The sequence below is a fragment of the Stieleria marina genome, from assembly GCA_007741555.1.
Taxonomy (GTDB): domain Bacteria; phylum Planctomycetota; class Planctomycetia; order Pirellulales; family Pirellulaceae; genus K23-9.
The window spans coordinates 3,517,960-3,748,645 of sequence record CP036526.1; the positions used below are offsets into that span (position 1 = coordinate 3,517,960).

201 protein-coding genes, 28 tRNA genes, 1 other RNA gene and 2 pseudogenes (2 of these 232 running past the window's edge) are annotated in these 230,686 nt (G+C 54.7%); 151 read left to right on the forward strand and 81 right to left on the reverse strand.

Annotated elements, in window-relative coordinates; translation table 11 throughout:
• Together K239x_RS12250 and K239x_RS12255 are read left to right on the forward strand one after the other, a co-directional pair.
• Nucleotides 1-3,799: the 3' portion of an outer membrane protein assembly factor BamB family protein gene (locus tag K239x_RS12250; RefSeq protein ID WP_419189974.1), read on the forward strand. The gene continues 518 nt to the left of window position 1, outside the view; only the last 3,799 of its 4,317 coding nucleotides appear in the window; its start codon lies off the left edge, out of view; the stop codon is at nucleotides 3,797-3,799.
• Between the two features lie 5 nt (nucleotides 3,800-3,804).
• Complete coding sequence (locus tag K239x_RS12255; protein WP_145418318.1) at nucleotides 3,805-4,824, forward strand: hypothetical protein; 1,020 nt, start codon at nucleotides 3,805-3,807, stop codon at nucleotides 4,822-4,824.
• A gap of 37 nt (nucleotides 4,825-4,861) precedes the next feature.
• Here the strand turns inward: K239x_RS12255 and K239x_RS12260 are convergent, their stop codons facing one another.
• Together K239x_RS12260 and K239x_RS12265 are read right to left on the reverse strand one after the other, a co-directional pair.
• Nucleotides 4,862-6,268 carry a DUF1501 domain-containing protein gene (locus tag K239x_RS12260; RefSeq protein ID WP_145418320.1) on the reverse strand — a complete coding sequence of 469 codons (1,407 nt, stop codon included), beginning with the start codon at nucleotides 6,266-6,268 and terminating at the stop codon, nucleotides 4,862-4,864.
• 53 nt (nucleotides 6,269-6,321) lie between these two features.
• A complete protein-coding gene (locus tag K239x_RS12265; RefSeq protein WP_419189975.1) occupies nucleotides 6,322-9,102 on the reverse strand; it encodes a PSD1 and planctomycete cytochrome C domain-containing protein in 2,781 nt (926 codons plus the stop codon).
• Between the two features lie 416 nt (nucleotides 9,103-9,518).
• Between K239x_RS12265 and K239x_RS12270 the strand changes: the two genes are divergently transcribed.
• From K239x_RS12270 to K239x_RS12320, 11 genes are all read left to right on the forward strand, one after another.
• On the forward strand, nucleotides 9,519-10,568 hold the full coding sequence (locus K239x_RS12270) for a CPBP family intramembrane glutamic endopeptidase (RefSeq protein WP_145418322.1): 1,050 nt from the start codon (nucleotides 9,519-9,521) through the stop codon (nucleotides 10,566-10,568).
• Nucleotides 10,568-13,591, forward strand: coding sequence for a VWA domain-containing protein (locus K239x_RS12275; RefSeq protein ID WP_419189976.1), 3,024 nt, complete (start codon nucleotides 10,568-10,570; stop codon nucleotides 13,589-13,591). The genes K239x_RS12270 and K239x_RS12275 overlap by 1 nt, the downstream gene beginning before the upstream one ends.
• Nucleotides 13,592-13,906: 315 nt before the next feature.
• The gene (locus K239x_RS12280; RefSeq protein WP_419189977.1) at nucleotides 13,907-16,321 is read left to right on the forward strand and encodes a DUF4347 domain-containing protein; all 2,415 of its coding nucleotides are present in this window, start codon (nucleotides 13,907-13,909) and stop codon (nucleotides 16,319-16,321) included.
• A 32-nt stretch (nucleotides 16,322-16,353) separates the two neighbouring features.
• Entirely contained in the window at nucleotides 16,354-17,118 is a 765-nt protein-coding gene (locus K239x_RS12285) for a GNAT family N-acetyltransferase (protein ID WP_145418328.1), read from the forward strand.
• A 118-nt stretch (nucleotides 17,119-17,236) separates the two neighbouring features.
• The gene (locus K239x_RS12290; protein ID WP_145418330.1) at nucleotides 17,237-19,537 is read left to right on the forward strand and encodes a serine/threonine-protein kinase; all 2,301 of its coding nucleotides are present in this window, start codon (nucleotides 17,237-17,239) and stop codon (nucleotides 19,535-19,537) included.
• A gap of 53 nt (nucleotides 19,538-19,590) precedes the next feature.
• Nucleotides 19,591-21,702: a hypothetical protein gene (locus K239x_RS12295; RefSeq protein WP_145418332.1), complete on the forward strand. Its 2,112-nt coding sequence runs from the start codon at nucleotides 19,591-19,593 to the stop codon at nucleotides 21,700-21,702.
• Nucleotides 21,699-23,549, forward strand: coding sequence for a hypothetical protein (locus K239x_RS12300; RefSeq protein WP_419189978.1), 1,851 nt, complete (start codon nucleotides 21,699-21,701; stop codon nucleotides 23,547-23,549). Before K239x_RS12295 ends, K239x_RS12300 begins: the two co-directional genes overlap by 4 nt.
• Nucleotides 23,546-24,412 carry a MotA/TolQ/ExbB proton channel family protein gene (locus K239x_RS12305; RefSeq protein ID WP_145418334.1) on the forward strand — a complete coding sequence of 289 codons (867 nt, stop codon included), beginning with the start codon at nucleotides 23,546-23,548 and terminating at the stop codon, nucleotides 24,410-24,412. Before K239x_RS12300 ends, K239x_RS12305 begins: the two co-directional genes overlap by 4 nt.
• A gap of 63 nt (nucleotides 24,413-24,475) precedes the next feature.
• Nucleotides 24,476-24,967, forward strand: coding sequence for a hypothetical protein (locus K239x_RS12310; RefSeq protein ID WP_145418336.1), 492 nt, complete (start codon nucleotides 24,476-24,478; stop codon nucleotides 24,965-24,967).
• 165 nt (nucleotides 24,968-25,132) lie between these two features.
• Entirely contained in the window at nucleotides 25,133-27,352 is a 2,220-nt protein-coding gene (locus K239x_RS12315) for a tetratricopeptide repeat protein (RefSeq protein WP_145422336.1), read from the forward strand.
• A 96-nt stretch (nucleotides 27,353-27,448) separates the two neighbouring features.
• The gene (locus K239x_RS12320; protein WP_145418338.1) at nucleotides 27,449-28,525 is read left to right on the forward strand and encodes a mannose-1-phosphate guanylyltransferase; all 1,077 of its coding nucleotides are present in this window, start codon (nucleotides 27,449-27,451) and stop codon (nucleotides 28,523-28,525) included.
• Nucleotides 28,526-28,691: 166 nt separating this feature from the next.
• Here K239x_RS12320 and K239x_RS12325 read toward each other — a convergent pair whose 3' ends face one another.
• From K239x_RS12325 to K239x_RS12340, 4 genes are all read right to left on the reverse strand, one after another.
• Nucleotides 28,692-29,129 carry a PEGA domain-containing protein gene (locus tag K239x_RS12325; protein WP_419189979.1) on the reverse strand — a complete coding sequence of 146 codons (438 nt, stop codon included), beginning with the start codon at nucleotides 29,127-29,129 and terminating at the stop codon, nucleotides 28,692-28,694.
• A 237-nt stretch (nucleotides 29,130-29,366) separates the two neighbouring features.
• Entirely contained in the window at nucleotides 29,367-29,720 is a 354-nt protein-coding gene (locus tag K239x_RS12330) for a hypothetical protein (RefSeq protein WP_145418342.1), read from the reverse strand.
• A 553-nt stretch (nucleotides 29,721-30,273) separates the two neighbouring features.
• The gene (locus tag K239x_RS12335) at nucleotides 30,274-31,458 is read right to left on the reverse strand and encodes a GIY-YIG nuclease family protein (RefSeq protein WP_145418344.1); all 1,185 of its coding nucleotides are present in this window, start codon (nucleotides 31,456-31,458) and stop codon (nucleotides 30,274-30,276) included.
• A 138-nt stretch (nucleotides 31,459-31,596) separates the two neighbouring features.
• Nucleotides 31,597-32,571 carry a Gfo/Idh/MocA family protein gene (locus K239x_RS12340; RefSeq protein ID WP_419189980.1) on the reverse strand — a complete coding sequence of 325 codons (975 nt, stop codon included), beginning with the start codon at nucleotides 32,569-32,571 and terminating at the stop codon, nucleotides 31,597-31,599.
• A 351-nt stretch (nucleotides 32,572-32,922) separates the two neighbouring features.
• On the opposite strand from K239x_RS12340, the gene K239x_RS12345 reads away from it, so the two are divergent.
• From K239x_RS12345 to rnc, 6 genes are all read left to right on the forward strand, one after another.
• Nucleotides 32,923-34,206 (forward strand): outer membrane protein assembly factor BamB family protein, encoded by a 1,284-nt coding sequence (locus K239x_RS12345; RefSeq protein ID WP_419189981.1) that lies wholly within the window; start codon nucleotides 32,923-32,925, stop codon nucleotides 34,204-34,206.
• An 11-nt stretch (nucleotides 34,207-34,217) separates the two neighbouring features.
• The gene (locus K239x_RS12350; RefSeq protein ID WP_145418350.1) at nucleotides 34,218-34,727 is read left to right on the forward strand and encodes a hypothetical protein; all 510 of its coding nucleotides are present in this window, start codon (nucleotides 34,218-34,220) and stop codon (nucleotides 34,725-34,727) included.
• Between the two features lie 8 nt (nucleotides 34,728-34,735).
• Complete coding sequence (locus K239x_RS12355) at nucleotides 34,736-36,250, forward strand: radical SAM protein (RefSeq protein WP_419189982.1); 1,515 nt, start codon at nucleotides 34,736-34,738, stop codon at nucleotides 36,248-36,250.
• Complete coding sequence (locus K239x_RS12360) at nucleotides 36,250-37,023, forward strand: prolipoprotein diacylglyceryl transferase (RefSeq protein WP_145418352.1); 774 nt, start codon at nucleotides 36,250-36,252, stop codon at nucleotides 37,021-37,023. Before K239x_RS12355 ends, K239x_RS12360 begins: the two co-directional genes overlap by 1 nt.
• Nucleotides 36,995-38,830 carry an alkaline phosphatase gene (locus K239x_RS12365; RefSeq protein ID WP_419189983.1) on the forward strand — a complete coding sequence of 612 codons (1,836 nt, stop codon included), beginning with the start codon at nucleotides 36,995-36,997 and terminating at the stop codon, nucleotides 38,828-38,830. Before K239x_RS12360 ends, K239x_RS12365 begins: the two co-directional genes overlap by 29 nt.
• A gap of 314 nt (nucleotides 38,831-39,144) precedes the next feature.
• Nucleotides 39,145-39,996, forward strand: a complete 852-nt coding sequence (gene rnc, locus K239x_RS12370; protein WP_145418353.1) for a ribonuclease III — start codon at nucleotides 39,145-39,147, stop codon at nucleotides 39,994-39,996.
• 58 nt (nucleotides 39,997-40,054) lie between these two features.
• Here rnc and K239x_RS12375 read toward each other — a convergent pair whose 3' ends face one another.
• The gene (locus tag K239x_RS12375) at nucleotides 40,055-40,915 is read right to left on the reverse strand and encodes a sugar phosphate isomerase/epimerase family protein (RefSeq protein WP_419189984.1); all 861 of its coding nucleotides are present in this window, start codon (nucleotides 40,913-40,915) and stop codon (nucleotides 40,055-40,057) included.
• Between the two features lie 144 nt (nucleotides 40,916-41,059).
• On the opposite strand from K239x_RS12375, the gene K239x_RS12380 reads away from it, so the two are divergent.
• Nucleotides 41,060-41,872, forward strand: coding sequence for a 3-keto-disaccharide hydrolase (locus K239x_RS12380; RefSeq protein ID WP_145418355.1), 813 nt, complete (start codon nucleotides 41,060-41,062; stop codon nucleotides 41,870-41,872).
• Nucleotides 41,873-41,959: 87 nt separating this feature from the next.
• On the opposite strand, the gene K239x_RS12385 is transcribed toward K239x_RS12380, so the two are convergent.
• The 7 genes from K239x_RS12385 to K239x_RS12415 all read right to left on the reverse strand — a co-directional run bounded on the left by K239x_RS12385 (nucleotide 41,960) and on the right by K239x_RS12415 (nucleotide 53,149).
• Nucleotides 41,960-43,462: a DUF1501 domain-containing protein gene (locus tag K239x_RS12385; RefSeq protein ID WP_145418357.1), complete on the reverse strand. Its 1,503-nt coding sequence runs from the start codon at nucleotides 43,460-43,462 to the stop codon at nucleotides 41,960-41,962.
• A 48-nt stretch (nucleotides 43,463-43,510) separates the two neighbouring features.
• Nucleotides 43,511-46,276: a PSD1 and planctomycete cytochrome C domain-containing protein gene (locus K239x_RS12390; protein WP_145418359.1), complete on the reverse strand. Its 2,766-nt coding sequence runs from the start codon at nucleotides 46,274-46,276 to the stop codon at nucleotides 43,511-43,513.
• A 160-nt stretch (nucleotides 46,277-46,436) separates the two neighbouring features.
• Nucleotides 46,437-48,041, reverse strand: a complete 1,605-nt coding sequence (locus tag K239x_RS12395; protein WP_145418361.1) for a sulfatase — start codon at nucleotides 48,039-48,041, stop codon at nucleotides 46,437-46,439.
• A gap of 89 nt (nucleotides 48,042-48,130) precedes the next feature.
• Complete coding sequence (locus K239x_RS12400) at nucleotides 48,131-49,207, reverse strand: kappa-carrageenase (RefSeq protein WP_145418363.1); 1,077 nt, start codon at nucleotides 49,205-49,207, stop codon at nucleotides 48,131-48,133.
• A gap of 79 nt (nucleotides 49,208-49,286) precedes the next feature.
• Nucleotides 49,287-50,993, reverse strand: coding sequence for a LamG-like jellyroll fold domain-containing protein (locus K239x_RS12405; RefSeq protein WP_145418365.1), 1,707 nt, complete (start codon nucleotides 50,991-50,993; stop codon nucleotides 49,287-49,289).
• The gene (locus tag K239x_RS12410) at nucleotides 50,983-51,516 is read right to left on the reverse strand and encodes a sigma-70 family RNA polymerase sigma factor (protein ID WP_419189985.1); all 534 of its coding nucleotides are present in this window, start codon (nucleotides 51,514-51,516) and stop codon (nucleotides 50,983-50,985) included. Before K239x_RS12410 ends, K239x_RS12405 begins: the two co-directional genes overlap by 11 nt.
• A 346-nt stretch (nucleotides 51,517-51,862) precedes the next feature.
• Nucleotides 51,863-53,149 (reverse strand): hypothetical protein, encoded by a 1,287-nt coding sequence (locus K239x_RS12415; protein WP_145418368.1) that lies wholly within the window; start codon nucleotides 53,147-53,149, stop codon nucleotides 51,863-51,865.
• Nucleotides 53,150-53,474: 325 nt separating this feature from the next.
• Here K239x_RS12415 and K239x_RS12420 point away from each other — a divergent pair, with 325 nt between their 5' ends.
• Complete coding sequence (locus tag K239x_RS12420) at nucleotides 53,475-55,556, forward strand: FAD-dependent oxidoreductase (protein WP_145418370.1); 2,082 nt, start codon at nucleotides 53,475-53,477, stop codon at nucleotides 55,554-55,556.
• On the opposite strand, the gene K239x_RS12425 is transcribed toward K239x_RS12420, so the two are convergent.
• Nucleotides 55,553-56,587, reverse strand: a complete 1,035-nt coding sequence (locus K239x_RS12425) for a hypothetical protein (RefSeq protein WP_419189986.1) — start codon at nucleotides 56,585-56,587, stop codon at nucleotides 55,553-55,555. The two genes, K239x_RS12420 and K239x_RS12425, sit on opposite strands and share 4 nt — an antisense overlap.
• On the opposite strand from K239x_RS12425, the gene K239x_RS28515 reads away from it, so the two are divergent.
• Nucleotides 56,574-56,738 carry a hypothetical protein gene (locus K239x_RS28515; protein ID WP_419189987.1) on the forward strand — a complete coding sequence of 55 codons (165 nt, stop codon included), beginning with the start codon at nucleotides 56,574-56,576 and terminating at the stop codon, nucleotides 56,736-56,738. The genes K239x_RS12425 and K239x_RS28515 overlap by 14 nt on opposite strands.
• Nucleotides 56,739-57,175: 437 nt before the next feature.
• On the opposite strand, the gene csrA is transcribed toward K239x_RS28515, so the two are convergent.
• The 3 genes from csrA to K239x_RS28520 form a co-directional block, all read right to left on the reverse strand.
• Entirely contained in the window at nucleotides 57,176-57,403 is a 228-nt protein-coding gene (csrA, locus tag K239x_RS12430; protein WP_145422340.1) for a carbon storage regulator CsrA, read from the reverse strand.
• A 441-nt stretch (nucleotides 57,404-57,844) separates the two neighbouring features.
• Complete coding sequence (gene fliW / locus K239x_RS12435) at nucleotides 57,845-58,306, reverse strand: flagellar assembly protein FliW (RefSeq protein WP_145418372.1); 462 nt, start codon at nucleotides 58,304-58,306, stop codon at nucleotides 57,845-57,847.
• Between the two features lie 72 nt (nucleotides 58,307-58,378).
• Nucleotides 58,379-58,528 carry a hypothetical protein gene (locus tag K239x_RS28520; RefSeq protein WP_419189988.1) on the reverse strand — a complete coding sequence of 50 codons (150 nt, stop codon included), beginning with the start codon at nucleotides 58,526-58,528 and terminating at the stop codon, nucleotides 58,379-58,381.
• Nucleotides 58,529-58,650: 122 nt separating this feature from the next.
• Between K239x_RS28520 and K239x_RS12440 the strand changes: the two genes are divergently transcribed.
• The 5 genes from K239x_RS12440 (at nucleotide 58,651) to K239x_RS12460 (ending at nucleotide 64,675) form a co-directional block, all read left to right on the forward strand.
• Complete coding sequence (locus K239x_RS12440; RefSeq protein ID WP_145418373.1) at nucleotides 58,651-59,280, forward strand: TerB family tellurite resistance protein; 630 nt, start codon at nucleotides 58,651-58,653, stop codon at nucleotides 59,278-59,280.
• Nucleotides 59,281-59,649: 369 nt separating this feature from the next.
• Nucleotides 59,650-60,933: a 6-phosphofructokinase gene (locus K239x_RS12445; protein ID WP_419190087.1), complete on the forward strand. Its 1,284-nt coding sequence runs from the start codon at nucleotides 59,650-59,652 to the stop codon at nucleotides 60,931-60,933.
• A 543-nt stretch (nucleotides 60,934-61,476) separates the two neighbouring features.
• Nucleotides 61,477-62,424: a hypothetical protein gene (locus K239x_RS12450; RefSeq protein WP_145418377.1), complete on the forward strand. Its 948-nt coding sequence runs from the start codon at nucleotides 61,477-61,479 to the stop codon at nucleotides 62,422-62,424.
• Nucleotides 62,425-62,590: 166 nt separating this feature from the next.
• Nucleotides 62,591-64,033, forward strand: a complete 1,443-nt coding sequence (locus K239x_RS12455; protein ID WP_145418379.1) for an outer membrane protein assembly factor BamB family protein — start codon at nucleotides 62,591-62,593, stop codon at nucleotides 64,031-64,033.
• Nucleotides 64,034-64,138: 105 nt separating this feature from the next.
• Nucleotides 64,139-64,675, forward strand: coding sequence for a dual specificity protein phosphatase family protein (locus tag K239x_RS12460; RefSeq protein ID WP_419190088.1), 537 nt, complete (start codon nucleotides 64,139-64,141; stop codon nucleotides 64,673-64,675).
• 50 nt (nucleotides 64,676-64,725) lie between these two features.
• On the opposite strand, the gene K239x_RS12465 is transcribed toward K239x_RS12460, so the two are convergent.
• The 6 genes from K239x_RS12465 to K239x_RS12490 all read right to left on the reverse strand — a co-directional run bounded on the left by K239x_RS12465 (nucleotide 64,726) and on the right by K239x_RS12490 (nucleotide 73,475).
• On the reverse strand, nucleotides 64,726-65,349 hold the full coding sequence (locus K239x_RS12465; RefSeq protein WP_145418381.1) for a hypothetical protein: 624 nt from the start codon (nucleotides 65,347-65,349) through the stop codon (nucleotides 64,726-64,728).
• A gap of 162 nt (nucleotides 65,350-65,511) precedes the next feature.
• The gene (locus K239x_RS12470; RefSeq protein WP_145418383.1) at nucleotides 65,512-65,751 is read right to left on the reverse strand and encodes a thioredoxin domain-containing protein; all 240 of its coding nucleotides are present in this window, start codon (nucleotides 65,749-65,751) and stop codon (nucleotides 65,512-65,514) included.
• 157 nt (nucleotides 65,752-65,908) lie between these two features.
• On the reverse strand, nucleotides 65,909-66,667 hold the full coding sequence (locus K239x_RS12475) for an SDR family NAD(P)-dependent oxidoreductase (RefSeq protein WP_145418385.1): 759 nt from the start codon (nucleotides 66,665-66,667) through the stop codon (nucleotides 65,909-65,911).
• A 20-nt stretch (nucleotides 66,668-66,687) separates the two neighbouring features.
• On the reverse strand, nucleotides 66,688-68,874 hold the full coding sequence (locus K239x_RS12480) for an arylsulfatase (RefSeq protein WP_145418387.1): 2,187 nt from the start codon (nucleotides 68,872-68,874) through the stop codon (nucleotides 66,688-66,690).
• A 186-nt stretch (nucleotides 68,875-69,060) separates the two neighbouring features.
• Nucleotides 69,061-71,790, reverse strand: a complete 2,730-nt coding sequence (locus tag K239x_RS12485; protein ID WP_145418389.1) for an alkaline phosphatase D family protein — start codon at nucleotides 71,788-71,790, stop codon at nucleotides 69,061-69,063.
• Between the two features lie 302 nt (nucleotides 71,791-72,092).
• Complete coding sequence (locus K239x_RS12490; RefSeq protein WP_145418391.1) at nucleotides 72,093-73,475, reverse strand: Gfo/Idh/MocA family protein; 1,383 nt, start codon at nucleotides 73,473-73,475, stop codon at nucleotides 72,093-72,095.
• Between the two features lie 202 nt (nucleotides 73,476-73,677).
• Here K239x_RS12490 and K239x_RS12495 point away from each other — a divergent pair, with 202 nt between their 5' ends.
• The 6 genes from K239x_RS12495 to K239x_RS12520 all read left to right on the forward strand — a co-directional run bounded on the left by K239x_RS12495 (nucleotide 73,678) and on the right by K239x_RS12520 (nucleotide 81,874).
• A complete protein-coding gene (locus tag K239x_RS12495; protein ID WP_419189989.1) occupies nucleotides 73,678-75,750 on the forward strand; it encodes a thioredoxin domain-containing protein in 2,073 nt (690 codons plus the stop codon).
• A gap of 565 nt (nucleotides 75,751-76,315) precedes the next feature.
• Nucleotides 76,316-77,140, forward strand: coding sequence for a 30S ribosomal protein S2 (rpsB, locus tag K239x_RS12500; protein WP_145418395.1), 825 nt, complete (start codon nucleotides 76,316-76,318; stop codon nucleotides 77,138-77,140).
• Nucleotides 77,141-77,406: 266 nt separating this feature from the next.
• Complete coding sequence (tsf, locus tag K239x_RS12505; RefSeq protein WP_145418397.1) at nucleotides 77,407-78,384, forward strand: translation elongation factor Ts; 978 nt, start codon at nucleotides 77,407-77,409, stop codon at nucleotides 78,382-78,384.
• 277 nt (nucleotides 78,385-78,661) lie between these two features.
• The gene (gene pyrH, locus K239x_RS12510; protein WP_145418399.1) at nucleotides 78,662-79,402 is read left to right on the forward strand and encodes a UMP kinase; all 741 of its coding nucleotides are present in this window, start codon (nucleotides 78,662-78,664) and stop codon (nucleotides 79,400-79,402) included.
• A gap of 50 nt (nucleotides 79,403-79,452) precedes the next feature.
• Entirely contained in the window at nucleotides 79,453-80,013 is a 561-nt protein-coding gene (gene frr, locus K239x_RS12515; RefSeq protein ID WP_145418401.1) for a ribosome recycling factor, read from the forward strand.
• A 139-nt stretch (nucleotides 80,014-80,152) separates the two neighbouring features.
• The gene (locus K239x_RS12520) at nucleotides 80,153-81,874 is read left to right on the forward strand and encodes an AzlC family ABC transporter permease (protein WP_145418403.1); all 1,722 of its coding nucleotides are present in this window, start codon (nucleotides 80,153-80,155) and stop codon (nucleotides 81,872-81,874) included.
• 19 nt (nucleotides 81,875-81,893) lie between these two features.
• On the opposite strand, the gene K239x_RS28525 is transcribed toward K239x_RS12520, so the two are convergent.
• Complete coding sequence (locus tag K239x_RS28525) at nucleotides 81,894-82,052, reverse strand: hypothetical protein (RefSeq protein ID WP_419189990.1); 159 nt, start codon at nucleotides 82,050-82,052, stop codon at nucleotides 81,894-81,896.
• A gap of 65 nt (nucleotides 82,053-82,117) precedes the next feature.
• On the opposite strand from K239x_RS28525, the gene K239x_RS12525 reads away from it, so the two are divergent.
• Nucleotides 82,118-83,290, forward strand: a complete 1,173-nt coding sequence (locus K239x_RS12525; protein ID WP_145418405.1) for a hypothetical protein — start codon at nucleotides 82,118-82,120, stop codon at nucleotides 83,288-83,290.
• Nucleotides 83,291-83,376: 86 nt separating this feature from the next.
• Here K239x_RS12525 and K239x_RS12530 read toward each other — a convergent pair whose 3' ends face one another.
• Nucleotides 83,377-85,116 (reverse strand): prenyltransferase/squalene oxidase repeat-containing protein, encoded by a 1,740-nt coding sequence (locus tag K239x_RS12530; protein ID WP_419189991.1) that lies wholly within the window; start codon nucleotides 85,114-85,116, stop codon nucleotides 83,377-83,379.
• A 268-nt stretch (nucleotides 85,117-85,384) separates the two neighbouring features.
• Between K239x_RS12530 and K239x_RS28530 the strand changes: the two genes are divergently transcribed.
• From K239x_RS28530 to K239x_RS12540, 3 genes are all read left to right on the forward strand, one after another.
• On the forward strand, nucleotides 85,385-85,507 hold the full coding sequence (locus tag K239x_RS28530) for a hypothetical protein (RefSeq protein WP_419189992.1): 123 nt from the start codon (nucleotides 85,385-85,387) through the stop codon (nucleotides 85,505-85,507).
• Between the two features lie 538 nt (nucleotides 85,508-86,045).
• Nucleotides 86,046-86,119, forward strand: a tRNA-Met gene (locus tag K239x_RS12535).
• A gap of 375 nt (nucleotides 86,120-86,494) precedes the next feature.
• A complete protein-coding gene (locus tag K239x_RS12540; RefSeq protein ID WP_145418407.1) occupies nucleotides 86,495-87,100 on the forward strand; it encodes a nitroreductase family protein in 606 nt (201 codons plus the stop codon).
• Nucleotides 87,101-87,115: 15 nt separating this feature from the next.
• Here the strand turns inward: K239x_RS12540 and K239x_RS12545 are convergent, their stop codons facing one another.
• Complete coding sequence (locus K239x_RS12545) at nucleotides 87,116-88,249, reverse strand: competence protein CoiA (protein WP_145418409.1); 1,134 nt, start codon at nucleotides 88,247-88,249, stop codon at nucleotides 87,116-87,118.
• A 192-nt stretch (nucleotides 88,250-88,441) separates the two neighbouring features.
• Between K239x_RS12545 and K239x_RS12550 the strand changes: the two genes are divergently transcribed.
• From K239x_RS12550 to K239x_RS12625, 16 genes are all read left to right on the forward strand, one after another.
• Nucleotides 88,442-88,807: a hypothetical protein gene (locus K239x_RS12550; RefSeq protein WP_145418411.1), complete on the forward strand. Its 366-nt coding sequence runs from the start codon at nucleotides 88,442-88,444 to the stop codon at nucleotides 88,805-88,807.
• Nucleotides 88,807-89,283 carry a DUF2924 domain-containing protein gene (locus K239x_RS12555; RefSeq protein WP_145418413.1) on the forward strand — a complete coding sequence of 159 codons (477 nt, stop codon included), beginning with the start codon at nucleotides 88,807-88,809 and terminating at the stop codon, nucleotides 89,281-89,283. Before K239x_RS12550 ends, K239x_RS12555 begins: the two co-directional genes overlap by 1 nt.
• Nucleotides 89,280-90,845, forward strand: a complete 1,566-nt coding sequence (locus tag K239x_RS12560) for a recombinase family protein (RefSeq protein WP_145418415.1) — start codon at nucleotides 89,280-89,282, stop codon at nucleotides 90,843-90,845. Before K239x_RS12555 ends, K239x_RS12560 begins: the two co-directional genes overlap by 4 nt.
• Nucleotides 90,842-91,243, forward strand: a complete 402-nt coding sequence (locus tag K239x_RS12565; RefSeq protein ID WP_145418416.1) for a hypothetical protein — start codon at nucleotides 90,842-90,844, stop codon at nucleotides 91,241-91,243. Before K239x_RS12560 ends, K239x_RS12565 begins: the two co-directional genes overlap by 4 nt.
• 151 nt (nucleotides 91,244-91,394) lie before the next feature.
• Nucleotides 91,395-92,633, forward strand: coding sequence for a hypothetical protein (locus tag K239x_RS12570; RefSeq protein ID WP_145418419.1), 1,239 nt, complete (start codon nucleotides 91,395-91,397; stop codon nucleotides 92,631-92,633).
• On the forward strand, nucleotides 92,542-93,729 hold the full coding sequence (locus K239x_RS12575) for a hypothetical protein (protein WP_145418421.1): 1,188 nt from the start codon (nucleotides 92,542-92,544) through the stop codon (nucleotides 93,727-93,729). Before K239x_RS12570 ends, K239x_RS12575 begins: the two co-directional genes overlap by 92 nt.
• A gap of 184 nt (nucleotides 93,730-93,913) precedes the next feature.
• Nucleotides 93,914-94,531 (forward strand): hypothetical protein, encoded by a 618-nt coding sequence (locus K239x_RS12580; RefSeq protein ID WP_145418423.1) that lies wholly within the window; start codon nucleotides 93,914-93,916, stop codon nucleotides 94,529-94,531.
• Between the two features lie 112 nt (nucleotides 94,532-94,643).
• Nucleotides 94,644-94,877 carry a hypothetical protein gene (locus K239x_RS12585; RefSeq protein ID WP_145418424.1) on the forward strand — a complete coding sequence of 78 codons (234 nt, stop codon included), beginning with the start codon at nucleotides 94,644-94,646 and terminating at the stop codon, nucleotides 94,875-94,877.
• A gap of 42 nt (nucleotides 94,878-94,919) precedes the next feature.
• Nucleotides 94,920-95,705 (forward strand): ATP-binding protein, encoded by a 786-nt coding sequence (locus K239x_RS12590; protein ID WP_145418426.1) that lies wholly within the window; start codon nucleotides 94,920-94,922, stop codon nucleotides 95,703-95,705.
• Between the two features lie 2 nt (nucleotides 95,706-95,707).
• Nucleotides 95,708-96,166 carry a DUF669 domain-containing protein gene (locus tag K239x_RS12595; protein ID WP_145418428.1) on the forward strand — a complete coding sequence of 153 codons (459 nt, stop codon included), beginning with the start codon at nucleotides 95,708-95,710 and terminating at the stop codon, nucleotides 96,164-96,166.
• A 93-nt stretch (nucleotides 96,167-96,259) separates the two neighbouring features.
• Nucleotides 96,260-96,781 (forward strand): RusA family crossover junction endodeoxyribonuclease, encoded by a 522-nt coding sequence (locus K239x_RS12600; RefSeq protein WP_145418430.1) that lies wholly within the window; start codon nucleotides 96,260-96,262, stop codon nucleotides 96,779-96,781.
• Nucleotides 96,778-98,439 (forward strand): DEAD/DEAH box helicase, encoded by a 1,662-nt coding sequence (locus K239x_RS12605; protein WP_145418432.1) that lies wholly within the window; start codon nucleotides 96,778-96,780, stop codon nucleotides 98,437-98,439. The genes K239x_RS12600 and K239x_RS12605 overlap by 4 nt, the downstream gene beginning before the upstream one ends.
• Complete coding sequence (locus K239x_RS12610; protein ID WP_145418434.1) at nucleotides 98,439-100,616, forward strand: bifunctional DNA primase/polymerase; 2,178 nt, start codon at nucleotides 98,439-98,441, stop codon at nucleotides 100,614-100,616. The genes K239x_RS12605 and K239x_RS12610 overlap by 1 nt, the downstream gene beginning before the upstream one ends.
• 434 nt (nucleotides 100,617-101,050) lie before the next feature.
• Nucleotides 101,051-101,647, forward strand: a complete 597-nt coding sequence (locus K239x_RS12615; protein WP_145418436.1) for an ATPase — start codon at nucleotides 101,051-101,053, stop codon at nucleotides 101,645-101,647.
• Nucleotides 101,644-101,844, forward strand: a complete 201-nt coding sequence (locus K239x_RS12620) for a hypothetical protein (RefSeq protein ID WP_145418438.1) — start codon at nucleotides 101,644-101,646, stop codon at nucleotides 101,842-101,844. Before K239x_RS12615 ends, K239x_RS12620 begins: the two co-directional genes overlap by 4 nt.
• Before the next feature lie 108 nt (nucleotides 101,845-101,952).
• Nucleotides 101,953-103,263 (forward strand): DNA modification methylase, encoded by a 1,311-nt coding sequence (locus tag K239x_RS12625; protein WP_145418440.1) that lies wholly within the window; start codon nucleotides 101,953-101,955, stop codon nucleotides 103,261-103,263.
• 3 nt (nucleotides 103,264-103,266) lie between these two features.
• Here the strand turns inward: K239x_RS12625 and K239x_RS12630 are convergent, their stop codons facing one another.
• From K239x_RS12630 to K239x_RS12675, 10 genes are all read right to left on the reverse strand, one after another.
• Nucleotides 103,267-103,587 carry a hypothetical protein gene (locus K239x_RS12630; RefSeq protein WP_145418442.1) on the reverse strand — a complete coding sequence of 107 codons (321 nt, stop codon included), beginning with the start codon at nucleotides 103,585-103,587 and terminating at the stop codon, nucleotides 103,267-103,269.
• A gap of 12 nt (nucleotides 103,588-103,599) precedes the next feature.
• Nucleotides 103,600-103,821, reverse strand: a complete 222-nt coding sequence (locus K239x_RS12635; RefSeq protein WP_145418445.1) for a DUF4314 domain-containing protein — start codon at nucleotides 103,819-103,821, stop codon at nucleotides 103,600-103,602.
• Nucleotides 103,822-103,832: 11 nt separating this feature from the next.
• Nucleotides 103,833-104,066, reverse strand: a complete 234-nt coding sequence (locus K239x_RS12640; protein WP_145418446.1) for a hypothetical protein — start codon at nucleotides 104,064-104,066, stop codon at nucleotides 103,833-103,835.
• Nucleotides 104,067-104,324: 258 nt separating this feature from the next.
• Nucleotides 104,325-104,558 (reverse strand): hypothetical protein, encoded by a 234-nt coding sequence (locus K239x_RS12645; RefSeq protein WP_145418447.1) that lies wholly within the window; start codon nucleotides 104,556-104,558, stop codon nucleotides 104,325-104,327.
• A 12-nt stretch (nucleotides 104,559-104,570) separates the two neighbouring features.
• Complete coding sequence (locus K239x_RS12650; protein ID WP_419189993.1) at nucleotides 104,571-105,077, reverse strand: winged helix-turn-helix domain-containing protein; 507 nt, start codon at nucleotides 105,075-105,077, stop codon at nucleotides 104,571-104,573.
• 29 nt (nucleotides 105,078-105,106) lie between these two features.
• Nucleotides 105,107-105,177: hammerhead ribozyme type II (locus K239x_RS12655), an RNA gene on the reverse strand.
• A 5-nt stretch (nucleotides 105,178-105,182) separates the two neighbouring features.
• A complete protein-coding gene (locus K239x_RS12660; protein WP_145418449.1) occupies nucleotides 105,183-105,437 on the reverse strand; it encodes a hypothetical protein in 255 nt (84 codons plus the stop codon).
• A gap of 159 nt (nucleotides 105,438-105,596) precedes the next feature.
• Nucleotides 105,597-105,806, reverse strand: coding sequence for a hypothetical protein (locus K239x_RS12665; RefSeq protein ID WP_145418450.1), 210 nt, complete (start codon nucleotides 105,804-105,806; stop codon nucleotides 105,597-105,599).
• An 87-nt stretch (nucleotides 105,807-105,893) separates the two neighbouring features.
• Complete coding sequence (locus K239x_RS12670) at nucleotides 105,894-106,172, reverse strand: hypothetical protein (protein WP_145418451.1); 279 nt, start codon at nucleotides 106,170-106,172, stop codon at nucleotides 105,894-105,896.
• Between the two features lie 303 nt (nucleotides 106,173-106,475).
• Entirely contained in the window at nucleotides 106,476-107,333 is an 858-nt protein-coding gene (locus K239x_RS12675; RefSeq protein ID WP_145418452.1) for an amidoligase family protein, read from the reverse strand.
• 274 nt (nucleotides 107,334-107,607) lie between these two features.
• Between K239x_RS12675 and K239x_RS12680 the strand changes: the two genes are divergently transcribed.
• Both K239x_RS12680 and K239x_RS12685 read left to right on the forward strand, forming a co-directional pair.
• Nucleotides 107,608-107,814, forward strand: a complete 207-nt coding sequence (locus K239x_RS12680; RefSeq protein ID WP_145418453.1) for a hypothetical protein — start codon at nucleotides 107,608-107,610, stop codon at nucleotides 107,812-107,814.
• Complete coding sequence (locus K239x_RS12685; RefSeq protein ID WP_145418454.1) at nucleotides 107,804-110,062, forward strand: terminase gpA endonuclease subunit; 2,259 nt, start codon at nucleotides 107,804-107,806, stop codon at nucleotides 110,060-110,062. The genes K239x_RS12680 and K239x_RS12685 overlap by 11 nt, the downstream gene beginning before the upstream one ends.
• On the opposite strand, the gene K239x_RS28535 is transcribed toward K239x_RS12685, so the two are convergent.
• Nucleotides 110,059-110,232, reverse strand: coding sequence for a hypothetical protein (locus tag K239x_RS28535; RefSeq protein ID WP_419190136.1), 174 nt, complete (start codon nucleotides 110,230-110,232; stop codon nucleotides 110,059-110,061). The genes K239x_RS12685 and K239x_RS28535 overlap by 4 nt on opposite strands.
• Nucleotides 110,168-111,580, reverse strand: a complete 1,413-nt coding sequence (locus K239x_RS12690; RefSeq protein WP_145418455.1) for an IS4 family transposase — start codon at nucleotides 111,578-111,580, stop codon at nucleotides 110,168-110,170. The genes K239x_RS28535 and K239x_RS12690 overlap by 65 nt, the downstream gene beginning before the upstream one ends.
• Before the next feature lie 725 nt (nucleotides 111,581-112,305).
• Between K239x_RS12690 and K239x_RS12695 the strand changes: the two genes are divergently transcribed.
• The 4 genes from K239x_RS12695 to K239x_RS12710 all read left to right on the forward strand — a co-directional run bounded on the left by K239x_RS12695 (nucleotide 112,306) and on the right by K239x_RS12710 (nucleotide 117,383).
• Complete coding sequence (locus tag K239x_RS12695) at nucleotides 112,306-112,821, forward strand: hypothetical protein (RefSeq protein WP_145418456.1); 516 nt, start codon at nucleotides 112,306-112,308, stop codon at nucleotides 112,819-112,821.
• A gap of 284 nt (nucleotides 112,822-113,105) precedes the next feature.
• Nucleotides 113,106-113,717, forward strand: a complete 612-nt coding sequence (locus K239x_RS12700; protein ID WP_145418457.1) for a hypothetical protein — start codon at nucleotides 113,106-113,108, stop codon at nucleotides 113,715-113,717.
• Nucleotides 113,718-114,102: 385 nt separating this feature from the next.
• Entirely contained in the window at nucleotides 114,103-116,412 is a 2,310-nt protein-coding gene (locus K239x_RS12705) for an SMEK domain-containing protein (protein ID WP_145418458.1), read from the forward strand.
• A gap of 611 nt (nucleotides 116,413-117,023) precedes the next feature.
• The gene (locus K239x_RS12710; protein WP_145418459.1) at nucleotides 117,024-117,383 is read left to right on the forward strand and encodes a hypothetical protein; all 360 of its coding nucleotides are present in this window, start codon (nucleotides 117,024-117,026) and stop codon (nucleotides 117,381-117,383) included.
• 36 nt (nucleotides 117,384-117,419) lie between these two features.
• On the opposite strand, the gene K239x_RS12715 is transcribed toward K239x_RS12710, so the two are convergent.
• Together K239x_RS12715 and K239x_RS12720 are read right to left on the reverse strand one after the other, a co-directional pair.
• Entirely contained in the window at nucleotides 117,420-117,968 is a 549-nt protein-coding gene (locus tag K239x_RS12715) for a hypothetical protein (protein ID WP_145418460.1), read from the reverse strand.
• A gap of 341 nt (nucleotides 117,969-118,309) precedes the next feature.
• On the reverse strand, nucleotides 118,310-118,609 hold the full coding sequence (locus K239x_RS12720) for an MTH1187 family thiamine-binding protein (RefSeq protein WP_145418461.1): 300 nt from the start codon (nucleotides 118,607-118,609) through the stop codon (nucleotides 118,310-118,312).
• Between the two features lie 207 nt (nucleotides 118,610-118,816).
• Between K239x_RS12720 and K239x_RS12725 the strand changes: the two genes are divergently transcribed.
• The 15 genes from K239x_RS12725 (at nucleotide 118,817) to K239x_RS12795 (ending at nucleotide 131,788) form a co-directional block, all read left to right on the forward strand.
• Nucleotides 118,817-119,014: a hypothetical protein gene (locus K239x_RS12725; protein ID WP_145418462.1), complete on the forward strand. Its 198-nt coding sequence runs from the start codon at nucleotides 118,817-118,819 to the stop codon at nucleotides 119,012-119,014.
• Nucleotides 119,015-119,224: 210 nt separating this feature from the next.
• Nucleotides 119,225-120,571 (forward strand): phage portal protein, encoded by a 1,347-nt coding sequence (locus K239x_RS12730; RefSeq protein ID WP_419189994.1) that lies wholly within the window; start codon nucleotides 119,225-119,227, stop codon nucleotides 120,569-120,571.
• Nucleotides 120,543-122,555 (forward strand): phage major capsid protein, encoded by a 2,013-nt coding sequence (locus tag K239x_RS12735; RefSeq protein WP_419189995.1) that lies wholly within the window; start codon nucleotides 120,543-120,545, stop codon nucleotides 122,553-122,555. Before K239x_RS12730 ends, K239x_RS12735 begins: the two co-directional genes overlap by 29 nt.
• Nucleotides 122,556-122,603: 48 nt before the next feature.
• On the forward strand, nucleotides 122,604-122,933 hold the full coding sequence (locus tag K239x_RS12740) for a DUF2190 family protein (RefSeq protein WP_145418465.1): 330 nt from the start codon (nucleotides 122,604-122,606) through the stop codon (nucleotides 122,931-122,933).
• A gap of 9 nt (nucleotides 122,934-122,942) precedes the next feature.
• Entirely contained in the window at nucleotides 122,943-123,293 is a 351-nt protein-coding gene (locus tag K239x_RS12745) for a DUF2190 family protein (RefSeq protein WP_145418466.1), read from the forward strand.
• Between the two features lie 23 nt (nucleotides 123,294-123,316).
• Nucleotides 123,317-123,922, forward strand: coding sequence for a hypothetical protein (locus K239x_RS12750; protein ID WP_145418467.1), 606 nt, complete (start codon nucleotides 123,317-123,319; stop codon nucleotides 123,920-123,922).
• On the forward strand, nucleotides 123,919-124,872 hold the full coding sequence (locus tag K239x_RS12755; RefSeq protein ID WP_145418468.1) for a hypothetical protein: 954 nt from the start codon (nucleotides 123,919-123,921) through the stop codon (nucleotides 124,870-124,872). Before K239x_RS12750 ends, K239x_RS12755 begins: the two co-directional genes overlap by 4 nt.
• A gap of 4 nt (nucleotides 124,873-124,876) precedes the next feature.
• Nucleotides 124,877-125,161, forward strand: a complete 285-nt coding sequence (locus tag K239x_RS12760) for a hypothetical protein (RefSeq protein WP_145418469.1) — start codon at nucleotides 124,877-124,879, stop codon at nucleotides 125,159-125,161.
• A complete protein-coding gene (locus K239x_RS12765) occupies nucleotides 125,158-125,538 on the forward strand; it encodes a hypothetical protein (protein ID WP_145418470.1) in 381 nt (126 codons plus the stop codon). Before K239x_RS12760 ends, K239x_RS12765 begins: the two co-directional genes overlap by 4 nt.
• Nucleotides 125,535-125,978: a hypothetical protein gene (locus K239x_RS12770; protein WP_145418471.1), complete on the forward strand. Its 444-nt coding sequence runs from the start codon at nucleotides 125,535-125,537 to the stop codon at nucleotides 125,976-125,978. Before K239x_RS12765 ends, K239x_RS12770 begins: the two co-directional genes overlap by 4 nt.
• Nucleotides 125,975-126,532 carry a hypothetical protein gene (locus K239x_RS12775; RefSeq protein WP_145418472.1) on the forward strand — a complete coding sequence of 186 codons (558 nt, stop codon included), beginning with the start codon at nucleotides 125,975-125,977 and terminating at the stop codon, nucleotides 126,530-126,532. The genes K239x_RS12770 and K239x_RS12775 overlap by 4 nt, the downstream gene beginning before the upstream one ends.
• Nucleotides 126,533-126,565: 33 nt before the next feature.
• Nucleotides 126,566-126,979 carry a hypothetical protein gene (locus K239x_RS12780; protein WP_145418473.1) on the forward strand — a complete coding sequence of 138 codons (414 nt, stop codon included), beginning with the start codon at nucleotides 126,566-126,568 and terminating at the stop codon, nucleotides 126,977-126,979.
• A gap of 27 nt (nucleotides 126,980-127,006) precedes the next feature.
• Nucleotides 127,007-127,507, forward strand: a complete 501-nt coding sequence (locus K239x_RS12785; protein ID WP_145418474.1) for a hypothetical protein — start codon at nucleotides 127,007-127,009, stop codon at nucleotides 127,505-127,507.
• A 238-nt stretch (nucleotides 127,508-127,745) separates the two neighbouring features.
• On the forward strand, nucleotides 127,746-130,997 hold the full coding sequence (locus K239x_RS12790) for a phage tail tape measure protein (RefSeq protein WP_145418475.1): 3,252 nt from the start codon (nucleotides 127,746-127,748) through the stop codon (nucleotides 130,995-130,997).
• Nucleotides 130,997-131,788 carry a hypothetical protein gene (locus K239x_RS12795; protein ID WP_145418476.1) on the forward strand — a complete coding sequence of 264 codons (792 nt, stop codon included), beginning with the start codon at nucleotides 130,997-130,999 and terminating at the stop codon, nucleotides 131,786-131,788. The genes K239x_RS12790 and K239x_RS12795 overlap by 1 nt, the downstream gene beginning before the upstream one ends.
• On the opposite strand, the gene K239x_RS12800 is transcribed toward K239x_RS12795, so the two are convergent.
• The 3 genes from K239x_RS12800 to K239x_RS12810 form a co-directional block, all read right to left on the reverse strand.
• Nucleotides 131,752-132,195, reverse strand: a complete 444-nt coding sequence (locus K239x_RS12800) for a hypothetical protein (protein ID WP_145418477.1) — start codon at nucleotides 132,193-132,195, stop codon at nucleotides 131,752-131,754. The genes K239x_RS12795 and K239x_RS12800 overlap by 37 nt on opposite strands.
• Before the next feature lie 545 nt (nucleotides 132,196-132,740).
• Complete coding sequence (locus K239x_RS12805; RefSeq protein ID WP_145418478.1) at nucleotides 132,741-133,271, reverse strand: hypothetical protein; 531 nt, start codon at nucleotides 133,269-133,271, stop codon at nucleotides 132,741-132,743.
• A gap of 144 nt (nucleotides 133,272-133,415) precedes the next feature.
• Nucleotides 133,416-134,120, reverse strand: a complete 705-nt coding sequence (locus K239x_RS12810; RefSeq protein ID WP_145418479.1) for a hypothetical protein — start codon at nucleotides 134,118-134,120, stop codon at nucleotides 133,416-133,418.
• Between K239x_RS12810 and K239x_RS12815 the strand changes: the two genes are divergently transcribed.
• The 6 genes from K239x_RS12815 to K239x_RS12840 are packed head-to-tail and all read left to right on the forward strand — an operon-like array spanning nucleotide 134,112 to nucleotide 138,691.
• Nucleotides 134,112-134,684, forward strand: coding sequence for a hypothetical protein (locus K239x_RS12815; RefSeq protein ID WP_145418480.1), 573 nt, complete (start codon nucleotides 134,112-134,114; stop codon nucleotides 134,682-134,684). The genes K239x_RS12810 and K239x_RS12815 overlap by 9 nt on opposite strands.
• Before the next feature lie 13 nt (nucleotides 134,685-134,697).
• A complete protein-coding gene (locus K239x_RS12820; RefSeq protein WP_145418481.1) occupies nucleotides 134,698-136,032 on the forward strand; it encodes a glycosyltransferase family 25 protein in 1,335 nt (444 codons plus the stop codon).
• 5 nt (nucleotides 136,033-136,037) lie between these two features.
• Nucleotides 136,038-136,793 (forward strand): glycosyltransferase family 2 protein, encoded by a 756-nt coding sequence (locus tag K239x_RS12825; RefSeq protein ID WP_419189996.1) that lies wholly within the window; start codon nucleotides 136,038-136,040, stop codon nucleotides 136,791-136,793.
• Nucleotides 136,786-137,499: a glycosyltransferase gene (locus tag K239x_RS12830; protein ID WP_145418483.1), complete on the forward strand. Its 714-nt coding sequence runs from the start codon at nucleotides 136,786-136,788 to the stop codon at nucleotides 137,497-137,499. The genes K239x_RS12825 and K239x_RS12830 overlap by 8 nt, the downstream gene beginning before the upstream one ends.
• On the forward strand, nucleotides 137,496-138,302 hold the full coding sequence (locus tag K239x_RS12835) for a radical SAM protein (protein WP_419189997.1): 807 nt from the start codon (nucleotides 137,496-137,498) through the stop codon (nucleotides 138,300-138,302). Before K239x_RS12830 ends, K239x_RS12835 begins: the two co-directional genes overlap by 4 nt.
• Nucleotides 138,299-138,691 (forward strand): hypothetical protein, encoded by a 393-nt coding sequence (locus K239x_RS12840; RefSeq protein WP_145418485.1) that lies wholly within the window; start codon nucleotides 138,299-138,301, stop codon nucleotides 138,689-138,691. The genes K239x_RS12835 and K239x_RS12840 overlap by 4 nt, the downstream gene beginning before the upstream one ends.
• 373 nt (nucleotides 138,692-139,064) lie before the next feature.
• Here the strand turns inward: K239x_RS12840 and K239x_RS12845 are convergent, their stop codons facing one another.
• A complete protein-coding gene (locus K239x_RS12845) occupies nucleotides 139,065-140,843 on the reverse strand; it encodes a serine/threonine protein kinase (RefSeq protein WP_145418486.1) in 1,779 nt (592 codons plus the stop codon).
• A gap of 86 nt (nucleotides 140,844-140,929) precedes the next feature.
• Nucleotides 140,930-141,925: a serine/threonine-protein kinase gene (locus tag K239x_RS12850; RefSeq protein ID WP_419189998.1), complete on the reverse strand. Its 996-nt coding sequence runs from the start codon at nucleotides 141,923-141,925 to the stop codon at nucleotides 140,930-140,932.
• Nucleotides 141,926-142,588: 663 nt separating this feature from the next.
• Here K239x_RS12850 and K239x_RS12855 point away from each other — a divergent pair.
• From K239x_RS12855 to K239x_RS12865, 3 genes are all read left to right on the forward strand, one after another.
• Entirely contained in the window at nucleotides 142,589-143,680 is a 1,092-nt protein-coding gene (locus tag K239x_RS12855; RefSeq protein WP_419189999.1) for a nitrilase-related carbon-nitrogen hydrolase, read from the forward strand.
• 69 nt (nucleotides 143,681-143,749) lie between these two features.
• Entirely contained in the window at nucleotides 143,750-144,682 is a 933-nt protein-coding gene (locus tag K239x_RS12860) for a hypothetical protein (protein ID WP_145418489.1), read from the forward strand.
• Between the two features lie 14 nt (nucleotides 144,683-144,696).
• Nucleotides 144,697-145,146, forward strand: coding sequence for a hypothetical protein (locus K239x_RS12865; RefSeq protein ID WP_145418490.1), 450 nt, complete (start codon nucleotides 144,697-144,699; stop codon nucleotides 145,144-145,146).
• 91 nt (nucleotides 145,147-145,237) lie between these two features.
• Here K239x_RS12865 and K239x_RS12870 read toward each other — a convergent pair whose 3' ends face one another.
• Entirely contained in the window at nucleotides 145,238-145,972 is a 735-nt protein-coding gene (locus tag K239x_RS12870) for a hypothetical protein (RefSeq protein ID WP_145418491.1), read from the reverse strand.
• 225 nt (nucleotides 145,973-146,197) lie between these two features.
• Nucleotides 146,198-146,319 (reverse strand): annotated as a pseudogene (locus K239x_RS12875) (CoA-binding protein); the annotation flags it as partial.
• Nucleotides 146,320-146,722: 403 nt separating this feature from the next.
• On the opposite strand from K239x_RS12875, the gene K239x_RS12880 reads away from it, so the two are divergent.
• The 44 genes from K239x_RS12880 to K239x_RS28580 all read left to right on the forward strand — a co-directional run bounded on the left by K239x_RS12880 (nucleotide 146,723) and on the right by K239x_RS28580 (nucleotide 173,103).
• Nucleotides 146,723-146,794, forward strand: a tRNA-Phe gene (locus K239x_RS12880).
• A gap of 58 nt (nucleotides 146,795-146,852) precedes the next feature.
• Nucleotides 146,853-146,925: transfer RNA gene (locus K239x_RS12885), tRNA-Pro, on the forward strand.
• A gap of 277 nt (nucleotides 146,926-147,202) precedes the next feature.
• A tRNA-Ile gene (locus K239x_RS12895) sits at nucleotides 147,203-147,275 on the forward strand.
• Nucleotides 147,276-147,315: 40 nt separating this feature from the next.
• Nucleotides 147,316-147,388: transfer RNA gene (locus K239x_RS12900), tRNA-Lys, on the forward strand.
• 20 nt (nucleotides 147,389-147,408) lie between these two features.
• Nucleotides 147,409-147,479, forward strand: a tRNA-Thr gene (locus tag K239x_RS12905).
• A gap of 54 nt (nucleotides 147,480-147,533) precedes the next feature.
• Nucleotides 147,534-147,604 (forward strand) — tRNA-Gly (locus tag K239x_RS12910).
• 8 nt (nucleotides 147,605-147,612) lie between these two features.
• Nucleotides 147,613-147,684: transfer RNA gene (locus K239x_RS12915), tRNA-Asn, on the forward strand.
• Nucleotides 147,685-147,769: 85 nt separating this feature from the next.
• Nucleotides 147,770-147,841, forward strand: a tRNA-Gly gene (locus K239x_RS12920).
• Between the two features lie 109 nt (nucleotides 147,842-147,950).
• Nucleotides 147,951-148,025, forward strand: a tRNA-Gln gene (locus K239x_RS12925).
• 95 nt (nucleotides 148,026-148,120) lie between these two features.
• Nucleotides 148,121-148,193 (forward strand) — tRNA-Asp (locus K239x_RS28540).
• Between the two features lie 113 nt (nucleotides 148,194-148,306).
• Nucleotides 148,307-148,381, forward strand: a tRNA-Glu gene (locus K239x_RS12930).
• 21 nt (nucleotides 148,382-148,402) lie between these two features.
• Nucleotides 148,403-148,486 (forward strand) — tRNA-Ser (locus K239x_RS28545).
• A 118-nt stretch (nucleotides 148,487-148,604) separates the two neighbouring features.
• Nucleotides 148,605-148,675, forward strand: a tRNA-Trp gene (locus K239x_RS12935).
• A 6-nt stretch (nucleotides 148,676-148,681) separates the two neighbouring features.
• Nucleotides 148,682-148,753, forward strand: a tRNA-Val gene (locus tag K239x_RS12940).
• A 50-nt stretch (nucleotides 148,754-148,803) separates the two neighbouring features.
• Nucleotides 148,804-149,073, forward strand: coding sequence for a hypothetical protein (locus tag K239x_RS12945; protein WP_419190000.1), 270 nt, complete (start codon nucleotides 148,804-148,806; stop codon nucleotides 149,071-149,073).
• Nucleotides 149,074-149,137: 64 nt separating this feature from the next.
• A tRNA-Leu gene (locus K239x_RS12950) sits at nucleotides 149,138-149,211 on the forward strand.
• Nucleotides 149,212-149,304: 93 nt separating this feature from the next.
• Nucleotides 149,305-149,375: transfer RNA gene (locus K239x_RS12955), tRNA-Ala, on the forward strand.
• Nucleotides 149,376-149,391: 16 nt separating this feature from the next.
• Nucleotides 149,392-149,463: transfer RNA gene (locus K239x_RS12960), tRNA-Leu, on the forward strand.
• Nucleotides 149,464-149,475: 12 nt separating this feature from the next.
• A tRNA-Leu gene (locus K239x_RS12965) sits at nucleotides 149,476-149,549 on the forward strand.
• Between the two features lie 13 nt (nucleotides 149,550-149,562).
• A tRNA-Leu gene (locus tag K239x_RS12970) sits at nucleotides 149,563-149,646 on the forward strand.
• A 173-nt stretch (nucleotides 149,647-149,819) separates the two neighbouring features.
• Nucleotides 149,820-149,895, forward strand: a tRNA-Leu gene (locus K239x_RS12975).
• 10 nt (nucleotides 149,896-149,905) lie between these two features.
• Nucleotides 149,906-149,978 (forward strand) — tRNA-Val (locus K239x_RS12980).
• Nucleotides 149,979-150,169: 191 nt separating this feature from the next.
• Nucleotides 150,170-150,255 (forward strand) — tRNA-Ser (locus K239x_RS28550).
• 14 nt (nucleotides 150,256-150,269) lie between these two features.
• Nucleotides 150,270-150,341: transfer RNA gene (locus tag K239x_RS12985), tRNA-Arg, on the forward strand.
• Nucleotides 150,342-150,359: 18 nt separating this feature from the next.
• Nucleotides 150,360-150,433, forward strand: a tRNA-Thr gene (locus K239x_RS28555).
• A 25-nt stretch (nucleotides 150,434-150,458) separates the two neighbouring features.
• Nucleotides 150,459-150,530, forward strand: a tRNA-Arg gene (locus K239x_RS28560).
• Between the two features lie 164 nt (nucleotides 150,531-150,694).
• Nucleotides 150,695-151,552, forward strand: coding sequence for a slipin family protein (locus K239x_RS12990; protein ID WP_419190001.1), 858 nt, complete (start codon nucleotides 150,695-150,697; stop codon nucleotides 151,550-151,552).
• A 99-nt stretch (nucleotides 151,553-151,651) separates the two neighbouring features.
• Nucleotides 151,652-151,724 (forward strand) — tRNA-Arg (locus tag K239x_RS28565).
• A gap of 95 nt (nucleotides 151,725-151,819) precedes the next feature.
• Complete coding sequence (locus tag K239x_RS12995) at nucleotides 151,820-151,984, forward strand: SEC-C metal-binding domain-containing protein (protein ID WP_011123265.1); 165 nt, start codon at nucleotides 151,820-151,822, stop codon at nucleotides 151,982-151,984.
• A 75-nt stretch (nucleotides 151,985-152,059) separates the two neighbouring features.
• Nucleotides 152,060-152,130 (forward strand) — tRNA-Cys (locus tag K239x_RS28570).
• 1,279 nt (nucleotides 152,131-153,409) lie between these two features.
• Nucleotides 153,410-153,781: a hypothetical protein gene (locus tag K239x_RS13000; RefSeq protein WP_145418493.1), complete on the forward strand. Its 372-nt coding sequence runs from the start codon at nucleotides 153,410-153,412 to the stop codon at nucleotides 153,779-153,781.
• Between the two features lie 622 nt (nucleotides 153,782-154,403).
• On the forward strand, nucleotides 154,404-156,062 hold the full coding sequence (locus tag K239x_RS13005; RefSeq protein ID WP_145418494.1) for a TROVE domain-containing protein: 1,659 nt from the start codon (nucleotides 154,404-154,406) through the stop codon (nucleotides 156,060-156,062).
• A 369-nt stretch (nucleotides 156,063-156,431) separates the two neighbouring features.
• A complete protein-coding gene (hsdR, locus tag K239x_RS13010; RefSeq protein ID WP_145418495.1) occupies nucleotides 156,432-159,839 on the forward strand; it encodes a type I restriction-modification system endonuclease in 3,408 nt (1,135 codons plus the stop codon).
• Between the two features lie 100 nt (nucleotides 159,840-159,939).
• Nucleotides 159,940-161,436 (forward strand): class I SAM-dependent DNA methyltransferase, encoded by a 1,497-nt coding sequence (locus K239x_RS13015; RefSeq protein ID WP_145418496.1) that lies wholly within the window; start codon nucleotides 159,940-159,942, stop codon nucleotides 161,434-161,436.
• Nucleotides 161,433-163,199, forward strand: a complete 1,767-nt coding sequence (locus tag K239x_RS13020; protein WP_145418497.1) for a restriction endonuclease subunit S — start codon at nucleotides 161,433-161,435, stop codon at nucleotides 163,197-163,199. The genes K239x_RS13015 and K239x_RS13020 overlap by 4 nt, the downstream gene beginning before the upstream one ends.
• Nucleotides 163,196-164,752 (forward strand): AAA family ATPase, encoded by a 1,557-nt coding sequence (locus tag K239x_RS13025; RefSeq protein WP_145418498.1) that lies wholly within the window; start codon nucleotides 163,196-163,198, stop codon nucleotides 164,750-164,752. Before K239x_RS13020 ends, K239x_RS13025 begins: the two co-directional genes overlap by 4 nt.
• Before the next feature lie 104 nt (nucleotides 164,753-164,856).
• The gene (locus tag K239x_RS13030; protein WP_145418499.1) at nucleotides 164,857-165,555 is read left to right on the forward strand and encodes a hypothetical protein; all 699 of its coding nucleotides are present in this window, start codon (nucleotides 164,857-164,859) and stop codon (nucleotides 165,553-165,555) included.
• 21 nt (nucleotides 165,556-165,576) lie between these two features.
• The gene (locus K239x_RS13035) at nucleotides 165,577-166,704 is read left to right on the forward strand and encodes a hypothetical protein (RefSeq protein ID WP_145418500.1); all 1,128 of its coding nucleotides are present in this window, start codon (nucleotides 165,577-165,579) and stop codon (nucleotides 166,702-166,704) included.
• Nucleotides 166,701-166,988 (forward strand): hypothetical protein, encoded by a 288-nt coding sequence (locus K239x_RS28575; protein ID WP_419190002.1) that lies wholly within the window; start codon nucleotides 166,701-166,703, stop codon nucleotides 166,986-166,988. The genes K239x_RS13035 and K239x_RS28575 overlap by 4 nt, the downstream gene beginning before the upstream one ends.
• A 40-nt stretch (nucleotides 166,989-167,028) precedes the next feature.
• On the forward strand, nucleotides 167,029-167,940 hold the full coding sequence (locus tag K239x_RS13045; protein ID WP_145418501.1) for a DUF2971 domain-containing protein: 912 nt from the start codon (nucleotides 167,029-167,031) through the stop codon (nucleotides 167,938-167,940).
• Nucleotides 167,941-168,008: 68 nt separating this feature from the next.
• The gene (locus K239x_RS13050; RefSeq protein ID WP_145418502.1) at nucleotides 168,009-169,013 is read left to right on the forward strand and encodes a hypothetical protein; all 1,005 of its coding nucleotides are present in this window, start codon (nucleotides 168,009-168,011) and stop codon (nucleotides 169,011-169,013) included.
• Between the two features lie 12 nt (nucleotides 169,014-169,025).
• On the forward strand, nucleotides 169,026-171,644 hold the full coding sequence (locus K239x_RS13055; protein WP_145418503.1) for a DUF4268 domain-containing protein: 2,619 nt from the start codon (nucleotides 169,026-169,028) through the stop codon (nucleotides 171,642-171,644).
• A 2-nt stretch (nucleotides 171,645-171,646) separates the two neighbouring features.
• Nucleotides 171,647-172,024, forward strand: a complete 378-nt coding sequence (locus K239x_RS13060; RefSeq protein WP_145418504.1) for an HIT family protein — start codon at nucleotides 171,647-171,649, stop codon at nucleotides 172,022-172,024.
• A gap of 17 nt (nucleotides 172,025-172,041) precedes the next feature.
• Nucleotides 172,042-173,103: an HNH endonuclease gene (locus K239x_RS28580; protein ID WP_419190003.1), complete on the forward strand. Its 1,062-nt coding sequence runs from the start codon at nucleotides 172,042-172,044 to the stop codon at nucleotides 173,101-173,103.
• A gap of 249 nt (nucleotides 173,104-173,352) precedes the next feature.
• Here K239x_RS28580 and K239x_RS13070 read toward each other — a convergent pair whose 3' ends face one another.
• Complete coding sequence (locus K239x_RS13070) at nucleotides 173,353-175,761, reverse strand: S8 family serine peptidase (RefSeq protein WP_145418506.1); 2,409 nt, start codon at nucleotides 175,759-175,761, stop codon at nucleotides 173,353-173,355.
• Nucleotides 175,762-176,233: 472 nt separating this feature from the next.
• On the opposite strand from K239x_RS13070, the gene K239x_RS13075 reads away from it, so the two are divergent.
• The 12 genes from K239x_RS13075 (at nucleotide 176,234) to K239x_RS13130 (ending at nucleotide 190,874) form a co-directional block, all read left to right on the forward strand.
• Nucleotides 176,234-176,452, forward strand: coding sequence for a hypothetical protein (locus tag K239x_RS13075; RefSeq protein ID WP_145418507.1), 219 nt, complete (start codon nucleotides 176,234-176,236; stop codon nucleotides 176,450-176,452).
• A gap of 375 nt (nucleotides 176,453-176,827) precedes the next feature.
• On the forward strand, nucleotides 176,828-177,244 hold the full coding sequence (locus K239x_RS13080; RefSeq protein ID WP_145418508.1) for a hypothetical protein: 417 nt from the start codon (nucleotides 176,828-176,830) through the stop codon (nucleotides 177,242-177,244).
• The gene (locus K239x_RS13085) at nucleotides 177,241-178,830 is read left to right on the forward strand and encodes a GMC oxidoreductase (protein ID WP_145418509.1); all 1,590 of its coding nucleotides are present in this window, start codon (nucleotides 177,241-177,243) and stop codon (nucleotides 178,828-178,830) included. Before K239x_RS13080 ends, K239x_RS13085 begins: the two co-directional genes overlap by 4 nt.
• Nucleotides 178,827-179,873 carry a ferritin-like domain-containing protein gene (locus K239x_RS13090; protein WP_145418510.1) on the forward strand — a complete coding sequence of 349 codons (1,047 nt, stop codon included), beginning with the start codon at nucleotides 178,827-178,829 and terminating at the stop codon, nucleotides 179,871-179,873. Before K239x_RS13085 ends, K239x_RS13090 begins: the two co-directional genes overlap by 4 nt.
• Nucleotides 179,873-180,490, forward strand: coding sequence for a DUF952 domain-containing protein (locus K239x_RS13095; RefSeq protein WP_145418511.1), 618 nt, complete (start codon nucleotides 179,873-179,875; stop codon nucleotides 180,488-180,490). Before K239x_RS13090 ends, K239x_RS13095 begins: the two co-directional genes overlap by 1 nt.
• An 85-nt stretch (nucleotides 180,491-180,575) precedes the next feature.
• Complete coding sequence (locus K239x_RS13100) at nucleotides 180,576-182,576, forward strand: trypsin-like peptidase domain-containing protein (RefSeq protein WP_145418512.1); 2,001 nt, start codon at nucleotides 180,576-180,578, stop codon at nucleotides 182,574-182,576.
• Nucleotides 182,577-182,670: 94 nt separating this feature from the next.
• Complete coding sequence (locus K239x_RS13105) at nucleotides 182,671-184,035, forward strand: M6 family metalloprotease domain-containing protein (RefSeq protein ID WP_419190004.1); 1,365 nt, start codon at nucleotides 182,671-182,673, stop codon at nucleotides 184,033-184,035.
• A gap of 52 nt (nucleotides 184,036-184,087) precedes the next feature.
• On the forward strand, nucleotides 184,088-185,614 hold the full coding sequence (locus K239x_RS13110; protein WP_145418514.1) for a hypothetical protein: 1,527 nt from the start codon (nucleotides 184,088-184,090) through the stop codon (nucleotides 185,612-185,614).
• 46 nt (nucleotides 185,615-185,660) lie between these two features.
• Nucleotides 185,661-186,686, forward strand: a complete 1,026-nt coding sequence (locus K239x_RS13115) for a hypothetical protein (RefSeq protein ID WP_145418515.1) — start codon at nucleotides 185,661-185,663, stop codon at nucleotides 186,684-186,686.
• Nucleotides 186,655-187,863, forward strand: a complete 1,209-nt coding sequence (locus K239x_RS13120; protein ID WP_145418516.1) for a trypsin-like serine peptidase — start codon at nucleotides 186,655-186,657, stop codon at nucleotides 187,861-187,863. Before K239x_RS13115 ends, K239x_RS13120 begins: the two co-directional genes overlap by 32 nt.
• A 768-nt stretch (nucleotides 187,864-188,631) precedes the next feature.
• Nucleotides 188,632-190,380 carry a hypothetical protein gene (locus K239x_RS13125; RefSeq protein ID WP_145418517.1) on the forward strand — a complete coding sequence of 583 codons (1,749 nt, stop codon included), beginning with the start codon at nucleotides 188,632-188,634 and terminating at the stop codon, nucleotides 190,378-190,380.
• A complete protein-coding gene (locus K239x_RS13130; protein WP_145418518.1) occupies nucleotides 190,377-190,874 on the forward strand; it encodes a hypothetical protein in 498 nt (165 codons plus the stop codon). The genes K239x_RS13125 and K239x_RS13130 overlap by 4 nt, the downstream gene beginning before the upstream one ends.
• A gap of 30 nt (nucleotides 190,875-190,904) precedes the next feature.
• Here the strand turns inward: K239x_RS13130 and K239x_RS29030 are convergent, their stop codons facing one another.
• From K239x_RS29030 to K239x_RS13145, 3 genes are all read right to left on the reverse strand, one after another.
• Nucleotides 190,905-191,129: a hypothetical protein gene (locus tag K239x_RS29030; RefSeq protein WP_473163583.1), complete on the reverse strand. Its 225-nt coding sequence runs from the start codon at nucleotides 191,127-191,129 to the stop codon at nucleotides 190,905-190,907.
• A gap of 100 nt (nucleotides 191,130-191,229) precedes the next feature.
• On the reverse strand, nucleotides 191,230-191,961 hold the full coding sequence (locus K239x_RS13140) for a hypothetical protein (protein ID WP_419190005.1): 732 nt from the start codon (nucleotides 191,959-191,961) through the stop codon (nucleotides 191,230-191,232).
• A gap of 332 nt (nucleotides 191,962-192,293) precedes the next feature.
• Entirely contained in the window at nucleotides 192,294-193,034 is a 741-nt protein-coding gene (locus K239x_RS13145; protein WP_419190006.1) for a hypothetical protein, read from the reverse strand.
• A 650-nt stretch (nucleotides 193,035-193,684) separates the two neighbouring features.
• Here K239x_RS13145 and K239x_RS13150 point away from each other — a divergent pair.
• Both K239x_RS13150 and K239x_RS13155 read left to right on the forward strand, forming a co-directional pair.
• Entirely contained in the window at nucleotides 193,685-194,638 is a 954-nt protein-coding gene (locus K239x_RS13150) for a calcium-binding protein (RefSeq protein WP_145418519.1), read from the forward strand.
• A gap of 230 nt (nucleotides 194,639-194,868) precedes the next feature.
• Entirely contained in the window at nucleotides 194,869-195,462 is a 594-nt protein-coding gene (locus K239x_RS13155; RefSeq protein WP_145418520.1) for a hypothetical protein, read from the forward strand.
• Between the two features lie 34 nt (nucleotides 195,463-195,496).
• Here the strand turns inward: K239x_RS13155 and K239x_RS13160 are convergent, their stop codons facing one another.
• From K239x_RS13160 to K239x_RS13180, 5 genes are all read right to left on the reverse strand, one after another.
• On the reverse strand, nucleotides 195,497-196,330 hold the full coding sequence (locus tag K239x_RS13160; protein ID WP_419190007.1) for a hypothetical protein: 834 nt from the start codon (nucleotides 196,328-196,330) through the stop codon (nucleotides 195,497-195,499).
• An 87-nt stretch (nucleotides 196,331-196,417) separates the two neighbouring features.
• Nucleotides 196,418-196,849, reverse strand: coding sequence for an SDR family oxidoreductase (locus K239x_RS13165; RefSeq protein ID WP_145418521.1), 432 nt, complete (start codon nucleotides 196,847-196,849; stop codon nucleotides 196,418-196,420).
• 34 nt (nucleotides 196,850-196,883) lie between these two features.
• The gene (locus K239x_RS13170; protein WP_145418522.1) at nucleotides 196,884-197,531 is read right to left on the reverse strand and encodes a peroxiredoxin-like family protein; all 648 of its coding nucleotides are present in this window, start codon (nucleotides 197,529-197,531) and stop codon (nucleotides 196,884-196,886) included.
• 264 nt (nucleotides 197,532-197,795) lie between these two features.
• A complete protein-coding gene (locus K239x_RS13175; protein ID WP_145418523.1) occupies nucleotides 197,796-198,260 on the reverse strand; it encodes a hypothetical protein in 465 nt (154 codons plus the stop codon).
• 124 nt (nucleotides 198,261-198,384) lie between these two features.
• Nucleotides 198,385-198,966, reverse strand: a complete 582-nt coding sequence (locus K239x_RS13180; RefSeq protein WP_145418524.1) for a TetR/AcrR family transcriptional regulator — start codon at nucleotides 198,964-198,966, stop codon at nucleotides 198,385-198,387.
• 565 nt (nucleotides 198,967-199,531) lie between these two features.
• Here K239x_RS13180 and K239x_RS13185 point away from each other — a divergent pair.
• Nucleotides 199,532-200,158 (forward strand): annotated as a pseudogene (locus tag K239x_RS13185) (plasmid pRiA4b ORF-3 family protein).
• 6 nt (nucleotides 200,159-200,164) lie between these two features.
• Here K239x_RS13185 and K239x_RS13190 read toward each other — a convergent pair.
• The 4 genes from K239x_RS13190 to K239x_RS13205 all read right to left on the reverse strand — a co-directional run bounded on the left by K239x_RS13190 (nucleotide 200,165) and on the right by K239x_RS13205 (nucleotide 201,717).
• Nucleotides 200,165-200,374 (reverse strand): hypothetical protein, encoded by a 210-nt coding sequence (locus tag K239x_RS13190; RefSeq protein WP_145418525.1) that lies wholly within the window; start codon nucleotides 200,372-200,374, stop codon nucleotides 200,165-200,167.
• Nucleotides 200,375-200,435: 61 nt separating this feature from the next.
• Nucleotides 200,436-200,648 (reverse strand): hypothetical protein, encoded by a 213-nt coding sequence (locus K239x_RS13195; RefSeq protein ID WP_145418526.1) that lies wholly within the window; start codon nucleotides 200,646-200,648, stop codon nucleotides 200,436-200,438.
• A gap of 233 nt (nucleotides 200,649-200,881) precedes the next feature.
• Entirely contained in the window at nucleotides 200,882-201,277 is a 396-nt protein-coding gene (locus K239x_RS13200) for a DDE-type integrase/transposase/recombinase (RefSeq protein ID WP_145418527.1), read from the reverse strand.
• A 47-nt stretch (nucleotides 201,278-201,324) separates the two neighbouring features.
• Complete coding sequence (locus K239x_RS13205; protein WP_145418528.1) at nucleotides 201,325-201,717, reverse strand: VOC family protein; 393 nt, start codon at nucleotides 201,715-201,717, stop codon at nucleotides 201,325-201,327.
• A gap of 87 nt (nucleotides 201,718-201,804) precedes the next feature.
• Here K239x_RS13205 and K239x_RS13210 point away from each other — a divergent pair, with 87 nt between their 5' ends.
• Complete coding sequence (locus K239x_RS13210; RefSeq protein WP_145418529.1) at nucleotides 201,805-202,278, forward strand: YdeI/OmpD-associated family protein; 474 nt, start codon at nucleotides 201,805-201,807, stop codon at nucleotides 202,276-202,278.
• Nucleotides 202,275-202,622, forward strand: coding sequence for a tRNA-binding protein (locus K239x_RS13215; protein WP_419190008.1), 348 nt, complete (start codon nucleotides 202,275-202,277; stop codon nucleotides 202,620-202,622). Before K239x_RS13210 ends, K239x_RS13215 begins: the two co-directional genes overlap by 4 nt.
• A gap of 313 nt (nucleotides 202,623-202,935) precedes the next feature.
• Here K239x_RS13215 and K239x_RS29035 read toward each other — a convergent pair whose 3' ends face one another.
• Both K239x_RS29035 and K239x_RS13230 read right to left on the reverse strand, forming a co-directional pair.
• Complete coding sequence (locus K239x_RS29035; RefSeq protein ID WP_473163584.1) at nucleotides 202,936-203,370, reverse strand: hypothetical protein; 435 nt, start codon at nucleotides 203,368-203,370, stop codon at nucleotides 202,936-202,938.
• Between the two features lie 213 nt (nucleotides 203,371-203,583).
• The gene (locus K239x_RS13230; RefSeq protein ID WP_145418530.1) at nucleotides 203,584-204,573 is read right to left on the reverse strand and encodes a zinc-dependent alcohol dehydrogenase family protein; all 990 of its coding nucleotides are present in this window, start codon (nucleotides 204,571-204,573) and stop codon (nucleotides 203,584-203,586) included.
• 110 nt (nucleotides 204,574-204,683) lie between these two features.
• Here K239x_RS13230 and K239x_RS13235 point away from each other — a divergent pair, with 110 nt between their 5' ends.
• Nucleotides 204,684-205,073, forward strand: coding sequence for a winged helix-turn-helix transcriptional regulator (locus tag K239x_RS13235; protein WP_145418531.1), 390 nt, complete (start codon nucleotides 204,684-204,686; stop codon nucleotides 205,071-205,073).
• Between the two features lie 132 nt (nucleotides 205,074-205,205).
• Here the strand turns inward: K239x_RS13235 and K239x_RS13240 are convergent, their stop codons facing one another.
• From K239x_RS13240 to K239x_RS13250, 3 genes are read right to left on the reverse strand one after another with little or no spacing between them, the layout of a single operon-like run.
• A complete protein-coding gene (locus tag K239x_RS13240) occupies nucleotides 205,206-206,153 on the reverse strand; it encodes an SDR family oxidoreductase (RefSeq protein WP_145418532.1) in 948 nt (315 codons plus the stop codon).
• On the reverse strand, nucleotides 206,153-209,497 hold the full coding sequence (locus tag K239x_RS13245) for an efflux RND transporter permease subunit (protein ID WP_145418533.1): 3,345 nt from the start codon (nucleotides 209,495-209,497) through the stop codon (nucleotides 206,153-206,155). Before K239x_RS13245 ends, K239x_RS13240 begins: the two co-directional genes overlap by 1 nt.
• The gene (locus K239x_RS13250; RefSeq protein ID WP_419190009.1) at nucleotides 209,494-211,269 is read right to left on the reverse strand and encodes an HlyD family secretion protein; all 1,776 of its coding nucleotides are present in this window, start codon (nucleotides 211,267-211,269) and stop codon (nucleotides 209,494-209,496) included. The genes K239x_RS13245 and K239x_RS13250 overlap by 4 nt, the downstream gene beginning before the upstream one ends.
• Before the next feature lie 138 nt (nucleotides 211,270-211,407).
• Between K239x_RS13250 and K239x_RS13255 the strand changes: the two genes are divergently transcribed.
• Both K239x_RS13255 and K239x_RS29040 read left to right on the forward strand, forming a co-directional pair.
• Nucleotides 211,408-212,052, forward strand: coding sequence for a TetR/AcrR family transcriptional regulator (locus K239x_RS13255; RefSeq protein ID WP_145418535.1), 645 nt, complete (start codon nucleotides 211,408-211,410; stop codon nucleotides 212,050-212,052).
• A 446-nt stretch (nucleotides 212,053-212,498) separates the two neighbouring features.
• Nucleotides 212,499-212,780 (forward strand): GNAT family N-acetyltransferase, encoded by a 282-nt coding sequence (locus tag K239x_RS29040; RefSeq protein WP_473163591.1) that lies wholly within the window; start codon nucleotides 212,499-212,501, stop codon nucleotides 212,778-212,780.
• A gap of 15 nt (nucleotides 212,781-212,795) precedes the next feature.
• Here the strand turns inward: K239x_RS29040 and K239x_RS13265 are convergent, their stop codons facing one another.
• From K239x_RS13265 to K239x_RS13320, 13 genes are all read right to left on the reverse strand, one after another.
• A complete protein-coding gene (locus K239x_RS13265) occupies nucleotides 212,796-213,221 on the reverse strand; it encodes an ACT domain-containing protein (protein ID WP_145418536.1) in 426 nt (141 codons plus the stop codon).
• 136 nt (nucleotides 213,222-213,357) lie between these two features.
• Nucleotides 213,358-214,722, reverse strand: coding sequence for an alkyl/aryl-sulfatase (locus K239x_RS13270; RefSeq protein ID WP_145418537.1), 1,365 nt, complete (start codon nucleotides 214,720-214,722; stop codon nucleotides 213,358-213,360).
• A gap of 4 nt (nucleotides 214,723-214,726) precedes the next feature.
• Nucleotides 214,727-215,179: a MarR family winged helix-turn-helix transcriptional regulator gene (locus K239x_RS13275; RefSeq protein WP_145418538.1), complete on the reverse strand. Its 453-nt coding sequence runs from the start codon at nucleotides 215,177-215,179 to the stop codon at nucleotides 214,727-214,729.
• Entirely contained in the window at nucleotides 215,169-215,648 is a 480-nt protein-coding gene (locus tag K239x_RS13280; RefSeq protein ID WP_145418539.1) for a hypothetical protein, read from the reverse strand. The genes K239x_RS13275 and K239x_RS13280 overlap by 11 nt, the downstream gene beginning before the upstream one ends.
• Nucleotides 215,649-216,294: 646 nt before the next feature.
• Nucleotides 216,295-217,242: a glycerophosphodiester phosphodiesterase family protein gene (locus tag K239x_RS13285; protein ID WP_145418540.1), complete on the reverse strand. Its 948-nt coding sequence runs from the start codon at nucleotides 217,240-217,242 to the stop codon at nucleotides 216,295-216,297.
• Between the two features lie 154 nt (nucleotides 217,243-217,396).
• A complete protein-coding gene (locus K239x_RS13290; RefSeq protein ID WP_145418541.1) occupies nucleotides 217,397-217,738 on the reverse strand; it encodes a DUF3140 domain-containing protein in 342 nt (113 codons plus the stop codon).
• A 77-nt stretch (nucleotides 217,739-217,815) separates the two neighbouring features.
• Nucleotides 217,816-217,941, reverse strand: a complete 126-nt coding sequence (locus K239x_RS28590) for a hypothetical protein (protein ID WP_419190010.1) — start codon at nucleotides 217,939-217,941, stop codon at nucleotides 217,816-217,818.
• 195 nt (nucleotides 217,942-218,136) lie between these two features.
• Entirely contained in the window at nucleotides 218,137-219,162 is a 1,026-nt protein-coding gene (locus tag K239x_RS13295) for an alkene reductase (RefSeq protein ID WP_419190011.1), read from the reverse strand.
• 171 nt (nucleotides 219,163-219,333) lie between these two features.
• Nucleotides 219,334-220,704 carry an NAD-dependent succinate-semialdehyde dehydrogenase gene (locus K239x_RS13300; RefSeq protein WP_145418542.1) on the reverse strand — a complete coding sequence of 457 codons (1,371 nt, stop codon included), beginning with the start codon at nucleotides 220,702-220,704 and terminating at the stop codon, nucleotides 219,334-219,336.
• A gap of 121 nt (nucleotides 220,705-220,825) precedes the next feature.
• A complete protein-coding gene (locus K239x_RS13305) occupies nucleotides 220,826-221,596 on the reverse strand; it encodes an SDR family NAD(P)-dependent oxidoreductase (RefSeq protein WP_145418543.1) in 771 nt (256 codons plus the stop codon).
• Between the two features lie 427 nt (nucleotides 221,597-222,023).
• The gene (locus K239x_RS13310) at nucleotides 222,024-222,422 is read right to left on the reverse strand and encodes a thiol-disulfide oxidoreductase DCC family protein (RefSeq protein ID WP_145418544.1); all 399 of its coding nucleotides are present in this window, start codon (nucleotides 222,420-222,422) and stop codon (nucleotides 222,024-222,026) included.
• 3 nt (nucleotides 222,423-222,425) lie between these two features.
• Complete coding sequence (locus K239x_RS13315; RefSeq protein WP_419190089.1) at nucleotides 222,426-223,049, reverse strand: SOUL family heme-binding protein; 624 nt, start codon at nucleotides 223,047-223,049, stop codon at nucleotides 222,426-222,428.
• An 84-nt stretch (nucleotides 223,050-223,133) separates the two neighbouring features.
• The gene (locus tag K239x_RS13320; RefSeq protein WP_145418546.1) at nucleotides 223,134-223,529 is read right to left on the reverse strand and encodes a TspO/MBR family protein; all 396 of its coding nucleotides are present in this window, start codon (nucleotides 223,527-223,529) and stop codon (nucleotides 223,134-223,136) included.
• A 444-nt stretch (nucleotides 223,530-223,973) separates the two neighbouring features.
• On the opposite strand from K239x_RS13320, the gene K239x_RS13325 reads away from it, so the two are divergent.
• Nucleotides 223,974-225,398, forward strand: coding sequence for a sulfatase (locus K239x_RS13325; protein ID WP_145418547.1), 1,425 nt, complete (start codon nucleotides 223,974-223,976; stop codon nucleotides 225,396-225,398).
• 172 nt (nucleotides 225,399-225,570) lie between these two features.
• Here K239x_RS13325 and K239x_RS13330 read toward each other — a convergent pair whose 3' ends face one another.
• Together K239x_RS13330 and K239x_RS29045 are read right to left on the reverse strand one after the other, a co-directional pair.
• Complete coding sequence (locus tag K239x_RS13330) at nucleotides 225,571-225,774, reverse strand: helix-turn-helix transcriptional regulator (RefSeq protein WP_145418548.1); 204 nt, start codon at nucleotides 225,772-225,774, stop codon at nucleotides 225,571-225,573.
• Nucleotides 225,775-226,041: 267 nt separating this feature from the next.
• Nucleotides 226,042-226,290, reverse strand: a complete 249-nt coding sequence (locus tag K239x_RS29045; protein ID WP_145418549.1) for a hypothetical protein — start codon at nucleotides 226,288-226,290, stop codon at nucleotides 226,042-226,044.
• Nucleotide 226,291: 1 nt separating this feature from the next.
• On the opposite strand from K239x_RS29045, the gene K239x_RS28600 reads away from it, so the two are divergent.
• The 3 genes in view from K239x_RS28600 to K239x_RS28615 are tightly spaced (at most 19 nt apart) and all read left to right on the forward strand, a layout consistent with a single transcriptional unit that may run on beyond the window.
• Nucleotides 226,292-226,453, forward strand: coding sequence for a hypothetical protein (locus K239x_RS28600; RefSeq protein ID WP_419190012.1), 162 nt, complete (start codon nucleotides 226,292-226,294; stop codon nucleotides 226,451-226,453).
• Nucleotides 226,453-226,917 (forward strand): enolase-like domain-containing protein, encoded by a 465-nt coding sequence (locus K239x_RS28605; protein ID WP_419190013.1) that lies wholly within the window; start codon nucleotides 226,453-226,455, stop codon nucleotides 226,915-226,917. Before K239x_RS28600 ends, K239x_RS28605 begins: the two co-directional genes overlap by 1 nt.
• Nucleotides 226,918-226,936: 19 nt before the next feature.
• Nucleotides 226,937-230,686: the 5' portion of a serine hydrolase gene (locus K239x_RS28615; RefSeq protein ID WP_473163592.1), read on the forward strand. It continues 30 nt past the right edge of the window; 3,750 of the gene's 3,780 nt are visible here — the first part of the coding sequence; the start codon lies at nucleotides 226,937-226,939; its stop codon lies beyond the right edge, outside the window.

Genomic DNA, 230,686 nt, shown 5'->3' on the forward strand with positions numbered 1-230,686 from the left:
TTTAACGTCCGCTTGGCCAGCCCGCGGCGGACCTGTTGTTCGAGACGAAACGGTTTATTTCGCTGCCAGCATTTGGCCGTTCATGGGAACGTTTATTTACGCCTTGGATGCTGATTCGGGTGAGATTCGTTGGGTCAATGATCGCACCGGTTCGCAGTACATTAAGCAGCCGCACAGTGCTCCCGCTTTTGCTGGCGTGGCTCCGCAAGGCGCGTTGGTGGCGACGGATCAGGACTTGATCGTGCCCGGCGGCCGGTCTGTGCCAGCGGTGCTTGATCGTGCCAGTGGCGAACTACGTTATTTCGAGCTTAACGCGGGCGGCAAGGGAACCGGCGGTTCATTTGTCGCCGCGACCGACGACCATTTTTACGTGCACACACGGGAGCGAGGAACGCGCTGCTTTGAAATGGGCAAAGGTGTGAAGACGGCTTTTCAGGTCAATGAACCTGTCTTGCAAGACGACGTGGTGTACGCAGCCGCTGTGGCGGACGGCAAGCAAGTCGTCCGCGCGTACAAAGACGAAAAGCAAATTTGGCAAGTGGAAGCCGACGGAAGCGGCGACGTGATCGTTGCCGGTGACAAATTGTACGCCGCGGGAGCCGATGCCATCGCGGTAGTCCAGATGCCTGGAAAGGGTAGATCACCGAAGGTCGTTCAGGCGTTTCCGGTTTCAGGATCGATTCAACGACTGATCGCGGCCGACGACAAATTGTTCGCCGTCACTTTAGAAGGGCAAATCGTTGCATTTGGAAACGGCGAACTTTCACTTGATCCTGCTGATGCGAAATCAATCGCGAATGCTCCGTTGCCTAAAGCGTCCGGTAATCGCGTCGATCAACTGCTCTCCCGGGTCGACAGCACCGGATTTGCATTATGGTACGGCAAGGCTGACAGCATCGGGGCATGGGCGAGTGCTAGTCGTTCGAAGTTTCAGCAGTTAGCCATCATCGATTCGGATGATTCAAGCTTTGATCGCGTTCGACAGCAATTGGACGCCCAAGGTCTGTACGGCCGAGTCACACTGCATCACAGCAAACCTGAGAACTTTCGGGCTCCGCAGTACATCGCTCACTTTGTACACGTCGATCAAGCAGTTGCTGAATCGGCCAGCGATGAAACGATTGCCCAGCTGTATCAATCGGTCCGTCCTTATGGTGGGCTCATGTACGTCGAAGGGAATGACGCCTTAGCAGACCGGATCGAATCATTGGAATTGGAACAGGCCGAAATCGAACGTTTAGATTCTGGCGTTTTCGTTACCCGCGTTGGATCGTTGCCTGGATCGGCTGATTGGACTCATCAATACGGCGACATCTCCAATTCGGTCAAATCAAACGATAGTCGTGTCAAACTGCCGTTGGGAGTGTTGTGGTTTGGCGGCAGTAGCAACATGGACGTGTTGCCACGACACGGTCACGGGCCGCCCGAGCAAGTCGTTGGCGGACGATTGTTTATCCAAGGCATGAACCTCCTAAGTGCTCGGGACGTCTACACCGGCCGAGTGCTCTGGAAACGCGAGTTTAGCGACCTGGGGACGTTCGACGTTTACTACGACGACACCTACGAAGACGTTCCTCTGGATCCGAAGTACAACCAAGTTCACATTCCTGGTGCTAACGCGCGAGGAACGAACTACGTCGTCACCGAGGAACGTGTTTACATCGTCGAAGGCAACGTGTGTCATGCTCTGGATCCTGCCACCGGCAAGACGATCGCGAAGATTCAATTGCCCAAGGGCGACGACGGTGGCATTCCGGATTGGGGATACATCGGAGTCTACGAAGACGTGTTGATTGGCGGAGTCGGGTTTGCCAATTTTCGCCAGCGACATGGGCTTGAGTTTCCTTCGGACGTAGGACTCAAAACGAACAAGAAGGGGTTCGGATCCAAAAGCATGGACCGTGCTGCCAGTGTGGCGTTGATTGGATTTGACCGTCTAAGTGGAAAACAGCTTTGGCGGGCCGACGCTAAGCACTCGTTTTGGCACAACGGAATCGTCGCGGGCGGCGGCAAGATATTTTGTTTGGACAAGAACCCGCAGCAAATCGAAGACGCGATGCGTCGCCGTGGAAAAACGAATCCCGATACCTATCGAATCGTCGCGTTGGACGCTGTTACGGGAAAACCGGAATGGGAGATCAATGAGAACATCTTTGGTACTTGGCTAGGCTATTCCGAAAAGCACAATGTTCTGTTGCAGGCAGGTTCCAAAGCAAGCGATCGCTTGTCGACCGAAGCCGCGCGAGGAATGGCGGTGTACCGTGGCAAGAATGGCGACGTTGTTTGGCAGAATAATGATCTGAACTACGCCGGTCCCTGCATTTTGCACAACGAACTGATCATCACCAACGCAAATTCGTACAGCGAATCGGCAGGTGCATTCGGCTTGTTGACCGGAAAGCAGCGTTTGGTTCGCAATCCGTTGACGGGCGAAATGCAGCCTTGGAAAATCACGCGAGCCTACGGATGCAACAATATCATTGCGGCGGAAAACTTCTTGACGTTTCGCTCCGGTGCCGCGGGTTTTTACGACATGTTGAGCGAATCAGGGACGGGGAACCTAGGGGGATTCAAATCCGGGTGCACATCAAACCTTGTCGTGGCCAATGGAGTCCTCAATGCACCTGACTACACTCGCACGTGCAGTTGCTCTTACCAAAACCAAACGTCCTTGGCGTTGGTGCACATGCCCGACATGGAAATGTGGAGCGTCAGCAATGAGGTCGCGGTGCTGCCAGACGACAGGGACATTTCGTCGCTTGCCCTTAACCTTGGCGCCCCCGGCGATCGACGCGACGCCAACGGACTGCTTTGGATCGAACATCCAGTCGTTGCAGGTGATTCGGCTCCGGTCGATATTCGTATCAATAGCGATGCCACTTATTTTCAGAGTCACTCGTCTCGAGTCCTGGGCAGTCAGACTCCTTGGATTTCGGCGTCGGGCGTGGACGGGATCAAGTCGTTGCAGATTCGCTTGGAACTTAAATCGCCATCGACGATGAAAGGCGGGATCGTTATCGAAGACTCGTCCGACGATGCCGAAGAGTCCGAAAGCGGCGACGTCAATCTTGGTAGTACCGATCTGGAACTCTGTGAAGACGGAAATGCACAGCTGGTTGGAATGCGATTCAACGATGTCCACTTGGGGCGCGAATCAAAAATCCGAAAGGCCTACATTCAGTTCACTTGTGACGAAACATCCAGCGAAGCCACGACGCTGATTCTGACGGCCGAACAGACCGGGAACGCGTCGGCATTCGAGTCGACCAAACATGACGTGAGTTCTCGCGTCAAGACCAAGTCGGAGATCGGCTGGAAACCCAAGCCGTGGACCAAAAAAGGTCAGTCCACACAAGCGCATCGGACCCCGGATCTGTCTCGGCTGATTCGCGAAGTGATCGCTCGGCCGGATTGGAAACCTGGCAATTCGATGGCTTTCTTGTTAACTGGCAGTGGCAAACGGGTGGCGTCTTCTTCCAAGGCCGGTATCAAAAAGGCGCCCCGCTTGGTCATTGATGCCGACGAAGTTCTGCCAAGCGATGCCAACCGCGTCGTACGCACGTCGACTTATGACGTGACGTTTCACTTTGCCTGTTCACCCGACAAATTGACCACCCGCGTGTTTGATGTTTTGCTGGGCGACAAAACCGTGTTAAGCGATGTCACACTAGATGCCCAACACCCAAGTGTGACACGCACGTTGCGTGGCGTGTCCGCGGCCGACGAGATGCAATTCAAATTTCAGTCCAAGACCGGCCAAGCATGTTTGGCTGGGATCGAAATCAGGCGAAACAAATGATCGGAATGACAGTAGAGTGGTTGTCGAACGGGGTTCGAGACCGCCGAATCGCAGGAGTTTCTTTCGCACTGATACTGGCGGGAGTATTGGCGGCATGCCAAGTGCCGGTGTTTCGCTATGCACTGGAAAGATGGCAGCCGGACCATTACCAACTGCTGGTGCTCTGCGATCGAGAGCTGACTGAGACTGAGGCCGAGCAAGTTGACCAACTGCGTCAACGGGCCGGCCGATCGTCATCGTCGTCGTCCGTGTCCAGCAATTTTGATGTGCGAATTGTTCGCACCGATCAATCCGAAAACCGTTTTGCCAAAGTAACATGGGAGCAGCATGGATCGAGGAACCAACCGCTGCTGGCCGTGATGTATCCCGAGAATGCCCAGGAAATTCCGGATCCACTTGCGGGGACGTTTCGTTTGTCATCCGACGCGATCGACAACGTTACACGATCTCCCGTCCGAACCGAAATCGCCAAGCGTTTGTTGAGCGGACAATCGGCCGTCTGGATCTTTGTTCCCATTGGGGACCCGGACCAAGATGATGAGTGTCTGGCCACACTGCAAAGAGAGGTTCAGCGAAACCAGGATTCGTTGGAATTGCCGGAACAAGAGGAGGTCGAAGGCGAAGAAGCGTTGTTGGCAGAAGTGGACATCGAATTGCGATTGGAGTTTTCGATCATTACGCTGAACCGTGATGATCCCAAAGAAAAATTTCTACTCGATCTTTTGTTGTCCAGTGAACCGGATTTAGCTGACTTGAAACAACCGATGGCATTTCCAGTGCTCGGTCGAGGGCGAGTCTTGTACGCCTTGGTTGGCAAGGGAATTGCAGAGGACACTATCGGCATTGCGTCGCGATTCATCATCGGACCTTGTTCGTGTCAGGTGAAAAACCAGAACCCAGGATTCGACCTGTTGATGAATTGCAACTGGGACGAAGAAATTGGGACCGCTAAGCTGAGCGAAGAGATTCCGTCGGATAAGTCGCCTCCGGTGAAGCTGAGTATCCCGCCGGGAAAGAAAAAGTAGCCGCTGGCATCGCCGTGAAAAGTCGTCGGCAAATTGCCTAGGCGATCAATTCGTTGATCACGTCCCCACCGAATTGGCTGAGCTGTTTGAACCGACCAGCGTGGTAGTAGGTCAGCTTGTTGTCGTCCAAGCCGAGCAACCGAAGGAGCGTGACATGAACGTCGCGCAGTGGATGCACGCATTCGACCGCTTCACCGCCGACCTCGTCAGTGGCTCCAATCGTCTCACCGGCTTTGACACCGCCGCCTGCGAACCACATCGTCATCGCTTTGGCGTTGTGGTCACGCCCATATGATTTTCCGCCGCCTCGCAATCCGTTGTCTGGCGTGCGGCCAAATTCGCCGCAAAAGAACACGAGCGTGTCCTTCAGCATTCCTCGCTGTTTTAGATCTTTAAGCAACGCTGCGATGGGTTGATCGACGCTGCGAATCAGTGATCCGTGGGCTCGTTCGATATAGTCGTGGCTGTCCCAGTTGCCTGCGTACGCTTGTACAAAACGCACGCCCTTTTCGACCAAACGCCGGGCCAGCAAGCATTTTCGACCAAAGCGATCGGTCTTGGCGTCACCAATACCGTACATGTCGAGTGTCGAGCGGCTTTCGCCATCGATATCAAGAATCCCCGGCACCTCGCTTTGCATTCGATAGGCCAGTTCGTACGATCCCATGCGGGCGGCCAGTTCGCTGCGGCCGGGACGGCCGGTTAAGTGTTGTTGGTTTAGCTTGGCCAGTAGATCCAAATTCTCTCGTTGTTGATCTGAGGTCATTCCGGCTGGAAGATTCAGATTCAGAATCGGGCTTCCCTGAGGACGAAGCGGCGTGCCCTGGTACTCAGCCGGCAGAAAACCGTTGGACCAATTTGCCGCGCCGCCTTGAGGATAACTGGAACGAGGCAGCACGACGAATCCGGGCAGATTTTTGTTGGACGTCCCCAGTCCATAAGTCACCCAAGCTCCGACGCCAGGATCACCGCCGAACCGATTGCCAGTGTTGATGTGGTAGCAAGCCGTCGGATGGTTGACCGATTCGGCTTGCGCACCACGATAGAAGCAGATGTCATCGACACGCTCTTGGAGGTGAACCCACTGATCACAGATGTCAGCACCGCATTGGCCGGCCTTCTTGAATTTGAAAGGTGATTTAACAAAGTAGCGTTTGCCCGATGACATGGCACTCTGCTCTTCGCCGCTCCGCGAGAACTCTTGCAGATGTCGCTTTGTCAATTCAGCTTTTGGGTCAAATGTATCGATCTGCGAAGGACCGCCTTCCATCATCAGAAAAATGCAACGCTTAGCCTTCGCCGGAAAATGCGGGACTTGAGAAACAGTCGCGGACGGTTCATCTGCCTGCAGCATCGATGTAAGCGCGACCGACCCGAGACTTGCGCCTAAGCCGTACAAGAAGTCGCGACGTGGCCGATAGATGTTTTGCTGAAATGGATTCATGGTCAAGTTGCTGCCGAGTTCCGAGAAGGGGCGATCGAGGGGAGCATTCGGAACTAGTCCAAGTAAGAAAATTCGTTCAGGTTCATCAGCACCAAGCACACTTGGCCGAGCGCTCGCGTACGTGCATCCAACTGCGACGGTTGCACATCGGGAACATAGTTTGCGTAGGCCGGCATGATTTCGATGAAGTCATACGGCTCGCCGGTTTTTTCTGCCATCACGGTGCGAACAATCTTGGTGTCCAATCGAACCGGTTCATACAACTTGCCCTGCTCTGACTTGATTGCTCGATCCCAATGCGACTTTACAGCCTGCAGTTCAGATTCTATGGGGATTCGAGCCAAAGCAATCTGAAACGCGTCTTGTACCACGTCGTCTGCGTCGTCGTTTCGACTGAGAAGTGATTTGGCAAACGCGAGCGAACGATCTTGCATTTCTTGGGCGTTCAATAACGTAAACGCTTGCGGCGCGACCGTCGATGTTTCTCGAAGTTCGCAGGATCGGTCAGGGCCGGGTTGGTTGAATGTCTCGAAGAATGGATCACGCAGTCCGCGGATTTTCTCCGCATAGATACTGCGCCGATTGCGTTGTTGCGGCAGTGCGTCAGGTTCGTAAACCGATGCGGTGCCACCCATGATTTGACGCGGCTGCATGGCCACTTCCTGATTCAGGTCCGGTCGGCAAGGCAGTCCGCCGATTTGTCGATTCAGTTCGCCGCTGCACGACAGCAACGCGTCTCGCATTTCTTCTGCCGTCAATCGACGTGGCAAAAAAGTCGCGTACAAGTCTCGTTTTGGATCCTTCGCTTCCACTTGCTCGGGATTCAAGTGGCGTGAACTGCGCCGGTACGTTTGCGATTGGACAATCAAACGATTTAGTTTTTTGATCGACCATCCGTTGTCAACGAACCAGTTGGCCAGATAGTCCAGTAATTCGGGGTGCGTTGGCAGTCGACCTGTGGCGCCAAAATTGTTGGGGTTGCCGGCGATTCCCTTGCCAAAATGCCAGCTCCATACACGATTAACGATCACGCGGCTGGTCAGCGGATTGTCGTCGTGGATGATCCAGTCAGCCAACGCCATTCGACGCTTGCCCTTGCCGCTGGGGAAGGGACGCGATGGCATGTCCCCGATGCGTTCTGCGGCGCTCAGTGCCCCTGGCGTTACGGGGGCGCCCGGCGAAAACGCATCGCCGCCAGTCAGGATCGTGTCCTTCTCGAAGTAACCCTTTTTCCAAGGATTCAAAGGAACGGTGAGTCGGCCGCTGACATTGTTTCTGGCGACCGTTTTTCCGGTGTACACCGACAATGCGATTGGACGGGTTTTGTCCAACTCCCATTCATGTCGTTTGATGTTCTTGTTCATGCGAGCTTGAGACGCTTCGTCGCCCGGGTCCAATCCGTTGTCGCCGATCTTGGCGTTTGCGCTTTCTGTTTTGCGTTTTGCTGCGATTTTTTGCGAAAGCTCCTGCTGCTGTTTTTTGTAGGCTTCGATTTTGGCCGTGGTCCATTGGTCGCCCGCCTCGAATCCGGTTTGGCATTCATCATCAGTGAATGGGACGTCGGGTTCTGCGAACTGAGTCGTCGAAAAGACAGCCATCACGCTGTAGTAGTCGCGAGTCGGGAGCGGATCAAACTTGTGGTCGTGGCACTTGCAACATTGAAGCGGATGAGCCAGGAAAGTTTGCCCTACCGAATCGGTTACGTCGTCGAGCCATTGTTGCCGAGTGACTCGGAAAACGCTCATCGACGTTTGCTCCCACGGGCCCATTCGCAAGAACCCGGTCGCGATCAAATTGTCCGAATCGGTGTTCGATAGCTCATCGCCGGCAATTTGTTGCCGGACGAAATCGCTGTAGGGCAGGTCATTGTTGAACGCGCGAATGACATAATCCCGATATCGCCAAGCGTTTGGCCGAGCATAGTCGTTTGCAAATCCAGCGGAATCTGCGTAGCGACCAACGTCCAACCAGTGGCGACCAAAGTGCTCTCCGTAGTGCGGCGACGACATCAGCGTGTCGGCGTAGTCCGCTACGGCTTTCTGAGTATCAGCCGAGTATGATTTTGCAAAGTTGGCAGTCTGCTGAACCGAAGGTGGTAGGCCAGTCAGTCCAAAACTCAATCTTCGACAAACTTCGTAGGGGAGGGCGTCGGCTGCGGGCTCCAAATCTTTTTGACGCAAAGCCTTGTTGACGAAGTAGTCGATCGGGTGCTGGTCATCGGGCACCACTGAATTCTGCGTCGGACGGTAGGCCCAAAGATGTTCGCTTTGGTAACGCCGGTTTGACCAATCGTCACTGAGGCCGCCAGACGTCGGGACTTGGACGCCTTGCGCGTACTTGTTGCGAATCGATTCGATCGTTGACTGATTCGGCCACGACGCACCCAGGTCAATCCATTTGCGGATCCAATTGACTTGTTCTTCGGTCAGCTTTTCGGATTCCTTGGGCGGCATTTCATAGCCGGATTCACGTCGTGTTGTGACAACGTGCAACATGCTCTTTTGACCGATGCCGGGCAGCACTACGGTATCTTCAAAAGCGTCGCCGCCAACCAGGATCGACTCTCGCGACCGCATGTCGAACCCGCCTTCGATATTGTCGGGATCATCACCGTGGCAGGCGTTGCATTTGTCAGCGAATAGTTGACTGACTTTCAAGGCAAACAGCATTTCGCCGTCGCCCCACTCGCTTGTCGCCGCCATGTCCGTGTCAGGATCGGCCGCCTGCAATGGCATCGCTACCGAAATGCACAGGCTGCACAGAATGATCCCAACTGCCATTTCGATCACGGTCTGTCCTTGTCTTGCGATACGTTGGGTCGCGGTAAGTTGCATAGTGGTGAAGCGATCTCGTTCTTGCCGAAGCATGGTTGGTTTCGACCCGTTGGATGGAAGGCCGATATTCTACACCAACTCGATCACCCTTCGCCTGCGCAGACGTGCAATCGGTTCTGCCAACGACGCGGCATTTGCCAATGGCAGCGGGCAGACCAAAGCGTGTTGCCTGGAACGTCCCGATTTCGACTGTGATTCGCTAGGATAGGCAACGCGGGCATGTTCGACTGGAGCTACTTTTCGCATACAATGTTGGTCGCCGCGATTTGGTTGAGAACGCGTTTTCGGTCAACAGCGGAATTGAAGCGTTTGCCAATCAATGCTGTCGCAGGACGAATGTTGTTTCGGTGCAAATCGTGCATACGATTGTTTTGCTTGTCGTTTATCAAAATCTAATGTTGACTTGAAAGCCGTTTATGTCGCCGAGTGATCCGACCGAGTCGCCTGTGGAACCCGATGGGAATCCTTACGCGACACCCGCGGCAGAAACAGTTTTCGATTCTGTCGATCAACCCGCGGCTTTGGAAGCCATTCCTGTTGCTCAAGCGGTTGGTGGGATCCGACCCCGGGTTTGGACAGCGCTGGCGGTTCCGGCAATGGCGCTGGTGCTGTGTGTGTTTGTCAGCACGGTCATGATCTTCGTTGCGATGGTTTTGGTGCTCGGGGAAAGCGACCCGAGAGCGTTGGCGAAGCCGGCTACGTTGGTTTCCATTATGGAATCAAGACTGGGGTTTTGTTTGGTCGTGATTCCTCCGCAGTTGATGCTACTCATTTCGTCCGTCTTGGCGGCCCAGTTTTCGCCCGTCGAGATTCGCCAGCGGTTATCGCTGGTACGCGGAAATTGGCCCGTATGGACTTGGCTGGCAGTCGCCGCCGCAGCGCCTCTGGTGGGGCTTGTTTCTTCCTTGATCTTAGGTCAGTTCATGATCGAAAGTGATAGTTTGAAAATGATGTCCGATGTGTTTCGCGATCACTGCGATTCGGGGTTTTTGCTGCCGTTGGCTTTGATCATCGGAGTCACGCCGGCCGTCTGCGAAGAGCTGTTGTTTCGCGGGTACGTGCAAACCCGGTTGATCCGTTCATTCAATCCAGTAATTGGCGTGACAATCGCGTCGGTGATGTTTGCTGCATTTCACATGGACTTTGTGCATTCGGTGGCTGTATTGCCACTAGGTTTTTTCCTTGGTTTTGTGGTCGCCCGAAGCGGATCATTGTTCCCCGCCATGCTGGCACACTTTGTCAACAACGCGATCAGTGTCGTGGGCGTCGCGTTTGCGCCGACGGGCGAAACCGATGTTTTAGCGCTTCCCGCGGTGATGATTTCGCTTTCGATCTTGGGTGCCGGTATGATTGGCGGTGCGTTGGTCGTTTTTGCAGCTATTTATTACCGCCCGCAGACATCCGTCGCGATTGGCGGAACAAACGCCGATGCCGCTCATTTTTCTCTTCCTGCTGAGAATGCTTGATGCTTCCCTTTCGACTTGGATTTGATCACCCCGGCTACCTTTGGTTGCTGATCGGATTGCCACTTTTGTGGTGGGTCGGTTTTTCGTCGCTCTCGGCGCTCGGTCGGTATCGTCGTTGGTTTGCGATGTTTTTTCGAGCGATCGTTTGGACCGCGATTGTCTTTGCGATCGCGGGCGTCCAGATGGTGTGGGTCAGCGACAAGGTCACGGTGATGTATCTGTTGGATCAATCCGAGAGCATTCCGCTGGCCAAACGACAAGTAATGCTGGACTACGTGGTGCGAAACGTCAGTCGGCACCGCGATCGAACACGCGAAGACCGGGCGGGTATCGTCGTATTTGGTCGCGATGCCTCGATCGAGATCCCTCCGTTTGACGACGACATTCGATTGCGTCGGCTAGAAAGTTTGCTCGAACGAAGCGATGCGACCAATTTGGAGTCAGCGCTGAATCTGGCGCAGGCGTCGATGCCGGACGATACTTCGCGACGTATCGTGATCGTTACCGACGGCAATGAAAACTTGGGGCAAGCACAAAAGCTGGTTGCACGGTTGGCGGCGGCAGGCATTGGGATCGATGTCGTGCCGGTGATCTTAAATGCAAAGTCAGAACTGTTGGTCGAAAAGATTGACTTGCCAACGAACATCCGCAAAGGCCAGCCGTTTCCCGCGCAAGTCGTCATTCAGAACTACACCGACGGCGATGGTCAGAATTTTTCCAATGCAAAGCTGCGTGTGAAACAGATCGTCGGCGGCAACGAAACGCTGCTACTGGAGGAATCCGTCAAACTGGGCAAAGGCAAGACGGTGATTCCGATGCAACACACGATCGATCAACCGGCGCCATATATCTACAAGGCGGAGATTGTTCCGGATTCGGAGGACGACGATGGGCTTTATCAAAACAACAGCGCGACGGCGTACACCTACGTGCGTGGAAAGGGGCGTGTGCTGTTGATTGAGGATCCGAATCAGGAAGGTGATTTTGATCTGATGATCGACGCTTTGCGAGACGCGGACATCGAAGTTCAGCAGCAGTACACCAATCAATTGTTTGGGACGTTGGCCGAACTCCAAGCCTACGATGCTGTGATTTTGGCAGGAGTGCCTCGAGTGTCGGGCGACACTACCGACCAGATCACTTCGTTTTCGGACGAACAGATCGAAATGTTGGTCCGCAATACTCAGCAGCTTGGTGCCGGGCTGCTGATGATCGGTGGTCCCGAGGCGCTGGGAGCTGGCGGATGGACGGGAACAGAAATCGAAAAGGCGATGCCGGTCGATTTTAAGATCAAGAATACCAAGGTCGAAGCTGTCGGGGCTCTCGCACTGATCATGCATGCGAGCGAAATGGCGGACGGTAATCACTGGCAAAAAGTGATCGCAAGAGCGGCGATCGAACAGCTGGGACCAGCGGATCTAGGGGGAGTGCTGCATTGGTCGATGAGCGGCGATGAGTGGCTCTGGGGCGGCAAAAACGGCTTGTTGTCCGTCGGTCCCAATCGCAAAGCGATGTTGGCTGCGATTGGACGCATGACGCCCGGCGACATGCCTCAGTTTGACCCTGCGATGCGGATGGCGGCCGCCAGTTTGACGCGTGCTCCCGCTTCGGTCAAACACTGCATCATCATCAGCGACGGCGACCCCAGTGATCCGTCGCCTTCGACAATTGCGTCGTTTAAGAAAAACAATATCACGATCAGCACCGTCGCGGTCGCTTCGCACGGTTTGACGGAAAGCCGGCGTCTGCGCAATATCGCCCAAGCAACGGGCGGCAAGTACTACGCCGTTGCATCGGGGAAAGCCCTGCCGCGCATTTTTCAACGCGAAGCGCGTCGAGTTGCCAGGCCACTGGTCTTCGAACCGCCTGGTGGCGTCGTGCCATCGATTGTGTTTCCACACGCACTGCTGGAAGGCGTCGATCCAGTGCTTCCGCCGATCCGTGGGTTTGTGTTTACGCAAACCAAGGACAGTCCGTTGGCGCAAGTGCTGATTCAATCGCCTAAACCCGAGCAAGCCGAAAACGCCACGGTGCTGGCAGTCTGGCCTTACGGTTTGGGGCGGACGGCGGTTTTGACCACGGACGCTGGCGCTAGGTGGGCTGGACAATGGAACGATTGGGGCGGCTACGACAAGTTTTATAGCCAACTGGTGCGTTGGTTGATGCGTCCGACGGGTGACAATGGAAAGTTTTCGATTGCGACGCAGGTGCGTGATGGGGAAGTCCAAGTGGTGGTCAATGCGTTGGGCAAGGATGACAATTTTTTGAACTTCCTGGACATGAATGCTTCGGCACTGAATCCCGACCTGAAACCCGTCGCCCTGCGAATGCGTCAAGCCGCGCCAGGCCGATACGTGGGATCGTTTCCGGTGGATGGAACGGGCAGTTATTTTATCAATGTGTTGCCTGGTCCCGGTGCCGCTCCGTTGTCGACGGGCGTGACGGTTCCGTACAGCTCTGAATATCGAGTTCGGGAAACCAATCAGGCGCTGATCGACTCGCTGGCATCGGTGATACCCAAAGGCGGCGAAGCGGGGAGGGTGACGGTGCCTCTGGATGACAAAGCAACCGAAGAGTTGGTCGACACCAATTCGTTTCGTGGCGGGCTGGCTTTGGCACGAAGTATCCGAGACGCGTGGCCTTGGTTCGTACTGACAGGATGCTGTCTTTTCTTGGCCGACGTGATGGTGCGGCGCGTTGCGATCAATTTCAATTGGGTGGGAGTCGCGATGAAACGGCTTCGCGGTGACACCAGTGAGAATGACGCGGTCGTGACGGCCCGCTTGGATGCGTTGAAAAAGAACAAGGAGGCAGTCGACGAATCGCTTCAGCGGCGACGTGCGAGCGTACGTTTTGAGCCAACGGAAGTGGACCCGGATGCGGCCGAAATCGATTTGTCCAATCCGGCTTCGGCTCCGCGTTCCCAGCCGACTGCAGCATCCAAACCTGACTCTCAGCCTGACGGACCAAGCTATACCGAACGGCTGCTGGAAGCCAAGCGCCGGGCGAAGAAAAAGGATTAGAGTTTCTGGTCATCGGGCAGCAATCTGGACTCGCTGGACTAATTGCGGCACGGATAGGCATCGCGTACGATGTGTAAAGTGGGGCGTTTGGGAAGCATTCGAGATGTGCCTGAGCTGCGTTGCGATTGCTTTTATCATTCTGAAGATCGCCGTGGAGAACACGCTTTGAATCGTTGGCATCGACTGCTGAGCTGGCCCGGCAAAACGCGCAAAACGCCTCGCCAGTCGCCGTGCAAACCATTGTCTGCAATCGGGGCCCGGTTGTTGAAACCGATGCCCGCACCAAGACATGGTCGGCAACAATCAGCTTGGTCAGTGACGCCACTTGAGCCACGGATTCTACTCGCCGGCGACACCGCCACAGCGGTGGGCTCATTGCCCGTGATGCCTACGGATTCGCTAGTTGGCACCGAGGTGGATACGGAGCTGACAAGGCAAGGATCACAGGACAACTTGGCAAGTGCTTCCGGTCGGTCGATCGTGTTTATCGACTCAAGAATCGAAGATGCCGATGTGTTGTTGGCTGGCATGGACCAGGGGGCCGAATGGATCTTGGTCGATCGCCAGTCGGATGCCATCGAACAGATCACTCAGCATTTGCAACACCGGCGCAACGTGTCGGCCGTTCACTTGGTGTCGCATGGGCAGCGTGGTCAGCTGGTCATGGGGAACGGGGGCATCGATCAATCCAGTCTGCGTGCCGCATCCGATTCGATCCGGCAATGGAAGGCAAGTTTGACGCGAGACGCTGATATTTTGATCTATGGCTGCGACGCGGGTGCGGGCGAAACGGGACTTCGATTTGCAAAATCATTTGCCGCTCTGAGTGGCGCTGACGTGGCGATTTCGACCGACGTCACCGGCAACGATGAAGGGGCGGACTGGAACCTCGAGCTGCACATCGGACTGATCGATGCAAGCTTGGCGTTCAACGAAGCCGCTCGGCAAAGCTATGCAAAGACGATGGCGTCGGTGAAGACGATCGCATCAAAGTCGCTTCAAATTGATGATCCGGTCACAGATAATTTGGTGGGTGATCGTTTAGACGATTTTCTTGAAGCGGAGAGAACGACGAACGAAAACGTATTGCCCGCGGAGACTGCATTGGTCGATCAGGAGCCAGCAGTTGCCGTGGCGGAGACACTGACGACGGGCGTCAACTTTACGGAAGTGCTCGAGCCGATTGCTGCCGAGCCGATTGCTGCCGAGCAGGTTCCTGCCGAGCTTCCGCCACTGCCATTGCAACCTGCGGTGGACCCAACGACCGACACAACGCCGCAAACGGTCGAGCCAGTCCAAGACACCAAGCTTGACGTGCCGAAGGTAGCGATCTTGGAAGCTCTTGATCAATCAGTTGTTGAATTGATTCAGGTTGCTGATGAAACGCCTAACACACCGGCGATAACACGACCTGCGACCTCAGTTGGCGAAAGCTTGCCGGCAGAGGCCTCCATTTCAATGGACTCTGTCTCACTGCTTGGTAGTCCGGTGCAAATTGGCGGCGAAAGCGTCATTGTGGATTCGCCGCCAGCAATCCAGGCGGATCCTGTTGCGGAAACGATAGGCCAGGTTCAACCGCTGCGGCCATCGGGAGCAAGCGGGCCACCTGCGAACGTGCCAACTGCGAAATCGGCAAATGTGGTTTCGGTGACATTGCCTTCGGCGATTTCGTCGCTCAAGAACAGTACGTTTCAATCGATTCGATCTGCGTCCGTCAATGCTCCCAGCAATGCGTTTGATCTGCGAACGAGTTCGGCGACTCGATCATCCTTGTCAGCGTCCGCGACATCGGTCACGGACGCCAATGTTTCGGCGAGCGTCGTTCGCGGCGAGCGGGTGAGTGCCAGTCGAGTCGTTACCGAGGGTATTTCTGCCGAAGCCGGCACTGGCCAGAAGAGGACGGTTTCGGATCGTCGATCGTCGGTAGCGGAAATTCGCGAGATGCCGACGACGGTTGAAGTGATCTACGGCCGGGGAAACAAGCGTTCGTTGAAGGCGTTGCGATCCGAAAGCAAACTCGAACCCAGCCAAAAAGAAAGTGTGTCAGATGACGCCCTTAGTACAGGATCGAGAACTGTAAAGCTTAGCGACATCAATCAGCTTGCTGCAAAATCACCAAAAGCGGAACCGTTTGACGCGGCAGAGAGTGTCGGAGACAACGTCGTTGAGATCAGCGCGAATGATCAGCAGACGCATTCGGCACCCGATGGTGCCTGGGATGCCTGGGCGATTCGCAACTCGAACACACCGGGTCCAAACGCCGAAACCTATCGTCACATTGCGGTAAACTATTCCAACCCCATTCTCGTCGCCTCGCTCCAGGGCACGCGAGTGAACCAGGGGGGAATGGATCGATCGGTGCCTGATGGCACGGCATCGGATTCTGGTTCAAAGCTGCACCGTGAGGCTTTTTCGATCGAAAAAGAGGCTTCTGAAATGCAGTTCATTTTGAGTGAATCAGTGGCGCATGTTCGCAATGTCAACACCGCGGATCAGCTTGGTGCGGTAGAGTCGATCGGCGTGATCCGACCGGTCACTCAATTGGCCAATGATGCGGTGTCGGAACTGTTGACGGTGGAGAACACGGCTCAGTCCAGTTCGCGATGGCTAGAAGTTTTTGCAGAGCCGCAGACTTGGATAGCGACAGGTCGCTTTGACCGATCGGCTCTGCCGGTTTCGTCGGTGAGCTACCTGGATCCTGTCAGTGTTTACGCTGGTGACAGCAAGTGATTGCTGGCGCGAAGACAACGCAACGTTTGACGATGGGTTCTCAAGGAAATCGCGACGCACCTGTGAATTCCGTCGTCAAACATCTTGCTGGATTGCGGTCGCGTGGGTTTCTCTACAGCGTTGGCGTCGTTGTCAATCGAATCGTGCCTGCGAGTCTGTTTCGATTTCGCTTGTTTAGTGTTTACGAATTGGCGACCGATTGCCAATGGCAAGTGAAGTCCAGTGGCGATGTGAGGTCTAACGGCGATGCGAAAAATTGGAAATTGATTTGCTGCCGGAGCGACGAACAGATTCGCGAGGCCGAACAGTTGACATTCACCACGGTCAATCAAGACGATCCGTCGGCCCAGCACCAGACTCCGTGGGTTGTGCAAAGCGAACGCGATGAGATCTTTGTCGCTGGTATTTGGGTGACGCAAGGATCATTCGATGAAATTGATTTGGGGGTACGTCTGCTGTTGCCCGACGATTCGCGGTGGCTTTACTCGGCTTATGTCGACAAGGACTTTCGTCGCCGGGGCATCTATCGGTATCTGATTTCCAATGTGATTGATCGGGTGAGCGATGAAGATGCAGAACGCGCGCTGGTGTCGATTAATCCCACGAACCGAGCATCGATGGCGGCTCATCGAACGTTGCTGAAACGGAAGATTGGAACTTGTGTCGCGGTCAAGATGCTTTGTTTCTCGATGTGCATTTCGTCCCGTCCGCTGTCTCCTCGCATAGGGGTGACGCTCCAAAACAAACGGCGTCCGATCGGATTATGTTGCGCAGGTGTCAATAATGTGCAAAGGTAGTCTTTGATTTTTGTCGCGATGAATGTTTGTCGTTACGCCGGATGCTGATTCAGTTAAACTGCATCATCGCGTTTCTAGTCGGTCTTTGTGATGTTTTGTGTTCCTTTTTGTTGGTGTGATGGCATCGTCTGACTTTCCCAAATTGCAAAGTAGCGATGATTCGTCAGGACGAGAAAATCGTTGGGGCGATGCGAAATCATTGTGGCCTTCGTCGGCATCGCACAACAGCGTCGCACGCAACACGCAGGCTAGTCGTTCGCGCGCGAGGCGATTGGCACCTTGGATTGCCGGCACCGTGTCGCTTCTTTTGCTGTTGACGACGCTGCTGATTGGATGGCGTGTCAGAGAGTCGATGCGGCGTGTTAATCGCACGTCGATTGAGACGATCCGCAGTGCCAATGTGGCGATCATGGATCTTTGGCTGACCGCCAGAACCGATGATGTCTCCGTAGCTTTGTCGGATGCCAAAGTTCGATCGGCGTCGCTTGCTCTGTTGAACGCACACGGAAACCGTGGTGTTATCAATCCGTCCGATTTGCAGTCCAAGGATGCCCGTGACGCTACATCCCAGTTGGCGAGAATTGCGTTCGATCGACGAGATTATTTGGGCTGGTGTGTGATTGATTCCCGTGGAACGGTGCTCGCTTCGGACCATCCTGAATGGGTGGCCGTGCAGTTGCCCATTCCGCTCGATACGCAGGATCAAATCGATCGATCGATCACGACGGTCACCCGCCCGTTTGTGCCGCCGGTTTCGCTAGCGAAAAAGAAAACGAAGACAACGCCAGACGCTAATGCGAAGCAATCTAAGACCGGCAAATCATCTTCAAAAAAATCGCTAAGCGGCAACGCTCCCGTGATGTTGGCAATTGCTCCGATTAGCGAAGGCGTCCGATCGCTTGGAGCACTGGTGCTAATCATTGATCCACTGCAAAAATTCTGTGATCTGCTGCAGTCGGCTCGAATCGGCAAAAGTTGCGAAACGATTGCTTTTGATCGATCCGGTGTCCTGATCACACGCAGTCGTTTTGAATCACAGCTTCGTCAATCCGGTTTGCTTAGCAGTGACCGACGTGTCACGAGTGCATTGAATGTCCATTCGCGTGTCCCAAGTGATAGTCCGATCCCTTCAGGAACTCAGTCGCCGAAACTCTTGGCGCGGCAAATGGCGGAGTTGACACTGACCGAAGCTGCGGATCAGGCGACGCGAGGTGCTGCAGGATCGAACTTGACGGGTTACCTGGATTATCGAGGCGTCAATGTCATTGGAACTTGGTGCTGGGTTCCGAAATACAACTTCGGCGTCGTTACCAAAATGGACTACGAAGAGGCCTATGGGCCGATGCAGATTCTGCGAAATGCGTTCATCATGCTGCTAGGTGTCGTGGGCCTAGCCAGCATGGGGCTGTTTGCGTTGGTCGCGATCATCCGACGGTTCGCTGCCGATCAAACGCCAGTGCGACGTTTGGGGCAGTACGATTTGACCGAATCGCTCGGTCACGGAGGAATGGGACGAGTCTATCGGGGGCGGCACGAATCGCTCCGGCGCGACGTGGCGGTAAAGGTCCTGGAACCAACCGCGGTCAACCATCATTCGTTTGCCAGATTCGAGCGAGAGGTAAGGCTGACGGCCAAGTTGGGACATCCCAATACGATCGATATTTATGATTTTGGCCGTACTGACGATGGCACGTTTTTTTATGTGATGGAGTTCGTCGAAGGAATCTCGCTGGACGATTTGATTCGCGAAGACGGCTGGCAGAGTCCCGGTCGCGTGATCCATATCCTGACGCAAATATGCGGTTCGCTGAACGAAGCACACGAGCAGGGCATGGTTCATCGCGATATTAAGCCGGCCAATATCCTGCTTTCTTCGGGAGTCGGAGTTTGCGATCTCGTCAAAGTGCTGGACTTTGGGCTGGTGCGTGAAATTGACCACGACACATTGCAGTTGACCCAGAGTGCTTCGATCACCGGCACTCCACTTTACATGTCTCCCGAAGCGATTCGTGATGCGTCTACGGCCGACGCCCGAAGTGATATCTACAGTTTGGGTGCGGTCGGTTACCACTTGCTATGTGGACAGACGGTTTTTTCGGGAGAATTGGCGGCCGACGTGTGTGCCAAGCAACTGCACGAAATTCCTTTGCGTCCGTGCCAGCGCGCAGTCGGCACCAACCAACACGGCGTGAATTCCGACTTTCCCGACGACTTGCAAGACATCTTGATGAACTGTTTGCAAAAAGATCCTTTAGCGCGCCCCCAGTCGATGGCTGAATTGGCCGATGCTCTTGGGCAATGCCAAGATGCGTGCAACTGGAAAGCCTCGGACGCTCGATCTTGGTGGGAAACGCGTTTAAACCGGGCGATCGAAAGTCCCCGTGACTTGGCGAGTGATTTCGCAGACAATGCACCGTAGAGCAAGTGAAGACTTGGGGGCAAACTAGGTTCCTATACGACAACGTGGTAGCGATGTTCGGCCTGCGTCGAAATCAGGATGAAGAATCGATCGACTGGCCCAGTTTGCAATCGCTGCTGGAAGATGATGATCAACGCGCGATAGTCAAACGAGAATTTCCCGTCGAAGGGCGTGAGAGTTTTCTTTCGGCGATCCGCCGCATTGACGAAGAAACCGCCGCGAATGTCTTGGCGGCGGGACGTCAGTATCAGTCGGCCGCAAAATTGGTCGGATTTCCGACGCTGGCCATCGCCGGGATGCTGAATAGTGGCAAGACGAGTTTGGTGGCCACTTTCCTAAGTGAACAGGGGCGGAATCGAACTCTTCGTGGAGCCAGCAACGAAGAGGGCACACACCGATTCGTTCTGTGGCTTCCTCAAGCGTGGCGATCCGATACGGAACTTTGGGGGCTGTTGATGGCCGATCTCGGTGATGCGATCGGTATGCCGCCCGAGATGCTTTCGGAGATTCCGTCCGAAGCCCACGATCAATACAACAACCGCGTTGCTGATTCGGATTCGCTTTCGATCCCTTTGGTCGCGACTGATCCTGGTTTGGACGCCGCCGGCATAGGCTTGCTGGATTGCCCGGACATCGTTTCGGACGAAGCGTTTGGTTTGGGATCGCCGCAAGACCGACGGGAATTGCTGGGACGAGCCGCGACGTTTTGTTCCGCTTTTATTGTGGTGTCATCCGCTGAATCGTCACGTGATTCGACTTTGGGCGATTTGCTACGGATATCGGCCGATTTGATGCCGGGCATACCGCGATTGTTGGCCGTCAATAAAATTCGCCCGCGTCAAACACCCGATCAAGTCCTCGACACATTTGGTCCGTTGGCTCGCGGTCACGGAATCGAATCGGTTTTTGCGGCGTACGATTTTGATGTTCCGGCAAGCAAACCCTTTATCCCAACGGACGATGAAACGGTCGCGGCGCTGGAGCAAGATGACGATCCGCAGCCCGTTTTCTTTTCGATCGATTCGGACCCTGACAACAACCCGCCCGCAGCGATTAGCGAAGAACGTCTGTTGCGTGCTTTGCCCAAGCGTTTGGATCGTTCGGAGTCGTCTGACAAGTTTATTTTGGCGCGCGAACATTCGCTGCGGACGTATTTGTGGGAGTCGGCTTTTATGGCGATCGACCGCGACGCGGATCAGTCCATCCAAGCGACGGAAAAGGCTCGCAAGTGTTTGATGGATGCTTGCCTGGAGTTCTTTGCTCGGCGAGAGCCCGGTGGCAAAGTCATCGAACTCAGACTGCATCAATCGCAGCGAATCATCCGCCAGCTAACGGAGTCGTTTGCGTTGACGGCCCCGTGGTACGCTCGCTGGGGTGTTCGCATGAACGGTTGGTTGCAACGCGCGATGGGTGGGGCCAGCGATTTTATCAAGCAGCTGACACCGACCGCGATTGCTAAGCGGACCGCGGGCGAGATCAAGGACAAGTTTCGCCGCGGTGAATACGGCGGCTTGATGACGCCGGAGAGATTGCAGTCCGCCATCGATCGCTTTGGTGGTTCGACATCGTTGCCGCATTGGTTTGACCAGAATGGCCAAGTCAACAATCGTCTGCAGTGGGACGAAGCGGCCGAGGCAGCCGTGACACGGTATGAACGCGATGATTTTACAACGCTGGACCCGCGACGGCTGGACGATGCCGTTCGTCAGATGTGGGCGGAAGTGCCCATGCGAAAAAAGTTGGCTGCTGGGTTGACGCCGCTCGCCGCAATGCTGGCTGCGTTTGGCGGCGTGTTGATGATACCGTTTGACTTTGGATCGACAGCTGCGATCGCATCGGCATCGATCCCGGAGTTGTTTGCAGCGCTTGGTTTGACCACGCTCGCGACGATGTGGGCCGGTGGGCAGAATACACGCAACGTCGGCCAGCAAGCTGCTCGGCAACAGCTTGCTGATTTTCACGCCGTGCTGTGTGATACGTATGGAGTCGCCAGGCCGAAAGAAGCACAGACAATTGCTCTTTCGGATCTCAAGGAAAATTTGCCCAAGTCACAAATTCAGCGACGTGACGGAGTCGGGCCGGCACTCAGCGTGTATCGTGTGCGAGATGAGTTTCGTCAAGAATTGCAGCATCTTTTACCTCGTAGCGGACCCGTTGGCTCGTGAATTCAGATTCCACTTCCGAACGATCGTCCAGCGAACACGGTGCGACGCTTGGCGCACCGGGTGAGCGTTTTTTGCTGCGTGTAAGAAGCAGCGCGGTCAATGTTTTGGGCGAAAGCCAGACGGGGCGCCAAGTCCTGGATCTCTGCGACGAGCATGCCGAAGCGCGTGACATGATTTTGCAAGACCGCAGTCCCGGAGCAACGGTGGTCGCGGTGGTCGGAGCAACCGGGCAGGGCAAGTCTTGGCTGATTCGTCAAATGGTGCGTGATTCCACGGTCGCCAGCAGTATCCAAAGCGGGAACAATGCGGCCGAAGCCACAGAGAAATTGCACTGGGTCGGGCCAGTGCCACCAGTCGATTTGGACTCGCGTTACGAACAATATCTGCACTGCGAAGCTTCCAAAATGCAGTCGATCGGCGTGCGTTATTTGCTGGTCGATAGCCCCGGTGCAACTGATGATCGCCGGGCTATTTCAGCGGTCGCATCCCGTGCCCTGTCGCTTGCATCGGTGCTGTTGTTGGTCGTACGCCGCGATCAGTTGCGCAGCCAAGCGGTGGGCATGTTGGCAAAGGCTAGCGAAGGCACGGTCGTGATTCCGGTTGTCAATGCCGTACGCGAACGTGACGCGTCGCTGGATTCGGACATCGATGGTTTCATCGCACACATGCGACAAGTCGCTCCGACAAGCGCGATCGTCGCGCCGGTGATTTTAGACGATTTTGATGTCGGCGAACGAAGCGAGGAATCCATCGGGTCCATGGCCGCACGTACCGTTGCAGAACGACTGCAAGATGAGCTGGGCAATTCGTGGGAAGGTGATCGCCGCCGAAGCACTCGACTAGCCGCGCTGGATGGACGGTTTCGAGCCGCGCTGCATAACGTTCTCAGTGATCGCTTGCCGGGGCTAACCATTGCAGTGCGACGGCTACACGACGAAGCGACCAAGTTACCGGCCGAGGTCGCCGAAACGCTTGTCGGCAGCGGAGGTCCGTTGCGTGCTGCGGTCCGCTCGCGATTGCGACTCTCACTTCTGACAGACACGCCCGCAATTTGCTTTCCCTATCGTTCTCAACTTGGGTTGCTAAATCTGACGCATGGAGCGTGGGACCGAGTACTACTTTCTCTTTCGGGATCGCTGCCTTCGCTGGTGAGTGCGGTTTGGAGCAGCACCAAGAACTTGGCCAACACCGCGGGCGCTGAAGACGATGTCCGCGATGGACTTCGTCGCCGAAGTGCGGCGGCGGTTGCGGATCGCCTGGGACCGTTGGCCACTCGGTTTCGCGACGAATTGGCTCAATTGCGACATCAAGGCGTCAAGAATAATCTTCCGACAAGCGATGATTCGCGAAGCCAAGTCGCGTATTTGGCGGGCATCGATGCGTTGCAAGAAGAGTCGCAACGGATCTTCGATAGCGAGGTCGACCGTGAAGCCATGGCTCCGTCGGTGGTGTTGATTTGCGCGTTGCTGGGCACGGGGATCTTTTGGTTTCTGATGTCCGGTCCCGTAATCGCTTTGTATAGCCAGTACTTTGGAGCCAGCTTCAAAGCATTTCGAGAGCTGGGGGGAGAGTTGGAATCGTTTCCGCGCCCGGAGTTTTCCATGATCTTTACCAGTTTGTTGGTTTCGATTCTTCCGACTGCATTGTTCGCCATGCTGGTTCTGTCATTCTCGCAGCGTCGCGGGTGCGTGCTGAATGCTGAAAAACGAATTCGCGACCAACATCACGAGTCGATCATTCGGCTACAGCAAAACGGAGTGCTTCGGTTGCGATGGGATGACCCCCTGCTGACTGACGCAGAGTTTTTGGTTTCGGCTGGCACCGCTGATGCGGGAGACGGAGCATGAATTGTCTTGCCATGCTGATGGTCATTGCTGGGAGCTTTATTGCTCAGGCTGATAGTGTCGATTCCGAAGGCGGGTTTTTCGATATCCTGCTTAGCGGTGGTTTGGTGGGCATCCTGATTTTGCTGACGCTTTTTGCACTTAGCGTGGCTGCCGCGTATCTGGTTTTTGATCAAGTGATGTCGCTGCGTCGGAGCGAAGTTCTGCCCGATGGAGTAGCCGAAACAGTTCGCCAAGCTCTGCTGACGGCGAGAGTTCCGGAAGCCGACGCGGCTTGTCGACGCGAACCCAGCGTGCTGAGCGTGGTGCTTTTGGCAGGTTTGAGTGAATTGGATTTTGGCTGGCGTGAAGTCGAAAAGGCGGTCGAAGATTCGCTGGCCGAACAGTCCGCGCGATTGATGCGACGCATTGAGTACTTGTCCGTGATCGGCAATATCGCACCAATGGTTGGGTTGCTGGGAACGGTAACGGGAATGATCTTTGCTTTTCAACAAGTCGCCACGACGCGTGGTTCGGCCGGCGCTGGCGATTTAGCCGAAGGAATCTATCAGGCCCTCGTCACTACGGTGGGCGGTTTGGTTGTCGCGATTCCTTCGCTGGCGGCCTATGCGATTTGCCGTAATCGTGTCGACGCATTGGTTGCCGATGTGGCTTATCAAACACAACATGCACTGTTGCCAATCAAACGCCGCCCCGCTAATCGGACTCGCACACCCGGCGCCGCGCAGCCACCGGAGCTTAAGAAGCCGGGAAGTCAGAAGCTGGGAGCTCTGAATCCAGGACCGCAAAATGCTGGTCCCAAAAAGTCAGCTTCCAAAGAACAGAAGCCTCCTCGTCCGAATCCGCCTAAGCCACCCAGCGCTTAGCCGAAGTGATGAATTGGTTTTCCAAACATTTAGTGGCCCGTGGACGCCGCAAAGGATTGTTAAATGAAGCGAACGACCCAATGGATGATGATGTTTTTGGTGGCGGGATGGGCAGTGTTGCAAGCCGATGAACCCGCTGCCGATGACTCCCGCATCGCGATTCCCGAAACGATTCAGCCGATTCCCATGCAGCCCGATGCGGCTGGTAAGATTCAAGCTGCACTGGATGGTCAGCGGATCCAAACAGGCGATGGTGTGCTCGATGACGTGTTACAAATCGCTCGGCAACGCGGTAGCATCTTGGATGGCTCCTCTTTGGACGTCGATTTAGATAGTTCGCAAGAATCAGATCCGTCGGCAAAACACAGCAACCGCCCGTCTGGCAAACAATCGGCGGTGACAGAAGCCTGCCGCACTGCTGAATCGTTGCTTAAATCGGCACGGTTGTTGGAAAAGATGGCCACTTTGGACGATGATCAAGTCAACCTGATTCGGCAACTGCGGCGCCAGTCGCTTCGCCTTTTAAGTGAGCAAATCGCTACGGATGCGAAGTAGTCCGATACCCAACCAGTCGCGCTGCTGACTGAAACGATTTCATCCAGTTATGCCGCACCGAGACTATTGGTGTGCGATCCCAACCTCCTCTAAACCGTCTTTTACCGTCCGTTGACTAAGTTCGATTACAAACAACTCTTCCGTTCTCGCCGTGCACTTTCAGTCATGGCGCTGGTGATCGGATTGGTTGGCATCGTGGCAGCGGATTATTGGTCTGCCATTCCGGTGGATGCGGCGTCAAGTTTTGTCGGCCGGTCGGCGTGCATTGATTGCCATCAGCAGCAAGCGGCGGCGTTCGAAGGGTCTCACCACGATTTGGCGATGGACTTGGCGACCGACGCGACGGTTCTGGGTGATTTCGATGATGCTACGTTCGAACATGATGGATTAATCAACCGACTGTTTCGCGATGGCGACAAGTTCATGGTCCACACCGAAGGACCAAACGGCGAAATGGAAGACTTTCAAGTCAAGTATGTTTTCGGCGTCGATCCGCTTCAGCAGTACATGGTCGAATTTGATCGCACCGATGACATGCCGGACAACGAAATTGGACGCCTGCAAGTGCTTCGCATCAGCTGGGACACCACCAACAAACGCTGGTTCTATCTCCGTCCGCCCGATGTTCCTGAGAAACTGGAGCCGGATGATCCATTGCATTGGACAGGTACCATGCAGCGGTGGCAGACGATGTGTGCTGACTGCCATTCGACGGACCTAAAGCGAAACTTTGATGTCGCGACAGCAACGTATCACACCACGTTTTCGGAGATCGATGTCAGTTGCGAAGCTTGCCACGGACCGGGAAGCATGCACGTGGAACTGGCGAACAAGAAGTCGCTTTTTTGGGATCGCAACCACGGCTATGGACTCGCTCGGCTAAAGGGAGAGGATCCCGAACCACAGTTACAAGCATGCGCTCCGTGTCATAGTCGTCGTGGTGTGTTAGACAGCACTTTTCACGCTGGTGAGAAATTCCATGACTTCTTCTCGCTAGAGCTTCTGCAACCGCAGACTTACCACGACGATGGGCAAATCAAAGACGAGGTCTACGTCTACGGTTCGTTCATCCAGAGCAAGATGTATCACAAAGGGATTCGCTGCACGGATTGTCACGACCCGCACTCTTTGGAGCTGAAACATCCCGGCAACGAAACTTGCACGTCTTGCCACCAGCATGCCGCTGGCAAGTACGATGTGCCGTCGCACCATCACCATGCACCGGGGACCGCTGGTGCTATGTGCGTGAATTGTCACATGCCGCACACGACGTACATGGAAGTTGACCCGCGTCGGGATCATAGTTTGCGAGTTCCTCGCCCTGATCTGTCGGTCGCAATCGGTACGCCCAATGCTTGTTCGGGGTGTCATGTCACCGACCAATTAAAATCGTTTAGCGAAGAGACACGCAGCGAGTTTTCTGACAAAGATTATGCTTTCTGGCAGTTGGCTGCTGAGAGCGGTAATACGGAGATTGCCGATGCGATTCGCGCGACGGACCAGTGGTGTGAAGACGCTTGCCAAAAATGGTATGGCGAGAATCGAAAGACGCCGGATCACTTTGCCACGCCGCTGGCGAAATTCCGCAGCGGCGACCGTGGCGCCGTCGAGGAACTTTTGAAGACGGCGATCGCATCGACGGAGCTGGTTCCGGATATTGCAAAGGCGACTGCGATCAATGAGCTGGCAATGGCCGGTATCGGCGAAGCGTTGCCGGCGGCAAAGCAGTTGGTCAAGAACGCTGACGAACATCCCATGGTCCGCGCGGCCGCAATCAATGCGTTCTTGAACACCGGGCCGGCCACCGCGAAGAAGTTTTTGATGCCGATGTTGCAGGACAAGTCGCCGCTGGTCAGAGGAGCCGCTGCTCGAGTGTTGCTTTCGACGGCTTACCCCACGATGAATGCGTCGCAGCGTAGCCAAGTCGACATTGCACTGGAGGGAGTTAGGAAATCGATCATGGTGGCTTCGGATCGAGGCGGCGCCCACATGAACTGGGGCATGGTATGCGAACAGCAGGGGCGTTTAAACGATGCCGCAGAAGCGTACGAGACGGCGATGCGTTTGGAACCCAGTATGACTGGTCCAAGAACCAATCTGGCGTCGGTCATGGAACGTTCGATCCAGCAGGCGCCGCGAGAACTAATACCAAGTCTGAACGAACGCATCAAAGAGCTTCGATCCGAAGAGTTGGTGTTGCTCCAACGAGATGCGCGTTTGGCTCCCAGCAATCCGGACATCCAGTATCGCTACGGATTATCGCTTTACCTAAACGGAAAGAATCAGGAAGCACTTGAGTATTTGAAAAAGGCCGTATCGCTGGCACCCGAAAATCAACAGTTCCAGATGGCTCTGCGTTTGCTCAGCGAAAAGCTGGCCGAGTAGCCGATTTACGAACTATCGCGAGACATCGGTACGCGTTTGAACAGCGATGTCTTGTCTCAATCCAATTTCGACCTTCGTAAAAGATATACCTTTAATATGCTTCACGCAGTCATTATGGCAGGCGGTAGTGGCACCCGGTTTTGGCCCGCCAGTCGCAAGCTTCTTCCCAAGCAACTCCTTGCCCTTAGCGGTGATCGCACGATGATCCAATCCACGGCCGATCGGCTGGGAGATCTGGTGCCGGCATCTCGCCAGATGATCATCACCAATCAGATTTTGACCGACGCGATCAGCGATCAGTTACCTGAGATACCGGCAATCAACATCGTGGGCGAACCGTGCAAGCGTGACACGGCTCCGTGCGTTGGGCTTGCCGCAGCCATGATTGCCAAGAACGACCCAGACGGAATCATGGTGGTGATGCCATCGGATCACGTGATCAACGATCACCAGTCGTTTCGCGACGCGATTTCGGCTGGCGAAAAATTGGTCCAGGAAGACCCCACACGCATCGTGACGTTTGGGATCAAGCCGACTTATCCAGCCGAATCGTTTGGCTACGTACAGAGCAGCGATCCGATCGATGCCGCTGGAGTCAGTGCTTTTAAGGTCACGCAGTTTCGCGAAAAACCAGATCGCCAGACCGCAGAGAACTACGTCGCGGCTGGCAATTACTACTGGAACAGCGGGATCTTCTTGTGGAGAGCTTCGACAATCTTGGATGCATTAGCCAAACATGAACCGGACATGCATGCTCATTTGATCGCCATTGCCGACGCAATGAACACGGATGCCTTTGACGAGACGCTCGAACGTGAATTTTCGGCTATCAACGGAAAATCAATCGACTACGCCGTGATGGAGCACTACGACAACGTCGTCGTCATTGAAGCTCCCTTTCCTTGGGATGACGTTGGCAGTTGGCAAGCGTTGTCGCGTCTGCACGATGCTGATGAACACGGCAACACGGTCGTGGGGTCGCACATCGGGATCGATACCAAAGGAACGATTGTTCACACCAGCAATGATCACACCATTGTGACAATCGATTTAGAAGATCTGATTGTGGTGCACACGCCTGACGCGACGTTGGTCGCACCCAAGCATGCCGAGGAACGCGTCCGCGAAGCGGTTGCTGCGTTGCAGGCAAAGGGAATGGACGAAAAACTTTAGGCCGCTGGCATTTGCTCAGCCAAAAGCGGTGCAAAGCTGGATCGCCGAAATGTAGAAACAGGTTTAGCCGCCCAGTCGGCTGGCCTGGCTAGCCCCGTTTCGTAAGCAGGAGCGGCGCACTCGGGCTGGCAGTTATTTACGAGGCCCTGTTATTTACGGGGCTCAGTTATTTACGGGGTCCAGTGACGACACCGGTCTGGGCCTGGTTACGTAATGCGTCGGCGCGACGCACTACGTTTTCGCTGGGCTCAAATTCTTTCGGCACCAGTTGCACGTCGATGATTCGCTCATCGCGTATCTCGCCCGGCCAAAGCGTTTCGGAGACGAAATCCAGTCCTGGCCATTGATACCACGGTGGATTGAACTTTCGCCGGATCGTTTCGGTCCGGAAGCCTTCTTTGTCGATCCGCATTTCACGCGTGCCGTAGTACGTAAAACTGGACGCCGCCGGTGAAGTTCCGATGACTTGATTGTCGACCGAGACAGTTGCTCCGGGCGGATTGGTGCGCACCATCATCCGCCGCCGCACGCATCCCACGTTACAGAGAATCAGCAGGGCCAAAGTGCAGGAGCTGGCGCGAACAAGAATGGTAGAAGTACTCAATCCGATTCCGATGGTTGGCTGTGGGCGAAGGGCAAACGAATTGCTCGTTTCTGTTCGTAGCAATCCCATCGTGGTCAACGCCAGAGCGTTTTTGTTTTGCAGCCCAGAGAGTTGTGAAACCTGTCGGTTTCACGCGGTCGAACAGCCGAGGTGATCGCGGGGCGCAAAGAAAAAACGCAAAGCCTGATCAAGCAAGCTTCGCGTCTTTTGGTCAAAGTCGATTCATCGTCGTGCGAATCAGTTCACAGCAGCTAGTTCAGCTTCTGCGGCAGCAGCTTCGGCAGCGCGATCTTCTTCGATTTGCTTTTTGCTCCGGCGAGTCCGTTTGCGAGGCTTGGCAGCGCCCCACTCTTTGGTCATTGCCTCGAATACATCGGGCGATTCGTATCGGACAACGTTTTTGCCTTCGGGCATCGGGCCGATCAAGCCACGGAACACCGGCATACCCCGCAAGGCAAGGTCGGTGCTGCAATCGTCCGTGCCGACTTGGCAATGCGATTTCAGGAGCGGATCGGATGTGGGGTAGTCGCGGATCAATAGGGAGCCGTCGCTACTGCGAGTGACGATTCGGAACGTGTCTTTTCTAGTCATGGTGCCTCCGTAAGAGCAGGGCGCATGGGAGATTGGGAGGGGGAGGTGGTCCGGCATCGTCACGTGGCTGGATAGGTGCGGTAATTCCTATCAGCGTAGCGTCGTCTGTGTTGAACAAAACGACGACCGAATCCAGCTAACCGTCACGGAAGGTCAAGGAAGTAGAGTGCCGACGCAGGTCGCAGTGTGCCAGAAAGTGGAAGTGTCTTTCCGGCGACTGTGATGAAGGGAGATCTGCGTCGACACTCGAAACTTCGCTGCACCAATCCAGTCGGGGAGGGGAAGGTGGATTTGGTTGAAACAAACAGCGTTGGGATGTCGAACAGTAATAGTCATCGTCTGCCCTGTCGACAAAGTCGAGTAAAGAAGTTGGAGTCTGCGTAGAACGCAGATTGATCGCAACTGTTACAGAAGCTCACAAACGGCACATTCGGCACCAGTCAGATCGACGGAAACAGCCGACCACGCAGGACCAAATGCGTGCATAAATTTGCGAAGCATGACCGCGTTGGATCAAAACGTCATTGCAGAATCGACGCTGCAAGATCGCTGTTCAGGCGGTGAGAGACTTTCGATAGTACTTGCGGCCCGCTTGTTCAGGAGCAAACGTGCGTTGCATCTGGTCTTTGTGCTTGCGAAACCACTGCGAAACAATTTGCAAGGTATGAGGGTATGCCCCATGGCCTCGATCAAGTCGGTTGGACGCGAGGGCTTGCCAATGGGAAAGCGTGCTTTTTGCCGCAGCGTACTCTTGCGGATTCTTTGGCGCGGCCATTACCGCCGCGACTTCACCGCAATGAATTAAGTACCAAGTGTTGCAGCCGTCGTACCCGTTGACCGCATAGATAAACGTAAATTCGCGCCGCACTTTGGCCAAACGCTTTAGTTTGCGATGTACATATTCCAGCGATTTTTGAGTCAGTAGGGCGCGTGAAGCCAGTTCGTACTGTCGGTTGGCGGCCGCGTTTTCCATTTGCTCTCGAATCACCGTGAGCGGTTCGTCATTGAACCCGTCGACGTAGCTTTCAGCCGCGTTGACGATTTGGTCGTAATCGTTGCGGGTGCAGGCGGCGGCACACGGACCCAAACACGTGCCAACTTCTAAGCGAAGGCAGCCCGGTCGATGATCGATCTCGAAGAGCGACAGTTGCTCGGCGAAGTAAAACGTTTGCTTCTGGCTACAGTCCCGCAGCTTGAAAACCTTGTTCAAAGCATCAACCGCGTTTCGCATACGACTGGCGCCATAGAATGGACCTTCGATCGCGACGCAATTTTCAGGTGGGATCGCTGCCAAAAAGAAATAGGCAGCTGGCTGTCGCCCCAGACAGAGGTAAACAGGCCGCTGTCGTTTGGGGACGCCCTGAACATTCCAGCGTGGCGAGTACAGCCGGATCAACTGTTGTTCGCGAAGCAACGATGCAAATTCGCTGGGCTGTGTCTCCCACTGGATCGCGCGAGCGTTTTGAATGATCCGGCCGCCTTTTTCGTCCGAATTCGAATCGGCAAAGTAACTGAGCAATCGCGAACGCAGTGACTTACTTTTGCCGACGTAGATCAGTTGTCCTTTGCGGTCCAGCATGCCATAGACACCGGGCACTCTTGGACACGACTGCATCACATGGTCGCGAAGATCATTTGTTTTCAGAGCGCCTACGACTTCGACATTGCGCGCAGCAAACGGATTGAACGGATCGGCTCCGAACCCAAATTCTTTTTGGCCATGCCATTTTGCGTCCATGCGGACCCTCCCTGTGGCAAACGAATCCTTGGCGGCCCCTGGCCGCTGATAGTTGAACTGCCGGAATCAATTTCGACGGCGCATCCATTATGCCGCAAATCGGTCGCGGCACCAAATCGAATCAGACGCTAGCAATCACTAGGCTTGTTGCATTTCGCAGATTTTCAGTGCGTCCGCTGCGATCGCCGCGTCCAAGATTGCTGAGGGCTGACCGCTATCGACGCTGTGCGCGGCGGCGTCAATTTCCGCCACAAAAGCACTGACCGGGTCACCATCGCCTAGCTCTGGCCGCTCGACACTGCCGTCGGCGTTCATGATCGTGACGGGGATCGAATTGGTGGAACCGTCGGCGTAGGCAGCGAACTCGAACTGCACGGTCGCTTGTTCAAAGCTGACTTCGTATCCGTGTGTGAAACCGCGTGCGGGCGAATTTATGACGCCGCCGCCCGCTGACACAGCCACATCCGGCTGATCAAACTCAAACACGCTTTCGTAAAACATTGCGGTACCGTCTTTCTTGCGACTGACCGTATGGGCGGTCTTTGGCATTCCAAACAATAGGCGAATCAAGTGGGCGTCATGAACATGCAAATCCACCAACGGGCCCCCAACACGATTGGGATCATAAAAATCGGGAATCCAATCGGGTGGACTGATCGTGCGTTTGAAACGTCCAGCGACGGGTTTTCCCCATCGACCATCATTGGCGGCGTCGACCAAAAGTTTGAACTCGGGAATGAACGGCAAGATGTGGGCGACCATCAATCGGCCATCACTTCCCGCGTCCGCCAATTGACGCGAAGTCGCAGCGTCGAGTGCGAGTGGTTTTTCGCACAGAACTTTCTTTCCCGCAGCCAGGCACTTTTCGATCGCGTCGGGATGCAGACTGGGAGGCAGGCAGATGTCGATCAAATCGATACTGTCGTCTTGCAATAATTCATCGAGTGATTGACAAACGTTCAATTCGGAAACATCGATCTGTTCACCGGGAGGTCCAAAGTTACCCTTGATATCGGTCCAGTCGCCGCTGCGTTTGCTTTCGCTGCGACTGCAAAATCCAGCCAGTTCCGCCTGGCTACTGCGTTGGTACGCCAAATAGTGGATCCAGGACATGAATCCAACGCCGACAATTCCCGCCCGCATACAACTAATACCTTCAATGAGTGTGAAGCCGCTAAGTGCCCACAAGATAGCCGACACGCTGGCGTGTGGCACGGGGTTAGCGATTCAAACAGTGCGCGATGCGAGACCTTGGGTGGTTCGGGAACTGTTCTCCGCAAATAGTCGCTGCCAGATCGTTACCGTCCGTCGAACTGTCAGCGCGAACTCCTTGCGTCAAATGGTTATCGCTGAACACTTAGGTCAAATCCGTGCGTCAAATTAGCGCGCGATGCGTTAAGATTCAGGCTCTTGTGGAATGATACGCAAGGCCAAGGAAACTTTTTAAATAGGAACGACGATTTCGTGACTCATCCATATTCCCGTTTGCGGTTTGGGCCATCCGCCGGCTGTTTGATTGTCCTTTTTGCTCTTTCGAGCAATGTATGCTGTGGCGATCAGTGGCCTCAATGGCGCGGCGAAAGCGGTGACAACCACGCCGCGGCGGACGCCAAAGTTCCCCTGCGATGGGACTTTCAATCCGGGAGCAACATTCATTGGAAATTGAAAATACCCGGTCGCGGTCATTCGACACCCATCGTGACCGACGATGGTATTTTTATGACGACTGCCGATTCACAGAAAGAAACACAGTCGCTGATCAAAGTGGATCGGGAGACAGGGCTGGTCGTCGATCAATGGGTCGTTCATCGCAATACGCTGCCCGCCGCCATCCACGGCAATAATTCATACGCATCACCATCGCCCGCGTTCGATGGCGAACGAGTCATCGTTTCGTTTCACACTGACGATGCGATCTGGTTGACTGCCATGACGACCGAGGGCCGCGAGGCATGGAAGGTCAAGGTTTGTGATTTCAAACCGTCGCTGTTCCAGTTTGGCTATGGTGCCAGTCCGATCATCGAAGACGGATTGGTGATCGTCGCGGCTGAGTATGACGGAGCACAAAGTGGTTTGTACGCTCACGATAGTCGTACCGGAAAACAAGTTTGGAAAACCGCGCGACCCAAGAATCTAAATTTTGCGTCTCCGATCGTTTATTCTATCGCGGGTCAGCGTCAGATCTTGCTGGCGGGCGCTGGCATGATGACGGGATACGATGTTGCCACGGGGCGACGCCTTTGGAAAGTCGACACGACGACCGAAGCAATTTGCGGGACGGTCGTTCGCGATGGACGACGAGTCATCGTTAGCGGTGGAAATCCAAAGTCCGGTACATGGTGCGTGCTGGCAGACGGTTCGCAAAAACAGCTTTGGGAAAACAACGTCAAATGCTACGAACAATCGTTGTTGACGATTGATAACTACGTGTTTGCCTTTTCCGATTCGGGCGTGGCGTATTGTTTTCGGACCGCCGACGGAAAACAGATGTGGAAAGAACGTTTGTTCGGTGGCGGAATCAGTTCATCGCCGTATTTGGTCGGTGACCGCATCTACGTCGGCAGCGAGAAAGGTACGGTGTACGTGATCAAAGCGTCGCCCGACCGCTTTGAATTGCTCGCCGAGAATCCTACGGGCGAGTCGCTGTTTGCCACGCCTGTCGTGGTCGACGATCGAATGTACCTGCGAACCGCGACGGGATCGGGAAGCAAGCGACAAGAGTATCTAATCGCTATCGAAGCCAAGTAGATCGGCGCGAAATGAGCAATCCGTACGAACCTCCCAAAACCGAAAGCTTGCCGCTAGCCGGCAATGTGCCGACCGGATCGGTGCATTTCAAAGGTGGCTGGGCGGCTGTGCTGGCCATCGGTTTTGTCGCAGGCGCGTCGGCTATGTCGGTCTATTACGCATTCGATATTCCGGCGGAGTATCAGCCCAATCCCTTTTATGTGATTGCAGTTCTTTGGGCGTTGTCGTTGATCGCCTGCACGTTCCTGTTGCGCGGGATCGTGATTTCGCCGATGGGTAGGCTCCTGACTGCCTTGATCGCATTTCCAGTCGCTTATGCTCTGTATGTTCCGGTTTGTAGTTTCGGCACCATTCTGGTCAACGGTGGAAGCTACGACGCCGCTGCCTACCACGCGATCCCTGTATCAATCGTCAGCTTTACGTTGATCCTGTTTTTGATTTGCCGGATGATTCGATCCAGGATGATTCGACGAAACGCAATGCAGCAACTGAAATCATCCCGTCTTAACGATGCCGAATAAGTAATTCCATGAAGCCAACGCGACTACCACTCAGTACCGCCGCGATTGCCGCCATCGATCCGCGTCCGCGTGCGGATCACATCATGATCGGCACGACCGATTCGCTTTGTCCGGAATGCATGGAGGTCGTGCCAGCAAAGATCATCACGCGAGGTCGACGCGTGTACTTTCGAAAACGATGTCCGCAACACGGAACACGTGAAGATTTTGTTTGCAGTGATGCAACGTGGTGGGACCGCAACGAAGGTCACACGGCGTCGGTGCTACCGCTGGTACGTTCGACCACGACGTCGGCGAAAGGCTGTCCGCACGATTGTGGCCTTTGCGAAGAACACGAACAACATACTTGCATCGGTTTGGTTGAACTAACGGATCGCTGTAATCTGAATTGCCCGATGTGTTTTGCATCCAGTGGACCGGGCGGCAAAGACCATCCGCTCGACGACGTGATTGCTTCGCTGGATCGGCTGATCGAATGCGAAGGCCGTGCGGAAGTCTGTCAGCTTTCCGGTGGGGAACCAACCATTCATCCGGATTTTGAACGGATTGTTGACGAGGCGCTAGCGCGTCCAATCGACTACGTCATGATCAACACCAATGGCATTCGGTTGGCTAAAGATCCTGAGCTTGTCCAGCGATTGGCAAAGAATCTTGATCGAGTCGAAATCTATTTCCAGTGGGATGGAGCTAGCCGAAGCGACGTGATGCGAATCCGCGGCGAAGATTTGATCGATATCAAACGCCGCGCACTAGACCGTTTGGGCGAAGCAGGCCTGAATGTCACGTTGGTATCCACTTTGGCTGCTCCGTTAGACGACAGTTTTTATCGTGATCTATGGGCCGAAACTCTCTCTCGGCCCAACATCACCGGACTCAGTCTGCAACCAGCGACGTACAGCGGGCGCCACATGCTGCCCAGCGATTTGGAGGATCGGATTACGTTTCCAGACGTGATTCATGGACTGGCTAACGCAAGCAACGGTGATGTCAGCAGCGAAGATTTTTCGCCGTTGCCGTGTGCTCATCCCAACTGTCATCAAATCATGCTGGCTGCGCGTGACGGAAACAAGATCGCACCGCTGAATCGTGCCGCGCCAGTTGCAGAAAACCTGGATCTCATTGCAGGTGGAATCAGTTTTACTCCCGAGCGATCCAAACAACTTGTGCAGTTGTTTTTGGAACGCATGTCGCACTGCGGGAGTGATTGTGGTTGCCATGATGTCGTGGGCATCGGCGCCGCCGCCAAAAAAGCTGATGTTTCGTCAGGTCCCGACGCAGCTTTGGATAAGTTTTTTGCACGTGTATTGACTGGAGAAGCGACGGCGCGTGATTTGATTCGCGTGACGATCACTAGTTTTTTGGACGCGTATAACTTTGATGTTCGCCAACTAATGAAGTGCTGCACTCATCATGTGCTGCCTAGCGGGCACATGGTCCCGTTCTGTGCGTACAACACGCTGTACCGGCCGGGCCATTTGAAGTTGCCTGACATCGTCCCAAATTTACGTTCCGCCAAACGCTGATGTTGGGCTCCCGAATCGCATATACGCTCTGCATGATCGCGGCGACGGTGGTTGCTGGATTGCTGCTGCGTCGTCGGCAGACAGGACTGTTCCTACCGCCCTTGCAGCGGTGGGGAATCGCGATTGGTGGTTTGATTGGGGCGACGTTCGCTGCCAAAATTCCGTTCATTCTGTCAGTCGATCCCGACACCAGCTTGTTGGCAGCTTGGCTGAGCGACGGCAAAACCATTCTTTGGGGGCTGACCGGCGGTTACATCGGCGTTGAGCTGGCTAAGTGGTCTTTGCTGGTCAAGAAATCGACCGGCGACACCTTCGTCGTGCCGGTTGCGATTGCGATTGCGATTGGGCGTGTCGGCTGTCTGTTGTTTGGTTGTTGCTACGGAGTGCCGACCGACCAAAGCTGGGGCATCGCGTTTGTGACCGCGCCCGATGGTGGCGACCTGTTAAGGCATCCCACTCAAATCTACGAAATCGTTTTTCATCTCTCATTTGCATTGATCGCGTGGGCTTCGATCAATCGGGGCTCAATCGATCCCACTTCGACAAATCAGGGTGGCGGTCAGTCACTGACGAAAGGCAACTGGATGCCGATTTATCTGATCAGCTATGCCGCATTTCGATTTGCGACCGAATACATTCGTCCAGAGATCCGGTTGGCTGCGGGGCTGACGTTGTACCAATGGAGCGCAATGGTGATTGCTGCGGGATTTTCCGCCCTTCTTGTGGCACGGTATCGATCCCGGCATGCGACTGATTATCATCTCGGCAGTTAAACGTCGTTTGATTCCGTATCCTGTTTCCTTTGCTGATCGATCCATGAGTCGCAAGATCCCAGTCGAATCCATTTTTGCATTTCTGTCTTCCTTGGCACTGGGGCTGATCGTTAACGTTCTGCCGGTTAACACCGCATTGAGCCAAGAGATCGATATTAAGTCGTTGTTAACAGGTGGTGCCAAAATTGACATCGAAAACGATCCGGACGAAATGCGGCGGTTGCAGTCCGCTGCCATGGTTAATCAGAACGCGGAATTTGGTCGCTGGGGGCATCTCAAAGACAAGTACAGCACGTGGGTCAATCACAGCAACCGGCTGATCCCGATGTACACGTTCGGATTGCAGTTGGATGCACTTCGACAGGAAGGCAGCGCGTACACCAGTGGTGATTCACTTGCGAAATTGTACGGAGTGGTTCCCGAAGCGACGGTCAACTCCGAAGCCGAGCATTTTGACCAGACTGACATCTATCGCCTGCAAGTTGCGGTCGCCCAAGCGGGCTACAAACACATCATTGTGATGGTGTTTGATGGAATGGACTGGCAAACCACTCAAGCGGCGGCGGCCTACAAAAATGGCAAGGTGCTGTACCAAGAAGGTCGCGGCAAAGGACTGGCATTCCAAGACTACCGCGGCGTGAAAACAGACTTCGGGCTCGTTTGCACCAGTGCAAAACTGTCCGCGGCGAAGACCGACGTCAATTCACAAACCGTCTTGAGTGCCAACGACCAATCGACGGGCGGTTACGACATCAATCTCGGAGGGGCCAATCCATGGTCCGAACGTGGTGATCATAATTATCTAATGGGCCTAGATCGGAAGGTGCCGCACACCGTCACCGACTCTGCAGCCTCGGCATCCAGTTTGTTTTCAGGCATCAAGACGTACAACGGATCGATTAACTATTCTGCGGACGGGAAAAAGAAGCTCTCGATTGCACGCCAACTTCAACGCGATCATGGCTTTCGAGTTGGCGCGGTGACAAGTGTTCCGATTAGTCACGCGACCATTGCAGGAGCGTATGCCAACAACGTGACTCGAAAAGACTACCAAGACATCACGCGAGACTTGTTGGGTTTGCCGTCATCGTCGCATCGGCGTGATCCCTTGCCGGGGATGGACGTTTTAATTGGGGGCGGCTGGGGCGAAGAAGCAGAACAAGACAAGTATCAAGGCGACAATTACTTGGCCGGCAATAAGTACCTCCACGATGAAGATCTAAAGCGACTTGATGTGGCTGGCGGCGGCGACTACGTCGTCGCGCAACGTCAGTCGGGCGTCGCTGGACGCAAAGGTTTGTTGGCAGCGGCAAATAAAGCGGCCGAACAAGACAAACGCCTGCTGGGATTTTACGGAGTTGGTGCGGGACATTTGCCTTTCCAGACAGCCGACGGGCAATTCGATCCAACGATTGATGCCAAGGGCACGGAAGAATATTCGGCCGATGATGTCGCAGAAAACCCAACGCTGGCGGACATGACCGATGCGGCGTTGACGGTTTTAGAAGATTCGCCCAACGGGTTTTGGCTGTTGGTCGAAGCAGGTGACGTTGACTGGGCCAATCACGCCAACAATATCGATAGTAGTATCGGCGCTGTGCTGAGCGGCGAAGCGGCGTTTAATCGGATTGTGAAATGGGTCGAATCAAAAGACGCTTGGGGAGAAACCGCTCTGATCGTCACGGCTGATCACGGACACTACTTTGTCATGCAAGACCCAGAAGTCATTGCCAACGCGGGACGGATCAACCAATTCAAGGCGGATCAACCCACTGGCGAAACGCGTAAAGAAGTGCCCCCTAAGTAGTGAGGCCGCTGCGAGCCGAACGCTAGGTCCTATGCTTGCGTAATTCTTAAGCAAACAAGCTGGCGTGGGCGCCGGCAAAATGATACGATTCACATGTCGTCGCACACCGGCGGGTGGGTCAGATACCCGATCGCCGGCGTGTGACATGGTAGTTATTTTTAGTATCGTGTCACGCTGCTTGCTGATTTGTTCTCCGCCCAGATTCTGTCTCACTGCATCGACTAAATCGAGCGTTTTGATACGCTGATTTGCTTGAGTCCTTGTTGTGTCTATTCAAAGCGACAAATTTGCATTGGTTGTGATGTGCCGCCCTCATGAAAGTGGTCGCACGCGTGGAATCACCAGAACCTCAAGGTCATCCGCCGCCTCCCGGCCATGATCGTCAAACTGAAATTCGACTGATCGATGATGTCGATGGCGTTGACGGAAGCGATCAAGCTTCCAAGATCGTCCGTTGCCAACAGCTGATCGATTATGAATTTGAAGACAAGTCACTGCTCTTGTCTGCGCTCACGCATGCTTCGGGTGCGTCCAATCGTCTAGCCAGCAACGAGCGGCTGGAATTTCTTGGCGACGCCGTCCTGGGGCTGACCGTTTGCCATTGGCTTTTTGAGGCTTATCCCGAATACAGCGAAGGCGATCTTACAAAGATCAAATCGGCTGTGGTTAGTCGCAGAGCATGCGGCAAAATCGCTTGCCAATTGGGACTCGATACTTGTCTGATCGTGGGCCGCGGTGTCACTCGCAATCGCAGTTTTCCTCGATCACTAGTTTCCGATGTATTCGAATCGGTCGTTGCTGCGATGTATTTGGACGGCGGTGCCGAGATCGTCCGCGAGCGACTGAAAAGCTGGTTGGCCGAAGAAGTGCAGATCGCGGTTGCGAGCCAGGGATCGAACAATTTTAAATCGTCACTGCAACAACATGCCCAGCGCGAACTAGGCAGCACTCCGATCTATCGACTCAAGCAAGAATCGGGCCCCGACCACCGCAAGTCGTTCATGATCTGCGCTGTCATTGGCGAACGAGAATTTGCAGCCGCCTGGGGCGACAATAAAAAAGATGCGGAACAAAGAGCCGCTGCCAACGCCTTGGCCGAACTGACGGAGGAGGAGCTTCCCTATCCTCCGCCAAGCTACGCCGACGAAAACAACGCGGGTTTGTAGACCTGGCGACATCGACTCGTGTGATGCAATGAATCGGACGCCAGATAAATCGCTTCGCTTAAGACAGTGCTGCCTTCGCGATCGCTTCTTCAGCGGCCGTCAAGCACTGCTGAATATCGTCGATCGGATTGTCGGGATTGGCTTCGTATTCTAGCGAGACGGCTCCATCGGCTGGGAAGTTGACTTTGCGGAGCGTTTTGAACAGCGCGACCAAATCCAAAAAGCCCTGTCCGATCACGACATTACGCGACTTCTTTTCCTGCTTCTCTTCGTCTTTGATATGCAGTCCAAAAACGCGTTTGCCTAGCCGACTGACAGCTTCGATCGGGTCTTCTTTACTGCGAATGAAATGTCCCGTGTCGACACAGGCTCCGATACGCGGGTCGTGCCCTTTGACCGCCTGAACGACCTCGTCGATTTTGTCGTAAGACGAACCCGGGCCATGATTGTGAATCGCGACGCGAACGTCGTACTCTGCTACCAGTTTATCCAAGCTGTCAAAGGCATCGGGCGTTGGGTTGCAGGTGATGTTCTTAAGCCCCGCTCGTTTGGCGAATTCAAACACCTTGCGGTTTGCTTCGTGGTCAGCCGAAAACTTGTTCACGCCATGCGAGCTCATCGTCACGCCGGCTCGGGAAAGCGATGTCTGCAACTCTGCCAGCTGTTCCTTGGTCGAATCGATGGACACATGCTTGCTGTAAAATTCCACAAAGTGAATGCCCAGACCCTGCATGTGGCGAATCGCTTCGTCGACGTCGTACTTTCGCAGCGAAAAACTTTGGATACCAATGGGCCATCCGCCAAATCGATCGACTGTTTGCGCTGCAGCCAGGCGAGTTACTGGGGACGGCAAAACAGTCAGAGAAGTGACCGCAGCAGCACGTGCAAGAAACGTTCGACGTGAATGCGAGATAGACATAGCGCAGGCCATAGGGAGGACGGAATGTTTTTGCGACATCGATGAATTGTACTTCATCCAACGACTCGAAAGCCTCCCCGACGTCGATCCGGCAGTGTAGAATTTTGGAGTCGCTTCCGAAACATACGCTCAGTCAGGTATCCAATGCTACGTTCCGTTTCCGCTTTACTTCTTACGGTCACTTTGGCTGTTTGTTCTGATTCGATCGCAACCGCCGACGGTGAAGAGGCATCCGTCGCAGCGAAGTCGACGGGAAAATGGGTCTCGCTTTTCAACGGCAAGGATCTGGAAGGATGGACGCCGAAAATTCGTTACCACAAAGTGGGCGACAATTTTGCCAATACGTTTCGCGTTGAAGACGGGATCATGAAGGTTCGCTACGACGGGTACGACGAGTTTAAGGAGACGTTCGGACACCTTTTCTACCAAGACAAGTTTTCTCACTACCGATTCCGTGTCGAGTATCGGTTCGTTGGCGAACAATGCAAAGGCGGTCCAGGATGGGCACTGCGAAATAGCGGCGTCATGGTTCACGGAGAAGATCCAGAGACGATGGCAAAAGACCAGGATTTTCCAATGTCAATCGAAGTGCAGTTGCTTGGTGGCGACGGAACAAACGATCGAACGACGTCCAATCTGTGCACGCCCGGGACAAATGTTGTCAAAGACGGAAAGCTTTTTTTGCCGCATTGCACCAGTTCGACGTCCAAGACCTATCACGGCGATCAATGGGTGACTGCCGAAATTGAGGTGCGCGGCAACGAGATCGTTAAGCACATCCTGGATGGCAAAACGGTTTTGCAATACACCAAGCCGCAGTTGGATGATCGTGAAGCCCACTCAAAGGAACTGATCAAGAAGAATGGTTCCGTTATGTTGAGTGAAGGCACGATTTCGCTGCAGTCCGAAGGTCACCCCGTTGATTTTCGTAAAGTCGAAATCATGGTTCTGAAGTAAGCGGCTTCGACAACTGTTCGCCGACAACTGTGTCGTCGGCCGCTGTGTCACTGGGGCTTGCTGCGATTTGGCGTTCGGCTTTTCCTTTTACGCCAAGACGTCTTTGACCACCTCTCCATGGACATTGGTTAACCGGCGTTCCAGTCCGTTGTGGTAGTAGGTGAGTCGTTCGTGATCGAGGCCCATCAGGTGCAGCAAAGTGGCGTTAAAGTCGTAGACGCTTGTTTCGTTCGCGACTGATTTAAAACCGAACTCGTCGCTCTCTCCGTAGCTAAATCCTTTTTTGACTCCCGCTCCGGTCATGAAGCAAGTGAACGCGTCAGGATTGTGATCCCGTCCGGTTCCGTTGGCTTGCAAAAACGGCATTCGCCCAAACTCGGTCGCCCACACCACCAACGTGTGTTCCAGCATCCCGCGTTGTTTTAAATCGGCGATCAATGCCGCAGTTGGCTGGTCCATGATTTCTGCTTGCATCGCGTGTGTTGTGGCGATGTTCGAATGCGAATCCCAGTTGGTAATGCCATTGCCGCCCGCTGGATCGCTGCCATTGAACAGCTGCACAATGCGAACCCCTTTTTCCAGCAAGCGTCGGGCAAGGATACAGTTGCGTGCGTAGTGACCGCGTAGTTCGCTGCCGCCTTCGACACCATAGGATTTCAATGTCGCAGCAGATTCACCGGCCAGATCCATGACATCGGGAACCGACGTCTGCATTTTTCCGGCCAATTCATAGCTAGCGATCCGCCCGGCCAAATTGGCGTCACCGGGGAACTGTGCCAGGTGCTTGGCATTGAGCCGCTTTAGCAGTTCGACTGTGCCGCGATCATCGCTGGGGCTTAGTCGTTCGGGGCGGTGCAAGTTATTGGGGGGATTCTTGGCGGTAAAATCCGTTCCCTGGAAAGCGGCTGGCAAGAATCCATTTCCAAAATTGTTTTTGCCGCTACGAGCCAACCCGCGTGGGTCATTGATCGCGACGAACGCAGGGAGTTCCTGGTTCTCAGTGCCCAGTGCATAGGTGACCCATGAACCGAACGATGGGAATCCTTCCATCGTAAAGCCAGTGTTCATAAAGTTCTCGCCCTGCGGGTGAGCACTGGTGGACGTGTTCATCGAATGGATGAAACAAAAGTCATCGACTTGATCGGCCAAGTGGGGTAACAGGTCGGAAACCATCTTGCCGGTCTGGCCTCGTGGTTTGAAATCCCAAAACGGCTTGGCGATATTGCCGGTGGGACCCTCGAATGTCACCGCCGGAATCCCAGGCGGTTTCTTGCCATCTAGTTTGTAGAGATCTGGTTTGTAGTCAAACGTATCGACGTGGCTGACCGCGCCGGGACAGTAGATCACCAGCACCTGTTTGGCAGGCATGTCGAAATGCGGCTTACGCGGCGCGTACGGATCGTTAGCATCGACGTCCGGTCGCAGCGGAGATTTTCCACTGGTCGTAACTGCGTCAGAAGCCAGTAGTCCATCGGAATCCAGCAAGCTGGCCAGCGCCAGTCCGGTGGTCGAAAGACCTGCGGTGCCCAGGAAACCGCGTCGGTCCAACAATCGACGACCCTTCTCAGAAATGTTTTCAGGATTTGTCATGATGAGTTCTCGTTAATTGAAAGCGGCTGTGTCGTTTGGTGATCCTGGTTAAGGCAAGAACGCAAATTCGTTTGTGTTGATCAGTGCGCGGCAAACCAGCGACAGATCATTGGCTTTGGCCAGTTCCAGGCATGCCGTGCGTTCGTCATCAGCAGGTTGGCGTCCGAGCAACAATTCAAAGCAGCGGTCAATCGACTTGGTTTCGTCTCCGCCGGAATCTTGGGTCGCACGTGCGGCGATAAGTTTTGACTGTTCCAGAACAAAGTCGCTGTTCATCAAGTTCAACGCCTGCAGCGGAGTAGTCGAAACAGGTCGCTTCGCACGGACTTGCCCACAGTCTGGGAAATCGAAGGCAGTAAAGATGCGATCATCAACGCGTCGCATTCGTTCCTGGTACAGCATGCGTCGCCAAGTCTGGGGGCCGTGGTTGTTGACGACTTCCCACTGGGCATACGTTTTCTTTTCGTTGTGAATCCGATAACTTCGGCCGCCCACGGAAGGATCAAGTGAATTGGACGCCAGCAAAATGGAGTCTCGAATGACTTCTGCCTCCACGCGTTTGGGCGGGAATCGCCACAACAAAGAGCCGCCTGCGTCAGCAAGCATTCCTTCTTTCGTGGGCTTTCCTGACTGGCGAAAGGCGTCGGACATGACCAGCAGGCGAATCATCGTTTTGGTGGACCACGGGTTTGCATCCTTGATGACGGTCGGCTGAATGAACTCGGCGGCCAGCCAATCCAGTAGCTCCGGATGCGAGGGCATCGCACCTGCAGTACCAAAATCGCTCGTCGTTGGTACGATTCCCGTTCCAAACAAGTGGTGCCAAATACGATTGGCCATCACACGTGACGTCAGCGGGTTGTCGGCCTTGCTTAACCAACGGGCAAACGCGGCACGGCGGGAAGGTCCTGGGGCGTCGGAGTCCAGCCCCAAGTCACCGCCAAAGATCGCCGGACCCGCCGGGGCAACTTCGTCACGCAAATTCTCAGGGCTACCGCGGTGCATTACGCGAGTGACGTCCGGTCGGACAAATCGACCAACGAAACTTGGACGCGGTCCTTCTTCAGCAAGCAAATCGATAGCACTTTGGATCCTGGTCAGAGCCTGTTTGCGCTGAGGGTGCTTTTTGTTCAAGTCTTTGTTGACGCTCCAGGTCCCCGTCCAAGGTTTCCATGAACCGTCTTCTTCCAGGACATCGACGTCGAATTCGTACCTGGGAAGATACGGTTTCTTGGTCAAGTAATCGGTGTCGTAGAAATACTCGCGATTGCTGCTCATTCGCAGTCGGTTGATATTCTGCGGCTGCGAAAAATCAAGCTGCACCCAGGCACGTTCTTTCTTGTCTTTGTCGAAACTGACTCGCCACGTCATGGTTCCAAACTCACCATCGATCAACCGGCCCACGGGATAGCGACCATCCACGCCGTCGGGCGAATTGCTAGATACTTCCGTGCCGGTGCGCGAGTGCGCCAGGTTCACGTCTTTCTTGTCGGGGCCGAAAACCTCCAGTTCGTCTAAGCCAACGTTGTGCATTTTGAAACGAATTCGCATCGACTTGGTCAGCTTCGGTGCAAAGTGCACTTCTCGGTACGCACCCCAGTTTTCTTCCCAGCCGCCGGTCCTACGAAGCGCCCAACGCTGCTGAGCAATTTGTTGCCACAGCTCCTTGCCTCGTTGCTTGCGCGGATGATCATCGGAAAATTCGGGGAACCGGCTGCCGAATTCGACTCCCTGAAAGACGCCTGTCATCGAGTAGTAATCGGAGATCGAGATGGGATCAAATTTGTGATTGTGGCAACGCGCACATCCGATGGTGACACCCATCATCGATGCTCCCACAGTCTGCATGATTTCGTCCATCCGATCAGCACGTGCTTGACGAATGGCCGTTGGTTCGCGGCCGACCGTCGCAGCTGGCACGTGCGGTCCAGCCACCAAAAAGCCTGTGGCTTCGCCAGCACCCATCGTGTCGCCGGCGATTTGTTCGCGAACAAACTGGTCGTACGGTTTGTCTTCATTAAACGCACGCGTAACGTAGTCGCGGTAGATCCACGCGTTCTTGCGATACAGATTGGCTTCGGAGCCGTTCGTTTCCGCCCAACGAATCACGTCCAGCCAGTGCTGCGCCCAACGTTCGCCGAAATGCGGTGATGCAAGCAAGCGATCCACCAATTGCGCATACGCTGCCTCGCAGTCTGCTTCGTAGGCCGTCAGGAAATCCGACGTTTCTTGATCGGTTGGCAGTAATCCGGTCAACAGGATCGAAACGCGTCGGATCAACGGCCGAGGCTTTGCGGCAGGCGAAAAATCCAGGTTTTCCTGGGCGAGCCGCTCTCGCAAAAATGCATCGACAGGATTGCTGTTGGATCCGTCGCCGGGCACGTCGGGACGCACGACCTTCTGAAACGACCAATGATCGGTTTCTTCTTCGTCGACCAAATCCATCTGTCCGGGCCAATTGGCACCCTCTTTGATCCAGCGAACCAGGACGTCGATTTGCTCGGCGGGAATCTTGTCCTCATCGGGAGGCATCGCCATCTCTTCGTCCACGTGGTTGACGCATTCGATCAGATAGCTCTTGTCGGGTTTGCCAGGCACGACCGCTGGCAGACCCGAATCGCCACCTCGTAGCATCTTGGGACGCATATCCAATCTCAGGCCCGATTCCTGTTCGTCTTCCCCATGGCAGTGCCAACAGTGCTCTTCCAGGATCGGAACCACATCGTTTTCAAAATCGATGTCGGCGGCCCGAGAATCAGTCGCCAATGACAGAGCAATCAGAGTTGTCAGTGCAAAAAGGTGATTTCGATTCATTTTGATGTCGCTAGTTTTTATTCGTAAACAGTCTGTGCCTGCGACGCTTAGCAATAGGCGATCATCGCTTGGCGGACGTTCAAGATGACGTTGAGGAATCGGGGTTGAATTGAATGCTGACGTGAAGTTCAAGCAAGCTTGGGCGACAAAACGCGCGAGCCTACAATGCGGCTTTCCAGCCAGCGTTTAGTTGCTGTGTCAGTGTTTTGACTAAGTCGATATTTTCGTCGGCGATGTTCTTTGTTTCACTAGGATCGGTTTGGTGATCGAACAGTTCGACGTAGACCGGGGCCGAGTCCATCTTGCGACGGTCGAGCCAAAGGACCAGTCGATAGCGATCAGTTCGCATTGCAAAACCGGTCAAGTGTTGTTCAAACAGTTCGCGGTCCCATTTGTCGCCTTGTTGTTGCTTGATGCGATTTTCAACTTCGCTGATCAAGGGGCCAAACCAAGTCTCGCGCATGGCGGGTGAAAGCGGGTTGGCCGCCCATTCGCGAAGCGCCGGATTGGGGTATTGGCTGAACGCCGCTTTCTTCCATTTTTGGTTGGGATCGTTAAGCAACGGAACAAAGCTGTGTCCTTCCAGGTGCTCCGGTTTGGCGACTCCGGCGAGGTCGCATAGTGTCGGAAAGATGTCAACCAGTTCGACCAACGAGTCCGTTTTGGCACCCCGCACTTTCATGTCGGGAGTCCAGATCATCAACGGTACACGCGTGCCAATTTCGTAGTTGGTTGCCTTTCCCCACACACCCATGTCGCCCAAGTGCCAGCCGTGGTCACCCCAAACGACGATGACGGTATTGTCGCGAACGCCGGCTGCTTCCAGGGCCTCGATCAGTTTGCCGATTTGTGCATCAACGTAACTAGTACTCGCTAGGTAGGCGTGTTTCAAGGTTCGCGACAGTTCGGGCCCCAGCGGTCCCGACTTGGGGATTCCCGAACGCGTTCGCAATTCAAACGAAGCGTGCAAGCCCATCGCCGCTCCGCCAGCGGGCGACGTGGTTTCGGTTGCCATCGGGATTGTGGCAGGATCGTAGAGATCCCAGTACTTGGCCGGCGAACACCAATTCAGGTGCGGGAGTTTGTAACCCATGCCCAGAAAGAATGGCTTGTCGCCGTCGGCAGCAAGTTCTTTGAGCGTCGCGATGGCAAGCTGAGTGTTGTAGCCGTCGACATACGTCGTGTCCGGCACGTCGGCTTTTTCGTACGCAGGACCGCTGGCCAATCCTCGTTTGGCAGCTTCACCGTATTTGGCGATCATCTTTTGACGGTCTTCGGTTTGGATCTTTTTGTTTTCGGGCAACGCAAACGTTCCGCCCGGTTTCTTCATACCCTTCACCGCTTTGACCGGACGACGACTCCACGAAACGCCTTCGTCGGTGTCGCCCTTGTGAAAAATCTTGCCGCAGTAGACCGTTTCGTAGCCATTAGCGATGAAGTGCTGCGGCAGAGTCAAAATGTCTGGTTGAAGCTCTCGGAGCGACACATAGTTATGAAACAATCCCGTCGTTTCGGGACGTGCCCCCGTCATCAGGCTCGCACGCGAAGGTCGGCAGATCGCTTGTTGGCAATAAGCACGGTTGAACAAAAGCCCATCGCCAGCCAGAGCATCCAAGTTCGGTGTTATCGCAATCGGCGAACCGTAGCATCCTAGTTCCGGACGCAGATCGTCGACTGCGATAAAAAGTACGTTCGGTTTCTCCGCAGCGTGCAGCCCGGTTGCACAAGCGACCAGTAGCACTGCAAACGATAGGAAAGGTTTCATGTTCATAAATGCTTGGATCGTTGATTCGTGTGACGAGAGGGGGATCAGCGAACGACTTCGATTTCGGCGCCAGACGTTGACAAGTAATTCTACTTTGGGGCGGCTCTTTTCTTAAACCAATCTTGGCGTTCTTTGCCTGACGCGATGTTGTCTTGGTTGGCATCAACTTCGGCAAAATTGGACTCTACTTTGTCTTGGTTCCAGGGCCAGCCGTTCGCGTCCCACTTTGCTTTTTCTTTCGCAAGGTACTGGGCCTTGGTCCAGTTGTTAGATGGAGCGTTTTGTTTTGGTTTGGTCCAAACCCTGACGTAGTCGACTGACATGTGCGTCGGGAATCCGTCGCCGGTTGTTTTGTCCGCGACAGCAACCCGCTCGCCATTTTCGTAGCCGACAAACGGATATCGTAAACCCAATGAAAGGGTGACGTGCATGGGCAAGTGCCAATACAAGTTTGGCTTTCTGGCAACCTCTTTGCCGTCGATGTACCATACGATCTCATTCGGCGTGTTTTCGACCGCATAAACGTGATAATCTTCGCGCGGATCCCAAGCCGAATCAAAATGGTTGGCACAAATGTCGGGGCGGTTTCCCGGACGCGCCCAGACTCTCTTTCCGTCTTGGATCAGCGTCGTATGCAAATTGCAGTCAATGCGATTTACCGGGAAGTGCTTCTTAGCATCAAAATCAAATTCGCTTTGCTGAAGTTCAACGATGTCGATTTCGGAATAGCCAACCACCTGCCCATCTTTGGCTTGATATCGATTCTGCGGACCAATGCTGTACAACCAAAACGAAGGGCAAGCCCCTGGATAACGCGAACAGCCCTTCAGCCGTGCTTCAAAATATCCGTAGGTGCTGGTCTTTTCGTTGCGCGCCATGCCGGACGTGTAGTGCAATTTTTGGTTGCCACGCTGATGATCGTGCTGGAGCAATTTTAAATGCATCGATCCGTCTTTTTGCACGACATTGTTCGGTTCCCAGCTCCAGACGCCGAAGTCCTTGGTGTCGATGTTCCACTTGTCCGTGTCGACCTTGTCGGTGTCGAATTCATCGGATTGTTCGCCTACGAATTCCCAGCCTGGGGCATTTACGTCGACCACGTTTCCGAATGCGGCAACTTCGACGGCTTCACTCGCAGGCGACATCGCACCGAACACTAATGCCATGCTAATCGTGGCAACGACCAGACGCGCGCAAGCCCTCTGTGGTTGGTTCGTAAAGAAGGCCACCGCGTCGAAATGCATCTTAGTATCCAAGTGGTTTACCATTCGTGTAAAGAGTTTCAATTTCAGCGTCATTCAAAGCGGCGTCGAAAACTGCAAGTTCATCAATTGCTCCATTCAGATTGCGAACCGCAAACCATGGCGTCTTGCGAAACGGCTGGCCCCAATTGCCAATCTCCGAAGGCCCAAGCTTCAGTCGGTCGATGAAGAACTTGTCCGGGATTGGTTCGCTACTATTTCGTTTGCCGTCGACATACTGAGTCACTTGGCGTTTGACGGGATCGTAGACCACGGCCAGATGAAACCACTTTCCACTTTGTGACGCGTCCCAAAATGGTTCGCTGTAGTAGACGCGAGCCAGCCCGGCCGAATCAACAAAACCCTGGTCCAATTTGCTGTAGTGGCGAGAACTCTGCGTGTCATCGACCATGACAGAAAACATCAGCCGTCCGTCATTTCGGATTTGCCAGTGCGGCTCTCCGGTTTCGTAACCGTCTGCCATTAGGATTGAATTGTAGACTTGATCAAGGCTGTCGAATTTTGCCCAGCAAGCGAATGTGAAAGCGGAAAATTCGTGATCGATCCGCATTCGCATTCGCGATCCCGGACGATCAAATTCCAGTCCCGATGTTCCGACGCCAAAACGTCCGTTCGTCCTGGCAACGGGGCCGATCAAGATTCCGTCAAGGCTGCGTCCCGTCCGAGCCGCATTGCTTACGGACCGATCCGAATCGCTTGCGGACATCGGAAAATAAGCTACCAGTCGCTCATCGTTTGCAAGAGTATTGACGCTGGATTGCCAATCAGCGATTCGCTGCGACGCGGCATCGGAGCGACGGTTGCGCAGATCATCCAGCGTGCTCAATGCGTCAAAATTGTCATCAATATCGGTGCCCTGCAGTATCCTTTGCTCGCCGGTTAGCAGGTGTTCTCCATCGTGCCGGCCACCACGCAATTCGACTTCACCGTCGATAACTTCGACCCGAATCCGATCGATGCCAACGTCCAACGCAAACTCGGTGCCCAGGTCGATGATTTCGCTTTCGAGTGTTTTGACGACGAATCCGCGAGCAGCAGGAGGCACGTTGGCACGCAAGCGACCTGCGATGACTTTGACGGACCAATCGGATTCGATTTCCAGTTCGGCGGGGCCTTCGATGATCAAGGTGGCGCCGCAAAAGAAATCGACTTCTGCTAATCCGGCTGCAAATTTCAGCGGCCCGTTGAGTATGACGTCGCCATCCCGATACGCGGTCGCGGACTTTGCCCACTCCAAATCGACCGACCGACGCAGTGTGGCGTGACCAGCGATGGTTTGTTCGTCGGGCAATGCCACCGTCGTGACACCGCTCTTATCGATGTTGGCAACCGTCACCTCACTCCCCAAGCCCAGGAGGTAACCGAGTAGGCCAACGGCGAACAAGGCCGCGGCGGCCAGTGTTAATCGGCGAAGGGATATTAAGGAGGACGACGAGTCCGCTTTTGTCGGGTTCTCGTCGGGTAGAAAGACCGAAATGTCCGGCTGCGAATCGATGCCATCCCTATACACCTGGCCGGGGTAAATCGCACACAAGGCTTCGTGGTTGTCCATCAACTCTTGGTAGCGTGCGACCGCTTCGGTTGATGTGCTCAGCAAGTCAGAAAGAGATGCTGCTTCGTTTTCGCTGAGTTTTCCGTCAATCATTTTTGATGTCAGGCGATCGAGTTCGTTGTTCCGATCAGATTTCATATTCCGGCTCCTGATTCAGGCCGATTCGCACACAGTCGGCTAATCGTTTCCTTGCTCGCGACAATTTCATGCCAATCGCATCGATGGATTTTGACAAGGCTAACGCAATTGGTTCGATCGCTTCGCCGTCACGATACCGGCGCTGAATCAAATCGCGTTCGTCGTCACGCAGACGCTCCAGACAGGATCGTAGAACCGGAATGCGATCGTCGACCGACTGAGACTCTTCGGCTGCCGTGCGGTCCAATAAGTCTGTGATTTGATCCGAAAAGACTAGACGCCCAGAGCGGTTCGATTTGCGCCACGACATGACTTGAAACTTGGCAATCGTAAACGCCCAAGCAGTAAAGCTTGAACCTTGTTGGAAATCGCCCAGCTTGCGGCACAGGACAAGATTCGTTCGCTGCAGCACTTCCAGCGTCTGCTCGCGGTCGGCTAGACGCTTGAGGATAAATCCGTACAGACGTGGCTGTATCGCAGCGATTTCGACCGCAAATTCCTCGGTTTGCGATAGTTCGTTCATGTCTTGGGATCCCGCCATGTTTAGTAGATAGCCGCCGATTCAAAACCTAACGCGAAAAGTGGTGAATACTTCGGAATTCCAATTTAGCGGAGATTCCAAGGGTGAATGAGCGATTCAGTTAGCGGTTTGGCCCGATTGTTTGCAGACAGATCGCGTTCATCGGCAACAACGGAGTTAGCCGGTGTTTCAGGGCGAACCACTACTCAAGGAGAACAGGTTTACTCAAGGAGAACAGGTTTGTATCAAGCCGAATGGCGCTAGCCATCCTGTCTTTGGCGCACCGGAGCACTCGCGCCGGGGATCTCGCGTTGGGCGGCTCGCGCCGTTCCGCCAATAGGTGCCCCAGTTACAGAAAGTGACTTGCCCTGGCCCGTGTTCGCCGACGCTTGATGTACGTCCATGCGTTGGGTAGCAAAAAGAGAAGCGAGATAGCGTGAACTTTCCAGCGCCAAAACACTGATAGCCCCAACGGTTGCTCGATGTGATGATCGCCAGCGTCAAACCAGGGACGGGCGACATGGGCGTAGCCGACGATAATGTCGCCCACCGGCAATATGCCGCCTACGTACTGCTTTGTGTCGCCAGATGTCCATGGCAACCCGACGACTTCGCCGGCCTGCGCGATTGCATGTGCTTGATTTGTATCGCCGTACATCTGCGCAGCCGCGATCGTCAACACCGTGCCGGAGATCGAACGTCCGAAGATCAAAGGCCCACTATCAACATCACCTTGGCCGGAAATACCTTTGGGGTATTCCAGCACACAGGGAATCCCAGCGAACGTCGCAAAGAACTGGTCGCGAAACCTCTGGTAATGTTGACGCCCGAGTACCGGATCGATGTCGGCCAGAAAACGCAAAATAATCACTTGCGAAGTCGCTCTGGCGACGCTGACATCGCGTCCGTCCGTCACGCTGCAGGTATGCGAAAACAGATTTGTCTCGGTATCCAGTCGCTCCAATGCATCGGCGAGCCACTTTTGGACAACCTGTGCGTAACGCTGTTCCTGCGTGATGCGATCGCAAGTGACAAGAGCGTGAATCGCAGGAAACGAATCACAGGGCCAAGCGTTTCCGCGATACGACTGTAGAAAGGGCGTCGCCGACGGCTCAAGAGCCGACGCAATGGCATCGCATTGCTTTCGCAGTTCCCCTAATTCAGCAGCGTAGTCCAAACGTTTTTGTTCACCGTCGGCCCGGCAAAGCAAGAGCGTTACTCCGGCTTGCAGATGAGCTGTCCAGGCACAGTAGAACATACCGTGACCAGGCGGCAGTCCGGTCGGGAAAGGTCCCGTGCCGGTCCTCGATCGAAGTGCCTGGGAAGCTCGCCGTGATTCGTCAATAGCTTGGTCCGTCAGCGATGGATCCCGCAGAGCCGCTTGGACCCAGGTCAGCCCGTGCAGAGCATGGCAAAAAAAGTAGCCTTCGGGGAAGTACTGCTGCATTCGTTCCGGTTCGCCAGAGTCGATGGCGATTCGATTGGCATTCAGCTGCGATACTAAGTCGATCGGTACCGTATGATTGTCCAGCGCAAGTGGCGATGGCGCACACAACCTGAGGTTGAAAAACAAGATCGCGATCAATACGAATCGCCAAATCCACTTCAATACAAAACCGATGCTCGGAAACTCCACGGTACTAAAAACACCCGTCAGTTCTTGGACGCAAAATTGGCAGCAAACAACGAAGCGATTCTACCTGAAGAGAGTGGTGTCCATCTCGGCTGGCTACGTGCAGCTGACTACAAACCGATTGATCGACAGAGTGGTTTGGAAAGCAACCCATTTGCCACCGTGACAAAACCGGGGGGCGAGATGCGATTCGTGACTCTGGCTGAGATACAATGTTTGCCCACAGCCGCACGGTCGGTATGTCGCGGATTAGCAAGTTTTTCGTTCTAGCACTTTGATCACAATGCAATTGTTCCCCACTCAATCGCCCTCCCATTGGTTCGCCAAGATGAAACTGAGCTGCATCCACGCATCGGCAATGGCTTGTTTAATGATTCCGCTTTTGGTGGCATCCAACGCAAACGGCTATGACGTCGTGATTTACGGCGGCACAAGTGCTGGGATCGTTGCGGGAGTTCAGGCTAAATCGATGGGCAAAACCGTTGTCGTGATCGAACCGACGCAGCGAGTTGGCGGTTTGACAACGGGCGGACTTGGTCAGACTGACATCGGGAACAAGCAAGTTATCGGTGGATTGTCGCGTCTTTTCTATGGACGCGTCGCAGCTCATTATGCCAAGCCGGACCATTGGAAATGGCAAGAAAGGTCTCAGTACCGAAGCGGCGGTCAATCCCGAACTGACAAGAGCGAGGCGGCGATGTGGACGTTCGAACCTTCTGCGGCGCTCAAAATTTATCGTGATTGGATTGCTGAAACCGGATTGGAAATCGTGAAGGGCGAACGACTGAATCGCGAATCCGGCATCGTCAAAGAAGACGCCAGTATCGTGTCGATCGAAATGGAAGCGGGACGCAAGTTCGTCGGCAAGATGTTTATCGACGCGACGTATGAAGGCGATTTGATGGCCGCCGCTGGCGTCAGCTACACGGTCGGCCGCGAAGCCAATTCGCAGTACGGCGAGACTCTCAATGGAGTGCAGACCCAAAGAGCGAGGCACCACAATTTTGTCGACGGAGTGGATCCGTTCCGAATTCAAGGCGACCCTCAAAGCGGACTGCTTCCCTTTATCGATCCCGACGGCCCGGGCGAAGAGCACGGCGCGGACAAGCGTGTCCAGGCGTACTGTTTTCGCATGTGCCTGACTGACCATCCAGAGAATCAAATTGCCTTTGACAAACCGTCTGGTTACGACGAAAGCTGGTATGAATTGCTGCTGCGAGATTTTGAAGCGGGTGCCACGGCGATTCCTTGGAGTAATTCAGGGATGCCCAATCGTAAGACTGATGTAAATAACAACAAAGGTTATTCGACGGATTTCATTGGCCAAAACTACGACTACCCCGACGCGAGCTATGAAGTTCGGCAGGCTATCGTCGCTCGGCATTTGCTTTACCAGCGAGGATTGATGTGGACACTGGCCAATCATCCACGGGTGCCCGCCCACGTCCGCAATGAAGTTTCGCGTTGGGGAATGTGCAAAGACGAATTCACCGACGGCAACGGCTGGCAACAGCAACTCTACATTCGTGAAGCCCGCCGGATGGTCAGCAGGTTTGTGATGACGCAACGACATTGTCAGCAAGTAGAGTCCGTCAGCGATTCAATCGGGATGGGGGCGTACACGATGGATTCGCACAACGTGCAGCGATATGTCACGGCCGACGGGAAGGTCAAAAACGAAGGCGATGTTCAAGTTGGCGGCTTCCCACCGTATCCAATTAGCTATCGATCGATCATTCCGAAAAGATCTGAAGCGGACAATCTGTTGGTGCCTGTTTGTCTATCGGCCAGTCACATGGCATTTGGTTCGATTCGGATGGAACCGGTTTTCATGGTGCTGGGGCAGTCTGCCGCAACCGCCGCGTGCCACGCCATCGACGACCAAGTGACGGTGCAAGCCGTCGATTACGAAAAGCTTCAAAGCCGATTGGCTGCCGATGGTCAGATCCTGCAGTATCAGTCTCCCGCCCGCCCGGCCAATACGATTGCAGTCGGCACGATCAAGGGAATCGTTGTCGATGATAGCCAAGCCATTTTGAAAGGCGACTGGCAGTCCGGCAATCTGGGCGGAGCGATCCATCAAGGCTATCGCCACGATTCAGCGGCGGGCGACGGGCGCGCCAAAGCGACGTTTCAAGCCAAGCTGCCACACCCCGGGAGGTATGAGGTGCAAGTCGCGTACACGCCGAATCCGAATCGTGCGACCAATACGCCCATCGACGTCACCCACTCGCTGGGCACCACACGGGTTGTGGTCAATCAACGGACGAAACCCGAGGTCGACAGACTGTTTTCGTCGGTTGGGCAGTACGCGTTTGGAAAGACAGGCGTCGTCACGATCGCAAACCAGGCGACCGACGGATACGTGATTATCGACGCCGTTCGATGGATACCATCAACGCGAAACTAGTTGCGAGTTAAGTCCCAAGCATCCAGCCAGACTGAATCGCCGCTGACCTGCATGTCGAAATCTTGCTCCAGTCGCTCGGCCATATCGGGCAAGTGACCTGCACCATAGAAAACCGATACGTTCGATTTGCCGGAATCCAATTGCTCTCGCAGTATTTTGAATGCTTTGACGTTGCGACCTTTGATCAACGTGTTGTCGCCGTTCTTGTCGTCCATTCCCGCCGTAACGACTTCGATATCAACAAGTTGTTTGGCCATGGTCTGTTTCATGCGGCGTGAACGATCGCTGCTGAATAGAGCGAACAGCAAACCTGTGTCGCCGCCCGTGGAAGCCTGCGATGCCAAACCAGCGCCCATCATTCGCGCGCCCATTTTCCAGATGCTGTCGCCACGTCGCTCCAGGTCTTTGCTGAATTCGTCGGGGCTCATGTCAGCGTGTTTGAAGTTTTCGGCCATGTAGTCGATCAATTCAAGTTGATACTCCAGATTCAACATGTCCTTCATGCCCGTCTGCATCGACGCCAAAAGCGAACGCCGTTTTTGCAGATCTTCGGGACGAATCCGCGTACCGTCGGGCGCCACCAATTCATAAAGCACCACGTCATACTTGGACAATCGGTTCTTTAGGTCCGCGTAGTACTCGCGTTGGCCGATGTGAACGACGCCGACCAGATCGACGACTTTTCCTGCGTAAGGAGTGCCGGGTTTTCCCTCATAGCGCACGATCGCCGTTTGCAGCGCCAAAGCTTTTCCGGTCGCGTTTTTGTGAACGCGAATGTAGAGCGTGTCGCTCTTTTTTGATTTGGCGTCTTTCGATGCGGGCTTGGTTGCAGCGGCCGGTTTGGTTTTGTCTTCGGCCGTTTGATCGGTTTCCGCCGAAAGAACTTCTGCAGCGGGGACTGGCGGAGCTTGCTCAGCAGCGGGCGGTTCGGCCACGGCTGTCTGGGCGAACAAAGATTGTGGGAGCAGGAATCCACCGATGGCAGCGAATAGTAAAAATGCGTAACGAATCACGGTCGTGTTTTCCTTCATTGGAAAAACGGGCTATTCCGAAAGCGTGCGTCGCGGCGGAAGGTGTCCCGATCTGTACGTCGTAAGGATAGCGCTTCGGTTAGTCGATGACAACTTGAGTGACCTGGATGCGAGCTACAAAACAACGGAGCCGCTAGCGATTCGCTATTGATCCAACGGCATTTGCGCCACGCAACACTTGGTCGTAGAAAGTGTTGACGAATAGCCGCTCGAATAGGGGACTGCAGAGATGCGAGCGCGATTACGCGGCCATAGAGAGTTGGCGCAGTAATCCTACCGAGGAATGGTATGGCGTAGATTGCCCGACTGGTTGCCCGCGCAGAGATAGATCGCGCGGAGATTGATATAGATTGCTGAATCAGTTTGCAGGCAACAAAATCAGCCCAGCATTGCTGCTAGGCTGGCTGCTGGGACGTTTGCGCTAGTGCATCCAGTCGCATGTCGGCGCGATCAACGATCGACCGCACCGATTCCCAGTTCCCATAAAGGTGCTCGATCCAATGAATCTGGCACACGTGATCAGTGTGAGGGCTACTGATCGGACGACGGTTCCGCTCCCTGACGCAACAGAGCGCGGGCGTCGGAAGTCTATTTGTCGCTGGGCGGCTGGACGTCTTTGGTCGCGCCCGCCCCGGTTTGCGTTGCACGCCGGTTTTCGCGTTGAATCGCGTCATACACCTCTTGACGGTGCACCGGGATGCTTTGGGGGGCTTCAATGCCCAGACGAACTTTATCACCACGGATGTCGACGATCGTAACTACGACGTCGTCGCCAATCATGATGCTTTCGTCGCGGTGTCGGGAAAGGACGAGCATGATGCCCTCAGGGTCATTCAAGATGTTATACGGATGAGATCTTCTCGCCGCCTCAGTCCGACCTTGGACGTGTTGGCTTTATCAAGAAGCTGCGGGGAGTACTGTCTCTCCCGCCCTCGACAAGGTTAATGATCGGCCCGGTTGCCAAACTTATTGACCAGTCAGCTCTTAGGTCGGTCCATGCGGATCATGCCGATTCGATGCAAGCAAACGATTGAGACCGTACGTGTAGTCTTGACCGAACCAAAACGGTGTTCCGGTCTTTTTCATGACTTTGCGTGCGGATAGCGAATGATGCTCGCGAATACCTCGCAAAACCATCGCAGCAGCAATTGATGCTGCTGCAGAGTGCCTTTGGTTTCGGTTTCGCAATTCGCTGACGACTCGTTTCGCTGCTCATTCGCAACTAACGTGCACGCGGGCGGCGAATCGCAAGCCAAACTAGGCGGCTCGGCGGACGAGATCCGCGACCGTTTGCTTGCGCTGAGACGATATCGACAGCGGTTGCTGGATCGGCTGCGAAGCGTCGGCGATGACTTGGCAACCAAGTCGTCGGCTAAGATTGACCAGAATCGGTGAGCGGAGGTTCGTGCTCAATTTGCCAACATGGCCCGATACCGTGGTCATTACGTACAGTTCAGCACCGGGTTTTAGATGCAAGCAACCCAGTTCGCGACGCGAGATACGCACACGATAGTCCGAAAAGAATGCCCGAGGGCTAATCAACGCGATGGCTCGATCGCCTCGCGATGCACTTTGCAGCCATGCGACGGACGGGTTTTCTTGGTCAGGAAGCAACGCCCAGTGACGCAATGATTCCATTCCGATCAAACCTTGCGGAAACAAGAACAGTTGGTCGGTTTGAAGCTGAAGTGTGCCGAATCGCTGAGTGTCGATACGCATGACCAAGGAATCCGCTTGAATAAATCGAGTGCGACGTAATCGTTAGCGTCGACGCAGGGATCAACAATGGTCCTAGCCCGTGTACGCTACACTTTCGTTATCGACGACAAGCACGCCGGAATCGACAAAATCGGCACAAGAGTTGACCGGAAAATCAAATTCGACTGATTGCCCCGTTTGCTTGATCACCGGAACGTTTGCTTGCTCACCGGAAGATCGCACGGTTGCTTGCATAAGAAGCCGCCGAGAGGTGCACCAATGCGTAGCCGTTTCGGTTCGATACCGGTTTACTTTCGATGCATGACCACTCTGCCACCTACCTTTATCCTTTCAAAGATTGATCCATGATTCTGATTGGCACCATGAATCTGACGCGGACCCGCGAGCGAGGCGATTTTTATTGCCCTACTTGCAGTAGTTCACAGACTTATCGCCTGCGCGCACGCCGTCCTTTTCTGACCCTGTATTTCATTCCGACCGTTCCTGTCGGTGGGGCCGAAGTGTTTGTGGACTGTGATGGTTGCCGCGATAACTGGGACGTTTCGGTTCTGGAACTTGACCGGGCTCATCACGAAGCCCAGCAAGAGGATCAGTTTCGCGACGAAGCGATGCGATCGGCCGTCTTGGTTGTTTTGGCGGACGGAACGACCAGCGAAAATGAAATCGCAACGCTCCAGCGAATCGCAATGCGTCTGTTGCAACGCGAAGCCGATCGCGAAGAACTGGGCCATCTGTGTTCGGTCGCCGTCGAAAACAAAATTTTGGCAAAGAACTACGTTTTGACCGTTTCGCGTCGATGGAGTCCCGAACAGCGTGCTCGAGCGCTGCAGGCGATGTTTTTGGCGGCCACAGCGGATGATGAAATGGGCGAACCGCAGATGAAGCTGCTTTCGGAGATGCGTGACGTATTGGAGATGTCGCCAAATGAGTACGAATCGGCCATCGAAGCCGCGTTAAGCTGGGATGAAGTTTGATTCGCAGTTTTTTAACCAATCGATAAGGGGCCGGCAGTCCACCTAAACCGCCCAAAACGCGGCTTTCTCACGGTTATCGATCGGGAACACGGCGGCATTGCTGTTCGCCGTCTTGGCTTAATGCGTCACATCTCTAAAATGGCCGTTTCACTCGCGGCTGCTCTGGCCCCGTGCTGCACAGGCGCTGTGTCGGCGATCGACAGATTATCTGTCCCAGCTTTTCAGGTTGCTTCGTGTTTCCAACGACTTTGGGTTTCCCAAGTTTCCGTGTTTGCTAAGTGTCCGTGTTTCCTAAGTCCCTGTCGTTAGCGACCGATGACTTGGGGGCGTCAACGTTACTCTCACCCCCTCATTATAATCGTGACCGACATGCCCGACCATCACTCACTGGATATCAAACGCGTTGCCATCCTGTTCGCTGGCGGTCCCGCGCCGGCTGCCAATGCAGTGATCTCAACAGCCGCGTTTTCGTTTCTCGAAGAAGGTTCGCAGGTTTTCGGGATCAAGCACGGCTACAGCCGCTTGGCCGAATACACCGCTGCCGGTCCGCTTCAAGAAGGCACCGATTACATCCGATTCACTCACGACAATCTGGCGCAAGCCCGCTGCAGTCGTGGCATCATGATCGGCACCGCGCGAACCAATCCCGGCAAATACGTCAGTGCGCCCGAACATTTGAAAGACCCGGAACTGGTCGCGCCGCTACGCCGAGTCTACGAAGGCCTTTGTTCGCTTGAAGTCGACGCTTTGATTTCGATCGGTGGCGACGACACGCTGAAAACAGCGAACAAGCTGAAAATGTTTCAAGACAACTTGCCCGCTGACGCGAGACGATTCCCCGTCGTTCACTTGCCCAAGACAATCGACAACGATTACTCCGGCATCGACTTTACGTTCGGATTCTTTACCGCCGTGGAAACGCTGGCCGAAGAGATCCGTAACCTTAACTACGACGCGGCTGCTAGTCGCGCTTACTTCTTGTGCGAAGCTATGGGCCGCAGCGCTGGCTGGTTGGCATACGGTGCCGCGATCGCAGGCGAAGCAAGCATGGTGCTGAGCGTCGAAGACGTGCAGGGCGCGTTGGCGGAAAAAGAAATCGTCAATGCCGAAACCGGCGAGTCGCGTAAAGTGATGGCGTTGGATCGCGTCGTCGATCGAATGGTCGACATGATGCTGGCTCGTGAACGCGAAGGTCGCGAGTATGGAACCATCGTGATCGCCGAAGGCATGGCAGAGTACTTGCCGGCAAAGTATCTCGAAGGTGTCAATCGTGACGACCACGGACACATCAACATTTCGACGATCAATTTGTGTGCCCTGATGTCGGGACTGATCGCAGATCGTTACACCGAACGCACCGGCAAGATCCGTAAGGTCAACGGTTTGCAACTCGGTTACGAATCTCGCTGTGCTCCGCCTCATGCCTACGACGTGATGCTCGGATCACAACTGGGGGTCGGAGCGTACCGTGCTTTGGTCGAAGAAAAACTCAACGGTGTTATGGTTTCGGTCGAAGGCCAGTTCAACCTTCGATACGTTCCGTTTGAACAGCTGGTTGATCCCGAAACGCTTGTCACCAAAGTTCGGTTCATCGAAACGGACAGCGATTTCCATCGGCTGGCTCGGTTCTTAGAAACCTGCATCGACGACTGATGCGAAGCCCACGTGGGTGGGGAGTCGAATTTGTTCGACTGCGAAAACCCGCTGCCGTAAGACGTCCTGCCGACAGGACTTTTCGCTGTGGTACACGAATAATCGCGTGCGGTGGAGGCATCAATTTCCAAGATGTCTTGCCGCAATTAGTGCATCGGTCAGTCTCGCGAGCCGGATGGTGCCGCGAACTGTCTGCTTGTGCCAGGCGTTTCCTTCGCGATTGGTACTGACCGCGTGAACAGCTGCCAGACGCCGACGATGTCCGAAGCGTGCGGGAGTGAAGCTGGTTGGCGTGGAGCTAGATGGCTTTGAACTTGGCGGGGGATCTCGTCGAAGGCGTTTTTGGTAGTCGGGGAATGTTCTATTTGCTCATGTGTCTTGTCTTTGAGATTGGAGCCGCAGAGACGCACCGGAGTGCGTCGGGAGATTTTTTTACGTCGCGGATGATGGTTCGCTTGCGGAGCGATGATCTGGTTTGAACCGATGCGTTACACTCACGCCATCGCTGAACCCATCTGACTCTAGCATTTGAAGAGACGTTCCATGGCCATTGAATTCCTGTGTAGCCAGTGCAAGCAAACGTTGTCCGTCGCAGACAACACCGCCGGCAAAAAAGCTCAGTGCCCCAACTGCAATTCGATTGTGCAGGTTCCCAGTGCTGGTGCAGCAAATCAGGGATCGGCAGCCGGGTCAGGTGGAACAATGGGGAGTGGTGCTGGCGGTGTGACGGGAGGAGGCGAAGATCCTGTGATGAATCCCTACGCATCGCCGGTTGAGACTTCCAATCTGAATCAAAGGGAGTTTGCGGGCACCTTACCGATCAATCCCCAACCGTTTGATCCTGGCAATTGTGTCTCGGTCGCTTGGAAATTGTTTCAGGCCAACGCGGGATTGTTGATTGGAGCCACGGTGGTGATCTTTGCCGTCAATTTTGGATTTGCCTTTCTTCAAACCATTCTGAACGAAGCTGTTGGAAACCAGGGAGCAGCCATGGCGCTCTTCGGTTTTGGAATCAGCATGATCGGCAATGCACTGCAAATGTGGCTGACGATCGGAATGTTTCGAATGTGCATTGCGATCGCTCGAAATCAACCGGTCGAGTTCAACATGCTGTTCAGCGGCGGTTCCAGCTTTTGGAGATACTTGGGAGCGTCGATCATTTTTGGTTTGGGAGTGGGGCTCGGCATGCTGCTGCTGATCGTTCCTGGAATCTATGTTGCCATCACTTACTGGCCAGCTTTGTTGTTGGTAATCGATCGTGAATCCGGAGTCTTTGAATCGTTTGAACAAGCCGGCGTCGTATCCAAAGGCAATCGCTTGAATTCATTGGTGTTGGCGATCTTTGCGATGTTGATCAGTTTGCTGGGCGTTCTGCTCTGTGGAATCGGCCTGCTTGTGACATCTCCGTTGGTCAATTTGATGGGTGCGGTCGCTTACCTGACCATGACAGGCCAATACCAAGGGCAGCAATCCGAACCCAACGCGTTCTAAGCCCGCAGATGGGCTGCATAGAGAAATGGGCGGCGACAAGATGAGGTGCACGTAGACTTTCTAAACGGATTCTGCGTAACTTCGTTGGTTTGCGACGGTTTCATCGGCACGCAGAAATGGATCCTGTTTCTTGCGTCCTTATCTAACCGTATTCCGGAGAACTGAGATGCGAAGAGCCTTGTTGAGTGCTGCCGCAATTGTGTTTGCTGTTTCGACGTCGTTTGCTGAAGACTGGCCTCGTTTCTTGGGATCCGGAGGCTCGGGCGTCAGCGCCGATTCGGAAGCCACGCCCTTGAAATGGAGCGACACCGAAAACATCAAGTGGAAGACCGATCTCCCTGGCAAAGGCGTCTCCAGTCCGATTGTCATCGGCGAACGAGTTTATGTGACCGCGTATAGCGGCTACGGCGTCGGTGGAACGGATGAAAAGATCGAAGATTTGAAACGGCACCTTGTTTGCGTCAACCGCGCCGACGGACAGGTGGTTTGGTCCAAAGCCGTCGAAGCGACTCTTCCCGAAGACCCCTACGAGGGCATGGGAGTGCCGGCTCATGGTTATGCCAGCCACACGCCAGTTAGTGACGGCAAGCATGTGTTTGTGTTCTTTGGCAAAACGGGCGTGCTCGCGTTTGACCTGGATGGCAACGAAATTTGGCGTAAGAGCGTCGGCAACGGTTCGGGCCGACAACGATGGGGTTCCGCATCCAGCCCGGTGTTGCACAAGGACCTGTTGATCGTCAATGCATCGGACGAAAGCGAATCGATGTTTGCGTTTGAAAAATCCACCGGCAAAGAAGTCTGGAAAATGCCTGCGGGGGATCTCGCGAGTACTTGGGGAACTCCGTTAATCGTTAATTCGGACGGACGCGACGACTTGGTGATCGGTGTGCCGGGCGAAGTGTGGGGACTGAACCCCGAAACAGGCAAACTACGCTGGTATTGTCGAGGCACTCAAGATTCTTCGTCTTCGGCCAGTTTGGCTCCGGGAGCCGACGGCGTCGTATTTGCAACGGGAGGTCGCGGTGGCGAGGCGGTCGCTGTCAAAGCTGGCGGCAAGGGCGATGTGAACGATACTCAGGTCATTTGGGACGGAAACATCGCCGGACGGTTCGCGACGCCTGTCTATCACGATGGCCACCTCTACAGTTTCTCGGGCGGCATCATGACCTGCTTTGAAACAGAGAACGGCAAGAAGGTCGAACAAAAGCGTTTGGCCGAAGGTAGCGATCGCGGCGGAAGACCTGGCGGAGGTGGAGGCGCGGGCGGCCCCGGCGGTGCAGGTGGTCCCGGAGGCGGGCCTCCCCGTGGCGATCAATCGGGTGGCGGATTCGGCGGAGGCCGAGGAGGCGGACGTGGTGGTGCAAGAGGCGGTGGTGGCGGAGGGATGCGAAACCTGGATTACGCTTCACCCGTGCTTGCCGATGGCAAACTGTACGTCACTTCCAGCAAAGGCACCTTCTTTGTGCTCTCGGCGACACCCGAAATGGAATTGCTGGCGACCAATACGATCACGGACGACACCGGTTTTGGCGGAACGCCAGCGGTTAGCAATGGCGAACTGTTTATTCGCTCCGGTGGCAAGCTTTATTGCATTGCAAAACCGAAATAGACGATCTGACCAGACTTGTTAGAATTCCATGGCGACGCACATCGTTGATGTGCGTCGCCATTTTTCTTGCGCCTCAATCGTCAAAGTGGATCGATCAACTTGTCTGTGTTAAATCGCTTGTACGCGAAAGCTGTTTTCTATCCCACCTTGGGTTGGAACTTGCTCTTAGGTCGCGTGTTGAAGGTGCGTCGCTGGTGGGATCGGATTGATCCGCACGTCATCGTCGGGGCGTATCCGTTTGCACGCGATGTCGAAGGGCTGTATGCCGAGGGCGTGCGAGGAATCGTGAACACTTGCGAAGAATACGCTGGACCGAAGGACGCCTACATCCAGCACGGAATCGAACAACTGCGAATTCCAACGACTGATTTTACGCATCCCCGTTTGAGAGATGTCCAGCTGGCCGTTGAGTTTACTGAACGACATGTCCAGAAAGGCGACACGGTCTACATTCACTGCAAAGCAGGCCGCGCCCGTAGCGCGACGGTGGCCATGTGCTGGCTGATGAAGTACCGCGGCATGACCATGGAGCAGGCTCAGCAAGAACTGCTCAAGGCACGCCCGCACGTCAATCCAAGGCTAACGACCCGGCCGGTAGTGCAAGAATTCGCCAAAACGATACGCAATTCACCGGATGAGTAATTCGCGGCGTTTGCTTCACGCCTGCGATGGGGCGAGAGCGTGAAGGTGGCCTACCGTCTGCGCCGGCCTTTCCCTTGGTCGATCTGTCCGTCGCCGTCGCGGTCTTCGCCGTAGGGAACCGCGCCTTCAAAATACACTCCTGCTTTGCGTCCCTTGGAAACATGCGTGGAGTAGACTTTTTTGGCAGTCGATTGGGCGTACTGTGTGTTGGCCGACTCAAGTGCCTGCAAGATCGTTTGGCGCGAAGCATCCAGTGGCAATTTCTGGATCACTTTGCCGGTCAGTCCAAATTCACCTGGGGCGATGATCGCGATGCCGGGTTCGTTGCTAAACGGATTGATCGCAGTTTTGGCCGCCCCGGACGAATCAAAGTCGAAATGGAAGCGACCAATGATGTTTGCGTGGTTGGCGATGGGTTTAAGTGATTCGCGCAGTTTGGCTTCGTCGGTTGGCGGGGCGTTGATCAACACAAGCACGCGTTGATCAGCAGACGCGACATTCAACGCTTGTCGAAAACTGTGGAAATCCTGAACGATTGATTCGGCCACGTCGGCTTTGGCAGGGTACTGCAATGCGTAGCGTTGCATTTGGTCGACCGACGACTGACGGCCAAAGACTTGTTGAGGACCACGATTGGCACGGGTAAGCCAGCGTTGGCCGTCGGGAGCAAGCAAACAGAAGACGCTGTTTTCGAATCGCCCATCCAAAAAGGTGCGTACGTATTTTTGATGCTCGGCGCTTTCGTAAGAATCTAATCGGATGCAAACAAAATCGCGGGTGGTGTCGATGAACTCTTTCGATGCGAACAGACCGTTCTGCGTGGCAGTGTAGCCAGGTCAGAACACGCCCGAGACACCATTGCACTGCGTTGCCGCGGCAACAAACATGATCGGTCGACCGCTTCGTTTGGCTTCCGCCTGTCCAGATTCCCAAGTCGTGTACCAAGCGATTCCAGGTTCGCCCAGGTCCAAACGCGACGCGCCCAGATTGTCCGGACGCGGTCCTTGAGCCGACAGGCCGGTGCAAGTGGCGATGGTAGCCAGAATACAGCCAATGATCGCTGGGGTCTTCTTCATGCTGGGGCAATGCTCAGAGGGAAAGAATCAGAAAAACGGGACCTTCAAGACATTGAACGGGAGCCGTGGCCACGCATCCACCGTGTTTCTTGGAAATAGCAACTCTTTCTGGTCGATTGGACTTCGGTTTCTTCGCATCGCAGTGCGTTCGGCCAAATCAGGGCAACAAGGTTTGCCCGCCGTCGACGGGCAGTAACTGTCCCGTTGTCATTCCTGTACCAAGAGCGAAAAAAATGACGGCATCGCAGATGTCATCCGGTGTTGATGCTTTGGGAATCGGATAGCCAGCGGTCATCTCGTCCAGGTCCCAGCTGGGGTTCCCCTCTTTGATCCACCGGCTGTCGATCGGTCCTGGGCATACAGCGTTGACGCGGACTTTGGGAGCCATGACGCGTGCCAGTGATTTTGTCATCGTGTTCAGACCGCCTTTCGTGGCACAGTAGGCAATCGATGATCCGCTCCCCGTGATCCCCGCAACGCTACTGATGTTGACCACGCTTCCGCCGTCTCCAGCTTGCAGCAGATCAGCGGCAGCTCGCGTTACAAAAAACGGACCCTTCAGATTGACGTCCAGCATTCGGTCCCACATCAATTCGTTTAGCTTTTCCAATTCGCTGTGCGGCACAAAGCTGGTGGTAGCGGCGTTGTTCACCAGCACATCGAGCCGTCCAAACGTGTCGTTGATCTTTGCGATCATGGCTCGCACCGCTCGGTCGTCGGCCACGTCGCAGCCTTGTACCAGAACATTTGCGCCACGGTCCTTCGCTTCGCTGGCCGTCTTCAGTGCCTCGGCTTCGCTCTTGGAGTAGTTGATAACGACGTTAAAACCCTGTTCTGCAAAACGCAGGGCACAGGCGCGGCCCACTCCTGTTGCGGAACCGGTGATCAAAGCGACGTGGTCGGAATAGTCGGGCATGAGATTGAAAGGGCTCGTGTTCAAGGTTTCAGTTTCAGAATCACTTTATCGACGTCGCCGATCAGCGCGAATGGTGCTTTGTAATCGCCGACCGCGCCGTTGGTATCTTGTCCAACTTGCAAACCATCCACTGGCTGCTCGACCAGGCAGCCCGCGATCCTTTCGCTGGCGACCTTCTTTTCATCGACGTGGATTGTGATCGCTCCCAGCGTGCCTAGCGTGGCGCTGACTTTGTGCCGCCCTTGGATGGCCACCTTGGAATCGAGCGTGCTGCGTTTGCCATTGCGAGCGGCAGCAAATTGAAGGGTCCCGTCTTTGACATACAACGACCAACCGTGCGTCACCCCGCCTTGGGCGACGATCACACCATCGCCATGGATGTCGACGTCGGCCGACACATTGATTCGGCGCCCGCGAACAAACGGTGCCTGGCCACCTTCCAAATTGGCATCGCCGGACAATTCAAAACGCTTATTCGTATTGGCAGCTTGGTGATTTGCTCTTGATCTTGGGTTCAGCGGCAACACGTTTGCACGTTTGGCGTAGGTCTGCCACATCGCAGCCATCTCTTTGACCCGCTCTGGTTCGCTCTGGCTTAAGTCATTTTGTTCGCTGCGATCATTGGCGATATTGTAAAGCTCCCAGTTCCCGTTGACACCTTTCGCGACCAACTTGAAGTCGCCCAGGCGTATCGCTCGGTTGCCTTCGTGCTCCCAGTAGATGGCTTCGCGTTGGATGGGTTTGCCAGTCAGCAGCGGCAGCAAACTGACGCCCTCCATCGGCTTGATGTCGTTTCCATCGTGAAATGTTTGGGGATACTCCGCTCCCGCGACGTCGACGGCAGTGGCCATCAAGTCAATCAAGTGGCTCGGGACGGTTTCCAGTTCACCGGCGCGAGTGATCTTGTCGGGCCAGTGGATAATTAACGGAGTCGAAATGCCGCCTTCGTGAGTCCAGTGCTTGTATTCGCGAAACGGTGTGTTGCTGACCGTTGCCCACGCTTTTCCGTATCCGATCGCCGTGTCGGCGGGCCCGGCCATCGTTCCTACACCGGTTCGCATCGGAAACCCGTCACGCGATTGCGTGGGCGTCATGTTGGGCTGCAAATAGTCGTCAGCGAGCGGCGGAAGTGTGGGAAGTTCTGCGCGAGGTCCACCGGTTCCGCGTCGACCGTATCCTTCGGCGCATCCGCCGTTGTCTTGAAAGAAACAGATCAGCGTGTTTTCGAATTGGCCAGTGTCTTTCAGTGATTCAACGATTCGTCCGATTCCTTGGTCCATGTTGTCGATCATCGCCGCGTAGACTTCCATGTTGCGTTTGTCCCAATCCCACTGGTCGTCGTTTTTCCAATCGTCAGGAATCGTCCAGTTGACGGTCGAATCGGAATCGATCAATCCCAGTTGAACCATTTTGGCGTAACGCGCGTTGCGGATCGTATCGTATCCTGCATCGTATTTGCCTTGGTACTTTTGGATGTCGCGAGGCAACGCATGCATCGGCCAGTGGGCAGCGGTAAAGCTGACGTACATGAAGAACGGCTTGTCGCCTTCGTCGGTGTGATGTTCGTGGATATACCGCGACGCATGATCAGCAATGGCATCGGTGTAGTAGTAATCGCCGTTGGTGCGGGCACTGCGCGGATACTCGGGGTCGGTGACCGGGGAAATGTACGTGTTTTCGCGAGTCAACGTGTTGGGGTCAAAGAAACTGCCCGCTCCGTGGATGGTGCCGTAAAAGCGATCAAAGCCGCGCTGGCGAGGCCAGTTGTCTTTGTCCGATTCCTGCTTGGGGGCAATCTTGGTGGTGACGTGCCATTTGCCCGCCATGTAATTTTTGTAACCCGCCGAATGCAACGCTTCGGGGATCGTCACACAGGATCGATTCAGTTCGCCGCGATAACCATCGTGTCCGCGGTCGTTCATCATGTGCCCGATGCCGGCTTGATGAGGATACAAGCCGGTCAGCAAGCTGGCGCGAGTGGGGCAGCAACGGGCGGTGTTATAGAACTGCGTAAACCGCAATCCATTTTCGGCAAGTGAATCCAAGTGTGGCGTTTTGATTTCGCTGCCATAGCATCCAATGTCCGAAAATCCCATGTCGTCGGACATGATATAGATGATGTTGGGTTTTTCCGCGGCTTGGGCCATCCAGGACGTTGTCAGTGCGAAAACGATGGCAAGCGTAGCGGTTCCGAAGGGATGGTTCATCGCAGGGATTGGCAATTGAGGGAGAAGTGATTCAGTGGGAGATTGTCCGAACGCACATCGTTTTGGAAACGCCATAGTCTATCGCGTACGACGGCGCACGTAAGTTGAACGACGCACGTAAGTTGAACGACGCAGGTAAGTTGAACGACGCAGGTGAGTTGAACGATGCACGTGACGATCGTGCGATTACGAGTGACTGGCGACAACGATTTTGGATTCGGTTTTGTCGCCGTCACTGGCAAGCATCAGGATTTTGTCGCCCGGTTCGATACCATCAAGCCCGACCGTTGGCACTCTGCCATCAGCAAAACTGCGCGTCGCCCGCAGTGGCGTGCCATTAAGCGTCATGAAGTGCACGTCGGCGTCGGGCAGCGATGATTCTGCGGTGACACATGCCGGGAACAAACGTCCGGTCGCCGAAGCGTTGGTGCGAAGCCCTCCACCGCCACGCGGTTTATCGCGCGGTCTATCGATGAGGTTTCGAATACGTAAATCGATTTTGGGATCGGGTTGGGTCGGATCGAATTCCATCTCTAGAAAATTCCAATAAAACGGCTCACCTTTGGCGTGCGGCGAAAGTTCTGCGTCTGCGTAGTGTTGGTGATAGAGCGACGAAATTTCCACCTCACGCCCATCGACGTCTTTCATCTTGGGGCCAAAGCCTGGGATGACGCCGCGCCCGCCATTGCGACCGATCGGCCCGAAACTGCATTCGATGATTCGATGCTCAATGTTTTTCATGATGCAACCGTTATGGACGTCTCCGTAGACCGTCACGATGCCATCACGCGAACCAAGCAATTCCAGCACACGATCCGAGCCCGCTTTGACCCATCCGGCATAGTCCGCGGTGACTCGATCCCGTTGGCTGAACTTCATTGGGTGAGTACTGCTTTCCGAGTCGCCTTTGCCGCCCGTCCAGACAGTGTGCATGCCATTGATGCCGGTCAAGCACATCAGACGCGATGAATCGGTGGTGACCAACTGTTGCAGCCAGCCAAATTGTTCTTCACCCAGCAAGCTTCGGGTTGGATCGGTCCGGTCATAAAGGCTTTTGAAATTTTCCCAGCCCGAATCGTCCCAAATGTCCGTGTCTTGGCTGCTACGCCAGAGACGCGAATCGAGAATTACGAGCGTGAAATCGAAGTTGGGCATCTTCCAAGCACGCCACTTCTTGGGATTCTCCAGCGGGTCAACTTCCTGGGCACCGGTCGTCAAATGGTGGACGATCTGGAAATTGCGTTGCATGTAGGTGATGTCTTGGCCCAGCCCTGGCACACTGCGGATCACAAGTTGCTCGGGGCCTTTGACGTCGTCCATCCCGTAGTCATGGTCGCCGGGATTGATGATGTTCCAGTGCCGCATCATTTGCCAGCGACTGGTGGGGCCGCCGATCGATCGATTGATGATCTTGTAGGCGTCGTCCGTGCTGGGGGGGTACATGATCAATTCCATGTACCAAACGTCGTCTTCCCAGACCATGATCTGGAATTTGTAGTCGTCCAAATGTTTGTACGACCCTTCGCTGGGTTGATCACGGAATTGCCACTCGGCACCGCCGCCTTTGATCTGGTACCCGTCGCGGGTTTTTTGCTGCAGTCCGCTTGTGATTGCGTGGCAGGAAAGTCCGCACAGCTTGTACGGCGCCTGCAGTCTTGGCAGCCGTCCGACGTATTGGCCGGTCGCAGGCACATCGCCGACAAACCCGGTGCCGGGGCCGACTTCGGGTGACCCGATCCGCGTGTCCGCGGTTACATCGACGCCGTCTTTCCAAATCGTGTAATAAAGCGTTTTGTCAGCGGGGTTGGCCGGCAATTGGGCGTCAATGACGGAAGTGTTGCGGCGGAAATCATTGCTGACGATTTTTGCACTTCCGGCAACCTTCACGTTTTGCCAGCCGCCGACCGGGGCGGGCGAATCGGCAATGCGAAGTTCCGCGTTGTCGCCATCGCTGTGAAAGATGCTTACGAATCGGACGTTCCAATCGCCATTATCGTTTTGCGCCAGCGTGTCACCCAGTGGATAACAGGCGTAGCAGTCAAACGAAGTTGGCTTGGACTTCGCAATCTTTTCACCGCTGACAACAAAATCGTTGACTTCAAAATCGATCAAGCCACGGCCTACGATTCCGACGTAGCCTTCGGTCAAGTTGGTCGGCATCGTCGTTTGAACGGACAGCAGCATTTCGTCTTTGGTGGATTCGTCGCTAGATCGAGAAAACCGAACCGTGACCTCCGAGCTGCCGCGTTTGCCAATCACGTCGACGACAATGGTGATGCGATCGCCCACAGCCAGTTTGACGCCATCGCCTCCGGCGACCGGTTGCTGTTTCTTTCCGGGGCGGACAATTAGCATTCTGCCGGAATCATCGTAGACCACTTGGCTGACATTTCGGGCTTTGCCGAAGCTTTCTAATAGCGATTTTGCACCAAACGCGATTCCCATTCGGCCATAACCGTCTTGGTACATTTTCCAGTTTGGATCGTCGCCGTCAGCTGGCGCTGGCCGATCGCCGCGATAAGTCAACGTCGCTGTAATTCGGTACGAACCAGAAAGTCGAACGTCGCTGCGGTAAATCATTCCCGCGGGAAGCGACGGGTCGTACTGCGTTTCCATCACTTGCCCTTTGGACATCGAGTGAAATGGAAAACCCGTGCGTCGTGCGCGGTCGCCAACATTGGTCAGTCGCCGCCGAAGGGCACCACCTTCGACTTGCCAGTAGCCGGGATTCAAAGATTGCCATCCGCGAGGATGAACCAGCGAATCGGTTGCCGGGAAAACGAACGTCTCTTTTTTTGCTGTTGCGGCAAGTTCTTGTGCGTTCATTGACTGAGCGGCCAGTGAACCCGCCACGCTGGCGGCGACAGAGTTCTTGAGAAATTCGCGTCGGTGCAAATCTGATTTTGACGATGACATGCTAAGAAACTCGGTGGATGACAATGGCGTGACGGAAATCGTCAAAAGCTGAATGAAAAAGACAGGTCTGTGAAAGCAGCAAAACGTGTTAACGCAAGAAGTCAGTGTTCAGGCGAACGGCATCAGTTTGCAATGCGACGTAGGCGTCCTGTGCAAATTTGGGCGGCAGGTACGCGGCCCAGTCGCGGCACTCCGGGCGATGCACTTTTGAAGTCGGACAACGCGTGAATGAACGACGCGCCAATGAAAAACCTCGCGACCGAAAGGCCGCGAGGTTGTGACGCGTTGACGGTTGATTCCGCTTAGCTAACGGTCGCGACTTTTGCACCAAAACCTTCGCGAGACTTGCGGCTCAGCAGTTTGTTGGCCTGGTCGTCGCCGTCGAATTCTTCGGTCTTGGGATTCCACTTCAGTTCGCGACCGAGCATCAGCGAAATGTTGCACAAGTGACAGGACGTCATCGTGCGATGGTGGCTCCACACGTCGGAGATGGGTTTTCCACCGTCGGCGATGCACTCAAAGAAATTGCCCATGTGGTTGCCGGGCTTCTTGCCTTTGCACAGCTCGATGACCTTTTCTTCCAACTCTTTCTTGTCAGCATCCGTCAAGTCATTCATCGGCTTGCCTTCCAGTTTGCCACGATTGACGAAGATGCGTCCCTTGTCGCCTTCAAACAAGATTCCGTTTCCGAAATCCACATTATCGCCTTCACGCTTGTAGTGGTGATTGACGTTCAAAACCGCTCCGCTGGCGAACGTCAGGTCGATGTGAAATTCGGTTGCCGTGTTGTACGTGTTGGGTAACGAAATTTCGCCGTCCAGGAATTTACTCCAGTTAAAACCCGAAGGCACGCCGTTTGGAAACTTGCCTTTGCTGGTCACTTTGACGGGCCCCGTTTCGCCCGGTGACAACGCCCACTGAGCGATATCAATGTGGTGGGCGCCCCAGTCAGTCATCTTGCCGCCGGAGTATTCAAAGTACCAACGGAAAAAACGACGACGCTCTTCGCTGTACTTGGCTTTTGGAGCCGGTCCGACCCACATGTCCCAATCAAGATCTTCGGGAGCTTCGGTGTCTTTGAAAGGTCCGTCGCCAGGAGCGCCGCCAATCGCAACATAAGCATTGACGTTGTCACCAAGTCGACCTGTCTGAACCATTGCGATCGCGGTCAGGAACAAATCTTTCGAGCTTCTTTGTTGTGTTCCGACTTGAAAAACCTTGCCGGATTTTTCGACGGCGTCGCGAATCTGTTTGCCTTCGTCGATCGTCAACGTCAATGGCTTTTCGCAGTACACGTGCAGGCCAGCTTCCAACGCGGCGATGGCGATTGGCACGTGCCAGTGGTCTGGGGTGCCAATTGTGACGCAGTCCAGTTCTTCTTTTTCAAGCATCTCGCGATAGTCGCGGTACTTGTTCAATTTCAAACCGTGTTTTTCGTCAAACTCTTTGGCATACTCTGCTGTGTGACGATCATCGACGTCACAGACAGCGACGGTCGTCGCAAACTTGGCTGCTTGACGTGCAATTGCACCGCCTCGGTTGTATCGACCGCGGCTACCGCCGACACCAATGACGCCCAGCCGAAGTTTTTTGGAATCGTCGGCGGCCGAGGCGCCATTCGAAATGGCGAGCGCCGAACCGACGGTCGCTGTGGTCGCGATAAAGCCGCGTCGAGTTGATTTCATTGATAGTTTCCTGTTTCGGGGGGTGAGCCGGTGATCGGATGAGGTTTGGATCGTAAGATAATAGCCGAATCTCCCCCGCCATTGCGACTCCGAGAGGAATAAATCTCCTTAAGACGGCATTTTGGTTTCGGCACCGGCGACCCGTTTTCGACTCGTTCAAGGCATCTTTCGCATCGTGCGCACCCTCATTTGCTCGCTTGTGTTGTCACTGTTTGTTCTGGGGGCGGACGCGCCATCCGCTAGAGGACAAGACGAACCCGCCAGTCCCGATAAACCTTCGGCAGTTCAAACGGCACAATCATCTAGTATCCCGGTCGCAGAATCCGGCGGCGATCACACAACCGCAAAGCACGAACACACGAACCGGTTGGCCAAAGAATCCAGCCCGTATTTGCTGCAGCATGCCCACAACCCGGTCGACTGGTATCCCTGGGGTGACGAAGCGTTTGCGAAGGCCAAACGCGAAAACAAGATGGTGTTTTTGTCCGTCGGCTACGCCGCGTGTCACTGGTGTCACGTGATGGAACGCGAATCGTTTGAAGACGCCGAAATTGCCAAACTAATGAACGACAAATTTGTCTGCATCAAAGTCGACCGCGAAGAGCGTCCCGACGTCGACCAGATTTATATGACGTCGGTGCAGATGATCAGCGGCAGCGGTGGCTGGCCGATGTCGGTGTTTTTGCTGCCCGATGCAAAGCCGTTTTGGGGCGGCACCTACTTTCCCGCGCGAACGGGCGACCGCGGCACATCGACGGGATTTCTGTCCATTGTCAAGCAAATTGATCAGGCTTGGAAAACACAAAACGAAGTCGTTCGCAAACAAGCCCAACATGTCACCCAAGCGATCGCGGCAAACCAATTGTCACCGGATGATGAAGCAACGCCCCAGCCCGGCGGCATTAGCGATGCCATGATTGATCGCGTCGCCGACTCGTTGGCGAAAGCATTTGATCCCAAGTACGGCGGATTTGGATACAGCGAAGCACGCGACAATCAACCCAAGTTTCCTGAGCCCTCGAATCTGGTTTTTCTATTGGACCGAATGAAACGCCAGTCGGTCGCGAGCGAGTCGCGCGAACAGGCGAAAGCGATGGTCCGCAAAACGCTGGACGGCATGCTCAGCGGCGCGATGCTCGATCATCTTGGCGGCGGTTTTCATCGCTACAGCGTCGATCGAAAATGGCAGATTCCTCACTTCGAAAAAATGCTCTACGACAACGGCCAGCTTGCGTCGGTGTATGCCCAGGCCGGCGTCGATTTTGATTCTCCGGAGTACCGCGATGTCGCAAGACAAATTTGCGATTTCGTGCTGCGAGAGCTCAAGGCCGACGGCAATGCGTTTTACAGCGCACTGGATGCGGATAGCGATGGCGAAGAAGGAAAGTTTTATCGTTGGACCCAAGCAGAGGTCGCTGACATGCAAAGCAGTGTCGAAGGATTCGCCAATTTCGCGACCGTGTTTCGCCTGACCGCTGAACCGAACTTTGAAGGCGAGTATTTTGCGATCGATCCGCGTCGGTCGCTGACGTCGATTGCCGATGAACGCGGCACAACGTACGACGAACTTCGAAAACAACTTGCGCCGGCCCGCTCAGATTTGTTTCGGCGACGATCCACTCGATCGCGTCCGCTCACGGATGTCAAAATCCTGACCGCTTGGAATGGGCTGATGATTGCGGGCTTGGCGGACACCGGGCGTCTCCTCCACGAACCCAAGTACGTTCGAGCGGCGGCAGACGCCGCTGAGTTTGTGCTTCGGGAATTGGCCGATTCCGACGGACGTCTCAAACGCAGTTACGCCGCGGGCCAAGCAAAGTTGAACGCGTACGTCGACGATTACGCGTTTCTGGTGTCCGGGTTGATCGCGCTGCACCGAGCAACGGACGATGTTAAATGGTTGACTCAAGCGAACGCAATCACGGAGCAGCAAATCCAGTGGTTTGGCGATGACTCGGGCGGCGGGTTCTTTTTTACATCGTCGGACCACCCGTCGCTAATTGTGCGAGTGAAAGATCCGGTCGACGGTGCGATACCATCGGGAGCAAGTGTTTCGGCCGAAAACTTGCTGTACCTGCTATGTCATCAACCACAGCCCAAATTTGCCACCAAGTTGATGCAGACATTAAACGCCAGTGCGCCGTTATTCCGAAAGTCTCCCAGCGCAGCACCTCGATTGGCGGCAGTAGCTGCGGAATTCAACGATTCGAAATCGAATTTGCAGGGTGATCCAGCAAGCAGTGGAAACAGCCCACTAAAATCGCGTCCCAATTAATACGGGGATGGAGCGTCAGTTCAGCTGCCCGTCCGAGTGGTGGAGGGCACGGCTGGCAGGCTGGGGCAACCAAACGTCAGCGAACTGCCCACCACCTGACCAATTGGGAGTTAACCCCGTGTTTTGCCGCAGATTCTTGCCGTCAAGCGATGCAAAACGTCAAAACGGCTCACTTCCCAATCGCAGTTAGACGACATAATCCAGGCTGAAATACCCGGAAGTCACTTGCCCCGGCAATTCGCACAAAGGCTGTTGTCGCTAGGCCGGCTTATCCACGACGTGGGATTTGACGGACGGGACGTCGCGTCTTCGGGCACTCGAATGCCTTTGAGATGCCGGAAACGTTCCCTTGTCGATTTTCTGTAACTTCGCTACTCTCTGGGGCTTAACTCCGGCGACGTGGATCTCCAGTCGTCGATTTTACCCCATTTCGTACCATAGCTTTTGGGATGAAGGACGAGTGGTGTGCTGATGTTTTGGCATAACCCGATGTCCTGGAAACAACCGTCTCATTGAGACGTGTTTCTCGAAGCCCGTTGTGGTCAAACCTTAAGGAAGTTTTCTGATGGCTAATGCGATCGTCCAAGAAATGATCGAAGCAGGTGTTCACTTTGGACACCGAACCAGTCTCTGGAACCCGAAGATGGCTCCGTACATCTTTGGACGCAAAAACCAGATTCACATCATGGACATCCGCGAAACACTTCGTGGAATGCTCCGTGCCAAAAAATATCTCAGCCAAGTCGCTTCGGGCGGCAGCTTGATCCTGTTCGTCGGAACCAAACGCCAAGCGGGCGAAGCCGTCGAAGCTCAAGCCGAACGCTGCGGAATGCCTTTCGTCAGCGAACGCTGGCTCGGTGGTACGCTGACGAACTTCCGCACCATTCGTAGTCGTCTGACTCGTTTGGAAGAACTGGAAGACATCCGTAGTGGCGACAAGATCGAAAACTACAGTAAGAAAATGCAGTCGTCGCTTAACCGCGAATACCGCAAGATGTACCGCAACCTAAACGGTCTGCGCAGCATGAACCGATTGCCGGAATGCTTGTTCATCGTTGATCCAGGCAAAGAACGCAACGCGGTACGCGAAGCAAAGCGTCTTGGCATCACCACGGTTGCTTTGATCGACACCGATAGCGATCCAACGCAAATCGACTTGCCGATTCCAGGCAACGATGACGGTATCCGCAGCGTTGACTTGATTCTGAAGCAACTTGCTGATGCTGTAATCGCTGGCAAAGGCCAAGCAGCCATGGCTAAAGGCAAAGAGGATGCAGCAGCAGCTCAAGCTGCCGCCGCTGCTCAAGCCGCTGCCGCCCAAGCTGCCGCAGCAAAAGCAGCTGCTCAGGCTGAAGCCGCACCGGAAGCACCTGCTGATCCACCGGCCTAAGCGTCGTTGCCAGCCGTTGGCGTTTGCCACGGTGCCTGACCAATTCGCGTTTTCAAACCGCACAGCGCGCTACACGGGTAATAGGCCTGAATGTAGCGCCAGCGGCTGACAAAGAATCGGATCGATTTCGCTCGATCGCCCGTCGATGACTCCCACGTCGCGACGGCTCGGTTCTTTTACCATCAAGATCCGCGGCGAACCTGCCGTTCGATTTGAAGCTCATTTACACAAAGCCAATACGGACAAGCGAGAGAGACGAGGAAAAGATGACGATTTCAGCAAAAGACGTCAGTGAACTGCGAAAATCAACCGGCGCAGGAATGATGGACTGCAAAAAAGCACTCCAGGAATCCGGCGGAGATCTCGAAGGCGCCATGGACTACCTTCGCAAGAAGGGCCAAAAAGTGGCAGCCAAGCGTGCTGACCGCGAAGCCAACGAAGGTGTGGTCGTCGCCGAAGTCGAAGGCAACAAAGCGTTGCTTTTGGCATTGAGCTGTGAGACCGACTTCGTCGCCAAAAACGATGACTTCATCGCACTGGCCAGCGAATTGGCCCAACTGGCGATGAAGAGCGATGCCAAGACGGTGGCTGATGTCGCTGCCCTTGAGTTTGAAGGCTCGACGGTTGGCGAAAAATTGGTCGAACGAACTGGCACCATCGGCGAAAAAATCGAAGTGTCGGATTTCCAAGTCGTCGAAGGCGATAACTTGTCGTCTTACATTCACGCCGGCAGCAAAATCGGCGTCTTGGTTTCGTTCAAAGATGGTGGCAAAGACGGTGCGGACCAATTCTTCCGTGGCGTTGCCATGCACATCGCTGCGATGAAGCCAATGATTCTGAGCCCGGACGAATTCGACGAAGAGTTCGTCGCCAAGGAAACCGAAGCATTGCAAGCTCAGATCAATTCTGAGAATGAACTGAACGAAAAGGAAAACCTAGGCAAGCCCGTCAAGAACGTGCCTCAGTTCGCTAGTAAGCGACAGTTGACACCGGAAGTCATGGCTGCTGCTGAGGACGCCATCAAGGCTGAATTGGCCGCCGAAGGCAAACCGGAAAAGATCTGGGACCGAATCGTTCCCGGAAAACTGGAACGCTTCATCGCCGACAACACTTTGTTGGATCAAGAACGCTGCTTGCTCAGCCAGTTCTTTGCGCTTGACGACACAAAGACCGTCGAAGCCGCTGTTGCCGAATTCGGTGACGGTGCCGAAGTCGTCGCTTTCAAACGCGTCGCCGTCGGTTGATCCAGGCTTGATCTGACGACCGCGCGACTTTTCGCCGAAAGTCACGATCAGTACTAAAAACGGAAAACCTTGTCAGTGCCCTCGGGTCTGACAAGGTTTTTTCGTATGATTCCGGTCCACCCGTTGGCAACTTGCATTTGGCACGTTGTCCAACGCCGCATCAACTGGTTTGCAAAAACGTCTGACCCGACTCCGCCCGACTGGAGCAGATTTGGGCAGGGCGCGTCCCTCCGCGAACCGACTGAATGCCGATTGCGATCACACCCAAGATAAAATCATGTCATCAACCGCTCTGAAATACAAACGCGTCATCCTGAAACTCAGCGGCGAAAGCCTTGCCGACGAAAGCGGTCGCGGAATCAGCGGCAGGGAGTCCGCGGACATTGCCGCGCAGATCAAACAGGCTCACGAATCCGGTTGCCAAATCGCCATCGTCATCGGCGGCGGAAACATCCTTCGCGGCGGTCAGTTTTCCGAAGACAACATGGTCGTCCAAGAAGCCACCGCACACTACATGGGCATGATGGCCACGGTCATCAACTCGCTTTCGCTGCAGGACGCTGTCGAAGCGACTGGGTTACAGACGCGTGTCATGTCGGCGATCCCAGTCGATAAAGTTGCCGAAACCTTCATCAGACGGCGAGCGATTCGCCACTTAGAAAAAGGCCGCGTCGTCATCCTGGCAGCAGGAATCGGCAACCCTTTTGTGACCACTGATACCGCCGCAGCGCAGCGTGCGCTGGAATTGGATGCCGATGTCGTGTTGAAAGCCACACGCGTCGACGGTGTGTACGACAGCGATCCAGAAAAAAATCCCGATGCAGTTCTGTTTGAATCGCTGAGCTTTTCAGATATTGTGCAAAAAAAGCTCCGCGTCATGGACGCAACCGCGATCGCGTTGTGCGAGGAACATGCCAAGCCGATCTTGGTGTTCAATTTTAAGAAAGACGGAAACATTGTTCGCGCCGTGTCCGGAGAGACCGTGGGTACCTGGATCGGCGCTGCTCAAACCCGTTAAACTATCTACACAAAATAAAATCGTCACTTTTCAATTTACAGGACACCAATATGACTTCTGACGAAACACTGATGGACGCCGAAGAGCGAATGGAAAAAGCGGTCGGTGTATTGGGAAACAACCTCTCGGGCATTCGCACCGGACGCGCAACGCCTGGGCTCGTTGATTCGCTCAAGGTGGAAGTGTACGGTTCGATGACACCGATCAAGCAGCTTGCTTCGATCGGCGTCCCGGAGCCTCAGCAGATCGTAATTCGTCCTTACGATGCCAGCACAATCAAAGAGATCGAAAAAGCCATTGTCGGCGGCGACTTGGGACTCAATCCTCAAAACGACGGTCGCATGATCCGCTTGAACGTCCCGGCATTGTCGACGGAAGTTCGCAAAAAGATGGTCTCGCGGATCAAGGAGCTTTCCGAAGAATCGAAAGTGTCGATCCGTAACATTCGTCGCGACGCCAACAAAGCGGCCGACCAAGGTGAAAAGGACAAAGAGCTCACCGAAGACGATCGCGATCGCTTGAAAGAGCAAGTCCAAGAGCTGACGAAAAAGTTCGAGGCGCAGGCCGACGAAATGGCCAAGGCGCGCGAGACGGAAGTCCTCGGAAGCTAGATCCAGCCGCTGGACAAAGTTACGTTGGACGGGGCCAGTCCTGGCGCACAAGAATCGCCAGGACTGGTCTCGCTTTGATTCATGGGCCACGTAAGTGTTGGCCTTCACGCGTTGGCCCTCTTCTGCTTTTTGCATCATCATGCCCCCAACACTCCAGTGCCCGCGATGCAATCAGACCGTCACGATCGGTGCTGAATCCGCCGGGATGCGAGTCAAGTGTCCGCACTGCGAGAAACTCTTTCTCGCACCAGGCTTTTCAGCCTCCACCAATGATGATGACGATTGGCTGTCGCTGGATACTGATGGGGCTTCGGTTGCGTCCTCGCCGACTATCGCTTCGCGAGATGACCCGGCATCAGACGCCCCAACATTAGACGACTCGCAATCATTCGACTCGGAAGAGCTGGATGATGTCGAAGTGGTCGAAGACGATGAACCCAATGTGGATGAACCCAATGTGCTTGCCAAATTCGGTGATGAACTAAGCGCATTCACGTCATCGATCGAACCGCTGCCATCGGCGACTGCAAACAGCGGCAATCAACTTGGTGACGCCGGCGACTCGTTCGATGCGCTGCCTCCTTTCTCCGACGCCGAAACGCCCGCGCAAGCAACTGCTGCGGGAAAGGCTCCCGCGTCAAACGCTGCTGGCAAAACGCCGTCACTCAACGAATCGGTGGACGACGATGATGAATTCAAGATCCCTGATTTGCCGCTGCCCGTAAGAGTTCCATTGCAAGAGACGCTGCCGACCGCTGATCTCGCTGATACGCCACCCGCCGGGCGTGGCCAAACAGATGCGGGAAAGCCGCGTCAGGCCGATGCTGTCGAGTACGAATCGGAGTACCGCGTCAAATGCAACATTTGCGGTTCGATTCTTTATGCCAAAGCAGCGCAGGCCGGCAAAAGCATCAAGTGCACCGACTGTCATTCGCCTGTCAAAGTGCCGCCGCCACCGCGCGTCAAAAAGAAGCTTACGATCGACGTCGAAAACGCCAAGACGTTTGGTTTCGAGGACTCAGCGGCGCATAAAAAGAAACGCGTTGACCCGTATCAAAAATCAGCGCAGGATTTATTGGACGAAGCCGAACGGGACGAGGACAAAACGCCAACCACGTTTCAGGATCCTGATATTCCCAGCTTGCGTGAATGGGCGACCAACGTCTTCGGGATCTTTCTGGATTTTGGCGTCATCGCTCGCTGGCTCTGTCTGTCGATGATGGGAGCCATTCCCGCAGCGATCGTCATCAGCATCGGTCACCCGCTTTTAGTGGTGGGGCTGATGGTTTGGGGAGTGGTATTCACCGCGCTAACGGTCGCCTGTGGTTTTGCGATCATGCTGTCGGTTGCAAACGAACACGAAACCGTCACGGACTGGCCCGAAGCCGACCCGACGGCCTGGATCGATGATTTGGTGGTCGCGCTGTCGGCCGTCATCCTGGCTGGCGTGCCCATATTGGCGATCACAAGCTTGGCGTTTGGTCCGGGATTGTTGTCGACGGCGATGACGATGTTTTCGATCTACCTGCTGTTTCCGTTTTTCGTTTTGTCGATGATGGACATGCAGAGTATTTTTATGCCGTTTTCGCCCGAAGTGGCCCGCAGCGTAACGCGATGTCAGGAAGCCTGGGGCGGTTTGTATTTCTCCGCTGGGCTGCTTTTCGCTGTCTTGTTCTTCTTTTTTGTCGGCCTGTCCAGTGCCGCTCCCGTCGCTGCGGCGGTCATCGCAGTATTTGCGTCGGTTGCGGTTGCTTTCTGCTATTTCAGCATGATCGGACGTTTGGCGTTCGCGATTGGCCAAAGTGTCAATGAACCCGCCAAAAACAAGCCCGACTCGGCAGCTGAAACGACGGCGAAATAGCCAGAAATCGCTTTCCCGGTCAATCAAAGTGGGTAGCATAAGCGTAGGAATGACAGACGCGTTCGGGCGTGTCGTGATGATCGATCGTTTTCACACGGTCCGCACTGGCGATAACTGCCTCTCGCTCGTGATTCTCGTGCATCGCCGTCATGGTTGTCACGCATCGCGTTGGCATCATTTGTGCTCTGCATGCAGACCCGCCCTCCAACCTACCCGCACCGACCGCCTCGCCTCTTAAACACCATGCCAGCCGTCGACGAGTTTTCACGACCGAGCAATCCGCCGTTCCAAGACGCTAACGACCATTGGGCAATTCCACTGGGCACGATTTCTGGTTTACGACTCTTTGTTTCCTATGGTGTTTTCGTCGCAGTCGCGGTTCTAGTCGGTGTGCTCGTGACCTTTCGGGGGCGATCAAGCGGCGGTGTCGAAATTAGCGGAAACGGCGACTTAATGTCCGTCGCGTTTGTAGGACTTGCGTTCTGGCTCGTGGGTTGGCTCGTGCAACTGACGGTCTACGCCTTTTATCGTTTTGCATTCGGTGTCCCCATCGAATCCGTCACGATCGGAATCCTGGGCGTGGAATCGCGGGCACGCGACTGGGACGCGCGGACTGCATTAACTGTCTCCCTGTCGTCGCTATTCGCGGTCGTTGCGATTGGCGGGCTGATTGTGGTAGCGGAACAATTCGTTAACGGCACGCAACCGTGGCCGCGAATGTTCAGCGTCTGGTCGGCCCCCAGCTTTGGACTCACGCAAGCCGATTCCATCTGGCTCGGCGGCGCTTGGCTCTGCTGGGTCCAAGCGATTTGCCAAGCCTATCCGCTTCCCAAATCGACTGGGCGAGTCGCGATGGTCGCCGCCGTTTCACTTTTGACTCAGCGGATGAACGAATCGTTTCAGATTCATTTTTCACGCCGCTCGATTCAGTTGGTCGCATTCTTTACGATCCTAACCGCTCTCGCTGCCGTGGCCCGATCCCCGGTCAATGTTTCGACCAATTGGTTTTTTATCTTTGCGATCGCCCTGCTTCTGTGGGTTTCGTCTCGCGCCGACGACGTCCGAAATTTGGTTTTGTCGTTCGGGCCGTTCCCTCATTGGGAGCCGACCACTCTCGCCGGACCTTTGTCCTTTCAACGCGTCAAACCCAAACGCCGTAATCCTTGGAAAGCTCTGAAGCAGACCGTCACGTCGGTCAGCCATCGTCGCCAACTACGACAAGCGATGCGTTCAGAACGACAGGAAGCCGTGGATGCATCGCGATTGGATGCTGTGCTCGAACAGCTTCATACCCACGGCCGGCAAGCTCTCTCGCCTCAAGATTTGGCGCTGTTGGAACGGATGAGTCGCAATCTCAAGAAGGAACGACGCGCCGATCCAACTGCCCCTCCAACCGACGAAGGTTTGCGATCGTAGCGGGCCGTCGGAAAATCGCGAGGCTTTCACGCTTTCATGAGTGGGCTTAGAGCAATCGACGATTCAGCTGACTAGGTTCTTAAACGCTAGAACTGAATCTCGGATCCCAGGCCCTTCGCTGCATCAGCGGGAATCCCCATTCGCTTTGCCCCGCCGCCGGGTGGCTCTTTCGCGGCGTCCGGTGTTGGGTCTGCAGCATCTTTGCCCGCCGCAGCTTTATCCGCAGCGTTCTCTTTGTAGAGTGGCATGTGGCGGTAGTAGACTTCCAAGCAGTAGATCGACAAGCACGTCGTATACAGGCGACCGGAATTGCGCCCCCACTGATCACCCTGCGGTGCCCAGCTGCCGCGCTCGCGTCCCTGTTTGACTTGTGCCTTGGGCAATTGAACTCGCATCACGTTATTCCACTCGCGCCAATGCGGGCCACCAAAGTGATGCAACGCTTGCGTCGCGTAATACCAGTAGTAAACGTCCCGGTCGCGCATATCGAAAGGCGAATCCAACAGCAGAGCCTCAATCCCCCGCTGCATCGGTGGATGCTCGCGAAACCAACCCAGATACTGCCGGCACAGCAACCCTTCGGCGGTCATCGCAGGGCTCGGACTTCCACGCTGTTGATACGAATACGCCGCGCCACCGTAGCTACTGACGGTATCCAAGTAGCCGCTGACCTTTCGCAGGATCGAATCGTTCACAATCAAGTCAGTCGATTGCGCGCTCTTCAGCGCCATCACAAACCAACCGGTCACCGAAGTGTCGGCGTCAAACCGCGGTTCATACCGCCAGCCTCCCTCAGACGATTGTGATTTTTCAGCGAACTCGACGGCCAACTGAGCGCGAGGCCGCAGCCAAGAATCACCCGTCATGCCATACAGTTCGCACAGTGCAATCGTGGCCTGAGCTTGAGCGTACATCTTTTCGTGGCCGCGAGCTTCCCGCGCCATAAATCCGTCGCGGGCCTGTTTGCCGATCAAATACTTCACGCCACGCAGCACTTCATCCTTGTATTCACCGCCTTTGTGCGTATTCCCGTCACCCATGAACGCCAACAATGCCATCGCCGTCGCAGCCGTCCGATTCTCGGTGATGCCGCCATCGCCAAATGGACCTCGCATGCTCCAGCTTCCATCACGCTGTTGATTGCGTTTCAACCAAGCCAGCCCGGACGCGACCGCTTCTTCTGTCTCAGGTGTCCCCCCGTAGATCGACAACAGAGCTTTCTTCATTGCTCCGGTTCGGCCGTTAAACATTGGCATCGAAATATCAATCGACGATGGCCCCACGCCCACTTCCGGCGGCGCCTTGACATCTTCGACGATCGGCTGTGCCATTTCAAAAATCTGGGGCGTGTCGATTTCGATCGGAATGTCTTCCGTCTCCTCCAAATCTTCGCCAACCTCGACGGGAGCTTCGATCGTAAACTCGGTCAACGTCGAATCGGTCTGTTGCTCACTCAGTCCCATGACCAGAAGCACTCGGCCGATGCCTGATCCGACCGGCGAAGTAATCAGAGCCAGGATCAACAACAGTACCAGATGAATCACCGTGCTCAGCAACCACGGCGGTGCAGTCCGAGTCACGATCGGGTCTTCGTAATCTTCCTCAGCTTCGGCGACCGTCTCGGGAGCGACTTCACCGCCGGTCTCGGCCGCCAACATCAACGCTCGACGCGCGTTCTCTTTGGCTTCCGCTCGCCGATTAATGTCTTGCAACTCTCCCCGCCAGCGCGGTGACGTCGCGGACCCGACGCCACTGATGTTCGGCGAAATTTCAGCCCCTTTGCGAACCGGAGCAAGCGTTGATCGCGGTGGCGGAGGCGGAGGCACGGCCCGGCCGGAAACCTTTCCAGCAACCGGTTGCTTCGGAACGCTCGGATTCGGCGGCGTTGGCTGTAGTCTCGGAGTAGCCGGCGTGCGCTGTACAGGAGGTGTGTTCTGCTCAGAAGACCTAGCAGCCGCGGCCGGTGGTATTGCAGGAGGCGTTGGCAAGTGCCGGCCCGGTTGGGCTTCCGGAGGCCGATTCGTTGGCTGTGCCGGCGCAGGCCCGTTGTTGGGAGCCCCGGTTTGAAGAGGTCCACTTGCTGGTGGCCCCGAGTTGGAAGCAGCTGGTGGGCTGGTCGGACGCGGCGAAGCGGCTGGTGGCGGCTGCGGCGCGCCGCTATTGGGCAAAGGGGACGGCGCAGCACCCAATCCCGAAGTCGTCGATTCGCGATCGTAGTCAGACTGAGACATCGAAACTCGCAATAGCCGAAAGTGACTTCAACGATAAAACAGCGACCGCACCCTTGTCAGGTCGCGAACAGCGTCGGAAACGAAGTCGTCAGAAGTAGTCTAAGCCTTCGATAGCCAACCAACGGCAACTTGAAGCCCAAAAAATGCTGCGACGCGGAGACCTAAAATTAAAAGGCAACGCACCAAGCACAGTCACTACCGAATTTTCGGTTTGTCGCATAGGGATTAGTCACTTTGATTGTAGCCCGCCGCACACTTTCACGTCGAATTCAAAACGCTCCTTTTGCTTGTAAACGGGCCCGCAGAGGCAAATTCCACTAGGCCAAGCCGAATTTCATGTCGACGAGTCAAAATAGGCCAAGTCCCAGAGGCTCCTTTGATTCTCGCTAAATAGGTCTTAAAGCGTAATTCAGCCACCAGGTGTTTCGGTTCAAAGAATCAATCGCGTGTCCCGTTGACAGCAAGCAGCCAATTTTGCATATTACCAAGCATGTCGCTGATACCGAGTCGGCGGCAAAAATTACCGCGGGATGGAGCAGCCCGGTAGCTCGCGAGGCTCATAACCTCGAGGTCGTCGGTTCGAATCCGGCTCCCGCAACTTCAATCTGGCATGTCGGTTTAATCCGACCGCCGGGTTATCGAACAAGCCGACGTTGGTCTTCATGACCGGCGTCGGCTTTTTTCGTGCTTTACCGCTTTCTGGGCAAGGACTTACGTCATCGGTCCGTCGGCAAAGATCTCTCCAAGTGTCTCTGGGAAAGTACTATCGGGCCGCCGGCGAAACAGTCTCTGGGGCGATCTCGGCCAAAGGTCTCTGTTGTCTCTGTACTATTTGACCTCCAGGTTATGAAGTCCCGGAGTGCTATCCGAAGAAAGTGGTCAACGTTCCTAGAATCGCCCTAGCCGCCGACGTCCGATACAAAACCATTTTCCTAGATTCCGAAAATCTCAACTCACCTTCGAGACATCCGATATGCAAGTCAAAGACGTCATATTCAACCGCCGAGCGATCAAGCACTTCGACGCTGACCACAAAATGACGGCCGCCGAGGAAAAAGAGCTGCTCGAAACCACCATTCAGGCTCCGACCAGTTTCAACATCCAGCACTGGCGTTTCGTCATCCTGCGCGATCCTGAGCTGCGAGCGAAGATCCGCAAAGACTTCGGCAACGACCAAGCCCAGATGACGGACGCCTCGCTGCTAGTCCTGTTCACCGCCGACATGAAGGCATGGAAGAAAGAGCCGTCGCGCTACTTTGCGAACGCGCCAAAGGAAGTGGCCGAGATGTTGGTCAACTGGATGGGACCATTCCACGAAGGCCGCGAGTGGCTCCAACGCGACGAAGCCCAGCGTTCGATCGGCATCGCGATGCAAACCATGATGTTGGCCGCCCAAGGTATGGGCTACCAGTCATGCCCCATGATCGGCTTCGACATCGAACAGGTCGCTAAGCTGATCAATCTTCCGGATGACCACGTCCTGGGACCAATGGTCGCGATCGGCAAAGGCACCAAAGAAGCATGGCCAAAACCTGGCCAACTCCCGCTTGACGAAGTCGTGATTGAGAACAGCTATTGATGCAGCGAAGATGTACTAGCAGCAAAACTGCATGGTTTCAGAGAAGCACCAATGCGCCTTCTCAACAATAGGACGCTTTAGAACAGCGACCACTAGCTTGTGTTCAAGTATTGGCTCAGTAGAAAGTAGGTCTCCGTCATGATGCAAATAGTGGTCACCGAATAGTGCATCGCAAAACGGACATCCTTGCGAAAGGTACGATCGTCTTTTGGTTCGACTGTATCGGTTTTTGACTTCTCCGAAGAAGAATTGGATGTCTGACTTTTGAGACCTTAGTTCGCGAATAAATCGAACCGCTTCCTTGCAGAAGTCAACTCCTTCATCGAATCCGTCGTCAAGGTACGCGATTGGTTCCTGGTGTGTCGAAAGCAGACCCATTGCCTGATTCACTACCCTGAATACGTGGCAATTCTGTTTGCACTTCCAGCAAACTGTAGGGAGAATCTGAATTATCAACTCTTGTTCACTTGCGACCAACGTACGTTCACAGAACTTGTAACGCCCAGACAGCAAGTCTTTAGCGAACTTTCGCAGAGGCTGGCCTTCAACAATAGGATCGGCTCGATCCTTGAAGTCGATCTTGAACATCGGTAAATCTCGAGCTGGACGCGAATTCTTGGGCAGACGACGGAACAGCCATGCGCACCTGATCCCGTCTTTCTTGTATCGCTCTTGACGAGAATGGGTTTCGTCAAGCGTCTGCGAGGACCATTGGACTTCAAAGGCGATCTCGACCTTTCCTTTTCGAGCCAATACGTCTGCTCGCCATCCCTCGCCAATCGCTTCAGCCTCAACCTGAAACCCTGCATCATGACCACCTAAGATGATTCGCTCCTTTGCGAGTAGGTGCTCAAGAGTCTCGCGTGGCGAACTACATTCTGCTCCACGCGCATGATAGAAGTGCCGTGTTCCAAGCTTGCTTTCTCGAGCGAAGCACTCGGCGCCACAACATGGCAAACGCAAGGTCAAAGTATGGTCGCGAAGATCGCGGCGTAGCGTGTCCCATTCCTGGTCGCACAGCAACGGTGCAATAACCGTTTTGTCGTCGTATAAAGCTTTTAGAGGCACGTTGCCCTCACTCAATTTGTGCGGCTCAAAGTTAGTAAACACACTACTGCGTAAAATCACAAAAATATACATAGAAAACATGATGCATGCGCTCAGTTATCTCGTCGTTTCGCCTACGCAGGCTGGTTGTTTTATCTACTCAATCCAGCCTAGACGACATCAGATGACCCACGCACTTTCTGGTTAACCCTATGTAGTTCTCTCCTACATAACCCTGAGGGCGGGACCGTTTCGTTCGGTTCGCTAGGGATTGGTTTTAGGAGAAAGGGTTATATGGCGTTGGACTATATCCAGCCTGTTGTTCAGGTGCGAAAAGTGGCGAAATTGCTGGAGTTGGTGACGATTCGGGTCAAACGCGGCGAGATTCCAGAGACTTTGGAAAGTTCTCGCGAGATTGAGGAAACGGGACTTGAGATCTCTCCGCCGTCAGTGATCACTGTGTCTCGCGGTGACTGTTTTGCAACGGGCAAGACGGTCCGCGATGAACTCTCAAACAGTAACGGTGATCCAATTGAGCGAACAGCAACGCGAAGAGATCGCGACCATTTTGGCGCGGGCGATTCGACGAACCCTCGACAAGGCGGCGGCAAAAAGCACACAAGACAAATCTCAACTTCCGAGCCAACCGGAGGTAGCTGATGAGTCCTAGTGCAGCATTTGAAATCGCCGAGTTGGCCGACCTGACGATTGACCAACTGGTGGCGAAGTTCGAGGTCGTTCATCAAGAGAAGTGCCGTTCCCGAAATCGCAACTTCATCGTCCGCCGCATCGCTTGGCGGATTCAAGCGAAGGAAGACGGCGGGCTGAGCGAACGAGCATTGCTTCGAGCCGGACCAATCGCCGATGAATCGGTGATCCGAGTGACGCCGCCTAAACCCAAAGTCGGAGGCGACGTGGTACGAACCAAGATGCCACCGAACTGGGATCCTCGGATTCCTCCGCCAGGCAGTTTTGTCGAGCGGCGATACAAGGGCAAGATTCGGCGTGTGCTGATTCTGACCGACGGCTTTGAATACGAGGACGAGCGTTTTGACTCTCTGTCGGCGGTCGCCAAATCCATTACAGGAAACCACTTGAGCGGCTTCCGATTTTTCAAGTTGGGAGAACACACATGAGCAAGAAGCCTGAAACGCAAAAAGTGAAAACGATTCGATGTGCGATTTACACTCGCAAGTCGACTGAAGAAGGATTGCAGCAAGAGTTCAATTCGCTCGACGCTCAGCGGGAAGCCGCCGAAGCGTTCATCGCTAGTCAGAAAGCCGAGGGCTGGCGTTGCTTGCCAGAGATGTATGACGACGGAGGTTTCTCGGGAGGCAACCTCGAGCGGCCGGCGATGAAACGGCTGATGGAAGACATCGAGGCCGGCAAAGTCGACTGCGTGGTGGTCTACAAGGTTGACCGTCTGAGTCGGTCGCTGATGGACTTTTCCCGAGTGATGGAGACGTTCGACAAATTTGGCGTATCGTTTGTTTCCGTGACTCAGCAGTTCAACACGACGCATTCGATGGGCCGGCTGACGCTAAACATTCTGCTGTCCTTCGCCCAGTTCGAGCGAGAAATCATTGGCGAGCGAATTCGCGACAAGATCGCCGCGATGCGAGCGAAGGGCAAATGGTCGGGCGGGATGCCGGTGCTCGGATTCGACGTTGATCGCAGTGGGACGAGTCCGAAGCTGGTCGTGAATGCAACCGAAGCGAAGCAGGTTCGTAAAATCTTTGAGATGTACTTGGAGTATCGTTCGCTGTTGCCGGTGGTGAAACGCCTTCAAGAATTCGGCTGGCCGAACAAAATCTGGCGGACTCGTACTGGGCGGACGCGCGGCGGCAGAGTGTTCGACAAGCCAGCGGTTCACTCACTACTTACCAGTCCGCTCTATGTGGGCAAGATCGCGTACAAGGAACATATCTACGAAGGTGAGCACGACGCAATCATTGACCAAGATACGTTCGACGCGGTCGGCAAGATGCTGAAGGCGCACCAGAAAGGGCGAGCCCAGCGGCTGGTCAACAAGTACTCGGCACTGTTGAAGGGCATCCTTGTTTGTCCATACTGCGAATGCCGAATGGTTCACCGAACGACCAAGAAGAAGTCGAGCGTGTATCGGTATTACGCTTGTCAAACGACGGTGAAGAGTGGAGCCGATGCTTGCGAGATGGGTTCGGTGTCAGCGGCGATGATCGAGGCCGCGGTCGTCGATGAGCTCCGAGTGGTTGTGGATGACCATGGCTTGCGTGACGCCGTGTACCAAGGGTCGAAGGGATTGCTCGATAAGGAGCAAGCCGAAGTCGAAACGCTCTTGGCTCAGTTGAAAGCTCAAATCAACCGGGACACGGAGGAGGTTCGGCGGATACTGAAACACGAAGTGTTCGAGAACCTCAACGATATCCGAGTCGAAGACCTGAAAGCCCGGATCACCAAGGCGGAAGCCGACGTCGTTGTCGCGACGGACAAATTGAAGGAAGTCGCCGCCCGCCAACTCTCTCGGCTCGACATCGACATTGCGATGTCGGATTTCAAAGTGGTTTGGGCGTCGCTGACGGCGAAAGAACGGGTTCACCTTGTCGAGCTGCTCGTCGCGAGAGTTGTCTACGAACCTGACGCCGGTTCAATGGCGATCTCGTACCACCCGACGGCGATCACCGCGCTCGTCGAAGAGTGCGAGGAGTCGGTCGCATGATCACGGTTCGCAAGACGATCGCGGTGACGACATCGCGCCGCCACAAAGTCGTCGACGAGAAAGAAGTCGTTCCGGGCACGCTGCCGCGAATCACGCGACTGATGGCATTGGCGATTCGGTTTGACGAGTTGCTGCGATCCGGGCGGGCGACGGGGCTGCAACACATTGCGGAGATCGGGCATGTCTCGCAGCCCCGGGTTTCGCAGATCCTCAGCCTGACATTGCTGGCTCCTGACATCCAGGAAGAGCTGCTGTTTCTGCCTCGGATGAAGAAGGGCAAGCCGCAAATCTCGGAAAAACTTCTGCGACCGCTGACGATGGAAATGGACTGGAAAAAGCAACGTGTTTTGTGGGCTGAATTGCGGTCTGGCCCACCGTCAAAACCGGTCCGGTCATAACGGCTGCGAAGAATATTTCGGCGACGAGGGACCAGACGTGTCACGGGACATGTGTCTGATGAACAGGTGCACGGATTTTGCTAGCAAACGCTAGTCACCCAACCGTCCCCAAGGATGTTCATCGCCAAAGCTGATTTTTCATGAGTCCCAAATGCCCGCTTTCCGATCACCGAGTTTCCTCAACAATGACTTCGGATCTGTCGACCTCGATCTACTTCGCGACTTTCTGCTGCCGTTCTCCGACTACTTCGCCGCGCGGAACTTCACGATCTCAGCCGACACCAGTTTCGACGAAGACCAATTCAAAAAGCTCGCACGTCTGCTGAGGACACCGACGCGGTCCGCTCCCAGCGAACTGATCGAAGCTCAATTTCACATCGACGAAGTCGCCAACGATCGAGGAATGGAGTCCTTGATCTTGGCCTATTCCAAAGCCGGCATTCCGCTGCCAACGAACGACGAACTAACGCCGGCAGACCTGGCGATGCGAACCTGGATGATTCATCCCGAATTGCTGCGACGATCGAACTACGAGCGGATCGCGACCAGCCAGCGTTCGTTTCGCCACTACATGAATCGGCACGAGAGGCCGATGCCGTTTCAGTTGCCGACCACGGTCGTCATCAACGCGATGGAGAAACGTTTGTCGACGTTCAATCGCGACCGGCACCGCGGTGGTGGGACAGCGTTGTGGATGCACGACGTAGGCGACGTTCTGGCATTCGTTGTCCGTCGTGGCGAGAACCTAAAACGCGGCGAATACATCGAGGGCGAAAATAGTCGCTATCAAGTCCAACGACCAGCCGGCTACGACACCATCCTCGTTCAAAAGCAGCTTGGCGAGTTGCATGTCCACGCTTCGTTGATCAGCGAGCACCGTGAGTACTGTCGTTTGATCGGCGAGCACCTATTCGGTGACGAGGACTTCTTTCCGACATCGGAGTTGTTTGACCTATCGCCGATTCATGAACTCGGTGAAGACATCGAATCGCCAGCTTTCATCGACGGAATCGAATCCGTTCAGCTCGATGAAGTCACCGAGATGTTCATGGGGAGTCAGAACCTGACCAAGACCTTTCGTGGGCGACGCATCTTCGTCCAACTGCGTGAACACCAGCAGCAACTCACTCTCGGTACCCGGATCACGAAAGCAAAATTTCGATTCACGTTGCGAGACTATCCCGAGGTCACGGCAACAATTCACTCAGGAAACATCATCTCGTACTCACGACAGGTCGGCGTCGAACTGATCGAAGCCTGGATGACTCACCACGGAATCAAGACCACCGGACTGCCTCGTGACCCTGCAATACCTACGACCTTGGCAAGCGCTCTCTCGGATCCCAAGCCTGCGGGCACCACGGCGAGCGTGGCAGGTCGAGCTGGGTGAACATTGGGAACTGTGCCACCAGTTCCTTTCCGCGACGCCAGACCTGGCTGCATGGACGCTGGCCAGTGACGGTGTCACCGCGTGCGACGTCGTCGAGCACGATGACGGAACATTCGTCGGCATCAATCGTCTGCAAGGCGAGGTATTCGATGTTGAACGGAATGAGTTGACGATTTGTACGTTCGGCGTTGCAAAACTCGGCAAATCGTTGATGCCGTTGCTTGGTGGGCGTGCTGAGAGTCTGTCCGCTGTTCCGAATGGGTCGGTCCAGAAACTTGGTCGGCTACCACCTCGCTTTGCATCGACGACGGTTCACTTTTGCGCTCGTACAGATCAGACGTCGCTTATCGAAACGGCAATGAGTGTTGGTGCGAAGACTGTGCTCTTGGTTCCCTCACTCGCTGGGACTCGTATCGACCTTGGCTCGATCGAGCGAACGTTCGAGGTCACGGTCATCGCCGCCGATGATCTGTTCTTCATCCAGGAGGGGACGATCGTAGTGAGCGATCCTGCGTTGGATGAGCTTCGCTACCGACTCGGGCTGGGCGAAGATACTCCACCAAACTCTTTCCGCATGACCGGTGATCACTGGGCGATTTGTTTCGAGAAGAATCGGATTGTGCTCGCCGACGCGATTGGCATGTGGTATCTCGCAGAGTTCTTGTCACGTCCTGGCAGAACACTGAATCCCGTCGAACTCGAAAACGCTCGCACTGGGATCGCGGCTCGGTCTTCCACCAGCGGCACCGGCGAGGCTTTCGATGAAGATGCTCGTCGTGAGTACAAGCGGACCTTGGCCGACATCAGTGCCCGCATCGTGGAAGCAGAACGCAACAACGATGCAGGTACGCTCGAAACGCTGCAAACTGAGCAATACGAAATTCTCTCGCAACTTCAAAAGGACACCGGTAAGAACGGCAAAGCCCGTGTCCTCACTGACGAATCCAAGTCACGCAAGAATGTCCGCCAAGCCGTCAACCGTGACATCAAACGCATCGCCGAGCATCATGCGGAGTTCGCTGAGCACTTGAAGATCGCATTCAAAGGCAACGCAATGTGCTATCGGCCAGATGCTGATCCAAATTGGGAATTCTGAAATTTCTCCTCGACTCACGCCATGTGCCAAAGACTCACGCCATGAGTCGCCGTGACTCCAGCTGAGAGATTCGCTTTCGTGCAGATCCCGCTGGCCCGTGTTTCTCTGTGAACGATCGTCCGTTCGCAGCACGGTATTCGCTGGCCGGAGTCGTCGAACGAACCTCCAGCCGGAGGATATTCGTTTGAAAACTCAGGAAGTCTCAAAAGTCAGCGACATCGATTGGAAGTACATCCAGGCCAACATCCGCTGTCAAGCGTGGCGTGGCTACAAGGCTGGTGCCTACGCCCGGCAAGAACTCCGCGACATCGAACAATCGTTGTGGACGATGGTCGAGCGGTATCTCGAAGACTTCACGCCCGAGCGTGCGACGTTCAAAACCTACATCGACATGATCGTCTCGCGGGCACTCGCCAGGATTCTTGATACTCGCAAAACCGCGTTTCGCACTCCGCCCGGCGGCCCAGTCGTTTCACTAACAACGATGGTCGACGATCCCGACGGTGGTCCGCCAATGGAGCTGTCGTCGGCACTTTCGCTCGAAGATCGTGACCGCGCCATCGGCAGAGAAACTCGCAGCGAAGAAGCGGTATTCGAGGAAGTCGAAGCATTCCGCGTTGTCTTCGCTGAGTTGCCCAAACATCAGCAAGAACTCTGCAAGCAAGTCATGGAACACGGACGCATTGCGACGCAGAAGCAGTCCGGCATGACCCGTCGCGCCTTCCACTCGATGTTGCAGGACATCCAGCAACGGTTCATCGACGCCGGCATCACACCACCGCGCGACAAACGCTGGAAATAACGGCGTTCTGAAAGTCGCTGTTCATTTTCTGGTCATACCCCCGTCTCGTTCGCCTAAGTAACCCAGGAGGGGACATGTCATTCAAACGCTAACAACCACCAAACGAGAACTCATGAAACAACTCGATATCGAACGCCGCGTCGCACTCTCGCTCGCTGTCGGCCGTTACTTGCGATCCGCCGAACGCTTTAACGAAGCCTCGCGGGAATTCACCGGAGCCTGCAAATCGCTCCGCAATCAACTCGGCACCGAACAACGTTTCTTCGTGCAAAGCGACTTCAAGCACTTCCTGGTGACCAGCGATCGCCACGGCAACTTCGATGTCGAGCAAATCCAGACCCTTTAACAACCAACCGTTTGACCTATCCATCAAGGAGTTACCAATCCAGTGACCAACCTACTCGAAACCATCCAATCCGGCCGGCAGTCGAAGCCGCCTCGCGTCTTGCTCTATGGAGTCGAAGGAATCGGCAAGTCGACCTTTGGCAGCGAAGCCCCCAAGCCGATCTTCATTCAAGCCGAAGACGGCCTCGACGAAATCGAATGCGATCGCTTTCCATTGGCGACCAAGTTCGATGACGTTATCGCAGCCCTGAAAACGCTCGTCAACGAGAAACACGATTACGAATCCGTCGTGATTGACTCACTCGATTGGCTGGAACGTCTCGTCTGGGACAAACTCTGTCAGCAGTATGCCGTCGAGTCGATCGAAAAGGTCGACGGCGGGTACGCTCGCGGTTACATGCACGCCCTCTCCCTGTGGCGTGAAGTGCTCGACCTGCTCAATGTGCTGCGTTCTCGCGGCATGGTGATCGTTCTGATCGCCCATTCCAAGGTCGAACGGTTCGAGGATCCCGAGTCCTCGCCCTACGACCGCTATTCGCCGCGACTTCACAAGCATGCTGCGGCCCTCGTCAAGGAATGGTGCGACGCCGTTCTGTTTGCGACTCGCAAGATGCGAACCCAAAGCGAAGACGGCGGCTTCAACCGCAAACGCACCATCGCTCATGCCATCGGCAAAGACGGTGGCGAACGCGTCGTGCGTGCTTACGGATCGCCCAGTTGCGTTGCCAAGAATCGCTACGGCATCGCTGAAGAATTGCCGCTCTCGTGGTCGGCGTTCGTGAATGCGCTGACCAACAACTCACCCGCTACTCAATCCCAAGGTAACTAACCATGGCCAACCTCAACGGCTTTGATGCCAACACTGTCGAACCAGCCGACGACCTCGAACCGATCCCATCAGGCAAGTACATCGCCGTCATCACCGACAGCGAAATGAAACCCACGAAGTCTGGCACGGGCAACTACCTGCAGTTGACGTTTCAGATCGTGGAGGGCGAGTACGCAAACCGTCTTCTCTGGGTGCGTCTCAACCTCGACAACCCCAACGCGACCGCGGTGGAAATCGCCCGGCGGGAGTTGTCTGCGATCTGCCGGTCGGTTGGCGTCTTGGTGCCAACCGACTCGGCGGACTTACACAACTTGCCTTGCGGAATTCACGTGCGAGTCAAACGCCGCAACGACACCGGCGAGTTGCAAAACGAAGTGAAGGGCTACTCGAAGAAGGACGCCGTCGCTCAGCCGATCGCCGCGTCGCAAGGCAGCGGCACGGACGCCCCTTGGAAACGTTGATCTCGGTCACCGTTTCCAAGCCCAACAGCCGGCCGGCCTCCCAACACCGGCCGGCTGTTTTTTTGTCTGCCGATCTAATCCAAGTGATACATCATGCTGCGACTGCAACTCCCGTTTCCTCCCTCAGTCAATCGCTACTGGCGACACGTCGGCACCCGCGTACTCGTCAGCAAAGAAGGTCGCGAGTACCGCCAGACGGTTCGCGGTCTGATGAAGCTTCAAAACGTGAAGAAGCACGATGGCGACCTGATCGTTGACATTCGCTTAATACCTGTAGATCGGCGTCGCCGCGACGTGGACAATTCGCTCAAGGCGTTGCTCGATGCTATGCAAGCTGGCGGAGCGTATGACGACGACAGTCAGATCGTTCGTTTGACGGTCGAGAAGTTCGAGCCGGAAGCGGACTGTCCGCGCAGTGAAATCGTCGTTCGTCGCGTGCCAGCGAAACTGGGTGAGCCTGGTTACCGATTCTGCCTTCGCTGCGATGACGAGTTCTATTCGATCGGGCCAGGCAATCGACTCTGCGAAGAGTGCACGCGTTGGCGTAGCCGACTCACCGGTTTCGTGCCGATCGCCCGTGGTCGCAAATATCGCAACGGAGCGCGGATAGCATGAAGTTGCGTTCCTACCAAAAAGCCGCCGTTGATGCGGTCTACGATCACCTGCGAAACCGCGACGACAATCCCGTCGCAGTCTTGCCAACAGGTGCCGGCAAAAGTCTCGTCCTCGCGAAGATCGCGTCCGATGCTGTGACGCAGTGGAACGGTCGTGTTCTGATCTTGGCTCACGTCAAAGAGCTTCTCGAACAGAATGCTGACAAAGTTCGCCGTCTCTGTCCCGACATCAAAGTCGGTCTGTATTCGGCTGGCCTTAAGAAGCGAGACACAAACACACCCGTTCTCGTCGCTGGAATTCAGAGTATCTACAAGCGAGCGTGTGACCTCGATCCGTTTGATCTGATCGTCGTCGATGAAGCCCATCTGATCTCAAAGAAGGGCGATGGCATGTATCGGCAGTTCCTGGCCGACTGCAAGGTTATCATTCCGCACGTTCGCGTGATCGGACTGACAGCCACTCCGTTCCGACTCGATTCCGGGATGATCTGCTCAGCGGACAATTTCCTGAATGAAGTTTGCTACGAAATCGGCATCAAGGAACTGATCCGTGACGGATACCTGAGTCCACTCATTTCCAAAGCCGGCGTGCACCGAGCGGATTTCGGCGGACTGCGCATCCGCGCCGGCGAGTTCGTAAGCGAAGAAGTCGAGTCGCTGGTCAACGACGACGCCCTTGTGTCGGCCGCGTGCGCCGAGATCGTAGAACTGACGGCTGATCGCCGGGCGGTCCTCGTCTTCGCGTCGTCCGTCGCACACGGGCGGCGTGTGGTCGAGGTGTTGCAAGAAAACCACGGTATCGAGTGCGGTTTCGTGACTGGCGAAACACCGGCAGGCGAACGAGACGAGTTGTTGGCCCGCTTTCGTGGCGATGCCCCAACATCATTGATCGAAACCGAGTCGCTGCGCTTCCTTTGCAATGTGAACGTACTCACCACCGGTTTCGACGCACCCCGTGTCGATTGTGTCGTGATGCTACGTCCAACCATGTCGCCAGGATTGCTCTACCAATGCGTCGGCCGCGGTATCCGCTTACACCCCGACAAACAGGATTGCCTCGTCCTCGACTTTGGCGGAAACATCGAACGCCATGGACCGATCGACCAGATCAAGCCGAAGGACAAAGCCAAGCGTCCAGACCAAGGCCCGCCGGCGAAAGAGTGTGAAAAGTGTCACGCCTTGGTCGCATGTGGCTATGCCAACTGTCCCGAGTGCGGTCATCCGTTCCCGCCTCCGCAGCGAGAAGCCCACGACGCCGAGGCCAGCGAGGCGGGCGTGTTGTCTGGCGAGGTCACCGACACCGAGTACGACGTCCAAGACATTATCTATCGCATCCATCGCAAACGCGACGCCGACGAAGATGCACCACGATGCCTGCGCGTCGACTACATGATCGGACTGGAACGTTGGCAGAGCGAATTCATCTGCATCGAACACTCTGGCTACGCACGTCGCAAAGCCGAAGCGTGGTGGCGTGATCGTTGTCTCGATCCTTGCCCAACGAACGCCGAAGCAGCGATTGATATCGCCGAATCAGGATTGCTTGCGGCGACCGAAACACTGACGGTCCGCTCGATCGCCGGCCAGAAATACGATCGCATCATCAAACAATCGCTCGGCGAGATTCCAAACGCAGCGTTGGAAGAGGCACCCTTTTGATGGCCGATGCGCGGGAGCAAGTCGCGATCTATCGCCAGCGTGGCTGGTACTGCGTGCCGCTGCGCCCGCGATCGAAATCACCGGCACGTCGTGATTGGACGAATCTTCGGTTGAACCCCGAGGTCTTTCCCGAACAAGGCAATATCGGAATCATCCTTGGCGAGCCGTCTAGTTGGCTCGTCGACGTTGATCTCGATTGTCCCGAAGCGATCGAATTGGCTGATAGTTATCTGCCCCCAACGCAAGCGATCACCGGCCGACCGTCTGCGCTGCGATCGCATCGTTGGTACATCGCAATCGGTGCGACCACTGAAAAGCATACCGATCCGAGCGATGGCTCGATGATCGTCGAATTGCGTTCAACCGGAACACAAACCGTTGTCGGGCCGAGTGTGCATCCCGATGGCGAAACCTACGAAACACTCGATGGAGAGCCAGCCCCCGTTCCCTCATTGATGTTGGACGCTTGTGTCAAAGCACTCGCGGATGCCGTTGTCCATCGACGTGGAGTCGCCAAACCACCGCAACAAACCGCAACGTTGCCGCCACAGTCGCCGCGTTTGGGCAACGACGTCGAATCACGGGCAATCGCCTACTTGAACGCGATGCCGCCCGCAATCGCCGGCAGCGGCGGTCACTCGCAAACCTTCGCCGCCGCGACCGCTCTAGTTCACGGATTCGGCATCGAACCCGATCGAGCGTTGGCGATTCTGACGTCAGAATACAACCCACGATGCGCACCGCCGTGGTCCGATCGCGAACTGCAACACAAAATCAGCCAAGCCGCGACCAAGTCCCACGACCGACCGTTCGGATGGCTCCGCGATGATGGGCCGATTGAGCACGCCGACAATGATGTCGACCTAAGCCAGTTCATGGTCGGAAAGCGATCGCCGGAGGTTGCCAACTCACCTCCGCCGGTCGATACAACGCCCGATCCTGGGCAACTGCCAGAGCGATTGTTCAACGTGCCGGGTTTTGTTCGCCGTGTCATGGATTTCACGCTCGCGAATGCTCCCTATCCGAATATCGGCCTAGCGTTTTGCGGCGCGATGGCACTGCAATCGTTTCTCGCTGGACGAAAGGTCTGCACGTCGGGTGACCTGCGAACGAATCTATATCTACTCGCACTCGCCAGCAGCGGCACCGGCAAGGAGTTTCCTCGCAAAGTCAACTCGCAGATTCTTTTTCAAATCGGCATGTCCGCATCAATCGGAGACAAATTCGCTTCCGGCGAAGGCATCCAAGACGCTCTCGTCCGTACTGGCCGAATGCTCTTTCAGAACGACGAGATGGACGGAGTGCTCCGCCAGATCAACCTCGATCGCGAGAACAGCCGCGAGTCGATCCCGAATATTCTGTTGACGCTCTACACGTCGGCCGGCGACGTCTATCCGATTCGTGTCAAGGCGAATCAGAAGGAGGCAATCCATGTCGACCAGCCGCACTTGACGCTATTCGGAACTGCAACGCCTCAGTACTTTTACGAATCGCTGTCGAAGCGAATGCTAACGAACGGCTTTTTCGCACGCCTGAACATCATCGACGTCGGCAAACGCGGCAGCGGCCAATCGCCGGGGTCAGCGCGTGACCTGCCCGAAGAGATTCTTGACACCGCTAAATGGTGGGCCGACTTTGAGCCGGGCAGTGGCAACTTCCTGAACTTCCACCCCAAGCCGCTCGTGGTTCAAGCCACGCCGGACGCTGCCGAAGCAATCGACGCTTTGCGATTGATGACCGAGAACGAATACAACGCAGCCGAAGATGCTCTCGATGAAGTCGCTCGTACGGCATGGAGTCGTACGTGCGAACACGCCAAGAAGCTGGCGTTGATCTATGCGTGTAGCGAGAACCACATCGAACCACTGATTGGCTTGCCTGCGGTGGAGTGGGCGACCGAGTTCGCAATGCACCAAACACGTCGCCAGCTCTACCTTGCCTCCGTTCACGTCGCCGAGAACCCATTTCATGCCGAGTGCCTGAAACTGCTCAAACGACTCAGCGAGCAACCCGAGCAGCGGATGCAACGTCAGCACCTGCTCAAGTACATGAAGTGCAAAGCCGCCGACCTCGACCAGATCATTCAAACGCTCATCCAGCAAGGCGAGATCGAACCCATCACCATGCCGACCGCCACCAAGACCGCGAGCGGCTTCCAGCGTGTCGTTGCCGAATGAAACCTTCACCTACGCTTCCCAATCCTTCCCCAAATAGAGAAGGATTCGACCCGAAAGCAACGAATCGTTCCCAAACCTTCTCCAGCGTCGGGGAAGGATTCGAGAAGGATTCCAAAAGACGTTTGACTAACAAATATAGGAACAATCTCTCTCTTTCTATGAATACTTCCCCTGTTCCCCCACTCATGCTCGCGATGGCCAAAACTAGGCACGCCTGGCCTCGCACGGGGCTGGGGAAGGATTCGAGGGAAGGATCACGCCTGTCGGTCGCCCGACCAACGATTAGGTACTCCCGGCCGATCGTATCTCTGGTCAGGGCCACGGGAACAGCCGCCTTATTAGGCACAGTTTGTTTCTTTTGTCCGAACAACACATGTCGCGTTGGTAAAACTTCATTCACATCGTAAAATGCCGCCAAAAGGAATCCAAGCAGTTTGAGCGAGCCCACCAATCCAACCGTTTACGTCATCGCCGGCCCTAATGGTGCGGGCAAGACGACATTCGCCAGTCGGTATCTTCCGCAGTTTGCTGGTTGCCAGGAATTCGTGAACGCGGATTTGATTGCTGCAGGGTTGTCGCCATTCAATCCAGAATCGCAATCGGGTGCTGCGGGACGACTGATGCTCGAGCGGATTGACCAGCTGACCGCGGCCCAAGCCACATTTGGGTTTGAGACGACACTTGCCGGCCGTGCTCATGCGAAAAGGTTGCGAGCCATGAAAAGTCTTGGATACCGAGTGTCGATGTTTTTCATCTGGCTTCCGTCAGTCGACCAAGCCATTGCTCGTGTAGCGACTCGCGTCCGAGAGGGCGGTCACAATATCCCTGAACCAACGATCCGGCGTCGCTACGATCTGGGAATCCAAAACTTTGCGTCGTTGTATATGCCAGTCCTCGATGAGTGGTTTGTCTACAATGGATCTAGCCGACCTGCTGAAATCATCGTGGGCCAGCAAGATGGCAACCGACGGGTCTATGACGATGCCCGTTTTGCTGAACTTAAACAGTTTTCCCCGGAGCTATTGCCATGATTCGTGACGATACGCCTGAAACCGTGAAGCAAGCGAACGCCGCCATGGAACAGGCGGCTAATGACGTGTTGTCGCGTGCCCGGCGTCACAACACGCCGATCGTCGTTTGGCGTGACGGAAAGGTCGTTGAACTCGATCCATTCTCTCCGGAGTTTGACGAACCCAACGAGCAACCGCGGACGGCCGGCGACGAGTAGACCAGCAGCGTCGCAAAGCAAACCAACCAACTACCCAACTAAACAGGTAACCAACCACCGAACGACCGAACCCTTTCCATTTCACTTCTCCTTGGAAAGGACGCTGCCATGCAGGTCGAAATGTGGTCGCTTGATCGGATCAAGCCTTACGAAAACAACCCCCGCATCAATGACGACGCCGTTGATGCTGTCATCCTCTCGATCAACGAGTTCGGGTTTCGCCAGCCAATCGTTGTCGATACCGACGGTGTCATCATCGTTGGACACACTCGCTTCAAAGCCGCGACGAAGCTCGGGCTGACCGAAGTCCCCGTGCACGTCGCGACCGACCTCGAGCCCGAAGCGGTGAAAGCCTATCGGATCGCCGATAACCGAACGGGCGAGAACGCCGAATGGGATTGGGACTTGCTGCCCATCGAAATCGGCGAACTGCAGAACTCGGGCTTCGATTGCGAGTTGCTAGGGTTTTGCGACGACGAACTCACCAAGCTGCTCGATCCCGGCGTCACACTAGGTCTCACCGATCCTGAGGACGTGCCAGAGCCGCCGGACGAAGCGGTGACTCAGCCCGGAGACGTTTGGATTCTCGGCGACCACCGATTGCTGTGTGGTGATTCGTCGAAAGCCGAAGACGTCGATCGGCTGCTCGCCGGCGCGAAGATTCACATGGTGAATACCGATCCGCCGTACAACGTCAACGTGGAACCGCGAAGTAAGAACGCAATCGCAGCCGGCAACAGTTCGTTCCCCGCCGGCGAAGGCAAGACGAAAGCCGGCGAGAAAAAGATGCGGGCCAAGGATCGCGTCCTCGCAAACGACAAAGTCAGCGACGATGAGTTCAAGTCCTTGCTGTTGGCTTGGTTCGGCAACATCGGCCGCGTGTTACAACCGGGCCGCTGCTTCTACATCTGGGGCGGGTTCTCCAACATCGGCTGCTATCCGCCGGCACTGGCGGCCAGTGGGCTGTATCTGTCGCAGACCATCATTTGGGACAAGATGCATCCGGTCATCAATCGAAAAGATTTCATGTCGGGACATGAGTGGGCGTTCTACGGTTGGCGAGAAGGAGCCGGCCACAAGTTCTTCGGCCCGAACAATGCCACTGACCTTTGGCACGTCAAGAAAATTCCGCCGCAGCAGTTGGAACACCTCACCGGCAAGCCGGCGGAACTTGCGGTGACAGCGATGCAGTACTCAAGCCGCAAGGGCGAGAACGTGCTGGACTTGTTCGGCGGCAGCGGTTCGACGCTGATCGCGGCCGAGCAAACCGGACGCAAGGCGTTCTTGATGGAAATCGATCCGCCGTACTGCGACGTGATCGTTGATCGCTACCAACGCTTCACCGGCAAGCCGGCTGTGCTGGAACGTACTGGCGAGTCACCGATCGCGATGAAACCGCGAGAGGAGAAGATGCGGTAATGGCTAGAGTTCTTTGTAGGACCAAGCTACGTCGTCAAAGACATAGACGAACCGAGCACCGCAGTTCCTTGCGAAGTCCAGCAGCGCATCATGCGTTGGCAGAATCGCAGGCGGGTCACCGTCGGCGAAACGCTCGGCCTCGCCCATCTTGGCATCCAAGCAGCGGATATCGCCGCCGTCGATCAAGGTTTCCGCTTCTTCGGTCGTTTGGTAGTTGGCCATCAAAAGTGCTCCGGTGTGTTCGGGGTAGCCGTCGAAGTGAAGGTAGACCGCCGCGTACATTCGGTCGTCGCGGCGGACAGCGATGGTCGCACGTGTGGACATGGATGTTGCTCCTTAGTTCGTTTGGTCGGCTTTGGTGGAAACGATCTCCACCTGGTCCGGGGGAATGGAAAGCATCAGCGACCGGCCGTTGTCCCAGTCGACATCGACTTGCGTCCAATCGCTTAGCGGATAGACGCCGGCCACCGTTCCGGTGGTGCCGGCGGAAATCGGATCGGGGTCGTCGGTCATCGAAAGCAGCCGCACGCGGTCGCCCGCCTTGAGGTTTGTTCTCATCGTTTTGATTCCTAGTTGCGAGCGTTGTTGGTTTCGTCGACCATCGCGGCGACTTCCGAAAGTTGAGCGTTGACCAAGTTCAACGCTCGCACGTGCGTCCATCGCAATGCCTTGTTATCGGGCCGAATCATTCGGTCGAGTTGCAACTCGATGTGTTGCAGCAGGTCGCGTGAAATTTGGTGAGCGTTGTCGTAAGCCGCTGCCGGTTCGACCGGCCGCGCGGCGAGCGTTTCAATCTTTGCCATTTCGTTTCTCCGTTCGTGTTTGAAAACCGTTCGTACAACCACACATGAGCCATGACTTTCCAAACACATCAAGCGAAGTCTGCGAAACACGCGTCAGAATTCGCATATTTTTTTGGCACGCCTAATAAGCCGCGACGTGGCCTCGTGTCGCGTCGTTTGGAAGGTCGGCGTTGTGTTTCCCGTCACGACAAAACGCCCGCACGTTGCAAACGTCGGGCGTTGTTGACGAAGTTTCGCCGAGAGGGATCAACCGGCCGGCTACAAGCCGATCGGTACCAGAACGTGCGAGTCCGAACCCGTCACCGGAAAGGATTCGCCATCGTTCGTTCTGGCGTACAGGGCGTCGCCGCGTCGTATGACGTCACGCACCGGCCCGGCGTCAATCATCTCGTTGCGGATCGACCGCAGTTCGTATCTCACGTCGGGCTCCGGCGTCGCGGTTTCACCGTCTTCCAAGTCCTCGACGGTCCGCAGATCGTAAAAATGCTTCATGGCTCAATCCCCTTACGCTCGCGCGGCGAAGCGACCGCGTTCAACTTTGATGAAACGGCTATCGTCGCCCTTGGCAAGCTCACGAAGGATCGCCGAGTACAAAGTCGCGTGCGGCGTCTTTCCTCCGGGGCTCGTCCAATAGCCGGCGTCCGTCATCGCGGCAATCATTTCCTGGGCGTTCATCGTTTCCTCGGTCTCGCCCAGCACTTTCAAAGCCGCCTCAATACACGAGAGCTTCTTGTCGCCTGCCGTCGCCGCCACACTCGCCGCGTCGCCGCCGTTTGTCTTCTTTGCGACTCGTTTGCGGGCTCGCGTTTCGCCGGCCGCACTGGCCGACGTCGTCGCCCGTGCTTTTCCTTGCAACCGCTGGGCGGTTTTGATTCGCACCTTCTTGTTGGTCGTAAGGTTCGTGGCGTTCCAGCCGCCGGCGGAATTCGTCGAGTCGATTCGTACGACGACCTTCTTGTTGGTCACGTTGGCGTAGTACTCGCCGCCTACTTTTACGTATGCCTTCTTCATCGTTCGTTCTCCGAAAGGGAAAGGGTCGTGGTTGGCTGCCATCGTCAGGCGACGGGTACCACCCGCCGCTACGCCAAGCCTCCGTGCTGGCGTTTCGGCTTCGGTTTACAGGACCGCACCCAAAACGCTCTTGTCGAGCTTTCCCAACAGCTCGCAAAAAATGTAGTGCTCCTCGAGCAGCGGGCCGGCCGGCCCGCCGTGGTCGAGGTCGGCAATCTCAAGGGCGTTTACCAAGGGCCGAAGGTTTTCGGCGATGCGGTAATAGCTTTCGCGAATCTCTTGGGCGGTATGCGCGTCCATGTTTCGGAAGAGCGGGGCAAGGGCTTCGGCGCGGGCCTTTTGGGTTTCGTTCATGGCCATGGTTTGTTCTCCGGTGGAAAGATTGGTTACGTTTTGCCGTTGGGCGTTAAGACACATGAGCCATGGTTTTCAAAACACATCAAGCGAATCTGGGCGAGTTCTGAAAATGATCTCGGATGTTTTTCCAGAACTCGCATAACTCCCGAACGTGTGGCGAATTCAGGCTCGAAAGTTTTTCCCGAAATGTTCCTTCAATTCGCGGAGCTGTTCGCAAAGATGCTGCAAGGAACCGACGTGTTCCCAATTCAGCGGCGCGGTTTCGCTACCCGGTGCCGGCAAGTCTTCGACCGATTCGTGCAGGTCTTCCAGCAACGTGAGGGCTTGAATGTGCGCGGCGGTGTAGGCGTGTTCGAGTTTGGCGTTGGCCATGGTTGTGTCTCTCGGTTTGAAAAAGGAATGGAAGCGGGCTTCGAGCGAAGCCCGCGTTGGAAAGGCCCTGCTGACAAAGACCCGCGTCTAGCAATCGCGGCAGGTTTCCCAGGCTCGTTTGCTGCCGTAGCAAATCTGCCCGCCTTCGACGATGTAAACGATCGCGTCTTCCGCTACGTCTTGGTCGTCGAAGTACTCGCTGGGGTCTTCTTCGCTGGCTTCGTTCATCTCCGCGCCGCTGGTGATGCCGGCGATTCGGTTTTCAAAGGGCCAGTTCTCTTGGGTCATCAAACGCACTTCGGCGTCCGGTCCATGTTGCTCGCGGTACTCATTCAGCAGGTCGATCAGGGCGTCAATCGTCATCATTGGGTCTCCGTAGGTAGGAAGGGAAATTCGTCTTGCGTTGACACACATGAGCCATGGTTTTCGAGACACAGCAAGCGCATTCGCCCTGCATTTTGCAGTCATTTTGCATGTTTCTCGATCTCGCCGACGTGCCCCACAAAGGCCTCGTGTCGGCGTCCTCGAAACACTCGGCCCCTTAGGGTTACTTATGCGAACGACGCGACACGTGCGCCAGAAAACGCCAACGTTTTGAAGGAAACGAATGCGCAAAAGAAAAGCCGCGGTGTAGGCCGCGGCGTTGAAGGAAAGAAGTTGGCCGGCCCTTTAGACCGCTTGGTCGTACTTGCGAGCCATTTGCAAAAGCTTCTTCTTGACCGGTTTCCAGTCGCAGGTTTGTTCGCCGGCCGAAAGCTCGCCGTACCGTTTGGTGCGAAGGGCTCCTTTACGCCAGCCGATTGTCCAGCCAAGGCGGTAGTACAAGCGGTTGAGTTCCGTTTCGCCTTCGCCCGCGCCGTTGCGATCCCAGCAGCTCTTGGTGCCAGGCCGCTTGGTGTAGTCCCAGCCGCTGCAGCGTCGCGTGGTCAAAGCCAGTTCGGCCAAGCCCAATACCATTTGGATGTAGCCAAGCAGTTTGGTTTTGTTGAGCGTGCCGGCGAAGGCTCGAATCTCGATCCGGTTTCGGCCGCGAGCGAGGTGCGTCAGGTTCAAAAGGTGGTAGCGGTCTGCTTCGCAGTTTCGCTTGGCTGCGTCCTTGTTGCCGTAGGTCTTGATTTGCTTCGCCCAAGTATTTCGCTCGCGTCGTTTGGTTCCCGTCGAAGCGTAGATGGCTCGCTCGTGGTTTCCGATCAGGCTTATCAGCCGAGCCAAGGCAGCCGCGTCGCCGTTCCAGGTGATGGTGATGTGAAGGCCGCAGCTTTCGTTGACACGCGCCCCGCGTGCTTTGATCGCGTCGACCGCTCGCTCTACGTTTTGAAGTCCGTCGTAGCCGCGAAGGATAGGCGATACGAACTCGGCGTTCTTGCGTCCGACCGGCGTGCGAATGCTGCTGTCGCGTTCTGCTTTCCATCCTTCGGGCAGCCAAGCTACAGGCAAGCCATTGTGGTATCCGCCGATCGGCGTGGTGTCGTTTCCGGGCAGGTGAGTTTCGATTTCGATACCGAAGGCGATGTCGTTGGCGTGCATGGTTGTGTCTCCGAAAGGTGGCTAGGTAGTTGCGTTTCGCGTGGCGTTTTGCCGGCCGCGTGTGACACATGAGCCATGGGTTTCGGAACACATCAAGCGAAGTCTGCCCAACGTTTTGAATGATTTCGCATATTTTTTTGGACGCCAACACGCGGCCAGTATTGGCCCAACGTGGCGTCCAAAAACATGCGGCTAACCACGCCAAACATGCAAACATTCGCGACAGTCGCCAACGTGTGCGGCGTGTCGCGAAGCCCTCCAATCAAGAGCAGTCATGGAAGACAAACGCAAAGCAGTGACGATTAACTCGCTGCCGATCAAAGACGCCGCGACCGCGATCAGTAACGCCTACCAAACGCGAATCACGCCCGAGCAAATCGAGACCGACGTTGCCGCCGGCGCACCAACCAACGCCGACGGAACGCTCAACGTGGTCGCCTACGTCGCGTGGTTACTCCTGGAGACACGACGTGCAACTTGACCCAGCGAAACTTCGACCGAGCGAGTGTTGCCGGCTACTCAACAGCACGCCGCTCGGCGAAGTCATCAACGAACGCCAACTCCACCGCTACCGAACGCGTGCTGGTCATCGCATCGGTGACGGCAAGAGCGTTCACTTGCTGAAGTTCGCCGGCCTGCTGATCGAAGACCGCCACCGACCGAAATCCGACGACACCGATGCCTACGAAAAGCACAAGGACTACTCCCGCGAACGAAACGCAGCGAAGTCACTCGCCGGCCGCAACATCGGCGATCTTCCACCGGTCGCCGACGATGAACGCAAAGCAAAAGCCGCCGATAGCTTCCGATACTTTTGCGAAGCCTACTTTTCGCTGACGTTCCATCTGTCGTGGTCGCCGGATCACATCGCGGTCATCAATAAGATCGAAGAAGCCGTCGTTCGAGGCGGTTTGTTCTCGCTTGCAATGGCCCGAGGTAGCGGCAAGAGTTCGCTCGCCGAAGTCGCCTGCATTTGGGCAGTGCTCAACGGCTATCGCGATTTCGTTTGCTTGATCGGAAGCGACGAAGGTCACGCCTGCGACATGCTCGATTCCATCAAGACCGAATTAGACGGCAACGACCTACTCTTGGCCGACTACCCCGAGGTCTGCTTTCCCATCCAAGCCCTCGACGGCATCGCCAACCGAGCCAACGGACAACTGCACCAAGGAAAACGTACGCAAATTGGTTGGACCGCGAAAGAAGTAGTCCTGCCCAGTATCGAAGGCAGCAAAGCCAGCGGCGCGATCATCAAAGTCGCCGGCCTAACAGGCCGAATCCGCGGCATGAAGTTCAAACGCCCCGATGGTAAAACCGTCCGGCCATCGTTGGTCGTGCTCGACGACCCGCAAACCGACGAGTCCGCTCGTTCGCTATCGCAGTGTGCCAACCGCGAAGCCATCCTCGCCGGAGCGGTGCTCGGGCTCGCCGGCCCAGGCAAAAAAATCTCCGGCATCATGCCCTGCACGGTCATTCGTCCCGGCGACATGGCCGACAACATCCTCGACCGCGACAAAAATCCTGAATGGAACGGCTCGCGAACGCGAATGGTCAACTCGTTCCCCACCAACGAAACCTTGTGGGAACGCTACGCCGAGATTCGAGCCGAGGGCTTGCGAGCCGGCGATGGCGGAGCGGCCGGTACCGAGTTCTATCGCAAGAACAAGTCAGCGATGGACGAAGGTGCCGACGTCGCGTGGAAAGAGCGTTTCAATCACGACGAACTATCCGCGGTCCAGCACGCGATGAACCTCAAGCTTCAAGACGAAGCAGCCTTTTTCGCAGAGTACCAAAACGAACCGTTGCCGGCCGAAACCGTCGATGCCGACCAACTCACCGCGGAGCAAGTCGCGGAGAAGTTCAACGGAATGAATCGGTGCTGCATCCCAATCGCCGCCAACCACCTCACCGCATTCATCGACGTCCAAGGAAAGTTACTTTTCTACGTCGTCGCAGCCTGGGAAGACGATTTCACTGGCTACATCGTCGACTACGGTTCATTTCCCGACCAAAAGCGTCCGTACTTCACGCTCCGCGATGCGCGTCACACACTCGCGACCGAAGGCACCGGCCTCGAGGGTTCGCTCTACGCCGGCATGGAAAAGCTAACCACCGACTTGCTCGGTCGAGAATGGCAACGCGACGACGGCGCAGCCATGAAGATCGAACGCTGCCTCATCGACGCCAACTGGGGCCACTCCACTAACGTCGTCTACCAATTCTGCCGACAAAGCCCCCACGCTTCGATCCTACTGCCGTCCCACGGTCGCTTCGTCGGCGCGTCATCCAGCCCCTTCAGCGAATACAAACGCCGGCCAGGCGATCGCGTCGGCCTCAACTGGCGAATTCCATCGGTCCACGGCAAACGAGCCATCCGCCACGTCATCTACGACACAAACTGGTGGAAGTCCTTCACCCACGCACGTCTCGCCGTCGCCATGGGCGACCGAGGCTGCTTATCAGTCTTCGGCGACCGCGCCGAGCAACACCGAATGTTCGCCGAGCAAATCACCGCCGAGTACTTCATCAAAACCGAAGGCCGAGGCCGAACCGTCGACGAATGGAAAGCCCGCCCCGAACAACCCGACAACCACTGGCTCGACTGCCTGGTGGGCTGCGCTGTCGGTGCGTCAATGCAAGGGACTCTGCTTTTCGGAACGGATCTACCCGCATCGCCGAAACGTGAACGAGTGAGCTTTAGGGATCTTCAGCGACGGAAGAAGGTCTAGATAAGGAGAGCAAACATGTACTCCGGTCGATGAAACGTCGATGAAACCGGAGCGTAAGGAACAAAGGAAATCGTCGCTCCGGTGTCGGCCACGAATGGCACGTAGTTATTTCCTAAGTCCTTTGAGGATTTGACGTTTCGCTTCATGCCGATGCACGTGCAAAAAATCATGATGCTTTCGAGAGGGTTGCTTTATCTTCCTCGGTTCAATGCGGTTTGGCCTGTCTCCGACTCGGTGCACTGCAACCGACTCGATCAATTGGTCATATATCTGCTGCCGAAAGTCGGACGAGCAACAATTTGCAAGAATTGGTTGGAACGCCTTCAGTGTCTGTAGTGTGGTTTTGAAACTGATCGTGCGTGGTTCCACGTCGTAGTCATCAGCTGCTCTTGCCATGATCGTGTGAATCAAGTTGTACGCGAGCACGTGAGTCCAGATTTCCTTGCGAACAAGCTCTGGTGTCTTGCAACGCAGGCGATCCATCTGCAGCGTCTGTTTAAGTGATCGGATATCTAACTCCACATTCCAGCGTTCTCGGTATAACGAAGCGAGTTCTTCTTTCGGGTATTCAATTGGATCAAAGAGTGTTGTAGCAACAACAAGAACTTTGTCGCGAAACCCTGGTCGGGCAATTCGTATCCGACAAACTCGAACCCGCAAGCTATCTGGCAGGTCCTTGCGATAGGCGCTGTCAGCCTTTGAGCGAGCATACCGCTTTGGCCAACTCACGATTTGATCGTCTTTACCGAGGCGTTGACCGCGACGAAAATCGAGCTTGCGAGTAGAAGCGTGTCTCACGACAAAATCAACACCTCGGCACTGAAGTGCTGTCAGCTCAACCCATGAACACATCAACCGATCCGCAACCATTACATCGCCGGGTCGAAACGCATCAAGTAAGCGTCGAAGCAATCCGAGTTCGCTTTGTCCTTTGCCCGAGTACGCGCCAATTGCCATGTCGACGATGGCTCCGCACGAAAGCGAAACGAGGACACAAACTCTTGCCATCGGGTGGCCTAATCCTGGACGCTGATAGGAGGGTTGAGGATATTCGGATTGGTTTGCAGGAGTGTCAGGCATCGTTACCGTCGAGCCATCGTAGAGATAAACCCGACGACCATGCCATAACCAATCAGCCTTGGCAGCATCATCCAGAGCACGCCCTGCTCGGCGCGCAACATCCGAAAAGAACTTCTCAGGTAGGCGTTTTCGTGCCTGGCAGTAGGCTGAAGTCTCTGAAGAACATGAGTTCTGACCGCGCGAAACCCTGTGAGCAATTAGCCGTGCAACGGCCGACGCACACGACTGGTCGGTACAGAGAATCTGTCCAAGAAACACCCACAGAGTTGTGAGTGGCGTGTAGATCCGGTCTTTCCAACAGACGCCATTCTGCGTCAGTGCATCGGAAATAGACTGTTCCGAAAGAACGTCGGTGAATGGCAGGCCGCCGTCCTGTAAAAACTGCCGACGCAAGAATCTGATCTGTTCGCGGAACCGACGATTGTTCAAACTGCTCATCACAGAGGCCTCCTTGCCGAAGATGAAGTTGTGGTAAACCCATCTACGCAAGTGAGGCCTTTCTTGTATATGTCGTTTCAACAAAACGAGTTAGGGATATCTACGTGCCATTCGTGTCGGCCACCGGAGCACGCAAGCGGTGCGTCGCAAAAACCGCTTCGGTCTCCAACCCTCGTGGAGTTCACGGATCCAATTGGAAGCCGAAATATGTCCAACCTCGCTCACTTTGAAGATTCGCCAATCTGCATCGGACGATGAAGCCGACGTAGGTTACGCTCCACTGGCTGCTTCGGCCCAACCAACGCAACGTTACTCCAAGCCAGTATATCCTTCGCCTTCTTTACCTCGCTATTTGTGGTCGTAGGACGAAGTCCTGCTGTACGCATCATTTCAAACAGGTCACATAGCCATGACTTCACCAAGGCAACCGTGTCTTGCTGATGGACTTTTCTACGGAAGCGGTCATCGATGACCGTGCCATCGGGGATGAAAAGATTGTGCTGTTGTTCGGCTACTTGATGAACCAACTGAGTCAAAGTTTTTGACTCGACGGTCGCAGGTGCAACGACCGGTTCAGCGCTGATAGCATCGATGGCATTCTTGAGTGAAAGTGCCGTGACCCTTTCACCCTCGGTGAACACTGCCGACCGATCTTTATAGACCCGGTTGGTTGCCTTCGATTTTTGTTCCGTGTGGGATCTGGACGCCGTGTAAGGCTACGATTTTTGCAATCGCTGGTTGGTGGTCTTTCATTGGTTAATTTCATTGCGTATTGCAATGACTCCAAGGCGATTTGGCCGTCATGGTTGAGCAAGCAAGCTCGTTTTCCGTTCCGGTCTAAAAATGGAACCTGCCCCGATGGGCTGGTGGTGATTTCGCCATCGACGGCAATAGAATGGCGATTGACTAAATCAATCACTCTTGTTTCTGGATTCATGGGTATGTCTGTTATGACCTTGAAGGATGAGATTGACGAGCGGCTAGCCGCCATACGGTATGCGCATGAAAAAGCCAAGACGCTGACAAAGGAACTTGGCGAGACTGTTCGATGGCGGGAGTGCTTGCCGCTATCGTTCGTCAAGACAGTCGTTGTCGTTAATTCAAATGGTGACGAAGTTCCCCGAAGTCAAAGCAGCAACGGGGATTCGATCGCCGATATTAAAAAGCAGATGGAGCGACGTGCTAAAATCATCACCGCAGCCAAAAAGATTGCAGACGAATGTGATTTGAACATAGATTGACGTGACCTATTGCCAGTCGGTTTTTTGCCACACAAAGAGATAACCATTTACGAAGCCGTGCAATTTGGTGACGATGGCCAGATAAGGCAGGCCCATCACATGGAGTCAACCAAAAAGTCTTGACTGAAGGTGCAATGAATGCCGGAGGTTTCATTCACGGGGTTGTGTTCATAAGTCGCTATGATTTTAGTTAGTCGTCGGTGCGCCGACCGTTAGACCCCGACGCGGTACTGCCCCATCGTGTCGGGGGCGTTTTTGTTCGATGGGCTGCGCAGGGATTATCAATGGGACTTTTCGATCTATTTCGCGCAAAGGCAAGAGTGACTAAGAAGGTGCCAACGAAGTCGAAAACGGTGCCGTTGCAGCCAAGAGATAGGCCCACCAAGAAGCAACTGGACTACGCAAAGCTCTGCGGCGTCGCCGTTCGTCCGGGGATGAATCGTTCAGCGGTTTCTAGTGCAATTGATGCTGCGTTCAAGGCTGATCCCAAACTTGGGTTTAAGGCTGCCGCCCGAAAGAAACGAGACGACACGAAGCACGCAGGACAATACGCCGAACGAGATAAGCTGCTTAAAAAGTGGAATCAGTTCGCGGACGGTCCCGAATATATGCTTGCCATTTACGAGAAGGGCAAGAATGTTGTTGTCGATGTACTTCGAGTAAACGAAGCAGACGAGAGCGGGAAGACAGGTGTTTCGCTTTTCTGTGAAGCACCCAAGTTGCGAAAAGACAAGCATTTGGGGGAACACTTAGAATTTGAACGAGTGGTCAAATTGAACGTGAAAAAGTTGCTGTATCACGAACCACTTCCTCGTTTTCAAGATGACCACGACACCGAGATAGATCGTTACCAAAAAGCGGTGAAGCGGGGGCTGGGAATTGCTAAAAAACTATAGCTCAGTCAACCAGTACAACGCTCACGCATGGAATACAGAAGGGCACGACGTGAAAAGTCGACGGCCGGTGAAGGGTTGGCTGAATCGATGGCCTTTGGTCTAGATCAAATCCATCGCCAGAAAATCAATGATCGTGCATTCATCGATTGCCGACGCGAGCGCGGCGGTTGAGCTCGTCGATTGACAGGGGCTCCGAAGTCGGCCGCCGGTGCATCGAAGCCGATCGCAAAACTTTGAGCAATGGGGTGCCGCAAAAAAGTACCGGTGCCTTTGTCTTCGCCTGACTACGTCGGTTCGAGTGATGCCATAGAGTGACAGCGAAAGTCGGCTTATAGTGACGCAGCCGGAATTTCAACTTCGTCAGATACGAGATATATCTTCGTCCATGAAATCACTCGAACTACTCGCTGAAATTGTAGAAGCGATTGAAATCCTTGGGCGGAAGATTGAGACGCTCAACTCTCTCAACCTCACCGATCTAAGCGTGAGATCAGAGGAGTTCTTTCGCGAAATCTTAAATCGAGTTCTCGACCTTGACCTCAAGAACATTAATATCGAACAGCCAAGCGCGGCGGCGATCGACCTCGGCGACGTTGAAGCTAAATTGGCGATCCAAGTCACGGCAAATGGTACCGCGAAGAAGGTAAGAGACACCGTCTCGAAGTTCGTTGAGCGGGGTCTCGCGTCACAGTATGACCGTTTGGTGATTCTACAGATCGCAAAGGAGGGTGGACGCAATATTGACGACATTTGCGATCCCCATGACCTGAAATTTGATCCAAAGTCAGACATTTGGGGAAAGAAAGAATTAGCGAGGCAAATTAGTGCCCTGCCAACTGAGGCCCTGCAGTCTCTGCACGACTATATGAAGCTGGAATTACCCTCGCTTTTCGGTGCGGTTACTTCGACCGATGCATCGCCTGAACTGCGAGTCGATGCCAGCTACGCAGGAGGCAAGAATGGTACCTCAGCGTCGCTAACGATATTCAATAGCGGGTCACACACGCGATACTTGTCTTCGTGGTTCGTTGAATGGAGTGACAAGAGTGCGGTCTTTTCGATTAAGTGCGAATCAGGTTCGCTTCCGTATCGGCTGCAAGAACAGGACCGCTATACAATTGTCATAAATCTTGACCGTCCGCGCCTTGAGGGCATTAGCGAGGTGGGGATTTTGGACGGCGACAATAATAGTTTCAAAGCGCCGCCCGGTCAGATCGCGATATTGAAACAAGAAGCAGAGCGACGAGCAACTCTCTATCCGCAACCGGATTCCGACAATGCCCCTGACTTCAGTGAGTGCGAAATGGAGGTTGCGGCGCGGGTCGAATTCGGTGATGACGGAAAGCAGTTATTGGTCTTTACGGTGACGAACATGTCAGACATTGCCGTTCCGATTGTCGGCGCAAACCTTGAATGGCAATACGATCCACCCCGAAGTAGGAGAGCAGAAAATGATGCGACCACCAAGATTCGCGAAGTTCAAGAGCTTGGTGGCAGCGTAAATCTTGACTGCCGAAGTGACCTAACTTCACCAGTGGCGCCTGGCGGTGTCATCCAGTTTTATTTGCACGATTCGATGGAGCGTTTACTGCTAGAGACGCTACTTGGCGACGTCCCGGATCAGAATGTCTCATTCGTGTTCGGGGCGAAATCGGGGACGGGATGGAAAGCGACTGAAGAGGGAATTCCTGAAGCCGTTCGCGAACACGCCGAATACATCCGTGATGGAGGACAAATCTCTGGCCGCATAAAAAGGCAGCCTCAAGAATGGATAGTAGACACGTTCGCGCAGGAGATTACCTCAGCGGATCTTGCTGACGGAACCAACGTCATTGAGGGTACTGACTACGCTTACTCGGGCACGCGCACTACGACTTGGTACGTTCCTCGCGAATCCGAAACAATGCGAAACTGGGAGTCTCGATGGAAAAAGATGCGTGAACACTTTGACCGTATGGCCTTTGTCACACGCCCGATTGAATGCACGATGTTACAACAGCGCATTCCTGGTTACCACCTTAATCCGCTACCAGAACTGATGAAGTTCAGCGCCGACTTCATCGGAACGGGCAGCGGACTGAGTCGTGAACCCGCGCAATTAGTTACACCCGATGGGATTCCGATCTTTAGCGAGTTCCCAATTCGGGATGCGGTTGGAACACCCATTACCAATTCCGTGGGCGAAGGATTCGGTTGGCGATTTGGTGTTTCTCGTCAATACTTCAAGAAAGGAGGACCCAACTGGGCCGGTGAGGACCGCAAGTACCCAGGGCCTTCGGTCGAAGAACTCGCTTCCGAATGCGCGAGCCTGTTGTACGGCCTACCGCCCGAACTCGCTGCGTCAGTTTGGCGCAACTGGCCCCAAGGTTTTGATCGCCGGAGCAATTCTTCTGAGTACTTTTGGTATGACGCGGTCTTTGAGTTGGCATGGCAAGGACAGCCTGGTGACCGGCTTTACGCCGATCGTTATGCGCCAGTCGAGAATGGGTCGATTGAACTTGTCGGCGATGGACTATTACCGCGCGTGCCGAACCTGGAATTCCTAAGCGTCCGGGTTGCGCACGAGTACGGTCACCCCGTACAAATTACATCGAAGCTGACAAACATAGTACTGGCTTCGATCGCGGCAATCGATAGGTTGCTCGATCGCGGAGCCGCCATGGTGGAGAAATATGAAAAAGAGAAAGAGGCTTGATCAAGTAATCGCGGCAAAGCTCCATGGCGTGGTGGATTCCTCAGCGAGTTTCAGTTCGTCGTTGGCCAACATCGTATCGCTGCTACGGTCGATGAAACTGGAGCAGGCGTGTGCTTATTGCTCCAGATGATTCGTCCTGAGTAATAAGGGTGCACTTCAGTGTGTCGGACTGAAGCGGGGAACGAACTCTCATTGCCTCAAGCTCCGGTGCCAATAGTGCTGACCTCAACTCATGATCCCCGTCCGTTGGCTCGCTACGCCTCTTGCTGATTGGTCGCACGATCTCCATCTGGCGATAGGAAAGAAAGCCGCCGCAAACGTTGCGTCGCCAACTGACGATAGCGGCAGACGCCAACACAGCTGCGTTGCAATTGAGGTTGTGCAGTCGCCACCGTTCCTGGAACCGCGTGTCGGGCTGATGTGGGTATGAATCATTCTGGTCCACACGAAATGCGAATTCCTGAGAAAGTTTCGTCGGCTGTAATGCGGCCCCTCGGGATTTAAGACCGTGACGCCCAAAAAGTTCCTTATTGATGACGCCACGTCCCCTTGTCTACGCGCCTTTGTCGGCAAAACTTTAGAGGTTAGGCCAATTCCCCTAGGAGTTTCGTATGCCTCATTCACCGCCGCCGAATCCGCCGACTGTCCGCAACGCGTCGGCAAACAACCTCCACTACGCCCGCCAGCTTTTCGGCAACCGTCGAGCGCGAATCAACGGCCGCCGGCCTGCGAACGGTCACCGCTGTTCAGCGTGCAACCGAAGACCGCCGAGCAACGAGTTGTGCGAGATCGTCATCGACCCGGCGAAGAATCTGACCGCGATGGTCGGGATCGGCCGCTGCCATTATGCGTATCTTCGGTCGGGCCTCGAACAGCTTCTGCACGCCGAACTGGCCGGCACTCATCCCCACAAGCGGCAGCGGATCCGCCGGCTGAGAAGAATGATCCGTGAACTGCCGAGGAATCTGTAACAGCCGGTGCACCATCACGGACGAACGCCGCCCCCCCTACCGCCTCTCCGGCCAGATCGCCATGGCCTGAGCGATGTCGTCAGTATATGCGCGCATGGCACTGTCCATGTCTTCCTTGCTCGGGGGATCAACTCGCTTGATCACCTTGAATTCGGGGAGGAGAAATTCGAGGTACTTCCACCGCGCCTTCTTCTGCCGCCAGTACTCCTCGCAGAACTCGGCGAGAGCTGGCCGGTTGGACAGATGGTGCATCCCCCGCTTGACAATCGCCATGACGGTTGGGGTAGCGGACGGGCACTCGAGCTCGTAATAGAAAATTTCGGGGACCGCTTCCTTCCGCTCGCGGAACGGCCCCTCGGTTTGCGGGACTATGAAAGCGCCACACTGAGCGATGGACTCGCATGCGTAGTAGGCGGTCATCCGCGACTGCTCGTTGGGAAGACGGTGCCATTCGAGACAAGCTTCCATCTCCGCCCAAGGAATGTTGTCCTTGATCCGGTCGATGTGCCCACTTGAAAGCCTGGACCGCTTCGGGCGGATCTCGCCGTCTGGCAGCTTATAGATGCTCGCGGTGTAAAGCGACACGTCAACTCTCCTGGTTCTGAAATGCAGTCTGCGTGCGTACTGTGTTCACCAGCCACGGCACTCCCGCCGCGAACCGATTCTGCTCCAACGTCGACACGTGCATGGTTCGTCCCCCGTGAACCGGAAGGTTCAATCTAACGGGCGATGACCATTCGGATCATTCTACTCCAGCCAGCTTCGGTCACATCGACCGAGATGTCAGCCGAGCGTGCTCAGGAAGGCGTGTCCTCAGCGAGAAGTTGACCCACGAACTATTGTGTTTGCCTGCACCGGCGGCCGACTTCGGTGCCACCACTTTCGCTCCACCGGTCGACGAAATCGAAGCTAGTTTGCGAGGCGTCCTACATTTGCGTCTCGGCAACGCTATCAATCTTGTCCTGCATCGACTGCTCGCGATCCGTGCGAGTTCCGACTTTGATGCTGGTGGTGATTCGCGGCGCGCCCATCGCGTGAACACGTTCGTGGCAACGCTTGACTGCTGCAAACACCTCGTCCCAATCACCTTCGATATTCGTCCCGTATGCATGGACTTGGTGATTCAGTCCCGCTTCCTGCAAGACTTTTTGACACTCAACGACGTACTTGCCCACGGAGACACCAACGCCCATCGGCACGACGCACAAATCTATGATCACGTTCATCTCAAGAGTTTCCCTCACGTTTCGGTCAAGTTTGGTTCGCCTTGCCAAAGCCTAATCTTTTGCGAGGAAAAAAGCAGCGGCGTGGCCTGGCGGTAATTCAAAACTGAAAAGAAACAACCCCGTCTTTGATTTTCTGGTTCACGTGCAGGTCGCTTCGCCTAAGTAACCCTGAGAGAGACAATTGTTTCACCTCATTGTTACGACGAAATGCCAGACGACCTCAAACACGAGATTCGCGAGAACGCTGTCGGCCCTGCAAAGGCGTCTGGGGATGCCGGATCGGTGGAACAGCACAAGCTGACCGATCAGATCGCTGCGGACAAGCATCTCGCTGGCAAGGACGCGGTTCGGAAGCCGAATCGCGGGCTGCGGTTTAACAAGATCGTGCCGCCTTCGGCTGGCTAATCTTTCTTTCGTTTTGCAATCGCGCATAGGTCTGCCGGGGACGGCAATAGGAAACCAACACGGATGTTGAAGATGTTGTCAGGGATTATCGAGCAAGCATGGCGCGGCGGAGCTTCCCACTCCTCATCCTCGCCGGGACGCTCACCCCGGCAGCCCTTCTTTTCGCGACTTCGTGCGAAGTACGACGCCGCGAATACGACGCTCGACAACATGAAACATTGGTCACATGCCGATGGTTTGTCGTCCGCCGCCGCGAATAGCCCGGATGTGCGGCGTACGCTTCGCAATCGTTCGCGATACGAGGTCGCCAACAACAGCTACGCTCGCGGGATCACGTTGACGCTGGCGAATGACGTGGTTGGCACCGGGCCGCGTTTGCAAATGCTGACGCCAGATGATGCCGCGAATCGTTTCGTTGAAGCGGAATTCTTTGCTTGGGCGGAAGCGGTCGGCTTGGCGGAAAAGCTCCGGACGATGCGGCTGGCTCGCGTTTCGGACGGTGAATCGTTTGGTTTACTGACCAGCAACGAACGAGTTGACTCCACCGTGAAGCTCGACGTGCGATTGATCGAGGCGGACCAAGTTGCCTCGCCGACGCTGGTTGCGGACCGCTCTCGATACATCGACGGCATTCAGTTTGATGCCGACGGAAACCCGCTCAGCTACGACGTCCTGCGTGAGCATCCTGGTGATGTGAACTTCACGATCGACGAAGAATTCGACACGGTACCGGCCGCCGCGGTGTTGCACTACTTTCGCTGCGATCGACCAGGTCAGATTCGCGGCATTCCCGACATCACTCCGGCACTGCCTTTATTCGCACAACTGCGTCGATTCACATTGGCGGTGCTTGCCGCCGCCGAAACTGCCGCCGAGTTCGCTGGCATCCTATACACCGACGCCCCGGCAAATGGTGAAGCCGACTCCGCCGAACCATTCGAGCCGATCGAACTTGAGAAGCGAATGCTGCTCACGATGCCAGGCGGCTGGAAGATGGCTCAAATGAAATCGGAGCAGCCTTCGACAACGTATGCCGAGTTCAAGAAGGAAATCCTTAACGAGATCGCCCGTTGTTTGAACATGCCGTTCAATGTCGCTGCTGGGAATTCCTCGGGCTACAACTACGCCAGTGGGCGTCTCGATCACCAAACCTACTTCAAGTCGATCCGCGTTGAGCAGACACAAATTGCTCGCGTCGTATTAGATCGCGTTCTGACCGCTTGGCTTCGCGAAGCCATTCTCATCGAGGGCTATCTGCCCAACTCGCTTCGCACGCTCAACTCAACCTTCGAGCACCAATGGTTCTGGGACGGACACGAACACGTCGATCCCGCCAAAGAAGCCAATGCCCAGAAAATCCGTCTCGCCAATCATACGAGCACTCTGGCCATCGAATTTGCGCGGCAGGGGCGTGATTGGGAGACGGAACTCAAACAGCGTGCCAAAGAACTGTCGCTGATGCGTGAGCTTGGTCTGTCGGCCAGCGATGAATCGGAAACTCAACCCTCAACCAAGGTCACGGAAGACAATGCCGAAGACAATGCCCGCGCCGCTTGAAGCGGAAGCCGAATCCGTCCCAAGTTCACTCCGCATCGTATGCGATGATGCGGCGTCGATCACGCTTGCCGCGGCCGAAACGCCAGAAGAGGGCAAGCCGGCACTTCGTAAGTTCTCGATGACGGCGTACACCGGCGGCGCGATGCGACTTGGTGGCTGGCCGTATCCTGTTGTTGTTGATCTGGCCGGCCTGCGGGTGACTCGTAAGTCGCGGCCAATTCTGAAGGATCACGATCGCGGCAACATTGTCGGTCACACCGATGACATCGCGATCACCGACAAGTCGCTCGAAGTCGCCGGCGTAATCTCAGGCGTTGGTGCGACGGCTCAAGAAGTGATTGCGACCAGCGAAAACGGGTTCCCGTGGCAAGCCTCGCTCGGGGCGAGTGCCGACAAGGTTGTCTTCATTCCTGAAGGAAAAACCGCGAACGCCAATAGTCGCGAGTTCAAAGGGCCGGTCTACGTCGCTCGCAAGTCAACGCTGGGCGAGGTTTCATTTGTCGCCTTGGGTGCCGACGACGATACCGAGGCCCGCGTCGCCGCTGGCAACTACGCGGACGTCGATGAACCAGGCGACACGGACGAAGAAACCGACGACCTCGAACCCGTCAATGCAAGTTTGAACATGAGCACGAAGCCAAAGACGCAGTCCAAGCCTGCGGATTCACCTGTTGCCGAAATGCGAGCCGAGGCCGCCCGCGAGTCTCGTCGCATCGCCGGTATTCGCAATGTCTGTGCGGGCAATCACGCCGATATTGAAGCCGACGCGATCGAGCAAGGCTGGTCCACCACCAAAACGGAACTCGCCGTGTTGAGAAGCGAACGCCCCAAGGCTCCCGATCAGACGCAAAACTCACCGCGATACAGCCGCGAAGTCCTCGAAGCCGCCGCGTGTCTCTCGGTGGGCATCGAAGAAAAGACACTGCTGGCCAGCTATGGCGAAAAGACGCTCAACGCCGCCGACCCACTACGCCACATCGGCTTGCGAGAGCTTGTTGCCGAATGTGCACGGATGGAAGGTATCGACGTTCCACGCGTGTTCGGTGACGGAACGGCGACCATTCGTGCTGGTTTCAGTTCCATGAGCCTGCCCAGCATCATGGAGAACGTCATGAACAAGACGTTGCTGGCGGCCTACACCAACACGCCGATCGCCGCGTTTGACCTCTGCAGCGTAGGCACTGTCACTGACTTCAAGGAGGTGGCTCGCTATCGCCTACTTGGCACTGGCGGCTTTGAGCAAGTCGCACCCGATGGCGAACTGAAACACGGCAAACTGTCCGAGCAAAAGTACAGCAACAAGGCCGACACCTACGGTCAAATCCTCACGCTGACCCGACACGACATCATCAACGATGACCTCTCGGCGTTCATGGACATCCCTCGTCAAATGGGACGATCGGGTGCCGAGTCGATCGACGACTTGTTCTTCACTCTACTACTAAAGAACGCCGGCTTCTTCTCGTCTGCCAACGCGAACTTGCTGCAGGGTGCGGACACCAAGTTTGGCCCCGATGCACTGACCGTCGCCAAGACCACCTTCCGAAAACAGAAGGCTGGTCCCGGTGGCAAACCCAAGGACCAAAAGCCGATTAATATTCGGCCCGAGTACTTGGTCGTTCCAGTGGAGTTGGAAACCGAAGCGGAACTGCTGATGGGTTCGTCGCAGTTGATGATCGATGCCCAGGGATCGCCCACTAAGATCCCGGTCGATAACCCGCACCGCAACAAATACCGAATTATTTCGACGCCGCACCTTTCGGACAGCTACTACCCCGGTGCCAGTGCAGCCGCGTGGTATCTCTTCGCCAATCCGCGGGTGTTGCCTGCGTTCGAGATCGTGTTCCTGAACGGCCGCCGCACGCCAATCATCGAGCGAGTCGAAATGCCTCCCAACACGCTCGGCATGGGCTTCCGGTCGTACATCGACTTCGGTGTGAACAGCCAAGACCACCGAGCTGCCGTGAAAGTCGCTGGCGAGTGATCGCCCGCTGACGTGGACCTTCTTCTTTCACCGTAAACACAAAGACCCATGCAAGCTCAATTCATTCACGACGGTAAACAGGTCGACTTCACGCCCGACGTCGACGTTCCCGTTGGCTCAATCGTCATTCAAGGTGATTTAGTAGGCATCACCAAACGTGATCTGAAAGCCGATGTACTTGGCTCGATCGTAGTTGAAGGCGTGTTCGACATGCCCAAAGACCCGGCTGACGCGGAAACCTACGCTGCCGGACAAAAGATTTACGCAACCACCGAGGGCATCATCACCGAAGTACCCGATGGATCGGTGTTGCTTGGCAAAGTCGTTGCTGACGCCGCGCCGACCGACAACTTCGTTCGCGTTCGCCTGAGCCAGTGATGACCACCTGTGAGCAACCCCATCATTGCATCCGTGGGGGCTGTCTACGTCCACGAGGGCGTGACGGTCCCAATCGTTACCAACGTTGAGATTCCCGCCGGCAACGTCGTCGTCCTTGAAAAGCTGGTTGGCATCGCGAAGTTCGGCATCTGTGCCAGCTCTCGCGGCAGCATCACCGTTGCCGGCGTATTCGATGTGGTCAAAGACCCGACAACCAACATTCCGGCCGGCACCATTCTTTACTGGTCCAAGATCAGTCACCACGTCATCAAGAACGCTTACGCACACTCGATGATCGGCATCGCGGTTGAAGACGCGCCACCAAGTTCGCTCACCGTCAAAGTCAAATTGATTCAGTAACCATCCCATTACGAGGTCCTCGCATGGAAGCGAAACTGCGCACGCTTGTCGTCGCATGCTTGCTGCTGATTTGTACGGGCTGTTTGCCGGAGGGCGATGTTCAAGTCCGCTCGCTGCCGGCACCTCCGCCCGAACAACCGATCGCCAATCTTCCCACTCAGTTGCATCAACGAAATTGGACTGGACGGCTGAATCAAGGCAGTTGTGTGCATGCATCGCTTGTCAATCACTTGCGCTGGCTCAATGAGCATGAACTCGGCGAACGCTGGCGGGCAACTTACAGCGATGGCGAGTGGGACTCGCGATTGCGGAGCCGTCTCGATGCGGCGGACATCGACTACAGCTACACCATCAAAGCCGATCCGCGATTCCTGGATTGGGCTACAGCGACGCGGCGCGGAGCGATCCTGTGGTGGAAGCCGGCACACTGCTGCACATTCGTTGGTTGGGTCAATCGCGATGGCCGGCAATACGCAGCGATTCTCGACAACAACTATCCCGGCCGGTTTGAACTCACCCCACGCGAACAATTCGTTCGCCTCTGGGCTGGCTATGGCGGATTCGCGCTGACGGTTCTCGACGACCCTGCCAGTTCCTTGCCCTATCGAAGTTATGAGGTAATTCAGTGAACGATGGAATTCGGATTCGATTGAGCGCGGGACTGATTGTCGTCGCGATCATTCACGCGATACTGCTTGGTGCGGTGTTCACGGCGATTCGTCCGTGCCCAACCGAACGTGTCGACGAAGACAACTGGAGCATTCCAGACGCTCGACCTGCTTCTCCAGCGATCGGAAGAATTGAGAAACTGGACGAGCCGCAATCGGTCAACCTGCAAGCTCAAGGCGAAATCAAACAGCAATCAGTGACAATCTGTCCGCCGTGCGGTCCGACCACGATTCACTCACCGGTCGTGGTCCGGCAACCTTCGCTGCCGGTCGTCGCGCCACAACCACAGCCATCGCCGAAGAAGTATCAGATCGCATTGTTCATCGGTAGCGATGCAAAAAGCAAGCAATTGCTCGACTGGTTCAATCACGACGCGCGGCTCTACAAGTTGCGCACGGCTTGTGATTTCCAAGTCTACACGGCAAGCAACGCACTCTATAAGACGCGTTACGCGACCATCGTCCCGGTCGATCAGTTTCCGGTCGTGCTGTTCCAGGATAGCACCGGTGGACACGTCCACGCGGCTGGACGATCTATGCTGCCGGCAACTCCTGCAGAGCTGTTCGACGATCTACGACAAGGTCATCAGCTCTATCAACAAACACGGCAAGCCCAGAAGACCGGCGCACTGAAAACGCGGGGCTACTCGTGGGATGACGCGATCTCGCCGAGACTGCAACTCAACTCGGAGGACTGCCCCGACGGTTACTGTCCGGTGGAACCGAGCGACCGTTGGCGACCTACCGATCGTGACCGTGACGGGGATCGTGTCCGCGACTTGTTGTTCGACCGGACTCGCGACAGTCGCAACGCTCTACTTTGGGCATCGGCAGGCGAACTGGCAACGATCGCACTGATCGTGCTTGCCGTGATCTTACTCGGATTCATTCTCATCAAGCGAGGAATGTGAACAGATGTTTTTGGGAATCGCAACTGTCGTTGTACTTGTTTTGATCGCCGTTGCTCTGCTTCCATCGAAGAAGCGAGATCGCGACACGAATCAATCCAGCAGCGTCATCAATCCGTTCCAAACGCAGGAGCGGCAGGTCAATCTTCGCGAGCAGCAATTGCAGGAGGAATCCGAAGCGATCGCTAGCGAATACCAACGCCGATCCAACGAGGCATGGCTGGATGACCTCAGTGACAAGGCTTCGACGTTATTGAAAGCACCAGCCAAACCGGCGACACGTAAGTCATGACCGACATGCTGCATCGTGGTCAGTCTTGGTTGGCCGAAAAGCTGACTATGCACGCGTCGCGAGAGGTCGTTTATCAGCGAGATGAAGTCTCCGCTGAGCTATCGGCCACGATCGGAAAGTCGGAGTACGAACAGGACGACGGCGAGGGCATCATCACCCGCGCGCAAGTCCGCGACTTTTTGATCAACACGAAAGATTTGCTGCAATCGGCGATCGGCACTTGGCCACGCCGTGGCGATCGTATTCTCGAAACCGACGGCGAAACGACATTCGTCTACGAGCTGATGTCGATCGGCAACGAACCGCCTTGGCGATACAGCGATCCTTTCCGCGTCAAACTCCGAATCCACACCAAACTGGTCGACACGATCACATGACAGCAACGCCTGCCACCGTCATTCAAATTGCCGAAAGCGTTGTCGCAGAAATCAACGCAGGCGACTTCAGCAAGACGAGTCTTTCCGCGCAGCGACTCTATGTTCCCAACTTCGATCTCGAGGACATGAAGGAACTGCGAGTCACCGTCGTGCCACGCGAGGTCGAATACTTGCCTCTCGATCGAGCATCAAACAAGTTCCACGCCACCATCGACATCGCAGTCCAGAAGAAATTCAGCAAGGGCGATGCCAAAGAGATCGACCCGCTCGTGCTCTTCGTCGAGGAACTGGCCGACTACTTTCGGCTCAAACGACTCAACTCGTTTGTTGCGGCGCGGTGCGTCAAGGTCGAGAACGCTGTGTTGTATTCGACAGAGCATTGGACACAGTTCAATCAATTCACGAGTCTACTGACGCTGACATTTGAGCTAGCCAAGTGATTCGTATTCGGACGCGAGTCCGTTTTGACTCCGGCCAAGTCAAGAAGAAGGTCAACACGGCCAACTTCCGTTCACTTGGCCAGGCGGCCGGAGCGATCCGGTTGACCGCCAAACGATCCATCCGCAAACGCAAGAAATCCTCCAGCCCCGGATCGCCGCCGCACACGCAAACGGGAATGCTTCGCCGCGTCCTCCGCTATGAAGTGGACCGCGTACGCGAGCAAGCCTTCATCGGCCCAGTTAACGAGATCGCCGGTCGACTATGGAACCTCCACGAGTTCGGCGGCATTGTTACCAAGCGGCGCAAACTCAAACGCCATCGGTTTCGTGTCGGCCAACACGGGCCAATCCGAGCTAAGCAACCCGGCAAGTTCGCTCGCGTGCTTTTGCTAACCGCCGCCCAGGCCCATCGAGCCACGCGATTGATTGAAGAAGAAAACGAACGCCGCGGAGCAACGAAGCCGAGACGGTATCCCAAACGCCCATTCATGAAACCGGCCCTCGCCGCCAACCAAGCACGCCTGCCGAAGTTTTGGCGTGATTCCGTGAAATAGCACGTCAAGTAAGTCCAAGGATGGAAACCGCCCATGTCCGCTGAAGTAAAACTCGGTCTCGATGCCGTCCTAACCATAGACGGAGCTGAGATCAAGAACGTCAAAGACTTGACGGTCAATCTTGAAAAGGCCGAGGCCGATGCATCCACCCGCGACAACAACGGATGGCGGGCCACAGTGGGCACGCTCAAAGACGCGTCGATCGAGTTCACGGTTCTGAACAAGAACGGCGACACGTCGTTCGGCATGTTGCAGGGCCTATGGAGCAGCGGCACTCCTACCGACGTCGGTATCAGCGACGCCGGCGGTTCGCTGACGCTTACGTGCGAAGTCATGAACTTCAACGTCAATCAAAACCTTGAAGAAGTCGTGTCCGCTGATGTGACGCTCAAGCCCACTCAATCCTCATCCGGCAGTGGAATGAACGTCGGTGGCGGCACTCCATAATCTCCACTTGGAACGAAATCTCAGCATATGCAAAAGTTCATTGATCGTCGTGGACGAGTGTGGATCGTCGACATCGACAACACCACCCTTCGCCGCGTCAAAGCTCTCACTGACGTTCGCTTGCTTGACGCTGTCGAAGGCGACTTGGTCACGCGATTGTCGAGCGACCCGCTATTGCTCGGCGATGTGTTGTTTGCGATTTGCAAACCACAAGCCGATCAGCAAGACGTCGATGACGACTCGTTCGCCGAAGGACTTGCCGGCGATTCCATTGACGAAGCCTGCAAAGCACTCGTCGATGCATTGGTTGCCTACTTCCCGGAGTCCCGCCGCCGTCTTCTGAGGAAGGCGGCCGACAAACAGAAGCAGATCGAGACGCGGGGATTGGAAGCGATCGAGAAACGGCTGGACGACCCGAATCTGGTGGACCGGATTGTCGAGGACCTGGAACGCAAGCTCGCGGTGCCGACATTGAACGACTCATCATCCGACTCGCCGGCATCATCGGCGTCGACCCCGGACCACTGACGCTCCGGCAACTCGTCCAGATGGCCGAAGCGAAACGCCAGCACGATTGGCATATCGCATCGAGCGTCATGGCACTAACGGCCGAGATCAATCGCGACCGCAAACGCCGACGAAAACCGTTCAAGCCGGATGACTTCAATCCCTACACGGTCACACGGCCCGTTCCGGTGAAAGCCACTGTCGAACAGGTCGCCAATCTCCTCGGCGCAGTATTCCAACCTAGTGAGACCGCTTCTCCATGTCCCAAGTCCGAGCCGGAGCCGCCTACGTCGAACTGCTGACCAAGGATACAGCGTTCGTCAAAGGTCTGCGGTCCGCTCAGAAGCGGCTTGAATCGTTCGGGCAGTCAACGCGATTGCTCGGGACCAAGCTCATGGGGCTGGGCATGGCTGCAGCAGCACCGTTGGCCGGCAGCGTCGCCATCTTCTCCAACTTTGACGACGCCATGCGAGGTGTCGCCGCGATCACGCAGGCGACAGGATCGCAGCTCGAATCGCTCCGCGCGACTGCAAAGAAACTCGGCGCGACAACGAGTTACTCTGCCAGCGAAGTCGCTTCGCTAATGACGGAACTCGGTCGGGCCGGTTTCAAGCCAGAACAGATCGAGCGAATGACGGCCGCCGTGATGAACATGGCCCGCGCTACCGGCACCGATGCCACGCAAGCCTCCGGGATCATGGCAGCGACCATTCGCCAGTTCGGCATGGAAGCCGGCGAAGCGACAAGAGTCGCCGATGGCCTGACCGCCGCAGCGAACAAGTCGTTCAACACCGTCGAATCTCTGGGCGACGCTCTGTCCTACGCTGGCCCCGTTGCTGCCGATGCCAACATGAGCCTCGAGGAAACTCTCGCGATCCTCGGCACGCTCGGAAATATGGGAATCCAAGGTTCATCGGCCGGTAATGCAATGCGTCGCTTGCTCACCATCAGTGCGGCAGAGAGTGAGAAGTTCAAAACGACCTTAGGTGTGACGACCAAAGACGCCAAAGGCAACGCCCGCTCGCTCGTCGACGTCCTCGGTGAAGTCGCCGCAGCGACCGCAAAAATGGGAACGGCAGAGAAGGCCGAAAAGCTGAACGAGGTCTTCGGTCTGCTCGGGATCACCGCGGCCAGTTCGATCGGCAAGTCGGTCGCCGATACCCGCGACCTCCACAAGGAACTGCAAAAGGCCGGTGGCATCGCAGCCAAGACGTCGGAAGAAATGGAAGGCGGCCTGGGCGGAGCCTTCCGAATTTTGAAGTCGTCCATCGAAGGCGTCGCAATTGCTATCGGCGAATCGCTGGAAGGCAGCGTGACCACGATGGTGCAAGCTTTCAGCCGAGCGGCCTCCGGCGTGATCGAGTGGATCAACAAGAATCAAAAGATCGTTAAGATCGCTGCCGCGAGTGCCATCGCCATCTTTACGATCGGTGCGGCACTATTCGCCCTCGGTTCTTTTGCTGCCGTTGCATCGTTCGCAGTCGGTGGACTCGCAACCATTTTCTCATTCATCGGTGCGTCCATCGGTGTGATCGTCTCCGCCGTCGGGTTGCTCTTCACGCCACTGGGCCTTGTTGTTGCAGCGGTTGCAGCGCTCGGCGGCTACTTCCTCTATTCGACCGGTATCGCGGGCCAGGCTGTCGAGTATCTCAAAGGTGTTTTCGCGACACTCAAAGCCGAAACCCTCGCTGCATTCGGAGCGATCGCCAACGCGCTGGCGGCCGGTGACATCACCGCCGCAACTGATGTGCTTTGGACGTACCTGAAACTGCAATGGGTCAAAGGCACCACATATATCAAAGGCCTGTGGGCCGAGTTCACTCAATATATCTCCGACGTGTGGGCCGATTCAGCCTACGCGATCGGGGATGTTTTGATCGGTGCGCTGTCGGGACTCGCTGGCGTCTGGAACAACACGCTCGGATTCATGGCCGATGGTTGGACGATACTGACGTCGGCTGTCCAGAAAGGCTGGAACAACACGATCGGCTTCCTCAAAAAGGGGTTCCTCAAACTCCACGAACTCGTCGACATCGCCGGTGACGTGTCCGTGCAAATCGGGGGAGTGCTCATCAACGCACTGGCGGGCGTCGAGAAAGCTTGGGTTGAAACGGTTGATTACCTCGCCGACACCTGGACGGTATTTGTCGGCCAAGTGAAGTCGATGTGGAATTCGACCGTTGGCTTTCTCAAGAAAGCATGGATCAAACTCAAAGGTCTATTCGACGACGACATTAACGTCGACGTAGAAATGGCGAAGATCGACGCTGACACTCGAGCCGCTGATGCTGCCGAAGAACAACAGCGACAGCAAGCGATCATCGAGCGACAACGACGTCGATCTAAACGCAAAGAGCAGATTGAAGCGAACCGCGTCGAGATGCAGAAACGTATCGCCGACCAGCTCGCCGCACGTAGGAAAGCCCGTGAAGGTCAGGATGTCGACGCCGACATGCGAGCGATCGACGAGGAAACGGACGCAAAAAATGCTGTCGTGGATCAATCAAAGAAGGATCAGTTTCGTGAAAACGACGCCGGGCAGGCGAAGCGTCAACAGATCATCGACGACACGACCACGGGCGTCCAAAGCACGCTCGACCAGATGCGAGCCGAAGCGAAAGCGGCACGAGAAGCCAGTCGACCGAATGAGATTGAAGACCGGCAGCGAGAGAGCGACGAGCAGATCGCTACCGCGCAGGCAGAGTTCGATGCCGCCGTTGAGCGAGCCAACAACGCTACCTCGCCCTCGGACGAAGTCGGACCTAAACCAGACGAGCCTTCGCCAACCAAACTGCCGGCGATGCCCGAACCTGGCGAAGTGGATATTCCCAAGGTCGACGTGCCTCCTGTCGACTTGCCCGGCATCGGCGATCCCGAGTTGCAGCCTCCCAATGCGAAGGACCTGCGTCTTGATCTGAACCCGGACGCCCAGGCGGCGATGGATCAGTTTGCAAATGGTCCAGATGCCGACGCCGATCGAACCGAAGTGGCGGGTGATTTTGATGCGAGAGGACTAGGCCTGGGCAGCGGTGCTTCGAGGATACCGCAAAAGGCTCCCGAGCCTATGCAGAAGCTTGAGCCAATCGCTGCTGACAACGACCGGGTCGAAGAAATCGTTGCTCCGCAATTGAAGTTGATGCCGGAAGAAGTTGACGAGCCGAAGGTGATCGGCGATCCAGGAAATGAAGCCGCAGCCGACCACCAACTTGATGTGCCATTCGACGTGGCGGAGTCCACGGATCAGCCCGATTCGATGGACCTGACAAAACCGACCGATCTAAATACCTCGCCCACACTCGACGTTGCCGCGATCACCGAAGCCTTTGCTTCCGTCGGACGGTCACTCGCTGCGTTCGATTACGCGATCGCCAGCAGCACGTCGCAATTGCAGCTTCCCGCAATGGCCGGCGGCGAATTCACCGAGGACATGAAGCGAGCCATCATCCAAACGGCCGAGAACACACGACGCCTTGTCGAGCGTTCACAGTCGGGAGGATTGGTTTTTAGCTGATGGCACTTTCCACTGGCGGATATGCATATGAAGTTGCCGCACTCTCTGAGAAGGCGTCAAGAGGCAAATCGCATTCCGATTTCACGTCCTACGTTGCAACCAACGGCGGCGCTGTCGATCCAGCGGCAGCGGCGAGTGCTCTCTATCAGTACTACAAAGCCAATTTCAAAGACCTGATTCCGTATCTGCAGATCGACTCGGAGCTCATCAACCAGAAGCACGCTTTAGTCAGCGTCACGATCAATAAGACGAAACTCGATCCGGTTTCATTCAGCACGACTGGCGCGACGACCCATCTAAATCAATCGCTGCAGACACGAGGCATCTACGCTGCGCCGGGAATCGCAGCCCCCGTCTATCACGGAGCAATCGGTGTCAGCGACTCCGGTGTCGCTGGCGTCGACGTCACCGTTCCAGCTTTCGAGTTCTCGGTCCGTAAGAAGTTTGAGTTCGTGTCGACTGCGTACTTGCTCGCCATGGTCGCGATGACCGGCCGAGTGAATTCGACACCGTGGTCGATCTTTGCGCCGGGTGAAGCGTTGTTTCTTGGCGGCGAAGGAGGAGAAGACGAGCAGAACTGGGTCGACGTGACGTATCACTTCGCTGCTCGGCCAAACGAGTTCGCGATGACAGTTGGCAACATCACAGGCGTCAGCAAACAGGGCTGGGACTACCTGTGGGTTAAGCATGGCGAGAAAGTCGTGGGCGACCGCGTGCTGCAGGTTCCTGAGGCAGCGTACGCTGAACAGGTCTATCACGGAGGAAACTTCAACGTGTTGGGGATCAACTGATGGCCCGACGCGTGAAACCAGGCGATCAATTCGAGATCACTGCCGCTGAATACAACCGATTGCTTGTTGCTGCAGAAGCCGCGCATCGCAATCGACTGCCCGGTGGCGGTGGACCTCGCACGCATTTGCGAAATGCCGCAACCGTTCGGGTCCACAACATATCGACAACTACCGTTCCCATCGGCGGGATTGTTGGCTTCGAGTCGCCGCTGACCGATCCGACCGTTGGGCCGATGGAACTGGCCCGCTTCGTTCGCGACGCGACAATCCGATGCGTCCGGCCGACAGAAGATGAACACACTGGTCGCGTTGGGGTCGCCATCGAACCGATCGCGGAAGACAAAGTCGGACGCGTGGTGTTCGATGGCGTTGTGGCCGCGCGAGTCAACGTCGTCAAAACTTGGCACAAGTTCGCGGACGTTGGCGAATCGGTTGGCGACACGCTGCAATCGAAGCCGGATGGATCAGCACAGATTCTCTGGCGCCGAGACCTAAACCAGCTCGGTGACCAATGGGCAGTGGTTCGGATCGGTCGGCCTGCTGATCCGGTTTACCTTATCGAGGTTCCGACAGGAGGCGTTGCAGGACGTCGGGGTATGCGGACTGGCAGTGCGGACTGCGACCTGTACCAACTCGACAAAGCGGGGGAGATTGAGCCGGTAACGGCCCCGGCTGGCGCCACAGTACGAATCACCGCAAGGAATCACTCGGCACAGCGTATTCGCGGGCCAATCGCCGATTCGCCCAAGCAATACTTGGAAGTTCAGTTCGACGGTCAGCGATCCTGGGTGATCGACCCGCCGAAACAAACGCTTCTGTGCAAACCCTCGAGACGTATCAAGGCGAAGTCTTGGGGAACGGCTCGTGAACTGAGGTTTGATGGCACTGGGTGGAAACCCATTGGCCCCGCAGTCTCAGTTTACAACGTGTGCGATTACGCGTTGTTGGCGAGTCAGCAGATTGTGTGCCACTTCCATGAGGACACGTCGGCATATTTGACGATCGGATGTCGCTGTTGCGACGGAAGCAGTTCGAGCAGTTCGTCAAGCAGCTCCAGCAGTTCGAGTTCAAGCAGTAGCTCCAGCAGCGATTCATCGTCGAGCAGTTCCTCGTCGTCCTCCTCGCCTTCGTCGTCATCATCATCGTCCGGCAGTTCATCAAGCAGCAGTGGCTCGTCAAGCAATTCGAGCATGAGCAGTTCGAGCATGAGCAGTTCCAGCTCGTCGAGCATGTCGTCGAAGTCGAGCAGCTCATCGTCACAATCCAGCAGTTCGTCGTCGAGTTCCGGTTCAAGCTCATCGAGCGGCAGCACATCGTCGAGCAATGGCTCGTCATTGTCATCGTCGTCATCGAGCAGCTCATCGTCTTCCTCAGACTCCAGCAGCAGTTCTTCATCCAGCAGTCCGTCATCCAGCAGTAGTTCCGAAAGTTCGTCGTCGTCATCCGACTCGTCGTCGAGCAGTTCGGATTCATCAAGCAGCAAGTCATCATCTGATTCATCATCATCGGAATCTTCGTCTGACAGCAGCGATTCATCCCATAGCGATTCCACGTCCAGCAGCGACTCAAGCGATAGTTCTGATTCCTCATCGAGTGAAAGTAAATTATCAAGCAGCGACAGCAGCAGTCAATCGAGCGACTCGTCCGGCAGCAGTGATTCGAGCGATTCCAGCACATCAACAAGCCTGCCCAGCGTCAGCAGTTCTTCCAGTTCCAATGGCTCGTCGTCAGCATCGAGCGATTCGTCAGGTAGTTCGTCTGATTCCCAGTCAACCAGCGTTAGCGATAGTGGATCAACGTCCGGCAGCATTAGCGGATCAGATTCCGATTCACGATCAACCAGTACATCCGACTCCGGCAGCGATTCGCACAGCGACGATTCCACTAGCGTGCCCACATCATCGAGTGGCTCTGGTTCTGAATCCACGTCGCGATCGGCGAGCGATTCAGGCTCCCAAGGTTCCGACAGTGATCGGCCTAGCGACAGTGACGACCCGAGCGTCGGTGATTCATCTGGAAGCGACAGCGATACGCCATCCGACAGCAACGATTCAACATCACAGTCGGACAACCCAAGCGACAGCGGCGACGGCTCTGATCGGCCCAGCGAAAGTGCGTCCGACAGCAGCGACGGTTCCGATCGGCCGAGCGAAAGCGACTCAACCGACGAACCCTCAGAAGATAGCAGCGGTTCGAGTGAACCCTGCAACAGCACCTGGATTTGGTCGTGCGGTTGGGAATTGGTTGACAGCGATTGCGAAGACCCCGGTGACCCACCGAGTTCGTCCGGTGCATTCGATGGCTCGGTAGCGGGAATGTCAGCATGATGCACTGTCCACACCTGACGCACGACAACCAATGCGAAGTCGCCAAGCAGATGGCTGGCTGCAGTGTTCGCACAACGCCAACAGCCTGCAACGCCTGCCAGAACGAATCCAACCCGCGTGCGATCAACGTCGTCACGATCGGTATGGCGCTCGTCAACAAGAAGCGTCGCAAACAGGACGTCGCCGAGTTGCAAGCAATGCTTCGCAACTACATGCCCGACGAAGACCCACTGCCGCAGACGCTGAAGATCAGCAACTACCGGCCCGGACCGGGCAACGAACTCAAAAAGATGATCGCCTGGTTCGCTAAGTCCAGCGAATCGTGCAACTGCGAAACCCGAGTCGACACGATGAACGACTGGGGCGCCGAAGGTTGTCGGCGAAACATCGACACGATCACCGAATGGTTACTCGAAGAAGCCCAAGCAAGAGGACTCCCGCATGGAAGGTTCACCGCAACAATCGCTCGCAGTCTCGTCAAGACCGCAATCCGCAAGTACGAACGAAAATTCCCCGAAGGGGCACCCGAGCCAGACCAAGACGATCCGGAGGACGAACTCGATCGTTGAACGATGTTTCTTGATGAATCTCGATCGCCGCGACGATCGCCTCCGCGAATGGATGCGACAACTACCCGATCCGTGGCCTTTCCCCGAACCGGAACGATTCGCCGCGATCGACGGTCGGCGCGTCGCAACGCCGCCACAGTGGCGAGCCGGAAACGGAGCGTGGGGATGCTACCGATCGCACATGTTGATTCTCGAAAAGTGTCTGCTCGAACACATCGACTCCTACATTGTCTTCGAGGACGACGCTGGGTTCGGTGAAGACTTCTGCGAGCGATTGCAGCAGTTCGTCGCTGAGTTGCCGGCCGATTGGGGCATGGCGTACCTCGGCGGACAACACCTTTACGCGGGCAAGCATCCGCCGCACAAAGTCAGCGAATTCGTTTATCGACCGTACAACGTCAACCGCACCCACGCCTTCATGGTTCGCGGGCGTGAGGCAATGAAAACGCTGTATCGGCATTTGACGTGGAGTGACTGGCACACGAAACATCACATCGACCATCACCTCGGCCGTTTGATCCAGCGTCGATACCAGGCTCTCGTGCAAGGAAAGAACATCCAGAAGGAATCCATCGCCGTCTACACGCCGGATCGCTGGCTCGTCGGGCAACTCCCCACGAAGTCCAACATCTGCGGACGCAAGTGGAGTCAAACGCGGTTCTTCAACGATGCGAAGAATGCTGACCACTCCGATGCACCGTTCTTCGCCGTGCTCGGCCCGCATCGCGCCGGCACCTCGTGCGTTGCAATGGTCATGCACCATCTCGGGGTCCACATGGGCAACCAGCTCGGTGGCTACGAGGCCACCGGAGGCGGCGAAGCGTTGGGGCTCACGCAACTGTGTGAAAAGGTGATGCGTTTCCCCGCGACCGATCCGAACGTCAGTGACGAACAGCTGACGCAAATGCTGAAATCGTGGATCGTTACTCGCAAATCGGAAGCCAATCGTGATCGAACGGTCGCGGGCGGCAAGTATCCGCATCTGTGTCGTTTCGTCGAACACCTGCACGCCGGTCTTGGTGATTCGCTCCGCATCGTCTCGGTCGAACGCGACATCAAAGCGTCCATTCGTTCGTTGCAAAACCGATCCGAAAAACATCGCGGTCAATGGTTCGCTGCCGATGACGAGGCTTGTGAAACCCTACAGCGTAGCCTGCTCGAATACCGTGACGAATTCATTGCGTCTCATCCAGAGGTGCCCGTCTTCCGACTCGAATTCTCCGAGCTGACGACATACCCCGAAGAAGTGATCGGCAACTTGGTCGAGTTTCTTGGCATCGACCCAACGCCCGATGAAATCCAGTCCGCGATCGAACACGTCAATCCAGAACTCCGGAAGTTTGGGTGAGCATCATGGCGAATAGCATCTCAACCGCAGACATCACGTTCTGCATCAAGACGATTCACCGCCCTTGGTCCTGCCATCGCTTGGTCGAATCGCTACGCGAACGCATCCCCAATCCGAACATCGTTGTAGTAGACGATGGCCGACACGAGCTGCGATTCAGCGAGAAGTATCCCGAAACCGCGGGCCACTGCACTGTCATCAATCTCGAACAGCACGATGTTGGCGTCGGAGTGGGGCGAAACGCTGCGATTGACGCGGCGACCACTGAGTACATCTTTCTGCTTGATGACGATCATGTCGCCACAGAAAGCCTGCATTTCGATCGCGTTTGTGAGTACTTCGCGACGCACGATCTAGACATCCTTGCGGTACGCCAAGGTAATGGTGGACGTCCGACGATGCTTTCGCCGCTGATGAACGGTAAGCGAATCTGGATGCACCGCGGCGAATACCAGAGGCTCGGCACTGTTGCTTGGTGCGACATGGTCAGCAACGCGTTTCTCGCTCGCAAGGAAACGATCGCAACGCTTCGCTGGGATGAGCAAATCAAGACGTACGAGCACTGGGAGTTCTTCTACCGCGCAAGCCACGTCGCGAATCTCCAAATTGCCGTCGCAATCGATTGTGCGATCCATCACGCCCATGTGACCAGCAAGAGCTACCGCAATCTGCGTGCTCGATCGAAGTTCCGCGCAATGGGGCTTCGCAAACACGGCTTTCATTCGATGCGATACCCAGGAGGTCAAATCGTCCGTGCGTGAACAAGTAACTTTCTGCATCAAGACAATCCATCGCCCGCAATGTTGCGCCGCGCTCGTTCGCAGCATTCACGAGCACTGCGGCGACAATCGTCCTCTGATCCACGTCCTCGACGACGGCAAGCCGGAACTTCGGTTCTCGGAAGTTTGCCCAGACGAGGCTGCAATGGTCGATCGACTGATTGAGACTGAATACGACATCGGCTTATCGGCTGGACGCAACCGGTTACTCGATGCAGGCGACACGCCGATCGTCGTCTTTGCTGACGACGATCACTTGGTCACGAACCAAACACGCCTGCCGGACCTGATTGCAACGCTCAACAAGCATCACGACCTCGACTTGCTCGCCACTCTCAGCAACTCCGAGGAGCGACCGAGGCTGATGCGTGTCAATGACAAAGCCCTTCGCATCGCATTCGGCAGCTACAAGCAGCATCGCTCCGTTCGCTGGTGTCACTACGTCGGCAACTGCTTCGTCGCGTACCGAGACATCTTGCAAGCGGTCCGTTGGGATGAATCGCTGAAGGTCGAGGAGCACTGGGACTTCTTCTGGCGAGCAAAGGTTGCCGGAATGAATGTCGCAGTAGACGTCAATCATTCCTTCAAGCATAAGCACGTCGACCCGCCAGGCTACACCCGACACCGTCCCGAGTTCCTCGACGCCGGTCTGCAAAAGCACGGACTGGAAAGGGTGATGTGGCGATGATCGCAATTCCCGCACTTGAATACCACCTCGCTCATGGCTGCAATCTCTCGTGCCAGCAATGCAGTCACTACAGCAACTTCCGTCTCGCCGGCAAGTTGCCAACACCGGACGATGCACGCCGCGAGTATTCGTCATGGTCGCATCGCCTTCGGCCGCGCCGGTTTGCGTTGCTCGGTGGGGAGCCTCTCTTGAACCCAAATTTGATCAAGCACTTGCGTTTGGCCCGCGAGTATTGGACTAGCTCCAATCTGATGCTTGTAACAAACGGATTCTTCTTTGATCGTCATCCCGAGTTGCCTGCGGCGTTGGTTGAAGCCAACTGTCGGCTTGAGGTCAGTCAGCACGGCACACATGAGCCGTATATGGATCGCTTCAACGCGGCAAAGAAAACCGTGTGGCAGTGGCGAGCGGACTATCCGGGCATCCAGATCAAGATTCGCCAGTCACATCGTGGCTGGATGCGACAGCATCGCGTCGAGGATGGCAAACCGATGCCATTCGATTCCAAGCCAGATGCAGCCTACCGAATCTGCATGCAGAAGACGTGCACTCAGCTGTTCCGCGATTGTTTGTGGAAATGTCCGGCGCTCGCGTATCACGCCCTGATGGAACAACGATTGAAACTCGAAAGAATCCCCGCGTGGCAACTCTTTCGCGACTACAAGGCATGCCCTGCATCGGCCACTGACGACGAACTGCAAGCGTTCGTCGAGACGAAAGCGATCCCGCAATGCGGACTTTGCCCGAGCACACGTGTCCCGTTCAGACATCCCGATCCGACTCAAAGGAGTGAGATTCGATGACGTATCCGCTTGGTTCCGGCAACGACGACATCCCGCCTCCCTGGCATCCGTTCATTCCGCCATTCGATCCGCCGGGCAGTTCGTTGCCGCCCGTACCTCCGACCGATCCACCCGAGGGATCAAGTACTGATGACAACGGCTCCGACGACGAGCCTCGCCCGCCGTGGTGGCCCGAGGATTGGGACTGGCCGCCCGAACCCGAAGGTTCAACCGAAGTACTCGTGCCGCCACCACGCCACGTTTGGCCGCGACTCCCGCCCGACCACCCGTACCATTTGCCGCCCGGATTCTGGTGGCCCGACAACATGCCGCCCGGACATCCCGGCACGCCTGAGCCCGGAGACGAACCAGGCGGCAGCGGAACTTCGTCGAGCGGAGAATGGGTGTGAGCCAATAGATATGCCTGGGCACGACAAAGGTATCTTCCATGTTGCGATCGGTGCGCGGATGCGTTCACCGCTGGCTCGATCAATCACCTCCATTGTTCGCCGCAGCAATAGTGAATCCTCTCGAGTACTCAATGGCCGCTAAGAATTTGAGTTTTCAAAGGGATCGCAGTGACGTTGAGACTGTCCTTGTTTTGGCTTGATTCGGTGAAATAGCAAGTCAAGTAAGTCCAAGGATGGAAACCGCCCATGTCCGCTGAAGTGAAACTCGGTCTCGATGCCGTCCTGACCATTGACGGAGCCGAGATCAAGAACGTTTAACATGTTAGCTGAGTCAATAGAACGCAATTAAAGCGGCATTGCACTTTCGGGGCATTCAATCGCGTTGGAGGAGCGCGTTAATCTCGTTTTTCCTCTCAGGAAACTGATAGATCAGTGATTGGTAAAGCGAAAAGATGCCGGTATGCGACGGTCGAGATAACAGACGCCCATCTTCGTCGTAACGGTGGTACAACTCGAGAATCCAATCCGTGACGGACTCGATCGTGAACGGTCGCCCATGTTTCGCGTAGACATCATTGCGATGCAGAACGGTTTGATCTTCGTATTGTTTCTTGGTCAGCGGAACACGCAGTTCGCCGAAAAGAAACGGGAACATATACGCGCCAGTCCGGGCGGCACCGAAATACACGATATCACTTAACTCGAGAGCGTAATCACCCATCACCTCTTCTTTTGCCTCACGAAAACCAGCGACAAAAGGGTCGAACTTTCCTTGTTCATTCCGATCATGAATGGGGTGTCCAGTTCCGCTCACCGCTGGAACGCGATTGTCGCTCGAGAACTCGGGATTGCCTCCGACGAGTTTTCCACGCTGTGTGGTAAAGATGTACATTTCATCGTCACCGGTCGTAACGACGGAGAAGTTGGTAGCCAGCGGATTTGCAAGCTTTGAGTTTGCCCAGTCATTGTGTTCGGCGCCACAAAAATCGCGAATTGTTGATCTGTCTTTCAAAAACAGATCGGCAGCGAAGTTGGTGCACTGCGTAGTGAAATAGTCCGTATATTCGATTCGCAGCAAAGCCGGATGAAGATACTCTTCCGCGCCCTCGCTCAATCGGTGGCCCAAGTCGGCGACACGTGGTTGACGGCGATTCTCAAAAGGTGCTCCCTTTTTCTCGCAGTCTGCTTCCTTCCAACGCAACCAATCCTCGGTCGCATCAAGAACAAAGTCTGGTAGGTCTAGCCATGTGCTGTTTGTTTCACATTCAATCCCATCGGGATATTCGTAGCGATGCTTGCCGTCACCGCCAAATAGAAGAACGACGTCCAGGTCTACCGATCCTTTCACGAACCGGGGGTAGTCGTTTCGTGGCAGTCTCGGTCCAGGTGGAAAGAAGCCGCTCTGCCAGCGTTTAATGGCGTTTTCCATCTCTTGAGGAGAATACCGTCGTTCAGGTGATTCTTGCAGGCAACCGAGTATGATTTGATCGAGCTGGCCTCGCACCGATCGGTTGAATCGGCTCGGTCGCCAATCTCCATCGTCTGCGGGTGGCCGCCGACCGGTCAAGAGTTCATACCAAAGCACGCCAAGCGAGTAGGTGTCTGATTTTTCGGTCGTACGCCGAAGCGAAATTAGCTGCTCAGGACTTTGATAATGCGGTGTGCCTCCAGGAACGCTGTCGACGGTGATAGCCTCAGCAGCGTTAAGTTCCTTCGCCAGCCCGAAGTCAGAAATTAGTGGTTCACCTTTGTGAAATAATACGTTCTCGGGCTTGATGTCTCGATGCAAGAAACCCTGTTCGTGCAAGTAGATCAACGCACTGAGCAATTTCAGAATTAGTGACGTTGACGCTTTCGGCGAGCGATAGTCCTCAGTGCACTCACGGAGCGCGCCTCCATCGCAAAAGGGCATGCAGTAAAAGGGAGTGCCATCGGAGGTTTCGCCGATATCCAAAATTGGTACGACCGTTGGGTGATCCAACGAGTTCAGCGTCCGTCGCTCAAGTTGAAAACGTCTCAGGTCTTCGACAGTCGCAGCTAACGGAACCTTCAACGCTACGTTCCGATCTTGGACCACCGCGCGAAAGAGCTCTGATTCATTGCTGCTGGCAATTAGCTCGATTGATTCGTATTGAGGTGGAAAACTGTGCACGTGCTTTTCTAACGTTGAATGCGGCCTGCTCGTTGCTTCTCATTCCAAGTACTAGAACTTACGAGCCGTTTAGCAAGCAGACACTATTAAAAGGCGTTTTCTTTCAAGTCACGGACCAGTTCATTGGGGTCCTGACAACGTCGATCGGGAATGGGTTGAAGGCAATTCCGACAAATGTATCTGAGTGAAACCGGCACTTCATCTGGGAAATCCGAGGGGGCTGGAGCACACTTGGAGATTTCTGAGGCAGGAATCGAACCGTTGCCAAGAATACGAAATGGCCGTCTGGTTAGCAATTCGTACATTACCATTCCGCAGGCATAAATGTCCGTGCGAACGTCGACTCTTTTGGAATCAGTGAACTGCTCTGGCGCGGCGTACGCTCTCGTCCCAAGAAATTGATTGGTTTGCGTTAGGCGTCTTGAATTGAATAGGTCAGCCGAAATGCCGAAGTCTGCTAGAACGGTGTCAGCCAAGTCAAAGCCCTTCGTTGCCGACAGCAGGTTTGCCGGCTTGATATCACGATGAACAATCCCAATTTCGTTTAGTCGCGTGAGCGTCTTCGCTAATGCAACAAGCAGATCGACGACCTGAGTAGGCTCAACGACGTTCACAGGAGATTTCAGGAATTCCGCCAGGCTACCGCCGTGCATCAAATCCATTTCGATATATGGCTTTCCATCGTCAAAAACACCAAAGCCACGCATTCTCACCAAACCAGGAATGTCTCTTGCTTGATCAAGCAGGTCGGTTTCCCTCGCGAAACGCTTCGCGAGCGTTTCATTCGAATTTAAAGTCGCACGACCGACCTTCAGAGCAGTTGTCGTCTCCCGCATGTCCGTGCCTGGAGGTCGAACTTCGTAAACGTCCGCGAACCCACCTTTTCCTAATTTGCAAACAACTTCGTACTCACCAAGCCGTTCAGCCGCTTGATGAGGTGTTTTTCTTGAGGCCTGACGCCTCTTTGACGCAACTGTCTGATGCGGATCTTCTGATTGCGTCGTATCGCCAACGAGTGCCTCGGTTTCGGTAGACGGCAACTCATGGTGATCGGATTGTCGATTCGACTTGTCGCTACGCATTTTCGAGTGCCCGTACGTGTAGGAGACGCATTCCCTCTGGTCGAGCATTAAGATAACATCTTTGGCAAAGCGCTGGCAAACGTGGGCCGCCACCAAGGGACTCCACGCCAGGGTTCGTATCAACAGGTCCAACGCTCGTTTGCAGTCAAGTAATTCGGATTCGATGGAGCGAAGGCGTTCGGCAAATAGGTGCAAGTGGGCAGCATTGGTATGGCTTGGGAAGAATCAAGAGACTCACTGATTGAGGTACTTCGTAATTCGCTCGAAGACCTCGTCGCGATGCATTGCAATCTTGGTGTGTACTTCGATACCGACGCGAGTGGTGTTGGGGTGCGACATCTTCAGGATTTTTTGGGTCAAGAGGGACTGACCTGCGATCCACTTGATTGCGTACCAGCAGAGCCGCACAGAATTCGTGAGTTGCATTCTCAGCTTGTTAATCAACCAGGGCCTCGGGAACGGTTTGACCCCAACGCCGCAAGATTGTTGAAGGCAGTCGATCGGCAACTTCTTGAGTTAAAAACTACGTCAGCAGCATTGGTCGAGCTTGTTGTGGTTGCGTACGACGGGCAACACTATGTTCTCCAGCGCCGGAACGATTATCTGGGCAACCTTGGAGGGCCATATTTGACGATGGCGATTGAACGCCGTGCCGCATCCATCATGCCTCTGACGCCCTGTTTCAAATCAGTGCGTCGGTCGTTCGCCGAACATGAAATTAACGTTGACTTTATTGATCTTCCGCCGCAGATCAAACCTTCGCTCGACGAGATTGCTCAGCCAGAGGGCGACGAATTCCGCGTACTCCTGTGGCCTTGTGCCGGTGTTCCGTTTTGTCACCGAGGGCTCGCGAGTGAAGACTTGCCTGGCAATGAGTATTGCCTTGACGAAATCGACTGCGAGGAAGAACTGCAAGCCAATCTATCGCTCGCGATCGCTGAGTGTCGACGATTGCGGGCCAGCGTATTAGTGCTTCCTGAACTGTCGATGACACCCGCTGCTGAGAAAATGTTCGCTGAAACGCTTCGCTCAAATCAAGGAGACGAGCGTTGGCCGATTCTTACGGTTGCCGGGTTGACCCATCGAAGGGCTAATCCTGATTGTGATGATGCGGATGGCAAGCCGTTTTATCTGAATGAATCGGTCATGTTCGGCCCAAGGGGCGAGGAATTGATGCGGCATCGCAAGCTGACCCGGTTTGCGACTGGTCACGAGATTAGGATTTTTGAAAGAGATTTTCCTAATGGAGTTGCCGAACGCATTTTGCGACGCGATTCCACTCAACCGGCTCGGCTTCAGACAATGGAAACGCCGATTGGTGTACTTTCTCAAGTGATTTGCCTCGACTTGCTTGAAAACGATGTGCATGACGCGGTTGCTCGGTCAGCCGCCGCGACCATCTTCGTGCCGTCGCTAAGCAATAAGACGACGACCCACGCCAATCGTGCGCGTGAACTAATGACCTCTACTGGAGCGTCAGTGTTTGTGTCGAATCGCGCCCTAGAACCCACTTGGTCAACGGTGGATGAATGTTGGCAGGTCGATCTTGAGGCCGAGATAAAAAACCTGAGAGGACTCATTGGCGTGCCGGAAGCAGACGGCCTGCTGGTTTTGGAGCCTCACCTGCTAGGTAGAGGTGCGTCCTTTTTCCTGGTCCCGCGGTATCGGCTCAACCAAGTTTACCGGCTTGTTCCTTGCGGTCGTCGCGACGCAAAAGACCGGAAATTGCTATTTACACCTGATCCGTCGGGTTGATACCGGCGTAAGCTAGACTAGACTTTGGCTCAATAAAACCTAAAATGGAAGCAACGGGGAGACAATAAAATGTCAATCAACGTGATCGGATGGGACCGGATGGCTTCCGCCGAATTGCTCAAGCAATTTCGCGGTTGCTTACCCCTTCTCGAGACAGAGCGTCGAGCATCGCTTATCGTTGATACGATTGCTCAACGCCTCATCTATATGCTACGGACAGCGTCGCGCAAGCAGCTCGCAACCGAGGCCAAGACTTTCTTTCGTCTTTCTGAATTGGCGGAAGATGCTTCGGTCAATCAAACGTCGCTTGGTTCGATCAGTGACGCGGCAATGCTGTTCGGCCGAGCGTTGTCGCTTGCAGTAGACAATCACGATGATGCTTCCATTGAATCTACACTGGCGAGCTACGACAAACGATCCAAAGCCTTTTTCGAGATCATGCTCGAATCGGGATCGGAGCCTCTGCGCCGAACTGACTTGAAACGCAGGTTCAATGACCACCCAGACGATCTAGCGATTAGTGAGTCTCAGTTGTCGCACATGTTGCGAGATTTTGACAATGCGAATCTCATCTTTCGCTCTAGGGTGACAGGTGGGAAGCAAGTGGTCGTCGGTCTAACCCCTCAGGGGCGCGAAATAGCTGAGCAGAAAGCAGCACCGAGTTGGCAACCCATTTTGCGACAATTTCTAGATATTGGGTTCGACGCCAACGATGTTGCGCCACTGTATGAAATGCTTTGCGATTCTGGATTCCCAAAGGATGAGGTGCTGCTTGAAGTACTTCGGCTCGCGGCAGTTCGTTCAACCGCTCGACAGGCTGCCAATGACGAACCAAGCGACGATGATACAGGTTGGCGATATCAAGATGCAGCATGGCAACCACCTATCAATCTGTTGCAGAGCCTTCGAGTTGATTCAGATGCTTGGAGCAGCGATTTTCGTGAGCCGTTTTCAAATGCTCGAAGTCATCGTCACAATTCAGGCAAAACAATTTCAATTTAGTGAAGGGTACGATAATGTCCGAACGAGAAAGCCATCTTAGGCAACTCAGCGAACTGCTGGGGGATAGAGATTCCGCTGATTCAAAGAATTCAACGCGAGAACTCGCACGCTTAGCAGCACTTCTTCAAGATCGTGAAAGCAAAAAAACGCGATTTCGCACCCGTGAAGACATGCTCAAACGGCTTCGTCAGCTTCGCGAGTCTTACATTGCAGCACAAGACTTCAGTGAGGGTGATATCGTAGTTTGGAAGGATGGAATGAAGAACAGAAGTTATCCAGACTACAACGAGCCCGTCATCGTTATGGAAATATTAGGGGAGCCACGCGTGGCCGACCACGATTCTGGAACACCCTACTACCACGAGGAACTTACGGTCAAACTTGGCTGGCTTGATTCAGACGATGAGCTTGTCTGTTTTCACTACGACGGAAACAGGTTTAAGAAAGCAGACGACACAGAGTAACGCAAGTGTTGAGATCAACGTCGAGATCGCTGATTATCGAACAATTCATTTTGGGTTGGGATCTCTCTTTCGCCGTTTGTTCTTTTTCTGCTTAGGAGAAGCAGGCGCGTAGTTGCCAAGCAGGCGTTAAGCTTGAACCGGGGAGAACGCCACCAATTTGCTTCCGACCTGTGTCCATCGCGATGAATGACTTTCGGAACGGTTCTGGGTCGATCGCTTCGACAATCTTGTGAGCGTGATCGCTGGAGACCTGTGCGACGCTATTGATCGCGCTGGCTAGTCGATCGGGAGCCAACGACTTGGCTTTCGCGATGAATCGTTCGTCGATGATTCGATCCAGCAGGTCGAAGCTGATGTCACGGTCGATCTTGGACAGGCTGCTGAGAGCGACGAGAACTTTTTCTATTTGCTCGGATCGCAACTTTGCTTCGAGTCGTGAGAACGTCAGTGGGCGGAAGAGTCGCTTGGCGACACTTCTGTCGATCCGATTCGCTGCTCGTAGACCGTTGGAGATCTCTTCAAAACGACAACGCTTTTGACTCGCGATCACAGGAAAGCGATTCTCGGCTTCCCGAAGCAACGTTATGGTTGTCTTTCCGAGTTTGCGTTTCGATCGACCTTCCACACCGTGGATTTTGGCGATCGCTGCAAATAGTTCGCCGAGGCTCGACTCGCTCTTGACCATTTTGACTAACGTGTCAGAGTTGAGACGATCAAGAATGGCACTTGAGAGTTTTGGACTTACCGTGCGAACCTCAGAGAGATAATGGCCCAGATTACGCAGGCTGACTTCGCGATAAGAATCGGCAATATCCGCAGGCTTCATCTGCCTCGCAATCCACTCCGCCTGCTTCTTGTCGACGTTCTGGATTTCCCTTAGCGAACGCCCCAGAGAATCGACGCTGCAAACTTGGAACTCTCGTGCCGGACCAACGGAAGGCTGCTCGGCAGTTTCGTGATTTGTCGCGTGATGATTTGGTGACGCTGTTTACTTCGCCTTGGCGTGAGTGACGAATAACCATTTTCATGTGTTCCGCAGTCGCTCCATCAGATACGTCTCGCGGTCGGCGGCTAGGAGGGCCTTAAAGACCTTGAAACGTACTTGTGCGTACGGGCCGAGGCACCAGCGACGGCGTAGGTTTTCGCAGCGAGAAAAGTTTCGATTGAGTTCATTAAGGCGAGTATCTTTTGAGTTTCTCAGCGTTTGGTGAAATAGAATCGCGGTCTCGCGCATCTCTATTTTTGTGAAAGCGAGATTTTGAGCGAACCATCGTGACGCGAGCGCGTCTATCTCCCTGAACTACAAGTCACATTCACAGACGAGCGAGTAACGAGCTTTCTGATGTTAACGAAAATTCAATCCAGTCGACTCGAACAGATACACGAAGGCAATCTCTTCGGCGCCAGCAATCAATACTGCGCGTTGAATACAGATAATGCCCCGGCGTATCCGCGTCTGATGTGACACTCGCTTTCATTAGCGAACGACTTCTTCATGAAGGCTCGGTGTCACCAAGATATCGAGCCTTTTTTCGTGTCCGCATTGCAGCGGGCAACCCCATAACGAACCCAATTTGGGCTGGTAGCTGAGACGGTCTAGCGGCGGTTTGAAGAACCGCAGACGAGGATTCGAGCGCCTCCCGGCCCACTGACAAGGAAGATATGCGCCGACGGAATCGTCCGCGGCGATTGAAGCAACAGAACATCGGATACAGGTGCAGATGGAAGCACGTCCGCTTTGGGAGCGGAAGGGTCTCGGTTCGACTCCGAGGTGTCCGACTTTTTGAAACGACAACATGGTAGTCGAGGGCTGGTCGCCCAAATCCGCCTGATACGCGGGTCGCGCTGAGTTCGATCCTCGGGGCTACCACTTACGACCAACGACACAAAAAAGGACCCAACATGCTGCCTGCACCGCGATTGAAACGCATAGCCGCGATTGAAAAAGCGGGGCTGTGGTGTAACTGGCAGCATGACGGACTTCGGGCACCGACGCGCAGCGTTGGTCGTCGTGTAGGTGAGGGTTCAACTCCCTTCGGCCCCATTGGCTACGCATCGGCGTGTAGCTCAGGGGTGAGAGCGGCGTCCTTATAAGGCGACGGTCGCGGGTTCAATTCCCGCCACGCCGACTGAAACGAAACAACGACGACGCCGAGAACAACAACACATGGGATTGTGGCAGACAAGGTAATGCATCGGACTCTTAATCCGAGCGATGTGAGTTCGATTCTCACCGATCCCACTTGAGAACTTTTGGAACAAGCACTGATGGTCTAACGGCAAGACTCCTCCGTCGTAACGAGGTGATGCGGGTTCGATTCCGGCTCGGTGCTCTTTAGACGCTTCGGCGTTATTGATCTTTGACAATTTGGTAGTGATGCATTTTTGCGCCCATGATGTAGCGGTAGCCTGCTGCCTTGCCATGGCGGAAGTGTGGGTTCGACTCCCACTGGGCGCTTTGCAGATTCCGGTGTGGCCCAATGGTAAGGCGGCTCCCTGTTAAGGAGACGAGTGATGGTTCGAGTCCATCCGCCGGAGCTTCGCGAAGTTTGAAGGGTGAAGCGAGAAGTGTGGAATAGCTCGCTTCGTTTCACACCTCGCCCTTCAAACTTCCGCATATTTCGTGTCCTTGGCCGAGCGGCAAAGGTTCCGGGCTTCCAATCCGGCTAGGTGGGTTCGACTCCCGCAGGACACTCTTCTGTTTTGGAAAACTCTCTCCGGCGCGTAGTCGCGACGTGAGCCTTTGAAGCTCGCAGATCGGGTTCAATTCCCGGACGGAGTGCTGTTGTAATTGAAGACCAAACGCCGGAGTAGCAGTTGTTGGTCGCTGCACCTCGCTCTGAACGAGGAGTTCATTGGTTCGATTCCAGTCTCCGGTGCTGTGGCCAGATCTGGTGTTGGTTTCCAGAGACTCACTGTGAATGAGTTTGTCGCCGGTTCAATTCCGGTTGGTCACCCTCGTGCGAACATTTTCGGTGGCAATTTCCTCTGGGAAGGAAGCTTGATTGTCTATCAAGTCGCTGCGGGTTCGACTCCCGTTGCCATCGCTTTGCAAACGCCGCATTCGACTACTGGCTAGGTCGGCTGCTTCTCAGGCAGCAGGAAGGAGATCGAAACTCCTATGCGGTACTCGGCTGGCGAAGAGGCTGGCCAAAAAAACGGCGTGGTAGATTCTGATGGCAGAATCGTCTGGTTTTCATCCAGGAGTCCGCGGGTTCGATTCCCGCTCACGTCACTGCGTTTGATCACGCAATACGGAAGTCACCCGGCCGGATGAGGACACTGTCTTGAAAACAGCTGCGGCTAATTACCGTTGTGGGTTCGAGTCCCACGGCTTCCGCTTAGTTGAATGAATCATGGGAGCGTTTCCACACGGGAGGTTGTAACCCTTCTGCCTTTAATTGTGTGGTAGTCGGCGAGAGGTGCGATTCCTTGCGTTCCCACTTTTGCAAACACACACGTCTCTGGTGTAACGGTAGCACTGCTGATTCCAAACCAGTTAGTCAGGGTTCAAATCCTTGGGGACGTGCTTTTCGGTCCTGTGGTCCAACGGCGACGACACCTGTTTTACACGCAGGAAACGATGGTTCGATTCCATCCGGGACTACTGCCGGCGTCACGGTGACGCTGGCCCGCGATTAACCAAGGAGAACGACGATGTCCAGAAAGGTGAAGTACGTGCAATGTGCGATGAGACGCAGCATCGCCGGCGGATCAGTGCGAACGACATCGTACATCCCGCAACAGTTTGCGAAGGTCGGCCGCGTGCTGAGGCTGAAAGACGACAACGTCGGTTGGGTCGACGGCTGGGTGGTCGAGTGCGTCGGTGACGAGATCGTCGAAGGCGACCAGCTCCCTGATTCGCACAAAGCGATCAAGAACCATCGCAAGTCGACCGGCGACAGTACTCCGCGACTGCATGCATAGCACGTTGGCAGCCAAGGGAAGGACGCGGTCGGTCGCGTCCTTCCCAGCGGCACCAGCGACTAACGCCTAGATACGCCAACCGGCCGAGCGGCTCGCTTTAAACCCGAGTGTTTGCAGGTTCGACTCCTGCTCTGGGCACTAGCAGAAGTTTGAAGAGTGAAGGGTGAAGTTTAAAAACTCCGACGCGAACCATTTTCACTATTTACCCTTCACTCTTCTAACTTCATTCATGGGGCGCTCGTCCAACGGGAAGACGTCTGTTTTGCATGCAGAAAATCGGGGTTCGATTCCCCGGTGCTCCACTCTCTTTCGAGAAACGCTGAGGTAGGCCAACGGCGAGCCGCTTGTCTTAGGAACAAGTGCTTGCGGGTTCGACTCCCGCCCTCAGTACTTATTCAACATGCTGTGGTACGCAAACCGGCAAAGCGGCGAATTTCAAACGTTCGTGTTTGAGGGTTCGACTCCCTCCCGCAGTACTTCGATTCAAACAGCCAAGTGGTGGAACTGGTAGACACGCGACACTCAGAATGTCGTGCCCACAGCGGCGTGCGAGTTCAACTCTCGCCTTGGCTACTTTTCAACGATGCGGGTGAGCCAGGCTCATCCGGGCCTCATAAGCCTGGACCGTCGGGTGCGACCCCCGAACCCGCTACTTCAATGCGACAACAACGCGGATGGGCCAGTGCCCAGCCAGGTTTCATATGCCAGGCACGTCGGGTGCGACCCCCGGATCCGCTACTTCCGATGGTCGAGTACGCAAACAGGCAAAGCGGCAAGCATGAGAGGCCTGTGATTTTGCAGGTTCGACTCCTGTCTCGACTACTCACAAAACGATCGCGTGGTCCAGCGGCTAAGACGCCTGCGTGACAAGCAGGAGACCGATGGTTCGATTCCATCCGTGATCACTGAAGTAAACGGTCTGTAAGTGTTTCGGCAGCACGCGTCTGTGGTATGGACGAAGACCGGGTTCAATTCCCGGACGGACCTCTGAGTGATGTTTGAAACAAATGGGCTGGCATGTTCCAAGGCGGCGACTGATCCTTGCAAGATCGGTGGAAGGGTTCGATTCCCTTCTGGTCCACTCGAGATGATGTACGGAAGGCAGCCGGATACGGTTTGCCGGGCCGCACTGCTAACGCGTGCCACCTTCGGGTGATGAGGGTTCGACTCCCTCGCCTTCCGCTTGTTCGCAAAACGGCTCGATGGTGAAACGGACATCATCTCTGGCTTCTAACCAGAAGTTCCGGGTTCGATTCCTGGTCGGGCTACTGATGCGAACAAAGCCAGCCGACGTGGCTCGATGTAGAAAGGCACCGCTCTTGTAAAGCGACCCATGCTGGTGCGAACCCAGTCGTCGGCTCTTGTGACTTACTTACCAATAATATGACTCGTGGGTGTGCTGGATAGCATGACAGTCTTCGAAACTGTCGGACCAGGTTCGATTCCTGGACGGGTTACTTGCCTCGGCGGCGTCAGGAGCGAGCAACCATTTGGTTCCTGCGATCACCTCTCGGAATGAACGCTCAGAATTTCCACATCTGAAAGCTTGTTCTCCACATCGGCTCCGCTCCGAGGCTCCTTACACAACCATTGACCAACAAGCATCGAAAGGAGGTGCGATATGATGATTACAGGTGCAGGACGAGAGTTCATCATCAAGGACACGCACCGCGGCTTGTACTACGAAGACGGCAAGCTAACCAAGGTGCTCGAAGCCGGCCGGTACAAGATTCCACCGCACAAGCAGTGGTTTAAGGAACTGCCAACGGTCGAGTGCATGCTGGTCGACATCCGCGAACGCGAACTGACGATCAAGGGCCAGGAAATCCTGACCGCAGACAAGGTCGCGATTCGCGTGAGCATCCTGGTGCAGTTCCGCGTGACCGATCCGAAGGCTGCGATCCACACAGTGGACGTGTTCGAGGATCGACTTTACAGCGACGTGCAATTGGCGGCGCGTCGTTCCTTGGCGTCGATGAATCTGGAAGAAATTCTGACCAACCGAAACCGGTTGAGCGAAGACATCCTTTCGGACGTGACGGAGTCAGCGAATGGTTACGGTGTTGCGATTCGTCGAGCTGACGTGAAGGACTTGATCTTCCCAGGAAATCTGCAGGAGATCATGAATCGCGTGCTGGCGGCGGAACGACAGAGCCAAGCCCAGTTGGTTGAAGCTCGAACGCGAGCGGAGGTCGAGCAGATCGAATCCGAATCGCGAGCGGAGATCACGCGGCGAGATGCTTCGGCGAACGCAGAAGCACTTCGATTGCGAGAGCAAGCGGAAGCCGAATCGTTGCGAGCTAAGGTGGATGCGGAAACGCAAGCCTACGAGCAACGAGCGAAGGCAGCAGAAGTGCTGGAAGGACACCCAGCGCTGTTGCGATTGGCCGAGCTTGAAACGCTTCGTGATTTGGCAAAGAACGCCAACGCACGACTGTATCTCGATCTCGAAAGAGGCCGAGTCAGTCACGATGAATAATCGTCGATGACGAACGATTCGCGAAGGATGCGAACCAGACCGAGTCGATTGATGTCACTTACGCAGTGCCGGCAAGCAATGTTTGCCGGTGCTGCCTATGTTCTCGGAGTGTGCCGGAATAGCACGCGACTTTGCGAAGGTCGTAGACCAGGTTCGATTCCTGGCGAGAGCACTTGCTACCAATGAACGTCAACAACTCAAACCGGAGCAGACCAATGCGACACGATAACCAACATGACCGCGACGAAGACCTCTGCTTTCGAGCCGATGAGCAAACGTCGTAAAGGCTACCCGTCGGAAACGAAAGTCAAACGCGGAGTCCGAATCATCCAAGGCAAGCAACTCGAGGAAAAGCTCGGTCGTAACGACCTATGCCCATGTGGCAGCGGTCAGCGATTCAAACGTTGCTGCCTACGATCGGGGCGTCTGTGATGGCGTCAATCGCGACGACTACTTTTAGGGACGACGACTGAAAGAACACGCTCGCGGCAAACCCGCGAGCGACAAAACGCTGGAGCCAGATGGCTAGGCGGCCGGCTGCAACCCGGTTTAAGTGGGTTCGACTCCCACCAGCGTTTCTTGATCGACCAACTGACGAATCGGACTACATCTTTGCTAAAGGCCCGTCTGATTCACACTCCTTCGCTGGCCGATCACAACACAAAGTTCAACTGCCTGCTGGGAATACATGAGGAGCCTAAGGTAGCGATGTCGGGCGACCGGCTAGTGAACGGCGCCGGAGTCTCTTGTAGACGAAGGGGCCAGTCAACGATCAGCAACCGCTGAAACGGACGTTCTTACCCTCTCAACAACAACTTCGTTGGACTTTTACAAAACATGGCGACTGCCGGCTTGGAATCCATCCACCAATGATTGCGTCCAGTGAGTCTGGGGATCGTGGCAACACGATCGGTAGGTTCGATTCCTACACGTTAGTGATCTGAGTCATTACCTCGTCGCCATTTACAAAATACGACTGACTGCCGATTTGGAGTACATGGGCTTCTGTGGCCTACAGGCCTTGTGGGTTCGAGTCCCGCCTGCGATCGCAAGATCGTAGTGGTGGAATTGGAAGACACGCAGAATAGTTTCTCTGGTCAAACCCTCGTCAGTCGTTTTTGATACAGCGAACAACAACACATGGCGACTGCCGGTTCGGAGTACATGGGAGAGCGCGTCACGCGAGTGACGAGGTCGCGGGTTCGATTCCCGTCCACTGCGAAAGCAAGTGGTAGCTCAGACAAAAACCTCTGGTCCAGAACTTCGTCGCCATCAATGCACGATTGACTGCCTAATCGGACTACATCACCTCGGGTGTCGTGGGTTCGATTCCCACCGAAGTGAACCTTGTGTTCGCTTCGTAGCTCAGTTGGTAGAGCATCGAATCTGCCTGGTTAACAAACTTCGTCGATCGTTTTTTCAAACAACAACAATACAAGGCGACTGCCGGTTCGGAGTACATAGGTTAGAGCACGTCGTGAGAGCGACGAGGTCGCGGGTTCAAGCCCCGCCTGTCAAACGCAAGTTTGTCAGTAGCTCAGGAAAAAACCTCTGGCCATAAACTTCGTCGCCCCCAATACACGACTAACTGCCGTATCGGAGTACATCGATTCTTAATCGAAAGGTGTGGGTTCGATTCCCACCGAGCAAGCTTCGGCTCGTTCGTAGTTTAATTGGCAGAACATTTTCTCTGATCAACCACTTCGTTAGTCGCGTTTTCCACAATCGTCTCGAGAGACTGAACTATGCGTGTTTTACATTCCTGTTTCGCCATTACGACCGGCCGCGAGTAATCCAAGCTCGCGGTTCAACAGAGAACACACATGCACAATTCAATCTTCCAACAATTGCGGAAACATGAAAACCACAACCGAAAACCGATCCAAAACCGTGACCACCGTCGCGGCCAGGATCGCTGGCGAAGACATCGCCAAAGGTGACTACGTCACCATCCTCAGCGAGATCATCGAGCTTCCGTCCTACCTATGGAGCTGCTCGGGCATCTCGCAACCCATCGACGAACTCGTTCGACTTCGCTACCTGCCAAACGCAGCCGGCGAACCGCACAAAGTCGTTGCAGTTTGCTTGCCGTTCGTTTACGCGAAGCGACCCAAGGGAAACCTGATCGCTTTCGACACACGACAGCAGCAACTCGTCCGGCTCGACCGAGACAACGGCCGTTCCCTTTGGAAACAAATGGGAAAGACCACCAAGAAGAAAACGAAATAGAAAGCGCACACGATCGACTGCCGATGCGGAGTACATGCTTCAGGAGCCGGATGTCGTGGGTTCGAGTCCCACCGCCCCAACTTTCTCTCGGGAACTCAGGGGCGTAGCTCAGTGGTAGAGCGCCGTAAAACCCTCTGGTCACAACTTCGTCGATCGCGTTTTTTTGCATCACTACTTCAACATACATCGAAACACACTCGGCTGCCGGTTCGGAGTACATGGCAAATGACCGAAAGGTCTAGCGGGTTCAAGTCCCGCCCCGTCCGCTTGGAAACAAACCGGACGGGTTCTCTGACCACCACTTCGCCGAGTGCTTTTCGATTCGACAACACAAAACCATCGTGCTGCGAAACGGCCCCACTTCGTTCGGGGCGTTTCCACGCGGTGGCAAGACACACGACCCGACTGCCGGAGTGGAGTACATAAGAGTTCGATTCCCTTCGTCGCCGCTGTACATCGAGACCCAGCCGTACTGGCTGGTCAATAAACGGCGATGTGGCTCATTTGGGAGCCACCTCTGCACCAAACCTCGTCGGATCGTTTACTTCGTCGTAGCGTGGGCTTCCAGCCTGCCGCGACTGCACACGCAGGCTAACAACCTGCATTACTCAGGAGGTCAAACATGGCCAACAAGTCTCTATTCCAAAGCATCACCAGCGTCCTGCCACGAGCGACTGTCGTTAACGAAGCAGGCGGACCAGCGTACAAGATGTCAGCGAAGCACGCGCTCGCCCAAATGGCGGCGACCGGCACGTTCGGCAACGTCTACTATGCGTCCGCGCAAAACCAACTCGACGCGATGCGAAAGCTGATCGACGAGATCGACGACAACGAGTTCCTGGCAAAGCTGGCCGTCTACTCACGTGAGCGTGCTTACATGAAGGACATGCCGGCGGCGCTCTTGGTCGTACTGTCGACGCGAGACACCAAGCTCATGCACCAAGTCTTCGACCGAGTCGCGGACAACGGCCGCGTTCTGCGCACCGTTTTCCAAATGACTCGTTCAGGACAGTTTGGTCGCAAGAGCCTGTCGTCTTCGCTGCAGCGTGCGTTCCAACGTTGGCTGAACGACGCGTCTGTTGGCAAGTTGCTTTCAGCTTCGATCGGAAACGACCCAAGCCTGCGAGATATCTTGCGAATGGCACGTCCAACGCCGAAGGATGACGCACGTCGTGCGCTGTTCGGATGGCTAACCGATAAGTCAGTCGAAAAGTGGGCTCCAGCAACGGAGACCGACTTGCCGGCGACGGTTCAGTCACTGATCGCGTACCGCGGCGCCGACACGGCCGAGGCACAGACGTTGATCGCGGGCGACTTGCAGGTTCGTTGGGACTTGCTGGCCGACGCGGCCAAGGGTCCGCTCGTCTGGAAGGCAATTGCCCGACAGATGGGACCGCAAGCACTGCGTATGAACCTCAACACGCTACTGCGTCACGACGCATTCAAGAAGCCTGGAATCCTCGGATTCGCAGGAACAGACAACGCGATGATCGATTACGTGGCCAGCCAACTGGCTGACCGCGACGCGATCGCCCGCAGCCGTCAGTTCCCGTACCAGTTCCTGGCCGCTTACATAAACGCATCGGACGAGGTTCCAAGCAAGATCAAGACGGCGTTGCATGACGCTGCCGAGATCGCGTGCGGAAACGTGCCAAAGCTTCCAGGCCCAGTCATCATCGGACTCGACACGTCAGGTTCGATGGGCTGCGCTGTTACAGGCAACCGTGGTCGCGGTGGAACGTCGAAGATGCGATGCGTCGATGTTGCGGCTCTGTTCGCAGCAGCGATCCTGCGTCGCAACCCAGACAGCGTCGTGATTCCATTCGATACACAGGCTTACAAGGTCAAGGTCGATCCAAGTGATTCGATCTTGTCACTGTCAGCACGCTTGTCGAAGTACGGAGGCGGAGGAACGGACTGCTCGTTGCCATTCGTTGAAGCCAACACGCGATACGCGAAGCAAGCCTTCGCAGGTATCGTGCTGGTCAGCGACAACGAGAGCTGGATCACCTCGGGACGCCGATACGGCTACGGCCAAAACGGTTCAACAGGAGTGATGACCCAGTGGGAGAAGTTCAAGAAGACTCAGCGCGGACACGGCATCGCCGATCCAAAGCTAGTCTGTATTGACATTCAGCCCTACGGGACCAGTCAGGCACCCGAGCGAGACGACATCCTCAACATCGGCGGCTTCAGTGACGCCGTGTTCAACGTCGTCTCATCGTTCCTAGAAAACGACGCATCCCGCTTCGTCCGCGAAGTGGAGTCCGTCGAACTGTAAGTTTCTGTGCACACCACAGCGACGAACAAAAGCCGAAACGCCCGCGGAGGAGAAGTCCCCCGCGGGCGTTTTCTGTTTCTACACTGAACCGAACAACTTCACCCCGTTCCAAGTCATCGACTTGTGAATCAGGAAATGAATACGAGGATATCTTCTCTAGCGGCCAGCAGAGCTTTTGCTGGATAGGGTGGGCCTTCGTGGTGATGGCAGCCGCAGTCCGGCAGAGCTATACTATCTGCCCGTAGGAAATTGACAATCCAAATGGGGCAAGGATCTGGTCAGGGTTCCCGTCGGATTGACAGGAAAAAGCGTTGCAAGCCCCTGCACGAGACACTCTGGCTGTGATTGCCGGAGGGCTATTTAAGTTGAATGAACGATTCATCCATCACATCACCGAACTTCAGATTCCTGTCGCATCACAATGATGCGCTATTGCGGCTGGCAGCTTTTGCCGAACGCTACGTCTTTGAAGACCCGAACACGGCTCTGATCAAGATCCGGCAGTTAGCGGAAGGCCTAGCAAAGGGCGTCGCCGCCCAGGTCGGCATAGCGTTCGGACCAGAAGACACATTCCGGGACATTGAGCGGAGTCTTCGTGATCGTGGGCTCTTGGATCAATCGCTGCACCAAATCATGCGATCGGTCCGCCTTGCGGGAAACGAAGCGGTACACGAACTCGCCGGAACGCGGCGCGAGGCATTTCATAAGCTCAAGCTGGTTCGCCAACTTGCTGTTTGGTTCCACAAAACCGTAACGGGTAACACTAAGTTCAAAGCTGGCCCATTTACCCCGCCACCGAACCCTGCCGACGCGGATGAAACGCTAAAAGATGAGTTGCACCAACTCCGCGAGTCGCTCGCCAATAAGCAGGCGGAGCTTGAAGGGATTCAGCTGAAGGCGGATGAATTAGCCGCGAGGGTCGAAGAAGCGAAAGCAAAAGCCGCAGTGGCTTTCGCCAACGAACAGGCTGCGATGGAGTTGGCCGCAGAGACGGAGGAATCCGCTGCCCAGCGAATCAAAGAGTACGAACAGCTGCTCGCCGACGTTGCTCAAGAGCAAGCGAAGAAAACGCCGGCTGAACAAGAGCAGGTCGTGGCGACATCACAGAAGTCGGCCAGAGAACTTGATCTCGATGAGTTTGACACACGAAAGCTAATTGACGATCAGCTTCGCGAAGCAGGCTGGGAAGTCGACACCGCCGAGCTTCGCTACAGCAAGGGTATTCGACCGGCCAAAGGTCGTAACTTGGCAATCGCAGAATGGCCGACCGATGACGGAATCGCGGATTATGTGTTATTCGTTGGTCTCAAACCGATTGGTGTCGTAGAAGCCAAACGAAAACGCCGGAATGCGAGGTCCGCGCTCGACCAAGCCCATCGCTACGCAAAGTCGTTTGCGTCCTCAGAGGATCATCGAGATAACGGTGGTCCTTGGTGCGAATTCAAAATCCCCTTTGCTTTTTCAACCAATGGAAGTCCGTACCACCGACAACTGATTGACCAAAGCGGAATCTGGTTCCGTGATTTGCGTCTGACCACCAATCACCCGCGAGCATTGGTTGGCTGGTACACGCCTGAAGGGCTCGAAGACCTCTTGAAGCTAGATTCGGCAACTGCCGACAATCAGCTGCAGCAGGAATCCAGCGATTACCTTCCGTTGCGATACTACCAACGCGAGGCAATTCAGGCGGTAGAGAAATCCATTGCCGACGGTAAACGCGAGATACTGCTGGCGATGGCTACTGGTACCGGAAAAACGCGAACTGCCATCTGCTTGCTCTACCGCTTGGTCAAAGCGGCCAGATTCAATCGCATTTTGTTCGTCGTTGACCGTCGATCACTCGGCGAACAAGCCTTTGATTCCTTCAATGACGTCAAGCTCGAAAACCTGCAATCGTTTCCCGAGATCTACGACGTCAAACAACTTGGCGACATTACTCCTGACCGAGAGACCAAGCTTCACATCAGCACCATTCAGGCGATGGTGCACCGGATCGTCGATGGAGAAGATGAGACAAACCCGTTCCCAGTTGACCAGTACGACTGCATCGTTGTCGACGAGTGCCACCGCGGGTACATCCTCGACAAGGAGATGAACGATCAAGAGCTCACCTACCGAGACCAGTTGGATTATGTATCGAAGTACCGCCGAGTGCTCGATCACTTCGATTCCGTTCGGATCGGCCTGACCGCAACCCCTGCACTTCATACGAGTGACATTTTCGGAAAGCCAGTATACGAGTACAGCTACCGAAAGGCCGTCATTGATAAGAACCTTGTCGACCACGAACCTCCGTTCATTATCAAGACGGAGCTTTCCGAAAAGGGATTGGAATGGAAAGCTGGCGATCAAGTCAAAGTATTCGACACCTTCACCAAAAGCATCTCCACCGAGCAAACACCTGACGAAATCAAGATCGACATCGAGGGATTCAACTCCGTCGCGATCACTGAACCGTTTAACGAAGCGGTCTGCGGAGTGTTGGCTAAATACATTGACCCGTTCTTGCCCGGCAAGACGCTCATTTTCTGTGTCCGAGACTCGCATGCCGATACGGTTGTTCGACTGCTGACGGATGCCTTGGAAGATGAGCACGGATCCTTGCCTCACGACACCGTCAAGAAGATCACCGGAGATGTGGATCGCACTTCGGAGGCGATCCGGCGTTTCAAGAATGAATCGGCACCCAAGATCGTGGTCACCGTCGACTTACTGACGACTGGAATCGACGTGCCGTCAATAACGAACATCGTCTTCCTGCGATGCACTAAGAGTCGCATCTTGTTCGAGCAGATGATCGGCCGAGCAACTCGTTTGTGCGAAGACCTTCACGGCGTTGGCGAAGACAAAGAGTACTTCCATATTTATGACGCAGTGGGGATCTATGAGAAGCTGCAAAACCACACGGATATGAAGCCCGTTGTGGCGTCACCGAAAACCAGTTTTGCAAAACTGGTTGGCTATCTCGCATCTGAGTCCGATTCAGAAATTCTGGCAGACATCCAAGACCAAGTGGTGTCGAAGTTGCGTCGCAAAGCGAAGTCGATATTGCAGAAATGGCCTGATCAGTTCAGCGAATTAGCTGGTGGTGATCCGGAGTCCGTCGCTGAAACTCTTTCAGCAATGTCGCCCGAGGAGCTAAAGGCTTGGTTCGAGAGCCGCTCCATTCTTGTGACAGAGTTGGACCGGACTCGCCCTGGCGGAACGATGTTAGTTTCCGAAGAAACCGACCGAGCCTACGAAATCCAGCGCGGATACGGCAACGGGCAACGACCAGACGACTACCTAGAATCGTTTCGATCGTTTCTGGCCGAGAACATGGAAACGATTCCTGCTCTGTTGCTCGTGACCCAGCGTCCTCGGGAGCTCACGCGGAAAGATCTACTTAACCTGCAAATGCAGCTTGCCCAGAATGGTTTCTCGGAGACAACCATCAAAGCCGCCGTTCGGGACTCGACGAATCAAGATATCGCCGCGAGTATCATCGGATTCGTCCGGCATGCGATGCTAGATGAGCCATTGATCGCATATGAGGATCGCGTCGACCTTGCGATTCGCCGGATCCTGGGTTCTCAAGCGTGGCAGCCGCGACAGCGTCAATGGCTGGAGCGGATCGGCAAGCAGATCAAAGAAAACGTGGTGGTGGATCAAGATATTTTGAACAGTGGAGCCTTCAAAGACCAAGGAGGCTTCGCGCGACTCAACAAAGTTTTCGGGGGTCGCCTTGATGAACTATTGCGTCAGATCGTCGACGACGTTTGGCAAACGGCAACCTAGGTCTTCAACCGCAAAGGAACTTGTGAAAGATCCCAAGCGTTCCATCAGCGAAGTTTAACAGCTTTCCCTACGAAAACAGCAACAACAAGAAAACTCTCCTTTGAACACTACAGACATCGTCGGGAAGCTTTGGAATCTCTGTCACATCCTTCGTGACGATGGGATCACCTACCAGGAATACGTCAACGAGCTCAGTTACCTGCTGTTCCTGAAGATGATGCAGGAAACAAGCCAGGAATCCGAGTTGCCGCCAAATCAAACTTGGAGCCAATTGACGTCTCAAGAAGGCATCGAACAACTGACGTACTACCGCGCGATGTTGGTTGACCTGGGATCCAACGGTAGCGACCGCGTGAAGGGCATTTTCGCGAATGCAAATACATCGCTTCGCAAGCCTCGTAATCTTGCGAAACTCGTTCAGAGCATCGACGACCTCGACTGGTACGAAGCGACCTCGACAGATGGCGAATCGGAAGGCGACAATCTAGGTGACATGTATGAGGGCTTGCTAGAACGCAATGCAAGCGAAAAGAAATCCGGTGCGGGCCAGTACTTTACGCCCCGGCCCTTGATCGAGTGCATGGTGAACTGCGTCAAGCCACTGGTTGGCGAGGTCATCCAGGATCCCGCAGCCGGTACCGGCGGTTTTCTGATCACGGCTCACCGCTACCTACGCGAACATCAGGACTTTCCATGGGCGTTTAAGACCGAGCAGCAGGATTTTCAAAAGCGAAACGCCTATTACGCGATCGAGTTGGTGCCTGATACTCACCGACTGTTGTTGATGAACTGTTTGCTGAATGGCGTTAGCGGCCACTTGCTAAGTGATGATGCGCTCGGGTCACGCGGCCAAACGCTCCCCAAAGCGGACGTCATCCTTACCAATCCACCCTTTGGCACCAAACGCGGTGGCGGTCGTCCCACACGTGACGATTTCACGTTCGTCACGGGTAATAAGCAACTGGCGTTCCTGCAACACATCTATCGCGGGCTGAAGCCCGGCGGCCGAGCGGCAGTCGTGCTGCCGGACAACGTCCTCTTCGAGGAAGGCGTGGGCACGAAAATCCGGGCCGACCTGATGGATAAGTGCAACTTGCACACAATCCTCAGGCTCCCCACGGGCATCTTTTACGCACAGGGCGTGAAGACCAACGTGCTGTTCTTCACACGCGGCAAAATCGACACCGGTAATACCAAAAAGACGTGGGTCTATGACCTACGGACCAACATGCCCGCCTTCGGCAAGCGGACGCCGCTGACGCACGAGCACTTCAAAGAGTTCGAGAAGTGTTACGGGAAGAAGTCCGATGGCACAAGCAAGCGGACCGAACGAACCGGCGGAAAACGCTCCTGCCCAGCTATCTATGACGACGACACCGTCTACGAAGGCGAGGAAAGCCGTTTCCGCTGCTTCACGCGAGACTTCGTATCCGAGCGAGGCGACAACCTCGACATCAGTTGGCTCAAAGACGAGGACTCGACGGGATCAGCCGATCTCCCCGAGCCGGACGAGATCGCAGCGATGATCCGTGAGCGTCTGAGCGAGGCACTCTCCGAAATGGACGCCCTCACCGAGCTGCTGGAGCCGACCAAATGAGCGATCAAAAGCCCGAGGTGGGAGGGCGAAGCTCCCTCGGAGCCGCTTCCGCATCGGTGGAAGTCGCGTCGAGTGAGGGCGAGAGTGCCAGTGGAGAAGCGTTGCCGGAGGGCTGGGCTGTTTCGCCGATCGAAGATTTCGCAAAGACAGCCACTGGAGGAACGCCCAGTCGCAAACGCGATGACTACTATGGCGGCGACATTCCTTGGGTAAAGTCGGGTGATCTGACTGACGGTTTAGTCACGAAAGTCGATGAACGCATCACGCAACTTGGTCTCGACGAATCGAATGCGAAGATGTTTCCCAAAGGAGCGGTCTGCATCGCGCTCTATGGTGCCACGGTCGGCAAGCTCGGCATTCTCGAAATGGCCGCCTCGACCAACCAAGCAGTTTGTGGAATCTTTCCCGAGGAAGGAATCAATACGCGGTATGTCTTCCACTCATTGCGTAACGAGCGAGAGAACCTGATCGGCAAAGCTCAGGGCGGAGCGCAACCAAACATCAGCAACGGCATCATTAAGAAGACCGACTTGCGTGTTGCCCCCAAAGCCGAGCAGTCGCGGATTGTGTCGGCGATCGAGTCGCTTCAGGAGCGTAGTTCGCGTGCGCGGGTTTTGCTTTCGGAAGTCGGGCCGCTGATCGGTCAGCTTCGTCAGAGTGTGCTGCGCGCTGCCTTCAGCGGCCAGTTGACCGCCGACTGGCGAGCCGCAAATCCCGATGTTCAATCCGCGAAGGAGCTTGTCGAATCGCTGCCTGAACCTCCAAAGCCAAACCGAGCAAAGAAAGCCAGCATTGCAAAGATTCCCGGCGACAGTGGGCTATCAGTCGGCCTTTCCGATAAAGAACTTCCGTCAACGTGGAGCTGTACTCGACTAACTCGTATTGGACAGCTTGTCACGGGACATACGCCAAGCCGAAAGCACCCTGAGTACTGGCACGGCGACATTCCATGGATAGGAATAAAGGATGCGGGAAACAACGATGGCAAAGTGATCGAAAGTACGCTGCAGCATGTTACGCAACTCGGACTAGACAACTCTGCGTCGCGGTTGCTCCCAAAAGGAACCGTTCTGATGACGCGGACTGCAAACTCAATCGGGTATTGCGTAGTTCTCGGAAAGGATATGGCTACCAGCCAAGATTTGGTCGGCTGGATTTTCCCCAAAGAAATCAACCCTAAATACATCATGTACTTGATTCTGGGCGAGCACGACGCGCTATATCGTTTTGCGAAGGGGTCTGCGCATCCAACAGTTTACTTCCCCGAAATCCTCTCGCTTCACGTCGCGCTTCCGCCAACTGAAGAACAAGACGAAATCGTCAAACGGGTAGAGCAGGCTCTATTGCATTTGGAAACGATCGGTGCGGAAGTCGCTTCAATGGAATCGTCGCTGACCGTGCTGGACCAATCCATCCTCTCGAAAGCGTTCCGAGGCGAGTTGGTCCCGCAGGACCCGCGCGACGAACCGGCCTCCGAACTCCTCGCCCGCATCCGCACCACCCGTGCTGAGGAAGCCGCAAAGTCAAAATCGAAATCCAAACCAAAAACGAATAAGACAACCGGTGGCAAATCAGCGAAGACGTCGGCGATCATGGAAGTGTTGCAAAAGGCTGGTCAACGCATGGAGATTGATCGTGTTCGTGAGTTAGCGAAAATGAAGAGCAAAGACTTTTACTCTCAGCTGAAAGAACACGTCAAGCGAGGCGAAATCCGAGAAGATTTTGAGAGCGATGAACATTTTTTGACGGCGGCCGAATCATGAAGCTTCGACATCTGACGCTGCACGGTTTCAAGAATCTGGACGGCTTAGAAGTCGATTTCGACTCCGAGTTTGACACCTTTGTCATGTTAGGTGGGAACGGAACGGGGAAATCGAACTTGATCGAGGCGATCGTTTCGATTTTTGCAGATGTTGATCTTCGGCGTGCTCCCTCGTTCACTTATCAGCTCAGCTATGAGTGCAGAAAAGAGGACGTTCTGATTAAGGGTAAATCGGGCGATCCAGTTCCAACGGTCACGGTTTCACGATCGCAAGCAGACCTGCCAAGGGAAAACGAACGAACACCCGATTATTTGCCCGACAACATCGTCGCATACTACTCGGGACCAGGCAGCCGACTCGAAACACATTTTCTGGATCACCGGAAACGTGAGTACGAAGCGTTGCGAGACCCAGAAAAGGCGACCTACACCCCGTTCCTCTATTGCGAGCCTTGCTACAGCGATTTCCTACTGCTTGCCTGCTTCGGTGCTGGATCGTTCGACATCCGAGAGTTCGTCAGTGGCCGGATGGGCATCCGGGAAATTGAGTCGGTTTTGTTTGATATCGTCAAACCCCAGCGCGCACCCACTCGCTCCCGGGCAATTGCGAAGGCGGATGGCGACGAGCGTTTTTGGGATTCGACCGGGGAGATCGCAAACATTCTAGGTCTCCTTTCGGACAACTCGCTTGCACCCTCAAGATCGACCGAAGCGGATGAGAACGACTTTCGAGCAAACACCAAGAAAGAACATCTCTTTCTATTCCTGCAAGACCAGGACAGTCTGAAAAGAGCAGCTAGACCATTTGGCGAATCGTTCGGGTTCTTTCGACAGCTTTGTTACCTGAACACGCTAGGAATGGTGAACGACCTGACAATCAAGATCCACAGGCGTGGGCAGAAGAAGCCATTCCCGTTTGCGGATTTCAGCGAGGGCGAGCGTCAGCTAATCACCATCATCGGACTGCTGCGAATGGTCTCGGGCGGTGAAAGCCTGATCCTGTTGGACGAACCAGATACGCATTTGAATCCGAGGTGGAAGTACGACTTTCTCGATATTCTGAAACAGCACGCCGGGGACAGTTCCAGGAATCAGGTTGTGATCGCAACGCACGACCCGCTTGTGATCGGCGAGCTGCGGAAAGAACAGGTCCTCATGTTCCAGCAGGATCGAGAGACCTATCAAGTCGAAGTGCAACACCCGTTGGAAGACCCTATTGGACAGGGTGTGGCTGGGCTTTTGAAGAGCGAGATGTTCGGCTTGCCATCAACGCTTGATTCTCACACAACGCAAAAAATCCATCGTAGATACGAGCTGTATTCGATGGGTGATGAAAGGACGGAGGAACAGACGGAGGAGATGCACAAGATCATTGGTGAACTTTCTCTACTCGGTTTTGCAACGGATTACCGCGATCCCTACTACGAAAAGTTTGCAAAGGCTCTATCCCGGCGTCCGGAGTTCAAGAAGCCGCAATTGACGGCAGCCGAAAGAGAAGATCAAGAAGAGATCGCCGATGAGATTCTTGACGAGATTCTGGGAGCGGACGGTTGAGATACATACGAATAGCTGGAGAGCCGCCGCAAGAACTTGTTGACAAAGCAACGAAAGTTGCCGCTCTGCTTGAAGCAGCAGAATCCGAAGCTGATCGAAAGAAGGTGATTGACAACAACAGGAAGACCTATGGTGCGTTTAAAGAATGGCTTCTCGGTCAGTCGCATCGTAAATGCTGGTTCTCGGATACCGAAGCGCTGTTTACGTGGTTTGATGTAGAGCACTTTCGTCCCAAGAAGCTTGCCAAGCAAATGGACGGAACTGAACGGGAGGGATATTGGTGGCTTGCGTTTGACTGGAAGAATTTTCGCATCTGCGGAAATGTAGGGAACTCACAGAAGGGCAATTTCTTTCCTCTCAAAGATCCGAATCGAGCAGCTACCTCACAGAGCCGGGATGTCGACGAGGAGTTGCCAGTCTTTTTGGATCCAACCTGTCAGCACGACACAACGATTATTGAGTTCGACGAGGAAGGAGAGGCGGTAGCATCACCAGATGCGACGGCTTGGGATAAGGAACGGCTAGAGATCTCAGTGAAACAATTTCGTCTCGACTATGGACCGCTTGAGAAACGCCGCAGCGAAATTTGGCAAGAGTGCCAACGAGAGATCAATCGTTGTCAAAACGCGATCGAAAAGCAAAAGTCTACGCCAAGTCCGGTTGCAAGAGCGCAAGTGCAAAGCTGTTTTGAACGGCTGACAGAGCTTGTGCAGCCGGAAAGGCAGCTTTCATGTGTAGCGGTTTCGTGCCTCCACGCGAGCGAATTGCGTTGGGCGATGCGGATTGCAGCGTCTGGATCCTAGAACTCTGCTTGAGGGGCCACCATGGAAAACGATGAAGATCAAGTTGGCGAAGATGACGCAAGGTCAGCAACTAAGTTGGATGTCGAGTGGACAACACTCAACGCCGTCCGAGAGTTAGTAAACCTCGCAAGCGGTGGTGACCCCACAAAGGCGACCTATCAAAAAGCACTTGAAATTGGCGGTGAAATCTGCCCAGAGATATTGGGAGAATCAAGTCTGCTCAGAGATTCGCAGGTCAGCGCAACTGTGCGTGAATTCAAGCAACGGGCGAGGCTTGAATCCAAGAAGACTGGCGACTCCATTACGCCTCTTTCGTTGGTAGAGAAGAACCTGGAGGAGGAAACCGAACTCCTCTCCGTGGCAGATCGAGGACAGGCAACTGATCGCATCCGACAACGAGTGAAGCGGCTTGAGGCCGCGAAAGTCCAGCTCACCCCAGCTCGTGCGAGTGAGAATCAGATTATCAACCGAGATGTCAAACTGTTCAGCAAAGAACTGCCGTCTCTCGACGATGGACACGGCTACTCCGACTACGAACTTCTGGACGAGCATGTGCTTCGCGTCCGCGCCCTGCACCCTGATAAGGCTGAAGAGATCACAGGCGCAGACTTGATCTACGAACGTCATCAGCCAGAGCTTGAGAAAGTCGAGCTTGTCATGATCCAGTACAAGATATGGGAGGGTAAACACCTCTACATGAAGGATCCAAGAATGACCGCGCAACTTGAGCGATTGCGAAGTTTCACGTGCGATAAGAACTTGTGTGAATCAGCAAGCGATCAAAACCGCTTTCGTTTCCCATGTTGCTCTGCCTTCCTGCGACCAACCGACCGCTTACAGAGTGCCGACCAGACGCTTCGCACCTCGGGTGAACATATTCCGATCTGTGAGATCGAAAAACTCAAATCCTCGGGCGAGCGAGGAGCGGAGGTTCTTCGCTACGAAGATGTCAAACAATTATCGCTTTCGCACATCGAATTTGAGTCTCTCTTTCGGTCCGGCAAAGTTGGTTCACGCCTGCTGAGCTACAGCGAACTCTCCCACCTCTACTCCGAGCTCGACTCGCTTTCAGCAACATCAACTGTCGTCATTCATGCCAGAGAGATTGAACTTCCTGTGGATCCATACAGTCGGAGACATAACCGATGAACGGACGATCAATACTCATTTTCCTGGTCGATGGTGACGCCAATGGACTACTAACGGCTGAGGTGATGAATTGGAGCGGCAAGATGCTTGTCGCACCGCGCACCAAGCTGTCAGATCTGGCTGGTCGCGACGAGGCAAAACGCACGGGCGTCTACATCCTCGCCGGACCTGACCCCGAGAACACATCGGGTGTTAGTTGGAGGACTGGCTATGCCGACGATGCGTTTTCGGATTGCAGAAACGAGATTGCAATTCGTTTTCCCTCGCTTGGCATTGAAAGATGATGAGCCTTATCAAAACATGTTTTCATTGTGAGTCGAGAAAATGACTGCGGAAACAATTCGTGATCATCAAGAAACGGTGATTTACCACTACTGCGACGCAAATGCGTTGCTTTCTATTCTCACTAATCAAAAGCTTTGGTACACGCACGCTGCGTATCTGAACGACACCATGGAAATAAGGAAGGGTGTCGAGTTCTGCGAAGAATTGCTTTCTAGCAGACTGAAAGCGGTCGCAAGCGATCCGGTAATCAGTTCAGCAAAGGCCTACCTGGCAAACGCCGAAAAGTGGCAATATTACGTCTGTTGTTTCAGCAAAGGCAGAGACAAGTTGAGCCAGTGGAGAGCCTACGCCAATGACGGTGACGGTTTTGCGGTCGGTTTCAAAACGCACTATCTATCCAAAAGTAACGACGGCCCCTTCGAGTGCAGACTCGATTCAGTTTCGTACGAAGAATCACCTCTTGAAGACGGATTCAATTCGATCGTCAGCGATTTACAATCCCAACTCGCTGCGTTACCAAACGACACCGAGAAAGATGCGATGAATTGGTGCCGCAGTAACGCTGCTGAAAGGATCGGTGGCTGGTGCATTGACCAGTCCGCCTTCCATAAAGATGCTGGCTTCAGCGAAGAAGAGGAATTGCGATCGGCCAGAATGTACAGGCTTGAAGACACCGAATTAGAGCAAGTGTTGATTGCGGATAATAAACCAGGCGATATCGTTAGGATATTCCAAAATTTGCAGCAAGAGTTCATTGAAAGAAGGCTGATTCGCAGTGGTCGCTTCGGCCTTACGCCCTACATCGAAGTTCCCTTTCAGCCGGAAGCCATAAGCGAAGTCATTTGCGGTCCGCGGACAGCAAATGAGCTAACAGAATCCTCACTTGAGATCTTGAAGAAGAAGCTTGGGCTCACATTCTCTGTTTCTCGATCAACAGCCACGTACCGGTAGATCGAGAGCTTTCTTTATGGAGACAGAACGAAACGAGGCCAGCACCACGAACAAGAGGAAGGACGCCAATGAAAACGATTGAGCAAATTGCAAACGCAATCAATACGCAGAGCGATGGTTTTGAAATCGGCGGCTTGCAGGATCTTCGCAAGGAATTACGTGACTTCTCTCGGAGGCCGGGATCGACGATTTTCAGCAAACAGACGATTACACCGCTTTGGGCGTTTCACCACGGCGGGCGTTCCGAACTTCAATTCAACATCGGATTCGACGGCACCGATGGCGAAGAGTTGCGCCACGGGATCGCGTTTTCGTTTGAGACCAGTCAAACGCTGCCAGACATCGCCCCACTTCGCGAAAAGGCCGACCTCTTCAATGAATACCTTCGATTGAATCCGGAGGAGTTTGCTGATCTGAAAATGTGGTACTGGGACAGCGACGTTCGCAGCGAGGACATGCTGCCTGCACCGGTTTCAACCGACATTATCCGTGAGGGCGTCTTCCTTTTTATGGGCACTATTCGACCGATCGAAGATGTCGACGTAATGGAGATACTCGCTGACTTTGATGCGTTACTTCCGCTCTACACCTACGTCGAAGGCAGCGGCTACTCAGGTCCAACTAAGAAAAAGGCGGTCAAGGGATTTACCTTTCAGCCTGGATGCACATTCAAAAAGCTGAAAACAAAGTCGAAGCCGAGTTCGGATCCCGTCAACATCTCGCTCCGACACAACGCGATGCAGCACAAGTTGTTCGATGTGCTCACCGATAAGCACGGGAAGAAGAATGTGGGTACCGAAATCGCCACCGGCAATGGCACACGGATTGACACTGTCGTGAAGACTCCCAATGGATATATCATCTACGAAATCAAACCACACCAATCCCCACGAGCCTGCATCCGCGACGCCCTCGGCCAGTTGCTTGAGTACGCTCACTGGAAAAGCGAGTTCGACGCAATTGAGCTTTGCGTCGTCGGCCCCAAGAAACTCGATACCGACGCCCGCGAGTATCTCAACTTGCTCAAGGACGTTTACCAACTGCCAATCCGCTACCTACAGATCGCCGTCTAAGAAAACCGCATCATGAAAGCAAACGCTCAGCCACTTCAAGAGATCCTGTACTCGAACTCGCAATTCCTGATCCCGTTCTTTCAGCGGTCATACTCTTGGGAACGAGACAATTGGGAGCGACTTGGTAATGACATCCAAGCACTTCTGTCCGAAGATCAGGACAAGAAGCACTTCCTGGGACCACTTGTTTGTGCTCTTGTGTCGGCCGCACCGGGCAAGACGCCGCAGTACCAGTTGATCGACGGACAGCAACGGCTGACGACGCTGTCGTTACTGTTGACCGCTTTGCGTGATGAAGCGAAGCGATCCGGGGAGGAAGAATTCGCCGCGGAGATCGAAGAGCAATATCTTGTTAACCGCTTCAAAAAGGGGCTGGAGAGATACAAGCTAGTTCCGCGCACAGGCGATCGCGAGCTCTTCTCGGCATTGATCGACCTGAAGAAGGTTGAGGACCAAGATGCGAAACTCATCGTCGCACACGACTTCTTTCGGAAGTTTATTCGCACGCATGCCCACCAGGATTCAAGCTATCTTCGACGATTGTTCGATACGGTTGTCGGCCGACTGTACTTGGTTGCAATCACCCTAGATGAGGAAGATCCGTACGAAATTTTTGAGAGCTTGAATTCGACGGGACTCCCGCTTCAAGAATCGGATTTGATCCGCAACTTCCTGTTCATGCAGATCCCTCTGGCCGACCAGGAAGATTTCCAGCAGGAATCATGGGCTCCGTTTGAAGATGAGTTTGAACCATCGGCTGGCGAGGTCGCGATCGCGCCGACTGCGTTCTACCGCGATTTTCTGATGCGGCGTGGTCAGTACTCGAAAGCACGCGAGACATTCAGCGACTTCAAAAAGTACTTCGAGAAGACCAAGTCGTCACCGTCCGAGTCTGTTGCCGAGCTTCATCGGTTCGTTGAGTTTGCAAAGAACATTGCGAACCACGGAAGGGGATTGCCGGCCAAAGTGGCTGCTGTTCTTCGACAGTTTGCGTGGATGGAGGCCAACACAGCTAACCCTGTCATGCTGAACTTGTTGGATCAGCGAACATCGGGCACTATCTCTGATGAGGATTTCATCGGTTGCGTTTCGGACTTGAATAGCTTCATTTTGCGCCGCTCGATATGTGGTGAGTCAACAAGGGCTTACGGAAAGTGGTTCTGTGAACTGGCTGGCGAGTTGACTGAAAATGTGCGAAAGAAGCTCCAGGGCTATTTGTTGCATCGCGGTTGGCCCGATGACGAAACGTTCGAGCGAAGCCTCGCAAGTTTTCCCATTTACCGTCGTGAGTTCAAGAAGTGCCGGATTGTCTTGGAAGCTTTGGAGAGGGCAGACGGCTACAAGGAGTTTGTTGACCTGACGGACGGCATTCAGATCGAGCACGTGATGCCTCAGAAATTGCCAGGCGGCGCTGCGGGCAAGAGCTGGAAGGAGATGCTCGGAGATCGATACAAGAAGGTGCACGAACGCTGGCTTCATACGATCGGAAATTTGACGCTCACCGGGTACAACCAAACACTCAGCAACCGTGCCTTCGGAGAGAAGAAGAAAGAGCTAAGCGACAGCAAGTTGACTCTGAACAAGGTCTTTGAACACATCGACCAGTGGGGCGAGGAACAGATCACTTCACGTGCAACAGACCTTGGCCCGCAAGTGAGCCGTCTTTGGCAGAGACCCACGAGCGATATCGAGTACACGCCTCCGACGAAGAAAACCGATGGAACGAACAAGGTTCGTGAACGCCGAAAGCAATACTGGGCCGCACTTACGGAAATGCTAGAAGGCAGTGGCGTATCCCTTCGGCCCGTACGGAAATGTGAAGTCAGAACGTGCGACTTCTTTCTTCCCATGGCAGACGTTAACCTTTCTGCCCAAATCGTCCCCAACAAAAAGCAACTCGTCCTTCAATTGCGATTTGCGAGAGCGAGGGGACGCGAGATCTTTTCCGGTATGGAGGCAGATCGCGAGGCAATCGATGAGCAGTTCACAACCCAGCCACTTTGGGAAACTGGAAGCAAGCCGACGATCACATGGGTTTTGCAAGGAGTCGCGATTCGAGATCGTTACGACTGGCTTGAGCACCACAGTTGGCTTGTCAAATCCCTGATGGAATTTGAACAAGGTCTCTTGGGGCGACTCCGATCTTTGCACGAAGCGGTCAAGGAAAAATCAGCGACCAAGCAGATGATGCTCGATTTCTGGATCGGTTTTCACGCTCGCATGTTCGAGCGAGGTTGCGAATTGCTGGCGACGACGCCACTTCCGCAACAGTGGAACAATCTCGCGATCGGAAAGTCAGAAGTCTGGACCTATGCGCACATCAAGCCGCCAGAGTCTCAACTCTCAGCGTGGTTGATTATGAACACTTCGATGTCGCCTGTCTTCTTTCCACAGCTGGAGGCCAACCAAAATCAGATCGAATCGGAATTTGGGCATCAACTGGAGTGGCAAAAAGAGGGACTGAAACAATGGCGTATTGGAATCACTCGATCCGACGTTTCATTTGACGACAGAGACCGATGGCAGTCACAACACGATTGGCTGATTGACCAGCTCTCGAATTTTGACCGAGTCTTTCGGGATCGAATACAGACGCTCGAAAAGGCAAGCCCAGTGGATGTCGAGGAATAACGATGACATCGCCGTTTCTAGATGTCTCACCAGGCGAATGGATTGCGTCGAACGAACTGGCTTTTGCAATTCCGGACGGTTTCCCGGTGGCTCCGGGACACTCGCTCGTGATTACGCGGCGGCTTGTGCCCACATGGTTTGATGCAACTGCCGAAGAGCAGGCTGCCATGATGGAACTGGTGAACGTCGTCAAGCAAAAGCTGGATGAAACGCTTCGTCCTCAGCCAGATGGGTACAACGTTGGCTTTAATGCGGGAATCGCGGCTGGCCAGACGGTTCCTCATGTTCACATTCACGTCATCCCCCGAGTCGCCGGTGATAGCGATGACCTGCGCGGCGGGATACGATGGGTGATCCCTGATAAAGCTCGTTATTGGTAGCTACTTCACCGCTTCGCATGGTTACGCCTGAATCCCAAGTCGCATTCCTCACCAACCTGCAGCGTCTGCTGTCAGAGGGAAGCTTCGTGGCGACTTATAAGTATGCGTTGCTGCTGTCGCTGGCGGACATCTCGGTTGAACGCGGCGATGACGTGGGTAGCGAATTCGAAGTGCCGACGGCCTGGATCGCCGAGAAATTCATCGCGTACTATTGGCGACAAACGACGCCGTTCGTTCCGAAGGCGGTCGAGGTTGAGAAAGCAATCCTACTGCAGAACACTGGCCGGCAAGCGGCGGTGATTAACAAGATTGCCGAGGCGAGGACTTCGCTCGGTGACTCGTTGGCTTGCGCCAAAGGGAACTCCCAAGTTTGGAATCCTCTGCTTCGACAAGTTGACGATACGGTTCGGAAGATGCCACTTTGGAAGCTTCAAACGGTGGGTAGCGAGAGCTTTGACTTCCTCTACCCGAATGTTGGAAGGGGAACCAGCATCACGCTACGGCCTGGAGTCGCGACCTGCTTCCGCAAGTTCTATGGACTGCTCGGTGACATTGTCCGTGGTGCTTGGGTGCGTTACGTGCGCCGATACAACCGCGAGCTGCTGGGCACAACGACGGACCTCAGCGAATTCATGTTTGGTAGCGAGCGTTCGCAGCTGAACAGCGTTCGCGATGCCTTGGTGGATACCGGAGCGACGAGATGCTTCTATTGTGACAAGGTATTGTCGGAGGCGACGGCTCATGTGGATCACTTTGTGCCGTGGGCAAAGTATCCCATTGATCTCGGGCACAACTTCGTTCTCGCACATGCAAGGTGCAATTCGTCAAAGTCGGATCACATTGCAGCAGCCGAATTCCTGGACAAGTGGGTCGATCGCAACCTAACGCTTCGTGGCGGATTGCAAGAAGCTTTCACGGTGCGAGGAATCTTTAACGACCTACCGACGTCGGCCCGTGTCGCCCAATGGGTGTACTCCACGACGGCGGACGTGGGCGGCCTGACCTGGACCTCGTCGTCGATGGTGCCGCTCGAGGATCGTTGGGAAACGGCGATCAACCGCATCTTGGCCGCCGCTTAATCAGCCGGTTGCGTCGTAGCGATTGGATCGGTCGAAGGGATCACGGCATGCTTCACTGTCCGATAATCCCGGCTATGTAGCGAAGGAGTCTGGGATGTATGGATCATATTGCCAAAACGTTTTGGATGGGACGCAGTAGTTTTGCAACTGCGGCGTGTTGGGAGGCAACGCTTCGGAAAACCGCCTGCGCTCGCTTCGAGCAATCCGCGGACGCCACATCGTGCCCTAGCACGGTTGTTAACCCCGAGGCTAAATCATCACGAGTGCCGTTGCGTTTCCGACAACCAACGCAAAATCTTGCTCGATCTGAGGCAACCGTTCTGTGACGCCGATTCCAACATTGATCCCCTCGACTTCGACGCGAATGGTGGTCCCTGACGGCGACGGAACGATCACCTTCTGCACGTTGTTGCGTATATCGGCAATTGCATCGGAAACTAACGCCGTCGAACTCCCAGAATCGAATACGCGAAGATGCAACAAATTTTGAATGGTCCTTCCTGCTGGGTCACGCCAAACGAGTGTCACCGTTACCGGCTGATTTAGGTCGTGAACAGTTGCGTCGAATTCTCGAATTTGAAACGACGACACGGAATGTGTGATGTCGTCATCGAATTGCACCTGGTGTCCCGCCGGCGTAACCGAATCGGCAAGCGTTACCCGCCCCCAACCTTGTGCGTTGTCGGGGACGCTGGCTCGGATGTTAGCGGAACCGTTGACAATGGTCGCCTTCACAAGCGCTGCGGAAGGAACGTGTGAACGCACGGACTGAAGATACTCCCGAACAAGTGCGCAACAGCCAGTCGTCACTGGGGCTGCCATGCTAGTTCCATTTTGATACATGTAATGCTGGGCGGCACCGTTTCCAGCACCTAAGGGCAAAGGCGGTGCGTTCGCATTTCCCGCGAACATAATTGGTTGTCCCGGCAACCCCAAGCCGACCGACTCCGCGTGGGTGGGGACCCCGTCTTCATCCCCAGTCCCACCGTTGGGAAACGCGGGCGTTCGTGGCAGCCCAGCTAAGCCGTCAGGCCCTGTATCGGCGACGGCAACTGAGGATCGTGCCGACAGAATCCACGTTCCGGGGGCGACGACATCGGGTTTTCGCCGATTATTCTCAGCGGGACCGGGCGAACTGAAGGACGCGATATCACGATCCGAATTCGCTTCTCCGTCAAGCCCATTGATCGATGGTGGCGTCGGAAACCGCGCGCTGGTCGGAAAAGAAACGACGCTCGGCAGAGGGCGAACACTTTCGCTTGCTCCAACGGTCAACGCGTTCTTTGCGGTACCGGGTGAGGTGACACGCGACGGTCCATCATTACCAGCGGAAAACACGATCAGAAAATCGCGATGCGAGAATGCGAATTCATCAACCTCGTGCGAATTTGATGAGTAAGCACCATTGGAGTTCCGTACGCCCCACGAATTGTTGTGAATCCGCGCACCATCGTTAAACGCTTGCAGGAATAGATTGTTCAAGTTCAGCGGCAGCCCACCCAAACCTCCCTGGGCGTCAAGCACCGATTGAAATACGAGTTCGGCTTCCGGCGCCATTCCCCGCACCATTCCGTTACTATTTGCCCCGCCTCCAAGGATGGAACCGGCAACGTGCGTACCGTGACCGTCAGGGTCATTTGCGTTGTTCAGCCGGCCGCGCGCATGGATTCGGTTTGCCGCAATGCGCCCGCGAAAATCTTGACTCATGGTCACGACGTCTCCTGTGTCGATTCCGGTATCGGCTACGCCGACGACTTGGTTACTGCCTCGCAAGTTTAACGAGTTGGCTAGCACTTCCGCTTGTGTAATCGTTGATGCAATGTTGTTATGCAATTCTCGAATCTGGTTTGGTTCGATATCGCGCACATCCAGGATTTCAGCGATACTCGAAAGCGCTTCTGAGCGAGCCGACAAAATGATTGTGTCGTCTTCCGATTCAACAACGCTCACATTGTCTAATTCTTGCAGTGCACGAACAACCGACTCTCGCGATTCATGATCGAATAGCGTTACACGCAGGTTGCCGATCGGCTCAGGCGTGACGCGGCGACGAAAGCTCGTGCCGATGCCTTCAGGCGGTATCTGCGGCGCGACACTCTCCGCGTGATCTCCCAGATCAGATTCCAGCGTGATTGCGGGATGCCCCGACAACTCCGCTTCCAATGCCGGTGTTAACAACTGCCTTGCGATCTTGAACTGTGGCAAGTAGTCGCTCACCGATGCGACGAAAGGTTTTCCGGACAGTGCATCGAGCTTGTCGCTACCCACCGCGATCAAGTAACTATTGTTTCCCAAACTGGATAGGATTTTTGCGTTTAGGCTTCCCTCCAAATCTGCAATCCATTTGCCATACATCGGCCCGATGAACCGAACGATGTAGGGGCCGCGCGCCACCGGACCAGCAACCTCAAGCGTCCGCGGCGACGCCTGAACTCTGGCCGCTTGCATGCTCGTATTCAGACGGTAACCGTTCACCTTGACGGTTGGATCCTCCGGTAGCTCCCGGAAGCGAATGTTCTGCGACTCAAGACTGCCAATCGCTGATGCATCCAAGTCAACGAGGATTGAATGTCCATAGTCAGCTATGACTTGATTCGCCGCATCAGTTGTCGCTTGGCGGTCTTCTTCATTTCGAATTGACACGACGTATTTTGACATTCTTGAAATCCCTTAGTAGTGAACTGCCCTAGTAGACGACACGCGACATCAGAAGGTGTCTATCAAGATACTGCTCCGATTTTATTGCGACGTTGAATACCTACGCAAGTTGGTGACCAAACGGAACTGCACGCGTGTTTACAGCTTTCCATTGTGGAGAGAAACGGTGACGGACACTAAACTACACTCTATATCTAACTGCCACGTGCTGGTTGACTGTTAACATGCTGGAGCCCGTGACCCGACGACAGCCGAAATACTCGACTACTTAATCAGCCCAGATAGCACGATCATTCTTGCTTTGGTTTTAAAACGGGGACATGATCCTAATGATACAAAACTGGGTGGATGCTCTGCGATCCAAAGGTCTCTTGAACGATTTTGTCAGTATGGCTCATCCCGATTTGGCCTCGACTATCTCGATTCTGGGCGAAGCAACAAAGGGCTGGATTCGGAACGGAGTCGTGGATTCATGAAAATGATCTACATCCTTGCCAAGGCAGGTGGCAAATGGCACCCAGACGCCGAAGACATAAAATCCGCCAGGAGGTCACTCATCAAGATGATCCCGGAATGCACGGTCGAGTTTCTTACGATCATGGTTCGGTTTCAAGCCGCCTCGCGGGAAGATATTGAAGAGCTGATCTGCTTGATCAGACGATCCAGTCGGGTAGCGATGTTATTCCCTTGAGTCCCCGTCTTTCGTGAATACCGCATCTGCTAATGCGGTCGTTAAGCCCTCGTCACGCGAATGCCATAGCGCAAGTCTGCAAGAGAAATCACCGAATGTGATTTGCTTGCTCTGCTGCAGTTTTTGGCGCAATGTTGGGTGCACAATCGTGTTTGCACAAACTTAATGGTTACTTTTTTCAGTCCTCGCCCTCGAATTGTTGCACGGGTGTGCTAGCAATGATATGTTCGGTCGTAACTCAGGGGGATGCTTTGGGCCCCCACATAGAAACCTGCAGTCGTTTTGCTTGAAAACAACTTTGATTTGCTGGCTTGTAAACTGTTTGGGGCATGGGAAATGGATGGGGAAAATCTCGCTAGAGCTGACTCTGAGCTCTTGAAGTCGGAAGAAATGGATGAATTGTGGGAGCTGTTCAACGCGATCCACCGCATCTGGGGCAGTGAAGCATGTCGAATAGAAGACATGGCAAGCCGATGGCGGGAATTTGTGCTCCTAAAGCTCAGCGAGAGCCCTTCTTACGTAGAGCACTACCAAGATGGCTGTAAGTTGCTCTCTGAACTGAGAGATCAGTACGGCAAAAATCTATACCAGTATCTTCTGCTCGATGGCCAACTCCATCGCCAAACCAACTCACGAATTGCCGATCTGAAGCGATTCGTAATCGACGAGTTCATTCGCGTTTACGTCAGTTCCGGTGGATTCCGTAGCTTTGGTGGAAAGAACTACACCGGTTTTGTTTCCGGTTCGCGTTTCAGATCTCAGCGTCCTTATCGAACTTACGAGGACGCATGATGGCAAAGAAAAAGCTCACATTTGAATACGTCATCATTGGCTCCGGCGTTGCGGGGGCGATCGTCGCCAAGCAACTGCTAGAGAAGAAACCCAAAGCCGCTGTAGCCGTGATCGAAGCCGGCAAACGTGTTCCGCTGAAAGATCGTCGCAAATGGTGGGACTTCGTTTCCACTGGCGACAATCCTTACGAAGACTACCACGACCTTCCAATCGAATCTGAAAACCAATCGGTCGGCAAGGAACCCTGGACCTTTCGAGAATCACGCTTGATGGGACGCGGCGGCTCCACCGTTCACTGGGGCGGTTGGGCACTTCGCTTTAAAGAAGAAGACTTCGAGACCTGCTCACGAACAGGTCGTGGTGCGGATTGGCCGATCGCTTATCGCGACCTCGAATCCTACTACGACAAAGCCGAGCAACTGCTAGGCGTTTCGGGCCAGGCGGCCGACTCGGCGGGAACCGTGCTGCCACCGCGCAGTAGCGAATACCCACTCGATGCGTTTCCGTTCGTCGAAGCCGACCGGCCGCTCATTCACGCGATGGAACGACTCGACATTGGCTACAACCACATGCCGATGGCCCGGTTCCGCAAGTGCATGACCACCGGCACTTGCCGGTACTGCCCATTTGGAGCCAGATTCACGGCCGCGTATTTGCTCGATGAGATCGAAGGAAACCCCGCCTACGCTAACTTTCGCTATTTCGATCAATCGCCCTGCGAACAACTTCTCACCAACCAAGAGAACCGAGTCATCGCTGCTGAAATCCTTTCACCGGAATCCGGCAAGCGAACCAAGATCGAAGGCACAAATTTTATCGTCGCGTCGGGAGCCTACGAGTCACCAAAGCTGCTGCAGCGTTCTGTTTCTAACAAATGGCCCCTAGGAATCGGTAACGACCGAGACCTCGTCGGACGCTTTCTGATCTCGCATCCATTCCTGCATGTCCGAGCCGAGCTGCCGTCCAACGGAAATCGTTGGAACCAAGAACTCGACTTCCCCACCTTGATGTCACGTCACTTCGACACGCCCGAAGAACAGGCCGATGGCAAGCTCTTTCTGTTCAAAGACCGCAGCCGGCCGAAAGTCGACTTGGCCGGAATGATGATCAAAGGCAAATCGCGAGCCGAGATCGAACGCGCGTCAATGGGACCCATGGAAATCGAACTCCAGGGATTCATGGAAGAGTTTTCGATTTACGACAACCGAATCAGCGTCGGTACCAACACCAACCGAATCGGACTGCCCCAAACCAAAGTCGACTTCTCCCGCGAATCCGACTTCCTCGATCGAGCCGCCACGCGACTAGAGATCATGAAACGCATCGTCAAGAAGACGGGTGCGAAAATCACCAAGGCCGCCGTTCGTTCCCAACGAGGCGACCACTCCGCATCGACATGCCGAATGGGCGACAGTCCTGCCACCAGCGTCGTGGATCCCGACCTTCGAGTCCACGATGTCGAGAATCTCTGGGTTTGCTCCAACGCCGTCTTCCCCAGCGGTGCCGCAGTCAATCCAACACTCACGCTGTCCGCCCTCTCGCTGCGTCTTGCTGACAAACTGATTAACGACGGAGGTGCAGCATGAGCGACCAACGCATCACGAAGCTTGCCCAAACGAACATCGACGAATGCGACATTGAGTGGCTCAAGGAAGCCTTGCAATCCGCCATCGAGCTTGAGTTCTTCACGATCCCGCCGTACCTGATGGCGTTCTGGTCGGTGAAGGACCATCGCGATCCTGTCGCCATCGCCATTCGTGAAGTTCTAGTCGAAGAAATGCTGCACATGTCACTCGCGTGTAACATGCTAACTTCCATCGGCTGGACACCACGCATCTTCGATCCCGAAGTCGTTCCCCGATACCCATCCGCGATGCCAGGCGGCGTGAAGCCCCAGTTGACCGTCGCGCTGCAAGGACTGTCGAAACAAGCGTTGAACGTCTTCATGAAAATTGAAGAACCCGAGACCGACATCGCTCACCTTGAAACCGTCCGAAAGACCGAGACCTTCGCCCGAATCGGCGAGTTCTATGACAAAATCAAACTTGTCTTCGACGACCTCGAACCCGAGTTCAACCGCGACGGACAAATCGAAGCCTACTTCGGCGAATCGCAACTGCCCCACGGCAAGTACGTCCCCAAGAACATTGGCTCCATCGAAGACGTCGAAGCTGCCATTGACCTAATCAAAGACCAAGGCGAAGGCACATCGCAAGAGATCGCCGACCCCGAGACCGGGGAACTTGCCCACTACTACCGATTCAAAGAAGTCGCCGTGGGTCGAAAGCTGATTCAAGCCGACGACGGTCGCTGGGTCCATCAAGGCCCCGAAGTCCACATGCCTGATTGCTGGCCCGTGGCCGAAATCCCACCCGGCGGCTACCAGCAAGACGACGTCCCTGCCGATACTTGGGACAAAATGGTCCAGTTCGACATCGCCTACACCCAAATGTTGAAACAGTTGGGCATTGCTTGGTCAACGGGCAGTCACACGGCACTCAATCAAGGGATCGCGTCGATGATGGCCGATCTACCGAGGTTGGCGATCGAAATCATGCAAACGCCGATCAAGGATCAACCGTTTCACTACGGTCCCTGTTTCCGCTTTGTCGCCAAGGAACCAAGCTGATGGGCTTCCACGTCGAAATCAATTCCATTCTTCGCAGCGATGAATACTCGGACTTAACGGTCGGTGAGACCCGTCCGTTTCGCAAGCAAGGCAGCCGCGTCTTCTTCGACGACATTCCGATCTGGCTGACGCAATCCGATTGGACAGCGCTCGCCGAAATCCAAGTCATCGCGCAGTCCCGCACGCCCAGCGAAGTCAAAGGCGAATTCCAGGTGTTGCACCTGTACAGCGGAAAAGAGCAACAGCGAGTCACCGAGATGTTTCGGCGGATGTATGCCGACGGAGGCCATGAATTCATCTACGTTCTGATGTCCCCCGAAACGTTGCGTGAATCAACACGATCAGGAACCTTCGCTCCCGAATCATTGGCGACCCAAAAGTTCATTCACGCTTCGCCCGCCAACCAACTCACGCGCATCGCCAACAAGTACTACCGCGACAACGACACCGTCCACGTTACAGTTGTTCGTAAATCCAAGGTCACCGCGCCGATAAAATGGGAACCCGCCACCGGAGGCCTGTACCCACACATTTACGGCAAGCTGAATATGGCGGCCTCCGAGCAAACCATCACTTTCTTCAAGAACGACGAAGACGCGTTCCAGATCGAAATATAGGTCGACGTCTTTCCAGAATTTTTCAAAACGCCGTACCACTCCATCGACCTCCCTCGTAGACAACCACTTTTTAAAGGGCATTCTGATGAACGAGAACCTTGACGCATCGGTCCCGTTTTTGGTCACGCCCAAGCAGGACGCTGGCGGTTTAGAATCTGTCGGGCCACGTCGGAGCATGGCTCAGCGAATGCCGCGTGGTTCCGCCTTATCTTCGGAGTCTGCCAAACTCTCACGGCTAAAGCACATCAAAGAGACCGGCTTCATCTCACCAGCACAGTTTCGCGACTCTGGTCTTGCAGCAGGAGGTTTGGAAGCAATCATTGGTCGCGTTTCTAACTTGCTTCCCGCTTGGTTTCTCGAGATCGGTGCCGCCAACAGCAAAGCGGTTTGTCTCTTGCAAGCTTCGGGAACCAACTACGAAGGCGAGCGTGGGTCGTGGAAAGGGACGGGATTCTTAGTTTCCCCGAACATCTTGCTTACGAATCACCACGTCTTGAACTCCAAGAATGTTGCTCGCAATTCAGCATGCGTTTTCAACTTCCAAGCAAATGTTGATGGCACCGAACGCGAAACTCGTCGCTTTCGACTGAACCCTGACCGACTCTTTATCACAAGCCCCGCAACCGGCAACGGCCTTGACTTTACGTTCGTTTGGGTGGACGGCACGCCTTCCGATTTGTTCGGTACGGTGCGTTTAGATCGCAATCAATTCTCGATCACAAATCGGGAACGAGCGAATATTATTTCACATCCAGATGGACGCCAGAAGACAGTCACCCTCCAGGACAATGTCGTCGACTGGCAAAATGACATGGTTGTTCACTACACATCGGACACCAAGCCCGGAAGTTCGGGTGCATGCGTTTGCAACAATGAATGGAAGCTCGTTGCTTTGCACCATGCGAGCCGGCGATCGGAGAACGGAGAACTGCGTAATGAGGGCATCAAGATCGCCGCCATCGCCACTTGGCTAGAACAGATGATCGAACGCGGCGAGAACGTGAGCCAAGCTTCTGAAGCACTCTCTCTTTTTCGTGGATCAGACGAGGCACTTGGCTATTTCGGTTCGCTTGGCCGGGGCACGGGAGGCACCGATTCGCTGGAGGCTGTAGTCAATGCGTACCGAGGTGAAGCCGATGACATTGACGTAGCGTTTTGGAACATCGAATGGTTCTCAAAACGATTTGAAGACAAAGTCGATGCAGTGGCCCGAATTATCTTCGAGATGAATCTTGACATCTGGGCCTTAGAGGAATCGTCACCAGCGGCAACCGAAAGACTGATTGAAGTATTGAATGAAGACTTTGGACTCAGCTACGAGATGAAAGCGTGCCAACCAAATGCGTCGCAAAACGTACAAACATGTACCGTTATTTGGAACACAGCAACCGTTGAATGCGAGCAAGAAGAGTGGGGTGACCCCATCGAAGAATGGCTGCAGGCCGACAGCAGAGACTTCGATGATCTGGGCCTCGAAGCGGTCGAAGGCAAGATTTTCAATCGCTATCCAGCTCTTTTCCACTTCACTGCCAAAAACCGCCCAGATGACGGTGAATTTGATTTTTATCTCATTCCGCTACATCTGAAGGCGCGTGGCGAAGGGAGCAAACGTCGAAAGTTGGCTTCAAAAATCCTCGCTGCAGCGGTCAACAAGAAGATCGAAGAGGGTGCCGACAAAGATTTCCTTATTGGTGGTGACTATAACGCTGAACTTGCCAGTGGCGACTTCGATGCGTTGATTGAAGCTGATCTAGTCGCCGCAAGCGCCGCGGACGAAGAAGACGGATCATTCACCTATCTCAAGCGTCCGTACTTGTCGTTGATCGACCACATTTTTCTCTCGCCCAATTTGGCAAGCCAATTCGGCAACGATGACTTCTTCATCGTCGCTGCCGACCATGCGGATCCCCGGGACTTCGTTCGAGAAATCAGCGATCATCGTCCCGTACTCATGCGACTTAGTCTGGCTCGCAATGAAGCCTCCAGAGCGACGAGTTCAGGACACGAGAGGATCGACAAAGAGGCGCTAGCCGAGTTAAAGAACGCGATCGGTTTGAACAAAAAGAAAAAGAAGGCAACGGCCTAGGCAATACTTGAAGAGGAGCGACATCGAGATGAAGCTACGAAGACACATTTGCGACCCAGCGAAGCCTTGCTGGGTTCCTCCCGATCCAACGTTGATGCAACGTCTACTGGGGCGTTTTCGCGAGTTGCAAAAGCAACGTCGCCTACCCGCTGGCTGGACATTCCAGGACTATTTCACGTTTTGGCTCTCAAGACGGCGTGGTCGGAATGTTCCAGGTATTGACGACGGACTGATCTCAGAGGTTCAGGAAAAACCGTTTGAGCAGTTGCAGAAGATTAGTCGCCCCGCAAAGAAGCTCGCCGGGACGGTCCGTACGATTGTTCTCTTGGTTGACTTCGAGGATGAACCACACGCCGATGAGAATTCGCTCGGAGTATTCGATGAAATGTTATTTGGTTCGATACCGTCTGGCAGTATGTCCGAGTACTACTCCGAAGTGAGCAACTCGAACATCACCATCGAGGGCGAAGTGCATGGTTGGTTCCGAATGCCGGAAAAATTGAGCTACTACACTAATGCCGGATCAGGGACTCTAACGACCTACCCGCGCAATTCTCAGGGACTGGCTGAACACGCCGTTCAGGCGGCGCTAGCCGAGGGCGTCGACTTCTCTGAGTATGACGTTTTTGGAGAAAAGATCGTCACGGCACTGTTCGTTATCCACGCTGGACGGGGAGCGGAGCAAACTGGATCGCCGCATGATATCTGGAGCCACAAATGGCAAATCCCGAACGGTGGAGTCGAAGTAAGTTCATCACCGAAGATTCAAGCACAAACCTACCTGACAGTTCCCGAAGACTGCGCTGTGGGGGTCTGCGCCCATGAGTGGGGGCATCTTGCTGCGAGATGGGCCGATTACTACGACACCGGTGAAACAGGTGCAAGCCAAGGGCTTGGCATGTACTGCCTGATGGCTTCTGGTTCTTGGGGGGAAGGCGGCAAGTCTCCCACGTATCCCAACGGAATGTTGCGGTCATTCCACGATTGGATCGACGTGCAAGCGATCGACAGCGACGCTGAGGTCGAACTTAGGCCTGCAAGCGAGGGTGGTGGTGTCGTGTTGATTCGGAACAACGCAACCATGACAAACTCTCAATATGTCGTTTGCGAGTTTCGCAAACGAACTGGCATGGACCGCGCGCTTCCCGATGAAGGTCTTGCCGTTTACGTTGTGGATGAATCTATTGAAAACGTAAACGATGAAAACAACCTCGCCATCGAGCTAATTCAAGCTGATGGAAATCGTGATCTCGCCAAAAGCGGCCACTTCGGAAACACGGGTGACGAGCATGACTTGTTCCCGCATCGAAAAGAAAACGGACAGACCATGCGAACATTGGGTAAGACTACAAAGCCTCGTATCAACCTGCCAGATGGTTCATGGTCCGGTATCACGATTCGCGTTTCTACATACGAAGGCCGTTCGTCGCTATCAATCACCATTTCTATTGACGACTAACGAATTTACGACACGCTACTTGTTTTCGCACCTTAGACAAAGAGATACACCTATGACAGATAAAAACGCTCCCGAGCAGTCTTCGTCATCATCGACACCCTCACCTTCTGATTTAGAAGCAGACTTGTCGCCGGATCTTCGTCCAACCGATTTGGTTACTGCGTGGAAGGTGAACGAGCTAGTCGTCAAGTTTCTACGCACACGATACATGGTGTTTTTTTGGGGCGCAATGATTCTCGCACCAGTTGTTGGTGTCATTGGCGGTGCATTTATTGAAAGCCAGCTGTTCTCTGGGTCAATGGACAGGATGCTTGACGATGCCAAGACTTCGCTTTCATCTCAAGTCGATCAGGCGAAAAGCGAAGTGACGAAAAGTGTCTCGTACGCTAAGACTTCGATCGCCGACCAAGTAGACGTAGCGAAGAAAGATATTGCGGGAAGCGTAACTGACGCTAAGGACTCTATCGATCAAGCAAAAACCGATGCGAGGCTGGCAGCGGCGGAAGCAAAAAAAGAAATCTCGGAAAACACCAAAGAAGCATCGCAGTATCTCACTGAAATTCGATCAACCCGTGCGGCTCTTGAATACGTGATGCGGGGAACCAAAACTGGGGAGCTCGCCATGGTTCATGAGCGCAGCACTAAGCTCGAGGAAGCACTTAGAGGTTTTGAGGGAAAGCTCGATAAGCTCGAATCAGATTTGGTATCAGAATACCCAGATGGAGTTGAAGACTTGCTGAAAGTCGCAGACGATACCCGAAAACTTAAAGAAGCGGTTGAGAATATACAGTTGGTGCTTGACGAAGGTGGGCCAGCAGGAGCCCTTGCCGGTGCGTTTTTTAAGATTTACGAGTTTCTTTGCACAGTAGAAGTTCAGCTTTATACGCCACGTAGTACGCCAGCCGATCACCTTGAGACCCTGGCAGCAGAGTGTTCGCAGATTTCAGCAAAGGTTTCCTTCTCAAAGGACGGAAAGAATGAGCTGACTCAGATAATCGATTGGCCTAGTGTTTCGCCGGAAATTTCGTTTGCACCACGATCAGTGGAAGGAGAATTGGTGGACGAAGCCTTGAGTGTTCCAGACGAACTCGAAGGGCTTGGACGTCCCTCGGAACGAGTATTGCGTCTTGGATTCGACTTTCCGGATAACCCACAGTGGTGGAAGATCGCGGGAACTGATACGAGCCAAGTTAAGCGAATCGACTTACGGGATTTCGCGGACTTCAACACGATTCGTATTGAACTTTCGTTTCCTCCTGCACTGGAGGAAACACGAAAGAAATTCATGGCGTGCACCCTTTCGGGAGTTGTGCCTCCACGGCTAATTGATATCACTGCGAACGTCAATCGAGTTCAAATGCCTCTGGCTCACGACAATGTTAAAGGCGAGGAAGTGTACACTGGCTCAATCGATGGAAAGCCGGCGGTTGCAGAAATCGCAGGTGTGGCGAAGACTGAGACAACGGAAGAGGTTAAAGCTGTTCCTGCGCAACTAGGTACGATCGTTTTGACGTTCAGGAAGACGACCGTTTTCGCGAGCGCGAAAGAAGCCTATATCAAAGGGCTAAATATGAAATGAGAATGTCCAATTTCTGAATTTCAGTGTGATCCTCGCCGCTACCATAATGAAACTCAATAAGAAAGAGAGGGAACTTCTGGTTCTCGAACTGGTGGCGTTGTCGGCATCACAGCGGGCTGACTTCATGGCTGCTCATGAGTTGCCAGTGTCTCTCAGTAACAAAGGTGAAGTTCGCGAGCGGATCGTTGATTCAATCAACAGCGGTGATATCGATTATTCCGACATCATCGGCTACTTGGATGCGGTCGTTCCGTGGGGCAAGCAACACGTCTATCTCTACAAAGGACCAAAAGGGTCCACAAAGAACACTTGGCAAAAGAAGGCATGGGTTCTCGATCTCTTGAAGCAACACGCGCCAGACGTGCACACGCTCGCTGGCAGTGCGGCACAGGTCGGGATTCCAGCAGAATTGACACCGACGTCCATCGCAATCACTTCAAAGCGGATTGCTGTGCAGCTTGTTCGTCGTCGGGAGTGGTTTGAACGCGATTCAAGCTACGACAAACAGAGCGAAACCCCCGCAGGTGAACCCATCGAACTTCGCGCCTTTGTTCATCGCGTCATTCGCAACCTGATCGTGTTTGAATGGGATTTGAAATCCAACACGGCGGCGTTACGTATTTCGCAACTCGGCGGGGGCATTCGTTACGAGAATGTGAAGCAAGAAGTCACCGACCTACTCGCATCGTGGCTTCCGTTGAGTACGTTTTCGCTGCTTGATATCCACCCAGCGATTTTGAGCCTTGTAAATCTAGAGCAATCCGGAATTGGAATTACGCGCAGCCACAATTTTGAAGTGCTCACGAGCACCGACCGATCGGTTTCGGTAAGCAGCAACGCGAGCAATACGTCAGCCATCGGGGACAAGGCGACTAAAGCCGTGTTAAAAGCGATTCCCGGTACGGCTGTTGGCAAAATCGGCAATTTCTATTGGCTTCCCAAACCCGGCAACCCTCTGTCCGGAGACCTGCGTGTCGTTCTGGTCGGTGACAAGGATCGAGTTAACTTCACGGCACCCTCCAACGAGAAGATCATTCAGCGTGTACTTTCAGATATCCGCAAGCATTGCTGAAAGTCACTCCGATTTTCAGCCAGAAATCGAGTTCGTTGATGCCGTGTTGGACGAGGCAGAAACAACGTCGACTTATCGCGCAGAACATTTGGCTCGAATAAGTCGTTTGGATCTCGCTCGCATCGAAGCCGTGCTGGACATGTACGCGGATGAGGATGCACTCACTTGCGTAGAAACATTTGCCTGTGAAAATTGCCAAACGCTGGCGAGCCTTGAAGAAATTGAGGACGCCATTCAGGAGAATGGTGTGTTTGAGTGCAGTCGCTGCAACCGCCAGTTCGATCAAGCTGAATATGATCCGACCGCGGCGCTGTCGGTCTACTACTTCGATCCTGAGTCGGTAGAACGCGTCCCCGATAGCGAGATCAGGCAACTCATCGAAAACGCAGCCGAGCCGGCGTTTGATCTTGATCAGGATTCGTTCCTAGAAGAAGCAACCGGACGCAACCGGCTTCTCAAGGTCAGTAAACTGGTCGACTGGTTGCGATTCGCAAATCAGCGAATTTGTCGTGTCCGCTATGACGGTGATGATTTCGGAACTGGTTTTCTCATCGCCGACGATCTGGTTCTCACTTGCCATCATGTCGTGAAAGACTATCTGGCGAAGTCCGATCGAGAGTTTCTATCCGTGTGCTTCGATGCAGTCGGTGAAACGGAAGAAGCAATTATTCCGGTCGATCCGAGCTGGGATATTCCCAATTCAGAACCAAGTGAATCGGACGAACGGGGAACTGACACGCTGCCTGGAGTAGATCAACTTGACTTTGCGATTTTGAAACTGAATACGAGTGTGGGCGAGCAGCGAGGCGCCTTCTCAATTACGGAAACACGCCGACTACCTCGGGCAGGGAATCGTATTTTGATTGCAGGTCACCCTGGCCCAAACGCGCCCTTGCAACCGCTAATGTTCTCAATGCCAGACGACTACATCGGCGAGAACGAAAACGGAACACGCATGATCTACAAGACCAGCACGCTGAAAGGCTCTTCCGGATCCCCCGTCTTCGACCGAAAGTACCGACTCATCGGCTTGCATCACAACCGAGGCGAAGAGGGCGAAACGTTCTTCAAGAACAATCGAGGGGTCCCAACCGCCAAGATCGCCTCGTATTTGAAAACGTCGCGATGGAATGATTTAGAGGAAATAAGAGCGTTGCTCGGATTGAACGAACCCTGAAACGCGTAGTGCACGCTTCGCCCTGGCGAAACGTGTCAGGTGTATCCTCAATATTTGATCTGGCAGAGTCTCTTGATTGGTCTCGCTATTGAAGTGCTGTATTCGCCAATGTAGCAGTGCGCGAGCGACGAATCCCGGGTTATGAAGTCGTAGTATCGCGTGGTGCGCAACCATTCAGCAGTTTTTTTTTTGCCCGGCGTTTACCACTTTTTTGTGTGACGGCGGGTAGATTTCCGCTGTGGACAAATTGTGCGGAGAGACCTTTTGAAAGGAGTTCGGTTCCCTCAACTTCAATTAGACCCTTCGGTTTACTCCGACCGCCGGGTTAACGAACAAGCCGACGTTGGTCTACATGACCGACGCCGGCTTTTTTCGTGCTTTACCGCAATCCTGGTAAGGACTTACGTCAACGCCGGCCGGCGACAGATCTCTCTGAGTGTCTCTGGAAAAGTACTATCCGATCGCCGGCGAAACGGTCTCTGGGGCGATCTCGGCCAAAGGTCTCTCTTGTCTCTGTACTATTTGACCTCAAGGTTATGAAGTCTCAGAGTGCTATCGGAAGAAAGTGGTCAACGTCTCCTGCCAACCGAAAGCACCCGCGATTGGTAATCCCTGAGGTGGAAAATACGGACATGTCGGCTGTCGGTAAGCTAGATTTCTGAGCGGCACCCGCTCGTTACGGTTCTGAGCGCCCAACGATCGCGATTTGATCGGTTGCCCGTGAGTTGTTGAACTGGGGCAGACCTTATCTCTGTAACGATTTTGCGGATGAAGTATGCACTTATCATCACCGGCGTTCTCGCCGGGCTAGCGATCACGGCTCCCCAGCTAGTGGTGTTGGGGTATTTCCTGTTGGTCGTGCCGGGCTTGGTTCTCAACGTCGCGCCTACGGTGTTTGTCTACCTGGCCGTGACGGCGGTCGTTCGACGACTGTTGCCCATCGGCTCGCCCATGAAGGCTACCGCGGTGGCATTCGGTGTCACGCTGCTGCTGGGTTGGGCTGTCATGCAGCCGTTTCGTTTGGCGGCAATCGCTGCGTATCACGCCGACGAGTTGCCTGATGTGGTGCCCAGTCAGGTCATCGAACTTGATGGCCACGTTCGTATCGAAAGGCCGGATCAACGTCGCGAGCCTGAATGTGACTACTTGGCTCTCGCCGCGCTCGACTCGCCGCTGGTGGAAAGTCTTACTACAGTCACCGCCGGGCGCGGAAAACCGTCAGATACTCTACCCTCCGCCGCCTACGCCTTGGTCTCCGCGAAGGCAGATCCCGCCGCAGGCATTTTTCCGAATGAGCCGGGTCGGATCGTCCGCGAGTATCCGCCGCTGGTTCAGGCGAACCGTGGCATGAGGGTGATCACGGCGTCTAAAGCGGTGGAGGCGAATTGGGCGGTGCGATTGGCCGGAGATGAGCGACTGCGAGAGGTCGACGCAATCGAAGATGAGGCGGCGGATTGGATCATCCGCATCGACAGCCAATCGAACTACCGAACTTCTATCCTCCAACGGGTCACAATTCTTGACTCGAAGGGCACGGTCCGTTTTCGCAAGAGCTATCGAAAGCAGGCCGTCCCCGCTCGCATGTTCTACTTCGGATTTCAAGCGACCATGGCTGGCGGCCCAGTATCGGCGTCCTTCCATGTTGGGCGTCAGCTCATGCAATCTGGCGAGCGGTCACTGGAGCCGGAACCCACGCTGTTGCAAGCGATCAAGTTCACTGTTCCGCCGTGTGACGCACAGGCACTGGAACTGCTGCGGGACCAAACCGTGCAAGCACTTGATGACCCGATTGCAACTACCGCGCAGCTCGATTTGGCAAGTCGTTACCTCGGGTTGTTTTTCTTTGACACAAAAACGCAGGACCATGCACTGATCGCGAGGATCGTGGCCGACGAACGCGTCAGAGACATCGAAACGCCAATCAAAAATGTCTTCTCAAACGACAAGACGCCCGCCGCGATGCGGGATGCCTATGTCGATCGAATTTCCATGGACCACACCTCGGCAAGCCTGCGTCATTGGTTAGCCGAGCGTTTGGTAAGTTTTCCGCCAGGAACGTTTGCCAATCCGGATGCGAAGTATCTCGCCATCTGGGACTCACCTGAGATTTACCAACAAGCGGCACCGCTGATTGCGACCTTGGCTGATCTTGGCCCGAAACTCGCGATGCCCAAACTCGAATCAATGCTCGACACCGCGCTTGCGGTGCCGCATTGGCGCGATCGACGCTCAACAATTGACGGAATCCGAGCGGCGCTGATTCGTTTGGGTCCGCAGGCATCGGCCGCAGCACCACGGATACGAGAACTGTTTTTAAGTCGCCCGTCGCCAATCATGAACAGCTCCGGCGACGCCGATCAGTGGCGATTCGCGTTGGCCAGAATGGGTGTCGCGATCGAGGACTTGCCAGTCTTCCCAAATCAATCACCAAAGTCCGTCGAGCGGAACCTCCGCCAAGTATCCGACAAGATGCGACGGTATGAACAAGAAAATGCAACAAGGGAAGAAGAAACATGATCGGTAACTTGCTCTTCTATCTGATGAGCCTCAGTCTGCCATTTGGCCTCGTATTAGCGATGTCGAAACGCTGCTCAGAGCGGTGGAACCGGCTGGCCCGCGCTTATCCAGTTGTTAGTGGCATCGAATGTGTTACCAAGCGAACCATGCAGACAGTGATTCTGGATGGCGTAAGTTTGCAATGGAACTCATATAAAGGCATCGTCACCGTCGGCGTGACGAGCAAGGGAATTCTGTTGAAGGTCATGCCTCCTTTCTCGATCTTTCACCCGCCAATATTGATCCCCTATCGCGAATGCCAGGTCGAACCGAGGCGATGGTACTTGATAGGAAAGACGGTTCAGTACACGTTGCGTCAGGCGGGTGAGCTGAAGCTCATTCTCCACGAAGACACGCAAGAATGGATTGAATCGCAAGTCGCCAGTCTGGCCATCGCACAGGCAGACACTCCAATCAGCGAAGATGAGTTTGCGGTCATGCAGACGACTGGGTGATTCGCAACTCGGCCAGATAGCTCGGCTCTTTCAATCACTAGAAAGCTCGGGATCTTCGAGGTCCGTTTGAATCCAGCTTTCGGAGACGTGAATGTCGGTTGTCTCGAGCGAACCGGGGCCGAGGTTGCTCGCTAGCACCGGATCGGCCACATGTGGGCTCCACACTGGCAGTCCCTCGCTTTCGCCTTCTTCGAGATCGCTGCCCCAAACAACGGTCCTTTGGTAGGATCCACGGCTGCAGTTTGGCTTCGTCATGCTACGACGAGTTTTTGCCTCAGGCAACCCAAAAGCAGATGACGACGAAGCGTCCGCAGAGTTCAATGAGAGATTGTCAATATGCAGTGCACGATTGAATTTATGGTCCGTCAGCAGATTCGCTCATGGACAGGACCAGCGTAATATTGTGCCTTACCTTTTCGTAGGATTCACCACCCTCTTCGCCGGGCGTCGAGAATTCGACACTGCTTCGCAACGTCAGGGTTCCTGTTGATGGCCGCTCCAATTTGACACGGCCTTTGGCATCGGTCTTCACATTCTTACGAAATCCGTTGCCCCCACGGACGAACACCATGCGATCGGCGACGGGCTCGTCTTTCCACAGCAACCTGAACTCGAATTGGTTGCCCACGTCATGCGGTACCAAATCAAGGTCCATTTGTTCAGCGCGTCCAAGTTCGTGCATGGCGTCATGAGATGTGACTGAAAGGCTACGAGCGTAGTAGTGCAGCAAGACGTTGGTCTGCCCGTATGCATAGACGCCAAACTTTCCGTATGCGTCAACGCTGTATTCGTCCGCCGACGGCAAGGCGACCCTCATCCATCGCTTGTCTCGTTGCTTGACCTCAATCGCTTGAACCGGAGCCGGAGCAGGATCTTCGAGCGTCCGAATCCAAACATTGCTTTTGCCCAAGAAATGATCCAGATGGAAACCGTCGCCTGGCCGGGCGGCTTCTTCAAAGTAAATGTGAGTACCGGCATTCTCCGCTGGCTCTCGCGCAACTGAGATCCACAGATAGTGCGCGTTGGCAGTCGCGGCAATGCAGAGGCAAGCTATCGCGGCCAGGCCTCGAGAAACCAATCGATTCACGGATATCTCCAAGATGCAGTTTTCTGTATTTGAGCGAACACGCTTCGCCGCCAATTCTATCACAACCATTTGCAATTACACCGTGGGGACTCAAAGCCAGCTAACTTGGCCGACGTCGGAGCCATCCCCTCTGTGCGAAATTACGGACGGTCAACCGTTGTGATTCTTGGAAAGGTCGTCCGAACATCTGACTTACGATTACGGCCGGAAGGACGGCTGGAATTGCGAAGATCAGGATTTCAGATTTGAAAGGCTAATTTGCAAACACTTCAGCGTAGAAGCAGCTCGGCCGAATACCGATCGTGGTGTGGTGCAATGACTCCGATGCCGGTTTAGTCAACGATGGAGTGTGACATCGTGGAACCATCTTCGCTGAAGTAGACATCCATTACCGTGCATCCTGAATCGTTGATCACATAGTCTTGATCCAGCAAGATCGAATCAAAGACGATGGGATCGGGTTCGTAGATGGTCGTGTTCGCTTTCTCGCGGCTGACGATGGTGGGGACACTTGGAAGCTTGCGAGGAGTCTTGTCAAAGTTCACAAGAGTGGAGCTCGAGTGACTGACTGCGTCGAACTGAAGATAGTAATTCCGGAAAACGGTGCTTCCTTCGTTGCCGGGGAAGATGATGTCCCTTGACAGGTCGGGTGAGGACAATGGTTCGAAAGTCTCCAAGTCTTGGATTTGCAGATCGCAAACAGCGTATTGCGAGTGAGCTCCATCGCCGATCAGCACGTCGGCACCTTTGCCTCCGCAAAAACCGACTTGGTCGATTCCTGCGCTGATCAATTTGTCATCACCATCGTCTCCGTACAGCAGGAACACAGCGCGATCATGAAGGTCGAGCGGTGATTCGTCTGACTCTTCGATCAGAAGAGAAATGCTGTCGTTACCCTCTCCTCCGGAAATATAGATCTTCAGTGGATTAGGCAAACTGATTTCCTCATTGACTGCTGGGTTGTTTGGAAGGTCATCTTCGCGAATCCGGCCGACTGAATCACCGTTGATGAAAAACCGAATTCTGTCGTCGGTAACCAAAATGAGAATTTTGTCGTCATCAGGAGTCCCCACCAAGACGACCGTATTCTCACGTCAGTCCTCGACTAGCACGACGTCGTCAATGTCCACGGGAGAAATAGGCAGGACATCACCAAGGGTCGGAAGGCCGTTCGCGTGAACGTTGGCTGTACTGCCAATCGAGAAAAGAAGCAGTAAAGCGGTAACGAATGGAGTGGAGCGGGAGAACATTGAAACGGACATTATTCGGCTCGTTTGCGGGAGGCGAAACTCGGACACAAGTTTTCACTTGTTAGCCCTAGCGTGCACCAACCCGGATTGTTACCGCCAATATCTGCCACAAGCGACAAATATTCTGCGCCCAGCCCCGTGTGCAGCGCCGTAGTGGATGTCGATGTGAGCCGCTGGCGATAACCACGGGTCTTTGTCAACGCAAAGTATCTGCGTCAACTCAATGAACGTGATTGCTTCGCAGGATTCACCGGTGGGCGTCATCCGGATTTGGGAGACCGCAAAGGGCCCGTGGCTAGCGCCAGCGGCTCACAAAATCGCGTAAAAACTGTTGCCAAAAACCGCAACGGTGTTGCCCCGTATGCCACTAATCGAAGCTGGCGTTCTACCATTCAAGGAAACGTCCGTAACAACGACAGTCGCTCTTCGCTATGCACATTGAATGTTCTTCTCCATCCTAGCGGAAACCCGAAATGTCAATTTCATCATACGTCACGGACTCGCCCAAACACTCACGTTCACCAAGAGTTGCCAACTTGCTGGGTGGCCTGTGCCTGTTCGCGGTGCTCACGTCGATCACGCACGCCCAGGCTTGTTCTGCTCAAAATTTTCCAGTCCAAGACCAGCTACGGCCACCTGCCGAGTCGGAAGAAGGCGAGATCTACCTTGATGAACAATTGGTGACCGTTTGCGGAACGGATGACAACGACAAGATCGTTATTAAGATTCGCAAGGATCACATTCGGTTTGAGATCAATGGTGAAAGTTCAACACTTGACGAGGACGACTATCCATCCGCTCTAATAGGAATGGGGCCTCAAATGACGCATGCAACAATTGCTATTGCTGGCCATGACGGGCACGACGACATCGAGATCATTGACGAACTGCAGGATCGTCACATTGAAGACGTACTCAACGAACTGAGCGATATTGAGATCGTTGTCCTTGGTGGTCCAGGAGATGACCGACTAACTAGTAACTCTGTGACCAACTGCACGATGGTTGGCGGGACGGGACGGGACTGGTTAGTAGGCGGAGCTGGCGAAACAATGCTGGCGGGCGGGATCTTGAGCTGCCCGTCTCTGAACACGCTTCTATTCGCAAGTTACTACCCTGATCTCGAACGTGACCTTCTCGTCAGTGGCGGAGACCGAACTCATCTAGTCAGCCAGTGGTTCATTCGCTATGAGCCCCTCCAGTTACCGACCAACGTGCATCAAGTGGTTGGCAACCGCCATCTAGTGCCGACAAGCAAGGTTTCGATTGTGAGTCGCGAGAAAGCAGGTTTCGAAGTCAGCCCGCCACCAATCATTGAGGACATTCGAATCGAGATCGACGGGGTCTGGGAAAAAGGCCTCTGTGTGAACACCGCGATTGTCTTCAATGAATCGATGGAGCAAGTCGATTCGTTCATGATCGATTGAGTCGCCCATCTCAAGTCGTCGCCTTTTTCCTTTCAAGATACCGTTGCCTTTGCGTGGGGCGTCCAACACATTATGCGCCTATTTCTCCAAGGATTGTGATCGCAAGCACATCACGGTGAGCGGATCCGCTGCCGACAAATTCTTTTTAGCAGATTACCCGCAACATTCAGCCTGCTTTTCCGCTCTAGCGGAAGTCGAACTAAACCACCTCTTCACTGAAAGCAGAAACCATGTTCCTTCAAAAACTATCAAACGCCGCCCGTCATCTTCAGCTTTCCGGATTCGCCCTTTTGATCGCATTGGGTGCGTCAGCCGTGTGTTGCAGTGACGTGCGAGCGCAGTCTGGCCCGCCATTGGCGAACGATGAGTTTCGAGACGTAAACCGCCCTCTTGATTCAGGCAAAGTCACAGGCTCGGGAGAAATCTTTGGCTTCGATGACTTGCGAGAGTCGATGAGACTGTATGACGTCTATAGCGTGGACACGATCGCGACGAAAATGACGTATGGACTAGAGATATTTGATGCCATGACTGGCCGTTGGGAAGTCGTGTCATACGGCGCCCCTCCAAACTCTAGTGTTCTCAGGGTCATTGACTACTCTACAGCCGTAGAGGCAGGTGAATTCATCGTTGAGCACGGCGAGTTTCTGATCATGTATCGCGTGATCAAGATTCCGCCAAATGAAATCGACTGGCGCTACGAAATCACCTTCAACACTCGCGAGCAAGCACAGGCGTACGCAGATCTACGCGAGCAGGAGAGTAACTACACCGTGCTCACAAAGATCGAAAGCCGGAATCGATTGAACTTCGACTCGCCCTAATCCAAAGCGAAGGCCGGCGATCGCTGACGCGACATCAAGCGATGCACATCATGTAGAAGCCCAGCGAGCCTACGGCGGAGATCAGCAAAACGAGCATTAGGTAGGCGATCGTTCGTTTTGCACCGAGACGAATCATCCAGATGCCAATCAAAAGCTCGGCAGTGGTCAGCAAAAACGCTAACCACTGTGATTCTTGGAAATGTTGTCCGATCATTTGACTTAGGAAAGCCGCCGGGAGAAAGGCGGGCATTCCGGCAATCATGATTGCGAGTGTTGGCAGTAAACGGTCGAGTTCGTCGTAACCTACGACCCAGGCGTACGGCAGAATCATGACCCCGATCAGTGCTGATGCGGCTAGACGATGATGTGGTGTTTTTACACACAACCAAATCAAGTATGCATACGCGCCGGCGCACGCTATCCCGCTCAACACGAGGGGGAACTTGGCAAACAACGCAGTCGCCACTGCAACACCAGCGGTTATCATCAGCAATGTGCGAACCGAGAATCGCATTGGCTTACGTGGTGCGTCGCTTGGCGGTTTGGCACCGATAGGTAACCACGGCAGAGCCACGCAAAACGCAGCAAATGCAATCGCTGACCATAGCGGCACCTTCCACAGCAGCGGCGACGGGCGGCTCTGGTCGGAGTCGGTCCAGGCATAGAACCCTGGAATAAACCAGCCGACGAGCAAACTCACCGAAATGAAAAGCGGGAAGATCGGAACTCGCGATGTCAGCTTGGAAATTTCCATACCTCTTCTAGAGCCCTTTTCGGCTAAATCACGGCGCCCTTTCTGGGAAATCGTGGCCGATCCTTCGCGGAGGCGCAACGCAACAACGATGCAAGCACGCTCGAAACGCTGCAAACTGATCAATAGGCAATGCCACAGTGTTTGGCTTTGGGCCGACATCACTACTAGTGGCCACTACGCTGGTTATTAATGCGTTGTTCCTTAGTTAGATGCACCACCATCAACGCGAAGATGTTGTCCTGCGATACAAGCTGCGTCTTCGCTGGCGAGGAAGGAAACAACTGCTGCGATGTCATCCGGGCGACCGAGACGTTCGAATCGCGAACGATTGCGGAAAAATTCCTTCCGCTCTTCGGTGCTTTCGGCAAACATGCCCGGCTGGGTTGCTCCAGGGCGAACACTATTGATGGTGATTTCTCGTCCTTCCGTTTCATCAGAGACGTCAGCCGAACGCGTAACGGCAATGCCGCCCGCGCCGGAAACTTCCTTCGCGACCGACTCAGCGGCTTCGCGGTTGCCTCCGTCATGAACCACGACGTTGAAACCATCTTTGGCAAGTCGCTGGCAAATTTGACTTCCGATTCCGCCTGATCCACCCGTGACGATCGCGGTTCGCTGATTGGATGATTTCATGGCATACCCTTCCATACTTGGACGTTCAAGTTAACTACTTTCCTGCTGCCGATGACACAGCCGCGACGACATCCGCAGGTTCCGCCCGCTTCTTGTAATCTGCATCCAAGAACGCGTAAGTGATCTTGCCAGATTGATCAATGACGTAAGTTGCTGAAAGCGGCAACTCCATCGCATCGTTGCCGTTGTATTCAGGCAGCTTCAGCTTGTCTCGGTACATGGGAATGATCGGCTTTGGCAGTTGAAAGACCAGTCCATACTTGCGTGCCACAGCGTTGCCTTTGTCGTGAAGAGCGACAATTTCCAAGTCGTTTGCTTCGGCCGTTTCCTTCGCTTTTTCAGGCAATTCCGGTGTCAGCACAACCAACTTCGCGCCCGCGTCCTCGATCGCGTTCAGGCTCTGCTGCATCGCACGAAGTTGAACATTGCAGTACGGGCACCAGCCGCCGCGGTACCACATTAAAACGATCGGGCCGTCCTTCCAAAGGCTGCTGAGTTCAACAGTCTTGCCGTTCCATCCTGTAAGCTCCGCATCGACCGCTTGGTCACCGACGTTCTTCGCAGACTGTTCGATTCCCGTCTCGCGAACGGTGTCGATTCCTTCGGAAAATGTTTTGCGAATAGTCTCAGGTAGTCGAGTCGCGCTGGCGTCGGCTTTCTGCTGGAGAAGTTCGGATAACATTGGTGTCGCTCCTGTAGGGGAAGTCTTGGTGGGTGTGGCCTGCGTGCTCGTGTTCTGCGTGCTCGTGTTCTGCGTGCTCGTGTTCTGCGTGCTTGCGTTCTGGGCGGTTGCGGTGCCAGTGATGCAAACACCTGCAAGTAGAATCGCTGCGGGAAGGTAAGAGGTTTTCTTCATGTTCAATTTTCTTTATACGTGTGAAAAAGAGGCGGCATGGTTGCCAAAATCACCAGCACCGGTGCTGGTGAAAATGCATTGATGATGTGCTTATGAGGCTTCGATCGTTTGCATTTGTGCGGCGTCGGCTCGCCCCTGCAGCAGCTCCGGAATCTTGCTGTATCGCGACAGAGCGTTTGTGATCGCCACCGCTACGATTGCGATTGCAATGTATACCAGTGCCCATTTGGGATCCGTCCGGAGAAAGAACTCCGAAAACAGGGCTCCAGCCATCGCGCCAGTCGCATAAAGTGTATTGAAGGTGTAAAGGAGCTTGACCTTCTCGTGCTTCTCCTTCTTTAGCAGCAGGATCAGGCAATTCGTAAAGAACGACAGTGAGGCGTATCCGATGATGAAACCGGTCGTGATCCTGAAGAACGTGGGGTCGATTCCGAGCGGTTTGGCCATGTCCACGAATGCCGCAACAGAAATCGGCCAAGCCGCCAGTTTGGACACGGTAAACCGGACAAGAATGAGGCCACAGGCGGCGTTGAGTAGGGCTAGTAGCGGTCGCATGAATCGGCCTTTTTTGTTTGCCGGAAGTTGATTGTCGGTAGTGAAGGAAATCACAACGTTGTTTTGACCGTTCGGTCCAAAACGTTTGTAAATCTACGGATTATGTCTTCTTGGTGATTACTGCCTAGGTAATCATCGCGGAAGCTTGCTGAGCGATTTGCTGCAGCGTTGATTTTCCAAACGCTCCCCGACCTAACACACGAATACCTGCGACAAGTGCGATCAAAGCGTTTGCGGTCGGGCGTGTCTCCACGGAATCGGGAATGAGGTTCAATTCTTTGCCTCGTTCGATCCGTCCTTCAAAGAATGAACAAACCTCCTTCAGCCCCGCCGTGACAATTCGCTTCGTTTCATCGTCATGCGATGGATACTCCACTGCCGTGTTGAACAGAAAGCACCCCTTCTTGTCGCGATCGTTCAGCGAAGCCTTGACGAGCGAGTCGAAGAACATAGTGATTGCTTCGCGAGGATCATCGACCGTTTCCAGCATCCGCAACTTCTTCGTTCTTCTTTCTCCGCCGTACTTCAACAGCGAGCGTACAAAAAGATCCCGCTTTCCGCCGAACGCGTTGTACAGACTTCCTCGTTTGATTCCAGTCGCTTCGGTGATGTCGGAGATCGAAGTCGCGGAATAGCCTTTCAGCCAAAAAACTTCCATCGTTCGCTCGATCACGTCTGACTCGTCGAAAGATTTTTCCCAAGGCATCGCAATTCTCAGTTTTGTCTAGTCAGCCAACTAGCGTAGATGGTCTGGACCGATCGGTCAAGACACGGGCAAATGGCAACGAGCAGACTCACCGCAATGAGCAGCGGGAAGATGGGAACTAGTGATGCCAGCTTGGAAATCCCCATACTTCTTTGAGAGCCCGTTCTGGCTCGCCCACTGCGCCCAGATCCAAGCAACAACACCAATGAGATTTGAATGTTTGATTGTGTCGCTTAGATTCCAAAAGTCGGTAAACTGCTCTAGAGTTGCCGTCGTTCTCGTGCAAAGGTAATTCAATGGCGGACTTCACTTCAACTCAGGGCCGGTATCTATCCGACATTTATGCCTATACCGTTGGCTTCGGTTTGCCGCCCGCAGAATCTGAAATCGCTGCGGCCATTGGTTTCTCACCACCGTCTGTGAACAAGATGATGAAGACGCTGGAAAAAGGGGACTCATTCATCGCGAGCCGGGGGTGCCGCGTTCAATTCAGATTCTTGTTGACGAAACACTGAATCCGAAATGGTCTGGCGGCAAGATCACTCGGGTCGTCCGCGAGTGGGTGATGACGAATTCCAAAGCGAGTAAACAAATTCAGTCAGCTCTCGCGAACGATACTCGCGAGCAACCTGCGGAGATCTATGTCATCAAGATCACTCTATCGGGTTCCAAACCGCCGATTTGGCGTCGCATCGAAACCGGTGACGTGTCCCTGGCCAAACTAAATGAGTTAATTCAGACCGCGATGGGCTGGACGAACTCTCACTTGCATCAGTTTGCGATTGGTGAAGACTGCTTTGTGGAGCCACGTTGTCTTGAGGAGGGGATGATGGATTGGGTGGAATCCTACTCAGGAATCACGGTCGCCAAACTGGTGGCAAAGCATGGTGCCAATCTGAAAATGCGATACGACTACGATTTCGGTGATGGCTGAGAACACAAAATCGTACTGGAAAAAGTCGTAGCTTCAAAATCCGCCGTCTCCTATCCGCGGTGCACTGCCGGTAAGAACGAATGTCCGCCCGAAGATGTCGGAGGCATCTGGGGCTATTACGAGTTCCTAGAAGCGATCGGCAATTCCAAGCATCCTGAGCATGAACAGTTGATGGAATGGAGCGGCCCATTCGATGCCGCCGAGTTCGACAAAGCAGAAACAAAGTTCCTGATGCAAACGGGATTGCCGTCGTGGTAGAGCGGCTCAGTCCAATAGCCCACGTTTGCGCAGCGACGACTGAAGCATATTGAGCGTTGTGTGGGCTTTGACGATTTTTTTGGCACAATCGTGAGCTAACTGCTTGCCCGCTTCGTCACCAACGGCTTCTCGAATATCGGCCAGGATCTCTGCGGCTGCCTTGTAGTTGAAGCCAGTGAGCAGACGCGTCGCGACAACCACGCCGCTGTTGAGCAAGCCCAGGCCTTCCTTTTGACGGTGATCGACTTAGCCAACGACCACACCGGAAAGTCGTCGTTCATCTTGGTCCTTTCGCGAGCGAGCTTGGATATCGCCGGCGTCCTCGTCCAAGCGACCAGCGACCAGCGATGAACTTGACGACAAGATCCACCGAGCCCTCGCCATCACGCAACTCAAACGCGTTCTGTCCGGTCACGCCTTCGCCCGAGGAGCGATCTTCGGTCTCCGCAGCGAAGAAATCATCACGCAAGATCAGTCCGAGGAATTTCACGAACAACTTAAATCGTTGTTAACCACTATTCACGAACTCGCCGAGACGGCCTGGTCACAGGGTGACTGCCCACACAATTTGGTGTTGATTGAGTGTCAATAAGTGTTCCTCAAATACCGCAGTCTGGAACCCTAGTCCTTGCCAATTGCGCACTAATCACTTTTCGCCTACCCTGAGGTGGTGACCTGATCCCGGGCGCGCCCAGGGCTTATTCTCGACCTGGTTGAGTGGATTTAAACTGGTTGGGTGTTTGGTAGCCAAGACTCGAATGCTTTCGATCTTGGTTGTATTAGATTTAAGTAACTTCCGAGTTCACGCTCTCCTTTAGATACAGTCTCGTATTCGGTCATCTCGAGTTCAGTCTTGATTGTTCCAAAGCAACTTTCGATGAATGCGTTGTCATAACAGTCGGTAGCGCGACTCATGCTCTGTCGAATTGATGAACGCCTAAGAATCTGGCGAAAGCGATTGCCAGCGTACTGGCCACCGCGATCGCTGTGATGGATCAAGTCACCCTCGGGCTGTCGAATCATAATCGCATCTTTCAGACTTCCAACGACAAGTTGCTCGGTCATCGTTACATCGAGTTTCCATCCGATGAGTCGTCGCGAGAAGCGGTCCATGGTCATCGACAGTCGTTTTGCCCTTTTCGCCGTTTAACGTTCTGCTTGAAGCGTCAATTTCCACCCACTGGCGAGCAGATTTCGACGAGGTAACCGTTGTTGTCCCGCACGTAGGAGACCGTTTGTCCCCATGGTTGCTTTGCCGGATGTTTGGCAGCGGAGGCGCCCGCTGCGATGGCTTTGTCGAATGCGACCTGCACGTCGTCGGTGACCAGGGCCAACTCGACACTCGGTGCGTCGCCGTCAGCGGTTGTCTTTCGATAAGCAAACCCGTGCGAGTCCGCGAGTTCTTCCGATGCAAACGCCAAAGCGGTTTCTCCCGTGCCCATCTGGGCGTAGTCGCCACCTTCATGGGCGAAGCGACAATTCAGGCCAAACGCGGCTTCGTAAAACGCGACCGCTTCGTCGACTTGGGGCACGTATAGAATGATGTATCCAAGTTTCATCGGTTTCGGATCCTCTGGGCTCGGGCAACTTCGTTTGATCATCTAGAATCGTGGCCTACAACTTACGGTCCGACGATTTGATACACCATGAGTGACTATCCCTACAACTTCGACGCCAAAATCGTGAAATACGGTTTTGGAAAGGTGCAGTTTTCAATCGTCTACGTTCCGAAGGAAATCTTGTCCCAACTGGACTTTGCGGAATCAAAGCGTTTGCGAATTGACGGCGAGATCGAAGGCATCCGCATCGAAGCGGCTTTGATGCCCAGAAAGGGAAAGTGGTTCTTGATGGTTTCGAAAAAATTGCAGAGGCTGTGCGGCGTCTCTCTGGGCGACCGCGTATTCATTTCGTTCGATATTGCCGACAAAGACGCGATCACGGTGCCGATGGAATTGCAGTATGCGCTGGAAGCCAACGATGCGGCTCGGGAGGTGTGGGACAGTTTGACGGCCGGCAAGCGTCGCAGTTTCTGTTACCGAGTCGATTCGGCCAAGATGGTCGAAACACGTGAGCGACGTGTCGAAGAAGTCATCGACACGCTGATGGAGCACGCCAAGTGAACGAAACAGGCATCATCACATGGCAGGAGTTCCAAAACGTGGACCTGCGAGCGGGAACGGTCACATCGGTTGACGAATTCCCTGAGGCTCGCAGGCCGGCGTACAAGATCACGGTCGACTTTGGTTCCGAGATCGGCGTTCGCCGCACGAGTGCTCAAATCACGGTGAACTATACCAAGGAGGAACTCATTGGTCGGCAAGTCATCGGAGTGGTGAACTTTCCGCCGAAGCAGATCGGACCCATGATGTCGGAAATTTTGATCGTCGGATTCTATCACGACGACGGTTCGGTCGTTCTGGCGGTTCCCGATCGGTCGATTCCTAACGGAGCCAAGTTGGCGTGATGAAAGGCTGAGCGAGGAAGGTTGAGTGAAGGAGGAAGCCAAGTTGATTTGAAGACCCGGACTCGGGAGTTTGCTTTGCGGATCATTCGTTTGTGCTTGTCTTTGCCGAAGAGAACCGAGGCCCAGGTGGTGGGCAAACAGATACTTTGCAGCGGGACTTTGGTTGGGGGTCTCACTACCGCGAGGCACTTGTGCCCGATCGGACACTGAGTTCATCAACCAAATCGAGGGCGGTCTTCAGAAACTCGAAGAAACGGTTTAGTAGCTGGAATTGCTCGTCCAGTCCGGTACAGTCGAAGAAAATCGGCTGCAGCTATTGATGCAAGAAGCCAACGAACTGACGGTGATTCTTGTCACCTGTACCAAGAACGCACGAAATCGAAAAAGGTGATTCCTCCTTCATCCCTCCCGAATGACTGACGCAGAAAAACGAAACCTCATTGAGCTGCTCGATTCGCTTGTGATGGCGGCGGTACCGTAATCGACCAAGGTCGCGAAGTACGGTGGGACGCTTTACACGCTGAAGCCCGACGAGAAGGAAGGGCAGTTCTGCGGTGTGTTCCCGTGCAAAGCGCACATTCAGTCGTCGTTCGCCAAAGGCAGCGAACTCGACGATCCTGACGGATTGCTCGAGCGCGTCGGCAAGTTCCGTCGGCACCTGACGTTCAAGAGGCTCGATGACGTCGATGCGAAAATCGTCAAACGATTCGTCAAAGCATCCAGCAAGCATTAACAGGGCCATGGACATGCGTTGTGCAGTGAGAGAATCACGAAGTGCACGATGATCAAGATGTTGAGGGGGTGATTCATAACTGGCTTCTGTTTCGCACAGAAAGTTTTATTGCTGTTGTGAACACGGATTCAATAGTATCGTCAGTCTCTCTGCACTTTCCTTCATCGAGAGCATCGCTATGGGGTGGGGAAAATGCGCGCACGAGCGGCAACAGGCTGGCAGCCTGTGTTACGGGTTGTCGACAACCACTTTTCCCATCGCTTTTCCGCTTTCCAGTCGCGCGTGCGCTTGTCCTGCTTCCTCCAGCGAGAATCGCTTTACATCAAGCACCGGTTTCAGTCCGCCGGAATCGCAAATTTGCGCTAGGTCGCTGAGTATTGCTGCGTGCTGTTCTCGTCGGGAATTGTGCAGCATCGGAATCAGCATGAACACGACATGCAACGACAGACCTTTGAAGTGAGCCGGGGTCAAATCCAGCTCGCACATTGAAACGGTCGTGGCGACTTGGCCGTTCAGTGCAGCGGCTTCAAAAGAGTTCGTCAGGTTAGTACCACCAACCGAGTCGAACACGACATCAAACCCTGCGCCGCCGGTGTGCTTGGCAACATACTGCTGCACCGTTTCAGTTTTGTAGTTGATGCCAATGGCACCGAGTTGTTCGATCAGTGCAAGTTGTTTCTCGCCGCCACCTGTGGAGTAAACTTCGGCGCCCCAGTGTTTTGCCAGTTGCAGTGCGATGTGGCCAACGCCGCCGGACCCGCCATGCACCAGAACCGTCTGTCCTGGCTTAATGCCCGCTCGCTGCAGTCCTTCGTAGGCAGTGATCGCGACCAGCGGCAACGCGGCAGCTTCTCGCATCGACAGGTTCTTTGCCTTGTGGGCAATCAAGTTACTGTCGGCAACCATGTATTCGGCTAGCGTGCCAGGCAAGTCAGCCAATCCGCCGGCACAGCCATAGACTTCATCGCCGACTGAAAAATCATTCACGCCATCGCCGACTGCCTCGACCGTTCCGGCGAAGTCCATTCCTAGAATGGCTGGCGTGTCGGGCGATAGAGGCAAATCCTTCCCCATGCTGCGAATCATTGTGTCGACCGTGTTCACGCTCGACGCGGCGATCTTCACCAACACGTGGCCAGCCTTCACTTCTGGTTTCGCAACATCCGCCGCTTCAAAGGTCGCGTTCTCGCCATAGGCGTTGATGAGCATCGCTTTCATATTGTTTGTCCTAACTTATTGAGAATGATTGTCTTTTCCCCTGCCTATACACATAATAAGAGTACGACTTTATCGAACAAGTACGCACATTTCGGACACGTAGGCACAAAATGGATACCAAGAACAAGCCCCGGCACACCAGCTATGAGCTGCCCGCTTGTCCCGTTGAAGCGACGCTGGAGTTAATTGGCGGCAAGTGGAAAGGCGTCATTCTTTTCTATTTGTTCGATGGTCGGCTTCGTTTCAGCGAACTCAAGCGGAAAATTGGTTGTGTTACGCAGCGGATGTTGACCAAGCAACTTCGCGAACTCGAAGCTGCCGGATTGGTCAATCGAATCGTCTACGCCGAAGTGCCGCCGCGAGTTGAATACGAACTCACCGAAGAAGGTAAGTCGCTCAAACCGATCGTGAAGTCGCTAAAGAAATGGGGTGAAGAGCACGCCATGGATTTGATCAACGAACGTCATCAGGCAGTTCTAAGTGAACAAGCATGTGAATGATTTGGAAGGTTGATGACAAATGCGTCCGCTTTGACTTGCTGCGTGATACGGCTCGTGCTAGCTCACGCAAGGTCGCGACGACATCATCGGGGTCGGCTCGTTTGCGAACAAAACAATGAACACAAATCGCAGCTATGGCGACCAGCTCAGGGATGTCTTCTGCTCAGACAACGTCCAGAGTTTGGCAGCGGCTTCCCGATCCAGGGCACACTCATTCAAGGGGCACTCGTCGATGGGGCCGACCGTTTGTGAACGTTTTGTGGGGCCATAGAGTCTTCCGGACTCCACTTCCGCCTCTGTTGCGCTCATCACCTCGGGCCACGATCCTTTCTCAGCGGATTGTGCGATCACTCGTGAGAGTATGGACCAGACGATTTTGTTGAAGGTGCTTGCCGTGTCCTTTAGCAAGTTGGTTCGTGACGCGCCGGGGTGGCAGACCTGGACGGTGACGTTCTTTCCGGCCGCTTGAACGCGGCCCTGCATTTCGTAGGCAAACATCATCTGGGCCAGTTTGCTTTGGGCGTAAGAATTCCAGGCGGTGTAGTTGTTGTTGAAGTTGAGGTCTTCGAACTGGATTCTCTTCAGCCCCATTTTGTAGGCGTTGCTGCCAACAACGACGATCCGCCCTTCGGACTTTTCGACTCGATCGAACAGCAGTCCACACAACAGGAAATGACCGAAGTGGTTCACGCCGAGCTGGCTTTCAAAGCCGTCGACGGTGATTTCCTGTTGGGCCACCTGTGCGATGGCGGCGTTGCAGATCAGCGCGTCGATGCCGGGAACTTTCTTCAAGACGTCCGCTGCGGCTTCTCGCACGGAAACCAATACCGCCAGGTCCATCCGCACGAATGTCGCGTCAGCATCGCTGCCGAATTCCTGCTTCAGCTTCGCGATGGCGGCAGTGGACTTGTCGGCACTGCGGTTCAGCATCACGACGCTCGCGCCTTTGGACAGGAACACTCGGCTTGCTTCAAATCCCGCGCCATTGTTGGCGCCGGTGATGAGATACGTTTTACCCGCCAGGGAGCCGAGTCGTTCCGGCGTCCAGCCCTTGGGGCCGAACTTTGTTTTGGTACTCACTACGCGGACTCCTGAATTTGCGGAGGATAGTCGTCGCCAGCGCTAAGCCGCGACGTGGGCGACATGAACGAATAGAGGACGGGGATGACGAACAACGTCAGCAGAGTGGCGAAGGTCAGGCCGAAGATCAGCAACCACGCCAGCCCTTGCCAAAGCGGTCCACCGCCAAGTGCAAGAGGAACAAGTCCGCCAACAGTCGTCGCGGTTGTCAGAAAGATCGGCATCAGTCGTTGCCGTGCAGCGTCGACGATCGCAGCGTGATAAGCCTCGCGAGAAAGGGACTGACCGGTTCCGGATGTTCGTTCCTTCATGACGATGTCAGCGAATTCGACAAACAGAATGGCCGAATTCAAGACGATCCCGAACAACGCCAGCACGCCGAGTTGCGGCATGAATCCGAACGCGTTGCCGGTCACCCACAGTCCGAACAATGCGCCCACGAGAGCGAGCGGCAGCGTCACCATCATTATCGAAGTTCGAGCGAGACTGTTGAACTGAAAAATCAACAACAGAATGATTGCGATGAACGACATGCCAAAGGAACGAAACATTTTCCACTGAGCTTTCATCGACTCTTCCAGCGCGCCGCCGATCTCGATGCGATAGCCAGAAGGCAATTCGGCTTTCAGTTCTTGCATTGGCTCGGAGTTGAACACGCGCGTCGTGATGTCGTTGCCGGATGCGCCGTAGTTGATCCGTGATCGGACTTCGATCGTTCGATTTCCGTCGCGTCGATCAATGGTCTCTAGACGCCATTGCGGTTTCACGCTGGCGACGGCAGCCAGCGAAACCTTGCCAACGCGGCTTTCGATGTGAGAGTTCTCGACCGCACCGAGCGACCGACGGCTTTCGGGATTCAACCGAAAGTAAACCGGGATTTGCCGGTCGCTCTCGCGATAGGTCGTCAGCAGCTTGCCGGAATAGTAAGCGTCAAGCGTGGAGGCAACTTCCGCGTTGCGAATTCCTGAAAGGCTCGCCCGATCTGAATCCACGTCGACGAACAACTGCTGGCTGGAGACGCCCCACGAATCGTTGACGTCCCACGTGTCAGGTTCGGCGTCCACGATTGACTTGACGCGATTCGCGATGCTCCTGAGTTCGTCCGCGTCGGCGAGCCCGCTACCCATGACGCGCAGCACGACAGGGTCGGCGGGCGGGCCGAGCGCCAGTTCGACCGGAACGACTCGGGCGCCGGCGATCGGCGACAGGCCCAGCGATTCGTCTCCTTGCCGCGCCGCGGCACGCAGTTGTTCGGCAAAGTCGTGGGTGAACTCGCCCTTGGTTGTGTGTATCAGAATCTCGGCGTAGTTTGGCTTCAGGGTTTCCGGTTCCCATGCTAGGTACCATCGCGATCCGCCTCCGCCGACGATCGTACGCATGTTGTACAAACGCTCGTGCGACTCTCCTTCGTCATCGACATGCGGGCTGAGCGCTCGGATCATCTCTTCGACCTTGCGAGCCGCCTCGTTGGTTTGTTGAATCGAAGCGGATTCGGGCAAGTAGATTTCAACGGCAAATTGGTCGCGCTCCGTCAGTGGAAAGAACTCGCTCGAAACCGGCAACAGAGTCGCCAGCAGCAACGTTCCGATGGATGCGAAGATCGTGACAAAACGATGACGCAGAGCCCATCCGACGGCGATGGCGTAGAGTCGGTAGAAACCACCGCGTTGTGATTCGGCTGGCTTCGGGGACTCATTTCTTTTTTTGCGAATCCTACGCCACGCAGTTCCCAATTTGCTCATCAACCACGGCAGCGGCGCGGTAGGGCGACTTAAGTCTTTGGGCGGTCGAATGAACCACGCGGCGAGGATGACGCAGAAGGTCATCGCCAAAACCCAACTCACCGCCAGCATCACCGACAGGGTGATCGGCAGGCTGTAAATGAATTCGCGATTGGCACCATCCATCGCGATCAGCATTGGAATGAAAGCGGCGACCGTCGTGGCGGTTCCGCTTAACATCGAAATACCAAGCATCTTTGCACCCGCAACGGATGCTTCGCGTGGGTTCATGCCGGCGATCTGGTTCGTGCGACTTTGGTCGCAAACCTGAACCGCATTGTCGACCAGCAGGCCCAGCGAGATAATCATCGACGCCAGTGACATCTGTTCCAGTTGCACATCGAACAGCGTGATGATCGCCAGCGACGAAACAACAACGAACGGGATGTTTGCGGCCATGACGGCAGCCGTGCGAAATCCAACGACCAGATACACCAGAACGACCACGACCAGAATCGCCTGAATGATGTTCACGCCAACTTCGCGTATTCGCTGCTTTACGCTATCCGACTGATCAGAAATGATGGACACCGCCAAATCGGGCGGCAACACGCCCGTGCTTTGCAATTGAGCGATGCTTTCTTTCGACCGGTCGCAAATGTCGATGATGTTTGCACCTGATTTCATCGAGACCGCAAGGGTGATGGCGGGTGTCTCGAACTCGGGCGTTCCGTAACGACAAATTCGCTGAGCCGGGTCGACGTAGCCACGACGAACGTTCAAGCCCATGTTCTTGAGTTGAACTTGGTTGAAGCCTGCGTCGCCGTTCTCCTCCGCGGTCGCCACGACACCAACGACCAATGAATCGAAAGCCTCCACAGCGCCGACATCACCACTTGGCTTGACGAAAAAACGTCCGTCTTCGGCGTCGATCTTTCCACCTGGGGCGACGATGTTTTGCGATTTTGCAAGCGATTGAATTTGTTCGGTCGTTAGATCCAGCGTTGACCAATTCCCTTCATCGGTCTCGATATAGATGGCTTCTTCCTGAACTCCGAACCGACCGACCTGCGAGACGCCCGGCAGCAATCGCAATGCGTCGCGAAGTCGTTCTGAGTACAAATCAAGTTGTCGCGGCGAGTAGGCGTACTTCGTATCAACGGATGAGTCCCCATCGAGCGGCCGTTGGTGCACGGCATACAGCAGGACGCTGGTGTCAGCAAATTCGTCGAACAGAAACGGCGAAACGCTTTCGTCGGGCATCGGCACGTTGCGGATCCGGGCCCGGACGCGATCCCACGCGTCGTCGACTCGAGCACCCGGCACGTTGTCTTCGAGCTCGACGAAAATGACCGACTGTTCGCTTCTGGAGGTCGATCGAATCAAGCGGACTTCTTCCAATCCGTCGATCGCATCTTCCAGTGGATCGGTGACCAGTTTTTCCATTTGCTCGGCCGACGCACCTTGCCACCGAGTGGTCACGAGGGCGATTTTGAGCGTGAACTCAGGGTCTTCGCGACGCGGCATGGTGAAGAAACTAACGCTGCCCCAGGCGACCAGTAACAACACCAGCGTGATCGTGATCGTCGGCCGGCGCACCGCGAAATCGGGAAGGCTTCTCATGGATGGCCTCCCACAAGCGTCGAAACGACAACGCGGTCGCCGTCGTTCAGGTAGTGCGTGCCTTCGACGATGACCTGCATTCCCTCACGTAATTCGTCTCGCGAAGTCGACGTGATTCGCAGCAAGACCGTTTCACCGAGGACCGATTCACCTTCAGCAACGTCGACGAAGACTCGCCGTGCGGTGGCTCGATCCGTAGTGTCGTCAATGACGTGGACGAAGGTCTTGCCTTGTTCTTCGCGGACGGCCTTCATCACGACGAAGAACCCATCGGTCGGTTCGCTGCCGGTCAGGGAAATCCGCGCGATGTCGCCCGAACGCAATAGCCACCGCTGATCGTCAAGCATGACTTGGCAGCCGGTCCAAGTCTCCAATTCTTGTAGTGGACGAGGTAACAAGTCCTTCGAGCTGGTTCCAATGCTGGGACTCGTAACCTCGTCCACTACAGGGGAATTAAAATGGGTTGGCTTGAAGTAGAGTTTGCCGGTGATTAAATCACGGTCGACATTGATCGGTACGTTTGGATCGGTGAACTCGATCGCGACGAACTTCCAACGACCGAGATAGGGAATCACATCACTGGTGATTCGCACGGGGACTTTGGTCACTGAAAGCAACCGATCGCCCGGCGGCGACGGAGTTCCCCAGCGACGATTGGTCACTTTCCAAACAAACGTCTCGCCGCCGATCGTATGAACCGCTTCGCGAACGACAAGTTGTCGCCGGTCGCCGGTAATCATCGGGCCAATGTTTAGTGGTGTGATCTGATCCGTCCAAGCAATCGGTTCGTCGGTGTCGGGCAACGTGTACGCGGATTCGTCGATCTCGTTTCGCACGTGCATCGTGACCGTGAACGTTCGCGCCGCCGGGTCAGCCACCGTGTCGACTCGGTAAACCATGCCGCTAAGCTGGCGAGGCGTTCCGCTGCCATCGGTGACCTGCACCGGCAACATGTCACCGCGACGGTAGCGGCGAGAGTCCTGGGCAGTGACTTCAAATTCGATGGTCATCGGATCCATCATTTGCACCGTCACCACTGGATCGCCTTCTTTGACATATGTGCCAGGAACCGCGTGGATCTGGGAAACCTGACCGGGAAACGGGCTGAACAGCACCGCGTTTCGGAGGCTGCGTTGGGCTTCGGAAAGTTGCTGCCGGGCCTGCAGGATCTGAGCCTCAAGGGCAAGCTGCCGGGCTTTCGCCTGAGCCAACTCGGCATTGGAACTTGCCAGACGCGATTTCGTCGTCGCGGCGTTGGTCCGAGCGGCGTCGAGTTCCGAACGTGAAATTGCATTCTGTCTTGAAAGCTCCGACGCTCGAGATAGTTCAGTGTCGGCAAGGTCGGCTTCGGCCTTTGCAGATTCGATTTGGGCGGGCAACTGCTGCTCAATCGTCACCAAGTTGGCGTCGCGATTCAGCTTCGCAACTTCGACGCTGGCAAGTGCCGATTCGACGGCGATTCTCAATTCTTCGTCATCGAGACGGGCAAGCGGAGTCGCATCAGGTGTCCGTTCATCGGCTTCACTACCGATTTGTGGCGTCACAAGCTCGTTGGGTTCGATCACTTCAGCGACGCGCCCTGCGACCTCAAACGCGATTTGCTCGGATTTCCATGGTACAACCGAACCTGTTGTGTACTGCAGGTTTATCGGAGAAGTTTTCTGCAAGACAGCGGTCGAGACCGGTTTGGGAGGTTTGTCGGGCGAGACGGATTCCTCTTGGTTCTGCGAACACCCAGTGATTGCGAGACCGCAAAAGCACAACAGTGCCATTACGAGAAAGTTGAACCTCTGAAAACGCATAAGTTGCCCAACGCATAGGTAGAACAGGCAGCCTGCCTGTTGCAAACTGCGAACGATAGGCTGGCAGTTCTACTTGAAAAAAGTAAACTGTGCGGTATACTTTACATCATGCCAGGAAAAAGTAAAACGCAAAGTGTACCTTCTGAGCCAGAGCTCCATGGACGCCTGACCGATCGCAAACGAGCGTCGATCGTGCAGGCGGCTGTCGAGGCGTTTCAGCAGTACGGCTATCTTGCTGCCAGCATGAACGGCATCGCCGAAGCCGCTTCGGTCAGCAAACGGACGCTGTACAACCATTTCGACAGCAAGGAAGCTCTGTTTGTCGAGATCATTGAGGAACTAAAGTTCCGCGTCGAGCAATTGCCGGAATGCGAGTTCGACGATTCGCGTGATCTCGCCGAACAGTTGACGGAGCTTGCGCATTCCGAAATTGACTTTTTCACGTCGGAAGATGTCCAGGCACTTTCCCGAGCCGGATTGTCACGCGTGTTGGGGGAACCGGATGCAGGCCAGCAGGTCGATCAGCGATTCTTCATTCGGCGAGTGACTACATGGATGAAGAAAGCGCAAGCTTCCGGCTGTCTACTCGAAGCCGACGCAGAGTTCGCAGCGATGCAGTTTGTCGGGCTGCTGCGGACGTTTGCCTTCTGGCCAACCATCGTCCATGGCGAGCCTCCACCCTCACGCCGCAAACGCAATCAAATCGTCGCCCAAACGGTCGAAATGTTTCTTGCCAGGTATGCAGTGAACTGAATCTGCAGCCTGTCCATCAGATGAAACCGACATGGGAGCGGATTGGCTGGACGTGGAAAGGGTTGGTACTTTTCGATAGGATCGCCTGTCGACCTACGTCGATGTTCCGCCGCGAGTAGAATACGAACTCATTGAAGAAAAGGGCAAGAATCACGCTGTGGATTTCATCACTGAACGTTCACCAGAACGTAGCAATTGAACAAACAAGCGAATGGATTGGGAAAGTTGATGACAACTCTGCGGCTCTTTCCACCCGATGATTGGCCGTCCGTTTGGCAAATCCTCGAGCCCGTCTTTCGGGCGGGCGAGACGTATCCGTATTCGCCGAACATCACGGAGGCGGAAGCGCGCGTGGCTTGGGTTGATGTGCCCGCAGCGACGATCGTCGCGGTGGACGACCTCGGCGAGGTGTTGGGACCTACTACATCAAGCCCAATCAGAGCGAACTGGGGGCACACGTCGCCAACTGTGGGTACGTCGTAGGCGAAGCGGCTCGCGGCAGGGGCGTCGCGTCGACGATGTGCGAACACTCCCAAGCCGAAACGGTCGCTCGCGGATTCAAAGCGATGCAGTACAACCTCGTCATCTCGACAAACGAGCGTGCCGTGAATCTATGGCAACATCACGGGTTTGAAATCGTTGGAACATTGCCTAAGGCCTTTCGACACACGAAGCTCGGCTACGTCGATGCCTACGTGATGTACAAGTGGCTTATCTCTTCATCGTGAAGGTTCGACGAATCGTTACTGCGAGCGATGCGATTGTTTGACCACGTCCCCCAATACACGCATCGCGTCATCGGCTCTCTCCGACGGAACGAAAAGGTGGTCGTGAAAGAAGGCTGAGGTTGCATTGACGCTGATTCCTTGTTGCGCGAGCTTTTCAGTGACGACGGCAAGGAAGCCAATCGCATCCAGGCTGGAGTGCACTTTCAGAGTGATCTTTCTGCAAGGGAAAGCGGAATCGAGATGGTTCGCTTCCGCTTCGTCCTTCGCGAGTATCAGCGTCCAACCTTCCTCTTCAAGAAACTGACCGATGGGTGAAAGACAAAGATCGGCCGCGGCTGCTGGTTCCAAAACGCAAAACACGTATTCGCCATCGTGCAATTCTGGCCGCATGTTTTGCAGCAATGTCAGCAAGTTCGCCTCGCCGTTCGTTTGTTTTGCCATCGGTTTTCTGCAGCGGTTTTGACTAGACTATCCGGATGAATCCAAAGTGGCGAAATCGCAAAGTGTAGTGGATCTTGTTAAAGATCCTCCGCGTGGGATCGTTCACAAGATCCACTACCAAACTCACCACCAGTGACTAAAACCACAGGTCGCTCAACTCGCCGGATTCGAGCTCGTTGGCGTAGCTGAGGTAATAGTTCCGGTTCGGCGCGTTGTACTCGCGTGCGGCCAACCCTCGGAGTGACTCAATCTTTACTTTGCGGGCCAGCTTGCTGTCGCCGTCGTCCAACCATTTCAAATGATCCGACAACTCCAATGCCCATTGGAAGTCTTGCTCTGCCAATGCAGTATTCATTCGCTCGGTCAACTTTTGCGTGCCACCGGCGAGCTGAGCAATCTTGCTCGCTTTCAACTTAGGTGCCATCGGACTCAGCGTCGTTGGGTTTCCGTCGTACCAGCCCAACAGACCTGAATAGATCGCTCGGACGGCATGCGGTACCGTGCCGTAAAACTGAAGCAGATACGGTTTGTCTTTCAAGTGTTCAGGGAGTTTGACTTCGTGAGCGAGTTGATCGGGACCTTTTCCGGCATTGATGCCTCGCACCGTTTGGTCGTACACACTGCGAATCGCTTCGCTGTAGTCCGTAAGTGCCGTCGTAGCCGCTTCCTGTCCTTGGATGGGCATCGTGTGGCCAGGAACGACAACGTGTGGTTCGAGCGCGGCCATCTTCCCGACGCTTTCGGACCAATTCAGCACGTCGCGATAGGCCGTGCCCCGGATTGCATACAGGTTGGGAAAGGAGCTGTAAAAATTGTCGCCCGCCAGCAACACCTTCTCCTTCGGGAGCCAGATAAACATCGCGTCGTCGGTTTCCCCTGGGCCGATGTGGAATTCGATTTCGACACCCGCGATCGTCGTTTTGAGTCCGCTGCTGGGAACGGTGACGGTCGGTGGAAGGAATCGTTTGCCGCGATCGCCATCGTCTGTACCCGCCGGAGCAACACCGCGGTTGATAATCTCCGACGACGAGAGATTCCGTCCGAACTGGCGAATATTTCGCTTCTGCTTTACCGGATCAACCGCTTTGTTGACGCCCTCGGCCGAACCAAAGGTCTCCGTGCCATAGATGTCCGGTTTCTCATCGCCGACAAAGGCACTAGCTCCACCAATGTGATCGCCATGGCTGTGCGTATAGATGATCGCCTTGACCGGCTTGTCGCTGTATTGCCGAAATGCCTCAGCCGCTTTGGCTGCACTGGTTGGACCGAAAAGAGTATCGACGATAATCACGCCGTCCGTTCCGACGATCATTGAGGTGTTCGCTCCGTGAAACCCAACTGCGGTGTAAACGTTGTCCGCAACTTTGATAACTCCCTTCTGGAACTGTTGCTGCTGAGCATTGAGCATCCGAAGTGCCGTGTCGGGCTCGACCTGCGTTTGTCCGCTGGCAACGCCAGCAGCCGTTACCAAGAGGCAGAGAGTAGCGATAAGATTTTTCATAAGACTATTCCTTCGACATGTGTCTGGTTAGGTTCTTCTGCATCTTCCGCAGAACGTTCTGCGTCGCTTCCAGGTCCGACTTCGAGATGCCGTTGAGCGTGGATTTTCGCAAGTCGTCTAACAGGGGCAGGACGGTTTGGAGCTTTCGCTCGCCGCGGCGAGTCAATCCGACCATCACGATCCGAGCGTCTTCGCTGTATTCGCTCCGCTGGGCAAACTTCTGCTGGACCAGTCGATCCAACTGTCGTTTCACCGTCGTTGGATCACGAATCATCAGTGCCGCCAACTCATTCATGCTCAACGGTCGGCCGGCATCTAGCAACGTGATCAGCGTCTGCGTTTCCTCCGGCGAAAACGGCCAACCAGCACTCTTCAGCACCGCAGCCATGCCCGACCGGATCAGATAAGCAACGCGACCGATCGCAAAACCGGGCGAGGATTCTGAATCAAATTGCATGTTCGCCTCCGTTTGAATTCTGAATCGAAACCGTCGCAGGCTGAGTCACTTCCGTGGGTCCCGCAAAAATCGGGCGATACCAATCGAAGTAACAATAAATTAGCAACGCGCACGCCGCGAAATCGGGCAGGCCGACGACAAGGTACTGGTGAGCAAAGAAGATCACGTACAGCAAAATATTGAACGCATAGGGCAACGCCATCAGGATCGCCAGCGGCGTTGTCCGCGGGAAAAACATCAGCCCGCCAGCGACCGTCTTCAGCAAGCCCACCCAAAAAATCAAATAGCCCGTTTTCTCGAGCGCGATCATGAATTGATCCAGCTCAGTTGGTGGATCACCCACCGGATACCCATTGATGCCAAACCCCATCGTCATGATCCCCGTGCCGAACAGGAACAACGCAAAGAGTATCCGCACAACAAAGGCAAGACGCGGGAGTCGAACGCTGCGATTTACAGGTGGAGGCATATCACTCAGTTCATGCGAGTTGAGGTGGCACGTTGGTTCGGTGAAGTCGCGAGGAGCGATCACTCACTCTATATGGCTGTAGGGTACAGGTAACGGGCCGCAAGTCAATGCTTACGAAGAAAAAAGCAGACGTCGAATCACTCCGTCCAGCAATTCCGAAGGTCCTAGCGCTTTTGAGCAGCAAACAGTATTCTGCCGCGCCTTTTTGAAGATTGCCCCGAGCATCCCGGACTTCTTGCTCGGTACATAAAGGATAGGACGGTAGTGTCTTTCGAGTTCTTCGCCGTCACGCGGCAGCAAGGTTGCCCAATCGAGTCCTTTAGCCACGATCTTCTTGTTATACGGTGGGTTCGACTGACTTCGAGAGTTCAGCACCGCTTGGAAACTAGACACAGACGAGACTTACCAGGCTTGGGATGAATCCCGCCTGCCGGATGAGGCAGCTTCTGATGACGAGAAGTATTTAGGCCTATGACATCGTCGAAGATATCTATGGTCGCGTTGCTTAGCTGAAGCGTCCGCTGATGTCGCTCGAATAATTGATCGCGATCATCGCAAAGCAGCTTGGTGTTAATAACGGCAGTGTGTTGATCGCCCGTCGTGCACTCGAGGTTCAGGAAGACTGTAAAGTTCCAAGGCCTCGACTCTACTCCTCGTTCTCGACTTCCAATTGACTTAAGAAGACTCTCATCTTGGCGGGCTTCGACGTGTGGAAGATTCGTACTCCGGCTTGGATTAGTTGACGCCAGTCTTGTTCCGTACCTTCGGCGTGTGTTTCTACGCGGAAGCCTTTGCTGGCGGCGTAGCGAATTAGCTCTAAAGTGCGTTCGTTGGCAGGGTCAGTCTTGGACAGGTTGACTTGGATCATCGTTGGGTTGAATCGTTTCTTCACATCGTCAATCTGTTTCTCGTTGGACACCATGAACATCAGCAGATCACGGTCGAGTGTGACGCCATTGGACCGATAAGCGTCGTAAAGATTTGCGTCACGATAGGGCACTCGGAACACAATGCCGCTGCCGCCTTGGCGACGAGTGACGAGCTCCATGATTTCCTTGAAATACTGTTTTACTCCCGGTTTCAAGTCGGCTTTGAACAGTACCCGGCCTTTGCCCTCGACCAAAAAGTCTTCCAAGGTAGCGACTCGATGTTCAGACTGCGTACCGTCGCGAAACTTCTTGCGAAGCGTTCTAAGCTCCTTCAAACTCATTTCTCTCGCTTTACCTGATCCTGAGGTTTCGCGATCGATGGTTGGATCGTGTAGGATGACGAAATGACCGTCTTGTGTTCGTTGGATATCGGTTTCGTAGAACTCGTATTCCTTGCTCTGACAGTTGCGAATGTTGGCGACGGAATTCTCGGGCGCGTTGTCAGCTTTGTCGTTCTCGTAGCCGCCCCGGTGCGCCGCAATCTGGACTTTGGTGCGGTGATCTCTGGCCGCCTCTGAATCTACTCTCGCTACCCGATTCGCCACGTCTTGCGGGATTGGCGTTTCGCCAAGGACAGGAATTGATAAGCACTGGGAGAGCATCGTTGCTGTTGCGACGACTACGGACGTGGAAAGCCAAGATGCCATCGGGCAGGTTTTTGTCACAGTGCTATTCTCCTAAACGGACGCGGCGATGCATTCGCCTAAGGATAACGACTTTCAATGACTCGCTGGCGCTGGGATTCGCAGTCCGTAGATGGGATCGCTGCGGGAGTCGATTGCTGTCGGACGGACTGACTTTATACAACACTGTGCATCGTTACGCTTTGGTTGGATCGTGGCCCCAATTCTTCAGACTGTAGTACCAGTTGGTTTCTGTAATGTCGCCGTCTGGGCGTTGGGCCAGATGCCGTTTGATGTAGCCGCATACCTTGTTCATGTGATCAAGCTGTTCGGAGGTCAGTTCCGACTTGTTCGTTCGTTTGATCTCGATAATCTTGCGACCCGATCGGTGGCCGGTGGATTCACCGCCGTCTGAATCTCCTACCGATTTAGACTCCTTGGTCTCCAGCCACTCTTCCAATTCCTTTGGCTGCATGTTGACCGATTCTCTAAAATCGTCGTACGTCGATTGCTGTTCTTCAGTCAGTGCTCCAGACATCGTTTTAATTACTCCTTTGAAGTGTGGCGTCCGATGTAGACGCCTGAAGTCGTCTCCGTGAAATCCCAGCCAAGTTGTTAGCTGATCCGTACCAGCTTTTTGCCGAGGTTGTCACCATCGAAGAGGCCCATGAATGCGGGGGTGGCGTTTCCCAGACCTTCGGTGACGGACTCCTCCCAGACCACTTTGTTCGATTTGATCAAGGCAGACATCTCCTCAGCGAATTCGTGCTTAGCGTCAAGGTGATCCCGAACGATGAACCCCTGCAATCGAATGCCTTTTAGACTTGGTCAGTTGCGATGATTGAGTCGTCATGGACGATGTTCCTTATGGTTGAGTGGTAAATGGTGATTACAACACCTTCGATTCAATCACCGTGCAAATTCAGGCGGTCTGATTTATCTTGCTGAAGCAGTTAGGCTCTGTTCTTCACTTTCCTGGTAGGTTGGAAAGTCCGTGTATCCTTCCGGTCCCGGCGAATACCAAACCTCTTGCGGTGCCGGTTCATTGAACGCCCAATCGTTGGCGAATCGCTCCACCAAATCGGGATTGCTGATGAAGGGTCTGCCGAAAGCAACTAGGTCCGCCAAGCCATCTGCGACAGCCTTTTCAGCCTGGTCGCGATCGTAACCACAGTTCGCCATCAATCGACCGCTGTACACTTCGCGAATGTCTGACAGCGTGATCGGGTCACCCAGTTCGTGGAAACCGAACGCGAGACCATCCAGGATGTCGAGCCAAGCAAGCTTGTAGTCGTCCAACTGCTCGGCGATATACAGAAAGGTTTCTCGAAAGTCGGGGGACCCCATCTCATTGAATTCTCCGTTCGGCGAGATGCGGACGCCGATGCGCGATCTATCAAAAACCGTGCTGCAAGCGTCGATGATTTCTCGGACAACTCGGAATCGATTTTCAAGACTACCACCGTACTGGTCAATTCGGTGGTTCGTCTTCGACTGCAAGAACTCGTCAAGCAGATAGCCGTTTCCCGCATGAATTTCGATGCCGTCAAAGCCCGCCAACTTCGCCCGTTCCGCTGCGGCACGGTAGTCTTCTACCAGACGCGGAATTTCATCGGTTCGCAGCGCACGTGGTGTTTCGCGAGGCTTCTTTTCTCCCACTGGAGTGCGAATGGGACTGTCCTCGATCCCAATTGCCGAGGGAGCGACAGGTGACGCCCCTTCGTGGAAATCGCTATGGGATGCACGTCCCGTGTGCCACAATTGCATGAAGAACGGTGTCCGCTGTTTTGCATGAACCGCTTCAACCACTTGCTTCCAAGCATCGGCCTGTTCGGGACTCCAAATTCCAGGGGCCTCGACCCATCCGACAGCTTCCTCGGAAATGAACGTACCTTCAGTGATAAGGATGCCTGCGGATGCGCGTTGGGCATAGTACTGTGCCATCAACGAATTGGCTGTCATCGTTTTCCCCGCTCGTCAACGTGTCATTGGCGACATCGCGACGCGGTTTTGGGCGACGAGACCATCCCAGCGAAATTCAGATAATAGATTGGGTGCGTATTGATTCATTGAGTTATAAATTTAAAGTTTGAATGGGATGTCAGATGGGCTGAGTGGGCGAATGAATCGCTGTTACTTGCTGCCAAGGTGGATCAGTTTCTTGTTGATGAATTCAAGGATCCCTAGGTGAGATAGTTCACGCCCGTAACCAGAGTTTTTGATGCCACCGAATGGAAGTTCGGATTGAGACTTTGTCGGCTGGTTGACGAACATCATGCCCGTCTCGATTTGTTCGGCGACGCGACGGCCGCGTTCGATGTCGGCCGTGTATACGCTCCCGCCCAAGCCGTAAGATGAATCATTGGCAAGCTTAATCGCCTCCGCTTCATCTTCGACGACGTATACCGTGGCGACGGGGCCAAAAATCTCTTGATCGAAGGTCGGCGAGTCCTTGGTCACATCCGTCAGGATGGTCGGGTTGAAATAGGCGCCATCGCAATCAGGGCGATCGCCACCCAAGATAACCGTGGCACCGGCATCGATCGCCGACTGCACTTGTTTTTGCACATTGACGGCCGCGTCTTCGGACGACAGTGGAGAGAGCGTCGTGTCGTCGTCCATCGGATCACCGAGCTTCAGAGCAGACATTAGCTTCTTGAAACCGTTGAGGAACTCGTCCGCAACGTCTTTCACAACGATGAATCGTTTTGATGCAACGCAGGACTGACCGGCGTTGACGGTGCGGCCTTTAACAGCCTGTTCGATCGCATGATCAAGATCCGCATCTTCCAAAACGATGAATGGATCGTTTCCGCCGAGTTCAAGAACGCTGCGTTTCAGATTCCTGCCCGCAATGGCTGCCACGGCTGCACCGGCAGGTTCGCTTCCCGTTAGCGAAACACCTTGGACACGCGAATCCGAGACGATCGCTCCTACAAATTCCGACGGGATAAATAGGTTGGTGTAAACGCCATCGGCAAGACCGCAATCATGGAACAGCTCTTCAATCGCGAGAGCACACTGTGGAACGTTGCTGGCGTGCTTCACCATGATCGTATTGCCAGCCATGATGTTGGGAACGGCAAAACGAACCACTTGATAGAACGGGAAGTTCCAAGGCATCACTCCCATCAAGACGCCCAGCGGTTGGTGGTGCAAGTACGCGTCGGCACCATCAATATTCATTGGCTGGTCAGCCAAGAATTCCTCGGCACCATTGGCATAGAACTCCGAGATGTTGGCACAGTATTCAATTTCATACTGACTTTCGGAAATGCGTTTGCCCATGTCCAGCGTGATCATCCGGGCGTACTCATCTGCGTCAGTTCGCAAGAGGCTTGCAAATTTCTGCAAGCATGCTTTGCGTTGATCAAACGAGGTTTTTCGCCATGCTTGGAACGCGGTGTGGGCAGCGTCAATGGCGTCCATCGCGTCGTCCTTTGTCATCGGATCAAACGATTTGATTGTTTCGTTGGTTGCTGGATTGATGCTTGTGATGGTCATGGCTGACGTCTCCGTAATTCAGGTAGTTCGTGAATTTTGTGATTCATGTCGGCGCAAACGTCTCGCATACTATTTAACGACTTGGGTCAAGTAAGCGAAAAGCTTGTTGTTGGTTGTGTGTCTAAACACCTTGCAGCTTTCCGACCAACTTACGTGTTGCAATGCGAGGCAAGAAGCCTGTTGACGTCACCATCAGGCGGTTCTTCCATCCGGGAATCACGACGTCATCGTTGTCGCAGTAGCCTTCGTAGCCGGCTTTCGCAACAGCTTGGGCGGACATCGTGGAGGATGAGAACACGTCGAGCTTGCCCATGCCAGAATCCTCACCGAAACTCGATTCGGTCGGGCCCGGTTCAAGACAGGTAACGTGCAATCCCGTGCCAGCGAGTTCTTCTCGCAACCCTTCGGTAAACGACAAGACGTAAGCTTTGCTGGCGTAGTACACCGACATGTTTGGGCCGGCTTGATAGGCAGCAATTGACCCCACGTTCAAAACACCGCCATGGCCGCGCTCAATCATGTCGGGCAAGAGTGCTCGCGTCAGACGTGTCAGAGTAACAACGTTCAACATCAACATGTCGGTTTGTCGGTCGATGGACAATTCGGCGAACTTTCCGAGTGCCCCCATTCCCGCATTGTTCACCAGGGTATCGACGTGGATGTCACGCTCTTTCACTTGGTTCACGATCTGATCGACGCCACTTGTCGTCGCCAAGTCGCCACAGATGACCGTGGCACTGACACCGTGGTCCTTGCGAATCTGATCGGCGAGTTCATTGAGCTTGTCCTCGCTGCGAGCGACGAGCACGACATACTGGCCGCCTGCCGCGAACTGAATAGCAAGCTCTTTGCCGATTCCCGATGAAGCGCCCGTGATGAGTGTTGTCGCCATGGTTTGACTCTAAATCCATTAACAGTGATTGTAGTGAGGTTAACGACGCGTCGCCGTTTGCCAAACTGGGAATGACCGGTGAGACGCTCGAACAGTTGAGACATAAGCGAACGCAATTGGTGTGCCAAGACGCAAATCAAAGCAGCTAGGTAGGTGATCTGGTCGGTTAACGATCTGCCTGACCGATGGCATGGCAGATTGAAACCATGAATGCTGCTGCGATAATAGTATTCACCCGTCCCCGCGCCGAATCTGGACAGTACGGGACAGCTAGCAAGCATTTCGCAGTTTTAACTGTGCGTTTTCAGACAGCCGCTGCGCACGTTGAACGGTTCGCCTGCTGCAATTTTGCATTGAGTCAGCGATACCGGGGGCACCGATCGTGTGACTCTAATATTTGGACGCAGAAAACGACGCGGGCTCTGGATCAATCCAGTTTGCACGTCTTCGCGTTGCAGCGACCGGTCAGTCGGAGTCGGTTTTTTGCAAAGACTTGGTAACCGAAATTCAGAGCGTGCGAGATTCCGGGAATCCGCGTGAGCCAAACTAGCCAGCCGAAACCGACGGCAGCGTAGAGCTGGCGAAACACTTCGACACCGATGATCCAGCTTCCATCAGGGAGTCGGCCGTGGATTTCGTCCATGAACTGTGTGGACGTCTTTTCGTACTTCGACGCGTTGAATTCGGAAGCCGCGATGTCCGTGAATTGAATGTGGCTTTTGCGATCGAGCCATTTCAGCAGCTGAATCTCACGCAGACACAAGGGGCACTCGCCGTCGTAGAAGACTTCGACGGCATGGTTCGCGAGGGACAGTTCGTTGCTCATGAGCTATTTCAACCGGATCAGAATTTCGTTCCGACGCAGCGGGCCGGGTGTGAAAGGCGGATCGTAGGAAGCGGATTCAACGCCGCTGCCCGTGGCGCCTGACTTCGGGGGCGAATCGTCGGCGATGAGACCCTTCGTTTCCATCCAGGCTCGGAGCTTCGCCTCGGATTCCCTGGCTAGCTTGGCGTTGAGCCGTCCTGAGAAACGGAGGACTGCGAAACGCCCGCCGGTTCGTTTGCGAACATCGACGTCCGAACCGGTCGGGGACGGTACACCATCGGCGGCGACCTCTTTTGGCATTACGAATCCCATCTGAACGGCCGAATCCGCTTTGTCGTTTTCCATAAACACTGGCGTCGTCATGGAAATCTTCTGTTCGGACTCATTCGCGCCGGAGATGTAACGGAACAGCTTCATGAAACTGCCATCGCGACCCTGGGCGTCAATTTGAGTGGTTGTGGCGACTAGCATCAGGTCCGGATATTCGCGGACTTCAAACTTGCCGCTTGATTCGATCACTTTGTATTCGGCCGATTCATAGCCCGCTCGCGTGGTCTTGTTGAACACAAACACTCCGATCACGACCAAAAAAGCGACGCTCGCGAAATAGATCATTCTTTTGGGCATCATCCGATCACCTGTGGAAAAATTGCGGCGACGATTCGGGAATCAAGTCATCTACCATTGCATGGTAGATGTCTGGCTAGATGGCTACCAATTGTTCCAGGTGATTGTGAATTGCAGGACGGTCGCGGTCGTGACCCAGATCAGATAGGGGATCTGTGCGACGGCGATCCAGCGGTGGTGGGGCCAGATAGCTTTCATCGCCCAGAGGATCGTGGTCCAGACGATCGCGATGTCGATCGCGGCGAGCGGGAGGTTTCGCAGCCCGAACTGAATTGGCGTGAACGCGATGTTGGTGATCAGGTTGATCGCGAAAGGGATCGCGACGGGCCACGGGAGTTGCTTGCGGGCGACTCGATAGAAGACGTATCCGAACGAGACCAAGATGATCGGGTATAGGATTTGCCAAATCGTACCGATCGTGGCAGGCTCAGGCGTCCAAACCGGTTTTTCCAGTGCGTCGTACCAGTCTCGCCAAGTCATGGGGGAGTTTGAAGATGAGGGAGGGAAAGCGGGAAAAGGCGTCGTGCGAACTTACGGCTTTATTGGCGTCGTATCGCGTGTTGCGCGAGCGTCTAGCAACGGTCTGTCCTCGCGGAAGTCTACCTACTTTTGCGCGAGAGTGGTCAGCGTTCCGTTGGGAAAAATACTTGCCCAGCGAGTTTTCGGCTACTGTTCCGTTCGCTCAACTTCAGTCGGTCTCGCAGGTCGTCATTGTTGTTGTCGCTGGATTGTCTTGTTTGTCGTCCACCGTCGCCACATTAAACAACATTGCATTGCCAGGGGATTCGATAACTCGGCTAAAGTCGAAAAGTGTGGCAGGCTTCCAGCTTGTCTAGGGATCATCCGGTAGACTTTGATGACGAATGACTTGTTCGTAAACATGACAGGCGGGAAGCCTATCCCACTAACAACCTAGAGACTTGCATGAAACTTTCTGTTCTTGTTGTGACTACCCTCTTTTGCCTTGGCTCAGTTGCAACTGCTCAGACACCGCCGAAGAATGTTCTGTTCATTGGCGTCGATGATTTGCGTGTTGAGCTTGGTTGTTATGGCGACGAGTTTATGAACACGCCCAATATTGATGCGTTGGCTCGGCAGGGGCTTTTGTTTGAACGCGCTTACTGCCAGCAAGCGATCTGTGCGGCATCCCGTATTAGCCTGATGACCGGAATGCGTCCGGACACGACGGGCGTTTATGACCTGAACCATCCGTTAAACAAAACACTTCCCGACGCGATGTCGATGCCGCGTTTTTTTAAGAAGAACGGCTACCGAACTGTTTCGCTGGGCAAGATTTATCATCATGGTGGAGACGACAAAGCGTTTTGGGATGTCCTGGATGCTTGCTCCATGCCAGCCTACGCGGCCCCTGAAACGTTGGCGGCGATTGACGAGCTTACGAAGCAAGCCAAGGCAAAGAAACTGAGGGGCAAAGAACTCCGGTTGGCGACGAAAGGTCCCGCTTATGAAAACGGTGATGTTTCCGACAGTACGTACACCGACGGTGTGATCGCTGACACCGCGATCACGCAGTTGCGTCAGGAAAACGATCGCCCGTTCTTTCTGGCCGTTGGTTTCAAAAAGCCGCACCTGCCGTTGGTAGCTCCGAAAAAGTACTGGGACATGTATGACCCGGCAGAGATTGAGATTCCGTCGCGAGAGGCACCCGTTCGTGTTGCCGAGCAAGCCACGACGAATTGGGGTGAGCTGCGAGCTTACAGCGGCATTCCCGCCAAAGGTGATCTGTCAGACGAACAGACTCGGAAGATGATTCACGCCTATCGCGCTTGCGTGTCGTACGTCGACGCTCAGGTTGGCCGAGTGCTGGCGGAACTGGACCGGCAGGGACTGCGCGAGAACACGATCATTGTCTTTTGGAGCGACCATGGCTGGAAAGTTGGCGACTACGGCGACTGGTGCAAACACACGAACTTTGAATTGGACACGCACGTTCCGTTGATCTTCAGCGGAACGGGAATCCCATCGGGAGAACGGTCCAAGGCACTGGTGGAATACATTGACATCTACCCGACGTTGGCGCAGTGGTGCGGGCTAACGACGCCCAAATCGTGCGAAGGCGAAAGTCTGTTGCCGATATTCGCGGATCCGTCATTGCCTGGGAAGCAAGCGGCACTGAGCCAGTATCCTCGCGGCGGCATGGGGTATTCGATTCGCAGCGGCAAATGGCGTTACACGCGGTGGCAGCGCAAAGACGGCAAAGTCGTTGCACGTGAGTTGTACGATCACTCGCAGTCGGATCTCGCGACGGAGAACGTTGCCGAACTGAGCGAGAACGAGAACACCGTCAAGCAGCTTGACGCACAGATACTTGAAATCACTCGCCGCTAGGCGACTGGTGGCAAAACGTGTTTTGCGTCCTGCCCGACGTGGCCACGACAGCATCGAACCTGTTGGGGAGGTAAATGATGTGTCGCCACCAATGCCCCGAAAGAGAGTGTGCCAAAAGACGATCGTTGGCTCGCTCGACGAAATTCACTGTCTCCGTTGTTCCGCTGGCACATCATGTCGACGATGCATCTTGCGATGCGTCCGTGGTGAGCATCCGCAGCCTGCTTTGAAGGCTTCGTTGAAACGGCTGAGACTTTGGGGGAATATTCAAAGTGTTGTCGTCAGTGGTGACTAGCAATTGCTGAGCGTGCGAGATGCGGTGTTGAATGATGAACGTCGTCATCGGAGTGCCAAACGTCTTTCGGAACAGACTCATGGCGTAGTTCGGGTGAATGCCATTCGCATCGGCGGAACCGTGACCTGATTTCGGTCGCTATTGGTTCGCTGTGCTTAAGCGTGCTCGGTAGAGTGAATTCATGACGCACAGTGTCTCGCTGATGCGTCGGCCTTGGGATATGGCGAGTACACCGTTGGAGGACGAGGCGGGAAGCTCTACGAAGTCACGAATTTGAATCCATCCGGCGAAGGCCGCTTGCGTGCTGCGATTTAGGCAAAAGGACCAAGGGCGGTGGTGTTTCGAGTCTCAGGGACAATCGATGCGGATCTGACTATCAAGAACGACTTCATAACCATCGCAGGTCAGAGTGCTCCAGGAGATGGCATCTGCCTGAAAGGAACACTTGGCATCAAAGCCAGCAACGTAATCGTCCGCTTTCTTAGAGTGAGAGCGGAAGGTCGCGGTGATGCGGTCACCAGCCGGTATAAAAAGAACATCATTCTGGACCATGTTTCGGCCAGTTGGAGCGGCGACGAAGTGATGACGCTTGTTCACGGTGAAAACGTCACCATTCAACGGTGCACGTCAGGCAGCTGCCGAGGAACGTGAACGTGAACGTGTCTCAGTCGAATTTGGTTTGCCCGTTTGCGATGTCTATCGAGACGGGGACGCGTTGCTGGCTGATGCCGTGGAAATGCTTCGTGAGGAGTTGTTCTGATGAAACTGACATTGCATCGGTACCATCTGCCTCTCGAATTCGAGTTCATAATCTCCCGAGGGTCAATCAGTGCGCAGCCTTCGCTGGTGGTTGAACTGGAGCACAATGGCCATCGTGGTTATGGCGAAGCGACGGCCAATGAGTACTACGACCATACAGTGGATTCAATGTCGGAATCCATTGGGTCCTGTCGCGAACGCATTGAATCTTTCCAGTTCGGCAAGCCCGAGCAGTTGTGGACAAGCCTGCAGCCGTTTCTAATCGAAAACTCCTTCGCGCTTTCGGCAATCGATTTAGCGGCGTACGATTTGTTCGGAATAATCAACGGACCGCGCACCTATGAAACGATGGGTCTGGAGTGGAAAAACATTCCAGATACGAGTTCCACCATAGGAATCGATGTACCGGACAAGATGATCGCTACTCGCGGACTCGTCGACGGAGCAGCATCAGCGTGTACTTGAGGAATCGGCTCTCGCCATTATCGCCGATGAAAGTTGTCTGATCGAATCGGACGTCGCAAGGTGCGCCGGGCTTTTCCACGGCATCAATATCAGACTTTGCAAGTGCGGTGGACTGACACCAGCGTTAAGAATGCTGCGGCAAGCGCGCAAATTGGGATTGAAGACAATGGTAGGCTGTATGGTCGATAGTTCCGTTGGCATTGCCGGGGCCGCACAACTGTTGCCGTTACTCGATTACGCGGATCTTGATGGAGCCGCTCTTATTTCCGAAGACATCGCAACGGGGGTTGTCGTTGACAATGGCCGAATCCGTTTAGGAGATGGGTTTTGGAAGCGGCGTTCAACTTACAAACAAGCACAGCGAAGAGAGCGAGTCATGAGAGCATTCCGAATCCTGCTTGTCACTATTCTGTTTGCTGGGCTAGTTCCCGTTGAACTTTATGGTCAAACATCCCCTGCGCTCGGACATCAAACGGATGAGCAAATCGATTCCTTGGTCGATCGCCTGATGCGTGGTGAAGGCGTTCCGGGGATATCGGTCGCCGTCGCAAAACAGAATCAACTGGTTTACTCCAAGGGGTTCGGGTTGGCCGATGTGGAAAACTCGGTTCCGGCAACGGATCAAACGTTGTATCGCACGGCGTCGATTGCCAAGCCGATGGCTGCGGCTGTCGTCTTGTCGTTAATGGAAGAAGGCAAACTGAATCTGGACGAAGATGTTCGCACCTACGTCCCCCATTTTGGAAAGAAACGCTGGGTCGTAACCAGCCGACAGTTGCTGGGACATCTCGGCGGAATTCGCCACTACAAGTCGTCTGCAGAAGCGTCGTCGACAGAACACTTCTTCAGTCTTCAGTCCGCGTTGAAAACCTTTGCCAATGATCGCTTGATCCACAAGCCAGGATCTAAGTATCGCTATTCATCGTTTGGCTACAACTTACTGGGTTCAGTGAGCGAAGGAGCCGCAGAAGAGAGTTTCCCCCACCTGCTGCAGAAACGCGTGTTGGGACCGGCTGGAATGGTGCACACAGTCGTTGACGATACTTACGTCGTGATTCCCAATCGGGCCAGCGGCTACATTCGAGCCACGGAATCGTTGCTGACGACTTTGCCAGACGACCACAATTGGGTACTCGGCAAACTCTACAACTCGAAACTGCATGATACGAGCATGAAGATTCCCGGTGGTGGGCTGCTGTCAACTGCTTCGGACTTGGTTCGCTTTGCAACCGCGTTGAACCAACGAAAGCTTTTGAAGCAATCGACGCTGCAAACGATGTGGACTCGGCAGCGCACCTCTGACAACAAACCAACAAGCTACGGATTGGGATGGAGCGTCGGCGAAAAATCGGGCCGCAGAGCTGTCTGGCATGGCGGAGCGCAGTCTGGCACATCCACGACGCTGTTGCTGTACCCGGACACCGGCACGTGTGTTGCACTGATGAGCAACCTACAGCGTTTGAAGTTGATGGAAACTGCGGTCGCGATCGCGGATGTCGTCGATCCACCCACTTACGACTACGCACCCGCCATCGAAAAACTGAAAGCGGCGGTGCGTTATGAAGTCGCCGAGAAAGATTTGCCGGCTTTTTCAATCTCGATGGTTGATCGAAACAAGACGGTGTGGGCTGACGGGTTCGGCTTTCAAGATGCTGAGAAGAAAACTCCTGCGACGGCGGGTACGGTTTATCGAGTTGGGTCCATCTCGAAACTGTTTACCGACATCGCCGTGGTGCAGCTCGCAGAAGAAGGCAAGCTTGATCTGGACGCGCCGATCCAAAAATATCTTCCCGGCTTTCAACCGAACAATCCATTCGGTGTGAAGCAAACACTGCGGCAAATGATGACGCATCGCAGCGGATTGGTACGCGAATCACCGGTTGGGAATTACTTTGATCCCGACGAGCCTTCGCTGACTGAAACGGTCGCGAGCCTGAATCAAACCAAATTGGTGTACGAGCCGGATACAAAAACAAAGTACTCCAATGCGGCGATCGCTGTCGTTGGTTCAGTCTTGGAGAATCAGCTGGACGTTACGCACCCGCAACGCGTGAGGCAGTCGATCTTCGAACCGCTTGGGATGACCAACAGCAGCTTTGTTGCGACACCAGAAATCGCACCGAAAATTGCCACTGGTTGGATGTGGACCTATGACGACCGACGGTCCGAAGCACCTAGCTTTCTTTTGGGGACCGGGCCCGCAGGGAATTTGTATTCAAACGTGATTGACTTGTCGAAATTCTTGTCGTGTCTGTTCAACGATGGCCGCACTGAAAGCGGGCGGATTCTACAGCCCGATTCGCTAACGGAGATGATCTCACCCCGCAAAGACAAGAATGGAAAATCGGTGGGATACGGTTTGGGATTCCGCATTTCAAGTTTGGACGGCCATACCAAAGTTGGGCACGGTGGCGCGGTCTACGGTTTTTCTACCCAACTGGGAGCACTGCCGCAGCGCAAATTGGGTGTCGCAGCGGCTTCTTCGCTGGACGCGTCCAATGGTGTGGTCAGTCGGCTGACGAACTACGCATTGCGATTGATGCTTGCGACACAAGACGGCAAAGCGTTGCCCGAATACCGCAGTACAATCGCGATTCCTGCAGACCGAATTTCCAATCTGCTCGGCACCTACCGAGAGGTTGATGGGGATGCAGAGGAAAACCGTTTCACACAGATTTCCCAGCTCAATGGCAGAGTGATGATGGAGCGTGGTTCGTTTCGGCACGATTTGCGTGCCGCGGCGGATGATGGTTCCATCATCACCGACGATGTCATCGGCGCGGACACCGAAGTCAAACGCGAAGGCGAAGACCGTCTGCGGGTCGGTGACCTGACGTTTGAGCGACTTCCAAATATACCTCCCCAAGAAATCCCCAAGCGCTGGCGCGGATTGATTGGTGAGTACGGTTGGGACCACAACACGCTGTACATTTTAGAAGACAACGGAAAGCTGTACGCCTTGATCGAGTGGTTCTATCGCTATCCGCTCAAGGAAGTCAGTGAGAATGTCTTTGAGTTTCCCAACTACGGTTTGTATCACGGCGAGGGTCTGAAGTTCACCCGCACGCCGGATGGTCGAGCGACCGAAGTTAACGCTGCCGAAGTGGTATTCAAACGGCGCGAGGTCGGCACAAAAGACGGCGAGACATTCAAGATCAAACCTGTCAAACCAATCGACGAACTTCGTGCAAAGGCTTTGGCAGCGAATCCGCCAGTTGAACAAGGCGACTTTCGTGAGGCGAATCTGACGGAATTGGTCCAACTTGATCCAACCATCAAGCTGGACATTCGCTACGCGACAACCAACAACTTTACAGGAGCCGTCTTTTACAAGCAGCCCAAAGCGTTCATGCAACATCCAGCTGCCGAAGCTGTGGTGCGAGCGAACGCCCGGGTTCGGAGTCGAGGGCTCGGCCTGCTGATTAACGATGCGTATCGACCATGGCATGTGACGAAAATGTTTTGGGACGCCACGCCGGGTGACTTGAAGGACTTTGTTGCAAACCCAGCGAACGGTTCGCGTCACAACCGAGGATGTGCGGTCGATTTGACGCTTTATGACCTGAAGACCGGAGAGCCCATTCAGATGGTCGCTGGCTACGACGAATTTTCACCAAGGTCGTTTCCGATGTACCCAGGTGGAACATCACGTCAACGCTGGTACCGTGATCTACTTCGTAGAACGATGGAGGCCGAAGGCTTCACGATCTACGAATTTGAGTGGTGGCACTTTGATTTTGGCGACTGGAAGAAATATCGCATTGGCAAT

Bases quoted from the DNA above. Each gene is read 5' to 3' on its own strand.
- K239x_RS12560 (WP_145418415.1), top strand. From the start codon at position 89,280: ATGAGCAAGAAGCCTGAAACGCAAAAAGTGAAAACGATTCGATGTGCG.
- K239x_RS12700 (WP_145418457.1), top strand. From the start codon at position 113,106: ATGGGACTTTTCGATCTATTTCGCGCAAAGGCAAGAGTGACTAAGAAG.
- K239x_RS13250 (WP_419190009.1), bottom strand. From the start codon at position 211,269: ATGGCACTGTTGTGCTTTTGCGGTCTCGCAATCACTGGGTGTTCGCAG.
- K239x_RS13315 (WP_419190089.1), bottom strand. From the start codon at position 223,049: ATGCCCAAAAGAATGATCTATTTCGCGAGCGTCGCTTTTTTGGTCGTG.
- K239x_RS13125 (WP_145418517.1), top strand. From the start codon at position 188,632: ATGAAGTATGCACTTATCATCACCGGCGTTCTCGCCGGGCTAGCGATC.
- K239x_RS13275 (WP_145418538.1), bottom strand. From the start codon at position 215,179: ATGCAATTTGATTCAGAATCCTCGCCCGGTTTTGCGATCGGTCGCGTT.
- K239x_RS28605 (WP_419190013.1), top strand. From the start codon at position 226,453: ATGAAACTGACATTGCATCGGTACCATCTGCCTCTCGAATTCGAGTTC.
- K239x_RS13060 (WP_145418504.1), top strand. From the start codon at position 171,647: ATGACATCGCCGTTTCTAGATGTCTCACCAGGCGAATGGATTGCGTCG.
- K239x_RS12665 (WP_145418450.1), bottom strand. From the start codon at position 105,806: ATGGCCAACGCCAAACTCGAACACGCCTACACCGCCGCGCACATTCAA.
- K239x_RS13290 (WP_145418541.1), bottom strand. From the start codon at position 217,738: ATGTCTGGAGCACTGACTGAAGAACAGCAATCGACGTACGACGATTTT.
- K239x_RS12605 (WP_145418432.1), top strand. From the start codon at position 96,778: ATGAAGTTGCGTTCCTACCAAAAAGCCGCCGTTGATGCGGTCTACGAT.
- K239x_RS12470 (WP_145418383.1), bottom strand. From the start codon at position 65,751: ATGAAGAAGACCCCAGCGATCATTGGCTGTATTCTGGCTACCATCGCC.
- K239x_RS12740 (WP_145418465.1), top strand. From the start codon at position 122,604: ATGCAAGCTCAATTCATTCACGACGGTAAACAGGTCGACTTCACGCCC.
- K239x_RS12730 (WP_419189994.1), top strand. From the start codon at position 119,225: ATGAAACATTGGTCACATGCCGATGGTTTGTCGTCCGCCGCCGCGAAT.
- K239x_RS12765 (WP_145418470.1), top strand. From the start codon at position 125,158: ATGACCGACATGCTGCATCGTGGTCAGTCTTGGTTGGCCGAAAAGCTG.
- csrA (WP_145422340.1), bottom strand. From the start codon at position 57,403: ATGCTCGTCCTTTCCCGACACCGCGACGAAAGCATCATGATTGGCGAC.
- K239x_RS12485 (WP_145418389.1), bottom strand. From the start codon at position 71,790: ATGTCATCGTCAAAATCAGATTTGCACCGACGCGAATTTCTCAAGAAC.
- K239x_RS12550 (WP_145418411.1), top strand. From the start codon at position 88,442: ATGGCGTTGGACTATATCCAGCCTGTTGTTCAGGTGCGAAAAGTGGCG.
- K239x_RS12335 (WP_145418344.1), bottom strand. From the start codon at position 31,458: ATGGACGCAAAATGGCATGGCCAAAAAGAATTTGGGTTCGGAGCCGAT.
- K239x_RS13200 (WP_145418527.1), bottom strand. From the start codon at position 201,277: ATGACCATGGACCGCTTCTCGCGACGACTCATCGGATGGAAACTCGAT.
- K239x_RS12825 (WP_419189996.1), top strand. From the start codon at position 136,038: ATGGCGAATAGCATCTCAACCGCAGACATCACGTTCTGCATCAAGACG.
- K239x_RS12815 (WP_145418480.1), top strand. From the start codon at position 134,112: ATGATGCACTGTCCACACCTGACGCACGACAACCAATGCGAAGTCGCC.
- K239x_RS12340 (WP_419189980.1), bottom strand. From the start codon at position 32,571: ATGTCCTGGATCCACTATTTGGCGTACCAACGCAGTAGCCAGGCGGAA.
- K239x_RS12450 (WP_145418377.1), top strand. From the start codon at position 61,477: ATGGCCATTGAATTCCTGTGTAGCCAGTGCAAGCAAACGTTGTCCGTC.
- K239x_RS12285 (WP_145418328.1), top strand. From the start codon at position 16,354: ATGGGTTCTCAAGGAAATCGCGACGCACCTGTGAATTCCGTCGTCAAA.
- K239x_RS13045 (WP_145418501.1), top strand. From the start codon at position 167,029: ATGACTGCGGAAACAATTCGTGATCATCAAGAAACGGTGATTTACCAC.
- K239x_RS13245 (WP_145418533.1), bottom strand. From the start codon at position 209,497: ATGAGAAGCCTTCCCGATTTCGCGGTGCGCCGGCCGACGATCACGATC.
- K239x_RS12255 (WP_145418318.1), top strand. From the start codon at position 3,805: ATGACAGTAGAGTGGTTGTCGAACGGGGTTCGAGACCGCCGAATCGCA.
- K239x_RS13205 (WP_145418528.1), bottom strand. From the start codon at position 201,717: ATGAAACTTGGATACATCATTCTATACGTGCCCCAAGTCGACGAAGCG.
- K239x_RS12320 (WP_145418338.1), top strand. From the start codon at position 27,449: ATGCTTCACGCAGTCATTATGGCAGGCGGTAGTGGCACCCGGTTTTGG.
- tsf (WP_145418397.1), top strand. From the start codon at position 77,407: ATGACGATTTCAGCAAAAGACGTCAGTGAACTGCGAAAATCAACCGGC.
- K239x_RS12445 (WP_419190087.1), top strand. From the start codon at position 59,650: ATGCCCGACCATCACTCACTGGATATCAAACGCGTTGCCATCCTGTTC.
- K239x_RS28580 (WP_419190003.1), top strand. From the start codon at position 172,042: ATGGTTACGCCTGAATCCCAAGTCGCATTCCTCACCAACCTGCAGCGT.
- K239x_RS12360 (WP_145418352.1), top strand. From the start codon at position 36,250: ATGTTGGGCTCCCGAATCGCATATACGCTCTGCATGATCGCGGCGACG.
- pyrH (WP_145418399.1), top strand. From the start codon at position 78,662: ATGTCATCAACCGCTCTGAAATACAAACGCGTCATCCTGAAACTCAGC.
- K239x_RS29035 (WP_473163584.1), bottom strand. From the start codon at position 203,370: ATGTCCATGGCCCTGTTAATGCTTGCTGGATGCTTTGACGAATCGTTT.
- K239x_RS13310 (WP_145418544.1), bottom strand. From the start codon at position 222,422: ATGAGCAACGAACTGTCCCTCGCGAACCATGCCGTCGAAGTCTTCTAC.
- K239x_RS28525 (WP_419189990.1), bottom strand. From the start codon at position 82,052: ATGATGCCAACGCGATGCGTGACAACCATGACGGCGATGCACGAGAAT.
- K239x_RS13100 (WP_145418512.1), top strand. From the start codon at position 180,576: ATGAACGAGAACCTTGACGCATCGGTCCCGTTTTTGGTCACGCCCAAG.
- K239x_RS29030 (WP_473163583.1), bottom strand. From the start codon at position 191,129: ATGACGAAGCCAAACTGCAGCCGTGGATCCTACCAAAGGACCGTTGTT.
- K239x_RS12290 (WP_145418330.1), top strand. From the start codon at position 17,237: ATGGCATCGTCTGACTTTCCCAAATTGCAAAGTAGCGATGATTCGTCA.
- K239x_RS12945 (WP_419190000.1), top strand. From the start codon at position 148,804: ATGTCCAGAAAGGTGAAGTACGTGCAATGTGCGATGAGACGCAGCATC.
- K239x_RS12790 (WP_145418475.1), top strand. From the start codon at position 127,746: ATGTCCCAAGTCCGAGCCGGAGCCGCCTACGTCGAACTGCTGACCAAG.
- K239x_RS13325 (WP_145418547.1), top strand. From the start codon at position 223,974: ATGAAACTTTCTGTTCTTGTTGTGACTACCCTCTTTTGCCTTGGCTCA.
- K239x_RS12420 (WP_145418370.1), top strand. From the start codon at position 53,475: ATGAAACTGAGCTGCATCCACGCATCGGCAATGGCTTGTTTAATGATT.
- K239x_RS12720 (WP_145418461.1), bottom strand. From the start codon at position 118,609: ATGAACGTGATCATAGATTTGTGCGTCGTGCCGATGGGCGTTGGTGTC.
- K239x_RS12785 (WP_145418474.1), top strand. From the start codon at position 127,007: ATGCAAAAGTTCATTGATCGTCGTGGACGAGTGTGGATCGTCGACATC.
- K239x_RS12565 (WP_145418416.1), top strand. From the start codon at position 90,842: ATGATCACGGTTCGCAAGACGATCGCGGTGACGACATCGCGCCGCCAC.
- hsdR (WP_145418495.1), top strand. From the start codon at position 156,432: ATGAACGATTCATCCATCACATCACCGAACTTCAGATTCCTGTCGCAT.
- K239x_RS13020 (WP_145418497.1), top strand. From the start codon at position 161,433: ATGAGCGATCAAAAGCCCGAGGTGGGAGGGCGAAGCTCCCTCGGAGCC.
- K239x_RS12585 (WP_145418424.1), top strand. From the start codon at position 94,644: ATGAAACAACTCGATATCGAACGCCGCGTCGCACTCTCGCTCGCTGTC.
- K239x_RS12860 (WP_145418489.1), top strand. From the start codon at position 143,750: ATGTCAATCAACGTGATCGGATGGGACCGGATGGCTTCCGCCGAATTG.
- K239x_RS12350 (WP_145418350.1), top strand. From the start codon at position 34,218: ATGAGCAATCCGTACGAACCTCCCAAAACCGAAAGCTTGCCGCTAGCC.
- K239x_RS12475 (WP_145418385.1), bottom strand. From the start codon at position 66,667: ATGCCCGACTATTCCGACCACGTCGCTTTGATCACCGGTTCCGCAACA.
- K239x_RS12995 (WP_011123265.1), top strand. From the start codon at position 151,820: ATGAGCAAACGTCGTAAAGGCTACCCGTCGGAAACGAAAGTCAAACGC.
- K239x_RS12680 (WP_145418453.1), top strand. From the start codon at position 107,608: ATGGAAGACAAACGCAAAGCAGTGACGATTAACTCGCTGCCGATCAAA.
- K239x_RS13320 (WP_145418546.1), bottom strand. From the start codon at position 223,529: ATGACTTGGCGAGACTGGTACGACGCACTGGAAAAACCGGTTTGGACG.
- K239x_RS13085 (WP_145418509.1), top strand. From the start codon at position 177,241: ATGATGGCAAAGAAAAAGCTCACATTTGAATACGTCATCATTGGCTCC.
- K239x_RS13180 (WP_145418524.1), bottom strand. From the start codon at position 198,966: ATGCCTTGGGAAAAATCTTTCGACGAGTCAGACGTGATCGAGCGAACG.
- K239x_RS12525 (WP_145418405.1), top strand. From the start codon at position 82,118: ATGCCAGCCGTCGACGAGTTTTCACGACCGAGCAATCCGCCGTTCCAA.
- K239x_RS12750 (WP_145418467.1), top strand. From the start codon at position 123,317: ATGGAAGCGAAACTGCGCACGCTTGTCGTCGCATGCTTGCTGCTGATT.
- K239x_RS12385 (WP_145418357.1), bottom strand. From the start codon at position 43,462: ATGACAAATCCTGAAAACATTTCTGAGAAGGGTCGTCGATTGTTGGAC.
- K239x_RS13095 (WP_145418511.1), top strand. From the start codon at position 179,873: ATGGGCTTCCACGTCGAAATCAATTCCATTCTTCGCAGCGATGAATAC.
- K239x_RS12840 (WP_145418485.1), top strand. From the start codon at position 138,299: ATGACGTATCCGCTTGGTTCCGGCAACGACGACATCCCGCCTCCCTGG.
- K239x_RS13175 (WP_145418523.1), bottom strand. From the start codon at position 198,260: ATGCGACCGCTACTAGCCCTACTCAACGCCGCCTGTGGCCTCATTCTT.
- K239x_RS13265 (WP_145418536.1), bottom strand. From the start codon at position 213,221: ATGGCAAAACAAACGAACGGCGAGGCGAACTTGCTGACATTGCTGCAA.
- K239x_RS12675 (WP_145418452.1), bottom strand. From the start codon at position 107,333: ATGCACGCCAACGACATCGCCTTCGGTATCGAAATCGAAACTCACCTG.
- K239x_RS12355 (WP_419189982.1), top strand. From the start codon at position 34,736: ATGAAGCCAACGCGACTACCACTCAGTACCGCCGCGATTGCCGCCATC.
- K239x_RS12650 (WP_419189993.1), bottom strand. From the start codon at position 105,077: ATGAAGAAGGCATACGTAAAAGTAGGCGGCGAGTACTACGCCAACGTG.
- K239x_RS12645 (WP_145418447.1), bottom strand. From the start codon at position 104,558: ATGAAGCATTTTTACGATCTGCGGACCGTCGAGGACTTGGAAGACGGT.
- K239x_RS13055 (WP_145418503.1), top strand. From the start codon at position 169,026: ATGAAAGCAAACGCTCAGCCACTTCAAGAGATCCTGTACTCGAACTCG.
- K239x_RS12630 (WP_145418442.1), bottom strand. From the start codon at position 103,587: ATGTCCACACGTGCGACCATCGCTGTCCGCCGCGACGACCGAATGTAC.
- K239x_RS12570 (WP_145418419.1), top strand. From the start codon at position 91,395: ATGCCCGCTTTCCGATCACCGAGTTTCCTCAACAATGACTTCGGATCT.
- K239x_RS13270 (WP_145418537.1), bottom strand. From the start codon at position 214,722: ATGAAAAATCTTATCGCTACTCTCTGCCTCTTGGTAACGGCTGCTGGC.
- K239x_RS12990 (WP_419190001.1), top strand. From the start codon at position 150,695: ATGATGATTACAGGTGCAGGACGAGAGTTCATCATCAAGGACACGCAC.
- K239x_RS13105 (WP_419190004.1), top strand. From the start codon at position 182,671: ATGCAACGTCTACTGGGGCGTTTTCGCGAGTTGCAAAAGCAACGTCGC.
- K239x_RS12395 (WP_145418361.1), bottom strand. From the start codon at position 48,041: ATGAAACCTTTCCTATCGTTTGCAGTGCTACTGGTCGCTTGTGCAACC.
- K239x_RS13230 (WP_145418530.1), bottom strand. From the start codon at position 204,573: ATGAAAGCGATGCTCATCAACGCCTATGGCGAGAACGCGACCTTTGAA.
- K239x_RS13070 (WP_145418506.1), bottom strand. From the start codon at position 175,761: ATGTCAAAATACGTCGTGTCAATTCGAAATGAAGAAGACCGCCAAGCG.
- K239x_RS12610 (WP_145418434.1), top strand. From the start codon at position 98,439: ATGGCCGATGCGCGGGAGCAAGTCGCGATCTATCGCCAGCGTGGCTGG.
- K239x_RS12315 (WP_145422336.1), top strand. From the start codon at position 25,133: ATGGCGCTGGTGATCGGATTGGTTGGCATCGTGGCAGCGGATTATTGG.
- K239x_RS13150 (WP_145418519.1), top strand. From the start codon at position 193,685: ATGTCAATTTCATCATACGTCACGGACTCGCCCAAACACTCACGTTCA.
- K239x_RS12760 (WP_145418469.1), top strand. From the start codon at position 124,877: ATGTTTTTGGGAATCGCAACTGTCGTTGTACTTGTTTTGATCGCCGTT.
- fliW (WP_145418372.1), bottom strand. From the start codon at position 58,306: ATGCGTATCGACACTCAGCGATTCGGCACACTTCAGCTTCAAACCGAC.
- K239x_RS12820 (WP_145418481.1), top strand. From the start codon at position 134,698: ATGAATCTCGATCGCCGCGACGATCGCCTCCGCGAATGGATGCGACAA.
- K239x_RS13155 (WP_145418520.1), top strand. From the start codon at position 194,869: ATGTTCCTTCAAAAACTATCAAACGCCGCCCGTCATCTTCAGCTTTCC.
- K239x_RS12625 (WP_145418440.1), top strand. From the start codon at position 101,953: ATGCAGGTCGAAATGTGGTCGCTTGATCGGATCAAGCCTTACGAAAAC.
- K239x_RS12540 (WP_145418407.1), top strand. From the start codon at position 86,495: ATGCAAGTCAAAGACGTCATATTCAACCGCCGAGCGATCAAGCACTTC.
- K239x_RS12855 (WP_419189999.1), top strand. From the start codon at position 142,589: ATGCCTCTGACGCCCTGTTTCAAATCAGTGCGTCGGTCGTTCGCCGAA.
- K239x_RS12545 (WP_145418409.1), bottom strand. From the start codon at position 88,249: ATGTTTTCTATGTATATTTTTGTGATTTTACGCAGTAGTGTGTTTACT.
- K239x_RS12660 (WP_145418449.1), bottom strand. From the start codon at position 105,437: ATGGCCATGAACGAAACCCAAAAGGCCCGCGCCGAAGCCCTTGCCCCG.
- K239x_RS12850 (WP_419189998.1), bottom strand. From the start codon at position 141,925: ATGCGTAGCGACAAGTCGAATCGACAATCCGATCACCATGAGTTGCCG.
- K239x_RS13075 (WP_145418507.1), top strand. From the start codon at position 176,234: ATGAAAATGATCTACATCCTTGCCAAGGCAGGTGGCAAATGGCACCCA.
- K239x_RS13255 (WP_145418535.1), top strand. From the start codon at position 211,408: ATGCCAGGAAAAAGTAAAACGCAAAGTGTACCTTCTGAGCCAGAGCTC.
- K239x_RS12455 (WP_145418379.1), top strand. From the start codon at position 62,591: ATGCGAAGAGCCTTGTTGAGTGCTGCCGCAATTGTGTTTGCTGTTTCG.
- K239x_RS12835 (WP_419189997.1), top strand. From the start codon at position 137,496: ATGATCGCAATTCCCGCACTTGAATACCACCTCGCTCATGGCTGCAAT.
- frr (WP_145418401.1), top strand. From the start codon at position 79,453: ATGACTTCTGACGAAACACTGATGGACGCCGAAGAGCGAATGGAAAAA.
- K239x_RS12440 (WP_145418373.1), top strand. From the start codon at position 58,651: ATGATTCTGATTGGCACCATGAATCTGACGCGGACCCGCGAGCGAGGC.
- K239x_RS12310 (WP_145418336.1), top strand. From the start codon at position 24,476: ATGAAGCGAACGACCCAATGGATGATGATGTTTTTGGTGGCGGGATGG.
- K239x_RS12425 (WP_419189986.1), bottom strand. From the start codon at position 56,587: ATGAAGGAAAACACGACCGTGATTCGTTACGCATTTTTACTATTCGCT.
- K239x_RS12365 (WP_419189983.1), top strand. From the start codon at position 36,995: ATGCGACTGATTATCATCTCGGCAGTTAAACGTCGTTTGATTCCGTAT.
- K239x_RS12520 (WP_145418403.1), top strand. From the start codon at position 80,153: ATGCCCCCAACACTCCAGTGCCCGCGATGCAATCAGACCGTCACGATC.
- K239x_RS12735 (WP_419189995.1), top strand. From the start codon at position 120,543: ATGCCGAAGACAATGCCCGCGCCGCTTGAAGCGGAAGCCGAATCCGTC.
- K239x_RS12690 (WP_145418455.1), bottom strand. From the start codon at position 111,580: ATGAGCAGTTTGAACAATCGTCGGTTCCGCGAACAGATCAGATTCTTG.
- K239x_RS12265 (WP_419189975.1), bottom strand. From the start codon at position 9,102: ATGCAACTTACCGCGACCCAACGTATCGCAAGACAAGGACAGACCGTG.
- K239x_RS12260 (WP_145418320.1), bottom strand. From the start codon at position 6,268: ATGAATCCATTTCAGCAAAACATCTATCGGCCACGTCGCGACTTCTTG.
- K239x_RS12410 (WP_419189985.1), bottom strand. From the start codon at position 51,516: ATGAACGAACTATCGCAAACCGAGGAATTTGCGGTCGAAATCGCTGCG.
- K239x_RS12295 (WP_145418332.1), top strand. From the start codon at position 19,591: ATGTTCGGCCTGCGTCGAAATCAGGATGAAGAATCGATCGACTGGCCC.
- K239x_RS13300 (WP_145418542.1), bottom strand. From the start codon at position 220,704: ATGACCATCACAAGCATCAATCCAGCAACCAACGAAACAATCAAATCG.
- K239x_RS13035 (WP_145418500.1), top strand. From the start codon at position 165,577: ATGGAAAACGATGAAGATCAAGTTGGCGAAGATGACGCAAGGTCAGCA.
- K239x_RS12640 (WP_145418446.1), bottom strand. From the start codon at position 104,066: ATGGCAAAGATTGAAACGCTCGCCGCGCGGCCGGTCGAACCGGCAGCG.
- K239x_RS12600 (WP_145418430.1), top strand. From the start codon at position 96,260: ATGCTGCGACTGCAACTCCCGTTTCCTCCCTCAGTCAATCGCTACTGG.
- K239x_RS13170 (WP_145418522.1), bottom strand. From the start codon at position 197,531: ATGTTATCCGAACTTCTCCAGCAGAAAGCCGACGCCAGCGCGACTCGA.
- K239x_RS13165 (WP_145418521.1), bottom strand. From the start codon at position 196,849: ATGAAATCATCCAATCAGCGAACCGCGATCGTCACGGGTGGATCAGGC.
- K239x_RS12390 (WP_145418359.1), bottom strand. From the start codon at position 46,276: ATGAATCGAAATCACCTTTTTGCACTGACAACTCTGATTGCTCTGTCA.
- K239x_RS13210 (WP_145418529.1), top strand. From the start codon at position 201,805: ATGAGTGACTATCCCTACAACTTCGACGCCAAAATCGTGAAATACGGT.
- K239x_RS13090 (WP_145418510.1), top strand. From the start codon at position 178,827: ATGAGCGACCAACGCATCACGAAGCTTGCCCAAACGAACATCGACGAA.
- K239x_RS13235 (WP_145418531.1), top strand. From the start codon at position 204,684: ATGGATACCAAGAACAAGCCCCGGCACACCAGCTATGAGCTGCCCGCT.
- K239x_RS12305 (WP_145418334.1), top strand. From the start codon at position 23,546: ATGAATTGTCTTGCCATGCTGATGGTCATTGCTGGGAGCTTTATTGCT.
- K239x_RS12400 (WP_145418363.1), bottom strand. From the start codon at position 49,207: ATGGCATTAGTGTTCGGTGCGATGTCGCCTGCGAGTGAAGCCGTCGAA.
- K239x_RS13005 (WP_145418494.1), top strand. From the start codon at position 154,404: ATGGCCAACAAGTCTCTATTCCAAAGCATCACCAGCGTCCTGCCACGA.
- K239x_RS12270 (WP_145418322.1), top strand. From the start codon at position 9,519: ATGTCGCCGAGTGATCCGACCGAGTCGCCTGTGGAACCCGATGGGAAT.
- K239x_RS12725 (WP_145418462.1), top strand. From the start codon at position 118,817: ATGCCAGACGACCTCAAACACGAGATTCGCGAGAACGCTGTCGGCCCT.
- K239x_RS12490 (WP_145418391.1), bottom strand. From the start codon at position 73,475: ATGAAATCAACTCGACGCGGCTTTATCGCGACCACAGCGACCGTCGGT.
- K239x_RS13115 (WP_145418515.1), top strand. From the start codon at position 185,661: ATGAAACTCAATAAGAAAGAGAGGGAACTTCTGGTTCTCGAACTGGTG.
- K239x_RS12865 (WP_145418490.1), top strand. From the start codon at position 144,697: ATGTCCGAACGAGAAAGCCATCTTAGGCAACTCAGCGAACTGCTGGGG.
- K239x_RS12705 (WP_145418458.1), top strand. From the start codon at position 114,103: ATGAAATCACTCGAACTACTCGCTGAAATTGTAGAAGCGATTGAAATC.
- K239x_RS12870 (WP_145418491.1), bottom strand. From the start codon at position 145,972: ATGAAGCCTGCGGATATTGCCGATTCTTATCGCGAAGTCAGCCTGCGT.
- K239x_RS12780 (WP_145418473.1), top strand. From the start codon at position 126,566: ATGTCCGCTGAAGTAAAACTCGGTCTCGATGCCGTCCTAACCATAGAC.
- K239x_RS13330 (WP_145418548.1), bottom strand. From the start codon at position 225,774: ATGAGTCTGTTCCGAAAGACGTTTGGCACTCCGATGACGACGTTCATC.
- K239x_RS13050 (WP_145418502.1), top strand. From the start codon at position 168,009: ATGAAAACGATTGAGCAAATTGCAAACGCAATCAATACGCAGAGCGAT.
- K239x_RS12635 (WP_145418445.1), bottom strand. From the start codon at position 103,821: ATGAGAACAAACCTCAAGGCGGGCGACCGCGTGCGGCTGCTTTCGATG.
- K239x_RS13000 (WP_145418493.1), top strand. From the start codon at position 153,410: ATGAAAACCACAACCGAAAACCGATCCAAAACCGTGACCACCGTCGCG.
- K239x_RS28575 (WP_419190002.1), top strand. From the start codon at position 166,701: ATGAACGGACGATCAATACTCATTTTCCTGGTCGATGGTGACGCCAAT.
- K239x_RS13130 (WP_145418518.1), top strand. From the start codon at position 190,377: ATGATCGGTAACTTGCTCTTCTATCTGATGAGCCTCAGTCTGCCATTT.
- K239x_RS12380 (WP_145418355.1), top strand. From the start codon at position 41,060: ATGCTACGTTCCGTTTCCGCTTTACTTCTTACGGTCACTTTGGCTGTT.
- K239x_RS12670 (WP_145418451.1), bottom strand. From the start codon at position 106,172: ATGATGACGATTGACGCCCTGATCGACCTGCTGAATGAGTACCGCGAG.
- rpsB (WP_145418395.1), top strand. From the start codon at position 76,316: ATGGCTAATGCGATCGTCCAAGAAATGATCGAAGCAGGTGTTCACTTT.
- K239x_RS13295 (WP_419190011.1), bottom strand. From the start codon at position 219,162: ATGACAGCCAATTCGTTGATGGCACAGTACTATGCCCAACGCGCATCC.
- K239x_RS12795 (WP_145418476.1), top strand. From the start codon at position 130,997: ATGGCACTTTCCACTGGCGGATATGCATATGAAGTTGCCGCACTCTCT.
- K239x_RS12405 (WP_145418365.1), bottom strand. From the start codon at position 50,993: ATGAAATCTGATCGGAACAACGAACTCGATCGCCTGACATCAAAAATG.
- K239x_RS12330 (WP_145418342.1), bottom strand. From the start codon at position 29,720: ATGACTAGAAAAGACACGTTCCGAATCGTCACTCGCAGTAGCGACGGC.
- K239x_RS12620 (WP_145418438.1), top strand. From the start codon at position 101,644: ATGATTCGTGACGATACGCCTGAAACCGTGAAGCAAGCGAACGCCGCC.
- K239x_RS12480 (WP_145418387.1), bottom strand. From the start codon at position 68,874: ATGAACCATCCCTTCGGAACCGCTACGCTTGCCATCGTTTTCGCACTG.
- K239x_RS12375 (WP_419189984.1), bottom strand. From the start codon at position 40,915: ATGTCTATCTCGCATTCACGTCGAACGTTTCTTGCACGTGCTGCTGCG.
- K239x_RS12275 (WP_419189976.1), top strand. From the start codon at position 10,568: ATGCTTCCCTTTCGACTTGGATTTGATCACCCCGGCTACCTTTGGTTG.
- K239x_RS13110 (WP_145418514.1), top strand. From the start codon at position 184,088: ATGACAGATAAAAACGCTCCCGAGCAGTCTTCGTCATCATCGACACCC.
- K239x_RS12770 (WP_145418471.1), top strand. From the start codon at position 125,535: ATGACAGCAACGCCTGCCACCGTCATTCAAATTGCCGAAAGCGTTGTC.
- K239x_RS13280 (WP_145418539.1), bottom strand. From the start codon at position 215,648: ATGCCTCCACCTGTAAATCGCAGCGTTCGACTCCCGCGTCTTGCCTTT.
- K239x_RS13305 (WP_145418543.1), bottom strand. From the start codon at position 221,596: ATGGCGACAACACTCATCACGGGCGCTTCATCGGGAATCGGCAAAGAG.
- K239x_RS12710 (WP_145418459.1), top strand. From the start codon at position 117,024: ATGCCTCATTCACCGCCGCCGAATCCGCCGACTGTCCGCAACGCGTCG.
- K239x_RS28535 (WP_419190136.1), bottom strand. From the start codon at position 110,232: ATGATTTTTTGCACGTGCATCGGCATGAAGCGAAACGTCAAATCCTCA.
- K239x_RS12595 (WP_145418428.1), top strand. From the start codon at position 95,708: ATGGCCAACCTCAACGGCTTTGATGCCAACACTGTCGAACCAGCCGAC.
- K239x_RS12555 (WP_145418413.1), top strand. From the start codon at position 88,807: ATGAGTCCTAGTGCAGCATTTGAAATCGCCGAGTTGGCCGACCTGACG.
- K239x_RS13025 (WP_145418498.1), top strand. From the start codon at position 163,196: ATGAAGCTTCGACATCTGACGCTGCACGGTTTCAAGAATCTGGACGGC.
- rnc (WP_145418353.1), top strand. From the start codon at position 39,145: ATGAAAGTGGTCGCACGCGTGGAATCACCAGAACCTCAAGGTCATCCG.